This window comes from Shinella zoogloeoides (assembly GCF_033705735.1).
GTDB classification, from domain to species: Bacteria; Pseudomonadota; Alphaproteobacteria; order Rhizobiales; family Rhizobiaceae; genus Shinella; species Shinella zoogloeoides_A.
On record NZ_CP131130.1, the window covers coordinates 1,856,532 to 2,077,918 of the forward strand.

213 protein-coding genes, 1 tRNA gene, 1 other RNA gene, 3 pseudogenes and 1 riboswitch (1 of these 219 only partly in view) are annotated in these 221,387 nt (G+C 64.3%); of the genes and pseudogenes, 103 read left to right on the plus strand and 115 right to left on the minus strand.

Features of this window, described 5'->3' with window-relative positions; translation table 11 throughout:
* Positions 1–176: 176 nt before the first annotated feature.
* The 5 genes from rnpB to ShzoTeo12_RS09425 all read right to left on the minus strand — a co-directional run bounded on the left by rnpB (position 177) and on the right by ShzoTeo12_RS09425 (position 4,241).
* An RNA gene (gene rnpB / locus ShzoTeo12_RS09405) (RNase P RNA component class A) lies at positions 177–572 on the minus strand.
* A 41-nt stretch (positions 573–613) separates the two neighbouring features.
* Positions 614–1,795 carry an NAD(P)/FAD-dependent oxidoreductase gene (locus ShzoTeo12_RS09410; protein WP_318909379.1) on the minus strand — a complete coding sequence of 394 codons (1,182 nt, stop codon included), beginning with the start codon at positions 1,793–1,795 and terminating at the stop codon, positions 614–616.
* A gap of 68 nt (positions 1,796–1,863) precedes the next feature.
* Positions 1,864–2,514, minus strand: a complete 651-nt coding sequence (locus ShzoTeo12_RS09415) for a lytic transglycosylase domain-containing protein (RefSeq protein ID WP_318909380.1) — start codon at positions 2,512–2,514, stop codon at positions 1,864–1,866.
* Positions 2,515–2,739: 225 nt separating this feature from the next.
* Positions 2,740–3,504, minus strand: coding sequence for an N-acetylmuramoyl-L-alanine amidase (locus ShzoTeo12_RS09420; RefSeq protein ID WP_318909382.1), 765 nt, complete (start codon positions 3,502–3,504; stop codon positions 2,740–2,742).
* Positions 3,501–4,241, minus strand: coding sequence for a DnaJ family molecular chaperone (locus ShzoTeo12_RS09425; protein WP_318909384.1), 741 nt, complete (start codon positions 4,239–4,241; stop codon positions 3,501–3,503). The genes ShzoTeo12_RS09420 and ShzoTeo12_RS09425 overlap by 4 nt, the downstream gene beginning before the upstream one ends.
* A gap of 239 nt (positions 4,242–4,480) precedes the next feature.
* Between ShzoTeo12_RS09425 and ShzoTeo12_RS09430 the strand changes: the two genes are divergently transcribed.
* From ShzoTeo12_RS09430 to ShzoTeo12_RS09445, 4 genes are all read left to right on the plus strand, one after another.
* Positions 4,481–5,695 (plus strand): pyrophosphate--fructose-6-phosphate 1-phosphotransferase, encoded by a 1,215-nt coding sequence (locus ShzoTeo12_RS09430; RefSeq protein ID WP_318909386.1) that lies wholly within the window; start codon positions 4,481–4,483, stop codon positions 5,693–5,695.
* A gap of 72 nt (positions 5,696–5,767) precedes the next feature.
* Positions 5,768–6,397 carry a LysE family translocator gene (locus ShzoTeo12_RS09435; protein WP_318909387.1) on the plus strand — a complete coding sequence of 210 codons (630 nt, stop codon included), beginning with the start codon at positions 5,768–5,770 and terminating at the stop codon, positions 6,395–6,397.
* A 132-nt stretch (positions 6,398–6,529) separates the two neighbouring features.
* Complete coding sequence (locus tag ShzoTeo12_RS09440; RefSeq protein ID WP_318909388.1) at positions 6,530–7,480, plus strand: transglycosylase SLT domain-containing protein; 951 nt, start codon at positions 6,530–6,532, stop codon at positions 7,478–7,480.
* Positions 7,481–7,706: 226 nt separating this feature from the next.
* Positions 7,707–8,639, plus strand: a complete 933-nt coding sequence (locus tag ShzoTeo12_RS09445) for an IS110 family transposase (RefSeq protein ID WP_318909390.1) — start codon at positions 7,707–7,709, stop codon at positions 8,637–8,639.
* 153 nt (positions 8,640–8,792) lie between these two features.
* Here ShzoTeo12_RS09445 and ShzoTeo12_RS09450 read toward each other — a convergent pair whose 3' ends face one another.
* On the minus strand, positions 8,793–9,380 hold the full coding sequence (locus ShzoTeo12_RS09450) for a GNAT family N-acetyltransferase (RefSeq protein WP_318909391.1): 588 nt from the start codon (positions 9,378–9,380) through the stop codon (positions 8,793–8,795).
* A gap of 82 nt (positions 9,381–9,462) precedes the next feature.
* On the opposite strand from ShzoTeo12_RS09450, the gene ShzoTeo12_RS09455 reads away from it, so the two are divergent.
* Positions 9,463–9,864 carry a ketosteroid isomerase-related protein gene (locus ShzoTeo12_RS09455; protein WP_318909393.1) on the plus strand — a complete coding sequence of 134 codons (402 nt, stop codon included), beginning with the start codon at positions 9,463–9,465 and terminating at the stop codon, positions 9,862–9,864.
* On the opposite strand, the gene ShzoTeo12_RS09460 is transcribed toward ShzoTeo12_RS09455, so the two are convergent.
* Positions 9,849–11,255, minus strand: coding sequence for a serine hydrolase (locus tag ShzoTeo12_RS09460; RefSeq protein WP_318909395.1), 1,407 nt, complete (start codon positions 11,253–11,255; stop codon positions 9,849–9,851). The genes ShzoTeo12_RS09455 and ShzoTeo12_RS09460 overlap by 16 nt on opposite strands.
* A 232-nt stretch (positions 11,256–11,487) precedes the next feature.
* Between ShzoTeo12_RS09460 and ShzoTeo12_RS09465 the strand changes: the two genes are divergently transcribed.
* The 4 genes from ShzoTeo12_RS09465 to ShzoTeo12_RS09480 all read left to right on the plus strand — a co-directional run bounded on the left by ShzoTeo12_RS09465 (position 11,488) and on the right by ShzoTeo12_RS09480 (position 15,509).
* Positions 11,488–12,150: an outer membrane protein gene (locus ShzoTeo12_RS09465; RefSeq protein WP_318909397.1), complete on the plus strand. Its 663-nt coding sequence runs from the start codon at positions 11,488–11,490 to the stop codon at positions 12,148–12,150.
* Between the two features lie 156 nt (positions 12,151–12,306).
* Positions 12,307–13,086, plus strand: coding sequence for a GH25 family lysozyme (locus tag ShzoTeo12_RS09470; RefSeq protein ID WP_318909398.1), 780 nt, complete (start codon positions 12,307–12,309; stop codon positions 13,084–13,086).
* A 156-nt stretch (positions 13,087–13,242) separates the two neighbouring features.
* The gene (locus ShzoTeo12_RS09475) at positions 13,243–14,439 is read left to right on the plus strand and encodes a lytic murein transglycosylase (RefSeq protein ID WP_119255967.1); all 1,197 of its coding nucleotides are present in this window, start codon (positions 13,243–13,245) and stop codon (positions 14,437–14,439) included.
* 134 nt (positions 14,440–14,573) lie between these two features.
* Entirely contained in the window at positions 14,574–15,509 is a 936-nt protein-coding gene (locus tag ShzoTeo12_RS09480) for a DMT family transporter (protein ID WP_318912429.1), read from the plus strand.
* 498 nt (positions 15,510–16,007) lie between these two features.
* Here ShzoTeo12_RS09480 and metF read toward each other — a convergent pair whose 3' ends face one another.
* The 3 genes from metF to ettA form a co-directional block, all read right to left on the minus strand.
* Positions 16,008–16,910, minus strand: coding sequence for a methylenetetrahydrofolate reductase [NAD(P)H] (gene metF / locus ShzoTeo12_RS09485; protein WP_318909399.1), 903 nt, complete (start codon positions 16,908–16,910; stop codon positions 16,008–16,010).
* 1 nt (position 16,911) lies between these two features.
* Entirely contained in the window at positions 16,912–17,919 is a 1,008-nt protein-coding gene (locus tag ShzoTeo12_RS09490; protein WP_318909401.1) for a metalloregulator ArsR/SmtB family transcription factor, read from the minus strand.
* Between the two features lie 325 nt (positions 17,920–18,244).
* Positions 18,245–19,894 carry an energy-dependent translational throttle protein EttA gene (gene ettA, locus ShzoTeo12_RS09495; RefSeq protein ID WP_318909402.1) on the minus strand — a complete coding sequence of 550 codons (1,650 nt, stop codon included), beginning with the start codon at positions 19,892–19,894 and terminating at the stop codon, positions 18,245–18,247.
* Between the two features lie 223 nt (positions 19,895–20,117).
* Between ettA and ShzoTeo12_RS09500 the strand changes: the two genes are divergently transcribed.
* From ShzoTeo12_RS09500 to ShzoTeo12_RS09520, 5 genes are all read left to right on the plus strand, one after another.
* Positions 20,118–21,077, plus strand: coding sequence for an alpha/beta hydrolase (locus ShzoTeo12_RS09500; RefSeq protein ID WP_318909403.1), 960 nt, complete (start codon positions 20,118–20,120; stop codon positions 21,075–21,077).
* Entirely contained in the window at positions 21,074–22,018 is a 945-nt protein-coding gene (locus ShzoTeo12_RS09505; protein ID WP_318909405.1) for a DMT family transporter, read from the plus strand. Before ShzoTeo12_RS09500 ends, ShzoTeo12_RS09505 begins: the two co-directional genes overlap by 4 nt.
* A gap of 184 nt (positions 22,019–22,202) precedes the next feature.
* Complete coding sequence (locus tag ShzoTeo12_RS09510; RefSeq protein ID WP_318909407.1) at positions 22,203–23,399, plus strand: CaiB/BaiF CoA-transferase family protein; 1,197 nt, start codon at positions 22,203–22,205, stop codon at positions 23,397–23,399.
* Positions 23,396–25,045, plus strand: coding sequence for a thiamine pyrophosphate-binding protein (locus ShzoTeo12_RS09515; protein ID WP_318909408.1), 1,650 nt, complete (start codon positions 23,396–23,398; stop codon positions 25,043–25,045). The genes ShzoTeo12_RS09510 and ShzoTeo12_RS09515 overlap by 4 nt, the downstream gene beginning before the upstream one ends.
* 228 nt (positions 25,046–25,273) lie before the next feature.
* On the plus strand, positions 25,274–26,206 hold the full coding sequence (locus tag ShzoTeo12_RS09520; RefSeq protein WP_318909409.1) for an IS110 family transposase: 933 nt from the start codon (positions 25,274–25,276) through the stop codon (positions 26,204–26,206).
* 171 nt (positions 26,207–26,377) lie between these two features.
* Here ShzoTeo12_RS09520 and ShzoTeo12_RS09525 read toward each other — a convergent pair whose 3' ends face one another.
* Positions 26,378–26,716: a TIGR01244 family sulfur transferase gene (locus tag ShzoTeo12_RS09525; RefSeq protein ID WP_119255960.1), complete on the minus strand. Its 339-nt coding sequence runs from the start codon at positions 26,714–26,716 to the stop codon at positions 26,378–26,380.
* Positions 26,717–26,925: 209 nt separating this feature from the next.
* Positions 26,926–27,780, minus strand: coding sequence for a DUF4432 family protein (locus ShzoTeo12_RS09530; protein WP_318909412.1), 855 nt, complete (start codon positions 27,778–27,780; stop codon positions 26,926–26,928).
* A gap of 273 nt (positions 27,781–28,053) precedes the next feature.
* Between ShzoTeo12_RS09530 and ShzoTeo12_RS09535 the strand changes: the two genes are divergently transcribed.
* Positions 28,054–29,487 carry a L,D-transpeptidase gene (locus ShzoTeo12_RS09535; RefSeq protein WP_318909414.1) on the plus strand — a complete coding sequence of 478 codons (1,434 nt, stop codon included), beginning with the start codon at positions 28,054–28,056 and terminating at the stop codon, positions 29,485–29,487.
* Positions 29,488–29,601: 114 nt separating this feature from the next.
* Here ShzoTeo12_RS09535 and ShzoTeo12_RS09540 read toward each other — a convergent pair whose 3' ends face one another.
* From ShzoTeo12_RS09540 to ShzoTeo12_RS09580, 9 genes are all read right to left on the minus strand, one after another.
* Positions 29,602–31,122 (minus strand): methyl-accepting chemotaxis protein, encoded by a 1,521-nt coding sequence (locus ShzoTeo12_RS09540; protein ID WP_318909416.1) that lies wholly within the window; start codon positions 31,120–31,122, stop codon positions 29,602–29,604.
* A 263-nt stretch (positions 31,123–31,385) separates the two neighbouring features.
* On the minus strand, positions 31,386–32,102 hold the full coding sequence (locus ShzoTeo12_RS09545) for a ParA family protein (RefSeq protein ID WP_318909418.1): 717 nt from the start codon (positions 32,100–32,102) through the stop codon (positions 31,386–31,388).
* Positions 32,103–32,320: 218 nt separating this feature from the next.
* Positions 32,321–33,466: an iron-containing alcohol dehydrogenase gene (locus ShzoTeo12_RS09550; protein WP_318909420.1), complete on the minus strand. Its 1,146-nt coding sequence runs from the start codon at positions 33,464–33,466 to the stop codon at positions 32,321–32,323.
* A gap of 5 nt (positions 33,467–33,471) precedes the next feature.
* Positions 33,472–34,851, minus strand: coding sequence for an aldehyde dehydrogenase family protein (locus ShzoTeo12_RS09555; RefSeq protein WP_119257160.1), 1,380 nt, complete (start codon positions 34,849–34,851; stop codon positions 33,472–33,474).
* Between the two features lie 161 nt (positions 34,852–35,012).
* Positions 35,013–36,383, minus strand: coding sequence for a glutamine synthetase family protein (locus ShzoTeo12_RS09560; RefSeq protein ID WP_318909423.1), 1,371 nt, complete (start codon positions 36,381–36,383; stop codon positions 35,013–35,015).
* Positions 36,384–36,454: 71 nt separating this feature from the next.
* On the minus strand, positions 36,455–37,507 hold the full coding sequence (locus tag ShzoTeo12_RS09565; RefSeq protein WP_119257159.1) for a TRAP transporter substrate-binding protein: 1,053 nt from the start codon (positions 37,505–37,507) through the stop codon (positions 36,455–36,457).
* Between the two features lie 127 nt (positions 37,508–37,634).
* Positions 37,635–38,963, minus strand: a complete 1,329-nt coding sequence (locus ShzoTeo12_RS09570; RefSeq protein WP_119257158.1) for a TRAP transporter large permease — start codon at positions 38,961–38,963, stop codon at positions 37,635–37,637.
* Positions 38,960–39,469 carry a TRAP transporter small permease subunit gene (locus ShzoTeo12_RS09575; RefSeq protein ID WP_318909428.1) on the minus strand — a complete coding sequence of 170 codons (510 nt, stop codon included), beginning with the start codon at positions 39,467–39,469 and terminating at the stop codon, positions 38,960–38,962. Before ShzoTeo12_RS09575 ends, ShzoTeo12_RS09570 begins: the two co-directional genes overlap by 4 nt.
* 125 nt (positions 39,470–39,594) lie before the next feature.
* A complete protein-coding gene (locus tag ShzoTeo12_RS09580; protein WP_119257157.1) occupies positions 39,595–40,359 on the minus strand; it encodes an N-formylglutamate amidohydrolase in 765 nt (254 codons plus the stop codon).
* Between the two features lie 194 nt (positions 40,360–40,553).
* On the opposite strand from ShzoTeo12_RS09580, the gene ShzoTeo12_RS09585 reads away from it, so the two are divergent.
* The 6 genes from ShzoTeo12_RS09585 to ShzoTeo12_RS09610 all read left to right on the plus strand — a co-directional run bounded on the left by ShzoTeo12_RS09585 (position 40,554) and on the right by ShzoTeo12_RS09610 (position 46,273).
* The gene (locus tag ShzoTeo12_RS09585; RefSeq protein WP_205536209.1) at positions 40,554–41,432 is read left to right on the plus strand and encodes a MurR/RpiR family transcriptional regulator; all 879 of its coding nucleotides are present in this window, start codon (positions 40,554–40,556) and stop codon (positions 41,430–41,432) included.
* A 96-nt stretch (positions 41,433–41,528) separates the two neighbouring features.
* On the plus strand, positions 41,529–42,635 hold the full coding sequence (locus ShzoTeo12_RS09590; RefSeq protein WP_119257155.1) for an ABC transporter substrate-binding protein: 1,107 nt from the start codon (positions 41,529–41,531) through the stop codon (positions 42,633–42,635).
* Positions 42,636–42,716: 81 nt separating this feature from the next.
* On the plus strand, positions 42,717–43,607 hold the full coding sequence (locus tag ShzoTeo12_RS09595; protein WP_119257154.1) for an ABC transporter permease: 891 nt from the start codon (positions 42,717–42,719) through the stop codon (positions 43,605–43,607).
* Entirely contained in the window at positions 43,604–44,386 is a 783-nt protein-coding gene (locus tag ShzoTeo12_RS09600; protein ID WP_318909430.1) for an ABC transporter permease, read from the plus strand. Before ShzoTeo12_RS09595 ends, ShzoTeo12_RS09600 begins: the two co-directional genes overlap by 4 nt.
* 9 nt (positions 44,387–44,395) lie before the next feature.
* On the plus strand, positions 44,396–45,457 hold the full coding sequence (locus ShzoTeo12_RS09605; protein ID WP_119257152.1) for an ABC transporter ATP-binding protein: 1,062 nt from the start codon (positions 44,396–44,398) through the stop codon (positions 45,455–45,457).
* Positions 45,458–45,561: 104 nt separating this feature from the next.
* A riboswitch (FMN riboswitch) is annotated at positions 45,562–45,706 on the plus strand.
* Between the two features lie 90 nt (positions 45,707–45,796).
* Positions 45,797–46,273 (plus strand): 6,7-dimethyl-8-ribityllumazine synthase, encoded by a 477-nt coding sequence (locus ShzoTeo12_RS09610; protein WP_318909432.1) that lies wholly within the window; start codon positions 45,797–45,799, stop codon positions 46,271–46,273.
* A gap of 110 nt (positions 46,274–46,383) precedes the next feature.
* Here the strand turns inward: ShzoTeo12_RS09610 and ShzoTeo12_RS09615 are convergent, their stop codons facing one another.
* Complete coding sequence (locus ShzoTeo12_RS09615) at positions 46,384–47,085, minus strand: helix-turn-helix transcriptional regulator (protein ID WP_413251147.1); 702 nt, start codon at positions 47,083–47,085, stop codon at positions 46,384–46,386.
* Positions 47,086–47,376: 291 nt separating this feature from the next.
* Here ShzoTeo12_RS09615 and ShzoTeo12_RS09620 point away from each other — a divergent pair, with 291 nt between their 5' ends.
* The 5 genes from ShzoTeo12_RS09620 (at position 47,377) to ShzoTeo12_RS09640 (ending at position 52,395) form a co-directional block, all read left to right on the plus strand.
* Positions 47,377–48,456 carry an ABC transporter ATP-binding protein gene (locus tag ShzoTeo12_RS09620; protein ID WP_318909435.1) on the plus strand — a complete coding sequence of 360 codons (1,080 nt, stop codon included), beginning with the start codon at positions 47,377–47,379 and terminating at the stop codon, positions 48,454–48,456.
* Positions 48,457–48,491: 35 nt separating this feature from the next.
* Positions 48,492–49,658, plus strand: a complete 1,167-nt coding sequence (locus tag ShzoTeo12_RS09625) for a spermidine/putrescine ABC transporter substrate-binding protein (RefSeq protein ID WP_119257148.1) — start codon at positions 48,492–48,494, stop codon at positions 49,656–49,658.
* Positions 49,659–49,939: 281 nt separating this feature from the next.
* Positions 49,940–50,806, plus strand: coding sequence for an ABC transporter permease (locus tag ShzoTeo12_RS09630; RefSeq protein WP_313192710.1), 867 nt, complete (start codon positions 49,940–49,942; stop codon positions 50,804–50,806).
* Positions 50,806–51,630 carry an ABC transporter permease gene (locus ShzoTeo12_RS09635; protein WP_119257146.1) on the plus strand — a complete coding sequence of 275 codons (825 nt, stop codon included), beginning with the start codon at positions 50,806–50,808 and terminating at the stop codon, positions 51,628–51,630. The genes ShzoTeo12_RS09630 and ShzoTeo12_RS09635 overlap by 1 nt, the downstream gene beginning before the upstream one ends.
* Positions 51,631–51,633: 3 nt before the next feature.
* The gene (locus ShzoTeo12_RS09640) at positions 51,634–52,395 is read left to right on the plus strand and encodes an SDR family oxidoreductase (protein WP_318909437.1); all 762 of its coding nucleotides are present in this window, start codon (positions 51,634–51,636) and stop codon (positions 52,393–52,395) included.
* 55 nt (positions 52,396–52,450) lie between these two features.
* Here the strand turns inward: ShzoTeo12_RS09640 and ShzoTeo12_RS09645 are convergent, their stop codons facing one another.
* Positions 52,451–53,164 (minus strand): L,D-transpeptidase, encoded by a 714-nt coding sequence (locus ShzoTeo12_RS09645; RefSeq protein WP_318909439.1) that lies wholly within the window; start codon positions 53,162–53,164, stop codon positions 52,451–52,453.
* 162 nt (positions 53,165–53,326) lie between these two features.
* Here ShzoTeo12_RS09645 and ShzoTeo12_RS09650 point away from each other — a divergent pair, with 162 nt between their 5' ends.
* Positions 53,327–53,926 (plus strand): YdeI/OmpD-associated family protein, encoded by a 600-nt coding sequence (locus ShzoTeo12_RS09650; protein ID WP_318909440.1) that lies wholly within the window; start codon positions 53,327–53,329, stop codon positions 53,924–53,926.
* A 10-nt stretch (positions 53,927–53,936) separates the two neighbouring features.
* Here the strand turns inward: ShzoTeo12_RS09650 and ShzoTeo12_RS09655 are convergent, their stop codons facing one another.
* Positions 53,937–54,962 carry a GH25 family lysozyme gene (locus ShzoTeo12_RS09655; RefSeq protein WP_318909442.1) on the minus strand — a complete coding sequence of 342 codons (1,026 nt, stop codon included), beginning with the start codon at positions 54,960–54,962 and terminating at the stop codon, positions 53,937–53,939.
* 238 nt (positions 54,963–55,200) lie between these two features.
* Positions 55,201–56,175: a GlxA family transcriptional regulator gene (locus ShzoTeo12_RS09660; RefSeq protein ID WP_318912430.1), complete on the minus strand. Its 975-nt coding sequence runs from the start codon at positions 56,173–56,175 to the stop codon at positions 55,201–55,203.
* A gap of 114 nt (positions 56,176–56,289) precedes the next feature.
* Here ShzoTeo12_RS09660 and ShzoTeo12_RS09665 point away from each other — a divergent pair, with 114 nt between their 5' ends.
* The 9 genes from ShzoTeo12_RS09665 to ShzoTeo12_RS09705 all read left to right on the plus strand — a co-directional run bounded on the left by ShzoTeo12_RS09665 (position 56,290) and on the right by ShzoTeo12_RS09705 (position 68,564).
* Positions 56,290–57,204, plus strand: coding sequence for a 3-keto-5-aminohexanoate cleavage protein (locus ShzoTeo12_RS09665; RefSeq protein ID WP_119257140.1), 915 nt, complete (start codon positions 56,290–56,292; stop codon positions 57,202–57,204).
* A 188-nt stretch (positions 57,205–57,392) separates the two neighbouring features.
* A complete protein-coding gene (locus tag ShzoTeo12_RS09670) occupies positions 57,393–58,889 on the plus strand; it encodes a carnitine 3-dehydrogenase (protein WP_318909444.1) in 1,497 nt (498 codons plus the stop codon).
* A gap of 180 nt (positions 58,890–59,069) precedes the next feature.
* Positions 59,070–60,230 (plus strand): acyl-CoA dehydrogenase family protein, encoded by a 1,161-nt coding sequence (locus ShzoTeo12_RS09675; RefSeq protein ID WP_318909446.1) that lies wholly within the window; start codon positions 59,070–59,072, stop codon positions 60,228–60,230.
* Positions 60,231–60,387: 157 nt separating this feature from the next.
* Complete coding sequence (locus tag ShzoTeo12_RS09680; RefSeq protein ID WP_413251091.1) at positions 60,388–62,478, plus strand: acetate--CoA ligase family protein; 2,091 nt, start codon at positions 60,388–60,390, stop codon at positions 62,476–62,478.
* Entirely contained in the window at positions 62,475–63,257 is a 783-nt protein-coding gene (locus ShzoTeo12_RS09685) for a carnitinyl-CoA dehydratase (RefSeq protein ID WP_318909448.1), read from the plus strand. Before ShzoTeo12_RS09680 ends, ShzoTeo12_RS09685 begins: the two co-directional genes overlap by 4 nt.
* Before the next feature lie 160 nt (positions 63,258–63,417).
* Entirely contained in the window at positions 63,418–65,007 is a 1,590-nt protein-coding gene (locus tag ShzoTeo12_RS09690; RefSeq protein WP_318909449.1) for an ABC transporter substrate-binding protein, read from the plus strand.
* A complete protein-coding gene (locus ShzoTeo12_RS09695; RefSeq protein WP_119257134.1) occupies positions 65,007–66,116 on the plus strand; it encodes an ABC transporter permease in 1,110 nt (369 codons plus the stop codon). Before ShzoTeo12_RS09690 ends, ShzoTeo12_RS09695 begins: the two co-directional genes overlap by 1 nt.
* On the plus strand, positions 66,113–66,940 hold the full coding sequence (locus ShzoTeo12_RS09700; RefSeq protein ID WP_318909450.1) for an ABC transporter permease: 828 nt from the start codon (positions 66,113–66,115) through the stop codon (positions 66,938–66,940). Before ShzoTeo12_RS09695 ends, ShzoTeo12_RS09700 begins: the two co-directional genes overlap by 4 nt.
* Complete coding sequence (locus ShzoTeo12_RS09705; protein ID WP_318909451.1) at positions 66,933–68,564, plus strand: ABC transporter ATP-binding protein; 1,632 nt, start codon at positions 66,933–66,935, stop codon at positions 68,562–68,564. Before ShzoTeo12_RS09700 ends, ShzoTeo12_RS09705 begins: the two co-directional genes overlap by 8 nt.
* A 226-nt stretch (positions 68,565–68,790) precedes the next feature.
* Here the strand turns inward: ShzoTeo12_RS09705 and ShzoTeo12_RS09710 are convergent, their stop codons facing one another.
* From ShzoTeo12_RS09710 to ShzoTeo12_RS09725, 4 genes are read right to left on the minus strand one after another with little or no spacing between them, the layout of a single operon-like run.
* Complete coding sequence (locus tag ShzoTeo12_RS09710) at positions 68,791–69,132, minus strand: PAAR domain-containing protein (protein WP_318909453.1); 342 nt, start codon at positions 69,130–69,132, stop codon at positions 68,791–68,793.
* A complete protein-coding gene (locus tag ShzoTeo12_RS09715; protein ID WP_318909454.1) occupies positions 69,129–69,548 on the minus strand; it encodes an ACT domain-containing protein in 420 nt (139 codons plus the stop codon). Before ShzoTeo12_RS09715 ends, ShzoTeo12_RS09710 begins: the two co-directional genes overlap by 4 nt.
* Complete coding sequence (locus ShzoTeo12_RS09720) at positions 69,545–70,456, minus strand: alpha/beta hydrolase (protein WP_318909455.1); 912 nt, start codon at positions 70,454–70,456, stop codon at positions 69,545–69,547. The genes ShzoTeo12_RS09715 and ShzoTeo12_RS09720 overlap by 4 nt, the downstream gene beginning before the upstream one ends.
* A gap of 19 nt (positions 70,457–70,475) precedes the next feature.
* Positions 70,476–71,123: a LysE family translocator gene (locus tag ShzoTeo12_RS09725; protein WP_318909456.1), complete on the minus strand. Its 648-nt coding sequence runs from the start codon at positions 71,121–71,123 to the stop codon at positions 70,476–70,478.
* A gap of 130 nt (positions 71,124–71,253) precedes the next feature.
* Between ShzoTeo12_RS09725 and ShzoTeo12_RS09730 the strand changes: the two genes are divergently transcribed.
* The 9 genes from ShzoTeo12_RS09730 (at position 71,254) to ShzoTeo12_RS09770 (ending at position 79,210) form a co-directional block, all read left to right on the plus strand.
* Positions 71,254–72,162, plus strand: coding sequence for a LysR family transcriptional regulator (locus ShzoTeo12_RS09730; protein WP_318909458.1), 909 nt, complete (start codon positions 71,254–71,256; stop codon positions 72,160–72,162).
* A 75-nt stretch (positions 72,163–72,237) separates the two neighbouring features.
* Complete coding sequence (locus tag ShzoTeo12_RS09735) at positions 72,238–72,666, plus strand: hypothetical protein (RefSeq protein WP_318909460.1); 429 nt, start codon at positions 72,238–72,240, stop codon at positions 72,664–72,666.
* Between the two features lie 123 nt (positions 72,667–72,789).
* On the plus strand, positions 72,790–73,950 hold the full coding sequence (locus tag ShzoTeo12_RS09740) for an ABC transporter substrate-binding protein (protein ID WP_318909461.1): 1,161 nt from the start codon (positions 72,790–72,792) through the stop codon (positions 73,948–73,950).
* A 185-nt stretch (positions 73,951–74,135) separates the two neighbouring features.
* Complete coding sequence (locus ShzoTeo12_RS09745) at positions 74,136–75,131, plus strand: ABC transporter ATP-binding protein (protein WP_318909463.1); 996 nt, start codon at positions 74,136–74,138, stop codon at positions 75,129–75,131.
* A complete protein-coding gene (locus tag ShzoTeo12_RS09750) occupies positions 75,128–76,078 on the plus strand; it encodes an ABC transporter permease (protein ID WP_318909464.1) in 951 nt (316 codons plus the stop codon). The genes ShzoTeo12_RS09745 and ShzoTeo12_RS09750 overlap by 4 nt, the downstream gene beginning before the upstream one ends.
* On the plus strand, positions 76,068–76,883 hold the full coding sequence (locus ShzoTeo12_RS09755) for an ABC transporter permease (RefSeq protein WP_119257123.1): 816 nt from the start codon (positions 76,068–76,070) through the stop codon (positions 76,881–76,883). Before ShzoTeo12_RS09750 ends, ShzoTeo12_RS09755 begins: the two co-directional genes overlap by 11 nt.
* 23 nt (positions 76,884–76,906) lie before the next feature.
* Positions 76,907–78,334: a gamma-aminobutyraldehyde dehydrogenase gene (locus tag ShzoTeo12_RS09760; RefSeq protein WP_242217191.1), complete on the plus strand. Its 1,428-nt coding sequence runs from the start codon at positions 76,907–76,909 to the stop codon at positions 78,332–78,334.
* Between the two features lie 107 nt (positions 78,335–78,441).
* Entirely contained in the window at positions 78,442–78,615 is a 174-nt protein-coding gene (locus ShzoTeo12_RS09765; protein ID WP_119257121.1) for a DUF1328 domain-containing protein, read from the plus strand.
* 79 nt (positions 78,616–78,694) lie between these two features.
* Positions 78,695–79,210, plus strand: coding sequence for a hypothetical protein (locus ShzoTeo12_RS09770; RefSeq protein WP_318909469.1), 516 nt, complete (start codon positions 78,695–78,697; stop codon positions 79,208–79,210).
* Between the two features lie 18 nt (positions 79,211–79,228).
* On the opposite strand, the gene ShzoTeo12_RS09775 is transcribed toward ShzoTeo12_RS09770, so the two are convergent.
* From ShzoTeo12_RS09775 to ShzoTeo12_RS09785, 3 genes are read right to left on the minus strand one after another with little or no spacing between them, the layout of a single operon-like run.
* Positions 79,229–80,065 (minus strand): isocitrate lyase/phosphoenolpyruvate mutase family protein, encoded by an 837-nt coding sequence (locus ShzoTeo12_RS09775; protein ID WP_318909470.1) that lies wholly within the window; start codon positions 80,063–80,065, stop codon positions 79,229–79,231.
* Entirely contained in the window at positions 80,065–82,512 is a 2,448-nt protein-coding gene (locus ShzoTeo12_RS09780; protein WP_318909471.1) for an FAD-dependent oxidoreductase, read from the minus strand. Before ShzoTeo12_RS09780 ends, ShzoTeo12_RS09775 begins: the two co-directional genes overlap by 1 nt.
* Entirely contained in the window at positions 82,509–84,959 is a 2,451-nt protein-coding gene (locus ShzoTeo12_RS09785; RefSeq protein ID WP_318909472.1) for an FAD-dependent oxidoreductase, read from the minus strand. Before ShzoTeo12_RS09785 ends, ShzoTeo12_RS09780 begins: the two co-directional genes overlap by 4 nt.
* Before the next feature lie 128 nt (positions 84,960–85,087).
* Between ShzoTeo12_RS09785 and ShzoTeo12_RS09790 the strand changes: the two genes are divergently transcribed.
* From ShzoTeo12_RS09790 to ShzoTeo12_RS09800, 3 genes are read left to right on the plus strand one after another with little or no spacing between them, the layout of a single operon-like run.
* Positions 85,088–85,945, plus strand: coding sequence for a LysR family transcriptional regulator (locus tag ShzoTeo12_RS09790; RefSeq protein WP_318909473.1), 858 nt, complete (start codon positions 85,088–85,090; stop codon positions 85,943–85,945).
* A gap of 56 nt (positions 85,946–86,001) precedes the next feature.
* On the plus strand, positions 86,002–86,256 hold the full coding sequence (locus ShzoTeo12_RS09795; RefSeq protein ID WP_119257115.1) for a hypothetical protein: 255 nt from the start codon (positions 86,002–86,004) through the stop codon (positions 86,254–86,256).
* Between the two features lie 34 nt (positions 86,257–86,290).
* Complete coding sequence (locus tag ShzoTeo12_RS09800) at positions 86,291–86,911, plus strand: HAD-IA family hydrolase (protein ID WP_318912431.1); 621 nt, start codon at positions 86,291–86,293, stop codon at positions 86,909–86,911.
* A gap of 43 nt (positions 86,912–86,954) precedes the next feature.
* On the opposite strand, the gene ShzoTeo12_RS09805 is transcribed toward ShzoTeo12_RS09800, so the two are convergent.
* The 5 genes from ShzoTeo12_RS09805 to ShzoTeo12_RS09825 all read right to left on the minus strand — a co-directional run bounded on the left by ShzoTeo12_RS09805 (position 86,955) and on the right by ShzoTeo12_RS09825 (position 92,056).
* The gene (locus ShzoTeo12_RS09805; protein ID WP_318909474.1) at positions 86,955–87,731 is read right to left on the minus strand and encodes an SDR family oxidoreductase; all 777 of its coding nucleotides are present in this window, start codon (positions 87,729–87,731) and stop codon (positions 86,955–86,957) included.
* Between the two features lie 186 nt (positions 87,732–87,917).
* Positions 87,918–88,139 carry a hypothetical protein gene (locus ShzoTeo12_RS09810; RefSeq protein WP_119257112.1) on the minus strand — a complete coding sequence of 74 codons (222 nt, stop codon included), beginning with the start codon at positions 88,137–88,139 and terminating at the stop codon, positions 87,918–87,920.
* Positions 88,140–88,310: 171 nt separating this feature from the next.
* Entirely contained in the window at positions 88,311–89,654 is a 1,344-nt protein-coding gene (locus ShzoTeo12_RS09815; protein WP_318909475.1) for a HAMP domain-containing sensor histidine kinase, read from the minus strand.
* A gap of 11 nt (positions 89,655–89,665) precedes the next feature.
* Positions 89,666–90,322, minus strand: a complete 657-nt coding sequence (locus ShzoTeo12_RS09820; RefSeq protein WP_119257189.1) for a response regulator transcription factor — start codon at positions 90,320–90,322, stop codon at positions 89,666–89,668.
* A gap of 96 nt (positions 90,323–90,418) precedes the next feature.
* The gene (locus ShzoTeo12_RS09825; protein WP_119257110.1) at positions 90,419–92,056 is read right to left on the minus strand and encodes a phosphoethanolamine transferase; all 1,638 of its coding nucleotides are present in this window, start codon (positions 92,054–92,056) and stop codon (positions 90,419–90,421) included.
* Positions 92,057–92,472: 416 nt separating this feature from the next.
* Between ShzoTeo12_RS09825 and ShzoTeo12_RS09830 the strand changes: the two genes are divergently transcribed.
* Positions 92,473–93,132 (plus strand): glutathione S-transferase family protein, encoded by a 660-nt coding sequence (locus tag ShzoTeo12_RS09830; RefSeq protein WP_318909477.1) that lies wholly within the window; start codon positions 92,473–92,475, stop codon positions 93,130–93,132.
* Positions 93,133–93,177: 45 nt separating this feature from the next.
* Here the strand turns inward: ShzoTeo12_RS09830 and ShzoTeo12_RS09835 are convergent, their stop codons facing one another.
* The 8 genes from ShzoTeo12_RS09835 to ShzoTeo12_RS09870 form a co-directional block, all read right to left on the minus strand.
* On the minus strand, positions 93,178–93,540 hold the full coding sequence (locus ShzoTeo12_RS09835; protein ID WP_318909479.1) for a hypothetical protein: 363 nt from the start codon (positions 93,538–93,540) through the stop codon (positions 93,178–93,180).
* A 148-nt stretch (positions 93,541–93,688) separates the two neighbouring features.
* Entirely contained in the window at positions 93,689–94,174 is a 486-nt protein-coding gene (locus ShzoTeo12_RS09840) for a GlcG/HbpS family heme-binding protein (RefSeq protein ID WP_119257188.1), read from the minus strand.
* A gap of 108 nt (positions 94,175–94,282) precedes the next feature.
* Entirely contained in the window at positions 94,283–94,879 is a 597-nt protein-coding gene (locus ShzoTeo12_RS09845) for a response regulator transcription factor (RefSeq protein ID WP_119257107.1), read from the minus strand.
* On the minus strand, positions 94,876–96,504 hold the full coding sequence (locus tag ShzoTeo12_RS09850) for a sensor histidine kinase (RefSeq protein ID WP_318909483.1): 1,629 nt from the start codon (positions 96,502–96,504) through the stop codon (positions 94,876–94,878). Before ShzoTeo12_RS09850 ends, ShzoTeo12_RS09845 begins: the two co-directional genes overlap by 4 nt.
* 33 nt (positions 96,505–96,537) lie before the next feature.
* Positions 96,538–97,983 (minus strand): amidohydrolase family protein, encoded by a 1,446-nt coding sequence (locus ShzoTeo12_RS09855; RefSeq protein ID WP_318909485.1) that lies wholly within the window; start codon positions 97,981–97,983, stop codon positions 96,538–96,540.
* Positions 97,976–99,070, minus strand: coding sequence for an amino acid ABC transporter permease (locus ShzoTeo12_RS09860; RefSeq protein ID WP_318909486.1), 1,095 nt, complete (start codon positions 99,068–99,070; stop codon positions 97,976–97,978). Before ShzoTeo12_RS09860 ends, ShzoTeo12_RS09855 begins: the two co-directional genes overlap by 8 nt.
* 1 nt (position 99,071) lies before the next feature.
* Positions 99,072–100,220 (minus strand): ABC transporter permease subunit, encoded by a 1,149-nt coding sequence (locus ShzoTeo12_RS09865; protein WP_318909488.1) that lies wholly within the window; start codon positions 100,218–100,220, stop codon positions 99,072–99,074.
* Positions 100,221–100,299: 79 nt separating this feature from the next.
* Positions 100,300–101,319 carry an amino acid ABC transporter substrate-binding protein gene (locus tag ShzoTeo12_RS09870; RefSeq protein WP_318909489.1) on the minus strand — a complete coding sequence of 340 codons (1,020 nt, stop codon included), beginning with the start codon at positions 101,317–101,319 and terminating at the stop codon, positions 100,300–100,302.
* Between the two features lie 559 nt (positions 101,320–101,878).
* Between ShzoTeo12_RS09870 and ShzoTeo12_RS09875 the strand changes: the two genes are divergently transcribed.
* Positions 101,879–102,076 carry a hypothetical protein gene (locus tag ShzoTeo12_RS09875; protein ID WP_119257101.1) on the plus strand — a complete coding sequence of 66 codons (198 nt, stop codon included), beginning with the start codon at positions 101,879–101,881 and terminating at the stop codon, positions 102,074–102,076.
* An 11-nt stretch (positions 102,077–102,087) separates the two neighbouring features.
* Positions 102,088–102,285: pseudogene (locus ShzoTeo12_RS09880) on the plus strand (hypothetical protein); the annotation flags it as partial.
* A gap of 160 nt (positions 102,286–102,445) precedes the next feature.
* On the opposite strand, the gene ShzoTeo12_RS09885 reads toward ShzoTeo12_RS09880, so the two are convergent.
* Positions 102,446–103,657 carry an MFS transporter gene (locus ShzoTeo12_RS09885; protein WP_318909491.1) on the minus strand — a complete coding sequence of 404 codons (1,212 nt, stop codon included), beginning with the start codon at positions 103,655–103,657 and terminating at the stop codon, positions 102,446–102,448.
* Between ShzoTeo12_RS09885 and ShzoTeo12_RS09890 the strand changes: the two genes are divergently transcribed.
* Genes ShzoTeo12_RS09890 through ShzoTeo12_RS09900 form a run of 3 tightly spaced genes read left to right on the plus strand, consistent with a single transcriptional unit; the run spans position 103,656 to position 105,830 of the window.
* Positions 103,656–103,943, plus strand: coding sequence for a hypothetical protein (locus ShzoTeo12_RS09890; protein WP_318909493.1), 288 nt, complete (start codon positions 103,656–103,658; stop codon positions 103,941–103,943). The two genes, ShzoTeo12_RS09885 and ShzoTeo12_RS09890, sit on opposite strands and share 2 nt — an antisense overlap.
* A complete protein-coding gene (locus tag ShzoTeo12_RS09895) occupies positions 103,931–105,151 on the plus strand; it encodes a helix-turn-helix domain-containing protein (protein WP_318909494.1) in 1,221 nt (406 codons plus the stop codon). The genes ShzoTeo12_RS09890 and ShzoTeo12_RS09895 overlap by 13 nt, the downstream gene beginning before the upstream one ends.
* A 34-nt stretch (positions 105,152–105,185) precedes the next feature.
* Positions 105,186–105,830, plus strand: a complete 645-nt coding sequence (locus ShzoTeo12_RS09900; protein ID WP_318909496.1) for a PQQ-binding-like beta-propeller repeat protein — start codon at positions 105,186–105,188, stop codon at positions 105,828–105,830.
* Here the strand turns inward: ShzoTeo12_RS09900 and ShzoTeo12_RS09905 are convergent.
* Positions 105,827–106,687: an urea carboxylase-associated family protein gene (locus ShzoTeo12_RS09905; protein ID WP_318909497.1), complete on the minus strand. Its 861-nt coding sequence runs from the start codon at positions 106,685–106,687 to the stop codon at positions 105,827–105,829. The two genes, ShzoTeo12_RS09900 and ShzoTeo12_RS09905, sit on opposite strands and share 4 nt — an antisense overlap.
* Before the next feature lie 339 nt (positions 106,688–107,026).
* Here ShzoTeo12_RS09905 and ShzoTeo12_RS09910 point away from each other — a divergent pair, with 339 nt between their 5' ends.
* The 5 genes from ShzoTeo12_RS09910 (at position 107,027) to ShzoTeo12_RS09930 (ending at position 111,744) form a co-directional block, all read left to right on the plus strand.
* Positions 107,027–107,449: a helix-turn-helix domain-containing protein gene (locus ShzoTeo12_RS09910; RefSeq protein ID WP_318909498.1), complete on the plus strand. Its 423-nt coding sequence runs from the start codon at positions 107,027–107,029 to the stop codon at positions 107,447–107,449.
* Positions 107,450–107,517: 68 nt separating this feature from the next.
* Entirely contained in the window at positions 107,518–107,766 is a 249-nt protein-coding gene (locus ShzoTeo12_RS09915; RefSeq protein WP_318909499.1) for a hypothetical protein, read from the plus strand.
* Positions 107,763–108,245, plus strand: a complete 483-nt coding sequence (locus tag ShzoTeo12_RS09920) for a MobC family plasmid mobilization relaxosome protein (protein WP_318909500.1) — start codon at positions 107,763–107,765, stop codon at positions 108,243–108,245. Before ShzoTeo12_RS09915 ends, ShzoTeo12_RS09920 begins: the two co-directional genes overlap by 4 nt.
* On the plus strand, positions 108,239–109,864 hold the full coding sequence (locus tag ShzoTeo12_RS09925) for a relaxase/mobilization nuclease domain-containing protein (RefSeq protein ID WP_318909501.1): 1,626 nt from the start codon (positions 108,239–108,241) through the stop codon (positions 109,862–109,864). The genes ShzoTeo12_RS09920 and ShzoTeo12_RS09925 overlap by 7 nt, the downstream gene beginning before the upstream one ends.
* A gap of 29 nt (positions 109,865–109,893) precedes the next feature.
* On the plus strand, positions 109,894–111,744 hold the full coding sequence (locus tag ShzoTeo12_RS09930; protein ID WP_318909502.1) for a type IV secretory system conjugative DNA transfer family protein: 1,851 nt from the start codon (positions 109,894–109,896) through the stop codon (positions 111,742–111,744).
* 41 nt (positions 111,745–111,785) lie between these two features.
* Here the strand turns inward: ShzoTeo12_RS09930 and ShzoTeo12_RS09935 are convergent, their stop codons facing one another.
* The 12 genes from ShzoTeo12_RS09935 to ShzoTeo12_RS09990 all read right to left on the minus strand — a co-directional run bounded on the left by ShzoTeo12_RS09935 (position 111,786) and on the right by ShzoTeo12_RS09990 (position 124,569).
* Entirely contained in the window at positions 111,786–112,532 is a 747-nt protein-coding gene (locus ShzoTeo12_RS09935; protein ID WP_318909504.1) for a hypothetical protein, read from the minus strand.
* A 3-nt stretch (positions 112,533–112,535) separates the two neighbouring features.
* Positions 112,536–113,693: an AAA family ATPase gene (locus ShzoTeo12_RS09940; RefSeq protein ID WP_318909505.1), complete on the minus strand. Its 1,158-nt coding sequence runs from the start codon at positions 113,691–113,693 to the stop codon at positions 112,536–112,538.
* Positions 113,686–115,008 carry a DUF262 domain-containing protein gene (locus tag ShzoTeo12_RS09945; RefSeq protein WP_318909506.1) on the minus strand — a complete coding sequence of 441 codons (1,323 nt, stop codon included), beginning with the start codon at positions 115,006–115,008 and terminating at the stop codon, positions 113,686–113,688. Before ShzoTeo12_RS09945 ends, ShzoTeo12_RS09940 begins: the two co-directional genes overlap by 8 nt.
* Positions 115,009–115,074: 66 nt before the next feature.
* The gene (locus ShzoTeo12_RS09950) at positions 115,075–116,118 is read right to left on the minus strand and encodes a hypothetical protein (protein WP_318909507.1); all 1,044 of its coding nucleotides are present in this window, start codon (positions 116,116–116,118) and stop codon (positions 115,075–115,077) included.
* Entirely contained in the window at positions 116,115–116,861 is a 747-nt protein-coding gene (locus ShzoTeo12_RS09955; protein ID WP_318909509.1) for a hypothetical protein, read from the minus strand. Before ShzoTeo12_RS09955 ends, ShzoTeo12_RS09950 begins: the two co-directional genes overlap by 4 nt.
* Positions 116,861–119,470: an N-6 DNA methylase gene (locus ShzoTeo12_RS09960; protein WP_318909510.1), complete on the minus strand. Its 2,610-nt coding sequence runs from the start codon at positions 119,468–119,470 to the stop codon at positions 116,861–116,863. Before ShzoTeo12_RS09960 ends, ShzoTeo12_RS09955 begins: the two co-directional genes overlap by 1 nt.
* Positions 119,471–119,482: 12 nt before the next feature.
* Positions 119,483–120,004: a hypothetical protein gene (locus ShzoTeo12_RS09965; RefSeq protein WP_318909512.1), complete on the minus strand. Its 522-nt coding sequence runs from the start codon at positions 120,002–120,004 to the stop codon at positions 119,483–119,485.
* A gap of 88 nt (positions 120,005–120,092) precedes the next feature.
* On the minus strand, positions 120,093–122,021 hold the full coding sequence (locus tag ShzoTeo12_RS09970; protein ID WP_318909513.1) for a DEAD/DEAH box helicase family protein: 1,929 nt from the start codon (positions 122,019–122,021) through the stop codon (positions 120,093–120,095).
* A gap of 94 nt (positions 122,022–122,115) precedes the next feature.
* Positions 122,116–122,394 carry a helix-turn-helix transcriptional regulator gene (locus tag ShzoTeo12_RS09975; RefSeq protein ID WP_318909514.1) on the minus strand — a complete coding sequence of 93 codons (279 nt, stop codon included), beginning with the start codon at positions 122,392–122,394 and terminating at the stop codon, positions 122,116–122,118.
* A gap of 17 nt (positions 122,395–122,411) precedes the next feature.
* The gene (locus tag ShzoTeo12_RS09980) at positions 122,412–123,731 is read right to left on the minus strand and encodes a type II toxin-antitoxin system HipA family toxin (protein WP_318909516.1); all 1,320 of its coding nucleotides are present in this window, start codon (positions 123,729–123,731) and stop codon (positions 122,412–122,414) included.
* A 77-nt stretch (positions 123,732–123,808) separates the two neighbouring features.
* The gene (locus ShzoTeo12_RS09985; RefSeq protein ID WP_318909518.1) at positions 123,809–124,162 is read right to left on the minus strand and encodes a hypothetical protein; all 354 of its coding nucleotides are present in this window, start codon (positions 124,160–124,162) and stop codon (positions 123,809–123,811) included.
* Positions 124,159–124,569 carry a helix-turn-helix transcriptional regulator gene (locus ShzoTeo12_RS09990; protein ID WP_318909520.1) on the minus strand — a complete coding sequence of 137 codons (411 nt, stop codon included), beginning with the start codon at positions 124,567–124,569 and terminating at the stop codon, positions 124,159–124,161. Before ShzoTeo12_RS09990 ends, ShzoTeo12_RS09985 begins: the two co-directional genes overlap by 4 nt.
* Positions 124,570–124,664: 95 nt before the next feature.
* Between ShzoTeo12_RS09990 and ShzoTeo12_RS09995 the strand changes: the two genes are divergently transcribed.
* Both ShzoTeo12_RS09995 and ShzoTeo12_RS10000 read left to right on the plus strand, forming a co-directional pair.
* Positions 124,665–124,898 carry a helix-turn-helix domain-containing protein gene (locus ShzoTeo12_RS09995; RefSeq protein ID WP_318909522.1) on the plus strand — a complete coding sequence of 78 codons (234 nt, stop codon included), beginning with the start codon at positions 124,665–124,667 and terminating at the stop codon, positions 124,896–124,898.
* Positions 124,895–125,086, plus strand: a complete 192-nt coding sequence (locus tag ShzoTeo12_RS10000) for a DNA-binding protein (protein WP_318909524.1) — start codon at positions 124,895–124,897, stop codon at positions 125,084–125,086. Before ShzoTeo12_RS09995 ends, ShzoTeo12_RS10000 begins: the two co-directional genes overlap by 4 nt.
* Before the next feature lie 304 nt (positions 125,087–125,390).
* Here ShzoTeo12_RS10000 and ShzoTeo12_RS10005 read toward each other — a convergent pair whose 3' ends face one another.
* A complete protein-coding gene (locus ShzoTeo12_RS10005) occupies positions 125,391–125,717 on the minus strand; it encodes a hypothetical protein (protein ID WP_318909526.1) in 327 nt (108 codons plus the stop codon).
* Between the two features lie 45 nt (positions 125,718–125,762).
* On the opposite strand from ShzoTeo12_RS10005, the pseudogene ShzoTeo12_RS28240 reads away from it, so the two are divergent.
* Positions 125,763–126,104, plus strand: a pseudogene (locus ShzoTeo12_RS28240) (tyrosine-type recombinase/integrase); the annotation flags it as partial.
* 200 nt (positions 126,105–126,304) lie between these two features.
* Here the strand turns inward: ShzoTeo12_RS28240 and ShzoTeo12_RS10010 are convergent.
* Positions 126,305–126,380, minus strand: a tRNA-Ile gene (locus tag ShzoTeo12_RS10010).
* Between the two features lie 156 nt (positions 126,381–126,536).
* On the opposite strand from ShzoTeo12_RS10010, the gene ShzoTeo12_RS10015 reads away from it, so the two are divergent.
* Entirely contained in the window at positions 126,537–127,286 is a 750-nt protein-coding gene (locus ShzoTeo12_RS10015) for an SIMPL domain-containing protein (protein ID WP_119257081.1), read from the plus strand.
* A gap of 202 nt (positions 127,287–127,488) precedes the next feature.
* Here the strand turns inward: ShzoTeo12_RS10015 and ShzoTeo12_RS10020 are convergent, their stop codons facing one another.
* The 5 genes from ShzoTeo12_RS10020 to ShzoTeo12_RS10040 form a co-directional block, all read right to left on the minus strand.
* Positions 127,489–127,902 (minus strand): hypothetical protein, encoded by a 414-nt coding sequence (locus ShzoTeo12_RS10020; protein ID WP_119257080.1) that lies wholly within the window; start codon positions 127,900–127,902, stop codon positions 127,489–127,491.
* 105 nt (positions 127,903–128,007) lie between these two features.
* Positions 128,008–128,364 carry a nuclear transport factor 2 family protein gene (locus tag ShzoTeo12_RS10025; protein ID WP_318909529.1) on the minus strand — a complete coding sequence of 119 codons (357 nt, stop codon included), beginning with the start codon at positions 128,362–128,364 and terminating at the stop codon, positions 128,008–128,010.
* Between the two features lie 55 nt (positions 128,365–128,419).
* On the minus strand, positions 128,420–128,842 hold the full coding sequence (locus tag ShzoTeo12_RS10030; RefSeq protein ID WP_119257078.1) for a secondary thiamine-phosphate synthase enzyme YjbQ: 423 nt from the start codon (positions 128,840–128,842) through the stop codon (positions 128,420–128,422).
* A 13-nt stretch (positions 128,843–128,855) separates the two neighbouring features.
* Positions 128,856–128,981, minus strand: a complete 126-nt coding sequence (locus ShzoTeo12_RS10035; RefSeq protein WP_281048102.1) for a hypothetical protein — start codon at positions 128,979–128,981, stop codon at positions 128,856–128,858.
* A 50-nt stretch (positions 128,982–129,031) separates the two neighbouring features.
* The gene (locus ShzoTeo12_RS10040; protein ID WP_318909534.1) at positions 129,032–129,385 is read right to left on the minus strand and encodes a DUF1428 domain-containing protein; all 354 of its coding nucleotides are present in this window, start codon (positions 129,383–129,385) and stop codon (positions 129,032–129,034) included.
* 159 nt (positions 129,386–129,544) lie between these two features.
* Here ShzoTeo12_RS10040 and ShzoTeo12_RS10045 point away from each other — a divergent pair, with 159 nt between their 5' ends.
* On the plus strand, positions 129,545–131,191 hold the full coding sequence (locus tag ShzoTeo12_RS10045; RefSeq protein WP_318909535.1) for an alpha/beta hydrolase: 1,647 nt from the start codon (positions 129,545–129,547) through the stop codon (positions 131,189–131,191).
* Positions 131,192–131,423: 232 nt separating this feature from the next.
* Here the strand turns inward: ShzoTeo12_RS10045 and ShzoTeo12_RS10050 are convergent, their stop codons facing one another.
* Positions 131,424–132,530: an ABC transporter substrate-binding protein gene (locus ShzoTeo12_RS10050; RefSeq protein ID WP_119257075.1), complete on the minus strand. Its 1,107-nt coding sequence runs from the start codon at positions 132,528–132,530 to the stop codon at positions 131,424–131,426.
* Between the two features lie 300 nt (positions 132,531–132,830).
* Here ShzoTeo12_RS10050 and ShzoTeo12_RS10055 point away from each other — a divergent pair, with 300 nt between their 5' ends.
* Positions 132,831–133,403, plus strand: a complete 573-nt coding sequence (locus ShzoTeo12_RS10055; RefSeq protein WP_119257074.1) for a hypothetical protein — start codon at positions 132,831–132,833, stop codon at positions 133,401–133,403.
* Positions 133,404–133,647: 244 nt separating this feature from the next.
* Here ShzoTeo12_RS10055 and rpoD read toward each other — a convergent pair whose 3' ends face one another.
* From rpoD to ShzoTeo12_RS10085, 6 genes are all read right to left on the minus strand, one after another.
* On the minus strand, positions 133,648–135,699 hold the full coding sequence (gene rpoD, locus ShzoTeo12_RS10060; RefSeq protein ID WP_119257072.1) for an RNA polymerase sigma factor RpoD: 2,052 nt from the start codon (positions 135,697–135,699) through the stop codon (positions 133,648–133,650).
* Between the two features lie 401 nt (positions 135,700–136,100).
* Positions 136,101–136,448: a GFA family protein gene (locus ShzoTeo12_RS10065; RefSeq protein WP_318909539.1), complete on the minus strand. Its 348-nt coding sequence runs from the start codon at positions 136,446–136,448 to the stop codon at positions 136,101–136,103.
* A 70-nt stretch (positions 136,449–136,518) separates the two neighbouring features.
* Positions 136,519–137,556 (minus strand): L-threonine 3-dehydrogenase, encoded by a 1,038-nt coding sequence (tdh, locus tag ShzoTeo12_RS10070; RefSeq protein WP_318909540.1) that lies wholly within the window; start codon positions 137,554–137,556, stop codon positions 136,519–136,521.
* A gap of 33 nt (positions 137,557–137,589) precedes the next feature.
* Complete coding sequence (locus ShzoTeo12_RS10075) at positions 137,590–138,777, minus strand: glycine C-acetyltransferase (protein WP_318909542.1); 1,188 nt, start codon at positions 138,775–138,777, stop codon at positions 137,590–137,592.
* A 50-nt stretch (positions 138,778–138,827) separates the two neighbouring features.
* The gene (locus ShzoTeo12_RS10080; RefSeq protein ID WP_318909543.1) at positions 138,828–139,283 is read right to left on the minus strand and encodes a GFA family protein; all 456 of its coding nucleotides are present in this window, start codon (positions 139,281–139,283) and stop codon (positions 138,828–138,830) included.
* A gap of 118 nt (positions 139,284–139,401) precedes the next feature.
* Positions 139,402–140,130: a class I SAM-dependent methyltransferase gene (locus ShzoTeo12_RS10085; protein WP_318909544.1), complete on the minus strand. Its 729-nt coding sequence runs from the start codon at positions 140,128–140,130 to the stop codon at positions 139,402–139,404.
* A 124-nt stretch (positions 140,131–140,254) separates the two neighbouring features.
* Here ShzoTeo12_RS10085 and ShzoTeo12_RS10090 point away from each other — a divergent pair, with 124 nt between their 5' ends.
* Complete coding sequence (locus ShzoTeo12_RS10090; RefSeq protein WP_318909546.1) at positions 140,255–141,025, plus strand: SDR family oxidoreductase; 771 nt, start codon at positions 140,255–140,257, stop codon at positions 141,023–141,025.
* Between the two features lie 196 nt (positions 141,026–141,221).
* On the opposite strand, the gene ShzoTeo12_RS10095 is transcribed toward ShzoTeo12_RS10090, so the two are convergent.
* From ShzoTeo12_RS10095 to ShzoTeo12_RS10120, 6 genes are all read right to left on the minus strand, one after another.
* Positions 141,222–142,154, minus strand: a complete 933-nt coding sequence (locus ShzoTeo12_RS10095) for an IS110 family transposase (protein WP_318909409.1) — start codon at positions 142,152–142,154, stop codon at positions 141,222–141,224.
* 495 nt (positions 142,155–142,649) lie between these two features.
* Entirely contained in the window at positions 142,650–143,123 is a 474-nt protein-coding gene (locus tag ShzoTeo12_RS10100; protein WP_318909548.1) for a VOC family protein, read from the minus strand.
* A gap of 67 nt (positions 143,124–143,190) precedes the next feature.
* Positions 143,191–145,053: a DNA helicase RecQ gene (recQ, locus tag ShzoTeo12_RS10105; protein WP_318912432.1), complete on the minus strand. Its 1,863-nt coding sequence runs from the start codon at positions 145,051–145,053 to the stop codon at positions 143,191–143,193.
* Between the two features lie 442 nt (positions 145,054–145,495).
* Complete coding sequence (dnaG, locus tag ShzoTeo12_RS10110) at positions 145,496–147,463, minus strand: DNA primase (protein WP_318912433.1); 1,968 nt, start codon at positions 147,461–147,463, stop codon at positions 145,496–145,498.
* Between the two features lie 88 nt (positions 147,464–147,551).
* Positions 147,552–147,890, minus strand: a complete 339-nt coding sequence (locus ShzoTeo12_RS10115) for a hypothetical protein (protein ID WP_318909549.1) — start codon at positions 147,888–147,890, stop codon at positions 147,552–147,554.
* A 227-nt stretch (positions 147,891–148,117) separates the two neighbouring features.
* Positions 148,118–148,567 (minus strand): GatB/YqeY domain-containing protein, encoded by a 450-nt coding sequence (locus ShzoTeo12_RS10120; RefSeq protein ID WP_318912434.1) that lies wholly within the window; start codon positions 148,565–148,567, stop codon positions 148,118–148,120.
* A gap of 322 nt (positions 148,568–148,889) precedes the next feature.
* On the opposite strand from ShzoTeo12_RS10120, the gene carA reads away from it, so the two are divergent.
* Complete coding sequence (gene carA / locus ShzoTeo12_RS10125) at positions 148,890–150,098, plus strand: glutamine-hydrolyzing carbamoyl-phosphate synthase small subunit (protein ID WP_318912435.1); 1,209 nt, start codon at positions 148,890–148,892, stop codon at positions 150,096–150,098.
* Between the two features lie 79 nt (positions 150,099–150,177).
* Here carA and ShzoTeo12_RS10130 read toward each other — a convergent pair whose 3' ends face one another.
* From ShzoTeo12_RS10130 to ShzoTeo12_RS10145, 4 genes are all read right to left on the minus strand, one after another.
* The gene (locus ShzoTeo12_RS10130) at positions 150,178–151,551 is read right to left on the minus strand and encodes an MATE family efflux transporter (protein ID WP_318909550.1); all 1,374 of its coding nucleotides are present in this window, start codon (positions 151,549–151,551) and stop codon (positions 150,178–150,180) included.
* Positions 151,552–151,702: 151 nt separating this feature from the next.
* A complete protein-coding gene (locus tag ShzoTeo12_RS10135) occupies positions 151,703–152,956 on the minus strand; it encodes a TCR/Tet family MFS transporter (RefSeq protein ID WP_318909551.1) in 1,254 nt (417 codons plus the stop codon).
* 213 nt (positions 152,957–153,169) lie between these two features.
* Positions 153,170–154,102, minus strand: coding sequence for a neutral zinc metallopeptidase (locus ShzoTeo12_RS10140; RefSeq protein WP_318909553.1), 933 nt, complete (start codon positions 154,100–154,102; stop codon positions 153,170–153,172).
* Between the two features lie 110 nt (positions 154,103–154,212).
* On the minus strand, positions 154,213–154,722 hold the full coding sequence (locus ShzoTeo12_RS10145) for a DUF2306 domain-containing protein (RefSeq protein ID WP_318909555.1): 510 nt from the start codon (positions 154,720–154,722) through the stop codon (positions 154,213–154,215).
* A 43-nt stretch (positions 154,723–154,765) separates the two neighbouring features.
* Between ShzoTeo12_RS10145 and ShzoTeo12_RS10150 the strand changes: the two genes are divergently transcribed.
* Together ShzoTeo12_RS10150 and ShzoTeo12_RS10155 are read left to right on the plus strand one after the other, a co-directional pair.
* On the plus strand, positions 154,766–155,605 hold the full coding sequence (locus tag ShzoTeo12_RS10150) for a LytTR family DNA-binding domain-containing protein (RefSeq protein ID WP_413251092.1): 840 nt from the start codon (positions 154,766–154,768) through the stop codon (positions 155,603–155,605).
* Between the two features lie 82 nt (positions 155,606–155,687).
* Positions 155,688–156,347 carry a dihydrofolate reductase family protein gene (locus ShzoTeo12_RS10155; RefSeq protein WP_318909558.1) on the plus strand — a complete coding sequence of 220 codons (660 nt, stop codon included), beginning with the start codon at positions 155,688–155,690 and terminating at the stop codon, positions 156,345–156,347.
* 6 nt (positions 156,348–156,353) lie between these two features.
* Here the strand turns inward: ShzoTeo12_RS10155 and ShzoTeo12_RS10160 are convergent, their stop codons facing one another.
* Positions 156,354–157,241 (minus strand): LysR family transcriptional regulator, encoded by an 888-nt coding sequence (locus tag ShzoTeo12_RS10160; RefSeq protein WP_318909560.1) that lies wholly within the window; start codon positions 157,239–157,241, stop codon positions 156,354–156,356.
* A gap of 110 nt (positions 157,242–157,351) precedes the next feature.
* On the opposite strand from ShzoTeo12_RS10160, the gene blaOXA reads away from it, so the two are divergent.
* Positions 157,352–158,158, plus strand: coding sequence for a class D beta-lactamase (blaOXA, locus tag ShzoTeo12_RS10165; protein WP_318909561.1), 807 nt, complete (start codon positions 157,352–157,354; stop codon positions 158,156–158,158).
* Positions 158,159–158,357: 199 nt separating this feature from the next.
* Positions 158,358–161,840: a carbamoyl-phosphate synthase large subunit gene (gene carB, locus ShzoTeo12_RS10170; RefSeq protein WP_318909562.1), complete on the plus strand. Its 3,483-nt coding sequence runs from the start codon at positions 158,358–158,360 to the stop codon at positions 161,838–161,840.
* A gap of 54 nt (positions 161,841–161,894) precedes the next feature.
* Here carB and ShzoTeo12_RS10175 read toward each other — a convergent pair whose 3' ends face one another.
* From ShzoTeo12_RS10175 to ShzoTeo12_RS10190, 3 genes are all read right to left on the minus strand, one after another.
* The gene (locus ShzoTeo12_RS10175; RefSeq protein WP_318909564.1) at positions 161,895–162,860 is read right to left on the minus strand and encodes an SDR family oxidoreductase; all 966 of its coding nucleotides are present in this window, start codon (positions 162,858–162,860) and stop codon (positions 161,895–161,897) included.
* A gap of 10 nt (positions 162,861–162,870) precedes the next feature.
* Positions 162,871–163,197, minus strand: coding sequence for a hypothetical protein (locus tag ShzoTeo12_RS10180; RefSeq protein ID WP_318912437.1), 327 nt, complete (start codon positions 163,195–163,197; stop codon positions 162,871–162,873).
* Positions 163,198–163,624: 427 nt separating this feature from the next.
* Positions 163,625–163,888 (minus strand): hypothetical protein, encoded by a 264-nt coding sequence (locus ShzoTeo12_RS10190; protein ID WP_318909565.1) that lies wholly within the window; start codon positions 163,886–163,888, stop codon positions 163,625–163,627.
* A 227-nt stretch (positions 163,889–164,115) separates the two neighbouring features.
* On the opposite strand from ShzoTeo12_RS10190, the gene greA reads away from it, so the two are divergent.
* The 4 genes from greA to ShzoTeo12_RS10210 all read left to right on the plus strand — a co-directional run bounded on the left by greA (position 164,116) and on the right by ShzoTeo12_RS10210 (position 168,259).
* Entirely contained in the window at positions 164,116–164,592 is a 477-nt protein-coding gene (gene greA / locus ShzoTeo12_RS10195; protein WP_119257049.1) for a transcription elongation factor GreA, read from the plus strand.
* Between the two features lie 14 nt (positions 164,593–164,606).
* The gene (locus tag ShzoTeo12_RS10200; protein ID WP_318909567.1) at positions 164,607–165,668 is read left to right on the plus strand and encodes a glycosyltransferase family 10 domain-containing protein; all 1,062 of its coding nucleotides are present in this window, start codon (positions 164,607–164,609) and stop codon (positions 165,666–165,668) included.
* Positions 165,669–165,963: 295 nt separating this feature from the next.
* The gene (locus tag ShzoTeo12_RS10205; protein ID WP_318909568.1) at positions 165,964–167,268 is read left to right on the plus strand and encodes a glycosyltransferase family 4 protein; all 1,305 of its coding nucleotides are present in this window, start codon (positions 165,964–165,966) and stop codon (positions 167,266–167,268) included.
* 7 nt (positions 167,269–167,275) lie between these two features.
* Positions 167,276–168,259: a mitochondrial fission ELM1 family protein gene (locus ShzoTeo12_RS10210; protein ID WP_318909569.1), complete on the plus strand. Its 984-nt coding sequence runs from the start codon at positions 167,276–167,278 to the stop codon at positions 168,257–168,259.
* Here the strand turns inward: ShzoTeo12_RS10210 and ShzoTeo12_RS10215 are convergent.
* Positions 168,231–168,698, minus strand: a complete 468-nt coding sequence (locus tag ShzoTeo12_RS10215; protein WP_119257046.1) for an Lrp/AsnC family transcriptional regulator — start codon at positions 168,696–168,698, stop codon at positions 168,231–168,233. The genes ShzoTeo12_RS10210 and ShzoTeo12_RS10215 overlap by 29 nt on opposite strands.
* A gap of 248 nt (positions 168,699–168,946) precedes the next feature.
* On the opposite strand from ShzoTeo12_RS10215, the gene trxB reads away from it, so the two are divergent.
* From trxB to ShzoTeo12_RS10240, 5 genes are all read left to right on the plus strand, one after another.
* Positions 168,947–169,936, plus strand: coding sequence for a thioredoxin-disulfide reductase (trxB, locus tag ShzoTeo12_RS10220; RefSeq protein ID WP_318909572.1), 990 nt, complete (start codon positions 168,947–168,949; stop codon positions 169,934–169,936).
* A 114-nt stretch (positions 169,937–170,050) separates the two neighbouring features.
* Positions 170,051–170,947 carry a LysR family transcriptional regulator VtlR gene (locus tag ShzoTeo12_RS10225; protein ID WP_119257044.1) on the plus strand — a complete coding sequence of 299 codons (897 nt, stop codon included), beginning with the start codon at positions 170,051–170,053 and terminating at the stop codon, positions 170,945–170,947.
* 503 nt (positions 170,948–171,450) lie between these two features.
* The gene (locus tag ShzoTeo12_RS10230; protein ID WP_318909574.1) at positions 171,451–171,756 is read left to right on the plus strand and encodes a helix-turn-helix transcriptional regulator; all 306 of its coding nucleotides are present in this window, start codon (positions 171,451–171,453) and stop codon (positions 171,754–171,756) included.
* 68 nt (positions 171,757–171,824) lie between these two features.
* The gene (locus ShzoTeo12_RS10235; protein WP_318909575.1) at positions 171,825–172,946 is read left to right on the plus strand and encodes an alkene reductase; all 1,122 of its coding nucleotides are present in this window, start codon (positions 171,825–171,827) and stop codon (positions 172,944–172,946) included.
* Between the two features lie 119 nt (positions 172,947–173,065).
* The gene (locus ShzoTeo12_RS10240) at positions 173,066–174,160 is read left to right on the plus strand and encodes a calcium:proton antiporter (protein ID WP_119257041.1); all 1,095 of its coding nucleotides are present in this window, start codon (positions 173,066–173,068) and stop codon (positions 174,158–174,160) included.
* Between the two features lie 65 nt (positions 174,161–174,225).
* Here ShzoTeo12_RS10240 and ShzoTeo12_RS10245 read toward each other — a convergent pair whose 3' ends face one another.
* Positions 174,226–175,428 (minus strand): pyridoxal phosphate-dependent aminotransferase, encoded by a 1,203-nt coding sequence (locus ShzoTeo12_RS10245; protein WP_318909578.1) that lies wholly within the window; start codon positions 175,426–175,428, stop codon positions 174,226–174,228.
* Positions 175,429–175,751: 323 nt separating this feature from the next.
* Here ShzoTeo12_RS10245 and ShzoTeo12_RS10250 point away from each other — a divergent pair, with 323 nt between their 5' ends.
* The 4 genes from ShzoTeo12_RS10250 to ShzoTeo12_RS10265 all read left to right on the plus strand — a co-directional run bounded on the left by ShzoTeo12_RS10250 (position 175,752) and on the right by ShzoTeo12_RS10265 (position 179,313).
* Positions 175,752–176,651, plus strand: a complete 900-nt coding sequence (locus tag ShzoTeo12_RS10250) for an EAL domain-containing protein (RefSeq protein WP_318909579.1) — start codon at positions 175,752–175,754, stop codon at positions 176,649–176,651.
* A gap of 174 nt (positions 176,652–176,825) precedes the next feature.
* Positions 176,826–177,044: a hypothetical protein gene (locus tag ShzoTeo12_RS10255; protein WP_119257038.1), complete on the plus strand. Its 219-nt coding sequence runs from the start codon at positions 176,826–176,828 to the stop codon at positions 177,042–177,044.
* A 96-nt stretch (positions 177,045–177,140) separates the two neighbouring features.
* Positions 177,141–178,310, plus strand: a complete 1,170-nt coding sequence (locus ShzoTeo12_RS10260) for a PQQ-dependent sugar dehydrogenase (RefSeq protein ID WP_318909581.1) — start codon at positions 177,141–177,143, stop codon at positions 178,308–178,310.
* Positions 178,311–178,410: 100 nt separating this feature from the next.
* Positions 178,411–179,313, plus strand: coding sequence for a DMT family transporter (locus ShzoTeo12_RS10265; RefSeq protein WP_318909583.1), 903 nt, complete (start codon positions 178,411–178,413; stop codon positions 179,311–179,313).
* 9 nt (positions 179,314–179,322) lie between these two features.
* Here ShzoTeo12_RS10265 and ShzoTeo12_RS10270 read toward each other — a convergent pair whose 3' ends face one another.
* From ShzoTeo12_RS10270 to hppD, 5 genes are all read right to left on the minus strand, one after another.
* Positions 179,323–180,705, minus strand: coding sequence for an ATP-binding protein (locus ShzoTeo12_RS10270; protein ID WP_318909584.1), 1,383 nt, complete (start codon positions 180,703–180,705; stop codon positions 179,323–179,325).
* A 31-nt stretch (positions 180,706–180,736) separates the two neighbouring features.
* Positions 180,737–181,444 carry a response regulator gene (locus ShzoTeo12_RS10275; protein WP_119257180.1) on the minus strand — a complete coding sequence of 236 codons (708 nt, stop codon included), beginning with the start codon at positions 181,442–181,444 and terminating at the stop codon, positions 180,737–180,739.
* Positions 181,445–181,469: 25 nt separating this feature from the next.
* Complete coding sequence (locus ShzoTeo12_RS10280; RefSeq protein WP_318912438.1) at positions 181,470–181,904, minus strand: MarR family transcriptional regulator; 435 nt, start codon at positions 181,902–181,904, stop codon at positions 181,470–181,472.
* A 296-nt stretch (positions 181,905–182,200) separates the two neighbouring features.
* Complete coding sequence (locus tag ShzoTeo12_RS10285; protein ID WP_119257034.1) at positions 182,201–182,470, minus strand: hypothetical protein; 270 nt, start codon at positions 182,468–182,470, stop codon at positions 182,201–182,203.
* A 245-nt stretch (positions 182,471–182,715) separates the two neighbouring features.
* Entirely contained in the window at positions 182,716–183,819 is a 1,104-nt protein-coding gene (gene hppD, locus ShzoTeo12_RS10290) for a 4-hydroxyphenylpyruvate dioxygenase (protein ID WP_318909586.1), read from the minus strand.
* Between the two features lie 89 nt (positions 183,820–183,908).
* On the opposite strand from hppD, the gene ShzoTeo12_RS10295 reads away from it, so the two are divergent.
* The 3 genes from ShzoTeo12_RS10295 to ShzoTeo12_RS10305 all read left to right on the plus strand — a co-directional run bounded on the left by ShzoTeo12_RS10295 (position 183,909) and on the right by ShzoTeo12_RS10305 (position 185,430).
* Positions 183,909–184,409, plus strand: coding sequence for an Lrp/AsnC family transcriptional regulator (locus tag ShzoTeo12_RS10295; protein ID WP_318909587.1), 501 nt, complete (start codon positions 183,909–183,911; stop codon positions 184,407–184,409).
* A gap of 124 nt (positions 184,410–184,533) precedes the next feature.
* Positions 184,534–184,695: a hypothetical protein gene (locus ShzoTeo12_RS10300; RefSeq protein ID WP_313193463.1), complete on the plus strand. Its 162-nt coding sequence runs from the start codon at positions 184,534–184,536 to the stop codon at positions 184,693–184,695.
* Positions 184,696–184,788: 93 nt separating this feature from the next.
* Complete coding sequence (locus ShzoTeo12_RS10305; protein ID WP_318912439.1) at positions 184,789–185,430, plus strand: MBL fold metallo-hydrolase; 642 nt, start codon at positions 184,789–184,791, stop codon at positions 185,428–185,430.
* Between the two features lie 77 nt (positions 185,431–185,507).
* On the opposite strand, the gene ShzoTeo12_RS10310 is transcribed toward ShzoTeo12_RS10305, so the two are convergent.
* The 6 genes from ShzoTeo12_RS10310 to ShzoTeo12_RS10335 all read right to left on the minus strand — a co-directional run bounded on the left by ShzoTeo12_RS10310 (position 185,508) and on the right by ShzoTeo12_RS10335 (position 189,221).
* On the minus strand, positions 185,508–185,933 hold the full coding sequence (locus ShzoTeo12_RS10310; RefSeq protein WP_119257031.1) for a BA14K family protein: 426 nt from the start codon (positions 185,931–185,933) through the stop codon (positions 185,508–185,510).
* A gap of 139 nt (positions 185,934–186,072) precedes the next feature.
* Positions 186,073–186,288, minus strand: a complete 216-nt coding sequence (locus ShzoTeo12_RS10315) for a cold-shock protein (protein WP_023515606.1) — start codon at positions 186,286–186,288, stop codon at positions 186,073–186,075.
* Positions 186,289–186,828: 540 nt separating this feature from the next.
* Positions 186,829–187,170 (minus strand): tRNA-binding protein, encoded by a 342-nt coding sequence (locus ShzoTeo12_RS10320; protein ID WP_313193465.1) that lies wholly within the window; start codon positions 187,168–187,170, stop codon positions 186,829–186,831.
* 80 nt (positions 187,171–187,250) lie between these two features.
* A complete protein-coding gene (gene proC / locus ShzoTeo12_RS10325) occupies positions 187,251–188,069 on the minus strand; it encodes a pyrroline-5-carboxylate reductase (protein WP_318909597.1) in 819 nt (272 codons plus the stop codon).
* Positions 188,070–188,071: 2 nt separating this feature from the next.
* The gene (locus tag ShzoTeo12_RS10330; RefSeq protein ID WP_119257028.1) at positions 188,072–188,572 is read right to left on the minus strand and encodes a YbjN domain-containing protein; all 501 of its coding nucleotides are present in this window, start codon (positions 188,570–188,572) and stop codon (positions 188,072–188,074) included.
* A gap of 391 nt (positions 188,573–188,963) precedes the next feature.
* Positions 188,964–189,221, minus strand: a complete 258-nt coding sequence (locus ShzoTeo12_RS10335; RefSeq protein WP_318909599.1) for an accessory factor UbiK family protein — start codon at positions 189,219–189,221, stop codon at positions 188,964–188,966.
* A 259-nt stretch (positions 189,222–189,480) separates the two neighbouring features.
* Between ShzoTeo12_RS10335 and lgt the strand changes: the two genes are divergently transcribed.
* From lgt to ShzoTeo12_RS10370, 7 genes are all read left to right on the plus strand, one after another.
* Positions 189,481–190,293: a prolipoprotein diacylglyceryl transferase gene (gene lgt / locus ShzoTeo12_RS10340; RefSeq protein ID WP_413251148.1), complete on the plus strand. Its 813-nt coding sequence runs from the start codon at positions 189,481–189,483 to the stop codon at positions 190,291–190,293.
* Between the two features lie 14 nt (positions 190,294–190,307).
* On the plus strand, positions 190,308–191,408 hold the full coding sequence (locus ShzoTeo12_RS10345) for a class I SAM-dependent methyltransferase (RefSeq protein ID WP_318909603.1): 1,101 nt from the start codon (positions 190,308–190,310) through the stop codon (positions 191,406–191,408).
* A gap of 99 nt (positions 191,409–191,507) precedes the next feature.
* Entirely contained in the window at positions 191,508–192,299 is a 792-nt protein-coding gene (gene pgeF / locus ShzoTeo12_RS10350; protein ID WP_318909605.1) for a peptidoglycan editing factor PgeF, read from the plus strand.
* A 27-nt stretch (positions 192,300–192,326) separates the two neighbouring features.
* On the plus strand, positions 192,327–193,478 hold the full coding sequence (locus ShzoTeo12_RS10355; RefSeq protein ID WP_119257025.1) for a M24 family metallopeptidase: 1,152 nt from the start codon (positions 192,327–192,329) through the stop codon (positions 193,476–193,478).
* Positions 193,479–193,585: 107 nt separating this feature from the next.
* On the plus strand, positions 193,586–194,359 hold the full coding sequence (locus ShzoTeo12_RS10360) for a hypothetical protein (protein WP_318912440.1): 774 nt from the start codon (positions 193,586–193,588) through the stop codon (positions 194,357–194,359).
* Positions 194,360–194,484: 125 nt separating this feature from the next.
* The gene (locus tag ShzoTeo12_RS10365; RefSeq protein ID WP_119257023.1) at positions 194,485–195,417 is read left to right on the plus strand and encodes a ribose-phosphate pyrophosphokinase; all 933 of its coding nucleotides are present in this window, start codon (positions 194,485–194,487) and stop codon (positions 195,415–195,417) included.
* Between the two features lie 150 nt (positions 195,418–195,567).
* A complete protein-coding gene (locus tag ShzoTeo12_RS10370; protein WP_318912441.1) occupies positions 195,568–196,164 on the plus strand; it encodes a Kazal-type serine protease inhibitor in 597 nt (198 codons plus the stop codon).
* A 57-nt stretch (positions 196,165–196,221) separates the two neighbouring features.
* Here ShzoTeo12_RS10370 and ShzoTeo12_RS10375 read toward each other — a convergent pair whose 3' ends face one another.
* The 3 genes from ShzoTeo12_RS10375 to ShzoTeo12_RS10385 all read right to left on the minus strand — a co-directional run bounded on the left by ShzoTeo12_RS10375 (position 196,222) and on the right by ShzoTeo12_RS10385 (position 199,352).
* On the minus strand, positions 196,222–196,608 hold the full coding sequence (locus ShzoTeo12_RS10375; protein ID WP_318909608.1) for a DUF779 domain-containing protein: 387 nt from the start codon (positions 196,606–196,608) through the stop codon (positions 196,222–196,224).
* Between the two features lie 125 nt (positions 196,609–196,733).
* A complete protein-coding gene (adh, locus tag ShzoTeo12_RS10380) occupies positions 196,734–198,242 on the minus strand; it encodes an aldehyde dehydrogenase (protein ID WP_318909610.1) in 1,509 nt (502 codons plus the stop codon).
* A gap of 150 nt (positions 198,243–198,392) precedes the next feature.
* Positions 198,393–199,352: a helix-turn-helix domain-containing protein gene (locus ShzoTeo12_RS10385; protein ID WP_318909612.1), complete on the minus strand. Its 960-nt coding sequence runs from the start codon at positions 199,350–199,352 to the stop codon at positions 198,393–198,395.
* Between the two features lie 603 nt (positions 199,353–199,955).
* On the opposite strand from ShzoTeo12_RS10385, the gene ShzoTeo12_RS10390 reads away from it, so the two are divergent.
* Positions 199,956–201,140 (plus strand): benzoate/H(+) symporter BenE family transporter, encoded by a 1,185-nt coding sequence (locus ShzoTeo12_RS10390; RefSeq protein ID WP_318909613.1) that lies wholly within the window; start codon positions 199,956–199,958, stop codon positions 201,138–201,140.
* 2 nt (positions 201,141–201,142) lie between these two features.
* Here ShzoTeo12_RS10390 and ShzoTeo12_RS10395 read toward each other — a convergent pair whose 3' ends face one another.
* Complete coding sequence (locus ShzoTeo12_RS10395; RefSeq protein ID WP_318909615.1) at positions 201,143–202,600, minus strand: hypothetical protein; 1,458 nt, start codon at positions 202,598–202,600, stop codon at positions 201,143–201,145.
* Positions 202,601–202,838: 238 nt separating this feature from the next.
* Here ShzoTeo12_RS10395 and ShzoTeo12_RS10400 point away from each other — a divergent pair, with 238 nt between their 5' ends.
* From ShzoTeo12_RS10400 to pth, 4 genes are all read left to right on the plus strand, one after another.
* Positions 202,839–203,447, plus strand: coding sequence for a 50S ribosomal protein L25/general stress protein Ctc (locus tag ShzoTeo12_RS10400; RefSeq protein WP_119257016.1), 609 nt, complete (start codon positions 202,839–202,841; stop codon positions 203,445–203,447).
* A gap of 223 nt (positions 203,448–203,670) precedes the next feature.
* Positions 203,671–206,061 carry an EAL domain-containing protein gene (locus ShzoTeo12_RS10405; RefSeq protein WP_413251093.1) on the plus strand — a complete coding sequence of 797 codons (2,391 nt, stop codon included), beginning with the start codon at positions 203,671–203,673 and terminating at the stop codon, positions 206,059–206,061.
* A gap of 17 nt (positions 206,062–206,078) precedes the next feature.
* On the plus strand, positions 206,079–206,828 hold the full coding sequence (locus ShzoTeo12_RS10410; protein WP_162911395.1) for a substrate-binding periplasmic protein: 750 nt from the start codon (positions 206,079–206,081) through the stop codon (positions 206,826–206,828).
* Positions 206,829–206,899: 71 nt separating this feature from the next.
* Positions 206,900–207,616: an aminoacyl-tRNA hydrolase gene (gene pth, locus ShzoTeo12_RS10415; protein WP_318909619.1), complete on the plus strand. Its 717-nt coding sequence runs from the start codon at positions 206,900–206,902 to the stop codon at positions 207,614–207,616.
* Positions 207,617–207,643: 27 nt separating this feature from the next.
* On the opposite strand, the gene clpS is transcribed toward pth, so the two are convergent.
* Positions 207,644–207,955 carry an ATP-dependent Clp protease adapter ClpS gene (clpS, locus tag ShzoTeo12_RS10420; RefSeq protein ID WP_119257014.1) on the minus strand — a complete coding sequence of 104 codons (312 nt, stop codon included), beginning with the start codon at positions 207,953–207,955 and terminating at the stop codon, positions 207,644–207,646.
* Between the two features lie 158 nt (positions 207,956–208,113).
* On the opposite strand from clpS, the gene ychF reads away from it, so the two are divergent.
* Positions 208,114–209,217, plus strand: coding sequence for a redox-regulated ATPase YchF (ychF, locus tag ShzoTeo12_RS10425; RefSeq protein ID WP_119257013.1), 1,104 nt, complete (start codon positions 208,114–208,116; stop codon positions 209,215–209,217).
* Between the two features lie 37 nt (positions 209,218–209,254).
* Here the strand turns inward: ychF and ShzoTeo12_RS10430 are convergent, their stop codons facing one another.
* On the minus strand, positions 209,255–210,373 hold the full coding sequence (locus ShzoTeo12_RS10430) for a hypothetical protein (RefSeq protein WP_318909620.1): 1,119 nt from the start codon (positions 210,371–210,373) through the stop codon (positions 209,255–209,257).
* 153 nt (positions 210,374–210,526) lie between these two features.
* On the opposite strand from ShzoTeo12_RS10430, the gene ShzoTeo12_RS10435 reads away from it, so the two are divergent.
* Both ShzoTeo12_RS10435 and ShzoTeo12_RS10440 read left to right on the plus strand, forming a co-directional pair.
* Complete coding sequence (locus ShzoTeo12_RS10435; RefSeq protein WP_318909621.1) at positions 210,527–210,997, plus strand: MaoC family dehydratase; 471 nt, start codon at positions 210,527–210,529, stop codon at positions 210,995–210,997.
* On the plus strand, positions 210,984–211,451 hold the full coding sequence (locus ShzoTeo12_RS10440) for a MaoC family dehydratase (protein ID WP_318909622.1): 468 nt from the start codon (positions 210,984–210,986) through the stop codon (positions 211,449–211,451). The genes ShzoTeo12_RS10435 and ShzoTeo12_RS10440 overlap by 14 nt, the downstream gene beginning before the upstream one ends.
* Before the next feature lie 205 nt (positions 211,452–211,656).
* Here the strand turns inward: ShzoTeo12_RS10440 and ShzoTeo12_RS10445 are convergent, their stop codons facing one another.
* The 8 genes and pseudogenes from ShzoTeo12_RS10445 to ShzoTeo12_RS10480 form a co-directional block, all read right to left on the minus strand.
* Positions 211,657–212,199, minus strand: a complete 543-nt coding sequence (locus tag ShzoTeo12_RS10445; protein ID WP_318909624.1) for an adenine phosphoribosyltransferase — start codon at positions 212,197–212,199, stop codon at positions 211,657–211,659.
* 109 nt (positions 212,200–212,308) lie between these two features.
* Positions 212,309–213,190, minus strand: coding sequence for a cytochrome c1 (locus ShzoTeo12_RS10450; RefSeq protein ID WP_119257008.1), 882 nt, complete (start codon positions 213,188–213,190; stop codon positions 212,309–212,311).
* Positions 213,191–213,216: 26 nt separating this feature from the next.
* Positions 213,217–214,485, minus strand: a complete 1,269-nt coding sequence (locus ShzoTeo12_RS10455; protein WP_119257007.1) for a cytochrome b — start codon at positions 214,483–214,485, stop codon at positions 213,217–213,219.
* Positions 214,486–214,499: 14 nt separating this feature from the next.
* Positions 214,500–215,078, minus strand: coding sequence for a ubiquinol-cytochrome c reductase iron-sulfur subunit (gene petA / locus ShzoTeo12_RS10460; protein WP_119257006.1), 579 nt, complete (start codon positions 215,076–215,078; stop codon positions 214,500–214,502).
* Between the two features lie 263 nt (positions 215,079–215,341).
* Positions 215,342–217,210, minus strand: coding sequence for an ABC transporter ATP-binding protein (locus ShzoTeo12_RS10465; RefSeq protein ID WP_318909627.1), 1,869 nt, complete (start codon positions 217,208–217,210; stop codon positions 215,342–215,344).
* Positions 217,211–217,273: 63 nt separating this feature from the next.
* Positions 217,274–217,585, minus strand: coding sequence for a type II toxin-antitoxin system RelE/ParE family toxin (locus ShzoTeo12_RS10470; protein WP_318909629.1), 312 nt, complete (start codon positions 217,583–217,585; stop codon positions 217,274–217,276).
* Positions 217,582–217,854, minus strand: a complete 273-nt coding sequence (locus ShzoTeo12_RS10475; protein ID WP_318909630.1) for a type II toxin-antitoxin system ParD family antitoxin — start codon at positions 217,852–217,854, stop codon at positions 217,582–217,584. The genes ShzoTeo12_RS10470 and ShzoTeo12_RS10475 overlap by 4 nt, the downstream gene beginning before the upstream one ends.
* Before the next feature lie 103 nt (positions 217,855–217,957).
* A pseudogene (locus ShzoTeo12_RS10480) lies at positions 217,958–219,812 on the minus strand (ABC transporter ATP-binding protein).
* 349 nt (positions 219,813–220,161) lie between these two features.
* Here ShzoTeo12_RS10480 and ShzoTeo12_RS10485 point away from each other — a divergent pair.
* The gene (locus ShzoTeo12_RS10485; protein WP_119257001.1) at positions 220,162–220,623 is read left to right on the plus strand and encodes a tRNA (cytidine(34)-2'-O)-methyltransferase; all 462 of its coding nucleotides are present in this window, start codon (positions 220,162–220,164) and stop codon (positions 220,621–220,623) included.
* Position 220,624: 1 nt separating this feature from the next.
* Here ShzoTeo12_RS10485 and ShzoTeo12_RS10490 read toward each other — a convergent pair whose 3' ends face one another.
* Positions 220,625–221,387, minus strand: the 3' portion of a protein-coding gene (locus ShzoTeo12_RS10490) for an MFS transporter (protein ID WP_318909631.1). The gene runs 446 nt beyond the window's last position; only the last 763 of its 1,209 coding nucleotides appear in the window; its start codon lies beyond the right edge, outside the window — the gene reads right to left on this strand; its stop codon occupies positions 220,625–220,627.

A 221,387-nucleotide genomic window follows, 5' to 3' on the forward strand; every position in this document is an offset into this window, starting at 1 on the left:
CAAATGTTTATAAGGCGTTAAGTTTAACAAAAGGTTAGGAACGACCCGCCAACGCCTTGAATCTGCACGCGCAAAAACGCCGCGGGCGCGCATTCCGGCACGCCGCACGCATGGCGCGAACGCCCGTGATTCCAGCGCGTTGGCGGCATCGAAAAATTCATGCCTGAAAGGAAGATTTTGCCAGTTGGCCTGTAAGCCGGGTTCTGTATGGCTCCGGCTTTCGCCGGAACGTGGCAGCCATTCATCTGGGACCGGACTTGCGCCCGGCCTCTTGCAACCCACCCGGATGACCGGCCCGGAAACAGGCTGAACCGCTTGCGCGGTTCGCGTCATCCCTATTCGGTTTTGCTCCCGGTGGGGTTTACCTTGCCGTCCATGTCGCCATGGCCGCGGTGGGCTCTTACCCCACCCTTTCACCCTTACCTTCCGAGGAAGGCGGTTTGCTTTCTGTGGCACTTTCCCTGGGGTCGCCCCCGCCGGACGTTATCCGGCACCGTGTTTCCGTGGAGCCCGGACTTTCCTCACCCTGCGGCCTTTCGACCCTTGCAAGGCGCGGCTGCCCGGCCAACTGGCAGGGGCTGACTAGCCCATGACGGGCCGAAACACCATAGGCTCAGCGAAAATGAACCGCGAAATCGGTGGCATAGTCCGGCTCGTCGAGCCGGCCGCGAATCAGAAGGTCCGCGCCGATGCGGCCGATCTCGTCCGAACTCTTGGCCGCCGCCCCGTTGCCGCCGGTCAGAAGCGCGATCCGCTCGCCGCCGACGAAGCCGGCATAGGGATAGCCGTGCACGGTGAATGTCGTCACGCATGGCGCGGAGACGAGACGCACCGGATCGAGATCGGGAATGGAGCGGGCCAGCAGACGCTTGAGATGGGCGATGGCTGCCGGATTGCCCTCCCCGCGGAACCAGTCGGCGATCGCCGGCTCCTCGGCGATCTCGATATCCGTCGGGTCGCCGCCGATCTTGAGATAGGCGTGCCCGTCCGGATAGACGATGGGCGGCAGCAGGTAGAAATGCTCGGACGGATCGGCGCTTTCGTCGATCCATGACGGCATGGCCGCAAAGGCCTCCGCCTGCAGCAGTGAAAGCTGGGCCAGCACCACGGTCCGCGCCTTGACGGTAAGCTTCGGCACCCTGGGCAGCAGCCCCGGCGCCCGCGAAAAGCCGCCGGTCGCGACCAGCACGCGCCCGCCGGTGACGGCTTCGCCCGATCGCAGCGCCACCGATGCATGGCCGCCCGCGTCCTTCACGGAGACCACATCGTCAGAAATGGAGACGCCGCCCGCCTTTTCCATGCAGATGACCTGCGCGGTGACGAGCTTGCGCGGGTCGATATAGCCAGCGCCCTTCGCCTCGAAGACGCCCGCCGAACGTTCCGGCAGCGAGAACCATGGAAAATGCGCGCGCAGTCCCGCCCGGTCCAAGAGGGGCGCATCGAGGCCGTAGCGCGTAGCGACCGCCGCGACGGACGAGACGAAGTCCCCATCCGCATGGCCGCTGATCAGGCAGCCCGTCTCGCCGTAGAAGGCGATGCCGCTCTCTTCCTCGATTTCGCGGTAGCGGGCGATGGAGCGGTTGGCGAGCAGCGCCCAGTCGCGATCCTGGTCGATCGTGCGGGTGATGCGGCCGCTGTCATAATGGCTGGCGAAGACACCGTCATGCGCCTTCCAGTCCGCCGGTTCGCCCCGGCCGACGAGCGCCACCGAAGCGCCCGTTCGGGAAAGGTGCCGCGCCGCCGCCGCCCCCATCATGCCCCTGCCCACGACGACGAAATCGAAATGCCGAACCATGCTCACCCTCGTTCTTCAGCGATGGCATAGCATGGCGGCGCACCGAATCCAGCCCGGCGGGCCGGGCCTCAATCGATATAGCTCAGCACCTTGCCGCAATAGCGCTTGGAAACCGGGTTCATGCGCTTGGCACCATGGCCGGCATTGTATTTCAGGATGGTGCCGCAGGTCGTGCCGCCGCCGAGGTCATGCGCCATGGCGAGGTACTTCATGCCGAACTTGATGTTGGTCTCGGGATCGAACAGGCCCTTGGCGCTGCCGCGATAGCCCATCATGCGCGCCGTCGCCGGCTTGATCTGCATCAGGCCGATTTCGCCGGCGCTGCCGCGGGCCCGCGGATTGAAATTGCTCTCGACACGGACGACGGCATGGGCGAGATCGACCGGCACGCCATAGGTCTTCGCATAGGTCTGGATGAGGCTGGAATAGCTGGCCGCCTGGACGCCGGTCTTCAGCGGGTTCTCCGCCTTCGGATAGCCGGTGGTGCTCTTGAAGGTCTTCAACTGGCCGACGACGACGCCGTTCCTGTCGGCCGCCGCCTTGCGCTTGCTACGCTTGGCCGACACCTTCCGGGTCTTCTGATTGCTCCCGGCCTTTTCCGCCTTGGACGATTTCACCAGCGCTCCGCGATGATCGCCGGAAGCGGCATGCGCCATGCCGGCGGAAAAAACGGACACGCAAAGGCAGGCCGCGCTGATGGCAGCAAGTAGTCTTCTCATCTAGTTTCAGTCTCCAAAAGGCGCAAAGGCAGAGCCCTGGCCCGCGGCAATCCAAGCCGCGCACCCTGCGCAAACGTCTCGATCCTCATTGATCGCGGTCAGGCCCTGACCGCATGCTGCGCTGCAATGAACGCAGCCGGAAAGAACATGCCCAATCGGGTCAGGATGTGGCGAAGCGGTAAACTTCTGTTACAGACCGTAATATTCGAATATAAGAATGGGCTGTCAAACACCCAGCAGCGGCAGCGTTGAAAGCAGCCGATGCAGCGTATCGATGGTCGAGAAATCGGCGATGCCGTCGACCTGCGCGGGCCGGAAATGACGCTGGAAAGCGGCGACGGCACCCTCCGTCTTTTCCGAATAAATCCCATCGATTTCAATGCCGTAGCCGTAGAGCGACAGCATGGTCTGCAGCGCCTCGACGGGCTGGCCCGCATCCCCGCGCTGGAAGAAGCGACCGCCAGCGACCGGCGTGGGCTCGACCCAATGCCCGACTCCTCCGGCATGAAGGCGCCCCCAGGGGAATTTTTCACCCGGATCGACCTTGCGGACGGGGGCCACATCGCTGTGCGCCAGCACCCGTTCGGGGGCGATACCCCACCTTTCGCCACAATCGAGACAAAGTTCGACGACCGCCCGTATCTGCGCGTCCGGGAAATCCGGCAGCCCGCCGGGGTGCCCGGCATTGACGATCTCGATGCCGATGGAGGCCGAGTTGATGTCGGTCTCGCCCTTCCAGAAGCTCTTGCCCGCATGCCAGGCACGATCCGCCTCCCGGACGAGCTGCTCGACGCGGCCGTCCTCGTGAACGAGGTAATGACAGGAAACCTCGCTTTCCGGCGCGCGAAGCCATTTCAGCGCGCCTTCAGCCGTTTCCATGCCGGTATAATGCAGGAGGATGATGTCGGGGGAGCGCCCGCCCGCCCGTTCGCCGAAATTCGGCGACGGCGCGGCGGAGGCGCCGGAATAGTCACATGTGAATGCGCTCATGCAGCGCAGCGTTCCTTCTCGATCGCCTCATAGGCAGCGTTGAGCGCGGCCATGCGGTCGTTCGCGATCTGATGGAACTCGGCCGGCACGCCACGCGCCACCAGCCTATCAGGATGGTTCTCGGAGGCAAGCACCCGGTAACGCTTGCGGATCTCGGAAAAATCGTCGCTGGGCTTGACGCCGAGCACCTTGTAGGGATCGCGCCCGCTGATATGGACGTGGCGCGCCGTGATCTGCTCGAAGCGCTCCTCGGCCATGCCGAAGATTTCCGCCACGCGGACGAGGAAGGCCATCTCGTTCTCGTGGATCAGCCCGTCCGCCTTGGCGATATGGAACAGGCCGTCGACGATATCCTCCAGGATCGGGCAGTTCTTCTCGCAGGAGACGCACAGCGCCTTCATCTTCTCCGCATAGGCCTCGTAGCCGGAAACGTCCTGCCGCGCGAGGTTGTACAGCCGGGCGACATTGGCCGCCTGGTTGTCCGGATACTTGAAGATGTCCTTGAAGGCGTCCACCTCGGCGGTCGTGACGACGCCGTCGGCCTTCGCCATTTTGGCCGAAAGCGCGATCATCGCGACGGAAAAGGCGACCTGCCTGCGCGTCTCCGGATCGCCCTCGAAGAGCGTCCGCACGGCTTCCACCACGCCGGACAGAACATTGCTGGCGGCATCGGAGACGATGCCGACGAGACGGTCCCATACGGCACTGACGAAGCAACTGGGGGAGTTCTGGAACATAAGGTGATCTTGAGCAGACAATTGCAGGGAAAGCAAGGCAGGAAATACCCGGATGACAAAATTTTGATGCCCCTCAATAAGTGGATGCATCCGATTTTCCGGCACCGTGATTTTCGCCTGTGGAGCACAAAAGACAATCCGTCACAGAACGCGGATAAGTTCGCCGCGCCGTTTCCCTTCCGGGGATTCTGCGCTAGACAACCCGCACCATCGAGACGAGCTGAAGCCGAGGAGGAAACATGGCCAAGCAGAAAGTCGCAATGCTGACCGCAGGCGGACTGGCGCCCTGTCTGTCGTCCGCCGTCGGAGGCCTCATTGAGCGCTACAGCGACGTCGCACCGGAGATCGAGCTCGTCGCCTACCGCTCGGGCTACCAGGGCCTGCTGCTTGCCGACCGCATCGAGATCACCCGCGAGATGCGCGAGAAGGCGCCCCTCCTCCACCGCTATGGCGGCTCGCCCATCGGCAACAGCCGCGTGAAGCTGACGAATGCCGCCGACTGCGTAAAGCGCGGCCTCGTCAAGGAAGGCGAGAACCCGCTGCGCGTCGCCGCCGAGCGCCTCGCCAAGGACGGCATCACCATCCTCCACACCATCGGCGGCGACGACACCAACACGACGGCGGCCGACCTTGCCGCCTATCTCGGCGCCAACGGCTACAACCTCACCGTCGTCGGCCTGCCGAAGACGGTCGACAACGACGTCGTGCCGATCCGCCAGTCGCTCGGCGCCTGGACGGCCGCCGAAGTCGGCGCCGGCTTCTTCGACCATGTCAGCAACGAGCAGAGCGCCGCGCCCCGCACCCTCGTGGTGCACGAGGTGATGGGCCGCCATTGCGGCTGGCTCACCGCCGCCACCGCCCGCGCCTATATCCAGAAGACCAGCGGCAACGAATATGTCGAAGGCTTCATGATGAACACGCAGCTGAAGAACATCGACGGCCTCTACCTGCCGGAGATGGACTTCAACCTCCAGGCCGAAGCCGAGCGCCTCAGGGCCGTCATGGACCGCACCGGCTTCGTCACGCTCTTCGTCTCGGAAGGCGCCTGCCTCGACGCCATCGTCGCCGAGCGGGAAACGGCCGGCGAGACCGTCAAGCGCGACGCCTTCGGCCATGTGAAGATCGACACGATCAATGTCGGCAACTGGTTCTCCAAGCAGTTCGCCGCCCTGCTCGGCGCCGAGCGCTCCATGGTGCAGAAGTCGGGCTATTACGCCCGCTCCGCCCCCGCCAACCGCGACGACCTGCGCCTCATCCAGAGCATGACCGACCTTGCCGTCGAAAGCGCGCTCAACAAGGTCTCGGGCGTCACCGGCCACGACGAGGGCCAGGGCGGCAAGCTGCGCACCATCGAGTTCCCGCGCATCAAGGGCGGCAAGCACTTCGACACCTCGGCGAAATGGTTCGGCGAGGTGATGGCCGTCATCGGCCAGAAGTGGAAGCCGGCAGCCTGAGCGCAGCGGGCTTGACGCCAGAAATTTGCAATGGCTTGCTCCCCGGATCGACCATCGATCCGGGGAGTTTTCATGTCCTTCGACCATTGGCTTGCCTTCGCCGCCGCCTCCGCCGTCATGCTCGCCATTCCCGGGCCGACGATCCTCCTCGTGATCTCCTACGCACTCGGCCACGGAAGGCGGACGGCGGGCGCGACCGTCGCGGGCGTGGCGCTCGGCGATTTCACCGCCATGACCGCCTCCATGCTCGGCCTCGGCGCGCTGCTCGCAGCCTCCGCGGCCATCTTCACCGTTCTCAAATGGGTGGGTGCGGCCTATCTCGTCTGGCTCGGCATCAAGCTCTGGCGCGCGCCCGTGACGATCGGCGCGGAGGGCGAAGCCCCGGCGGAGGAAAAACCCTTCCGCATCTTCGCCCACGCCTATGTCGTCACGGCGCTGAACCCGAAGAGCATCGTCTTCTTCGTCGCCTTCCTGCCGCAGTTCCTCGACCTCTCGCGGCCCGTCCTGCCGCAGATGGCGATCTTCGAGGTAACCTTCCTGGTACTCGCGACGCTGAACGCTTTTTCCTATGCGCTGCTCGCCTCCGCGGCCCGCAAGACGATCCGCAAACCCTCGGTCCAGAAGATCGTCAACCGCACCGGCGGAACACTGCTGATAAGCGCCGGACTGCTGACGGCAAGCCTCAAGCGCGCGGCCGCCTGAGGCAAGGCGAGCGCTGCGGGTTGCCGCTTGGCGCCTGATCGGTTATGAGCGGGGCACGGCCACGGCCGGTTGATTTGCAAAAGCATGGGCGTTCCGGCGCCCGCGCACCCCGGCAAACCGAGAGCGACGACCATGGCTGATACCCCCGTTTCCCGTCCGGCACGCATTGCCGCGCTTGCCTGCGCAGGCCTTCTTGCAACGCTTGCCGGCTGCGCCAGTGTCGCCGAGGACGCAACGACCGCCAGGACCGTAACGCCGGCTTCGGCAACGCCCGCCACCACGGATATCGCCTCCGCCGACGGCGCGGCCACCGAAGTCGCCTATGCCGCCATGCCCGCGGCAAAGCCCGGCACCGAGAACACGCCGGAAGCCCTGCCGACCCCGGTCGCCGTCGCGGCCGTCGAGGATGCGGGCGGCGCGGCCATGCCCGTTTCCGCGCTCGCCGAGGCGAGGCCCGTGACGGGCGCTGCCGCGGCCACCGCTGCCCTTGCCGGCAACACCGCCGCTGCCGGCGTGGTCCCGGTCAGCGAAATGCCGCAGGCGACCGAAATGGCCATCGGCGTCTCCGTCATGGAACCGGGCTTCGACACGGGCGAGCCGGAAGGCCTCGAACAGCTCGTCGCCACCCACAAGATCGTCCCCATCGCCAAGCCCGCGCTGCTCAGCAACGCCGTGCTGACCACCGAGACCCGTCTCGTCATGCCGCGCGCCGAGCAGCCGATACAAAAATCCGGCACGCCGATCGACGGGCTGATCACAAAATATGCCAGCCTCTACGGCATCCCGGAATCGCTGCTCCACCGCGTCGTCAAGCGCGAGAGCCGCTATAATCCGAAGGCCTTCAACCGCGGCCATTACGGCCTGATGCAGATCAAGTATGCGACGGCCAAGAGCATGGGCTACGAAGGCCCGGCCGAAGGCCTGTTCGACGCCGAGACCAACATCAAATATGCCGGCAAGTACCTGCGCGGCGCCTGGCTCGTGGCCGACGACAAGAACGACGGCGCCGTGCGCCTCTATGCGGCCGGCTATTATTATCATGCCAAGCGTAAGGGCCTGCTCGACGAGACCGGGCTGAGATAAGGCGGCGTTAGCTGCCCCTCATCCGCCTGCCGGCCACCTTTGTAACTTCCCTTTATCCGCGAAAGCCGGTGTATTTGGCATTGCGGTGGCGGATGGCATCCCGCAGCACTTTTGGGACACCAAGCCCGCGGGAGAGCCCGGGTCTCCATCCGCCGTTCCATCGAACCCGAACAGTCGCCAGGGCCGCTCGACATTGCGAAGCCCGCTTAGGCAAGGATGGGATCGGATGGACAAGGTTGTCGTCGGTATCGACGTATCGAAGGACTGGCTCGACGTGCATGTCGCACCGTCGGGTGAACATTTCCGGGTCGGCAACGATCATGCCGGCGTGGAGGCGCTGATAGCCCGGCTGTCGTCGCACGGCCCCGCTCTGGTGGCGCTGGAGGCGACGGGCGGCTACGAGCATGTGGCGGTGGCGGCGCTTTCGGCGGCGGGGCTTGCCGTGGTGGTCGTCAATCCGGCACAGGTTCGCGCCTATGCGAATGCTCTGGGCAAACATGCCAAGACCGATCCGATCGACGCGGCAGTGATCGCGGCCTTCGTCGAAGCGGCCAAGCCCGACATACGTCCCTTGAAGGACGAGGCGGCGCGGGCCTTCGGCGAACTGGTGACACGGCGGCGCCAGATCGTGCAGATGATGGTGGCGGAAGAGAACCGCGAGCGGATGGCCGCATCCCCGCCCGCCCGCAAGAGCATCCGGCGCGTCCTGACGGCGCTGCGGCGCGAGCTGGAGAGCCTTGATGCCGATATGGACGACCGGATCCGCAAATCACCGTTGTGGCGGGTGCGCGAGAGGCTGTTGACCTCGGTGCCGGGCGTGGGACCGGCGGTGGCGCGCACGCTTTTGGCACATATGCCGGAACTGGGCAGCCTCGACCGGCGACAGATCGCGGCGCTGGCCGGGCTTGCACCGTGGACGCGGCAATCGGGCAAGTGGAAGGGCAGGAGCTTCATCGGCGGAGGCCGGAGCAACGTGCGGTCCGTGCTGTTCATGGCAGCCCTCGTGGCCAGTCGCCACAATGCGGTGCTCAAGGCCTTCCGCGATCATCTCGTGGCGGCCGGCAAGCCGAAGATCGTCGCCATCGTCGCAACCATGCGGAAGCTGCTGGCCATGCTCAACGCCATCATCAGGGACCAAAGGCCATGGCAAAACACTTGACAACAAAGACAGTCGCTCTCCCCGCAAGCGGGGAGAAGGGATATGCCGATCCGGTTTCCTGAAAATATCAACGTCTTAGGGATGCGGGGCATGGCCACATGTCCCTTCGCCCCGCTTGCGGAGAGAAGGTGCCGGCAGGCGGATGAGGGTCCCTTAACCCGCCGCCTTCAGCCAGAACGACATCGGCTTCCCGCTTTCCTCCGCCTCACCGATATCCTGCCACGCCAGCGTCGTCGCAAGATCGGCGCGGTGCACGTAACCCCGCCGCCCCCAGAACGCGTCGAGCGGCACGTAATCGGCCGGACGCAACGGATGGTCCTTCGGCCGCTCCACCGCGCAGAAGGCGCACCAGTCGAAACGGCCGAGGCGGCGCGCATAGGCTTCGCGCTCCTCGAAGAAACGAACGCCCAGCCCCCTGCCCCGATAGCTGGAGAGCAGGACAGATTCCCCGAAATAGAACACCCTCGCCGGATCGATCCCGGCCGCGACGAACGGCGCCCTGAATTCCTCCGCGGCATCCGTCATCGGAACGCCCGTCGAGGCGCCGACGATCCGCGCGCCGTCGAACGCCAGCACGAAGAGGCTTTCGGGCGAGCGCGCATAGGTCGCAAGATAGGAAGCCTCGTAATCCTCGCTCCCCTCGTAAAGATAGGGAAAGGCGCGGAAGACCTCGATGCGCAGGCGCGCGAGGTCTGCGATATGCGGCGTGACGGCCTCGCCGTGGACGATCTTGATCTGCATGATCCGTAAATGTTCCCAAGGGCTTGAACAATGCTATAAGGCGATCGGGTTTCGGCCTTGCGACAACGATATGAGGGATGACATGCCAGCAAAAGAGACGATCCGCGCCTATTACGACGCTTTCAACAGGCAGGACATGGAGGCCTTCCTCGATCTCTTGCATGACGACGTCGTCCACGACATCAACCAGGGCGGACGCCAGGTCGGCAAGGACGCCTTCCGCGACTTCATGGCGCATATGAACCGCTGCTACCGCGAGACGCTGACGGACATGGTCATCATGTCGAGCGACGACGGTGCGCGCGGGGCGGCCGAATTCGTCGTCAACGGCCAGTATCTCGTCACCGACGAGGGCCTGCCGGAAGCGAACGGCCAGACCTATGTCCTGCCCGCCGGCGCCTTCTTCGAGATCCGCGACGGCAAGGTCGCGCGCATCTCCAACACCTACAATCTCAACGACTGGATCGCTCAGGTCGGCGCCTGACCGGCCTGAAGCTTCGACGCATCCAGCGCGTCGAGGATGCTTTTGACCAGCGGCTGGGGCCGATAGCCGAGTTTCGACGGCGTCAGCCCCAGCCGGATCACCGCAAGCCCGCGCGAGGGGATGATCGCCGCCGACTGGCCGTCATGCCCGAGGATCCAGAAGGCGTCCTCCGGAAGACCGTAATCCGCGTCGCGCTTTTCGCCCGGCCCGTTCGTCCAGGTCTGCATATGGCTGTAGATGCCGCCCGATGCCTTGCTGGGCGCCGCCATCGCCGCGACGAAGCCCTGCGGCAGCAGCCGGCTTCCCTTCCAGACGCCGTCGTTCAGCAGCAGTAGCGAGAACCGCGCCCAGTCGCGCGCCGTCGCATACATGTAGGACGAGCCGACGAAGATGCCCGTCTCGTCGGGCTCCATGACGGCACTCGCCATGCCGAGCGGGCCGAACAGGGCCCGCGTGGGGAAGGAAAGCGCCTGCACGCGCCCGCCGAGCGCGCCCATCCAGAACCGTGAAAGCAGGACGGCCGTGCCGCTCGAATAGTTGAATGTCTCGCCCGGATTGGCCGCCAGCGGCTGGGAGATCGCAAAGCGCGACATGTCGGGCTCGAGGAACAGCATGCGCGTGACATCCGTGACGGAGCCGTAGTCCTCGTTGAAGGCAAGCCCGCTCTCCATGGCGAGGAGCTGGCCGAGCGTGATGGTCGAGCGCGCATCCCCGCGCCATTCCGTGAAGAGACCGGCCATGTCGGGCGACAGTGCGCCCGCCAGCATCAGCCGGCCGATCAGCGCGGCATTGACGGTCTTGGTCATCGACCAGCCGAGGAGCGGCGTCGCCGCGGAAAATCCGTCACCATAGGCCTCGGCGACGATGCGCCCGTCATGCACCACGACGATCGCCCGCACGCCGGGGCCGGCAAGCGCTGGATCGGCGAGGAGAGCGGCAAGACGCGCGTCCGGCGTCACCGCCTCGCCGTCCGGCCAGGGGGTGGCGGGATCGCCTGCCGCGATCCTCGGCAGGGGCACGTCGGAGACCGCCTGCTGCGCCGCGCGGAAATCGCCGTCCGGCACGCCGGAGCAGCCGAACCCCTCGTGCCAGACGGCATAGCCCGGCGCGAAGAGGCCGAGGAGATGCGTCGTCACCGTCTTTTCCTTGAAGTCGACGTCCTGCCGCATCAGCTTCAGCAGCGGATGGCCGGGCGCCTGGACGTCCTCGGCCAGCACCTTTGCCGGGTCGCGCCCGGCGACGAAGACATTGGAGCAGACGATCTTGGCCGCATAGCCCGAACCGACGCTGAGCAGCGAGGGCGGCGATACGATGAGCCAGCTCGCCCCCACCACAAGGACAAGGGCAAGGACGGTCAGCGTCCAAGCGGCCAGCCTTTGCAATCGTCTCATCGCGGCCTCTCCTTCGGCAGGAGACAAGCAGGATTCCCTTGTCATGAAAAGGCTTTTCGGGTCGCCGGTGGCAGGCCAGCTCTGCGGCCGGCCGACCTGTTGACCGAAATGCCACGCTATCGCCCCGAACGGCGCCTATTTTTGCGGAACCATCGCCGGATTGGTGCGTTCGGGCGGTGTTGTCATTCGTGCGTGGGGCTTCGCGCGTCAAACGAGTGGGAAGGACCATCTTATGAAATCCATCATCTTCGGTGCCGCCGGCATCCTGGTAACCGCGGGCGCGCTGCCGGCTTTCGCGGCCGATATGGCCGTGGCCGAGCCTCCTGTGGAGACCCCGATCGTCGAGACGGCGGGCGTCTACGACTGGGGCGGCTTCTATGTCGGCGTGAACACGGGCTATGCCTGGACGCAGGGCGACTATACCGGCGGCGGCCTGCCGGGTGACCACAGCATGGACGGCTGGGCCCTCGGCGCCTTCGCCGGCTACAACTTCTTCAACAACGGCTGGGTCTACGGTGTCGAAGCCGATGTGAAGCACGACTTCAACAACGAGCGCTTCACGAGCGGCGGCGGGCCCGTCGAATATGAAACGACCTGGGGCGGCTCGGTCCGCGCCCGTCTCGGCTACGCCATCGACCGCACCCTGATCTACGGCACGGGCGGCTATGCCTTCACCAATGCCAAGCTGACCGACCCGGGCGGCGCGACCGACAAGGAAACCTTCCACGGCTGGACCATCGGCGCCGGTGTCGAACATGCCTTCACCGACAATCTCGCCGGGCGCGTCGAATATCGCTACACGGACTACGGCAAGTCCGACGTCTTCGGCGTTGCCGGTTCGGATGGCGACATCGATTCGCATTCCATCATGCTCGGCGTGAGCATGAAGTTCTGACCGAGGGTCGGGGCGATCCGTCGCCCCGGCTTAACCTCCCGCTAACCGTAATTTTACGAAAATGCGCGATAGGTCATGGGACCCGTCTCGCGCGCTCCCCTTTACGGCCCGGTTCATTCGAGGCAGGATTGGTAAACGCGCAAAAACGGGACCTCCATGCGTCGGTTGATTCTGGCTCTCCTGCCCCTCGCCCTTCTGGCGACGTCCTGCTCCACCACGGATTACGACCTCGGCGTCACCGGCTCGCTTCCGCCGCGTTTCGCCGACAAGGACCCGCAGGATTTCGGCGCCCGCAGTCCGCACCGCCATCAGGTTCACGGCATCGACGTGTCCAAGTGGAACGGCGACATCGACTGGCAGGCGGCGAAAAAGGGCGGCGTCTCCTTCGCCTTCCTGAAGGCGACCGAGGGCACCGACCGCATCGACGGCCGCTTTGCCGAATATTGGCAGGGCGCGAAGACGGCCGGCGTCCTCCACGCCCCCTATCACTTCTATTACTTCTGCTCGACGGCGGATGCCCAGGCGGACTGGTTCATCGCCAATGTGCCGAAGGAAGCCGTGCAGCTTCCGCCGGTTCTGGATGCCGAATGGAACCCAGCCTCGCCCACCTGCAAGACCCGCCCGCCGGCCGATGAGGTGCGCACGGTCCTCAAACGCTTCATGGATCGCCTGGAGGCGCATTACGGCAAGCGGCCGATCATCTATACGACCGTCGACTTCCACCGCGACAACCTCGTCGGGTATTTCGACGGCTATCCCTTCTGGCTGCGCTCGGTGGCGAACCACCCGGAAAACATCTATCCGGCGCGCAAATGGGCTTTCTGGCAATATACCTCCACCGGTGTCGTTCCGGGCGTTCCGACCAATACGGACATCAACGTCTTCGCGGGCTCGGCCAAGAACTGGAACAAGTGGGTCGCCTCGGTTTCCCGCTGACGCCGCTGGCGAATGCAACACAGGCGCGAGAAAGAGCGGCGGCGTGAGGCGCCCGCCGTTTTCTTCTTGCTTCCGTCACATTCATCTGAGACAGCCGGGCAACCGAGACGCCGGGCGATCCCGGATGACAGGGCAACGGACCAAGGAGCACAACGGATGCGGCACCCCCTGAAGACGACACTTGCAGCAAGCCTTGCGGCCTTTCTTCTGGCCGGCGGCGCCCATGCCCAGACGGCGCCCGCCTGCGGCGGCGACCTTGCCGCCTTCCTCGAAGGCGTGAAGGCCGAGGCGCTGTCGCGCGGCGTTTCCGCCGAGGTCGCCGACCGGGCGCTGGCCGGCGCGGCGATCGACCAGAAGGTGCTGTCGCGCGACCGCGCGCAGGGCGTCTTCCGCCAGACCTTCCTCGAATTCTCCAAGCGCACGGTCAGCCAGGCCCGCCTCGACATCGGCCGCAAGAAGCTGAAGGACCTTTCCGACGTCTTCGCCCGCGCCGAGCAGGAATTCGGCGTGCCGGGCCCGATCATCGCCGCCTTCTGGGCGATGGAGACCGACTTCGGCGCCGTGCAGGGCGATTTCAACACCCGTAACGCCCTCGTCACGCTCTCGCATGACTGCCGCCGGCCGGAAATCTTCCGCAAGCAGCTCCTCGCGGCCATCGAGATGGTCGGCCATGGCGACCTCGACCCGAACGGCACGACGGGCGCCTGGGCCGGCGAGATCGGCCAGGTGCAGATGCTGCCGAAGGACATCATCGAATTCGGCGTGGACGGCGACGGCAATGGCCATATCGACGTCAAGAAGAGCGCGCCCGACGCCATCCTGACGGCGGCCAAGTTCATCCAGCATCTCGGCTTCACGAAGGGCCAGCCCTGGATCCAGGAAATCAGCGTGCCGGACAACCTGCCCTTCGAGAAGACCGGCCTGCAGCCGGGCATGAAGGCGAGCGACTGGTTCGCGCTCGGCGTCAAGCCGCGCGACGGCGACACCTCCTTCGGCAATCTGGAGGCCTCCGTCGTGCTGCCGCAGGGCCGCAAGGGGCCGGCCTTCATGACCTATCCGAACTTCAACATCTATCTCGAATGGAACCAGTCGTTCATCTACACGACCTCGGCCGCCTATTTCGCGACCCGCCTTGCCGGCGCCCCGCCCTATGAGCGCGGCACCCCGGAGGAAGGCCTTTCCGAGGACGGCATGAAGCAGCTCCAGACCAAGCTGCAGGCCCATGGCCACGATGTCGGCAAGATCGACGGCATTCTCGGCTCCGGCACGCGCACGGCGATCCAGAAGGAACAGCTCCGTCTCGGCCTGCCGGCCGACGGCTGGGCGACGCAGGCCCTGCTGTCCGCCCTCTGACGGAAATCGGGTGGCGAGCCGCCGCCCGGTGCGATAGGACTGTCACGACCTGAGCGGCGCTGCCCGACCGAAACCGGGCAGCGCCGCTTTTCTGTCGCACCGCATCCGTCCGCCGGATGCATTCGGGGGGAATGATGCAACAGTCGCTTGCGGCCGCGCCGACGCGCATGAATATCCAGACCTGGGGCCTGCTCGCCCTTCTCGGCATGATCTGGGGCGGCTCGTTCTTCTTCGCCCGCGTCGCCGTCGCCCATGTGCCGCCCGCAACGCTGGTGCTGCTGCGCGTCGGCATCGCGGCGCTTGCCCTGCATGTCTATATCGCCGGCCGCTTCGACATCTATCCGACGCTGCGCGCCCGCTGGCGCGAATTCCTGCTGCTCGGCCTCATCAACAACGCCGTGCCGCATCTCCTGATCTTCCTCGGCCAGACGCAGATCGGCGCGGGGCTCGCCTCCATCCTCAACGCGACGACACCGATCTTCACCGTGCTGATCGCCAACAGCATGACGGTGGACGAGAAGCTCTCCCCGCAGAAGGTCGCAGGCTGCCTCATCGGCCTTCTCGGCACGGCGGTGCTGATCGGCCCGCGGGCGCTGGCGCCTTTCACCGGCGACGGCGGCCCGCCGCTCTGGGCGGTCATCCTGCCGGTCTTCGCCGCCATCTCCTACGGCCTTGCCGCGACCTACGGCAAACGCTTCCGCGGCATCGCCCCGCCGGTCACGGCGGCCGGGCAGCTCACCGCCGCGACGCTGCTGGTGCTGCCGGTCTCGCTCGTCGCCGATTCGCCCTGGCAGCTTCCCCTGCCCCCGCTGCCCGCCATCCTCGCCGTGCTGGCGCTCGCGCTGCTGTCCACCGCCTACGGCTACATCCTCTTCTTCCGAATCATGGCCGCGGCGGGCGCCACGAACACCTCGCTCGTCACGCTGCTCGTGCCGCCCAGCGCCATTCTCGCCGGCATGCTCTTCCTCGGCGAGCGGCTGACGCCGCTCGGAATGCTGGGCATGGCGCTCGTCCTCATGGGCCTCGTGGTGCTGGATGGCCGCGTCTTCGCCCGTTTCAGGGCCGGCTGAGGCCGGTGCGGAGCATGGCGGAACAAAGCGCCTTTCCGGCCGTTTCATGGCAATCCGGCGGATTGCGGGTGCGGCTTGCGCCACAATGGTAAATGCACAATGTCGGCATTCGTCATCCGGTAGGGATTGTGATTTTTTTGTGGCGAGTACGAAAACGGAGGAAATTCAGCAGGTTAGCATTGTGAATAACGGTCCGGCGCGGGCCTGATGTTGCAACGCAGCAACAAAACACCTTTCCAACCCGCTTTTTTCGGTCGTAATATCGAACCGTAGACGCAAGGAGGTCAGCCATGGGACTCACACATTCCTTGAATGTTCTGATGATCGGTGCAGCGTTCCTCTTCGTCGCGACGATGATCTTCATCTGAGGCGGCACAAGCGAAGCAGAAAGGTCAGGGGCTAAATCGAGAAACCCTGCCGAAACCCATTCAAAGCAATGCATGGCCCCGGAGACGGCGCCATGCATTTTCATTTTCAGGAAGGGGTTTCAGGAAGGCGTCAGGCCGCCGCGCCCGCCGCACGGCTGCGTTCCGCCTTCGCGAAGCCGACGCCGTCGCAGACCGCCGAGACCAGCATCGACCGGTTCATCGTATAGAAGTGGAACTCGTCGATGCCGCGGGCGATGAGATCCTCCACCTGGCGGATCGCCAGCTCCACCGCGACGGCCGCGCGCTCCTGCGGCCGGTCATCGACCGGGCCGAGGCGGTCGGCCAGCCAGCCGGGCACGGTGGCGCCGCACATGCCGGCGAATTTCTGGACCTGCGAGAGATTGTGCACCGGCAGGATGCCCGGCACGATCGGGATGAAGATGCCGGCCTTGCGGACCCGCTCCAGGTAGCGTTCGAAATCGTCGTTCTCGAAGAAGAACTGCGTCAGCGCGCGCGTCGCGCCCGCATCCACCTTGCGCTTGAGCATGTCGACATCGGCGGCGACATCCGGGCTCTGCGGATGCTTTTCGGGATAGGCCGAGACGGAGATCTCGAAACCGAGGCCGCGCAGGCCCGCGACGAGCTCGGCCGCATTGGCATAGCCACCCGGATGCGGCTGGTACGGCGCGCCGACGCCGCCCGGCGGGTCGCCACGCAGCGCGACGAAATGCTTGACGCCGACGCCCTGGAAGTCGGCGACCACGGCATGGGTCTCCTCCTTCGTCGCGCCGACGCAGGTAAGGTGCGAGGCGGCCGGCAGGCCCATCTTCAGGAGATGGCCGACCGTCGCCAGCGTCGGCACCTTCGTGGTGCCGCCCGCGCCATAGGTGACCGACATGAAGCCCGGATCATAGGCGGAAAGCGCGCCGGCCGTTTCCCACAGCTGGCTTTCGCCTTCCGGCGTCTTGGGCGGGAAGAATTCGAAGGACAGGCGAAGGGCCTTTCCCCCTGGCGTGACGGTCGCCGGCTTCATGTCAACTCCTTCTGCGGATCGCAATGGGGTCGGCCGCCTCCGCGCGCTGGTCGCGGGCAAGCCAGATGGTCACGGTGAGCGCATCGGCATCCGGATGCGCGGCTTTGAGATCGACGACCTCCTCGACGGAGAGCCCTGCCCGCTCCAGCCATTCGGACATGGTCTGGTGGGAGAAGCCGAGGCGGATATGGGCATGCTCGTCGCGCAGGTGCTCCAGCGCGTGCGGAGCAAGGTCGATGATGGCGAGCCGGCCGCCTGGAGCCAGCATGCGCGCGGCCTCGGCGATCGCCGCCTCCGGCTCATCGAGGAAGTGCAGCACCTGATGGATCGTCACGACGTCGAACTCGTCGCGCTCCAGCGGCAGGTTGAAGATGTCGCCATGGCGGATAGACGCCTTGGTGATACCGGCGCGGTCGAGATTGGCGCGGGCGACCGCCAGCATGTCGCGGCTGGCATCGACGCCGACGCCGCGTCGGTAGAGACCTTCGAAGAGCTGGAGGATGCGCCCGGTGCCCGTGCCGAGATCGAGGAAGGCGTCGACCGGCTCGGTGCCGATCAGCGCCGCAAGTTTCGCCTCGACCTCCGCCTCGCTGACATGCAGGCGCCGCATCGCATCCCACTCCGCCGCGTTGCGGCTGAAATAGGCCTGCGCCTTGTCGGCGCGCACGCGCTTCAGCGCCCGCAGCCGCTCGTCGTCGCGGGCGAACACCGCATCCGCCGGATCGATGGCGTCGAGCAGCTGCCGGGCGAGCGAAACGGCGACGCCCCCCTGCCCGAGACGAAAGAAGGCCCAGGCGCCCTCCTGATAACGATCGACGAGCGCCGCTTCCGAAAGAAGCTTGAGATGGCGCGAGATGCGCGGCTGGGACTGGCCGAGAATGTCGGTGAGGTCCGTCACGGTGAGGTCGCCATGCGAAAGCAGCGCGAGAAGGCGAAGGCGCGTCGGCTCGCCCGCCGCCTTCAGGATCTCCACGATATCGTCCAGTCCGAGTTTCTGCATCTCGCCCATGATCTTTCCAATCAAGACATAAAGATATCTTTATGCGATTAATCGACGCCACACAAGAGCCATTCCATGCCGCCGATCTTCCCATCAACAGGGACAAAGAAAAACCCCGGCGAGCCGGGGTTTTCAAGTGAGCGACGATGGAAGGGAGCTGCCCCTCATCCGCCTGCCGGCACCTTCCCCGGAGGCGGGGAGAAGGGAGTTGTGGCAATGCTTTTCCAAAAGGAAGGAAAACAGGGCGGCAATGTACCTTTTCCCCGCCTCCGGAGAGAAGGTCGCGGCAGCGGGATGAGGGGCATTCGCCCGCCACCCTTTCGCCTACTCCCACTCAGCGCGTCAGGCGCTTGTAGGTCACCCGCTTCGGATTGACGGCATCCGCGCCGAGGCGGCGGATCTTGTCCTGCTCGTAGTCCTCGAAGTTACCCTCGAACCATTCCACGTGGCTGTCGCCCTCGAAGGCGAGGATGTGGGTGGCGAGGCGGTCGAGGAACATGCGGTCGTGCGAGATGATGACGGCGCAGCCGGCGAAGTTTTCCAGCGCGTCTTCCAGCGCCGCCAGCGTTTCCGTGTCGAGGTCGTTGGTCGGTTCGTCGAGCAGGATAACGTTGTAGCCGCCCTTCAGCATCTTGGCGAGGTGCACGCGGTTGCGCTGGCCGCCCGAGAGCGTGCCGACCTTCTGCTGCTGGTCGCCGCCCTTGAAGTTGAAGGCACCGCAATAGGCGCGGCTGTTCATCTCGTGCTTGCCGAGCTTGAGCACGTCGTTGCCGCCGGAGATTTCCTCCCAGACGGTCTTGTCGGCGCCGAGCGCGTCGCGACTCTGGTCGACATAGCCGAGATCGACCGTCTCGCCGACGGTGATCGTGCCGGAATCCGGTTGCTCCTGGCCGGTGATCATGCGGAACAGCGTCGTCTTGCCGGCGCCGTTGGGGCCGATGACGCCGACGATGCCGCCCGGGGGCAGCTTGAAGGTGAGGTTCTCGATGAGAACGCGGTCGCCATAGGCCTTGGTGAGGTTCTCCGCCTCGATGACCACGTTGCCGAGACGCTCGCCGACCGGGATGACGATCTGCGCGTCGCCGGGGCGGCGGTCGGACGCGGCCTTGACCAGTTCGTCATAGGCCTTGATGCGGGCCTTGGACTTTGCCTGGCGGGCCTTGGGCGAGGAGGCGATCCATTCCTGCTCGCGCGACAGCGCCTTCTGACGGGCGCCCTCCTCGCGTTCTTCCTGCGCCATGCGCTTGGCCTTGGCCTGCAGGTAGGCGGAGTAGTTGCCCTCGTAGGGGATGCCGCGGCCGCGGTCGAGCTCGAGGATCCAGCCTGTGACGTTGTCGAGGAAGTAGCGGTCGTGGGTGATCATCAGCACGGAGCCGGGATATTCGCGCAGGTGCTTTTCGAGCCAGGCGATCGTCTCGGCGTCGAGATGGTTGGTCGGTTCGTCGAGCAGCAACAGGTCCGGCTGGGCGAGTAGCAGCTTGCAGAGCGCCACGCGGCGCTTCTCACCGCCCGAGAGGCTTTCGACGCCCGCGTCGCCCGGCGGGCAGCGCAGCGCGTCCATGGCCATCTCGACCTGGCTTTCGAGGTCCCACAGGTTCTGGCTGTCGATGATGTCCTGGAGCTTGGCGCCCTCTTCCGCCGTCTCGTCGGAATAGTTCATCATCAGCTCGTTATAGCGGTCGAGGATCGCCTTCTTGGGGGCGACGCCTTCCATGACGTTCTCGAGCACGGTCTTGGACGCGTCGAGCTGCGGTTCCTGCGGCAGGTAGCCGAGGGTCGCGCCTTCGGCGAGCCACGCCTCGCCGGTGAATTCCTTGTCGAGGCCGGCCATGATGCGCAGCACCGTCGACTTACCGGCGCCGTTCGGGCCGAGGATACCGATCTTGGCATCGGGGTAGAACGAGAGGTGGATGTTCTCGAGGATCTTCTTGTTGCCATAGGCCTTGTTGAGCCCAGACATGTGGTAGATGAACTGACGTGCCATGAAAACGCGCTCCGGATCGGACAAATTTGCCCGCTATGTAGGCGAATTCTCCGCCCGCGGCAATCAGCGAAAGCCCCGTCCCCAGCCGCCGCGTCCCAAGCTCCGGCAGGCAGGTGATTTCGCACGAAGAATAGCGAAGCAGGCGGGAAATCGAAAAATAGATGCCACCTCCCATTGTCTTCCCCCCGCAAATCGCGTTGACCTTTCCGAGGGAGGACGTGCCGTGTTTTCAGAGGTCAGGACGCTGAAGAGCCCGAGCGGGGCGACGCTGGCGCTGCGGCATGAGCCGGCGCGGGGCGAGGCGCGGGGCATTCTTCTTCTCAGCCACGGCCTTGCCGAGCACAGCGCGCGCTATGCCCCCTTCGCCGCCCGCATGGCGGGGGAAGGCTTCCACGTCTACGGCCACGATCACCGGGGCCACGGCCACACCACCGCGCCGGATGCGCCGCGCGGCCAGTTCGCGCCGCGAAACGGCATCGGGCGTGTCGTCGAGGACATGCGCGCCGTGCGCGACCTGGCCGTCGGCGCGCATCCCGGCCTACCGGTCGTACTCTTCGGCCATTCGATGGGCGGCCTGCTGGCGCTCGCCTTCGCTGAGGCGCATCCAGCCGACATCGACGCGCTCGCCGTCTGGAATTCCAACCTCGAACCGGGTGCGGCAGGACGGCTGGCGCAGGCCATTCTGATGGCCGAGCGCATGCTGAAGGGCTCGGACGTGCCGAGCGGGCTCCTGCCGCGGCTCACCTTCGGCGCCTGGGGCAAGGCCATCGCCGGCCGGCGGACGGAATTCGACTGGCTGTCGCACGAGCCGGGCGAGGTCGACGCCTATATCGCCGATCCGCTCTGCGGCTTCGACGTCAATGTGTCGATGTGGCTCGACATCTTCACTGTCACCTATGCCGATGCCTCGGTGGAAGGCCTTGCGCGCCTGCCGAAGACGCTGCCCATCCACCTCGTCGGCGGCGAGGAGGACCCGGCGACCGACCATGGCCGCGCGACACACGCCTTTGCAAGGCGGTTGAAAAAATCACGACTTGAGGATGTCACCGCGATCGTCTATCGCGGCATGCGTCACGAAACGCTGAACGAAAGCCCGGCGCTGCGCGATCCCGCCATCGACGCCTTTGCCGGCTGGTGTCGTCGGGTTGTCGAGGAAAGACGCCGGCTACCGGAAAAAGCATGAGCACGACCGCCGCAACGCCGCTGCGCAACGAGGTGAGCCTTGGGCTCTTCCTCATGGTTCTTTCGGTGCTCATCTCGCCGATCATCGACATTTTCGCCAAGCTCGCCGTCACCGCCGTTCCGGCGACGGAAATCACCTTCGTGCGGCTTCTCTTCCAGATGACGGTTCTGGGGCCGATCTGCCTGATGCGCGGCTCGCTCACGGACGTGACATGGAGGAAGATGGGCCTGCACGCGGCCCGTGGCCTGCTGATGGCCATCACCATGATCAGCTTCGTCACGCCGCTCGCCGTCATGGAGGTGGCCGATGCCATCGCCATCTTCTTCGTCGAGCCGATCATCCTCACCATCCTCGGCTCCATCTTCCTGAAGGAGACCATCGGCTGGCGGCGCTACACGGCCTGCGGCGTCGGCTTCCTCGGCTCGCTGCTCGTCATCCAGCCGAGCCTGCAGGAAGTCGGCCTCATCGCCCTCCTGCCGGTGGTGGCCGCCGCCTCGCTCGCCCTCTTCTTCCTGCTCACCCGCATGGTGGCGCAGAAGGAGGACCCGTGGTCGATGCAGTTCTATGCGGGCCTGTGGGGCGCGCTCTTCGCCGGCCTGCTCCTCGTCGTCGGCGGCAAGGCCGGCATCACCATGCTCACCCCCGTCATGCCGGATGTGAAGCACACGCTCTTCATCGCGGGCGCGGCCGTCGCCGCCACCATCGCCGGCGTGCTCGGCGTCTATGCCTACCGCTCGGCGCCCGCCTCGACGCTCGCTCCGCTGCAATATCTGGAGATCGTCTCGGCAACGATCCTCGGCTGGTGGGTCTTCGGCCATCTGCCGGATGCGGTGAAATGGCTCGGCATCGCCATCATCATCGCCTCGGGCCTCTACGTCATCTGGCGCGAGCGGAAGATCAACAAGACGGCGACCATTCCCACGGTTTCGACGCCGATCTGACCCAAGGCGCGCAAGGCGCACGCGGCAGGCATCAAGTCAGTCGAACCCGTCATGATGTCCGCCATGCGCCCCGCTATCCTGCCCTCCGGCTTTTTGTTATCCAAGGGAAAACGGGCCGGGACGCCCGGCGGGCACCGTCGCGCGCCCGCCCTTGGCGCCGGAAATGCCCTGGAGGGAGCACGGGATGGACAAGTCGAACCTGCCGCTGGCCGGCATCCGCGTCATCGAGCTGGCGCGGGTTCTCGCAGGCCCCTGGGCCGGCCAGATGCTGGCGGACCTCGGTGCCGACGTCATCAAGATCGAGAACCCCGACGGCGGCGACGATACGCGCGCCTGGGGCCCGCCCTTCGTCACGGGCAGGGACGGCGAGAACCTTTCCGCCGCCTATTACCACTCCACCAACCGTGGCAAACGCTCCATCGCCCTCGATCTCAAGACCGAGGAAGGCCGTGAGACCGTCCACCGCCTCATTGCGACGGCCGACGTGGTGATCGAGAACTTCAAGGTCGGCGGCCTCACCAAATACGGCCTCGACTACCAGAGCCTCGCGAAGCAGCATCCGAAGCTCGTCTACTGCTCCATCACAGGCTTCGGCCAGGACGGCCCCTATGCCGCCCGCGCCGGCTACGACTATATCGTGCAGGGCATGTCAGGCTTCATGTCGGTGACCGGCGCGCCGGACGGCGAACCGATGAAGGCGGGCGTCGCCATCGCCGACATCTTCACCGGCATCTATGCCGTCAGCGCCATCCAGGCCGCACTCATCCATGTCATGAAGACCGGCACCGGCCAGCATGTCGACATGGCGCTGCTCGACGTGCAGTCCGCCGTCATGGCGAACCAGAACATGAACTTCCTCGCCTCCGGCAAGGCGCCGGGCCGGCTCGGCAACGCGCATCCGAACATCTCGCCCTACGAGGTCGTACCGGCCTCCGACGGCCATATCATCCTCGCCGTCGGCAATGACGGGCAGTTCCGCAAGCTCTGCGGCATCCTGAAGCTTGCCGGCGTTGCCGACGACGAGCGCTTCGCCACCAACCGCGCCCGCGTCGCCAATCGCGGCGAGGTGCGCCGCCTGGTGACCGGCGCGACGGCGGCGATCAGCAAGGCCGACCTCCTCGACGCCTGCGAGCGCGAGGGTGTCCCCGCCGGGCCGATCAACTCCATCGCCGAGACCTTCGACGATCCGCAGGTGAAGGCGCGGGGCCTGCGCGTCGACCTGCCGGATGCCGACGGAAACCTCATTCCCGGCGTGCGCACGCCCATCGTCTTCTCCGGCACGCCGCTCGTCTACGACCGCCCGAGCCCGCGGCTCGGCGAACATACCGATGCCGTCATGGCGGAACTCGAAACTCTCGAAGCAGGAAAGAAAAGCGCATGAAGACCGGTGGCCAGCTGATCGTCGATGCCCTCGCAGCCAATGGCGTCAAGCGCGTCGCCTGCGTGCCGGGCGAAAGCTATCTGGCGGTGCTCGACGCACTGCACGACACCAATATCGACGTCGTCGTCTGCCGCCAGGAAGGCGGCGCGGCGATGATGGCCGATTGCTGGGGTAGGCTCACCGGCGAGCCCGGCATCTGCATGGTCACGCGCGGTCCCGGCGCCACCAACGCCTCGGCCGGCCTGCACATCGCAAGGCAGGATTCGATCCCGATGATCCTCTTCATCGGCCAGGTGCAGCGCGACGCGCGCGAGCGCGAGGCCTTCCAGGAAGTGGAATACCGCCGCGCCTTCACAGAGGTCGCCAAATGGGTGGCCGAGATCGACGATGCCCGCCGCATCCCCGAATTCATCACCCGCGCCTTCGCCGTCGCCACTTCCGGCCGGCCCGGCCCCGTCGTGCTGGCGCTGCCCGAGGACATGCTGACGGACGAGGTCGAGACGGTCGAAGCGAAGCCCTACATGCCTGTCGAAGCCCATCCGGGCCGCAGGCAGGTCGAGGAACTGGCAGGCCTGCTCGAAAAGGCCGAGCGCCCCATCGTCATCCTCGGCGGCACGCGCTGGTCGCAGGAGAGCGTGAAGGGGATCACCGCCTTCGCCGAGCGCTGGTCGCTGCCGGTGTCCTGTTCCTTCCGCCGCCAGATGCTGTTCGATCACCAGCACCCCAACTATGCCGGCGATTCCGGCATCGGCATCAACCCGGCGCTCGGCAAGGAAATCCGCGAGGCCGACCTCGTCGTGCTGCTCGGCGGGCGCTATTCCGAAATGCCCTCCTCCACCTACAGCCTGATGCAGAGCCCCTACCCCGCGCAGAAGCTGGTGCACGTCTATCCCGACCCGTCCGAGCTCGGCCGCGTCTACCGCCCGGACCTTGCGATCTGCGCCGCGCCGGAGGACTTCGTCGCCGCGCTCGACGGTCTTGCGCCGAAGACCGCGCCGCGCTGGACCGCCCGCACCGCCGCCCTGCATGAAAGCTACCTGAAATGGTCGACGCCGCCGATGGAAGGCCCCGGCGCGGTCCAGATGGGACCGATCATGGCCTGGCTCGAGGAAAACACGCCCGACGACACGATCTTCACCAACGGCGCGGGCAACTACGCCACCTGGGTGCACCGCTTCCACCGCTTCCGCCGCTTCGGCACGCAGGCCGCCCCGACCTCCGGCTCCATGGGCTACGGCCTGCCGGCCGCCGTCGCGGCCAAGCAGCTCCAACCGGAGCGCGAGGTCATCTGCTTTGCCGGCGACGGCTGCTTCATGATGCATGGCCAGGAATTCGCGACCGCCGTGCGCTACAAGCTGCCGATCATCACCGTGGTCGTCAACAACGGCATCTACGGCACGATCCGCATGCACCAGGAGCGCGAATATCCCGGCCGCGTCAGCGCCACGGACCTCACCAACCCCGATTTCGCGGCGCTTGCCGTCGCCTATGGCGGCCATGGCGAGACGGTGGAGAAGACGGAAGACTTCGCCGCCGCCTTCCTGCGCGCCCGCGCCAGCGGCAAGCCGTCGATCATCGAGGTGAAGCTGGACCCGGAAGCAATCACGCCGACGCGCACCCTGTCGGATATCCGCGGCGGGAAATGAGGCTTGGGGCTGGAAAGCCCCTCATCCGCCTGCCGGCACCTTTGTAACTTCCCTTTATCCGCGAAAGCCGGTGTATTTGGCATTGCGGTGGCGGATGGCATCCCGCAGCACTTTTGGGACACCAAGCCCGCGGGAGAGCCCGGGTCTCCATCCGCCGTTCCATCGAACCCGAACAGTCGCCAGGGCCGCTCGACATTGCGAAGCCCGCTTAGGCAAGGATGGGATCGGATGGACAAGGTTGTCGTCGGTATCGACGTATCGAAGGACTGGCTCGACGTGCATGTCGCACCGTCGGGTGAACATTTCCGGGTCGGCAACGATCATGCCGGCGTGGAGGCGCTGATAGCCCGGCTGTCGTCGCACGGCCCCGCTCTGGTGGCGCTGGAGGCGACGGGCGGCTACGAGCATGTGGCGGTGGCGGCGCTTTCGGCGGCGGGGCTTGCCGTGGTGGTCGTCAATCCGGCACAGGTTCGCGCCTATGCGAATGCTCTGGGCAAACATGCCAAGACCGATCCGATCGACGCGGCAGTGATCGCGGCCTTCGTCGAAGCGGCCAAGCCCGACATACGTCCCTTGAAGGACGAGGCGGCGCGGGCCTTCGGCGAACTGGTGACACGGCGGCGCCAGATCGTGCAGATGATGGTGGCGGAAGAGAACCGCGAGCGGATGGCCGCATCCCCGCCCGCCCGCAAGAGCATCCGGCGCGTCCTGACGGCGCTGCGGCGCGAGCTGGAGAGCCTTGATGCCGATATGGACGACCGGATCCGCAAATCACCGTTGTGGCGGGTGCGCGAGAGGCTGTTGACCTCGGTGCCGGGCGTGGGACCGGCGGTGGCGCGCACGCTTTTGGCACATATGCCGGAACTGGGCAGCCTCGACCGGCGACAGATCGCGGCGCTGGCCGGGCTTGCACCGTGGACGCGGCAATCGGGCAAGTGGAAGGGCAGGAGCTTCATCGGCGGAGGCCGGAGCAACGTGCGGTCCGTGCTGTTCATGGCAGCCCTCGTGGCCAGTCGCCACAATGCGGTGCTCAAGGCCTTCCGCGATCATCTCGTGGCGGCCGGCAAGCCGAAGATCGTCGCCATCGTCGCAACCATGCGGAAGCTGCTGACCATGCTCAACGCCATCATCAGGGACCAAAGGCCATGGCAAAACACTTGACAACAAAGACAGTCGCTCTCCCCGCAGGCGGGGAGAAGGGATATGCGGGACCGGTTTCCCGAGATCATGAACATAGAAGAGGGAGCGAGGCATCGCCTCTTGCCCCTTCGCCCCGCTTGCGGGGAGAAGGTCGCGGCAGCGGGATGAGAGGCAGCGCCTCCCCGCCACTCCTTACCCGCGAATATGCCGCGTCTGCTCGTAGGTCTTGGTCGAGCGCATGCCGGAGCGGCAATAGCCGAGCATCGGGCGCGGCAACTCATCGAGCGCGTCGACCATGCCCTGCACCGCCTCCGCCGTCACGCCCATCGGGCCGACCGGCACATGGGCCGTCTCGATGCCGAGTTCCTGCGCGCGGGCGGCAATGGTGGAGAAGTCCGGCTGGCCGGCTTCCTCATGGTCCGGGCGATGGCAGACGATGGACTTGAAGCCCATGGCGGCGATCGCGTCGAGGTCCTCGACCGTGATCTGGCCGGAAACCGAATATTCGTCGTTGATCTCGCGGATATCCATGGACGTGTCCTTTCGAAAGAGATGCGCAAACCGTTTAAGCCCGCGCCGCGGGAGCGTCAATCGTGCGAGGGCCAATCGACATTCAGTTCAGGCTGAGCCGAAAATGGTGCTTTTCCGGGATCCGGAGCGCAGCGTACTTCGGTACGTGAGCACCGGAAGCCCGGAAAAGTGCCGTTTACAGGCCGGCATGGGCTGAATGTCGATCGGTTCTACCGAAGCTCGAAGGCAAGCCCGTAGCCGACGCTGTCGCCGGGGCCGAAATCGGGCGCCTCGCCGGAGACGATCAATTCCTCGCGCGAGGCGAGCCGGTGCGAGACCGGCTCGATGCCGAGCACCGCGCAGCCGGGCGACTGGTTCCGCCAGACCTGCAGATAGGGCAGCGTATCCGTGCGGAAGCGGATATGCATGCTGCGCCCGCCAAGGGCGGCTATCGGCCCGACGGCGATTTCCGCCCAGCCGTGCTCGGCCGTCTCCGCCGCGGGCACGCAGAAGATCGTCATGTCCCCCTCGTCGAAACGCCACGGCAGGCTGCCGCCGGGCAGCATGGCGCCGGTCAGCCGCGTGCTTTCGTCGAAGAGGCCCGTGCCGAAATTGATGTGATACATGGCGAAGGGCGGCCACGGCCCGTCGCCGGTATTGGTGACGACATCGTCGAGGGTTATGTGCCCGGTGCGCCGGTCCGCCCGCCAGCGGCGCGCAAGATCGGCCGACCCGCCATGGGCGAGCGACACGGCGACCCGCCCCTCGCAGACCACCTCCCCCTCATCCTCCTCGATGAGGATGTCCCGCGCCGGATGGGAAGAGAGCGAACCGTGCAGCGGGTAGCGCCGCCCGTCCGCCGCCCCCTCCACCGGCACCGGATGGCGGATGTGATCGGGCCCGCAGGTGAAGAGGAAACCCGGCAGCGCCCTATCGATGCGCGGGTCGCCGTCCGACGGAATGGCCGAGCCCGGCGCGATGTCGATGCCGCGAAAGACCGCGCTGCCGACATCCAGCGCCGATTGCGGCGTCAGGTCCAGGCGGAAGGAATGGTCGGGCGTGTCGGCGGCAAGGGCGAAGGTCATCGGGACTCCGGCGGGCAGGATGAAACCGCGGCATGCTAGAGCATTTCCGGCAAAAGTGCGAAGCGGTTTTGCGTTCGGAAATGCAGCGAAACAAGGAGTTAGAGCGTTTTCATGATTCGGGAAAAGCGGAAGTGCTCCTGCGCCGCGCCCCTGTTTTCACGGAACCCGGAGGCTGGGTCACAAGTTTTTGCCATACGCGTTGACCTTACGTTCACCATCGATTCAGTTTTTCCATATTAAGGTCTGAATTGAAGTGTTCCGTCCGCGCGATATATGCAATCTGGCAGGTCAAAAATCGTGAATTCGATATTCAAAACAAGCGTTTCGCTCCTTGCAGCGGTGTCCGCCCTCGGATTCGCCGTCCTGCCTGCAAAGGCCCAGCAGCCCCGCGACACCATCCTCGTCTCCCCCGACGGCGACATCCTGGACTATGTTCCCAACGACGGCAGCGTGCGCTGGGCGCGCGACAATCGCGGCCGCCGGGTCCTCGTCGATTCCTGGGGCGACATCGTCGCCACGGCCATGCCGGCCGCGCGCTACTACGGCGACGGCGACAATTACAATCCGCGGCGCGGCCGTTATCGCGAGGTCCGCGGCTATCCCGAGACCAGCCCGGACTACTTCCCGCCCGCACCGAGCGACGACAACGACCTGACGACCAGTTCCGTGCCGGAAATGCGTGACGGCCTCAACGGCAATGTCGAGCGCCAGCCCCTGCCGGGCAGCGATTTCGGCACCTCGCAGCCCCTGCCCGATTTCTCCGACAATCCGGGCGACACCGCCTCGCTGCCGGCCGATACCGATCCGAATGCCGAATTCGTGCCCGGCCCGAAATTCCAGCCGGCCAAGGCGCTCGGCAAGATGTCGTCCGCCGAAGTCACCGCGCTTCAGGTGTTTCTCGACCGCGAAGGCTTCTCGCCGGGCGTGATCGACGGCAGGAAGGGCTCCAACGTCACCAAGGCGATCGAGGCTTGGCAGAACGCGACGGGCGAAACGCTCGACCCGAACAATGCCGACGACATCCTGGAGCGCCTGCGCCTTTCCGGCGGCATGGCCTTCACCACCTACGAGATCAGCGCCGCCGACGCGGCTGGCCCCTATGTGGCGGCGATCCCGGACGACTATTCCCAGAAGGCGGCCCTGCCCCACATGTCCTTCACCTCGACCACCGAAATGCTGGCCGAAAAGTTCCACATGGACGAGGCCTACCTGAAGGAGATCAATCCGGGCGTCGACTTCACCATCCCCGGCACGATCGTCAAGGTCGTGGATACCGGCCGGGCGAAGACCGGCAAGGTGGCGAAGATCCTCGCCGACAAGGCGCGCAAGCAGGTTCTCGCCTATGATGCGGGGGGCACTCTGATCGCTGCCTATCCGGCAAGCATCGGCTCGGCCGACACGCCCTCGCCCTCCGGCACCGTCACGGTCCAGCGCGTCGCGCTCAATCCGGGCTATACCTACAATCCGAAGATCAACTTCAAGCAGGGCGGCAACGACAAGATCCTCACCCTCCAGCCCGGCCCGAACGGCCCGGTCGGCACTGTCTGGATCGCGCTCTCCAAGCCGACCTACGGCATCCACGGCACGCCGGAGCCCTCGAAGATCGGCAAGACGCAGAGCCACGGCTGCATCCGCCTCACCAACTGGGACGCCACCGAGCTCGCCAAGATGACGAGCGCCGGCGTGACGGTCGAATTCGTCGACTGAGGTCTCCCCGCGAGCAAGCATCAAAGCCGGCCCGCAAGGCCGGCTTTTCTTTTGGCGAACGAAAAGGCCGGGCGCGAAATCCGCTGCCCGGCCTTTTTTAAGTCTCATCCTCGCTCAGGCGGCGCGGGTGTAGCCGGAATTCTCCGCCGGCTGGGCGGTGCCGCCGGTGCGGAAGGCGCTGAGCTGGGCGGCGATGGAGGCCGCTTCGGCCGTCAGGGCCTGGCTTGCGGCATTGGCCTGTTCCACCATCGCGGCGTTCTGCTGGGTGATCTGGTCCATGGCGTTGACCGCCTGGTTGACCGCCTGGAGGCCGGTCGCCTGCTCGGCCGTGCTGGCGCGGATCGCGTTGAAGACCGAGCTGACCTCCACGACCTGCGAAACGATCTGGCGCAGCGACTGGGCGACCTCGCCCACCGAGCGCACGCCGTCCTCGACCTGGCCATGCGACTTGGCGATGAGGTTCTGGATGTCCTTGGCCGCGTCCGCGCAGCGCTGGGCGAGCGCCCGCACCTCCGAAGCGACGACGGCGAAGCCGCGCCCCGCCTCGCCGGCCCGCGCCGCCTCGATGCCGGCATTGAGGGCGAGAAGGTTGGTCTGGAAGGCGATCTCGTCGATCACCTCGATGATATTGGCGATGGCGGCGGAGGAGGCCTGGATCTCACCCATGGCGGTGATCGCCTCTTCCACCACTTCGCCGCTGCGCTGGGCATTGTCGCGCGCGGCCATGACGAGAGCGTTCGCCTCGTTGGCGCTCTGCGCCGTCTGGCGCACGGTCGTCGTCACCTGCTCGACGGCGGCCGCCGTTTCCTCGAGGTTCGCCGCCTGCCGCTCGGTGCGCTTGGCGAGATCGTCGGAGGCCGAGGCGATCTCACGGGCGCTGAGGTGGATCGAGCCGGCGCCGGTACCGATATTGCCGATGGCCTGTGCAAGCGTGGAAATGGCGTGGTTGAAGTCGTGGCGCAGCGTTTCGTAGGCTTCCGGCAGCGCGCCGGTGATGCGGGCCGTGAGGTCGCCGTCCGAAATGCGCTTCAGCGCGGCACCGAAACTGTCGCTGACGATCTTGCGCTCCTCGGCGACGACCTGCGCCTGCACCGCCTGCTGCTTGGCGACGTCCGACATGTCCTGATAGACCGAGATCGACAGGTCCATGTCGAGGAACATGGCCTTCAGCAGGCTGGAAAAGCGCGAGGCGAATTCTTCCGGCGTGATTTCCTGGCGGGAGAAGAGCCCACCCTTCGGCCAGAGCGACCTCACCGCTTCCGTCAGCAGGTGCTCGACGATGAGCGCATAGCCGCCGATATACCAGCGCGGCTCCAGGCCGATGCGCGCATGCACATGGCCGATCGTCTGCACCTTCGTCGCATAGTCGCCGGTGAAGTCGCCGGCGGCGATGTTCGCCCAATGGCCGAGCTGCGCAGTCTTGGCGCGGTTCATATGCGCGTCGTTGGAAAAGAGGTGGTTCACCTCCGGGCTCTTGCGCACGATGGCGTAGAACTTGTCGAGCGCCGGCCCCATCTCCTTCTCGATGAAGGGCTTGAGGGTGCGCAGCCGCTTCAGCGCGGCCTCGTCGAGGCCGAGATAGTCGAGACGGCGCGCGATGTCATGGTTCGGGCTGGCGGTCGAGGCAGTCTTCATTCTGGGCGGTATCCTGGCAACGCGAGAAACGGAGGAGAAAGCAACGAAACTCCAGCGGAAGGGCGGCGCCGCACGGCACGCCCATCCCCGCGACCCTTCATGGGTCCAGCCGAAGGCTCCTGGCCTTCATTGGATAGCTTTCTGACGGGATATCATTAGGTTAGGCGTGGTAAATTGTTCCTTACCCCACCGTCGCTTCCGGCATGAAAAACGGCCGCGCAATTGGTCGCAGCCGTTCTTGCCTTTTGTCAACTTCAAAGGGCTCAGGCCGCCCGCCGGATCGTACGGAAGAGCCCGCGCTCGCCCGCCGGCCGATGGCGCGCCGGCACGAGACGCAGCACCTCCCCGGCAAAGAGCCGCGCGTTTTCGCGCGCCTTGTCGAGATTGCTGACCTTCGCCGGGTCCATCGAATAGAGCGTGCCGCCGCAATCGAAGATATCGCGGAAGGCGGTGCGCTCGCCGATCGGCGTATCGAGCACCGTCACGCCGCGGGCGGCGAGCAGCGCCTTGATCGCCGCCATGGCGCGGGTGGTGACGAGCGAATTCATGCGCGTCAGCACGACCGAATGGTTGATGCGGATGCCCCCCTTCTCGTCGAGCTGCTTCAGGAGTTCGAGGATCTGCGCGGCGCCGCGCGCATCCATCGCACAGCCCTGCACCGGGATCATCACATGGTCGGAAAGGCCGATGGCCGTTGCCACGAGCGCATCACGCGCGCCGGCAAGGTCGATGATGAAATAGTCGGTCACCGCGCGGTTCTCGCGGATATGGCTCTGCAGGGAGCCCATGGAGACTTCCGAGATGACGGCGATGTTGCGCTGACGGCCGGAAATCTCGTGCCAGTGGCTGATCCAGCGCTGCGGGTCCGCATCGAGAATGGTGACGCGGTATCCCTGGCTCGCAAGCTCGGTGGCGAGAATGAGGGCTGCGGTGGTCTTGCCCGCGCCGCCCTTGGCATTGGCAAATGTGATAACTGGCATGACTTTCCTCTTGAAGGCTGCGAGCGTGCTCATCGCTCCGGTCGAACCGCCGAAGAATGGCGCCCGCTTAAGCGAACCTTTCAAAACATGGTTAACAAAGAGGAAATTTCCGGATCGCGAAGATTAACGATGCGGACGGACGGCATGCGGATTTTGCAAAGAAAAAGCCCGGAAAAACAACGTTTTCCGGGCCTCTGTAACTTGTTAACGGTAAGAAATCAGATGCACTCGATGAAGAGCTTCTTGGCCGCATCGAGCGTCAGCTCCACCGGATTGCCGCCGGCCGTGGGGTCGACGATGGCCATGGCGGCCATCTCGTCGATGCGGTCCGTGCCGACGCCGAGCGCGGAGAGCTTGTCCGGCACGCCGACTTCCTCGCGCAGGCGCAGCACATAGTCGAAGAAGCCGTCGAAGCCGCCCGCAATGCCGAGATAGGCGGCGGCGCTGGCGATCCTCGCCTCGATGGCCGGCCGGTTGAAGGCCAGCACCGGCGGCATCACGACGGCGTTCGTCATGCCGTGATGCGTGTTGTAGATCGCGCCGACCGGGTGGGACAGCGAATGGATCGCGCCGAGGCCCTTCTGGAAGGCGACGGCGCCCATGGCGGCCGCCGACATCATGTTGGCGCGGGCCTCGATATCCGTACCGTCCTTGTAGGCGCGCGGCAGGTATTCCTTGACGAGACGCATGCCTTCGAGCGCGATACCCTGGCTCATCGGGTGGTAGAACGGCGAGGAATAGGCTTCGAGGCAATGGGCGAAGGCGTCCATGCCGGTGCCGGCGGTGATGACCTTCGGCATGCCGACCGTCAGCTCCGGGTCGCAGATCGTCACCGAAGGCAGGAACTTCGGATGGAAGATCACCTTCTTGGTGTGCGTCTCGGAATTGGTGATGACCGAGGCGCGGCCGACTTCCGAGCCGGTGCCGGCCGTCGTCGGCACGGCGACGATGGGCGCGATGCCGTCGGAATTGGCGCGGGTCCACCAGTCGCCGACATCCTCGAAATCCCAGACCGGGCGCGTCTGGCCGGCCATGAAGGCGACGGCCTTGCCGAGGTCGAGGCCGGAGCCGCCGCCGAAGGCGACGACGCCGTCATGACCGCCGGCCTTGAAGGCCTTCACGCCGGCTTCGAGGTTCCTGTCGGTCGGGTTCGGGTCGACCTCGGCGAACATCGCCCGGCCGAGGCCTGCGGCCTCCAGGATGTCGAGCGCGTTCTGCGTGATCGCCATGGTCGAGAGGCCGCGGTCGGTGACGAGCAGCGGCTTCTTCATGCCGACCGCCTTGCAGTGGTCGGCCAGTTCCTTGATCCGGCCCGCGCCGAACTTGATCGCGGTCGGGTAGCTCCAGTTGGCGGTGATGGTCATTCTGTTCAAGCTTTCCTGAAGTGGTAGGATTTCGGACGGGTAAGGTTGTGGAAGCCGATGACGGAGAGCGAGCCGCCACGGCCCGTTTCCTTGACGCCCGTCCAGCACAGCGCCGGGTCGAGATAGTCGGCGCGATTCTGGAAGACGGTGCCGGTTTCGAGGTCGCGGGCGATGCGGGCAGCCCGTTCGCTGTCCTTCGTCCAGAGCGAGACGGTCAGGCCGTATTTGCAGTCGTTCATCAGGGCGAGCGCTTCCTCGTCGCTCTTCACCTTCATGATGCCGACGGCCGGGCCGAAGGTCTCTTCCTTCATGAATTCCATGGAGTGATCGACATCGACGAGGATCTGCGGCGCGACATAGGCGCCGCCGTCATCGGCCGGGAAGAGTTTCGGGTCGACCAGCGCCTTGGCGCCCCTGGAGACCGCATCGGCGATCTGCGAGCGCACGGTCGCGGCGAAGCGCTTGTGCGCCATCGGGCCGAGCGTCGTTTCCGGATCGAGCGGATTGCCGAGCTTGTAGTTGGAGACCCAGGCGACGGACTTCTCGACGAAGGCGTCGTAGAGCTTCTCGTTGACATAGATGCGCTCGATGCCGCAGCAGCACTGGCCCGAATTGTAGGTCGCGCCGTCCATCAGCGTATCGACGGCGGCGTCGAGATCAGCGTCCTCCATGACATAGCCCGGATCCTTGCCGCCGAGCTCGAGGCCAACCGGCGTGAAGGTGCCGGCGGCGGCGCGCTCGATGGACCGGCCGCCTTCGACGGAGCCCGTGAAGTTGATGAAGTCGAACGAATTGGCGGCGATCAGCGCCGAGGTCGTGTCATGGTCGAGGAAGACGTTCTGGAAGACGTCCTCCGGCACGCCCGCCTCGTTGAAGGCGCGCACCAGCCTTTCGCCGACCAGCAGCGTCTGCGCGGCATGCTTGATGATGACCGTATTGCCGGCCATCAGCGCCGGGGCGATCGTGTTGATCGCCGTCATGTAGGGGTAGTTCCACGGCGCGATGACGAAGACGACGCCGTGCGGCTCACGCTCGATGCGGCGCTCGAAACGGTCGCTCTCCTCGATGACGATCGGCGCAAGCGAGGAGCCCGCGATCTCGGCGACATAGTTGGAACGCTCGTTGAAGCCCTTGAACTCGCCGCCGTAGCGGACCGGACGACCCATCTGCCAGGCGATTTCCGGCACGATCTCGTCGGCCATCTCGTTGACGCGGGCGACGCCCTTGAGGACGAGCTGGATGCGCTCTTCCAGCGGGCGCTTCGCCCAGGCCTTCTGCGCTTTCTTCGCACGGGCGACGGCGGCCTGTGCGACGGCCAGCGGCATCGCCTCGCGCTCGGCATAGACCGAGCCGTCCACGGGGGATATGCATTTGATCACAGTCATGATCGACTTCCTGTTGGTTCTATCGGAATTTCAGTCTCTGGCGCTCGGCCGCCCCTCATCCGCCATGCGGCATATCCCTGACCGAACCCTTTCGCAGGCCAAGTCCCCTCTCCCCGCTTGCGGGGAGAAGGTCAGGGTGAGGGGCAGTTCCCGAAACGCTTCTACGCCCTCTCGAAGCCGCGCGCCACCTCCCAGTCGGTGATGCGGCGATCGTACTCTTCCTGCTCCCATTCGGCCGCGCGGACATAGTGATCGACCACGTCGTCGCCGAAGGCGTCGCGCAACATCTCCGACCCCTTCAGGGCCGCAGCCGCGTCGCGCAGCGTCTTGGGAATCTCGCGAATGTCCTTGCCGCCATAGGCGTCGCCCTCGAAGGGCGCTTCCAGCTCGAACTTCCCCTCGATGCCTGCGATGCCGGCGGCCAGCAGCGCCGCCATGGCGAGGTAGGGATTGAGGTCGGAGCCGCCGACGCGGCATTCGATGCGGATGCCCTTCGTGCCCTCGCCGCACAGGCGGTAGCCGGCCGTACGGTTGTCCTTGCTCCAGATCGCCTTGGTCGGTGCGAAGGTGCCCGCGACGAAGCGCTTGTAGGAGTTGATATAGGGCGCGAGGAAATAAGTGATCTCGCTGGCATGGGCGAGCAGGCCCGCCACATACATGCGCATCATCTCCGACATGCCGTATTTGGCCTCCCTGTCGAAGAACTTCGCTTGCCTGCCGTCGAGGCTCCAGAGCGACTGGTGGATATGCGAGGAGGAGCCGGCGGCGTTGTAGTTCCACTTGGCAAGGAACGTCACGGCCTTGCCGCGCTGCCAGGCGATCTCCTTGGTGGCGTTCTTGATGATCGAGTGCCGGTCCGCCATGGTCAGCGCCTCGGCATAGCGCACGTTGATCTCCTCCTGGCCGGGCGAGGCCTCGCCCTTGGAGTTCTCGACCGGAATGCCTGCGCCCTGCAGGCCGTTGCGCAGCGCGCGCATGACATCCTCTTCCTTGGTGGTCTGGAAGATGTGGTAGTCCTCGTTGTAGCCGCTGGCCGGCTGGAGGTCGCGATAGCCGCTCTCGCGGGCATGGTCGTAGGTCTGGTCGAAGAGGTAGAATTCCAGTTCGCTCGCCATGAAGGGCTTGAGACCCATCGCCTCGAGGCGCTTGACCTGCTTCTTCAGGACGGCGCGCGGCGAATGCGGCACCTCTTCATGCGTGTGATGGTCGAGCACGTCGCAGAGCACCAGCGCCGTGCCCTCCAGCCAGGGAAGCTTGCGCAGCGTCGAAAGGTCGGGCTTCATCGTGTAGTCGCCGTAGCCCGCGGACCAGCCCGTCGACTTGTAGCCCGGCACTGTTTCCATCTCGATATCGGTCGCCAGCAGGTAATTGCAGCTATGCGTTTCCTCGTAGGCGCCCTCGACGAAAAACTGCGCGTGGAAACGCTTGCCCATCAGGCGCCCCTGCATGTCCACGAGGCATGCCAGAACGGTGTCGATGCGGCCCTCGGCCACATCCTTCTTCAGGTCATCGAATGTATAGGTCACGGTCATCGGGGTGGTCCTGCGGGGTTATGGCGTCGTACCGGACCGGGCCGACAAGGGCCCGGTCCGAAGTCGTGGCGTCAGCCGTTGACGTAGGGCGGGCCGGCCTTGTTGATCACGCCGTTATAGTCCTCGAAGATCTTGACGACCTTGGCGGCCGTCTCGCTCTGTTCGGCGATCTCCTTCCAGAAGACCTTGGCGGCGTCCTCGACGACCTTCCATTCCTCGGTCGGAACGCTGGTGAGCTTCAGCTTCGTACCTTCGGCGCGCAGCTTCGCCTCGCCGCCCCAGTACCACTGGTCGCGGTAGTTGTTGCCGGCCTCGATGGCGGCCATGACCAGCTTCTTCAGGTGGTCCGGCAGCTCGGCCCACTTCTTCTCGTTGACGAAGAACGAGCCGATCCAGGCGCCCGAGATGTTGTTGGTCAGGAAGTGGTCCGTCACGTCGGCCCAGCCGACCGTGTAGTCCTCGGTGATGCCCGACCAGGCCATGCCGTCGAGCTCGCCGGTCTGCACGGCGACCTGCGCGTCCTCGTAGGGGATCGTGACGGGCACGACGCCGAACTGGCTGAGGAAGCGGCCGGCCGTCGGGAAGGTGTAGAGGCGAAGCCCCTCCAGATCCTTGACCGAGGTGATGGCCTTCTTGGTGTTGAAGTGGCACGGGTCCTGACCGGAAGACGACAGCCACACGACGCCGCCGACCTTCTCGTAGGACGAGCGCCAGATATCGGCGAGGCCGTACTGCTTGAACAGCACCGGCACGTCGAGGATCTGTTTGGTGGCGAGCGGGAAATAGCCGCCGAAGGTGGCGACATCCGCCGGCGAGGCCATGGAATCGTCGTCCGAATGCACGGCGTCGATGGTGCCGGCCTGGAGCGCGCGGAAGAGCTCGCCCGTCGGCACGATCTGGTCGGCGAAGTAGAGCTCGATCTCCAGCTCGCCCTTGGCGGAGGCGTTGATCGCATCGACGATGGGCTTGGTGACGTGCTCGCCGAGCGCGGCGCCCGCATAGGTCTGGAAGCGCCACTTGATGGCCTCCTGGGCCCTCACGATGGCGGGCGCGGAAAGCGTGGCGGCACCGGCTCCGATCGTAACCGCCCCGGCCCGCGTCAGAAATTGCCTTCTATTGGTCATATCTCTTTCCCTCTGGTTCGTTTTCGCATCTGCCCCGGAACGGCCGTTGCTTCCGGCGGCATGGTCTTCTTTTCTTCTGTGCGGCCTCATGTGGCTGCCCCGGCGTCTGCGGCCGGGGCGGTATTCGTCATTGCCCCTTGGCGTAGAAGTGCTCCGGCAGCCATGTCGCGATATCCGGGAACAGGCCGATGATGAGCAGGCTCACGATCATGATGCCGACGAACGGCCAGATCGACGCGTAGATATCCCGCATGGTGATGCCGGGCGGCGCCATGGCGCGCATCATGAACAGGTTGTAGCCGAAGGGCGGGGTGATGTAGGCGATCTGGCAGGTGATCGTGTAGAGCACGCCGTACCAGACAAGGTCGAAGCCCAGCTTCTGCACCAGCGGAATGTAGAGCGGCGCCACGATGACGAGCATCGCCGTGTCGTCGAGGAACATCCCCATGATGAGGAAGGAGAGCTGCATCAGCACCAGCACCTGCCAGGGCTCGAGGCCGAGGTCGCCGAGGAAGAAGCGCTCGATGGACTTGACCGCGCCGAGACCGTCGAAGACGGCGCCGAAGCAGAGCGAGGCGATCAGAATCCACATGAACATGCAGCTGATGCCGAGCGTCTTCTGCAGAACGTCGCTCCACAGCCGCCGCGTCAGGCGGCCGCGCTGCCAGGCGACCAGCGCCGAGGAGATCGCGCCGATCGCCGAAGCCTCCACGAGGCTGGCGATGCCGCTGAGGAACAGCCACATCATCAGCGTGAAGATACCGAGCGGAAGGATGCCGGCGGTCAGAAGCCTCAGCTTCTCGCCCATCGGCACCTTGCGGTCTTCCGCCGGCAAGGCCGGCCCGAGCGACGGATTGATCCGGCAGCGGACATAGACGTAGATCGCCATCAGCGCCGCCATCAGGAGGCCCGGGAAGACGCCGGCGAGCCAGAGCTGGCCGACCGGAACGCGGGCGATCATGCCGTAGAGCACGAGCACGATGCTCGGCGGGATGAGGATGCCGAGCGTCGAGCCGCCCTGCACCACGCCCGTCGTCATCACCTTGTCGTAGCCACGGCGCAGGAGCTCCGGCAGCGCGATGGTGGCGCCGATCGCCATGCCGGCGACGGAAAGGCCGTTCATCGCCGAGATGATGACCATGAGGCCGATCGTGCCGAGCGCGAGGCCACCGTTGATCGGCCCCATCCAGACGTGGAACGCCTTGTAGAGGTCTTCCGCGATGCCCGATTCCGAGAGCATGTAGCCCATGAAGACGAACATCGGCACCGTCAGCATCGGGTACCATTTGACGAGCTTCATGGCGGAGGCGAAGCCCATTTCCGAGCCGCCCGTACCCCATAGCAGGAAGGCCGCGACGACGCCGACGAAGCCGATGACGGCAAAGACGCGCTGCCCGGTGAGCAGCAGCACCATCATGCCGGCGAACATCGTGATTGCGATGAATTCATAGCTCATGCGATGGGCCTTCCCCGCAACTCGGCGATATCCTTGAAGAGCGAGGAGATGGCCTGCGCGAGCATCATCACGACGCCGAAGGTCATCACGATCTTGATCGGCGCCATATAGGGCGCCCAGGCGGAAAAGCTCTTTTCCTTGAACTGGATGGCATAGGTCGTGCTAGCGATGCCGCCGAACAGCATGAAGCCGAGGAAGACGATCAGCGCGATGGCCGTGACCGAATCGAAGGCCGCGCGCCGGCGCACCGACCACTGGCTGTAGAACAGGTCCATGCGGACATGGTCACCCGTCTGCATCGCGAAGGCGCCGCCCAGCATGTAGTAGGCAGCCATGGTGAACTGGGCGGATTCCAGCGTCCAGTTGGCCGGCAGATGGAAGGCCTTCGAGACGGATGAATAAAGCAGGATCGCGAACATCACGAAAATCAGATACATCGCAAAAATACCGACACGCCGGTTGAACGTGTCGACGAAACGTACATAGCTCTTGATGAAATCAGGCATGACCGTTGCCTCCCTTGGCAGCGGCGGCATCAGCCGGGCCGGACCTCCGATAAATCAACGCAAGCATCCGCTTGGCCTCTCCAGTTCGTGTTCATTTCCGTTTCCACGGCATTTCCCCGGGCCGGTTATTGATTGATTGCGGGAAGGCTCTTGGCGAGCAGCCCCGTCAGATAGCCGGCCACGACCCTCTGGCCGGCCTCGTCTCGGATGAGGTCGTTGCGGACCTCGATCATGACATTGGCAAGGCCGTTGGAAAGGCCGTGCTCCCTCAAGGTATGCGTCACGCCGTCATCCGGCCCGTAGGGCTCGTTGCGGCGGGCGTCATAGCGTCCGTCGGCCGCAGCAGCCTCCAGCATGGCGTCGGCGAGGCGCGCGTCGGTGTCGTGCAGGATGCCGATCTCGACGGCACGCGGCGCACCGAAATAGACGGGCGTGAAACTGTGCATGGTCACGATGACCGGCGGCCGGCCCTCGGCGATCCGCGCCTTCACGAGGCCGGAGAGCTTTTCGCGGAAAGGCAGATAAAGCGCCTCGGTGCGCGCATCGCGCGCCGCCCGGTCGAGCCCGGCATTGCCCGGCACGTCGAACACCTCGCTCTTTTCCGGCATGGCGGCAGGCGATTCCGGCGGACGGTTGCAATCGTAGACGAGACGGGAAAAGCGCTGGAAGAGCAGTGTCGCATCGAGGCTTTCGGCCATCAGGCGCGAGACGGCGAGCGCCCCCGGATCCCAGGCGATGTGACTGGCCAGCGCCTCTTCGGAAAGGCCCAGCGTACCGAGAGACTTCGGCAAGACGCGCGATGCGTGCTCACAGACCAGGATGACCGGACCGCGGGCAACGGCATTCTCCAGGGCGACAGGATCGCCCTCCTCCACACTCAGAATTCCCATGAGCCTGATCCCCTCGACCGGCCTTTATCGTTGATGAAGAGAATTCTTCACCATTTTGCCGCTGTCAACCGCACATTGAAAAAATCTCTTCAAAAAATCATTTGACTCCAATTGTGACAGCGATGTTTAATTTTCCAAACTCCGGCACCAGACCGGAGCGCAGGGGAATAAACTTGACGCCCAACACAGCATCCATGACGGTGTCGGATGTGATCCATGCTCATTTCGATACGCTGACGCGTGCCGAAAAGCAGCTTGCCGCATCACTGCTCGACAATTACCCCGTCTCCGGCCTCGGCAGCATCACGACGGTCGCGGAAAACGCCGGCGTGTCGACGCCGACGGTCGCGCGCATGGTGCAGAAGCTCGGCTTCCGCGGCTTTCCCGATTTCCAGGCGCGCCTGCACCACGAGCTGGAGACCACGCTCTCCAGCCCCATCACCAAGCACGACCGCTGGGCCGCGAACGCGCCGGGCACGCATATCCTCAACCGCTTCGCCGACGCGATCATGACCAACATGCGCCAGACGCTCGCGCATGTGGAGACCGCCGAATTCGACGGCGCGAGCGCCCTGCTCGCCGACCGCCAGCGCAGCATCTACATCATCGGCGGACGCATCACGAAGGCGCTCGCGGACTATCTCTTCACCCATCTTCAGGTCATCCGCCCGAACGTCACGCAGATCGCCTCCAATCCCGCCTCCTGGCCGCATTACGTGCTGAACATGAAGGCCGGCGACGTGCTGGTGATCTTCGACATCCGCCGCTACGAGCAGGAGATGGAGACGCTCGGACGCGTCGCCCGCGAGCGTGGCGTGGAGATCGTGCTCTTCACCGACCCCTGGGCCTCGCCCGTCGCCAAGGTCGCGGCGAAGGTCTTCCGCGTCCATATCGAGGCGCCGTCGGCCTGGGATTCGTCCGTCGTGACACTGTTCATCGTCGAGGCGCTGATCGAGGCCGTCCAGAGCTCGGGCTGGGAGGAGACCAGCGACCGCATGAAGACGCTGGAGGGCCTTTTCGAGGCCAGCCGGCTCTTTCGCAAGCCCCGGCCGGAGGTTACCGCCAAGCCTTGAATCCATATGGGAAAAAACGGGACTAAACTGTCACGTAAGCTTCATCTGCCGCAAGTAATCACCCTTCGCCGCCTGACACACAAAAGGAGAACACCCGTGATGTCACAGACGAGACGCCTGCTTTCGCTTTCCACCGCCCTGGTGGTCGCCTCCTCCACGCTCGCCTTCGCAGAGCCGAGCGCGGAACTCATCGAAGCTGCCAAGAAGGAAGGCATGCTGACCACCGTCGCCCTTCCGCACGACTGGTGCGGCTACGGCGACGTCATCGCTGCCTTCAAGGCCAAGTATCCGGAAATCCAGGTCAACGAACTGAACCCGGATGCCGGCTCGGCCGACGAGATCGAGGCCATCAAGGCCAACAAGGACAACAAGGGCCCGCAGTCGCCTGACGTGATCGACGTCGGCCTCGCCTTCGGCCCCTCCGCCAAGGCGGAAGGCCTGCTCCAGCCCTACAAGGTCTCCACCTGGGACGAGATCCCGGACAACGTCAAGGACGCCGAAGGCTACTGGTACGGCGACTATTACGGCGTGATGTCCTTCTTCGTGAATAAGGACATCGTCACCAATTCGCCGAAGGACTGGGCCGACCTCCTGAAGCCTGAATATTCCGGCCAGGTGGCGCTTGCCGGCGACCCGCGCGCTTCCAACCAGGCCATCCTCGGCGTTCTCGCCGCCGGCCTCGGCAAGGGCGCGAAGGCGGGCAAGGAAGCCGGCGAAGCAGGCCTTTCCTATTTCGCCGAGATGAACAAGGCCGGCAACTTCGTTCCGGTCATCGGCAAGTCCGGCACGCTCGCCCAGGGCTCGACCCCGATCGTCGTCGCCTGGGACTATAACGCGCTGAGCTGGGCCAAGACCCTCAACGGCAACCCGCCGACCGAGGTCGTCGTTCCGGAAACGGGCGTTCTCGCTGGCGTCTACGTCCAGGGCATCTCGGCCTACGCGCCGCATCCGAACGCCGCCAAGCTGTGGATGGAGCATCTCTATTCCGACGAAGGCCAGGTCGGCTGGCTGAAGGGCTATTGCCATCCGGTTCGCTTCAACGCCATGGTCAAGGCCGGCAAGGTTCCGCAGGACCTGATCGACGCGCTGCCGCCGGCCGCTGCCTACGAGAAGGCCTACTTCCCGACGCTCGAGGAAGTCGACGCCAACCAGGCCGCCGTGACCGGCGCCTGGGACAGCGTGGTCGGCGCGAACGTCCAGTAAACCACATCCCCGCCGCCCCGGCCTTCCGGCCGGGGCGGCGACCGCGGTATGCCAAGACGGCAACCCCACGAGGCTAACCCAATGTCTTCAGACAGCTCTGCCGCGAAACAGTCGACGAAAGCGCCGTTGCGCCTTCCGCTGCACTGGCTCGGCGCGGCGCCATTCGCGATCTTCGTCCTGCTGTTCCTGATCATGCCCACGATGCGCATCGTGATCGGCGCCTTCCAGACGCCGGACGGCGGCTTCACGCTGGACAATATCCGCGGGCTGTTCACGACGTCGATCATGTCGGCCTACTGGATCTCCATCAAGATCTCCATCGCTTCCGCCCTCCTCGGCTGCCTCATCGGCTTTTCGGTCGCCGCCGCCGTGGTGCTCGGCGGCCTGCCGAAATGGATCCGGGGCCCGCTGCTGACCTTCTCGGGCGTCGCCTCCAACTTCGCGGGCGTACCGCTCGCCTTCGCGTTCCTGGCGACCCTCGGCCCGGTCGGCCTCGTCACCGTGTTCCTGAAGACCCAGCTCGGCATCGACCTGCGCGCGCTCGGCTTCAACATCCTTTCCTTCTGGGGGCTGACGGTCACCTACCTGTTCTTCCAGATCCCGCTGATGATCCTCATCATCACGCCCGCGCTCGACGGCCTCAAGCGCGAATGGCGCGAGGCGGCGCAGATCCTCGGCGCGACCAACGCGCAATACTGGCGCATGGTGGCCTTCCCGATCCTGCTGCCCTCCTTCCTCGGCACGCTCGCGCTGCTCTTCGCCAATGCCTTCGGCGCCGTCGCGACCGCCATCGCGCTCACCGGCTCCTCGCTCTCCATCGTGCCGATCCTGCTCTTCGCGCAGATCCGCGGCGACGTGCTCGGCAATCCCCATCTCGGCTATGCGCTGGCCTTCGGCATGATCGTCGTCACCGGCATCGCCAACACGATCTACATCTGGCTGCGCGCGCGCAGCGAAAGGTGGCTGAAATGAAGAAGTTCTGGGCCTGGGGCGCCCTCATCATAGGGCTGCTCTATTTCATCCTGCCGCTCCTCGGCATGACGAACTTCTCGCTGAAGATGCGCCGCGGGGTCTATTCCTTCGATGCCTATGCGGTCGTGCTCGGCGATCCGCGCTTCCAGGAGACCTTCACCTATTCCGTCGTGATGGCGCTGTTCACCATCGCCTTCGGGGTGCTCCTCGTCGTGCCGACGGCCTACTGGGTGCGCCTCAAGCTGCCAGGCCTCCGGCCCTATGTCGAGTTCGTCACGCTGCTGCCGCTGGTCATCCCGGCCATCGTCATCGTCTTCGGCTACATCCGGCTCTACAATACGTCGAGCTGGCTGCCGCTGACGGGCTCGATCACCGGCACCAACATCCTCCTGATGTTCGGCTATGCCACGCTGTCGCTGCCCTACATGTACCGCGCGGTGGACACGGGCCTTCGCTCCATCGACATCACCACGCTGACGGAGGCCGCCCAGAGCCTCGGCGCCGGCTGGACGACGATCCTCACCCGCATCATCCTGCCGAACGTGCTCGTCGCGGTGCTGTCGGGCGCCTTCCTGACCTTCGCCATCGTCATCGGCGAGTTCACCATGGCCGCCCTCCTCAACCGCCCCGCCTTCGGCCCCTACATGCAGCTTCTCGGCGCCAACCGGGCCTATGAGCCGGCCGCGCTCGCCGTGATCGCCTTCGCCATCACCTGGGGCTGCCTCGGCCTGATCCAGCTCGTCTCGCGCTTCCAGAAGGGCGCGCAAAGCCCTGTCTAAGGATTTCCCATGAGTTTCCTCACACTCTCCAGCATCCAGAAGTCCTTCGGCCCGGTGCAGGTCGTCAAGGACTTCAACATGGCCATCGAGAAGGGCGAGTTCATCTCCTTCCTCGGCCCGTCCGGCTGCGGCAAGACCACCATCCTGCGCATGATCGCCGGCTTCGAGACGCCCTCGGGCGGCACGATAACGATCAACGGCAAGAGCCAGGCGAACCTTCGCCCGAACCAGCGCAACATCGGCATGGTCTTCCAGGCCTATGCGCTCTTCCCCAACATGAACGTCGCGGAAAACGTCGCCTTCGGCCTCAAGGTCGCCGGCCGGCCGAAGGCCGAGATCGACGCCCGCGTCAAGGAAATGCTCGGCCTCATCAAGCTCGACCATCTCGCCGACCGCTACCCCTACCAGATGTCCGGCGGCCAGCAGCAGCGCGTGGCGCTCGCCCGCGCGCTTGCCCCGAAGCCCCAGGTCCTCCTCCTCGACGAACCGCTCTCGGCCCTCGACGCCAAGATCCGTGTGTCGCTGCGCGAGGAAATCCGCATGATCCAGCAGCAGCTCGGCATCACCACGGTCTTCGTCACGCATGACCAGGAAGAGGCGCTGTCGATCTCCGACCGCATCGTCGTCATGAACGCCGGCAAGGCCGACCAGATCGGCACCCCGGCCGAAATCTACAACCACCCCTCCACCCGCTTCGTCGCCGGCTTCGTCGGCACGCTCAACCTCATCGAGGCGAAGGTGGTAGACGCGGCCGCGAACCGCGTCACCATCGGCGACCAGGGCGTGACGCTCCGCGAGCCCCTCGGCAACGCCAAGGCCGGCGATACCGTCTCGCTGGCGCTGCGCCCCGAGGCCGGCTCCATCGCCCCCGACGCCAAGGGCGATACCGCGCTTTCCGGCGAGGTCGTCTCGTCCAACTTCCTCGGCTCGGTCATCCGCACCCGCATGAAGGTCGGCGGCAGCGTCATCTCCTTCGACATGTTCAACAGCCCCGGCCTCGTGCCGCCGGCCGTCGGCGAAACGGTGACGCTGCGCTTCACCGCCGGAGACCTCCTGGTCATCCACGACTGAACGTCCATTCCACGCCTTACCGAAGGCGTGGAAAAATCTGTCGTGAATCGTGTTTTTTGCGTCGCCCGCGGATTTGATCTGCGAGCGATTGCCGTTTAGTCTCCCATCGTTCTCAGGGCGGGGCGAAATTCCCCACCGGCGGTATCCGGAGCGATCCGGGAGCCCGCGAGCGCCTTCCGCAAGGAAGGGTCAGCAGATCCGGTGCGATGCCGGAGCCGACGGTCACAGTCCGGATGGAAGAGAGCAAGCAGGAGGCCCGTTCCGCGATGGGCCGGCCTCGTGCGTGTTCGCCCAAGGGACCCGTTGAAAAATGGCTCAACCCTTGAAAGGCCAAGACATATGAATGCCAATGCCACCCCCTCCGCCCGCATCGCCGTCATCCGTGCCCGCTGGCACGCCGGCATCGTCGACCAGGCGGTCACATCCTTCATCGCCGAATGGCAGGCCCTCGGCGGCCGTGCCGAAGACGTCGACGTGATCGACGTGCCGGGCGCCCTCGAAATCCCGCTGCACGCCCAGCTCCTCGCGAAGACCGGCCGCTACTCGGCGATCCTCGGCGTCGCCCTCGTCGTCGACGGCGGCATCTACCGCCACGATTTCGTCGCCGGCACCGTGGTCGACGCCATCGTGCGCGTCGGCCTCGACACCGGCGTGCCGGTGCTCTCGGCCGTGCTGACGCCGCACAATTTCCAGGAATCGGAAGCCCACATCGCCTTCTTCCGCGACCACTTCGTTATCAAGGGCAAGGAAGCCGCCCACGCTGCCCGCCAGATTCTCGACGCGCGGGCGCAGGTGGCGCTGGCGGCGGTTTCCTGAATCGGTTTCTCAAGAACCGGAATCGGCTCGTGAAGGCGAATCGATAAACCGCTGAAAAGACTCTGGAAGCCCGGCAGCGATGCCGGGCTTTTCCGTCCTCTCTCCTGCGTCTAAGCCTGCAAGTTCTTCAGATAGATCGACAGCAACTGGATCTGCGACGAGATGCCCAGCTTGCGGTAGACGTTCCGCCGGTGGACCTTCACCGTCCCCGTCGAGATATCGAGCTTCAGCCCGATCGATTCCGACGAATGCCCCTGCAGCACCAGCTCGATGATCGAGGCCTCGCGGTCGGTGAGGTTGAGCTTGCGCCAGACCTTGTCCGCCGCGCTCACCGGCTCGCTGCGCCGCCCGCGCCCCTGCCCCGCAAGCGCGAAGCGTTCCGCAAGGCCGCTCCAGGCCTGGCGCACGAAAGCGGCGACGAAGGGTTCGGCATCCGCCAGCAGCGCGAATTCGGCGGCCGGGAAGACCCCCGTCTTCTCGCGCCGCATCAGCGAGACGACCACCGTCACGCCGTCGCCTACCGGCGCGAAGAAGCCCAGTTCCTCGGCAAGCCGTGTCTGCGAGTAGTAGGTGCGGTAGTATTCGCTGGAGAAGAAGCGGTCCGGCGCGAGCTCCCGCATGCGGAAGACGCCGGCCCGGCCCGCCCGCGCCGTGTGGTAGAACGGATCGAGCAGATACGGACCCACCTGATAAAGCGTCACGAAGACATGGTAATCGTCCGCATCGAAGGTGCTGAAGAGGTCGATCGGCCGGGCCTTGTCGCGATAGGCGAAGATGACCATGTCGTCGAAGCGCACGAGCGCCCGCGTCATCGCCAGCAGGGCTTCGCCCGCCTGCCCGTCGGAGCGTTCCGCCGCATCCGTCCAGTCGGCGAGCGTGCGGAAGAGTGCCGTGAAATCGACCCGCATGGCGCTGATGCTCCCCCGATCCCCTTGCGGCGCACGTTTTTCGCCGCGCCGGGATATACTCCTTCCATAGCCGGTTTACGGATAAAATACCTCTCTCGGGGTATATACCGCCCACCGGCGGCTGACTAGCATCCTCCCCGACGGTGGCTAAAGCGGCGCAAGATCGCTTCAACGCAACAACCGCAGGGAACAGACGTGACATCCGCCTCCACGAACGACATCGAGTTCCGGTCGGTGACCAAGCGCTATGGCGCGGTGACCGCGGTCTCCGACATAAACCTTTCCGTGCCGAAGGGTGCCTTCGTCGCGCTGCTCGGCCCGTCCGGCTGCGGCAAGACGACCTGCCTTCGCATGATCGGCGGCTTCGAGCAGCCGAGCGAGGGCGAGGTGCTGATCGCCGGCAATGTCGCCAACGGCGTGCCGGCCTATCGCCGCCCGGTCAACATGGTGTTCCAGCAATATGCGCTCTTCCCGCATTTCGACGTGGAGAAGAACGTCGCCTACGGCCTGAAGCAGCTCCGTCCGCGGCTGCCGGCCGAAGAAATCTCCCGCCGCGTCGGCGAGGCGCTGGAAATGGTACGGCTTTCCGGCTTCGCCAGGCGCCGCATTCATGAAATGTCCGGCGGCCAGCAGCAACGCGTGGCGCTCGCCCGCGCCCTCGTCAACAAGCCCTCCGTGCTCCTCCTCGACGAGCCGCTGGCGGCGCTCGACAAGAAGCTGCGCACCGCCATGCAGATCGAGCTGCAGACGCTCCAGCGCGACCTCGGCATTACCTTCGTTCTCGTCACCCATGACCAGGAGGAGGCGCTGTCGATGAGCGACCTCGTCTGCGTCATGAGCGCCGGCCGCATCCGCCAGCTCGCGACGCCCCAGGAGGTCTACGACCGCCCGGCCGATCTCTTCGTGGCCGATTTCGTCGGCAAGACCAACCGTTTCGACGGCACGCTGGAGGCCGGCGGCACCATCCGCCTCGGCAACGGCACGGCTCTGCCCGCCCCGCGCGGCGATCTTCAGCCGGGCGCCGTCACCGTGGCGCTCCGCCCCGAGGCGATCCGCCTTGCGCGCGGCGCGGAGGGCGCGACGACGCTGGAGGGCACCGTCACCCATCGCATCTTCCTCGGCTCGGCCGCCGAATACTCCATCGCCATCGACGGGCTGGGCGACCTCCTCGTCACCGCCGAACGCCATAACCAGTCGGAAAACGACCTCGTCGCGCCGGGCGAACGGGTCGCAATCAGCTTCGATCCCGGCACAGCGCATATCTTTCCGGCCTGAGGGGAAACAGGCCCCAAACACAAGGGAACAGTGTGATGTCGAAATGGTTCAGAGACAATGCCCCGATCAGCGCCCATGAGCTGACGGAAGAATTCATGCGCCTGAAGCGCGGCTCCGTCACGCGCCGCCACTTCCTCGGCGTCACCGGCCTCGGCCTTGCCGCCGCCGTGCTCGCCCGCCAGCCCGGCCTCTTCAATTCGGCCGCCTATGCGCAGCAGGAAGACCTCGGCTCGGCCATGTCCATCGCTACCTGGCCGAACTACCACGACCCCGCAACCTTCGAGGCCTTCACCGCCGAGACGGGCGTCGCCGTCGAGGTCAACGTCTTCGGCTCGAACGAGGAGATGCTGGCAAAGCTGCAGGCCGGCGGCACCGGCTGGGACCTGTTCGTGCCCACGAACTACACGATCTCCACCTATGCCGGCCTCGGCCTGATCGATCCGCTCGATCTTTCCAAGGTGCCGAACTTCGACCAGAAGACCCAGAATGTACGTTTCACCAATGAGGGCACGGTCGACGGCAAGGTCTATGCGCTGCCGAAGAACTGGGGCACGACCGGCATCGCCGTCAATTCCGACAAGGTGAAGTCCAAGGTCACGAGCTGGAAGGAATTCTTCGAGATCGCCATGACCGAGGCGGACGGCCGCGCCATGGTGCACGACTACCAGCTCACCACCATCGGCAACGCCCTCGTCTCGCTCGGCTTCTCCTTCAACTCGGTCAAGCCCGAGGAGCTTGCCAAGGCCGAGGAGCTGCTGATCAAGGTCAAGCCGCACCTCTATGCCATCAACAGCGACTACCAGCCCTCCATGCGCGCCACCGACGCCTGGATGACCATGTGCTGGACGAACGACGGCGCGCAGCTCAACCGCGACATCCCGGAAATCCACTTCACGCTCGGCTCCGACGGCGGCGAGATCTGGTCGGACTTCTACGCCGTCCCGAAGGCGGCCGCCAACAAGCCGGCCGGCTATGCGCTGCTCAACTACCTGATGGACCCGCAGCATGCGGTGAAGGAGCACATCGCCAACGGCGCGCCCACCACCGACAGCCGCGTCATCGCCCTGCTGCCGGCCGAGATCACCGGCAACAAGATCGTCTATCCCGACGAGGCAGCGCTGACCCCGCTGGAATTCGGCGCTGCCGTGACGCTCACCGACCCGGCGCGCGCAGAGCTGATGGCGCGGTTCAAGTCGGCGTAACAAAGCACGGGAAGCCGTTCCGACCTGCCGATCTCCCCCCCTTGTGGGGGAGATGCCCGGCAGGGCAGAGGGGGGTGTGGCACCCACCTGCCCCCGCCGGATCGTCGTCCTGGCTGCGCCGTTGCTACCCCCCTCTGTCGGCTTCGCCGACATCTCCCCCACAAGGGGGGAGATCAGAGGGAGTATGCCGCAATGTTTTTCCTTCTCCCCGCTTGCGGGGAGAAGGTGGCCGGCAGGCCGGATGAGGGGCGACCCTCGCAATTCGCAACAGGACCAATGCAATGCCCCTGACGACGACGGCGAAAAGACGGCTGGTGACGACGGCGCTGCTGGCGCCGGCCTCCCTCTGGCTGTTCGTCTTCCTGGTGCTGCCCTTCATCGCCATGGTGGTCTTCTCCGTTGGCGAGCGCGGACCGGCGGGCGGCTACCAGGCGGCCTTCACCCTTGCGCAATATGCCAACCTGCCGGCCCGTTCCGCCGCCTACTGGAACACGCTGATGCTGGCGCCGGTCGGCGCTTTCCTCTGCCTGCTGGTCGCCTATCCGACCGCCTATTACCTCGCCGTCAAGGCAAGCCCGCGCCACCGGCTGCTGCTGGTCTCGCTGGTCGTCGTTCCGTTCTGGACGAGCCTTCTGGTGCGCACCTATGCCTGGATGTATATCCTCGGCTCGCGCGGCATCCCGAACCTCCTCGACATGATCGGCATCGAGAACGTGCGCCTGCTCAACACGCCGGGCGCCGTGCTGCTCGGCATCGTCTACGGCTACCTGCCGCTGATGATCATGCCGATCTATGTCAGCCTCGAAAAGCTCGACCGCCGGCTGCTGGAGGCTTCGGCCGATCTCGGCGCGAAGCCCGTCTCGACCTTCTTCTCCGTCACCCTGCCGCTCTCGCTGCCGGGCGTCATGACGGGCGTCGCGCTCGTCACGATCCTGCTGCTCGGCGAATATCTCATTCCGCAGCTTCTCGGCGGCGGCAAGGTCTTCTTCATCGGCAATGCGCTGGTCGACCTCTTCCTGCAATCGCGCAACTGGCCCTTCGGCTCGGCCATCGCGGTCACGCTGGTCGCCATCGTGGTCGTGGTGCTGATGGTCGCCATGCGCATCGCCTGGAAAATCTCCGGCACGAGACAGGTGGATCTCGTCTGATGCGCGCGCTGATAACCTCCGTCTATCTGTTCCTCTACGCGCCGATCGCGCTGGTCGTACTGTTCTCCTTCAATGCGGGGCGCAATGCCAGCGAGTTCACCGGCTTCTCGACGCAATGGTACGGCAAGGCGCTCGCCAATCCGTTCCTCGTCGCCGCGTTGCAGAACAGCCTGATCATCGCCTTTACCAGCGCCACGCTCGCCGCCGTCTTCGGCACCATGGCCGCCCTTGGCCTGGAACGCCTCGGCGCGCGCACCCGCGCCCTCTTCGACGGCCTGCTCGCCGCCGCCATCGTCGTGCCGGGCGTCGTCATCGGCATCGCGACGCTGGTCGCGCTCGTCGCGGTCTTCGGCGTCGTCAATCCGGCCATCGCCTCGCTCTGGCCGGGTGAGAAACCGCCGCAACTCGGCCTCGGCTACGGCTCGATCATCGCCGCACACGGCCTCTTCACCATGGCGCTCGTGACGATGATCGTGAAGGCGCGCATCGCCACGCTCGGACGCGACATCGTCGAGGCCTCGGCCGATCTCTACGCCACGCCCTTCACCACTTTCCGCGATATCGTCCTGCCGCAGATCCTGCCCTCGGTGCTGGCCGGATTCCTGCTCGCCTTCACCTTCTCCTTCGACGATTTCATCGTGGCCTTCTTCGTCGCGGGCTCCAAGACGACGCTGCCGATCTACGTCTTCGCCTCGATCCGCCGCGGCGTGACGCCGGAGGTCAACGCCATCGCGACGATGGTGCTGGTCGCCTCGCTCTTCCTCATTCTCGTCGCCCGCCTCCTGATGCGGGAAAAGAAAACGAAATCGCCTGCCGGAGAATAACAGATGATCCTGAAGAACCGCGTCGCCATCGTCACCGGGGCCGGCTCCGGCATCGGCCGGGCCGGCGCGCGCATCATGGCGCGCGAGGGCGCGACCGTCTGCGTCGCCGACCGCGACGAGACGCGGGCCGGCGAGACGGTCGATCTCATCCGCAGCGAGGGCGGCACGGCCGAGGCCGTCATCCTCGACGTCACCGACGACGTGGAACTGAAGATGGCGATTGCCGGCGTGCTCTCGCGCCACGGCCGCATCGACATCCTGCACAACCATGCGGGCGCGCAGGTTGCCGGCGATCTCGAAAGCGTCGCGCTCGACGGGCTGGATCTTTCCTGGAACCTCAATGTGCGCGCCCATCTCATGGCCGCCCGCCTCGTCATGCCGGCCATGAGGGCGCAGGGAAAAGGCGTCATCCTCAACACCTCCTCCTCTTCAGGCGTGCTCTACGACCGCGAGATGATCGCCTATACGACGACCAAGCACGCCGTCATCGCCATGACGAAGCAGATGGCCGGCGACTATGCCCGCCACGGCATCCGCGTCAACGCGCTCTGCCCCGGCTGGGTCGACACGCCCTTCAACGCCCCCTTCATCGACCAGATGGGCGGGCGCAGGGCCATCGAGGACTATATCAGGGAAAAGGTGCCCATGGGCCGCTGGGCGAATGTCGAGGAGATCGCCGAACCGATCCTCTTCCTCGTCTCCGACCGGTCAAGCTACATGACCGGCCAGATCCTCGTGGTGGACGGCGGCGAGACCGTCGTCTAGCTCTGCTCAGCGCAGTTCCGGACGCAAAACCGCCTCACACTTTTGCTGGACTTGCTCAGACGGACCCCAGCCCGCCCTGATGCACGACGATGCGCGCGTGGTAGGGCACGCGCTTGTAGAGATCGAGCACATCCTGGTTGACCAGCCGCACGCAGCCCGAAGAGGTCGCCTTGCCGATCGACCTCCATTCCGGCGAGCCGTGCAGGCGGTAGAGCGTATCCTTGCCGTTCTGGAAAATGTAGAGCGCGCGGGCGCCGAGCGGGTTCTTGACGCCCGGGTCCATGCCGCCATTCTCGACGGAATAGCGGGCAAGGCTCGGCTGGCGCTTGATCATGTCGTCCGGCACCTTCCAGCGCGGCCAGGGCTGGCGCCACTGGATGACACCCTCGCCCTCCCAGGCAAAGCCGTCGCGGCCGATGCCGACGCCGTAGCGCATCGCCGTGCCGCCCGGTTCCACGACATAGAGGAAGCGCGTGGCCGTATCGACCACCACCGTGCCTGCCGGCTCGCCGGTCGGGTCCTTGACGCGCTGGCGGTAGTATCTCGGATCGATCTCCTTGTAAGGGATCGCCGGGATGAGATGGCCGCCATCCTCGACGACGGCATAGCGCGCCGCCAGCTCCTCGTCCGTTGCCGGCACGATCGGATAGCTGACCTTCTGGGGAAGCGGGACGGCCCTGGTCGAGGTTTCCGTGGTTGCGCATCCTGCGAGCGTCGCGGCGGCGCCCAGGAAGAAGGCTCTGCGCGACAAAGTGCACACCGTAGGCATTCTCTATATCGACTCCAATGAAAACGTGTTGGAGCCGATGGCTAGCCAAAGCAGGAAGGGGCTGGCAAGAAGCGGGAGCATCACATCTTCGGCATCCGCCCCGCATAGTCGCGGACAGATGCAAAGCGGCCACGCTGGACCATGCCGGGAGGGCAGAAAACGATGGCGCTTGTGGAAATCGACCCCGCCCATGTCCGCGAATTTCCCGACCCGGAAAGCTTCTGCCGCTGGCTCTCGGACAACCACGACAAGGCGCCGGAAGTCTGGATCCGGATTCACAAGCGCGCCTCGGGCCTTCAATCCATCAACCCGGAAGAGGCGATCGAGGTCGTGCTCTGCTGGGGCTGGATCGACGGCATCCGCAAGGGGCTGGACGACAAGAGCTTCCTGCAGCGCTACAGCCCGCGCGGCCGCAAGAGCGTCTGGAGCAAGAAGAACGTCGATACGGTCGGCCGGCTGATCGCGGATGGCCGCATGACGGAACATGGCCTGAAACATGTGGAGGCAGCAAAAGCCGATGGGCGCTGGGACAGGGCCTATGGCAGCGGCAAGAATCTGGAGATCCCGCCGGACCTGCAGGCCGCCATCGACGCGGAACCGGCCGCGGCCGAAATGCTCGGCAGGCTCACCGAGCAGAACCGCTTCGCCCTCGCCTTCCGCGTCCACAATCTGAAGACGGAAGCTGCGCGCAGACGCAAGATCGAGACATTCGTGGAGATGTTGAAGAACGGCGAGACGATCTATCCGCAGAAACGGAAATAGATCGTCCCGTTCAGGTGGACTGGCCCGCGAGCCAGTTGTGCCAGTCGTTCTCGCTGCCGGAGAAGACGTTGAGGTCGATCCTGCCCGTCACGCCATGCGACAGGCCCGAGCCGGAATATTGCCAGAACAGCCAGCGGCGGTTCGGATAACGCTGCGACGGATGCGCGGCGACCGAGCGCAGCCAGAAGTGATAGTCCTTCAATTCGCCAGACAGATTGTCCTCGTAGAAGTCCGGCGCGGTATAGATGATCGGCCGCTTGCCGTAGTGCCGTTCCAGCATTTCGGCGAAGACGCGGATTTTCTCGACATATTTCGCGCGCGACAGGCGCTTCTTGCAGGCGGAATCGCCGTTATATTCGGCATCGATCACCGGCGGCAGCGCATCCGGGTCCTTCGGCACGTTGCGGATGAACCACTCGGCCTGCGAGCTTGCGACCCGGCACCAGTAGAAGAAGTGATAGGCCCCGCGCCGGATGCCGGCTTCCTTGGCCTGGCGCCAGTTCTTCTGGAACATCGGATCGAGATGGTCGCCGCCGTCGGTCGCCTTGATGAAGGCGAAGTTGGCGCCCTGCGTGCGCAGCCGCATCCAGTCGATATCGCCCTGCCAGCGCGAGACGTCGACGCCGTGCACCTGATAGTGCCGCGGCGCGCGCTTGCCGAAATTGATCGGATGGGCATCGCGGAACTGCTGGCTGTAGACGCGCGAGCGCTTGCCGAGGCGCCGGGTCGGCATTTCGGTCATCGTCGCGGAATCGGCCGGACGCTCGGAGGGAACGGCGGACTGTTTCGTCACCGTCTCGAAGACATGGGTTTCCGGGATGGGCCCGGCCCAGGCGAGCATTTCCTCCGCGTCGTCGGCCTTCACCCTGCTCTGGCCGACGGCCACTTCCGGCACCGGCCCGCCGCCCTTGGTGACGGAGCTCGTGGTCTCGCGCGAAGGCTTGACCGCCAGCACCGTTTCCGGGGTCGCACTCGATGCACAGCCGGCCAGGGAGGCGCAGCCGAGGAGGATCGCTGTCAGGACCGAAAGACGCATTGGCACTCGCACGCAAAACAAACCGAAGCCCCGCCCTTTCGACACATGGACGGAATTACTAACGGAAGATTACCGCGAAATGTTAAATACAATCTTTACGGCCGACCGTGACATTTCAGGCACTTAGGGCATTTCCGCTTTTCCTCGAATCGCGAAAACGCTCCAACCCTTTATTTTGCGCAACCCCGGACGCAAAACCGCTTCGCACTTTTGCTGGAATTGCTCTGGGTCCGCGCCTTCATCCTTTCGCCCCCGCCCGCAGCCGCCGCCGTGTCTCCGTCGGGCTTTCATGGTAGTGCGCGCGATAGCTGCGGGAGAAGGCGGAGGAGGAGTTGAAGCCGGTGAGCGCGGCGATGTCGGCGAATTCCGTCTTGGTCTCGATGACCTTGCGCCGGGCGGCATTGAGGCGCAGCGCGAGATAGTGCTGGTGCGGCGCGACGCCCATCGATTCCTGGAACAGGTCCTGCAGGTGCCGCGCACTGATGCCGACGCGCCTGGCAAGCTTTGCCAGCGTCAATGGCGCATCCATCGTCTCCTCCATCAGCCGCACCGCCTGGCTGACGCGCTGGTCGGCGACACGCATGTTGCCGAGCGCCGGCACCTGCAACAGGCCGCCGGTGCGCTCGTGCTCGTAGATGAATTGCCGCGAGACCTCCAGCGCCAGCGAATAACCCTGCCGGCGGCGGATGATCTCCAGCATCAATTCGAGCGTCGGCAGCGAACCGCCGGTGGTGACGCGCTTGCCGTCGATGACATAGCGCTCGCGCATCACCGCGATCTGCGGATAGCGCGAGGCGAATTCCTCCATGTCCTCCCAGTGGATCGTCACCGAATGGCCGTCGAGCAGGCTCGCCTCGGCGAGCAGCCAGCTTCCCGATTCGATGCCGGCCATCGCCGTGCGGTGGCGCGCCGTCTGCGAAAGCTGGCGGCGCAACAGGGATGTCGCACTCATCTGCCATTGGTAGCTCGACAGCACGAAGAGCGGCGCCGTCTCCCGCTCCGGCCGGAAGGGGCCGTCGACGGGCACGGGAATGCGGCTGCGCGTCTCCACCGGCTCGCCGTCCGGCGAGAAGATGCGCCAGCGGTAAAGCGCCTGCCCCGAGATGCGGTTGGCGGCGCGCAGCGGTTCGATGACCGAGGCGACGAGGATGAGGTTCGTCTCGGGCAGCACCAGGATGTCGATGTCGAGCGTGTCGGATGAGGGATCGAGCATGGCGGAAGCTTGGCCGCCCATCTCTCGAATTGTCAAGGATGGATCCGAAAAGTGAAAGCATTGCGCCTTCTCTTGGCTCGTAATGTCCGCAACGAGAATACTGGGAGAACGACAATGCCTCTTGCCATGAACCGCGACGTCTTCATCACCTGCGCCGTCACCGGCTCCGGCGACACCGCCGGCAAATCCCCTCACGTTCCGCGCTCGCCCAAGCAGATCGCCGAATCGGCCATCGAGGCCGCCAGGGCCGGCGCCGCCGTCGTGCATTGCCACGTGCGCGATCCGGAAACCGGCGCGCCGAGCCGCCGCAACGATCTCTACCGCGAAGTGACCGAACGCATCCGCGACGCCGAGGTCGACGTCGTGCTCAACCTTACCGCCGGCATGGGCGGCGACATGATCTTCGGCAACACCGAGCAGCCCCTGCCGCTGAACCCCAACGGCACCGACATGGCCGGCGCCACCGAGCGCGTTTCCCACGTCGCCGAATGTCTGCCGGAAATCTGCACGCTCGATTGCGGCACGATGAACTTCTCGCTCGGCGACTACGTGATGACCAACACGCCGTCCATGCTGCGCGCCATGGGCAAGATGATGACCGATCTCGGCGTCCGCCCGGAGATCGAGGCCTTCGACACCGGCCATCTCTGGTTCGCCAAGCAGCTCGTCGAGGAAGGCATCATCGAGGACCCGGTGCTCATCCAGCTCTGCATGGGCATTCCGTGGGGCGCGCCCGACGACCTCAACACCTTTATGGCGATGGTCAACAACGTGCCGTCCAACTGGACCTTCTCGGCCTTCTCCATCGGCCGCAACGCCATGGCCTATCCGGCCGCTTCCGTGCTTGCCGGCGGCAATGTCCGCGTCGGTCTGGAAGACAACCTCTATGTCGCCAAGGGCCAGCTCGCCACCAATGCGCAGCTCGTCGACAAGGCCGTCAACATCATCGAAAGCATGGGCGCCCGCGTTATTGGCCCGGCCGAAGTGCGCGAGAAGCTGAAGCTGACGAAGCGCGCGCCGCGCGGCTGACGATTTGGGCTGCCCCTCATCGCCCTAACCCTCTCCCCGTGAACGAGGAGAGGGAACCTGCCAAACGCAGGGTTGGAAATGAAGGAAACCGGCGCGGCATATCCCTACTCCCCGCCTGCGGGGAGAAGGTGGTGGCAGCCGGATGAGGGGCAGCGACACCCGCACACAATAATGAATTGAGGGAACGCATGAGCACCACCATCAACAAGGCAGCCTGCGTCGGCGGCGGCGTCATCGGCGGCGCATGGGTCGCGCGCTTCGCGCTGGCCGGCATCGACGTCAAGGTCTTCGACCCGCATCCGGAAGCCGAGCGCATCATCGGCGAAGTCATGGCCAATGCCGAGCGCGCCTACGGCATGCTCACCATGGCCCCCCTGCCGCCGAAAGGGAAGGTCACCTTCTGCAAGAGCATTCAGGAAGCGGTCGAAGACGCTGACTGGATTCAGGAAAGCGTGCCCGAGCGCCTCGAGCTGAAGCGCGGCGTCCTCACCCAGATCGACGCGGCCGCAAAGCCCGACGCCCTGATCGGTTCCTCCACCTCCGGCCTCATGCCGACCGATCTGCAGCGGGACATGAAGCACCCCGAGCGCCTGTTCGTGGCGCACCCCTATAACCCCGTCTACCTGCTGCCGCTCGCCGAACTCGTCGGCGGCCAGAAGACGTCGCGCGCCGTGCTCGAAGACGCCAAGGCCAAGCTCGCCCCCATCGGCATGAAGGGCGTGATCATCAACAAGGAGATCGAGGCCTTCGTCGGCGACCGCCTGCTCGAAGCCGTCTGGCGCGAAGGCCTCTGGCTGATCAAGGACGACATCTGCGACACGGAAACGCTGGATGACGTGATCCGCTATTCCTTCGGCATGCGCTGGGCGCAGATGGGCATGTTCGAGACCTACCGCATCGCCGGCGGCGAAGCGGGCATGCGCCACTTCCTCGCCCAGTTCGGCCCCTGCCTCTCCTGGCCCTGGACGAAGCTCACCGATGTCGTCGATCTCAACGACGAACTGGTGGAAAAGATCGCCAACCAGTCCGACGCCCAGTCTGGCGCGCGCGGCATTCGCGAGCTAGAGCGCATCCGCGACCAGAACCTCGTCGGCATCATGCATGCGCTGAAGGCCGGCGACGAAGGCCGCGGCTGGGGTTCGGGCAAGCTGCTCGCCGACTTCGAGGCGCACCTGTGGGCCAAGGCCGGCAAGGCGAAGGTCGAGGTCTCCTCGAGCGAACCGCTCCGCCTCGTCGACACCAAGGTCAACGCCGCCTGGGTCGATTACAACGGCCACATGACGGAGCACCGCTATCTCCAGCTCTTCGGCGACACCTCCGATGCGCTGCTCCGCCTCATTGGCGTCGACTTCGCCTATGTCGAGGCCGGCCACAGCTACTACACGGTGGAAACCCACATCCGCCATCTCGGCGAAGGCAAGCTCGGCCAGGCGCTCTACACGACGCTCCAGCTCCTCTCCTCGGACAGGAAGCGGCTGCACTTCTTCACCCGCATCCACGACGCCGCCAGCGGCGACGTCATCGCGACCGCCGAGCAGATGATGGTCCATGTCGACTCGAAGGCCGGCAAGAGTGTCGATGCGCCCGCCGAGGTGCTGGCGAAGATCGCGCCGATTGCGGAGGCCCATGCGAAGCTGGCGGTGCCGGAGGGGGCGGGACGCAGCGTCGGGCAGAGGAACAAGTAGGGCGCAAGCCTCCACCCCCCTTTGCCCTGCCGGGCATCTCCCCCACAAGGGGGGAGATCGGCTGGGGGTAAGGCGGTGCCACGATCCAATCTCCCCCCTTGTGGGGGAGATGCCCGGCAGGGCAGAGGGGGGTAGCCAAAGATGGCGCCTCCCGCAAAAGAAATACCGGGAGGACTTTCAATGAATTTCGCACTCACCGACGAACAGCAGATGATCGTGGACACGGTCCGCGCCTTCGTCGAAACCGAAATCTATCCGCATGAAAACGAGGTCGAGCGCACCGGCCATGTGCCGCCGGAACTCGGCCAGGAAATCGCGCGCAAGTGCAAGGAGATCGGCTTCTTCGGCTGCAATATGCCGGAAGAAGTCGGCGGCGCGGGCCTCGACCACACGTCCTTCACGCTGGTCGAGCGCGAGCTTGGCCGCGGCTCGATGGCGCTGACGGTCTTCTTCGGCCGCCCCTCCGGCATCCTGATGGCCTGCAACGACGAGCAGCGCGAACGCTATCTGCTGCCCGCCGTCAGCGGCGAGAAGTTCGATGCCCTCGCCATGACCGAGCCGGACGCCGGCTCGGACGTGCGCGGCATGAAGTGCTTCGCCCGCAAGGACGGCGACGACTGGGTCGTCAACGGCACCAAGCACTTCATCAGCCACGCCAACATCGCCGATTTCGTCATCGTCTTCATCGCGACGGGCGAAGAGGACACGCCGCGCGGCAAGAAGAAGCTGATCACCTGCTTCCTCGTCGACCGCGGCACGCCCGGCTTCGAGATCCGCGAGGGTTACAATTCCGTCTCCCATCGCGGCTACAAGAACTGCATTCTCAATTTCGACGAATGCCGCCTGCCCTCCGCCCAGATCCTCGGCGAAGTCCACAAGGGCTTCGACATCGCCAACGACTGGCTCTACGCGACGCGCCTCACCGTCGCCGCAACCTCGGTCGGCCGCGCCCGCCGCGCCTTCGACTACGCCCTCAACTATGCCGCCGAGCGCAAGCAGTTCGGCAAGCCGATCGGCGCAAACCAGGGCGTTTCCTTCAAGCTCGCCGACATGATCACCGAGATCGACGCCGCCGACCTCCTGACGCTATCGGCCGCCTGGCGGCTCGATCAGGGCCTGCCGTCGAACCGCGAGATCGCTTCGGCCAAGGTCTACGCCACGGAAATGCTCGCCCGCGTCACCGACGAGGCGATCCAGATCTTCGGCGGCATGGGCCTGATGGACGACCTGCCGCTCGCCCGCTTCTGGCGCGACGCCCGCGTCGAGCGTATCTGGGACGGCACGTCGGAAATCCAGCGGCACATCATCAGCCGCGACCTGCTCCGACCGCTGGGGGCGTGATGAATATGGCAATCTTTGCCCGTAAGCCCCCCCTCTGGCCTGCCGGCCATCTCCCCCACAAGGGGGGAGATCAGCAGGGGGCTAGAACCTCGCTAAACCGGCAGCGTCGGAGATGGGCAACACATCGCCCCATCCAATCTCCCCCCTTGTGGGGGAGATGCCCGGCAGGGCAGAGGGGGGTGACACCGTGACCCGCTCCCTCGACCGCCTCATCCGCCCGAAATCCATCGCCGTTTTCGGCGGCAAGGAAGCCCGGCGGGTCATCTATCAGTGCGACAAGATGGGCTTTTCCGGCGATATCTGGCCGGTGCATCCGCGCGAGGACGAAATCCTCGGCCACAAATGCTACCGTTCGGTCGCCGACCTTCCCGGCGCGCCGGATGCTTCCTTCGTCGGCGTCAACCGCGAGCTCACCATTAGCATCATCCGTGACCTCGCCGCGCGCGGCGCGGGCGGCGCGGTCTGCTACGCCTCCGGCTTCCGCGAAGCCGTCAGCGAGCTTGCGGACGGCGATGACCTGCAGAGGGCGCTGGTGGAAGCCGCCGGCGACATGCCGATCCTCGGCCCCAACTGCTACGGCTTCATCAACATGCTGGATGGCGCCCTGCTCTGGCCCGACCAGCACGGCATGCTGCGCATCGAAAAGGGCGTCGCCGTCCTCACGCAGTCCTCCAACATCGCCTGCAACGTCTCGATGCAGCAGCGCGGCCTGCCGCTCGCCTATATCCTGACGGCCGGCAACCAGGCGCAGACCGGCCTTGCCGATCTCGCCTGCGCCGTGCTCGAAGACCCGCGCGTCACCGCCGTCGGCCTCCATATCGAGGGCTTCGACAGCCTCGCCTCGCTGGAGCGCCTGGGCCTGCGCGCCCGCGAACTGAAGAAGCCGGTCGTCACACTGAAGGTCGGCAAGTCGGAACAGGCCCAGCTTGCCACCGTCTCGCACACCGCCTCGCTCGCCGGCAACGACGCCGTCTCCTCGGCGCTGCTTGCCCGGCTCGGCATCGGCCGCGTCGAGACCCTGCCGGAACTGCTCGAAACCCTGAAGCTGTTGCATGTCGCCGGCCCCCTTTCGAGCCATGACATCTCCTCCATGTCCTGCTCGGGCGGCGAGGCCTCGCTGATGGCGGATGCCGGGGTGAAGCGGAAGGTCGTTTACCGCGACCTGAAGCCCGAACAGCGCCAGCCGCTGCGCGAAACGCTCGGCCAGATGGTGACGATCTCCAACCCGCTCGACTACCACACCTTCGTCTGGGGCAACCGCGAGAAGCAGACCGCCGCCTTCACCACCATGATGCAGGGCGGCTATGCGCTGAACCTCGTCGTGCTCGATTTCCCGCGCCTCGACCGTTGCGACGCCGCCGATTGGACCACCACCTGCGAGGCCCTGATCGACGCGGCTCGGGCGACGGGCGAAAATGCCGGCATCGTCGCCAGCATGGGCGAGAATCTGCCGGAAGCAACCGCCGAAATGCTGGTGCGAAACGGCGTCGTGCCCTTCTATGGCATCGAGGAGGCTCTTGCCGCCGCCGATGCCGCCGCCGGCATAGGAGAAGCCTGGTCGAAGCCGCTTGCCGCCCCGCTGCTCAAGGCCGCGACAAGCGAAGGCGAGGCGATCACGCTCACCGAGCACGAGGCCAAGCAGGCGCTCGCCGCCCATGGCCTTCCCGTCCCCAAGGGCCTCACCGCCGCAACGGCGGAAGGAGCCGCGCAGACAGCCGAAACACTCGGCTTCCCCGTCGTGCTCAAGGGTCTCGGTGTCGCGCACAAGACCGAAGCCGGGGCGGTCAAACTCAACCTCGCCGACCGCGAAGCCGTTCTCGATGCGGCAAAGGCCATGGCCGGCGTCGCCTCGGGCTTCCTCGTGGAAAAGATGGTGGGCAAACCGGTCGCCGAACTCATCGTCGGCGCGATGCGCGATCCCGTCGCCGGTCCGGTGCTGACCATCGGTGCCGGTGGCATCCTCGTCGAACTGCTTGAAGACTCGGCGATTTTGACCCTGCCGACCGACGAGAAGACGATCCGCGAGGCGATCTCCGGCCTCAAGATCGCCAAGCTGCTGAACGGCTATCGCGGCGCGCCGCAGGGCGATATCGACGCCCTTGTCGCCGCCGTCGCATCAGCGGCATCCTATGTCGTTTCAAACGCTTCAATAATCGAAGAACTGGACGTTAATCCCATAATGGTGCTCCCCGCCGGCGACGGTGTCGTGGCGGCCGATGCACTGATCCGTCTGAGGAAACAATCATGACCGGACCGATACGCCAGCGCCGCGAAGGCGGCATCCTCGAAGTCACGATCGATCGCCCCAAGGCGAACGCCATCGACCTTGCGACCAGCCGCATCATGGGCGAGGTCTTCCGGGAATTCCGCGACAACGACACGCTGCGCGTCGCCATCATCACCGGCGCGGGGGAGAAATTCTTCTGTCCGGGATGGGACCTGAAGGCCGCTGCGGCAGGCGATGCCGTCGACGGCGACTACGGCGTCGGCGGCTTCGGCGGCATGCAGGAGCTGCGCGACCTCAACAAGCCGATCATCGCTGCCATCAACGGCATCTGCTGCGGCGGCGGATTCGAGATCGCGCTGTCGACCGACCTCATCCTCGCCGCCGAGCACGCGACCTTCGCCCTGCCGGAAATCCGCTCCGGCACGGTGGCCGATGCCGCCTCGATCAAGCTGCCGAAGCGCATTCCCTATCACATCGCCATGGACATGCTGCTCACCGGCCGCTGGCTGGACGTTCAGGAAGCGCATCGCTGGGGCTTCGTCAACGAGATCCTGCCGGCCGACAAGCTCATGGACCGCGCCTGGGAGCTGGCGCGCCTGCTCGAAAGCGGCCCGCCGCTCGTCTACGCCGCCATCAAGGAAGTGGTGCGCGCGGCCGAGGGCGACACCTTCCAGGGAACCATGAACAAGATCACCAAGCGGCAGTTCCGCACGGTCGATATTCTCTATTCCAGCGAGGATCAGCTCGAGGGCGCGCGCGCCTTCGCGGAGAAGCGCGATCCCGTCTGGAAGGGGCGATAGGCGGCTTGGCCGGCTCGAAAAAGAAAGGAGATCAGGGAGAAGAATGATCCCGCGCCGGCATAAAAACCGGCCGCAAGGTTGCCTTACAGGCGAAAAACAGAAATTCTGCCAATCACAACGACAAATGCCCGCAAAAGGGCCAGCGAAAGGGAACAGGGGAATGACTGATTACACCAAATACCTCACCGGCCAGGTCACGCTCGGCAAGATGAACCGCCGCGAGTTCATGGGACGCGCCGCTGCCTTCGGTATCACGCTCGCCGCCGCCGGCACCCTATTCGACACCGCCGCAAAGGCCCAGGAGCCCAAGCGCGGCGGCAACCTCAAGCTCGGCCTCGAAGGCGCAGCCGCCACGGATTCCAAGGACCCGGCAAAGGCGCTCTCGCAGTTCATGTTCGTCGTCGGCCGCAACTGGGGCGACATGCTCGTCGAATCCGAGCCGCTGACCGGCAAGCCCGTCCCGGCGCTCGCCGAATCCTGGGAGCCCTCCGCCGACGCAGCGACCTGGACCTTCAACATTCGCAAGGGCGTGAAATTCCACGACGGCAAGGAACTGACCGTCGACGACGTCGTCAAGACCCTGCAGCGCCACACCGACGAGAAGTCGGAATCGGGCGCGCTCGGCGTCATGAAATCGATCAAGGAAATCAAGACCGACGGCGACAAGCTGGTGCTGGTGCTGACCGAAGGCAACGCCGACCTGCCGCTGCTGCTCACCGACTACCACCTCGTCATCCAGCCGAATGGCGGCCTCGACGACCCGAACGCCCAGATCGGCACCGGTCCCTACAAGGTGACGAGCTTCGAGGCCGGCGTTCGCGCCACCTTCGAGCGCAACAAGGACGACTGGCGCCAGGATCGCGGCTTCGTCGATACGATCGAGATGATCGCGATGAACGATGCGACCGCCCGCATCGCCGCGCTCTCCTCCGGCCAGGTGCACTATATCAACCGCGTCGACCCGAAGACCGTCGATCTCCTCAAGCGCGCGCCGACCGTGGAAATCCTCTCCACCTCCGGCCGCGGCCACTATGTCTTCATCATGCATTGCAACACGGCGCCGTTCGACAACAACGACCTGCGCATGGCGCTGAAATACGCCATGGACCGCGAGACGATGCTGGAGAAGGTGCTCGGCGGCTACGGCAAGATCGGAAACGACTTCCCGATCAACGAGACCTATGCCCTCTTCCCGGAAGGCATCGAGCAGCGCGCCTACGACCCGGACAAGGCCGCCTTCCACTACAAGAAGTCGGGCCACAGCGGCTCGGTGCTGCTGCGCACCTCCGACGTCGCCTTCCCGGGCGCGGTCGACGCTGCCGTCCTCTACCAGGAGAGCGCCAAGAAGGCCGGCATCGAGATCGAGGTCAAGCGCGAGCCGGGTGACGGCTACTGGTCGAACGTCTGGAACGTCCAGCCCTTCTCCACTTCCTACTGGGGCGGCCGCCCGACGCAGGACCAGATGTATTCCACCGCCTATCTCTCGACGGCGGACTGGAACGACACCCGCTTCCAGCGCCCGGACTTCGACAAGATGCTGCTGGAAGCCCGTTCGGAACTCGACGAGGCCAAGCGCAAGGACATGTACCGCACCATGGCCATGATGGTGCGTGACGAGGGCGGCCTGATCCTGCCGATGTTCAACGACTTCGTGAACGCCTGCGGCAAGAACGTGAAGGGCTATGTCCACGATATCGGCAACGACATGTCGAACGGCTATGTCGCAACCCGCGTCTGGCTCGACGCCTGATGACCGGCAACGGACCGGCGCACGGTCCGGAGCTGACAGCGACGGCGGCTGCGGGCGAAGCCCCGCAGTCGGCCGGCGTTGCCGGATCGGTTGCGTCCACCGGAACCCCAGCCATCGAAGCTACGCCTTCGACCTGGGCAAAACTCAGCAAACGCAGCCCGCTGGCTGCGCTCATCCTGCAACGCCTCGCGCTCAGCGTGGCCTTGCTCTTCGCCGTGTCGCTGATGATCTTCGGCGGCGTGGAAGCCCTGCCCGGCGACTTCGCGACGACCTATCTCGGCCAGTCGGCGACGCCCCAGGCGGTGGAGAACATCCGCAAGGACCTCGGCCTCGACCAGCCGGCGACCACCCGCTACTTCAAGTGGCTCGGCGGTGCCGTCCAGGGTGACTTCGGCAAGTCCTGGGCCTCGAAGCAATCGGTCAGCGAGCAGATCGGCAAGCGCCTCGGCAATTCGCTGTTCCTCGCCTTCTTCGCGGCGATCATATCGGTGCCTCTCGCCGTCGGCCTCGGCATGCTCGCGGTGCAGTACCGCAACCGCCTGCCGGACAAGATCATCAACGTCATCTCGCTTGCGGCGATCTCGCTTCCCGAGTTCTTCGTGGGCTACCTGCTGATCCTGTTCTTCGCCGTGCAGATGGGCGTCGCGACCTTCCCCGCGACGGTCTACGACACGATGACGCTCGGCCAGCGGCTGTCGGCCATCGCGCTGCCGACCGCCACCCTCGTCCTCGTCGTGCTCGCCCACATGATGCGCATGACGCGGGCTGCGATCCTCAACGTCATGTCGTCGGCCTATGTCGAGACGGCGGAACTCAAGGGCCTCAGCGGCATCCGGATCATCGCCAGGCATGCGGCGCCGAACGCCGTGGCCCCGGTCATCAACGTCATCGCGCTCAACCTCGCCTATCTCGTGGTCGGCGTCGTCGTCGTGGAGGTGGTCTTCGTCTATCCCGGCATGGGCCAGTACATGGTCGACGCCGTGACGGTGCGCGACATGCCCGTCGTGCAGGCCTGCGGCCTGATCTTCGCCGCCTTCTACATCTTCCTCAACATGTTCGCCGATATCCTAGCGATCGTCGCGAACCCCAGATTGAGGCATCCGCGATGAGACTTTCCACCATTCCCGTCAGCGCGTGGATCGGCATTCTGGGCATTGCCCTTGCCCTCTTCTGCGCCATCTTCGCCCCCTTCATCGCGCCGCATGGCGAAAGCGAGATCGTCGGCTCCGTCTGGCAGCCGATGGGCGGCGACTACCTGCTCGGCACGGACAATCTCGGCCGCGACCTCTTCTCGCGGCTGATCTTCGGCGCCCGCACCACGATCTTCGTGGCGCTGGCGGCAACCGTGCTCTCGTTCTCGCTCGGCATGCTGCTGTCCTTCACGGCCGCAGTGACGGGCGGGTTCATCGACCAGGTCTTCTCGCGCTTCAACGACCTGATGATGGCGATCCCGACGCTGATCTTCGCCCTCGTCGTGCTGGCCGTTCTGCCGCAGCAGCTCTGGATCCTCATCCTCGTCATGGCGATCCTCGACTCGACCCGCGTCTACCGCATCGGCCGCGCCGTCGCGCTCGACGTGGCAGTCATGGAATTCGTGGAGGCCGCAAGGCTGCGCGGTGAACGCACGGGCTGGATCATCTTCCGGGAAATCCTGCCCAACACGCTCTCGCCGCTGCTCGCCGAGTTCGGTCTGCGCCTCGCCTTCTCGATCCTGTTCCTTTCCACCCTCTCCTTCCTCGGCCTCGGCATCCAGCCGCCGGCCGCCGACTGGGGCGGCATGGTGAAGGACAACAAGGACGGCATCATCTTCGGCATTTCGGCCGCCCTCATTCCGGGCGGCGCGATCGCTGGGCTGGCCATCTGCGTCAACCTCGTCGTCGACTGGCTGATGAAACGCACCTCGAGCCTGAAGGGGGGACGCGGCGATGCCTGATCTTCTTTCCGTCCGCAATCTCAAGATCGAGGCGACGAGCTACCCGCCCGGCGAACCGCCGAAGACCGTGACGCTCGTCGAGGGCGTGAACTTCGACGTGCAGAAGGGCAAGGTGCTCGGCCTCATCGGCGAATCCGGCGCCGGCAAGTCCACCATCGGCCTCACCGCGCTCGCCTATGGGCGTGGCGGGGTGCGCATCACCGGCGGCGAAGTGAAGCTCAACGGCGAGGACCTCCTGAAGCTCTCGCCGTCGGGCATCCGCAAGGTGCGCGGCAGCAAGGTCTGCTACGTCGCGCAATCGGCGGCCGCGGCCTTCAACCCGGCCCACCGGCTCGGCGAGCAGGTGATCGAGGCCTCGCTGAAACACGGTATCATGAGCCGTACGGACGCGGAAAAACGCGCGCTCTACCTCTTCAAGGTGCTCGGCCTGCCGAACCCGGAGACCTTCGGCCAGCGTTATCCGCACCAGGTCTCCGGCGGCCAGCTGCAGCGCGCCATGACCGCCATGGCGCTCTGCCCCAACCCCGAGCTGATCATCTTCGACGAGCCGACCACCGCGCTCGACGTGACGACGCAGATCGACGTGCTCGCCGCCATTAAGCATGCCATCGAGGAGACGCATACGGCCGCGCTCTACATCACCCACGACCTTGCCGTCGTGGCGCAGATCACGGACGATATCCTCGTGCTCCGGCACGGCAAGATGGTGGAATACGGCTCGGTAAAACAGATCATCGAAGAACCGACGCAGGACTATACTCGCGCCCTCGTCAACGTGCGTGGCACCGGCCGGGACGAAGCGCCCGACCAGACGGACACGCTCCTGAAAGTGGAGAACGTCACCGCCGGCTACTCCAACGGCTTCAAGGTGCTGCAGGACGTTTCCCTGCACCTGCCGAAGGGCCAGACGCTGGCGGTGGTAGGCGAATCCGGTTCCGGCAAATCCACCCTCGCCCGCGTCATCACCGGTCTCCTTCCCCCGCAGGAGGGTACGATCAGCTTCGACGGCAAGCCCTTGCCGAAGGCGCTGAAGGGCCGGTCGAACGACGAGCTGCGCCGCATCCAGATGATCTACCAGATGGCCGACACCGCGATGAACCCGCGCCAGACGGTGCGCGACATCATCGGTCGCCCCCTCACCTTCTACTATGGCCTGCGCGGCCGGGAGAAGACCGAGCGGGTCAAGGAGCTGCTGGACCAGATCGAGATGGGCGGCCGCTTCGCCGACCGTTATCCGGCCGAGCTCTCCGGCGGCCAGAAGCAGCGTGTCGCCATCGCCCGCGCCTTGGCGGCCAAGCCCGAACTCATCCTCTGCGACGAGCCGACCTCCGCGCTCGACCCGCTGGTGGCCGAGGGCATCCTGAAGCTTCTCCTGAAGCTGCAGGAGGAAACGCATGTCTCCTACATGTTCATCACCCACGACATCGCCATCGTGCGCGCGATCGCCGACAGCGTGGCCGTGATGCACCGGGGACGCCTCGTGCGCTTCGGCCCGAAATCGAAGGTGCTTTCACCGCCCTTCGACGACTACACGGACCTGCTGCTGAAATCCGTTCCCGAAATGGAGATCGGCTGGCTGGAGCGGGTACTGACGACCCGGCGCATGGAGAGCGCCGGGAATTGACGCATGCGGGCGGCTTCGGCCGCCCGTTTTGCAGCAGCATAGCCCGTCATCCGGCCTGCCGGCCACCTTCTCCTTGGCTGCGGGGCGAAGGAGATATGCCGCGCCGGTTTCCCCAAATCTTCATCGTTGCGTGGGGCAAGTCCCCTCTCCCCGCTTGCGGGGAGAGGGTTAGGGTGAGGGGCAACGCCTCAAGCACGACGGCCAGCGCAGGGCACGTGGCCTTCGCTCAATTCTGCGTGCAGGTCACATCCCCGAGCCGGCTCGCCGATTCCCCCTCGACACTCACCGTCTCTTCGCCGCGCGCCGTGCAATTGCCTTTCTCGCCGACGCCGCTGCGGAACTTCACCATGGGCTGGCCTTCGATCATCACGCTCGGCACGATCTCGTAGAGTTCGGGCGGGCAGTTCACCACGTCGGAAAGGCGCAGCGCCGGGGCGCCGCCGATGAAGACGCTCTTGGAGCCGGACATGGCGCAGGCGGGAATGGGCGCCAGGGCATCGTCGGCAAGAGAGACGGACGGCGCGATGCCGAGGGCCAGGATTACGGCCGAAAAATGCTGGAATTTCATCTGGTTTTTCCCTTTTCACGCGCCGCGCGGGACAGCGCCCGCAGCGTTTCGAGCGCCCGTTCGGCGTCCCGCTCCGGCACGAATATATGGTCGTGATGGAAGGCGGCAACCACATTGGCGCTGATGCCCGCCCTGGTCAGCGCCGTGGCGAAGGCCGCCGTCAGCCCCACCGCTTCGAGTGAGGAATGTACCGTGAGCGTGATCATGCGCATCGGCCCGCTGGCGGAAAGCCCTTCGGCGGCGTCAGCCGGCAGGATCAGCGTGATGCCCTCCTCCTCCCGGAAAAGGCCGATCGGCCCACGCGCAAGATGGGCCGCGATATCGCTGGCCGGCACGCTCGCATAGACGAAGCTGCCCGTCACCAGCGCCGGCTCCATGGTCGCCAGCAGCACGTCGAGATCGGTAACGCCGCTCATGGATTGGCCATCCGGCGCACGGCATCGCAAAGCGCCGCAAAGCCGACCCTCGCGCCATCACTCATGAAACGGGCCCGCAGCCAGGCATGGATCATCTGCTTTTCCTCACGATATTCCACCGGCACGCCGGCAAGGACCAGCCGCGCCGCATAGGCCCGGGCATCGTCACGCAGCGGATCGAAAAAGGCCCCGCTGATGAAGGCCGGCGGCAGGCCGGCGAGACTTTCCGCCCGCAACGGGAAGGCATGTGTCGCGTCCCCCGGCGCCGCATAGACTTCGCGATAATAGGCGACGTCCGCGGTGGAGAGGCCCGGCGCCTTGGCCATTTCCACATAGGAACCGGACACGAGATCGCCGCCGAGGCCCGGATAGATCAATGCCTGCCCGGCTATGCCCTTCAGCCCCACATCACGCGCCTTCAGCACGAGACCGGCCGCGAGATTTCCGCCGGCGCTGTCGCCGATCACGACGACCGGATGGCTCTCCAGCAGAAGCTCGACGAGCACCGCCCAGCAATCATCGAAGGCGGCGGGCCAGACGTGTTCCGGCGAGAGGCGGTAGTCGACCGAGACGAGCTCCGCCCCGGCCGCCTCGGAAATCTCCGCACAAATGGCGTCATGGCTTTCGAGCGAACCGACAACGAAGCCGCCGCCGTGGATGTAGAGGAGCCGTGTTTCGCTCGCCACCTGCGCGGGGCGATAGCGGCGCACCGGAATGCGCTCCGCCACCAGCCCGTCCTGCTTGACCATGCCGGCCGGCGGCGGTGCGTCGAAGGCGGCGCAGAGCGCATCATACCAGGCGCGCTGCTGGATGATGTCGGCATCGACGGCATCGGCAGGATAAAAATCCTCGCAACGTTTGTGGAAGGCGAGAATGCCCGCCTCGGTCGGCACGGGACGATCGGTCATGGCTGGGTTCCGCTGGCGCTCAGGTCTTCTGGAAGGCGAGATTGAGGCCGAGCCCGACGAGGATCGTGCCGCCGACGCGTTGCATGGTCTTCTGCATCCGCGCCGAGCCCTTCACGCGGCTCGCGATGACGCCGGCCAGGAACACGCAGACGATATCGGCCGAGGTGAACATGAGGTTGACGATGGTGCCGAGAACAAGAAGCTGCGCCCAGACCGGCAGGGCCGCCGCGGGATCGACGAACTGCGGCAGGAAGGCGAGGAAGAAGATCGCCGTCTTGGGGTTCAGCACCTCCACGGAAATGCTTTCGACGAAGGCGCGCCAGCCGTTCTTGCGCGCCAGCTCCGCCGGAAGCGCGCCCGCGAGATCGGCCATCGGCTCGGCCTTGGCGCGGAACATGCGCACCCCGAGCCAGACGAGGTAGAGCGCACCGAGCAGCTTGACCGCCAGATAGAGCGCGGGCACGGCATGGAACAGCGCCGTGAGGCCTGCGGCGGCGGCGATCACATGTGCATAGCCGCCGAGGTGGATGCCGAGGCTTGCCATCAGGCCGGAGCGGCGGCCGCGCGCAATCGTCTGCGCCGCCGCGTAGAGCATCGCCGGGCCGGGCATATAGGCGAAGACCGCCGTCGTCACGAAAAAGGCAAGCATCATCTCGAACGGCGGCATATCCTCTCCTCCAGGCCTCGTCTCCTGCCCGCGAGCTTATCGCGGAAATGGCGGGCGGGGAACTCTCGGCGGCATTTCATCCGCAGCCATTCGCCTTGCCTCTCCGCCGCCCGTCCTATTAAGTGCCGCCATGGCTTTCACTTTCCGGCAATTGCAGTATTTCGTCGCCGTCGCGGAACAGGGATCCGTGACGCGGGCGGCGCAGAACCTGTCGATCTCGCAATCCTCGATCACCGAGGCGATCAAGGAACTCGAATCGGATCTCGGCGTCGAGCTTTTCGAGCGCCATCCGCGCGGGCTGACGACGACGCATAACGGCCACCAGTTCCTGCGACATGCGACGAAGATCCTCGCCAATGTCTCGGACGCCCGCCGTTCCTTCTCCGACAACCGGGCGCCGGAAAAGGGCCAGCTCAATCTCGGCGTCACCTCGCTTGTCGCCGGTTACGTGCTGTCGGACCTGCTCTCGCGCTATCGCCGCGCCTTCCCCGGCATCGATGTCAGCGCCATCGAGGACAACGGCTCCTATCTGGAGCACCTGCTGGTCGGCGGGGAACTGGACGTGGCGGTCATGGTCATCTCCAACCTGCGTGACCGCATGGCGCTGCAGGCCGAGATCATCGAGACCTCGCCCTATCGGCTGTGGCTGCCCATCGGGCATCCGCTCGTCTCTGCCGACATCATCTCCGTCAGCGACATCGCCAAGGAGCCGCTGATCATGCTGACGGTGGACGAAATCGAGGAAAATACCGGCAAGCTGCTGAGCGCCCTCGGCGCGAGACCACATGTCGCCTTCCGCACCCGCTCGGTGGAAGCGGTGCGCAGCCTCGTGGCGACGGGCGCGGGCATCGCGCTCCTGCCCGACCTCGTCTACCGCCCCTGGTCGCTGGAAGGCGACCGCATCGAAAGCCGCGACGTCTCCGGTGCGCTGCCGGTGGTGCAGATCGGCATGGTCTGGCGCAAGGGCTCCGGCCTGTCGCAGGCGGCGCGCGATTTCGTGGGACTGGCGGAAGCGCTGAGGAGCGGGCGCGGGCGCTAACGTAAAAGTATATCAAGGAATGCTGAGTAAGCCGGAGATTGAGTTTTTTACTGATCCGGCGCTACGAGACGACTGATGAGAATATTTGTTCGGTTGATAACCATCACGATGACAACGGTCCTTTGCATCGTTGTTTTCAGCGCCCTGTTCGAGTTCCTGAACGCACTGCCGAATCTCTCCTGGACGCTGCAGCCCCAACGTGGTGAGCTACCTTTTTACTCTGCCTTGCTCTGGGGGGCGGTGCTTCGCGCACCGGGTTATATCGTCACCGGCACGGTCCCGCTGCTGGCCATTCTTTCCGTCTTCGAATGGCGAGCGATAGGAAACCGATGGGCCTACCTTCTCCTCTGGTCGGTGGCCGGAATTTTCGTTACCTGCCTGCTGTTCCTGTGGCTTCAGCCGTCCCGCCTCCTCGCCGCGGCCATAGCCGGCTGCGCCGCGGGTTCCCTATACTGGCTCCTTGCCGGCCGTCGTGCGGGATTTGCGCCACGAAACGACAATTAACTTCACCATTCGGAATTTCCGATACCGGCATTCTGATTAATGAATTTGCGAAAGCGGCGAAATCGCGGCACCTTTCCTTTCGGGAACAATACCGCTCAAAGCGGATCAAACCGGGAGACTGTCATGAAGCGACTTCTGCATTCCTGCACCGCGCTTACCCTTTCGCTCGCCTTCACCACCGCCGCCATCGCCCAGGAGCCGCTGAAGGAACTTGGCCCCGGTGAGGGCGAGGTCTCCATCGTCGCCTGGGCCGGCTATATCGAGCGCGGCGAGACGGACAAGGCCTATGACTGGGTCACCGACTTCGAGAAGAAGACGAGCTGCAAGGTGACGGTGAAGACCGCCGCGACCTCGGACGAAATGGTCGCGCTGATGAACGAAGGCGGTTTCGACCTCGTCACCGCCTCGGGCGACGCCTCGCTCCGCCTCGTCGCGGGCAAGCGCGTCCAGCCGATCAACATCGACCTCATCCCCAGCTGGAAGACCCTCGACGAGCGCCTGCAGAACGCGCCCTGGTACACGGTGAACGGCGTCCACTACGGCACGCCCTATCTCTGGGGGCCGAACGTCCTGATGTACAACACCGAAGCCTTCAAGGGCGAGGCGCCGAAGAGCTGGAAAGTCGTCTTCGAGGAAATGACGCTGCCGGACGGCAAGTCCAACAAGGGCCGCGTGCAGGCCTATGACGGCCCGATCCACATCGCGGACGCCGCCCAGTACCTGATGGCGCACAAGCCGGAACTCGGTATCAAGAGCCCCTACGAGCTGAACGAAGACCAGTACAAGGCCGCGCTCGACCTCCTGCGCGTCCAGCGCACGCTCGTCGGCCGCTACTGGCACGACGCGATGATCCAGATCGACGATTTCAAGAACGAAGGCGTCGTCGCCTCGGGCTCTTGGCCGTTCCAGGTCAACCTGATGAAATCGGAAGGCCAGCCGATCGCCTCGACCTTCCCGGAAGAGGGCGTGACCGGCTGGGCCGACACCACCATGCTGCATGCCGAAAGCCAGCACCCCAACTGCGCCTATATGTGGATGGAGCATTCGCTTTCGGCCAAGGTGCAGGGTGACGCGGCCGCCTGGTTCGGCGCGGTTCCCTCCGTTCCGGCTGCCTGCAAGGGCAATGCGCTGCTGACCGACGAAGGCTGCTCGACCAACGGCTACGACAACTTCGACAAGATCGCCTTCTGGCGCACGCCGACGACCAAGTGCGAAAGCCAGAGCGAGTGCGTACCCTATCACCGCTGGGTCTCCGACTATATCGGCGTCATCGGCGGTCGCTGAGAACAGCCCCTCACCCTAACCCTCTCCCCGTAAACGGGGAGAGGGAACGTGCCCCACGACAGGTTTCGCTTCGACGGCAGAAGGCCGCAGCGGAAAACGCCTCTTCGTGCCTCCTTCTCCTCGCCTGCGGGGAGAAGGTGCCGGCAGGCGGATGAGGGGCGGAACACAAAACACCGGGAGCCCCCATGACCGCCGTCCTGTTCCAGCAAGTATCCCGCCACTTCGGCGCCGTGCGCGCCGTCGACAGCGTGGATCTCGCCATTGCCGAGGGCGAGTTCTTCGCCATGCTCGGCCCGTCCGGCTCCGGCAAGACGACCTGCCTGCGCCTGATGGCCGGCTTCGAGCAGCCGACCTCGGGCCATATCGAGATCTTCGGCGAGACGGCCGAGGGCGTGCCGCCCTACCGGCGCAACGTCAACACGGTGTTCCAGGACTACGCCCTCTTCCCGCATCTCTCGATCCTCGAGAACGTCGCCTATGGTCTGATGGTCAAGGGCGTCGGCAAGGCCGAGCGGCTGAAGGCGGCGGAAGAGGCGCTCGCCATGGTGAAGCTGCCCGGCTACGGCACGCGCCGCCCCGGCCAGCTCTCCGGCGGCCAGCGCCAGCGCGTGGCGCTCGCCCGCGCCCTCGTCAATCGCCCCCGCGTGCTCCTCCTCGATGAACCGCTCGGCGCGCTCGACCTCAAGCTGCGCGAGCAGATGCAGGAAGAGCTGAAATCGCTGCAGAAATCCCTCGGCATCACCTTCGTCTTCGTCACGCACGACCAGGGCGAGGCGCTGTCGATGGCCGACCGCATCGCCGTCTTCAGCGACGGCAGGATCCAGCAGCTCGGCACGCCGGAAGAGGTCTACAAGCGGCCGCAGACGCGCTTCGTCGCCGATTTCGTCGGCTCCTCCAACGTGCTGCCGCCGGACTTCGTGGACGGCCTCGGCTATGGCAGGCACTATGCCAGCCTGCGTCCCGAGGACATAGCGCTCGGCGAGGCGCCCGGCCGCAAGCAGTTCACCGGCCGCGTGACGGCCGCAAGCTTCCTCGGCGCGGCGAACCGCGTCACGGTGGAGGCGAACGGCGCGCGCGTCGCCGCCATGCTGCCGGCCTCCATCGCGGTACCCGCCGAGGGCGAGACCGTCACCCTCTCCTTCCTGCCGCAGGACCTGCACACCATGGACGGCGCCCAATGAGCACCGTCACCGACACCTCCATCCTCGCGCGCCGGCAGGGCGCCTTCGGGCGGCTCTCGGATTTCTTCTGGCGCAATCCGGGCATCCTGCTGCTCCTGATGCTGACGCCGCCGCTGCTCTGGCTCGGCGTCATCTATCTCGGCTCGCTCTTCGCGCTGCTCCTGCAGAGCTTCTTCTCGATCGACGACTTCTCCGGGCTGATCAATTACGAGTTCACGCTCGCCACCTACAAGCAGCTCCTCATACCCTCGAACTTCGACATCATCCTGCGCACCGTGCTGATGGCGGTGCTGGTGACGATAGCGTCAGCGATCATCGCCTTCCCCATTGCCTATTACGCGGCGCGCTATGCCAAGGGAAAATGGAAGGTCATCTTCTATCTCGGCGTCATGCTGCCGCTGTGGTCGAGCTATCTCGTGAAAATCTATGCCTGGAAGCTGATCCTTGCCAAGGAAGGCATCCTCACCTGGTTCTTCGCCAAGCTGCACCTGCTGTGGCTGCTCGATGCGTGGCTTGCCCTTCCGGTCGTCGGCGGTTCCTCGCTCTCGATCAGCTATACCGGCACCTTCATTGTCTTCATCTATGTCTGGATGCCCTTCATGATCCTGCCGATCCAGGCTTCGCTGGAGCGCGTGCCGGGCAACCTGATCGAGGCATCCGCCGATCTCGGCGGCAATCCCGGCCAGACTTTCCGCTACGTGCTCTTCCCGCTGGCGCTGCCCGGCATCATCGCCGGCTCCATCTTCACCTTCTCGCTGACGCTGGGCGACTACATCATTCCGCAGATCATCGGCTCGTCGCGACTGTTCATCGGCCAGGCGGTCTATGCCCAGCAGGGCACGGCCGGCAACATCCCGCTGGCCGCCGCCTTCTCCGTCGTGCCGATCGTCATCATGGGCCTCTATCTCTGGATGGCCAAGCGGCAGGGAGCCTTCGATGCGCTCTGACAAGAACACCTCCGCCCCGCTCGGCCTGAAGATTGCAGCCGGCGCCGGCCTTGCCTTCCTGCACCTGCCGATCCTGCTCATCTTCCTCTATGCGTTCACCACGGAGGAAAAGAGCTACCAGTTCCCGCCGCCCGGCTATACGCTGCAATGGTTCGCCGTCGCCTGGAACCGGCCGGATGTCTGGGAGGCGATGGGGCTTTCCGTCCGCGTCGCGTCGATCTCGACGGCCGTCGCCCTCGTGCTCGGCACGCTCTGCGCCGCCGCCGTTTCCCGCACGCGCTTCTTCGGCCGTGAGACTGTCTCGCTGCTGGTGATCCTGCCCATCGCGCTTCCCGGCATCATCACCGGCATCGCGCTGCGCTCGGCCTTCTCCTTCGCGGAGATCCCCTTCTCCTTCTGGACCATCGTGCTCGGCCACGCGACCTTCTGCGTCGTGGTCGTCTACAACAACGCCGTCGCCCGCTTCCGCCGCATCTCCGGCTCGCTGATCGAAGCCTCGATGGACCTCGGCGCCGACAGCTTCCAGACGTTCCGCTACGTCATCCTGCCGAATATTGGCACGGCGCTGCTCGCCGGCGGGATGCTCGCCTTCGCGCTGTCCTTCGACGAGGTGATCGTCACCACCTTCACCGCCGGCCAGCAATCCACCCTGCCGATCTGGATGCTGGAAGAACTCGTGCGCCCCCGCCAGCGGCCCGTGACGAACGTCGTCGCCATGGTGGTCGTGCTCGTCACCTTCCTGCCGATCCTCGGCGCCTACTACCTCACCCGCGACGGCGACCAGGTCGCCGGCGGCGGCAAATGAACCAAACGACAAGGGAGAACATCATGGACACCCAGATGCTGATCGGCTCGCGCTTCGAGGCCGGCACCGAGGCGGAAGAGCACATCCTGAACCCGAAGACCGGCGGCAAGATCGTCGACCTGCCCGAGGCGTCCCACGCGCAGATCGATGCCGCCGTCGATGCCGCCGAGAAGGCCTTCGTTTCCTGGGCGACCACGACGCCCGCCGAACGCTCCGGCTATCTCCTGCGCATCGCCGACGCCATCGAGAAGGACGCCGATGCCTTCGCCGCGCTCGAATCCCTCAACTGCGGCAAGCCGATCAACGCGGCCCGCAACGACGAGCTGCCCGCCATCGTCGACTGCTGGCGCTTCTTCGCCGGCGCGATCCGCTCGCTGCATGCGCCCGTCGCCGCCGAGTATCTGCCCGGCTTCACCTCCATGGTGCGCCGCGACCCGGTCGGCATCGTCGGCTCCATCGCGCCGTGGAACTATCCGCTGATGATGATGGCCTGGAAGCTCGCCCCCGCCATTGCCGGCGGCAACACCGTCGTCTTCAAGCCCTCCGAACAGACGCCGCTGACGGCGCTGAAGATGGCGAAGCTCTTGGCCGACATCCTGCCGGAAGGCGTGGTCAACATCGTGCTCGGTCGCGGCGAGACGGTCGGCAACGCGCTGATCAACCATCCGAAGATCAACATGGTCTCCATTACCGGCGACGTCGCCACCGGCAAGAAGGTGCTGGCTGCCGCCGCCAAGACCGTCAAGCGCACCCATCTGGAACTCGGCGGCAAGGCCCCGGTCGTCGTCTTCGACGATGCCGATCTCGAAGCCGTCGTCTCCGGCATCCGCGCCTTCGGCTACTACAATGCCGGGCAGGACTGCACCGCCGCCTGCCGTATCTATGCGCAGGACGGTATCTACGAGAAGCTGGTCGCCGACCTCTCCGCCGCCGTCTCGACCATCAAGTACAACGACCCCGACGATACGCAGAACGAGATCGGCCCGCTGATCTCCAAGCGCCAGCGCGACCGGGTGGCGAGCTTCGTCGAGCGCGCCGCCGAGGTGAAGCATATCGAGATCACCGCGGGCGGCCGCCCCGGCAGCGACGACGGCTACTTCTTCCAGCCGACGGTCGTGGCCGGCGCGACGCAGGACGACGAGATCGTGCGCCGCGAGGTCTTCGGCCCGGTCGTCTCCGTCACCCGCTTCTCCGATGCCGAGCAGGCCATCGGCTGGGCCAACGACAGCGACTACGGCCTCGCCTCTTCCGTCTGGACGAAGGATATCGGCAAGGCGATGAAGGCGGCCTCCCGCCTGCAATACGGCTGCACCTGGATCAACACCCACTTCATGCTGACGACCGAAATGCCCCATGGCGGCGTCAAGCAGTCGGGCTACGGCAAGGATATGTCGATCTACGCGCTGGAGGACTACACCGCTGTCCGCCACGTCATGATCAACCACGGCTGATCCTCCCCGCCGCCCTCGCGCGCGGCCACCCGCCGGGGCGTCTCCAGCGCCCCGGAACTTTCTTGCCCTTCACGCGTCTTGCCTTCCATCAAACAGGAGGCACCGCCATGCTGAAATGGGCCTTGATTTTCCTCGTCATCTCACTGATCGCCGGCTTCCTTGGTTTTTCCGGCGTATCGGCCGCGACGGCCACCATCGCGAAGGTCCTCTTCGTGATCGCGCTCGTCATCTTCCTGATTTTCCTGGTTCTTGCCCTGATGGCCGGCAGCGCCGTGGTCTGAGACCGTTCAAGGCGATTTGAAGCCGAATACCCTTCCGGCCGCCCGTCGCGCAGGCTATACCAGTCCCAGGAGGACGGGGATGATCTGGGCATTCGCGGTCGCGGCGGCGGCCATTCTGTATCTCGCATTGCGCTTCCGGCGCTTCCAAAGCTGGGTTGAACCCGTTCTGACCATCGTGGTCGCCATCGGCCTTGCCGGCGCGCTTCTCGTCTGGTTCGTCGACGAGCGGGCGCCGTCGAGCGATCCCGCGACACCCGGCAGCACGGCAGCGGCGCTTACCGCCGACGACGTTTCCCTCTCCGAAATGCAGGCGAGCGTCGGCCAGACCAAGACGAGCTACCGCGTCACCGGCCGCCTCACGAATAAAGGCGCGGTGCCGCTGCAATCCTTCCGGCTCGACGTGGTGCTCTCCGATTGCCCGAACGGCACCTGCCGGGAGGCCGGTCGCGACAGCGCGCTGGTCGTGCTGCGCGTGCTGCCGGGCGAAAGCCAGGCCTTCAGCACCTTCGCCGTCTTCCCCGGCCTCGACCTCACCCCCGTCACGACGCCCGAATTCGACTTCGGCGTCAGGGACGTGCGCGCCGCCACCCGCTAGGCATTACACGGAAAAAGATCAATCCGCCTCGCCGGCGCCGGCTGTCAGCATCCGGTTGATGGCATCGCCGGACGCCGCAGCTGAGAGTTTCGCGAAGCTGCCGTCCTTGAGGATGGCGTCCATCTGCTCGGCGATGGCGGCGTGGGTGACGCGGGCGATCGTCGAGCCGAGCGAGATGCGGCGCACGCCGATATCGGCGAATTGCGGCACCGTGAGCTGGCGCAGCGGCCCGGCGGCAAGCGCGTTGACGGGCTTCGAGACGGAGGCGAGCACGCGCTTCAACTCCTCGACGCCCGGCGGCACCGGGACATAGAGCAGATCCGCCCCGGCCTTTTCGAAGGCCTGAATGCGGCGAATGGCTTCATCCAGATCGTAGACGCCGTTCATCACGCCGTCGGCGCGGGCGCAGAGGATGAAGGGCCGGCCGAGCGAGCGGGCGGCGTCAGCGGCGGCGCGGATGCGCTCGACGGCGAGGTCGAAGGCATAGGCCGGGTTGCCGTCCACCATCTGCGTGTCTTCGATCGAGCAGCCGGAAAGGCCGACTTCGGCCGCAAGGCGGATCGTTTCGGCCACATCGTCGGGTGCATCGGCAAAGCCATTCTCGAAATCGCCCGAGACGGGAAGCGGCGTGGCGCGGACGATATCCTCAGCGTGTTTCAGCGATTCCTCGCGCGTCACCCGGCCCATGTCGGGCCGGCCGAGCGTGAAGGCGAAGCCGGCGGAAGTGGTGGCGAGCGCGACGGCCCCGGCCGCCGCCATCATGCGGGCCGAACCCATGTCCCACGGATTGGGGATGACGAAGCAGCCCGACTGGTGCAGGTCATGGAACCGTTGATGGCGTTCGGCAAGGTTCATCAGGCGCGCACCCTCTCGGCTTTCGGATCGTACATCGGCGCGAGCGAGGCTTCCGCCTTCACCCGCACGCCGGCGATCTCGATCTCGTATTGCGAGGCGAGGATATCCGTCTCGCTTTCGCCTTCCGAGGGAACGTAGCCCATGCCGATGGCCCCGCCAAGGGCATGGCCGTAATTGCCCGAGGTGACGGTGGAGACGATCTTCCCGTCACGCACCAGCGCCTCGTTGTGGAAGAGCAAAGGCTCGGGATCGGTGAGGCGGAACTGCACCATGCGGCGCTTCAGCCCCTCCTCCTGCTTGCGCAGAACCGCGTCGCGGCCGATGAAATCACCCTTCTTCGTGCGCACGGCAAAGCCGAGGCCGGCTTCCAGAACGTGATCCTCGTCGGTGATGTCGTGGCCGAAATGGCGGTAGGCCTTTTCGATGCGGCAGCTATCGAGCGTGTGCAGGCCGCAGAGCTTCAGGCCGACATCGGCCCCGGCCGCCTCCAGCGCCTCGAAGACATGGGCGGTCTGGTCGGTGGAGACGTAAAGCTCCCAGCCGAGTTCGCCGACATAGGTAACGCGGTGGGCGCGGGCGAGGCCCATGCCGATCTCGATCTCCCGGGCGGTCGCGAAGGGGTGATGGGCGTTGGAGAAGTCGTTGGGGCTGACCTTCTGCATGAGGTCGCGCGCCTTCGGTCCCATGACGCAGAGCACGCTTTCGGCCGCCGTGACATCGGTGATGACGACGAACTCGTCGGCAAGATGCTTGCGCAGCCAGGCGAGGTCGCGCTGGAGCGTCGCGCCGGGCACAACGAGGAAGAAGGCGGTTTCCGAAAGGCGCGTCACCGTCAGGTCGCTCTCGATGCCGCCGCGGGCATTGAGCATCTGGGTATAGACGATCTTGCCGGGGGCGACGTCCATCTGGTTGGCGCAGAGCCTTTGCAGGAAGGCGAGCGCATCGCGGCCTTCCACACGGATCTTGCCGAAGGAGGTCATGTCGAAGAGGCCGACGCCGTTGCGGACGGCAAGATGCTCTTCCTTCTGGTTCTCGAACCAGTTCTGCCGCTTCCAGGAATAGCGGTATTCCCGCTCCTGCCCTTCCTTCGCGAACCAGTTGGCGCGCTCCCAGCCGGCGACCTCGCCAAAGACCGCCCCGCGCGCCTTCAGGTGCTCGTGCAGCGGCGAGCGGCGTACGCCGCGCGCCGTCGCCATCTGGCGATAGGGGAAGTGATCGGCATAGAGCAGGCCGAGCGTCTCGGAGACGCGGTCCTTGAGATAGGTGCGGTTCTTCTGGAACGGCTGGGCGCGGCGGATGTCCACCTCCCAGAGGTCGAAGGGCGGCTCGCCGTCGTTCATCCACTGGGCGAGCGCCATGCCCGCGCCGCCGGAGGAGACGATGCCGATGGAATTGTAGCCGGCGGCGACCCAGTAGCCCTTCAGTTCCGGGGCTTCGCCGAGATAATAGCGGTCGTCGGGCGTAAAGCTCTCCGGGCCGTTGAAGAAGGTGTGGATGCCGGCGGTTTCCAGCATCGGCAGGCGGTTGATGGCATTTTCGAGGATCGGCTGGAAGTGGTCGAAATCCTCCGGCAACTGGTCGAAGCAGAAGTCCTCGCTGATGCCGTCCATGCCCCAGGGCTTGGCCTTCAGCTCGAAGGCGCCGATCAGCATCTTGCCGGCGTCCTCCTTGTAATAGGTGCACTCGTCCGGCACGCGCAGCACCGGCAGGCGCTGGAGGTTCGGGATCGGTTCCGTGACAATGTAGAAATGCTCGCAGGCATGCAGAGGCAGCGTGACGCCCGACATATCGGCGAGCGTGCGCCCCCACATGCCGGCGGCGTTGACGACATTATCGGTCTCGATGGTGAAGGTCTCACCGTTCTGCTCGCAGGTAACGCCCGTCACCCGGCCGTCCTTCGTCAGCACCGACGTCACCTTGACGTTCTCGATGACGGTCGCGCCGTTCTGCCGCGCGCCCTTGGCAAGCGCCATGGCAATATTGGCGGGGTCGCATTGGCCGTCGAGCGGTAGGTGCACGGCAGCCTTCACATCCGCCGTGTTGAGGTGCGGATAGAGCCCCTTCACTTCGTCCACGCTGATCTCGCGCACGTCGATATCGAAGGCGCGGGCGAGCGAGGCCTGGCGGTAGATTTCCTCCTTGCGCTCTTCGGTGAGCGCCACGGTCATCGAGCCGCACTGGCGCATGCCGGTGCCGATGCCGGTCTCGGCCTCGAGCTTGACGTAGAGGTCGGCGGAATATTTGGCGAGGCGCGTCATGTTCTGCGAGGCGCGGAGCTGGCCGATGAGGCCGGCGGCGTGCCATGTCGTGCCTGACGTGAGCTGCTTGCGCTCCAGCAGCACCACATCCGTCCAGCCGAGCTTGGCGAGGTGATAGGCGACCGAGCAGCCGGAGACGCCGCCGCCGATGATGACGGCTCTCGCCTTGGAGGGAATGGGCTTCGTCATGCGCGCAGTCTTTCATTGTTGGGATCGAAGAGCGGGCCGTCCGGCTGGACGGTCGCCTTGAAGCGGTCGCCGTAGATTTCCACCTCGATTTCCGTGCCGGGCACGGTAAGGTCGGCGCGCAGCATGCCGAGCGCGATGGATTTGCCGGTGCGGTAGCCCCAATTGCCCGAGGTCGTCTCGCCGACGACCTTGCCGCCGTGCCAGAGCGTCGACATGTAGGGCGCGTCGCACTCGCCGGCTTCCACCGTCAGCGTCACGAACCGCTTGGTGACGCCCTGCTGCTTCTCGCGCTCCAGCGCCGGCTTGCCCTTGAAGTCGGGCTTGGTCCAGTCGACGAAACGGTCGAGGCCGCCCTGCAGGATCGTGTAGTCGGTCGAAAGATCGCCCTTCCACGCGCGGTAGCCCTTCTCGATGCGCAGGCTGTCCAGCGCCTCCATGCCGAAAGGCTTCAGGCCATGCTTCTGCCCCGCCGCCCACACGGCATCGAAGATGGCGGCGGTGTCCTCGATCTTCGTGTGGATTTCCCAGCCGAGTTCGCCGGCGAAGGAGACGCGCACGAGCTGGCACCAGCGGCCGGCGATCTGGCAACTCTGGTGCGTCAGCCAGCCCTTGGAAAGGTCGGCATCGGACACGTCGGCGAGGATGGCGCGGGAATTCGGGCCGGAAAGAATCTGGCAGGAGAAGCTATCCGTCACGTCATCAATGGTGAAGGCGGCGTCCTTGGGAAGATGCTTCATCAGCCATTCGAAATCGTGCCACTGGGCGGTCGCGGCGGTGATGAGGAAGAAGAAGTCCTCGTCCAGCATCATGACGGACATTTCCGTGACGATGCGGCCCTTGTCGTCGGAGAAATAGGCAAGGCCTATGCGGCCGGGCTTCGGCACCTTGCCGGTGATGAGCGAAGAGAGCCACGCCGTCGCGCCTTCCCCCTTCACGCGGAAGCGTGAGAATCCGGGAAGGTCGAGAATGCCGGCGGCCTCGGTAACGGCGCGGCACTCCTCCTCGATGCGCGGACGCCACGGCCCCTCGCGGTTCCAGGTCTGGGTGGATTCTTCCGAAAGATCGTCGCCGGGCTTCGCATACCAGTTGGCGCGCTCCCAGCCGTTATAGGGCTTGAACTGGCCGCCGAGCGCCTTGATGCGGTCGTGGATCGGCGAGAGCTTCCTGTCCCGGCCCGCCGGCCATGCATGCTTGGGGAAGTGCATCGCATATTCGTGGCCGTAGATTTCCATGCCCTTGGCGATGCAATAGTCCTTGTCGGCGGCAAAGCTGGTGTAGCGGCGCGGATCGCAGGACCACATGTCCCATTCCGTCTCGCCTTCCGTGACCCATTCCGCCAGCACCTTGCCGGCCCCGCCCGCCTGACAGATGCCGAAGGTGAAGACGCAGGCCTCGAACGCGTTCGGCACGCCCGGCATCGGGCCGATCAGCGGATTGCCGTCGGGCGCATAGGGAATGGGGCCGTTGATCATGCGCGACAGGCCCGCCGTGCCGAGGATCGGCACGCGCTCCACGGCGTCGTTGAGATACCATTCGAGGCGGTCGAGATCATCGGGGAAGAGCTGGAAGGAGAAATCGTCCGGCATCGGATCGTCAGGCGTCACCCAATGCGCCTTGCAGTTCCGCTCGTAGGGGCCGAGATTCATGCCCGTCTTTTCCTGACGGAGATAATAGGACGAGTCCACGTCGCGCAGCAGCGGCAGCTTGTGCCCGGCCTCCCGCGACCATGCGGCAAGCTCGGGGATTTCCTCGAAGAGAATGTACTGGTGGCTCATCACCATCATCGGCACGTCGCGGCCGAACCACTTTCCCACCTCGCGGGCATAGTAGCCGGCGGCGTTGACCACCTTCTCGCAGCGGATTTCGCCCTGTGGCGTGGAGATCACCCACTCCTCCCCCTCGCGCCGGGCACCGGTGGCGGGACAGAAGCGGAAGATCTTCGCGCCCATGTCGCGCGCGCCTTTTGCCAAGGCTTGCGTGAGCTGTGCGGGATCGATGTCGCCATCATTGGGATCGTAAAGCGCACCGGTAAGGTCGTGCGTTTCGAGGAAGGGATACCTGCCCCGCATCTCGTCGGGCGTCAGGATGTCGAGGTCCATGCCCTGGTAGCGGCCCATGCCGACGACGCGCTTGAACTCCTGCAACCGCTCCTTCGAATGGCCGAGGCGGATCGAGCCGGTGACATGGTAGTTCATGGGGTAGTCGACCAGTTCGCCAAGCTCCCGGTAGAGCGAGGCGGAATAGCGCTGCATGTTCATGATCGACCAGGAGGAGGAGAAGGTCGGCACGTTGCCGGCGGCATGCCATGTCGAGCCGGCGGTCAGCTCGTTCTTCTCGAGCAGCACGCAATCGGTCCATCCGGCCTTGGCCAGATGATAGAGGGCGGATGCGCCGACAGCGCCTCCACCGATGATGACGACACGGGCATGGCTTGGCAGTGCGGACATTCTCGATCCCCTTATTCGACGGGAATTTGTGGCAACCAAAGCGCCGGGGGACAAGCGGAGGATTTCGCTTTATTAATCGAGGATGCCGATTAGACTATTGTCAAACATTGAGAAAATGCGGCGCGTTCATGCAGATTGCCCTGATTGAGACATTCCTCGACCTGATGGAAACGCGCAATTTCAACCGCACGGCGGAGCGGCTGAACATCACGCAATCGACAGTCACGCATCGCATCAACGCGCTGGAGGCGCTGTTTGCGCGAAAACTCTTTTCGCGCAACAAGGGCGGCACCCAGCCGACGGCCGCGGGCCTGCGCTTCCTCGACCACGCCAAGGCCCTGCAGCATCAATGGCACGAGGCGGCACGGGCGGTGGAAACGGCAGGCGCCTACGAGCGCTCCATGCGCCTCGGCCTGCAGCACGACCTTGCCGCCCACTATGCCGGCGACTGGCTGGCGGCGGTGCGCAAGGAACTGCCGGGCACCTCGATCTATCTGGAGGTGGACTATTCCAACCAGATGAACCGAGACCTCGGGGCCGGCGACCTCGACCTCGCCATCCTCTTCACGCCGCATTACCTGCCGGACCTCCATTACGAGCGCATCGGCGAAGTACGCTACGACATGGTGAGCAACCGGGTAAGCCGCATCGAGGACGTCAGGCCGGAGGATTATATCCAGGCCGTCTACTCCCCCGCCTTCGACCGGCTGCACCGGCAGGCCTATCCCGGCCTTTCCACCGCGCCCATCGCCAGCGGCGAGACGACCGCGATCCTCGCGCTGATGCAGAAGCTGGGCGGCTCGGCCTTCGTGACGGCGGCCGACGCCGCGCGGCTGGTGCAGGCCGGCGCGGCAAGCCGGGTGGAAGGCGCCGAGCCTATCGCCCAGCCGGTCTACGCCGCCGTCAACGTGCGCACGCGCCACGCCCACCAGCACCGCCGCATCATCACCGCCCTACAGGCTTTGCTGGCCGCATCGAATCCTTGAAACCGGCCGGGCCGATGCCTATTAACGGCGAACCCTAACCGACGAAGGAGTCCCTCATGGCCGCCCGCGACCGCTATTCGCGCAAACTGGAATGCGCCATGTGCGGCAATGCCGGCTATGCGGAAGTCTCCGAGGACGACATGCCGACCCGCGCTCACCCGGATTTCACCGTCGATTCCCTGCCGCGCGGCTTCCTCACCGAACGGCCCTCGAAATATCCCGACAAGCACATGATCCGCTGCCGCTGCGGCCATGTCTTCAAGTTCCAGCAGAAGACGGTCTACGCCGCGGGCGGCGAGCCGCGGCGTTAGTCCATCAAGCTGAAAGGGGATTGTCTTGAGATCGGTGCTCTTCGATGTGGATGGCGTCCTCGTCCATGGCTATACGGGGCAGACGGAACGCCGCCGCCGATGGGACGAGCACCTGCTTGCCGATCTCGGCATCGATCCGGCGGCATTCCGCGATCTCTTCATCAAGCAGGCCTTCGAGAAAGAGGTCCTGACGGGCCGCAAGGCGCTGCTTTCGGCCCTCGAAGAAGTCCTTCCGCAACTGGGTTTTCTTGGCTCACCCTTCGTCGTCGCCAGCTATTGGCTGGATCGCGACAGTCACCTGAACCGGCAATTGCTGGATGTCGTCCGCCGCCTCCGGCGGACGGGACGCGCCCGCCTCTATGTCGCGACCAACCAGGAACACCTGCGCGCGTTCCATCTCTGGAACAGGCACGGCTTCGAGAACCTGTTCGATGATATGTTTCACGCGGCCCGGTTCGGCGCGCTGAAGCCCATGCGCGCCTTCTTCGAGCGCGCCGCGGAAATCCTCGGGCCCCAGGACGAACCGCCCCTCTTCTTCGACGATTCGGAGGCGGTGGTGCAGGCCGCCAGCGCCTTCGGGTGGGAGGGCATCCTCTATCGCGGGCTCACGGACTGCACCGCTCACCCCTGGATTTCAACAATCCTGTCGCAGTAATCCTGAAAAACGCACCACCGCCGGGCCCGGACCGATACGCGCCCTACCCCCGCCCGACGAATGGCATGTTGGTCGCCATGACCGTCATGGTCAGCACGTTGGCGTCGAGCGGCAGGCTGGCCATGTAGACGACCGCGTCGGCGACGTGGCTGACCGACATGGTCGGCTCGGAGGCGATCTCGCCGTTGGCCTGCAGAACGCCGGCATTCATGCGGGAGGTCATGTCCGTTGCCGCATTGCCAATGTCGATCTGACCGCAGGCGATATCGTATTTGCGCCCGTCGAGCGCGGTCGACTTGGTGAGGCCGGTGATGGCGTGCTTCGTCGCGGTATAGGGCGCGGAATTGGGGCGCGGCGCGGTCGCGGAAATCGAGCCGTTGTTGATGATGCGCCCGCCGCGCGGGCTCTGGTCCTTCATGATGCGGAAGGCCTGCTGGGTGCAGAGAAACGCGCCGGTGAGGTTCGCGGCGAGGATGCTCGACCATTCCTCGAAGGGAATGTCCTCCAGCAATGCCGGCGAGACATTGGAGCCGGCATTGTTGACGAGAACGTCGAGCCGGCCGAATTCCTGCTTCACCTCGGCAAAGACGGCCGCCACCTGCAAGGGATCGCCGACGTCGCAGGCGATGCCCCGCACGGGATTGCCCGTCGCCGCAGCGATCTCCCCCGCCGCCGTCTCCAGCACGGCAAGCCGCCGCCCGGTAATGACGACGGCATAGCCTTCGGCGCTGAGGGCGCGCGCGATTGCAAGGCCGATGCCTGTTCCGCCGCCCGTCACGAGTGCTATCCTGCCCTTGCCGGTGCTGCCCCATTGCGTCATGTCGGGTTCCTCCTCAGAATCGATGCCACAGGCCTTATGAGGACCTATCGCCCCGCACCGGGAAAGTCACCTCAGGACATGAATAGACCGCCCGAAGCCAGAATACGCGGCTTCGGGCGGCAGCTCCGTGATCATGACATGTCATTGGCGCAATACGCAGTACAAACCCGCGCCATAAGCTTACGATCAGGAGTGAAGCAGGACACGCTCGCGGCGCTCGTTCATCGCCGTCAGCTCTTCATGGATGTGGATATTCCGTGCCTCGTCCATCGCCGCGGCAATGGTCTGGCTGATTACGCGAACGCTGTTTTCTGAAAGAAGCGGCGACCCGCCGCGAGATTCTGCTGCATGCAACTTGCAAAGTGCGCTGGCCAGAAGCCGCGCATATTCCTCCGGTTTGCGACCCATGTTCCCCACCAGTTTTTGATTATGGCCACATAAAACCACAATATTGGGCATAAAGCCACAACTTTCTCACATGCTAATACAAAAAAATAGCCGGAACCGCCCGACTGTTGCAAGCGGGAAACACCGGAAAACCGGGCTGTCCGGAAATGGGTCAGGCCTGCTGCCGCCCCCTCAGCTCCGTGTGGGAAACACGATCTCGGCCTGGAAGCCGTCGGGCATGCCGGGGATGGGCGAGGTCAGGACGAGGCTCGCCTGCATCTGCCCCAGGAGCCGCTCGGCGATGGACAGGCCGAGGCCGGAACCGGCCGCAAGGGTCCTGCCGCGGGCAAAGCGCTTGCGCACGGCGGCAAGCTCCTCGTCGCTCATGCGTGGGGCGCCGTTGCGGATGCGCACATCGCCCGCCCCGGTGAGGTGAATGTCGACCGGCGCATCGGCCCGCCCGTGCAGCAGCGCATTTTCGATGAGATTGCGCAGCACGATGGCGAAGGCGTCCGCCTCGCCCTCGTGCAGGACGGGCGCGGCAAGGTCGCTTGCGAGACGGATGCGTCCGGCATCGGCCGAGGCGCGCTGGAAATCGGTGACGACGACACGGGCGACATCGGCGACGTCGAAGGTGTTTTCCGTCATGCCGATGCCCGCCTCGGCGCGGGCGAGCTGCAGCAGCTTTTCCGTAAGCTTGGTCAGCTTCTGCAGCGAGGCTTCGATCTGCTGGGCGCGCGCGCGTTCCGGCACATCAGTCAGCTCGGAGAGGAGAAGTTGCGTCTGCGCCAGCGCGCCTGCGATCGGCGTGCGCAGCTCATGGGCGCTGTTGGAGGTGAATTCGCGCTCGGCCGCAAGGACCGCGCGCAGGCGGGCAAGCAGGAGATTGACCGAGCGGAGGATCGGCCGCAGCTCCTGCGGCAGACCCACCGCCTCGATGGCGGCGAGATTGCCGCCATCCTTCTCGCCGATCGCCGCGCGCAACGTTTCGACCGGCGCCAGAACACGGCGCACGATGAACCAGACGGCCGTGATGGTGAGGGGAACGATGAGCAGCACGGGCAGGAGCAGGGCGAGCGAACCCTCCCGCGTCGCCTCCCGCCGCTCCTTCGCCGAATCCTGCACCTGCACGAAGATCGTCTCGTCCAGCGTCGCAGCCGTGTAGATGCGGCCCTTGCGCCCTTCCCAGAATCCCACCTTGAGCGGCGCGCCGAAGGGATCGACGGGCGCGGTGTGCGAATGCAGCAGCACCCTGCCCGTCTCGTCGCGCACCTGATAGGTCAGGTATTCCTCCTCGGAGGGGCCGCGCGTCGCCTCGATGCGCAACGGGGCGTTCGGCTCGTCGCGATGCCTCAGGTCATCGACCACCAGCGGCACGAGGCGCTCGGCGGTCTCCTGCAGGGCGCTGTCGAAAATCTCGCCGAACTCGTCATGCATGACGAAGGCGCCGAAGCCGACGGCGACGAGCCAGAGCAGCGTGATCGTCGCCGTGATCCACAGCATGAGCTGGCCGGCAAGGCTCCTTCCCCCTCTCATCGGCCCGCCTCTCATCGGCCGAGCCTGTAGCCGATGCCGCGCAGGGTCTCCACGCAGCCCTTGCCGAGCTTCTTGCGCAGCCGGCTCACATAGACCTCCACCGTGTTGCTTTCGATTTCCGAGCCGAAGGCATAGAGCGCCTCCTCGATCTGCCCCTTGGAGACGATGGCATCGGGCCGGGCGGCAAGCCGCGCCAGCACCGCCCATTCCCGGCTGGAAAGATCGACCGGCTCGCCCTCGCGCAGCACCCGGCGATCGGCAAGCTGGATCGTCAGCGGCCCGGCCTCCACCAAGGGAAGGGCCGTGCCGGCATAACGCCGGGCGACGGCCAGCATGCGCGCATTGAGCTCGCCGAGGTTGAAGGGCTTGACGAGATAATCGTCCGCCCCGCTGTTCAGCCCCTCGATGCGGTCGGAGATCTGGTCGTGTGCGGTGAGGATGATGACGGGCGTGATGGCACCGGCCCGGCGCAGGTCCGTCAGCAGCGAAATCCCGCTGCCGTCCGGCAGGCGCAGGTCGAGCAGAATGAGGTCGTAGGCAACCGTGTCCGTCGCCGTGCGGCCGTCGTCCAGCGTCTGCATCCAGTCGACGGCATGACCGAGCCCGGCCACATAATCACGCACCGCCTCGCCCAGAACGGCGTCGTCCTCGATCAGCAGAACTCTCAATCGCCCGGCACTCCGCATCGCGGCGGCGCATTGACCGCCGCCGCCTTCCGAATCCGGACGATACATGGGCAGGAGCCGTCTTGCCATGCCCATCGTTCAGGACGTAGCACCCTCGCGGCAGCCGGAGACGATGTCGAGGGACGGATCGCGCACAGTGGTATCGACCCGCATCATGCCGAGCACGGTGTGGAAGAGGTTGTCGTGCGATTGCGGTTCCCTGGTCTTGCCTTCAAGGCAGGCAGCGGAATAGGCCGCCTTCTCGTCCTTGCCGAGCCAGAGCACGAAGGGCACATGGGTCTGATGGCTCGGCGCGATCATGTAGGGCGCGCCGTGCAGGTAGAGGCCCAGCTCTCCGAGCGATTCGCCATGGTCGGACATGTAGAGCATGGAGACGTCGAGGCGGTCCTCCTGCTTCTGCAGCCGGTCGATCACGCTTGCAAGGATGTGGTCGGTATAGGCGATCGTATTGTCATAGGCGTTGACGATCTCCTCCTTCGTGCAGTCGGAGAACTCGGCGCTGCGGCATTCCGGCTGGAAGTGGCGGAACGCCTCGGGATAGCGCTGGTAATAGGCCGGACCGTGGCTGCCGATCTGGTGCAGCACCAGCACCGTGTCCCGGTTCACCGAGCCGATCCAGCCGTCCAGCGCATCGATCAGCACCTGATCCTGGCACTCGCCGCCCGAGCAATAGGCCGGATTGCCGTTCTTGATCAGCGACTGCTCCTTCACGCGCTTGGCGATTTCCTTGTCGCCGGTATTGTTGTCCCACCATTCGACATCGACGCCGGCATGGGAGAGCACGTCGAGCAAGTTCTGCGTCGCGAGCCCCTTGCGGTGCGTATAGTCGGAGCGGGTATAGACGGAGAACATGCAGGGCAGCGAGACGGCGGTCGCCGTGCCGCAGCTCGTCGTGTCGGGGAAGTAGAGGATATCCTTCCTGGCCAGTTCGGGATTGGTATCGCGCTCATAGCCGCCGAGCGAGAAATTGTCGGCGCGCGCGGTCTCGCCGGCAACGACGATCATGAGGCGCGGCTTGCGCTGGCCAAGCGGCGCGTCGCTGACACGCGCATCCTCGCCGAGCGGTGCGGCCACCACATTCAGGTCGCCGGACTGGCCGGCCGCGAACTGGACGGCGGTGACGAGCGGCACGATGGGATTGAGCGTCTCGAACCAGTCGTGATGCGCCCTGACGGCGGCGGCATAGACGCGGGCGTGGGAGAGCCCCGCGACGAGCGCGACGACAAGCGCCGGCACGATGACGGCAAGGTTGCCGCGCACCTTGCCGAAGAAGGTGCGGTGGCGGACCTTCACCCAGATCAGAAGGAGCGAGGGCAACACGCCATAGGCCAGCATGTGGATGACGAAGCCCGGCGTGATGAGATGGCCGGCTTCCGCGCTGTTCGTCTCGGCGGCATTGCGGATCATCTCGATGTCGATGACGACGCCGAAGCGGTCCATGAACCAGGCGCCCGCGGCGCTTGCGAGGATGAGCGCGATGAAGAGCGGCTTCATCACATATTTCAGCGAAACGGCGACGCAGAGCGCGATGTAAAGGCAGGCGACCCCAAGGGCGATGGACGCGAAGGTGGTGGGACGGCCCTCAAGATAGGACCAGCCCTTCGACCAGAAGCTCCAGTTCGTGAGCGCCAGAAGATAAAGCGCCGTCAGGATGCTGACGGTAACGCTGCCAAGTTCAGGCCGCCAGAGGGAGAAGCGGCCGGTTCCTTCGCGCATGAATGGTCCTTTCACGTCAAATCGGGCAAGGCCGCGCACGGTCCGCCATTTTGTTTCCCCCTGCCCCGCCAAGCTGACAGCCGCCTGAACGATCCGGCCGCGTTCAGCCCGATGTCAGGTTTTCACCGGATAAACCGGTACTGGAATGCGAGGTGATACGTGAAACCCAGACTGCTTTATCCCGGCGCGTTGTTCGTCGGCGCCCTGGTCTTTTTGGTCCTGGCCATCCCGCTCGCCCAGACCCAGTTCGCAAGATCGCACAGCGAAGACCTGCAGAGGGCTTTCGCTTGGCGGAGCGACTGACGGTCCGGAACCATGCAGGTCCCGCCCGAGGTCGGGAAACTGCTGCGCCTTGAAAATCCGATTGCAAAGTGCAATCGGATTTGCGACAAAGGCATGGCAAACGGGAGGTTGCCATGAAGCCGGTTCTCTATGCCCATCCCTTTTCAAGCTACTGCCAGAAGGCGCTGACGGCGCTTTATGAAAACGGCACGGATTTCGAGTATCGCATGCTCGACCATGCCCAGCCGGAAACGCTTGCCGATTTCGAGGCGCGCTGGCCGATCAAGCGGTTCCCCATCCTCGTCGACGGCGACCGCACGATCGTCGAGGCGACCATCGTCATCGAATATCTGGGACTGCGCTATCCGGGGCCCGTGAAGCTCATCCCGGACGATCCTGACGCGGCGATCGAGGTGCGCATGCTCGACCGCTTCTTCGACAATTACATCTCGACGCCGCAGCAGAAGATCGTCTTCGACGCCATCCGCTCCGAGCCGGACCGCGACCCCTACGGCGTCGAGGAGGCGCGGCGGATGCTGGAGCGCGCCTATGCCTGGCTCGACCGGCACATGGAAGGCCGAGAATGGGCCGCGGGCGAGGTCTTCACGCTCGCTGATTGCGGCGCCGGCCCCTTCCTCTTCTACGCCGACTGGACCCATGCCATCGATCCGGGCTTTCGCAACGTACACGCCTATCGCCGGCGGCTGCTCGAACGCTCCGCCTTCGCCCGTGCGGTCGATGAAGGCAGGCCCTACCGGAAGTTCTTCCCGCTCGGCGCGCCGGACCGCGATTAGGTCTATCCACCGGAAGCGCGAAAAGGCGCCGTTTGCAGGTCGCCCCTATCCCTTCGGGCAGTGCCGGCGCTCCGCCGGCTTCGCCTTCCGCTCGATGCCGGTCACGACGAGCGCGGAAGGGCCCTTTGCCTGCCGCACGATATGGCCGCGCAGCACGAGGCGGCCATAATAGAGCGCATCCGTCTCGCGGATACGCTGCTGATCACTCGCCGAAAGCCTGCCGATATCCGGCGACGCCCCCTTCCACAGCTTGCCGGTCGCAAGATCGCGCACCGTCGTGGAAGGGCATGGCGCCTTGAAGCAGCGCAGGCCATTGTCGCAGGCGACATAGGCGCCGTCCCGCGCAGCGGACTGCGAGGCCGCGGCAAGAAGCAGGCAGGCGGCGAGTGCGGGAATCGTTGGGCGCATGCGGCATTCTCCCGGTGATTTCGGGCAGTCTATGCCTTTCCCGGCAAAGGACAAACCCCGGCGTCCCGCCCTCCTCCGTTGGAGGAGCTTCAAACAGAAAGACCCCGGCGCCTTCCGGCGCCGGGGTCGATCATGGAACGCGCAATCCTTACTTCAGCTTGGCGCTGACGGCCTCGATGCCGGCGCGGGCGCATTCGTCGTCGATATCGCCGCTCGGCGCGCCGCCGACGCCGATGGCGCCGATGGTTTCCTCACCCGCCTTCACCGGAACGCCGCCGGCGAGGACGAGGAAGCCCTCGATGGAAACGAGTTGCGCGGCAGCCGGGTTCTTGCCGACATTCTCGGCGATCTTCTGGGTCGGCGTGCGCATGGAAGCGGCGGTGAAAGCCTTGCGGATCGCGCTGTCGACGGTATGCGGGCCGGCGCGGTCTGCGCGCAGCACGGCGCGGGTGATGCCGGCGCGGTCGAGGACGGCGGCCGTCACGTTGAACTTCTTGGCGGCGCAGGCATTGACGGCGGCCTGGGCGGCTTCGACGGCGATGTCGAGCGGCATGTTGCGCTCGGTGAGCACGTCGGCATTGGCGGCGCCGGCGAAGGCGAGAGCGGCGAAGGCGGTAGCAACGAACTTCTTCATGTTGATCTCCATCTGGGGCCGCCCGGTCTCATCGGCGGCAACGACCCTCTTTTCGGAGATTTCCGCGTCCTAGGGTATCGGTGGACGGACGGAGCGGGGTCCGTAGGACTACGGAGCCTGCCCGATCAGGGCGAGACGCGCGAACTCGGCGACCGAGGTCGTGCCGAGCTTCTGGGCGATGTTGGCGCGATGCGTATCGACCGTGCGGGGTGACAGTTGCAGGCTGTCGGCGATCTCCTTCGTCGACCAGCCGCGCCCGACCATGTCCAACACCTCGCGCTCGCGATCGGTAAGCTGCGCCACCAGTTTCACCGCCTCGGCCTTCTCTGCATGCACGTCCAGAGCACCGGAAGCCTGCTGCAGGGCCTCGATCAGCACCTGCTCGTCGATGGGCTTGGTGAGGAAATCGACGACGCCCGCCTTGAAGGCGCGGCGGCAGGCATGCACGTCGCCATGGCCGGTGCAGATGATGGTGGGCCAGTCGCAGCCGATGGCGGCGAGCTTTTCGTGCAGTTGCAGGCCGGTGATGGCGGGCATGCGCAGGTCGAGCAGCAGCACGCCCGGCTTCAGTTTCGGCGCGCGGGCGAGGAAAGCGGTGGGATCGCCGAACGTCTCGATGCGGACGCCATAGGTGCCGAGCAGAAGCGACAGGGCACTGCGCACCCCCTCGTCGTCATCGACCAGATAGACCGGCGCCATCGTCATTCCGCTGCTTCCTCTCGTTTCTGCATATCCTGTGCCGCCGGCAGGCGCACGGTGAAGATCGCGCCGCCCGCCGCCCCGTTCCCGGCCGAAATGCTGCCGTCGAAGCGCTCGACGATGCTTTCGCAAAGGCTGAGCCCGAGGCCCATGCCATCGGGCTTGCTGGAGAAGAACGGTTCGAAGAGGCGCGGCAGGATATCCGGCGGGATGCCGGTGCCGTTATCCGAGACGGTAATCTCGTAACTTGTTCCCGCCGGCTTCAGCGCGACCAGCACCCGGCCATCCGCCCTCTCCGTCTGCTCGACGGCATCGGCGGCGTTGCGGATGAGGTTGTGGATGACCTGCTCGATCTCCACGGGGTCGATCCGCGCCAGTGCGGGCGCCTCCGGTATCTCGACATCGAGCGCGATGCCGCGCCGGTCGAGGTCGATGCGCGAGAGGGCGACGATATCGGCGACATGGCGGCCGAGATCGTGCACGCCGGCCTCCAGCGCGCTCTTGCCGACATAGGCGCGCAGGCGCACGAGGATATCGGCAGCGCGTTTGGCCTGCAGCACATTGGCGGCAAGCACGGTGTCGATGGGCGTATCCGTCAGGCCGTTCGCAGCGGCGATGCGCCTGCCCGCCTGGCTCTGGCTCAGCAGCGCCGTTAGCGGCTGGGTGAGTTCATGGGCGATGCCGGAGGCCATCTCGCCCATGCTGTTGATGCGCAGCGCATGGGCAAGCTTCGTCTCGTGCTGGCGCAGCGCCTCGCGCTGGGACGCGGCCTCCGCCGCCTCCCGCGCCAAAGCGGCATCCTGCCGGTGCTTCAGCAGCGAGCGCACGAGCACGAGACCCGCAAGCGAGAGGGCGGCGAAAAGCGCGAAGGGCAGCGGCGGCAGGAGCTGCGCCAGCGTGACATGGCGCTGCAGGGAAAGGCGCAGCGGTTGGGTGGCGCTGACGATCGACGCGTCGAAACGGACCGTGCGGACAAGAAAGCCTGCGGCGTCGGGCTGCCTTGCACCAGTTTCCAGCAACGGCCCCTCTGCCGTCGAGAGGCGCAGCGTCGCCCAGCGCGGCAGTTCCTCGCCCTCGACCAGCTTTGCGCCGTCGATATCGAGGCTGACGGCCATCGTCTCATTCATGCGCTTCATCACCCGGTAATGGCCGGGCTTGGCATCCGCGCCATAGGCCGCCTTGCCGGGGGTGAGCATTTCCACGGCCCGGGAGACCTGCGCGGGATCGACGGTCGAGCCATCGCCTGATGTCGCCGAACTGACGACATCAGGCGCCGTGTCTGACGGAAGACGCACGAGGTCGATGGCGACGATGCGGGGGTAGAAGCGCAGGATCGACTTGGCGACGAGGTCGAAATCCTCCGATGGCTGCGCCTGCGCGAGGCCGAGGGCGCTGAGACCGGTCAGGTGCGCATCGTGCTGGGCGACGCGCTGGGAAATCGCGCGCTGCAAGGCGCGGCCGCTTTCCGAAACCTCCTGCTCGAAGGCCTGCCAATGGCTCGTCGCGGAATAGACGCCGAAAGCCGCCAGCAACAACAGCCAGCCGCCAGCAAAAGCGGCGGAGGAGCGGAGAAAGGTCAGTCGTCGATGCATGCGCGGTGCGGCCAGGTCAGGGTTCGGGAGGATCATCATAGGACTTCCCTCCCCCCTTGGCGATCCGCAGCATCACGGATGCGGCAGCACCGGCAGCGAAAGCGGCGCGAGCGCGGCGGCGGATCGGCCGCGCGGGTCGTTCGCCTGGAAATGGCGCACCGCGAAATCCTGCACGGCCTGCAATTCCGCAAGGGCGCCGTCATAATCGACCCGCGTCGGCCGGTCGTTCTCCATGACGCAGGCGCCGTCGACATAGACGGCCGCGACCGCGCGCTCGGCCGCGCAATGCAGCAGGTTGCGCAGCGAGTCATAGACCGGCTGCATGCCGGGATGCTTGAGATCGACCAGCGAGAAATCCGCCTTCGCGCCCTTCGCGATGCGGCCGATATCGCTGCGGCCGAGGGCTTTCGCGCCCGCCAGCGTCGCGACGTCGAGAATATCGGCGGTCGAGACGTCGAAGACCGTGCCGGTGGCGATGCGGGCGTTGATCAGCGCCGTGCGCATCTCCTCCAGCATGTTGAAGGGATAGCTGTCCGTGCCGAGCGCCACGTTGACCCCACTGCGGCGATACCTGCCGACCGATTGCAGGATCATGCCGCTGCGCGCGAAGGTGACGGGGCAATGGGCGACGCTGGTGCCGCTTGCCGCAAGGCGGCCGAGATCGTCCGCCGTGCGCTGGCGCGTCCAGCCATGGCTGTCGATGAAGATGCAATGGCCGAGGATGAGATCCGGGCCGAGGACACCGAGCTTTTCGAGATAGTGCACGGCGGTGAGGCCATGGCGGCGCAGCAGTTCCTCGTGCTCGGCCATGGTCTGGGCGGCATGGATGGTAATCGGCACCTTGCGGCTGCGCGCGGCTTCCGCCGCTTCCTGCAGCAGTTCGGGCGAGCAGGTCTCGACCTGCGCCGGGGCGACGATGCCGCCGAGGCGGCCGGAGGGATGGGCCTGCGCCGCATCGACGGTTTCGAGCGCACGGGCGAAGGCCTCGCGGCCACGGACGGAATCCCAACGGAAATCGAGGCGGTGGCTGTCTTCCACATGCCACTGCGCTTCACGGAAGCCGGGGGCGACATAGGCGCGCGCACCGCTTTCAGCCAATGTCGGCAGCCAGCATTCATGCGGGCCGGCGATATCGACGAAGGTGGTGACGCCGCTACGCAGGAGATCGCCAAGCATGACGGTGAGCGCGGCCTTCACCGCGTCGTCGCCGATCTCGATGAGCGTCGAATATTCGTACATCGCCTGCCCCCAGAGGGCGGCGGTTCCCTGATCCTCGAAGAAGCTCTTGGAAATCGGCTCCTCGCCGGAATGGCAATGCACGTTGACGAAGCCCGGCAGGACCATGCGGTCGTGGCCGGAAATCTCCGTCGTGAAGGGCCCTTCATAGTGGCCGCCGACATGGACGAAGCCGGTCTCGTCGAAGGCGACGTCGGCGTCCTGCATATAGGCGTGGCCGCCGGTCCCCTCGTCATAGGCGACGACGGTGCGGGCATTGCGGATGACGGTGACGTTAGGCATGGGTCGTCCTGAAATGTACTTCGAGGAAGCGGCTGTAGGCGCCCATCAGGGCACTGAAGGTGAAATAGACGGCGGCGGCGACGAGATAGCCTTCCAACACCGCGATGCCCTGCCATTCCGGGTCGCGGATGGCGGAACGGACGGTATCGAGGAAATCGACGAGGCCGACGATAGTGACGAGCGTCGTATCCTGGAAGAAGCCGATGAAGAGGCCGACCATCGGCGGAATGACCTTCTTCAGCGCCTGCGGCAGCACGATCTTGCGCATGATCTGCCAGTAATGCAGGCCGAGCGACTTGCCCGCCTCATATTGCCCGGCCGGCACGTCCTGCAGGCCGCCGCGCACGATCTCAGCGATATAGGCCGAGGCGAAGAGGATGATCGCCACCTGCGCGCGCAGCAGTTTGTCGATGGTCGTGCCCTCGGGCATGAAGAGCGGCAGCATGACCGTCGCCATGAAGAGGATGCTGATCAGCGGCACGCCACGCACGATCTCGATGAAGCCGACCGCAAGCACCCGGATCGCCGGCAGGTTCGAGGCGCGGGCGAGCGCCAGCACGATGCCGAGCGGCAAGGCGAGCGTCAGCCCGACGAAGGAGAGCGTGAAGGACAGCGGCAGGCCGCCCCAGCTCGTCGTCGGCACCGGCGTCAGACCGAAGACGCCGCCGGCCATGAGGATGTAGAGCGCCGGCAGGATGACGATGATCCAGGCGATCAGCAGCTTGCGGCTCCAGAAGCGCGGCATCATGGAGAAGAGGCAGGCGCCGAAGAGCAGGAGCAGCGCCAGCATCGGCCGCCATTGCTCGTCATAGGGATAGAAGCCGAAGAGCATGTAGCGCAGCTTCTGCGCCACGAAGGGCCAGCAGGCCCCGCTCGCCGCCTTGCACACAGCGCCGTCGCCGGAGAACACGGCATCGACCACCAGCCAGCCGAAGGCGAGCTTGGCGATGAAGACGATGGCGGCGATGGAGGCGACGCTGATCAGCGTGTTGCCGGGCGTGCCGAAATAGGCGGAGAGCTTTCCGCCACGCGCGGCGGCGGGGGCTGGCTGCGGCGGGGCGAGAACGAGGGCCTGAACGTCGGTCATATCAACGCTCCTTCAGCGCGACATGCGCATTGTACCAGTTCATCAGAAGCGAGATGGCGATCGAAAGGGCGAGATAGACGCCCATGAAGATCGCGATCGTCTCCATGGCCTGCCCGGTCTGGTTCATCACGATGTTGGAGACGGTGACGAGGTCCGGATAGCCGATGGCGATGGCCAGCGAACTGTTCTTGAAGACGGTGAGATAGGTATTGGTGAGCGGCGGGATGATGATGCGCAGCGCCTGCGGCAGCACGACGAGCCGCATGGTCTTGCCGCGCGGCAACCCGAGCGCGGCCGAAGCCTCCCACTGCCCCTTGTTGACCGCCTGGATGCCGGCGCGCACGATTTCCGCGACGTTCGCCGAGACACTGAGCGCAAGGCCGAAGAGCAGCGCCACGAATTCCGGCCGCACATGCAGCCCGCCCGTCAGGCGGAATTTTCCAGCCGTCGGGAAATCCCAGTCGATAGCGACGCCGCCGGCAAGCCAGAGCAGCAGCGCGGGACCGACGAGCACGGCAAGCGCGATGAGGCCGCCGTGGTTCGACTGACCGGTCGCGACACGTCTCTTCGTCGCGGCATTGCGGATGACGAGGGCCGCGGCCGCGCCGCCGACGAGGCAGGCGAGAAGCGCAAGGCCCCCGCTTTCGACGAGCGCCGCCGGCACGACGAGGCCGCTGTTGGAGAGATAGACGCCCGGCAGGAGGTTCAGGGCCTGCTTTACCGGCGGCAGGATGAGGATGATCAGCGAATACCAGAGGAAGAGATAGAGCAGCAGCGGCACGTTGCGCAGAAGCTCGACATAGACGAGCGCGAGGCGTGCCAGCAGCGGGTTTCTCGACATGCGCGCGATGCCGACGGCAAGGCCGAGCATGGTGCCGAAGATGGCGGCGAGCAGCGAGACCTTCACCGTATTGGCGATGCCGACCAGGATGGCGCGGCCGACCGTGTCGGTAGGCTCGAAGGCGATGGCCGCCTCGGTGATGACGAAGCCGGCCGGCCGCGTCAGGAAGTCGAAGCCCGTCGCGATGTTCTGCTTGGCAAGGTTGGCGCTCGCCGTGGAAAACAGTGTCCAGCCGACGAGGGCCACGAAGCCGATCGCGACGACCTGGTAAAAATAGGCGCGAAAGCGCATGTCATGCAGGAAAGCCATGAAACCTCGCCGCCGATATCAGGAAAGAGGGGGCGCACGCGCCGCCATGCGCGCCCCGGAGGATCGCCCTAGGAAGCGATCAACGGATCGGCGGCGAGTAGATCAGGCCGCCGGCATTCCAGAGCGCGTTCGGGCCGCGCGTCAGGCCGAGCTTGGTGCCCTCGCCCACGTTGCGCTCGAAGATTTCGCCGTAATTGCCGACGCTCTTGATGATGTTGTAGCCCCACTTGTCGTCGAGGCCGAGCATCTTGCCGAGTTCCTCGGTGGCGCCCAGCATGCGCTGTACGTCCGGATCCTCGCTCTTCAGCTTCTCGTCGACATTCGCCTGGGTGATGCCCTTTTCCTCGGCGGCCATCAGCAGCCAGACGGACCAGGAAACGATATCGCCCCAGTTGGAGTCGTTCTGGCGGAAGGCCGGCGCGAGCGGCTCCTTGGAGATCGTTTCCGGCAAGACGATGTAGTCGTCCGGGTTGTTAGCGACGGCGCGAATCGAGGCAAGGTCCGAACGGTCGGACGTGATCGCCTCGCAGCGGCCGGAATAGAAGGCTGCACGGTTCTCGTCCGGGCTTTCGAAGACGACGAGCTCGAACTTGCCCTTGATGGCGGCGAAGAAGTCCGAGATGTTCTGCGCGGTCGTGGTGCCCGGCAGGGTGCAGATGGCGGCTTCCGTCAGTTCCTTGGCGCTGGTGACGCCGAGCGACTTCGGCACCATCAGGCCCTGGCCGTCATAGAAGACCGTCGGGCCGAAATCGAGGCCGAGCGAGGCGTCGCGGGAGAAGGTATGCGTCGTCTGGCGCGAGAGCACGTCGATCTCGCCGGATTGCAGCGCCTGGAAGCGCGTGTTGATGTTGGTCGGGACGAAATCGACCTTTTCGCCATCGCCGAAGACGGCCGCAGCGATCGAGCGGCAGATATCGACGTCAAAACCCTGCATGCGGCCCTTGTCGTCGGGCGCAGCAAAACCCGGCACCGTCAGCGAAACGCCGCAGATGAGCTTGCCGCGCGCCTTGACGGTTTCCAGCGTGCCTGCAGCCGAGGCCTGGCCGGCGATCGCGAGACCGAGCGCGGCGGCGCAAATCGAAAGAAGTGCCTGTTTCATGCTTCCCCCTCCCATGGGTGTTTGTTGGATGCAGAAGGCGTGCCGCCCTCCAGCAGCCGCCACCCCGTCGCGATCTTTCAGACCGCAATGATTGTGTACAATGCAAAAATAATATCATCAACACTTCGCGCTTCACCATGTCGACAATCCAAGCAAATTGCTCATGTACAATGGGCATGAAGCCATGTATGATCGACATCAATCACGTATCCGCGCCGTTTCCTTCAGGAATTTCGGTCGCAAGCCTCTTGCCGGCGGCCAGCGGGGCCGCTGAAAAATAGGATTAATCGGGCAGCGACGTATACAATCGGCGTCGGACATCTCTTGTGGCCGCTGGTCCACTGGATACGGTTGCGCGCGGCCTTGAGGCCTATCTCGGATTTCTCCCGGAAGCGGGGTCGGAAGCGCGAATGCTCCGGCCCCGTCTCTGTTCGCGCATCACCCGCAAGAGGCTTGGGCACCTGGAACCGATCCTCCCCAACCTTTCCATTTCCGCCACGGAACAATCGCCGCCCTTGCCGGTTCCCTCACCGTCAATGACGATTAGGCGTGATTGCAGATGCCCGACCAATCCAAGCTCTTTCCCGACCATCGAAGGCTGTCGGGAGAACGCTATACGGTGGAATCGTTCCGCGCGGCCTATGAGCTGACGCGGGAGGAGGCCCAGCGTCTCTTCGACAAGTTCGGCCCCTCCAAGAGGGAGCTCGACCTTCTCATGCGCGCCCGCCGGAACCCCGCGCAGTTCCTGAACTTCTGAAGGAGGCGATCATGACGATCGACAAACCACAACCCGGCCCGCCCGGCACCACGGATCAGTCGCCTCGCTGGGAAGGCCCGGATGCCACCCGCCCCCGCGGCTACATGCCGGCGAAGGACGACCCGGACCACGACCGCGACGCCGCCGGTGAGACGAATGCCGATCCCTCGCGCGAAAAGCTGCGCGATGCCGGCAAGACCGCGGACGACGAGCCGGAAGACGAGGAAAGCAGGATCCGGCGCGAGCAGGCGACCAACCCCGCCCTCATGCCGATCGGCGACCCCGCAGGCGCCGCCTAGGCGCGCAGTCTCGTGAACAACCTTTCGCCCGTCGAACCCGCCGCATCCGCGGCGGGTTTTTCATTCCGGCTCACGCCGCCGCCAGCGCCTCGCGCGTCTTCGCCGCCGGCCGGAACGTCATGGCGATCAGGAAAGCGCCGAGGCCGATGCCCCAGGAGCCGACATAGAGCCAGGTGTAGCTGGCGAAGGTATCGTAGATCATCCCGCCCGCGACCGGCCCCAGCGCCATGCCGAGGCTGCCGGCCATGGCCGTGCCGCCGATCACCGTTCCCATCAGGCGCAGCGGGAAGTTCTCGCGCGCGATCACCGCATAGAGCGGCATGACGCCCGCATAGATGAAGCCGAAGAGGCCGGCGACGAGGTAGAAGGAGAAAAGCCCGCCCGTGAAGACATAGCCGAGCGCCCCGAAGGCCTGCGCGAACAGCCCCGCGACGAGGACATGCTTGGCGCCGAACCGGTCGCCGAGAAGGCCGAAGACGACACGCCCCCCAAGACCGGCCAGCCCCTCGACGCTGTAGATCGTGACGGCGGCGATCATCGGAATGCCGCAGGTGATGGCATAGCTCACCGTATGGAAGATCGGCCCGGAATGGGTGGCGCAGCAGAAGAAGTTCGTCAGGCACAGGATGATGAATTGCGGCGAGCGCAGCACATCACCCGTCGTCATGCCCTCCTGCGGCGCGTCTGAGGCGGGTGCCCCGGCCTCCGCTTCCAGCGCCGGCGGTCGGCGGATCAGAAGCGAGACCGGGATCATCACCACGGCCACGACCAGAGCGATGATCTGCATGGAGGTGCGCCAGCTATGCATGGAAACGAGCCAGGCCGCGAAGGGCGACATGGTCATCGGCGCCATGCCCATGCCCGCCGAGACCAGCGAGACGGCAAGGCTGCGATGCGTATCGAACCAGCCGGTGACGCAGGCCATCATCGGCGCGAAGACGGCGGCCGCCGCCACCCCCACCACCAGCCCGAAGGTGAACTGGAAGGCGACGAGCGAGGTGGCGACGCTCGTCGCCGCAAGGCTGGCCGCCAGCAGCACAGAGCCCGTCAGCACCACGGGCCGCGGCCCCCAGCGATCGGAAAGCCCACCCCAGAACATGCTGGCGAAGGCCATGGCGAGGAAGCCGATGGTCATCGCGGTGGAAACACCCGTCACAGACCAGCCGGTATCCTTCGAGATCGGCAGCAGGAAGACGGGCAGCGAGAACATGGCGCCGATGGCGATGCAGCCGAGCAGGCCGCCCGCCGCGACGATCACCCAGCGATAATGCGTATGGATCATGGTCATCTCCTTCTGGACCGACCGGCGGGCATGGCCACGCCGCATCGTTTCGTCCACCCGGATGAAAGACGCCGGCCGGCGGGCTTTTCCGACATCGCGCGCGAAGAATTTCACGATGATGCCGAAGATGCCCGTCCGCAAGGTGCCTAGCGGCGGCATTTTCCGCCGGATGGGCTTGAACCCGGCCGGCAAAACGCCTTTCCTCCAGATCGACACGGCAAGACTAGGCGCCGGCAGCCCCGCAGCGGGAGTGACAAATGTGACGGGAATCGCATGGACTCGATGATCATTGCCGCCGCACGGGCGCTGGCCGGCGGCGATCCGCTCGCCGCGCTGAATCGCGTGGCGCTGCGCGACGACGCCCCGGCGCTGGCGCTCCGCGGCATCGCCATGGCCCAGCTCGGCGATCTCGACCGGGCGAAGGCCCTGTTGAAGAACGCCGCCCGCGCCTTCGGCCCGCGCGAGGCCGTGGCGCGGGCGCGCTGCATCGTCGCCGAGGCGGAAGTCGCCCTTGCCGCGCGCGACCTCGCCTGGCCGGTCAAGGCGCTTGCCACCGCCGGCGCGACGCTTCAGACCCATGGCGACCGCCTCAACGCCGCCCATGCCGAAACCCTCGCCATCCGCCGCCTGCTGCTGATCGGCCGGCTCGACGAAGCCGCCGCCCTGCTGGCGAAGCAAAACGCCGCCGCCCTGCCCCCGCCGCTGCGCGCCACGCACGAACTGGCCGCCGCCGGCATCGCGCTCCGGCGGCTGCGCGTCGGCATCGCCCGCGAGGCCTTCTCCCGCGCCATCGAGGCCGCCCGGCAGGCCGGCATCCCCGCGCTCATCCGCGAGGTCGAGGATGCCGCTGCGGTGCTTCGCCAGCCCGCGGCCCGCCTCATCGCCGGGGGCGAGGCGCGCCCGCTCCTGCCCGATGCCGTGGAAGCCCTGTTCGCGACGGAGGCGCTCGTCGTCGATGCCTGCCGCCATGTGGTCCGCTGCGGGGAGACGGCCATCCCGCTCGCCACACGCCCCATCCTCTTTTCCCTACTGCGCACGCTCGCCGAGGCCTTTCCCGACGATGCGAGCCGGGAGGCCCTGCTGCTACGCGCCTTCCGCGCTCGGCACGCCGATGAGTCGCATCGCGCCCGCTTGCGCGTGGAAATGGGCCGCCTGCGCGCCGAGATCGCCCCCTTCGCGGATATCGCCGCCACCCCGACCGGCTTCCTGCTGACCCCGCGCGAGAACCGGGACGTCGTCGTGCTCGCCCCGCCGCGGGACGAACCCCATGCGGACGTGCTGGCGCTCTTTGCCGATGGCGAGGCGTGGTCGAGCTCGGCGCTCGCCATCGCGCTCGGCACCAGCGCCCGCACCGTGCAGCGCGCGCTGGAGCAGCTGGCCGCCGCCGGCAAGGTGGAGCCCGTCGGCCGCGGGCGGGCCCAGCGCTGGCTGACGCCGACGCCGGGCGCTTTCTCGACACTCTTGTTACTCCCAGGTCCGCTGCCCGGCAGCTAGGATGGGATCATCGACAGACCCGAAGGAGATCACGATGAGTACGACCGAGGCAGAGATCATCCACGAATACGGCCCCTATTCCGGCGTGGAGCAGGTCGGCGGCGTCACGTTCGACGGCAAGGCCGTCTGGTTCGCCGCCGGCGACGCCATCAGGGCGATCGACCCCGAGGACGGCCGCATGCTGGGCGCCATCGAGATGGCCGCCCATGCCGGCACCGCCTATGACGGCCGCCACCTCTTCCAGATCTCCGAGGACAGGATTCACAAGATCGACCCGGCCTCCGGCGCGGTGCTGGCGACCATCCCCGCCCCCGGCAACGGCGGCGATTCCGGCCTTACCTGGGCGGAGGGCTCGCTGTGGGTCGGGGAATATCGCGGCAAGCAGATCCACCAGATCGATCCGGAAACCGGCGCGGTCATCCGCATCGTCCGGAGCAACCGCATGGTGACGGGCGTCACCTGGGTGGACGGCGAGCTCTGGCACGGCACCTGGGAGGGCGACGAAAGCGACCTGCGCCACATCGATCCCGCGACGGGCGCGGTACTCGACAGGATCGTCATGCCCAGGGGCATCGGCGTGTCGGGCCTGGAATCCGACGGCGCGGACCGCTTCTTCTGCGGCGACGGGCAAGGCGGCATGGTCCGCGCCGTCCGCCGCCCGCGCCGAGATCCGCGCTAGAGACCGTGGGTGCCGTCGTAGCCGTTGACCGGCGGCGCCGCCCAGCCCTTCGGCAGGCCCTTTGCCTTGTAGACCTCGACCACCATCGGATGGCAGGCCGCCGTGTCGGAGGAGTGCTCCGACGAGCAATCCCCGCCCGGGCAGGCCGACATGCAGCCGAGAAGATCGATCTCCGCGAAAAATTCCAGATAATCGCCCGGCCGCACCGGGCTCGCCTTCATGAAATACTGCCCGGTGTCGCGCGTAAAGCCGGTGCACATGAAGACGTTCAGCACGTCGTGCACGTAGCCTTCCGCCTCGCGCGGCGCCATGCCGGTCTTCTGCGCGAAGGCGCGTGTCAGGTTGGAATGGCAGCAATGGTGGTACTGGCCGCCATGGCTGAGCAGGTTGTGCGTATAGGGATCGCAACGCGTGCCGATCACGTCATGCACCGCGCCGCCGAATTCGTCGAAGCCGTACCAGTCCAGCGTGTCGTGGGTGATGGTAGCGATGGGGCGCAGATAGGGGAAATTGGAGAAGAGCTGGTCGCCGAGCCCGACATGGGTGCCGTTCAGCGCCCGCGTCTTGCCGGTATAGAGCCGTTCCTTCAGGTCATTGGCATTGAAGAGGTTGAGGTCGCCGACCTGCGGCCCCTCGCTGCAGACGATACGGCAGAAATGCCCCGCCGGCACCGACCACGTCGCCGCCTCGCGCGGCGGAACGACGATGGTCTCGACCAGCTCCAGGTCGTCGCGCAACGCACGATAGGCCGAAAGATCCGGCCGCGGCAGGCTCTCCACCGGATAACACACCACCGGCTTCACCGCCTTGCGCGCCGCCGCATCCGCGGGAGCCGCCGTAATCGGACTGGGCTTCATGACATCCTCCTCCACAGACGCCTTCCGGGCGCCTACTCCAACCTTGTTGAATAACATTATTATGATTGTTCAACAGAAAGCAATCGAAACAGCGACGCGGCATGTCGGATCGCGCAAGGAGACCACCTTGCGAGCAAACCCGCATTCAAACGGCTGATAATGAAGAAAAATGGTGGGCCCGGAGGGCCTGCCGAATTCGAGCAAAATCAGCTGCTTAACCCCGTGTGGGACGAAAACCCCGCTTCATAAAAATCAATGGCTTAACAAAGCGACCGTCCCACTTTTTCCGGCCGTTTTCGGCCCTTCTTTCCCACTCGCGTTGCGCCCAGAGAGGCGCGCATGAGCGGGGCCCGGCCGTTTCGGGATGTGAAGCTGCAGTGGCTTCAGCAATTGAGCTGCGACAAGGATTTGAGCGACAACGCGCGATCCGTGGCCCTCTATATCGTCACCACGCATTTGAACGGCCACACCGGAAAGGCGTGGCCGTCCTATCAAACGATTGCCGACGCGACCGGCAAGAGCGTCAAGACCATTCAGCGCGCCGTCCGTGAACTTGAGGTCAAAGGATGGTTCGAGGTCCAGCGCGGAAATGGCGTCGGGCACAACACAGAATATCGTCCCTCAGCGGCGTCGATTTTACGCGCATCGGACGCCCGCGAAAAGACGGACAAAGTTGTCACCCTTTACCCAGATAAAGGCGGTCAGATGTGCCCAGCGAAGGGGGACAAATATGTCCACCAAACCCAGAGAAAGAAAAAATAAAAAAACCTAACCCGCGCGAGGACGCCCCGCCGCGCGTCGAGACGCGGCGAGCCGTCCCGCTCGTTTTCGTGGCTGAAACCAAGTCGGATCAGGTCGAGCAATGGCGCGATTGGTTGCGGCGTCACGGCTTTCCTTCGATCGATGCCTTGGGCATGCGGACGGTGAAAACCGGGAAAGCAGGCTATGCCCTGCCCAGCTATTGGCCACCGGACGAAGCAAGCTCCAGCGCGCTCGATTGGATCGCTTTCTTCAGCCGCCGCCGTGACCACATCGCCGCCGAAACCGCCCGACAGACCGACCTTCGGAGGGCGTCATGACGGACGGCGATTTGAAGGGAGCAAGGCGACCCCTGTCATACGGCGAGCCGTCCGACAGGGAGCCTTGTGAGGGGAGGCAGGCCTCCCCTTCAAACCCCACCAAGAGCACGCGGGGATCGCGCAAAGGCGACCTCAATGCCCTCGTGGTTTTCCGCTGCACGGCATCGGAAAAGCAGGCGCTGACCGCACGTGCGGCGCGGGCCGGTGTGCCCTTCACCACGCTGATGCGGGAAGCGCTCGGCCTCACCGAGGCGCGCGGCCGCCGTCCGGTTCCCAAGGTGGACCCGGAGTTGGTGCGCGCCGTCGCGCGGATCGGCGGCAACCTCAACCAGATCGCGCGATGGCTGAATGCGGCCCAGGTTCAGGGCCAGGTGTCCGCTATCGACGCAATCACGGTTGCCGCGCGCCTGGTCACCATCGAGCGGGCGCTATCGGAAACCCTTGAGCAGTTCACGGCCAAGGATGGCGCGCCGTGCTGATCAAGTTTTTCCGAAACGGCCAGGGCGGCGGATCGGGACCGGTTGACTATCTGGTCGAGCGCGACGTTGTCGCTTACGACCAGAGCCGCAACGCGATCCGCGATGAGCGCGGCGAGGTCATGCTGTTTGCCCGCGAGCCCTTGCCTGAAGTGCTGCGCGGCGACACCGAGCGCATGCGCGCGCTGATCGACGCCTGCCCACACCAATGGACCTATCGCGCCGGCGTCATCGCCTTCACGGCGGAAGACGCGCCGAACCCTGCCCAGCAACGGCAGGTGATGGACGCCTTTGAGAGCCTTGCCTTTGCCGGCCTCGAATCCGACCAGCGCGATATGCTGTGGGTACGCCACACCCATGAGGGCCGCGTCGAGCTGCATTTCGTGACGCCGCGCATGGAGCTTGCGAGCGGGCGCAGCCTCAACATCACGCCGCCCGGCTACCAGAAGCACTACGACGCCTTGCGCGATGTTCTGAACAAGGAACACGGCTGGAACGATCCGGTGGCGCCGGAGCGCGCCCGCGAGACCGTCAGCCTAATCGAGAGCGTTAGGCGTGGCGATGCTCGTGAGTTGATCCATGACTGGATCGTCCAGCGCATCGAGACCGGCGAAATCAATGACCGCCCAAGCATGACCGAGGCCTTGACGGCGGCAGGTTTCGACCTGCCGCGCGCCGGCAAAAACTACATCACCGTGCGCGACCCCGAGGCGGACGAGCGCTGGCGTCTGAAAGGAGACCTGTTCCGTGAAGACTGGACCCGAGAGAATACCCTTGAGCGAGCGCTTGAAAGATCGGCTGGCGAGCCCAGCCGTTCCGGAAGCCGGCTCGACGCCATCGCCCTCGACGAGCTTCGAGACCGATTGGAGCGAAGCCTTGAAGCGCGCGCAAGCTACAATCAAGACCGATATCCGCAGCTTCACGGACGCGAACCGCCAGCACTTGAGCGCGGCACTGGCGACGACCGAGGCGGACGTGAACCGGCTTCGCTCGATGGTGCAGCCATTCTTCCTGACCATGGGCGCGGTGGCCTTACTGATCATCCTGTTGAGCTTCACCGCGAGCTGGTTTTGGGCGGGGCTGATGATCGACCGCGCCCAGAGCGCCAGCCTCTGGCAGATGGGCTTGCAAATCAACCAGACCAGCAACGGCAAGGTCCTGACCTGGAACGTCGACCGCCTTCAGCTGATCACCTGCCAGGCCGGCACAGCCAAAACCGCATGCCTGAAGATCGTCCAAGGAGATTGACCGATGACCAAAGCCACCAGGCCGCCGATGCCCGAGAACCTGTCGCCGCTGGAGCGCGAATTGTTGGGTTACGTCGAGACGTTGATGAACACCTTGCAGAGCGGAACCGCGCAGTTCGAGGCGCTGGAGAAACGCTCGACCGACATGATCGAAAATCGGCAAGCGGCTTTGGAAGGATCGCTGAAATCGCTCATCGCGTCACAGGCTACGTTCATGAACGCCTGGCTCGCCTCCGGCAATCCTTCCAGCGGCACGGTCTCGACCGAGCTGGTGGAAGCGTTCGCTCTGCTGGAGCAGGCCGAAGCGATGCTGGAGACGGTCGCGCCGCCGACGTGACAACTCGATCACCCGCGTCCGATCGCGGCCGCATCTGATTTTTCATTTCCGTCTGGAGTTTCGATCCATGAATTTGATTATTCAGCCCTATCGCTATGCCCTTTCCATTGCCGTCGTTGCGGCCGGTTTCCTGCTGATGGAGACCACGCCGTTGTTCTGGCCACCCATTTACCAGAACGCGCGCGCCGCAATCCTGGTTATGTTTTTCGGGTTTGCGCTGCTGGCATTGGCGGGAGACACCCAGGGCCGCATCCGCAGCGCGTCGGGCTTAGCTGTGGGGGCTGCCCTCCTTGCCGCGTCTGCTCTCGCCCTTACCGACCCGACCATTGCGGCAGGCGTCCTGCTCGACAGCTTCAAAGCTTGGCGAAATGCCGGCTATTCGGGAATCGAAAGCATCCGAGGCATGGCATCGACCTGGGATCGCTTCACAGAGGCGCAGAAGCTGGGTGTGCAAACCAGCCTCGCCATCGGCCTGCCTGTGCCCTTGTTCTTCATCTTGCGCGCGATCTCGATTGTCGCCCCAGTTTCGTCAAACCGCATTTCAAAACAAGGCCCATGGCGCACCCGATGGATGAACCGGAGTGAGCTGCGCCAACTCCAGCACAACGATACCGGCTTGCCGCTCGGTCTCTCCGGCGGCGCGATGCTGCGCTACCGCCGCAACCCGAAGACCGGATGGCGCGCCGGTCACCATGTCGCCATCGCCGGCACCCGCGCCGGGAAAGGGGTGTCCGTTGTCATTCCCGCCATAATCGACCATGACGGGCCGGTCGCGGCCCTGGACATCAAGGGCGAGAACTTCGCCGTGACGCGCCGCTATCGGCAGTCGCTCGGCCGTCAAGTCGTGGTTCTCAATCCCTTCGGTGTCATCGAGCCGTCGAAGGATCGTTTCAACCCGCTCGACTATATCAGGCAAGCACACCTTGTCCGTGATATCGAGGTCATTGCCGAGGGGCTTGTTCGACCGGAAGGCGGAAACGGTACACACTTCGCTGAAATGGCGAAATCCATGATTGCCGCCGTGATCGAGGTCGTCATGACCAGGCGCGCGGAAGCTGATCGCAATCTGATCACCATCATGGACCTGTTGTTTTCCGCCAACTTTGAAAAGACGCTGACGGAATGGGCTGGGGCGCCGGAGACATTCGGCACCCGCCCGGCCGCCGCAGCTGCCACCTTCCTTGCAGCCGGCGAGAACGAGCGCGGCGCAATCAAGACGACCATCAAGAAGGCATTCGATTGGGCTCGTTCGGATGAATTGCGCACCTTTCTCGGCACCTCCACATGCTCATTCGAAAACCTGTTCGAGGGCCGCGCCGACCTCTTCATGGTCGTGCCGCTCGACCAGGTTGACGCCCAGGCCGTCTTTCTCCGGTTGCTGACGAACATCATTCTCGGCATGGCTGTCCGCCTTGAAGGTGCTCGAAAGCCGAAAAAGAACGTGCTTCTTGTGCTGGACGAGTTTGTCCGTCTCGGCAGAATGGAAAAGCTGATCAACATCGCCAACGTCGCCGCCGGCTGCGGCATCGAGGCACTGTTCATCACCCAGGACAAGGGCCAGATCGAAAGCGTCTATGGCAAGGGCGACAGCGCCAGCATTCTCGGCTCTTGCGTCACGACTCGCATTTTCGGTCTCGGCCGCGCTGAGTTTGAAACCACTAATTGGGCCGCGAACGCGCTCGGCGACCAGACGGTGCTCACTCGCACGAAGCAATCGTCCGCCAAATTCGGCGAGAGCCATAAGACCTCAACCGCCGAACAGCGCCAGAAGCTCATGACCGCAGATCAGATCCTGGAAATGAAGACCGGCAAGATGCTGCTGCTGACGGGCTCGAAGCCGCCGGCGCTTGTTGACGCGATCGTGTCGCACCGGCATCCGGCATATCGGGGGAAGCTGGACCGGAACCCGATGGTGTGAACCGCCACCTAACCAGCTGCTCGCAAATGGAATGCCAGGCGCTATCGCTGAAGCAACTTCAGAGTTTTTCCAGGAACTTCAGCTTCTTTTATTTCAAATCCATGAAATATTTCACGGTCAAGATGTGTTCTTACAAACCTATAATACTTGTTTCTTTCAGAATGAAATGAGTATAAACCGCGACCTCCAACGAGTGCCTGCAGAAGAAGTCGCTGCGCTTCCTCATCTGAAAGCGTCATTGGCGAGACGGACTCTGCGCCTGTACGGGTATATTCTTGACGTTTGTGTTTCGGATTTGGCTCATAGCGGGGGAGAGCCCGCCTTATCGCCTCTAGCCCGCTCACGAATGAAACACTATACTCCGACTCAGAATCTGCAACCAATAAGTCATCACAAGCATCCGGCAGTTCTGGGTGACGTAAACCAAGCCATATCGCGTGGGGCTTGATGTCTTGGCCTGATATTGCGCCCTCGTTCGTAAAGTCTTCGCGCGACACCTTCGTCATTTGAGGGGGCGCATCACATTCCACAGCTCTGTTTCTCGTAAAAAGATACCAAAGACGGGCCATGTCGCGGTCATTTACCGCACTAATTGTCTGAATTAGCGATTCTGCGGGTCGAAGGGAAAGGTTCTCAATTGCTGGGTCAAAATAGAGTGTCACTGTTCGAGCTAGCGCGGGCTCCGCATACTGCAGCGCAACGACAAGTTCGCCGATACAGTGTTCGGCTTCCGAAAAAGCATAGCATTGTTCTTTCACTGTCAAAGGAACGAGATAAAAGCTTTTCATGTTTCAAAGCTTTGAGAGATCGGATTCGATTTGATCGAAGAAGCCTCTGGGCCACGAGGAGACCTTTCCCTTTTGGTCCATCCGAATTTGATGAGCCACCGTGCATTCTTCTCGAAAGTCATACGTAAAATGGTTTAGGAATATCTCATTTGCCTGAACTACGCCGAATTTCGTCGCCAAACGAATGCCGTTTACAACGTGATCGCTGTGCGTTTCGATAAAAATCTGGCGACCGGCAGCAGCAATCATTGCTAAGAACATCCCGAGCCGGGACTGGCTGAAAGGATGTAAATGGGCTTCCGGATTTTCAACGATCATCACGCCGTTTCTATTAAGCGACAGCGCTCCAGCAATGATAGGTAGCGTATAGCTGAGTCCGAAGCCGATATGTGTCGGACGAACCGAAGACCGGATGCTTGACCCGATTTGATAAGAAAGGGTTGCCAGATCCTGCAAAACCAACTCTTGGCACTCGAAGCGGCTGCCGGGTATAATCCACGACAATAAAGCGTTGGTGAGAAGATCAACCCGACCTTGGGTGTTCTTGAAGTCCTCACTCCGGTCAAAGTTGTCAGCCTGGAGGGCCGCGTTTACCCAACGGCCGGCTACATCGTCATCCCATCCATCGAATTTGATTTCCGTAGCCTGCGCCTTGGCCAACACGGATGGCGTGTACTCACCATGCTTACCGAATGCGCCGGCAGGATCTTTATCTTCCCCCGACAGGCTATAACTCGTTCTGGGGCCCAGCCGCTCGGCATTCAAATAGACAAACCCATGTCCGCGCCGCGTTAGTTCTGTAGGTGCCTTTCGTCGAGGTTCACAGCGTATCTCACGCTGTGACAATCCATCCGAGGCGTCTCGGTTCACAGTAAATGCATACCGATACGTACGACCGGATGCGTCTAAACGCATCTTTACTTGGTATCCGCTTTTGGGATGCAGAATATCTCGAGCCGTGCCAGCCTCGTAGAGAGGACCACCCAACGCGAGCCTCTCGATGTAGCCACCTGCTCCTTCCGATTGCCGCAGCAATAGAAGGCTCTGAAGGACGCTAGATTTGCCAGACGCATTCGCGCCCACAAGCACGTTGAGCGACGCAAGTTCAAGTGAAATATTCACAAGGCTCTTGTAACCATTTATATCGAGTCTTTTAAGCATTAAAAGCTTTCTCTAAAATACTAGTGGTGGCTTTAAAACGCTTTTCTACAGCCGAGTAAGTTCCAGTGCTGGCGCTAATTGATCGAACAAATCTGTCGTCCGTGTTCATAGCGGCGAGAAATTCTGTAACTATCGCATCCTTTTTTTGCTCTATTAGAGAAGAGCTAAAGCCCTTCACAGTTACAGTCCAAACTTCAAACAACGCCTTATTCAATGGAGATCGTCGTCCACCCTTCATGTAATATTTTCGGAAGGAGTATATACCAAATATTTTTTGGACTTTCCCGATATTTAAATAAAATTCTTGTTCCAGGTTCTTAATTTCGATTTCTGGCAAAGCATTAATCTGGTTCATCGCGTGAACTAGGAACGACTCCATATCACCGTGCTCACGGTATGAACTGTAGTCGTTGAGGCTGAAAGCCAGCGCTCTAAGTATCAATTCGCGATCACTCATGCGAAGGCTTTCAACTACACCTTGAGTGGCCGAAAGAAACTCAGGAGACTTCGCCATCCTCCGCAGGAGTTCTGTGCATGGCCCCTGGTTTAGCGCGTGTCGAATTTCCTGAGGTGTGAGCTGCATTCCTCCCGTATTTACACGAGAAAAGATCGTGTACTTCGCGAGCGGAGGGGTGCCGGGCATGAGGTTGTAAAACATGAGCTGCGTGTCGTCTTCGATGGCGACCTTATATTCGGGTGGCAGCTCGTCAAATTTCTTCCCGTTAAGCTCTGTCAAAAACTGCAGACCCGAGAGCGCAAAGTCTTGGAGTCTACAATAACGATAAAGCGTCGTCAGCCTTTGAAGACCGTCAACCACAATCCAGCGCACAGCTGTGGTCGCGTCGATGTAGAATGCAGGCAAAGGAATTTTGATAATCATAGATTCGATCAGCCGGCTTTGTTTGAGTTCGTCCCATACAAAGGCACGCTGGAACTCCGGACTTAGATCAATTTCCGCTCTCTCTATTTTCCGAAGCGCTTGAAACACGCTTAATGGCTTCGTCTCCATTTTCAGTTTGGCAACATCGTATGGCTTGGTCGGCTGGGCCGCACCATCACCCGAATGTTCCAAGTCTTTCTCAACACTGAATTCTGCGTTATTTTCCTGTATCCAGGAGATACCTTCATTTGATAGTTTAAGAAATGCACCAGATTTTTCAACGAGGCCTTTTTCAAAGCAAGCCGAGAGTGCATCTAAGTATCCGCTCTCTTCCTCCCATTGCTTTTCTACAATCTCTTTTAAATAATAATTTTCAAGGGCCGTGTGGTTTTGGAGCACCCTCAGAATAATGGCAATTTCACCAGATGTTATCATCGTTTTTCCTGAAAAAATCCACCGGATTGCTGACTCTGATCGATCGCCATTGCATTCTGCTTCACTTTAGCTGTCCACTTTAAATTCCGCGATAAGAAAATCCACAGTCGCCTGATCGCGCAGCTTGCAGACGATATTCTGGTTGGCAAAGGCGCCTTTAAACCATTTGGCTTGGGACGGCTCCACCGTTTTGCGCCATTCGACGCCAACGACATATTCCGCGCGGTCAGCGGGTTCGCCGATCCGCTTCATTCGGGGTTCGGCAAGGGGTTGCTCGAAGAGCGGGCCATCCGGTGTAATAAAGTCAGAGGCACGCTGTGCTTCGCTCGTCACCGTGCCGTAACCGATATAGCCCTTACCCTTGTCGAAAACGAATATCTCGTCGCCGATGGCAAGCTGCTCCAGGCGCTTGGTGTAGAATTCGCCGCCACCGGCACTCACGAAGCCGTATCGCTTCATGTCCGTCCAGGAGCGGTGCTCGCCCAGACCGGCATTGACGAAGTAATAACCGGACCACGGCGGGCGAACCTTGCGCTCGGAACGCTCTTCCACCTCTTCCTGATCGAGAAGGAAATCGGTTGTTAGCCATTCCTGGCCATTGGCTTCGAACACGTTGAAAAAGACAGTGTTAATGGCGACGCCATGCTCTTCCGACAGATATTCGACGATCCGCCGCGATGCCGGATCGAGTTCACTTGCCACGATCAGCATAGAGTGGCTGCCGTTAAGCTGCTCTGGAATTGCTTCGCCGAATTTTTCACGGAAGGCGGTCACCAGGCGTGTCTGGAGATATTTTTCCGCACGCTCATAAATCTGCGGTGTCGTCAGCGTGCGCACCCAGGAGGCGTAATCAAGCACCTGCGCCACGATCTCGCGCGGCGTGCGGTCTTTCTTCAACTCGATGATGATCAGCGCGGCTGAAGCATCTAGTGCCAGGAGGTCGATGAATTTGCCGTGGTCTGTCGGCACCTGTCGGCCGATGATCAGAGCGTCCAGCCCGAGCAACGATGGATCGGCCGCCACCCAGTCCTCGATAAGGCTTTCCTTCATCAAAGCGCGGCGCGTGGCTGCTTTGAGTTTGCCGTCAACGATCGAGTAAAGCGAGCTCATGCGGCTTCTTCCATCTCTTCCGGTGGATAGAGTTCAACCAGCTTGGCGTGCAAGGCCTGCATTTCGTCGTGGTGTGCCTCTGCAGCCAAAGCAGAAATGTCGAAGCCCGCACAGATGTCGAGGTCAGCGGCAGACATGTAATTCGCGTGAATTAGGTTGGCCGCGATCTCGTCCGCCGGGTCGGTGTACTGACGCTCTTCCATGTCCGCGCTCGCAATCAGAAACCGCCGATAGAGCTCGACGATAACCGGCTCCATATGCGTTTCAATATTGCGAACTTCCTTCATCATGTCAGCGATTTCCGCGTCAATCGCGGCGCGGTCATTGAAGAAGACCGTTCCAGTCGGATGGGCAATCTTATTGCGGCGTTTCACGAATTTCGCAAACTCTCCAACCTGATGATTTGTACAGCCGATGAGCTTTAGAAATCGGAAAATCTGGCTTTCCTTCAGGCGGTCGTAAAACTTGAACGGGCTTTCGCAATCCATCAGGCTGCCTTCCTCGTCCGAACGGAAACCAACCATCGCCATTCGAAACTGGTCAGGCATTGCCAGCCTGATCTGCCAAATCGAGAAGCTAACGAAGCTCATATAAAGAAGGTGGAAGGCGAGACTTGCAAACTCAAATCGGTCTGCCTCATAGTTTGTCTGGAATGCCGACCAAAGAAAATCGAGATAAGCCTGCTCGCGGTTATTGGCGAAGGATTGCGGGAGGTAGGTGCTCAGTTCTAGCGCTTCCTCCATCAGGCAGCCTCCCCGTCTTTCGCCTTACCCCAAACTCGGCCGATGGCGGCGTCGATCTTTCTCTCGAAGCGCGTGATCAGCTCACGGTTAGCTCTGACGATGGCTTGTTCTGCCTCGATGTCAGCAGCAATGGCTTGCTGAATATCGAAGGCAGGAAGTGGGATCTCGATCTTTAGAAGCTGCGACTTAGCTACATTCTTCATGCTTCCACTTGTGCCGCCACAGATTGCCGAAATCTTTGCACGATACTCTTCGGACGCGATGACGGTGTGAATGTATTTTGCGCTGGCATCCTGTCGAGAAATAACGGTTTGCCACAACCGATCAGGCAGAAACAGCTCGGGATAATCGTTATCAATGTACGCGCTTGCGCCGACAAGAGCCTCAGTGTTCATGCGGCTGATGATGATTGAACCTTTACGCGGGCTGCACCTCACCCGATCAACCTCCTCGAGCAGGACAGCTTTGTGCTCCTCGGGATCGAATGTGCCTGAGGTCACTGCGCTAGTTTTAAGAACGCCAAGCTCACCCGGCATTTTTGTGCGGTTTTCAGAGTTCACGCTCACACCGGCTTCGAGGGCGTCAAAGATTTCTGATAGTTCGACCATCGGCCAATCCGGATCCACAGGTATATGAGGGCGGTAATTGTCGATAACGGCGCGGGCACCTTCGATAACGCGTTGATAGCCCTCAATCTCGGCCACAATCTCGCGCTGAACCTCAAGCGATGGGAGCGGGATTTCAAAACCTTCGACAAACGCACGAGGCACGCGCTGCAACCCACCCGTCCCGGTCATTTGGGCAATAGCTTTGGAACGGAAATCTTCGTGCGTAATGCAGCGATAGACCCACTCTGCGAGTACGCTTTCGCCGGGGCGAAGCACGTAGAATTCACTGGAGCCGAATCCGATTCCATTGCGCAAATTACGAGCGATTCCTGCTTTTCCATTCTCAAAACAAGGTGTTACCTTTGCAAGCAGAACGTCGCCATCTGCAAAGTAGGTGTAGCTTGCTCCGACCTCACCGAACTGCTTAGTCTCTTTAGCTTCAAACCCGGTACGCCACTCGTTTAGGTCTGCCATAGGAACAAATGAAACTTCGGTTTCTGGCGGCAGTTCTTGAAGCAGACGTTTAGCAGGGTTGACGGTACAGATGTCGACAATCCGAGCACGCCGAACGTCGTGCTCCGCGGCAGCTTCCGACTTGTAACGCTCGCCGCTAAGAATGTAGTCGCCACCACTGGCAACTACCTCTCGTTCCACCCCAAAGCCGTGAATGCTCTCTAGCTCGCCACCTTTCCCACCTCGAGCCTCTTGCAACCATGCCGACAAGTCAGCCTTCACCTGGGGAAGTTGAGATCCCTTCTGCGCCTTGCGTTGGGCACCCAGTTGGAAGCCATCATTTTCAATCTTGAAGAACGCGATGTGTTTACTCGCCTTGGCCACTGCCCGGTCAAGGATTAGGATTGAAGTCTTGACACCCGAATAAGGGTTGAAGACGCCAGCAGGGAGCGAAATTACAGCCGCTAGATTGTTCTCCACCAGCATTTTCCGCAATGCTGCGTAGGCGCTTTGGCTCTGGAAGATAATCCCTTCCGGCACGACAATCGCCGCGCGCCCGTTTGGATTCAGGTGCTCGGCGATGTAGTCGACAAACAGCACCTCACTGCGTTTGGACTGCACCTGGAAGCGGGTGTGGGGCTTGATGCCGCCCTTTGGAGACATGAAAGGCGGGTTGGCCAGGATCACGTCCGCCGTTTGGGTCCATTTCTCCTCGCTGGTGAGCGTATCGTATTCCTCGACCTTCGGATCAGCGAAGCCATGGAGGTAGAGGTTCACGAGGCTTAGGCGTACCATGTCAGGCGATATGTCATAACCCTTGATGTTACCCGCCAGCCGCGTACGGTCTTCCGGTGAGAGGAGATCGCCAGGGAAACGCATTGGGCTTTCGAGTGCTTGTTCGGCGGCGTCAGCTTCCTCATGCTTGCCGTTGCCGTTTACAACATAGGACGAGTTGGCCTTGAGGATGTGCTTGTAGGCCGAGATCAGGAAGCCAGCAGTTCCGCAAGCAGGATCAAGGATCACCTCGTTCTTCTTGGGGTCGATGATCTCTACCATGAAATCAATGATGTGGCGCGGCGTGCGGAACTGCCCGGCGTCGCCCTGGCTGCCCAGAACGGAAAGGAGGTATTCGAAGGCATCGCCCAAGCGCTCGCTGTGATCATAGGTGAAGCTATCGATCTCGCGAAGGAAGGAGCGCAGCGTTTCGGGGTCACGATAAGGCAGATAGGCATTGCGGAAGATCGATCGGAAAAGCGCCGGCAGATGGTCGTTTTCCACCATCTTCGTCAGTGCCTCGGAATAGATATTCAGCATCTCCTGGCCGGAAACGCCCGGCGCCACCAGCTTGGCCCAGCGGTAACGCTCATAGTCCTGCGTAAAGAACTTGCGTTCGCCGCCCAACTCCTCGGCCTCAAGGTCCATGTCGTCCATGAATTTGTAGATGAGCGCGACCGTGATCTGTTCGACTTGGCTTTTGGGGTCCGGCACCTTACCCACGAGAATATCACGGCAAGTGTCGATGCGGCGTTTGGTATCTTTATCGAGCATTTCTGGCTTTCATCACAAAAAGGGGTTCAGGGACACATAGTCCTTGATGTATTCCGGGATGCGCTTGCGCCATGGGGCGGGCACTTCCTTCAGGTCGCGGGTCGAGAAGGACGGGTTTACGTATAGGTCAGTCAGATGGCCAGAGTCGATCGATGCACGCACCTTGGCGTCGCGAATATAGGCCTCGAAGAAGTAGCGCATTTCTCGGATGCGATCGGCTTCCTCAGGCTTCTGGTCGATCAGGAATTTCTGGAATTCGTCGTCGATCAATTCGCCCTTGCTCTTGAACTTCGGAATGAAACCGAAAGCCTTTTCCACCAGTTCCCGCACTGAGATGCGCCGATCGACACCCGCGGCGCGGCGCAGCTTCTCCAGATTGAAATATTCGCTCGGCTTGTCGAACAGCTCTTCGACCACGTGACGTGTCGCGGCGTCCCAGTCCTGCTGCTCCACCAGTTCGGCAAGCTTCGGATCGGAGCGCGCCGTTTCCTCGAATTTTTGGAAAAGCTCGCGGTCAATCCGCATGCCGTCCAAGCCAATTTGTTCCTCCACGTGATAAACTACCTGGTCGGGCTCCATAAACTCGTAGATGACAGGTTTAGAGGCAATCGTCGTACCATCATCACCACCATTGGATGGCGGCAGGTTTCGGCAGAGCCAGTTCCTGATCGTATTCGAATTTTTCTTCGAAAAACTCGCAGTTGGCAAAGAAGTCGAACAGGCGGAACGCTGTCTTCTGCACATCCCCACGCGCTGCCTTTTGCACGGGATCAAACAGCTCTTCTGTGAAGCTGTGCTTTCGCGTTCCGCGCCCCTTCATCTGGACGAAGTCCGACGGTGAAAATATGGGCCGCATCAACGCCAGGTTCAGAATGTCGGGGCAGTCATAGCCCGTCGTCATCATGCCGACGGTCACACAGACGCGGGCCTTACTGGTGCGGTAGTTTTCGATAAAGCCGCTGTGACTGCCCAGATTGTTGTTTGCGAAATTGATCGTCATTTGCTGCGAGGCGGGCACGTCGCTGGTCACCTGCATCGCGAAATCCGACTGATAGCGCCCAGGCCACATCTGATCGGCCAGCTCATTCAGGATTTGCGTGATCTTGGCGGCATGGTTCTGGCTGACGGCAAAAGCGATCGTCTTACCGAACTCACCTGAAATCGGGTCCCGCATCCCATGTTCCAAAAGCGTTCGACAGAAGGCCTGGTTGGTTGCCTCTGCGAAAAAGCGCTTCTCGAAATCCCTGCCGCCAAAGGCTTCCTTGATCTCGGTGCCATCGTCTGCCGTCGTTTCAATGGTAAAGCCTTCGTCCGACAAAAGCTGGGTGGTGACACCAGTTCGGGCGTCGATTACGTAAGGATTGATAAGAAAGCCCTCACGAACGCCGTCCAGCAACGAATAGCGGAAAGTGGGATCGCCCGATTCACAACCAAAGGTGCGGTAGGTATCGAGCATCATACGACGCTCGGCCTCCCGCGGGTCGCGTTCGGTGGATTTCGCCTTCTTGGACTGCTTCAGATAGTCCTTCGGCGTGGCTGTCAAACCGAGCTTGTATCCGATGAAGTATTCGAACACGGCGCGGGCGTTTCCGCCGATCGACCGGTGGGCTTCGTCCGAGATAACGAGATCGAAATCCGTCGGCGAAAACAGCCGGCGGTACTTATCGTTGAAAAGCAGGCTTTGCACCGTCGTCACAACGATATCGGCCTTGCGCCAGTCGTCGCGCTGCTCCTTGTAAATAATCGAGGTGAAGTCGTTCTTCAGGTAAGCCTTGAACGCCTTGTCGGCCTGCGTTTCCAACTCCAGCCTATCGACGAGAAAAAGAACGCGCTTTGCGTTTCGTGTTTTCAGGAACAGCTTGATGACAGCGGCGGACGTTAGAGTCTTGCCCGTTCCGGTGGCCATTTCGAAAAGAAACCGTGTCGCGCCCTTCTTGGCACTCTTCTGGATTTCCTGAATGGCACGTTCCTGATAGGGGCGAAGGAAGCGGAGTTTTTGCTTTTCGACGAAGGCAGCACGCTCCCCATCGTTCTTCCAAGCCGCCTCGCTTGCGTAGCCGGGCATTTGGGTCAGAACAATAAAGTCGCGTTCAACCTTTTCTGCAAAGAGACGCTCGGCATTCGGCTCGAATGCGTAGTGGTTCTTGATCTCGTCCGGCCCTGGGAAGGTAGTGATAACCGTCGGATTGCCCTGCTCAAGGTCCCACAGGTAATGGATGTTTCCGTTGCTCAAGATGACGAAGCGGGCATTTTGAGAGCGGGCATATTTGCGCGCCTGCTCCTTGCCGATACGGGGATCTTTATCTTCCGATTTCGCTTCGAGGACGATCAGCGGCTTGCCGTCCTTATTCAGCAACAGGAAATCGATGAATCCTTTCGCGCTTTTCTCAAAGTCCGCGCCGAGACTTTCGATGTGCTCAGGCTTCAGCTTGACGTTTGGCTCAAGAACGACGTTCGCGGGACCGTTTTTGTCATCGAAGAAGCGCCAGCCGGCGGCCTCCAGCAGCCGATTGATTTTGATCCTCGCCGTTGCTTCCTTGCGTAATGACAATGCCCATCCCCCGGCAAAATTCAGCAGTAAATCGATATTCCAAACTCGTTAAGGCACAACTTTTAATCAATGCGGCAAATTGAAAATTCTGTCTTCATTGGGCCTTTGGAACAAACCCGACAGAAAATCCGAACAATCGGCCAATTTTCATCAAAGTTTCGAGCGTTGGGTTCGCCGTCCCGGCTTCGATCTCAGCAACTTGGCGCCTGGTGAGCGATAGCGTCTTGGCGAATTCATCCTGCGTCAAACCAAGCCCCCTACGGATTTCAACAACCGCTTCAGGCAGCCTTAAGTCGCCGGTTCGAGCACGCTCCGCCAGCGTTCGCCGGTTTTCTAGAATCTCTTCTTTCGTGGGTTTCTTCCATCGAGCCATTTAGCTGTCCTTCGGCATCAGTGGCACGCCGCCAGAACGCTGTCTGCTATCGCGATGCAGCGTCCCATCGCACGGTCCAGAATGTCTGGAAACGCCCCCAAGTCTTTCGCCATGGCCGGCGTCCGGCGCAACTGTTCTGCAAAATCAGAAAGCACCGCTGCAAGCGCTTTCTGTTCTGGAAGATCAGCCATCAGCTCTGTGCAGATGTGCTTCCAATCGGGGAGATGGTCGCGGCCACCGTCACGCATCATCGCCCATCGCGTAGAGCGAACGATCCCCTCCTTGGCCAGCCGCATTGGTGCGAAATCAAAGAGCGGAGACAGGCGTATCGTGCCGTCCTGGTGCTTGCTGAGTGCGGAATTCCGGCCGTGATTGTCGGGATTGCCGAGCGCCAGGTTGGCGATGTCACGTTTCAGGTATTCGACGATGTCCGAGAAGGGATCTGCCGAATATTGGCGCAGAACGTCGATATAGGCCTCATGCGTGCCGACATGGCCGAAATCGGCAACGCCGATCGCGGATACGAGGCTTTCTTGGCCCAGCCGGACAGTTCCGCCTTCTTTCTTTTTCCGATCGAAACGGGGAATGATCAGGACGCCTTCGGCATAGGTCGATGGTTCGTTTACATTCAGACCGATCTCTTGAGCAATCCGCGAATAAAGGGCTTCGCCTTCGAGTATAAGGCGGTCCACAGGCTCGTTGCTGCGCACCAGCTTGACGATGACGTGGCGCACGGCTTCATCGTCGGTCACGAAGCTGTCGGGATAATAGAGCCCGTCATTCGCCTGCGTCATCGATACCTTCGGCCATTCGCCTTGTAGGCCACTGGAGCCGGAGGCCAGCATTCCAAAGCGGTCGGCGACCTCCATGAACCGATCCGAGCGCTCAAGGATTTCCGCTTCTGTAACCCCTTGACGCTCAACACCGCGCAGCCGTTCCGTTTCGGCCTCGGTCGCTTCTTTGATCCGGATATTGCCTATGCCCCCCGCCGCCGATCGCAGAAGCAGCGGGAGATCCGAAGTGCGCGAACCTTCAGCAAGGCCGAGGTGGTCGGCAAGCTTTCGCCTTGCATGACCCTGGGGCATGAGATCCAAGAGGAACGGCGGCCAGCTGCGGCTGTATCGATTTTCGAGATCGACGGGGTAACGGACCGACAAGGCGCGATGGTCACGAACCGCCTTTCCGGCCGCAAACTCCGCCGATGCGACAGTGACGAAATAGTCGAGATCGTAGTCGACAATGGACGCGCCCTGGAAGCCGGTCGCGCCGTCCTTGAGTTCTAGCGTCGCGGCGTGATGCCACTCGCCATTAAAATGGGTTTGGAGCGTTAGACGCATTAATTGACCCTTTCAATGGTCCAAATAATGCATCTTTTCAATTTATTCAACCCATCAAAGTGGGTTAATATTTGCCTTCAAAACTGCCAACTACCGAAACGGCTATGGAAGTATCTGATCCGGCTGACCATCTTTCGGCCTCTCAGCGCACTACCACACGCGAACAGCATCATTGAAAAGCCAAGCACGGGCGTCAACCAAGCATCGGAGCCGCTGTTTGCATCGAACAAGATTAGCGAAACGGCTCCCATTGCAGCGAAGAAGACCATCCCGAAATCGTATTGCTTTGAAAGGCTCGTGAGCCGGGCTGAATGTTGGGCATAGCGCAATTGCCTTGCTAACTTTCGCTTTTCGGATGCCAGTTGATCGCGCTGGCGCCCAAGCACGTATACGCCTTGCATTATCTGCTCTTCGAAGCTCGATTTACTCATATCGCTGACCTCAGATACTTTTCTGCAATTTCCTCAGTGAATTCGCCGTGTTGTTCGGCGTAGTCGATCAGGAACCGGACAAGCTTCAAGCGCTTGTCCGGTTCCACCTGACAGTTTTCCTTTGCAATGAATGCGTCAACCGCCCCGGTGACCTGGTGATACAAATCCACCGTGTCGCGATTGTATGGGCTTCCTTCCCCCGTGAGCATCCACACGGGATTCACATTGAATTTGACATGCAGAAGCCGGAGAATCTTTGCAGGGATCTCACGATTTCCGCGCTCGTAAGTGTTGTAAGCGCTTTGCGACACCTCAAGGGCTTCGGCAAAGGGCACTTGCTTGAGCCCGGAATCCTTCCGAATATTCCCGAGCCTTTGCCCCATCGCCTCCATAAATCCGTTTTGCATCAAAATATCTCGAATGCGATAAAACCGTTGCAGCTAGCGCGATTATATGATTCGTTCTGTTCTGTGTCGAATTATCTCTAAGGAGTTGAGCAGTTATGCAATCTCAGCTTTTATCGCCAAAGCAATTGGCAGATCGTTCCGGGTGGCCGGTCGCGCGCATTCGGAACCTGATTGCGAAGCAGGAAATCCGGCATGTCCGGATCGGCGGAAGCCTATTCCTGCTGGAAAATGCTGTCGATGAGTACCTTGCCGCGAATATGGTCGAGCCCAAGCAGAAAGCTTTGGTGGTTGCTAATACCGCTCTCAACAACGTGAGGAGCGGCACATGAAGCAGCAAGCCGAAACGCCGGCCCCGCGACCCATCTACAAGGTGGCAGTCAGCCGCGTCCGTGCTGCGGAACTTCTGGACGTCTCGCCGGGCACCTTTGACGATTGGGTACGCCGTGGCTTGATGCCCAGAGGCGTGAAGATCGGCGCGTTGCGCCGCTGGGATGCCGAGGAAATCCGGGCGTCCTGATACGACATCAAAGAATAGGGCTTGAGCGGAGACGACGAAGATGGCGAAAACCCGTTTGATTACGCGGTCGGGTAATCAGCACGTCCCCTTCAAACATTGCTCACGCGATGTCGATCGGCACGGCAACGAGCGGTTCTATCTCCGCCTGCCAGGCATGCCGAAATATCGTATGACGTCCTCCTATCTGGACGAGGCGGGCAGCGTCACCCAGGCGTTTACCGAGGAATATCACCGCGTGCTTGCTGGCGACCGTGGTGAAAAGACGGTCCCGATTTCAAGACTGGAGCCTGGCTCGGTTCGCTGGCTAGTCGAGACCTATTATCGTTCCAAGGCATTTCAAAGCCAGTCTCCGGCCACGCAGAAAGACAAGAAGAGCGTTCTCAATCGTTATTGCAGCAATGTGGGTGAGCTGCCCTTCAAAAAGATTCGCAAATCCGACATCGAAGCCAGTCAGATGAAGCGCAGCGGCACGCCGGGCGCGGCCGACAAGCTGGTGAAGTATCTGAAGGCACTCTTCAATTGGGCCATCAGCGCCGAGCTGGCGACCTTCAATCCCGCGAATGGCGTGACCAAAATTCACAAGTCTCCCGGTTTCCACACCTGGAGCGAAGCGGAGTTGGCGCGCTACCACGCCGCCTATCCGCTCGGCTCCATGGCCCGGCTTGCAATGGAACTGATGTTGAATTTGGGCGTCAGACGATCGGACCTGGTCAAGCTCGGCTGGCGGAACCTGGTCGCTGACCGCATCGAATTCATGCCGGAGAAGGGTTCCGGCAAATATGCACAGTCGCTCAGCCTGCCCGTCACAGACGAGCTACGCGAGGCACTGGACGCGATTGCGCATGATCAGCCGACCTTCCTTGTCACCGAATACGGCAAGGCGTTCAGCGGGAACGGCTTCGGCAACAAGATGCGCCAGTGGTGCAATGAGGCCGATTTGCCGGAATGCTCCTCACATGGCCTCAGAAAGGCGTCCGCGACCATCCTCGCCGAGGCTGGCGCAACCGAACATCAGTTGATGGCGATCTTCGGCTGGTCTGATTCCAAGATGGCGCAGCACTACACGAAAGCCGCCCAATCCAAGCGCATCATTGATGCCGGCTTCGAGCGCCGCAAAACCTATGTGGCCCGCAAAAATGTCCCACTTTCATCGAGCCGGAATTCCGGTGAGACAAATCGAGGAAAAAAAGATGGAAAAACAACGTCCGAAGACAGAAATGGTGGGCCCGGAGGGACTCGAACCCCCAACCAAGCGGTTATGAGCCGCCGGCTCTAACCATTGAGCTACAGGCCCGTTCCGGCCGGATGGCCGGGGCCGTCGGTCAATGGCAGCCGACGGTGGGAAAGCGTCTAGACGAAATCGGCCATTCTCACAAGCGCTGCCGTATTCTCTACACAATCACGGGCGAAGAACGCGGCAAGGGACACAACCATCAGGAGACATTCCAACATGTTCCACGGAAGCTTGGGCCGCCGCACCGGCGCCAGCCTCGTCGCCCTCTCACTCGCTCTGGCCGCTGCCGTTCCGGCCGCCGCACGGGCCGAGGAAGCCGCGAAACCGCGCGAATCGACCATCGTCGTCACCGGCGAGGGTTCGTCCGAAATGGCTCCCGACATGGCGCTGATCGATCTTGGCGTCGTCAAGGATGCCAAGACCGCCCGCGAGGCGCTCGACGCCAACAACAAGGCCATGGCCGAAATCCTCGCCGCGCTGAAGGAAGCCGGCATCGAGGAGCGCGACCTGCAGACCTCGGGCTTTGCGATCAACCCGCAATACCAGTACACGCAGAGCTCCACGGGCGAGAACCCGCCGCCGGTCCTGACCGGCTTCCAGGTCACCAACACGCTGACCCTGCGCGTGCGCGACCTCTCCAAGCTCGGCGAGATCCTCGACAAGGCGGTGACGCTCGGCGCCAACCAGGGCGGCGGCATCCGCTTCACCAACGACAAGCCCGACACCGCCGTCAGCGCCGCGCGCAAGAAGGCCGTCGAAAACGCCATCGCCAAGGCGAAGGAACTGACGGCCGCCGCCGGCGTCGACCTCGGCCGCGTACTGGAAATCTCGGAAACGAGCTACCGCGCCGAGCCCATGCCGATGATGCGCGCCGTCGCCAAGGACTATGCCGGCTCCGTGCCGATGGCGACCGGCGAGAACAGCTATTCCGTCGTGGTCAACGTGACCTTCGCGCTCGGCAAGTAAGCCGGGCGGGACGCAGACAAGCGAAAGGGCCGGGAAACCGGCCCTTTTTCATTTGCGGCGGCAAGCCTTGGCCCCGGCACGGCACGCCAACGCAAAAACCCTCCCGGCGGAACCGGGAGGGTAGCCGTCCATCGGCCGGGGGTGACGAGATGGACGGTTTCCGTCGCGAGCCTGCGAGCGGTCGCCCGCCTGCTCCTTGGCGTTACATGGCCGGGCAGCCACGCTCGTTCGCGAAGATGATGCGGCGATAGTCGCCGCGGCGGAAGCCTTCTACCACGACACGGCGCGGTGACATGTCGACGATGCGGGCACGGCGCAGGCCGAAATCACGCGCCTTGGCAATCGCCAGCTCCGGCGAGCAACGGCCGCGGCGACCCCAGTCGCCATGGCGGCGGTCAGGGCGGCGGTCGCGATCCCAGCGATCGCCGCGATCACGGCGATAGTCCTCGCGATCCCAGCCGCCGTCATAGTCCTGGACCTGCAGGAAGCCGTTGCGGTAGCCGGCCGGCTCGACCGTGACGCTCAGGCCCGCAGCGGAGGCGGCCGGAACGGAGGCGGTCAGCGCGCCGAGGCCAAGGACCGCGGCAAGAAGCGTCTTTTTGAGAATGGTCGTCATGGAAGGATCTCCTGTTCGTTCCGACCGGATTGTTCTGTCCGGCGATTGGGGAAACCATATGGCGGCTGATCTGAACGCAGACCGAATTCGTCGTTCAGCCTGCGTTCAACTTCCCGCGGGGGAAAAGAGCGCAAAGCGCGTGATGAGCCCCTCCTCCAGTTCCAGGAGCAGGATCTTTTCCTTCGAATAGGCAGCCCCGCCGGCGGCCTTGCCGCGGGCCGTCAGGCGGATGGCGATCGTGTTGCCGGAGGCGTCGCTCATCGCCAGCGCATCGCCATAACTCTCGTCGAAGGCTTCGAAATGCCGGGCAAGCCGCTCCCGCAACGCCTCGCGGCCATTGTCGCTGCCCTCGCCGATGCCGGAAATGGCGACGTCCTCGTCGACCTTGCCGGCCAGCGCGGCGAAGTCGCGGGCATTCAGCGCCTCGACGACCGTATCCCTGATGCTTTCCCTGTCAGCCATGGATGTCTCCTCTTTCCAGCGGCAGGGAAACGTTCCATCGCGCGAACGGGTTCCGTCAAGAGCCGAGATGCAGCACGATCTCCCGCCGGTGCGGCCGGTCGCGATGCTCGAAGAGATAGAGGCCCTGCCAGGTGCCGAGCGCCGGCCGGCCGGCCATGACCGGAATGCCGATCGAAACCTGCGTCAGCGCCGCCTTGATATGGGCCGGCATGTCGTCCGGCCCTTCCAGCGTATGCACGATCCAGCCCATGGCGGGATCGTCGGAAGGCGGCACGAGGCGGCGGAAGAATTGATCGAGGTCGCGCCGTACATCCGGGTCGGCATTTTCCTGGATGAGCAGCGAGCAGGACGTATGGCGGACGAAGACGGTCAGCAGGCCTGTTTCCACGCCTGCCTTGCGCACGAAGGCCTCGACCTCGCGGGTGAACTCGTAGAGCCCCTGCCCGCGGGTCGAAACCGAGATGACGGTCTGCGCCACGGCGCCGCCCGCCTCAACCGATCGCCCAGAACACCGTACCGGCGATCACGATGAAGGCGAGTATGACGCCCATGAAGCGCACGAGGCCGGCATTGGTGTCGGTCGTGGTGCCGACGATCGCGTAATAGAGGTCCTTCATGGCAAGTCCTTTCTTCCGGTAGCCCGCGTGATAGCGCAACCGCCCGCCGCTCACAACTCGACGAAGGCCTCGAAACCGCCATAGATCATCCGCTTGCCGTCGAAGACGTCCTTCCAGTCGTCGCCCTGCAGGCGGGCATCGGCCATGACCTTGGCGAGGACCTCGTCGCGGCGCGCGCGCGATTCATAGGTGATCCAGGAAAAGATCACGACCTCGTCGTCGCTCGCCAGCACGGCGCGAGGAAACGAGGTGAGCTCGCCATAGGGAACGTCGTCCCCGACGCATTCCACATAGTCTATCGCGCCGTATTCCTTCCACACCGCGCCCGCCGTGCGCGCCATCGCCTTGTAGGCCTCCAGATTGGCCTTCGGCACCGCCAGCAGAAACCCGTCAACATAGGCCATGTCCGCTTCCTCCTTGTTGGGACATGACAAGGACGTGTGTCAGTTCCGCGATCCGACAAGGGGGAGGTTATTTCACCGGCGGCCAGCGGCAGCTTGCGCCGCTTCGGCCGCCATGCGAGGTTTGCACCCCGAAGGCGTTGAAGCGGAAGGGAGATTGTCGTGCGGGATTGGTTCTGGCGGGTCGTCCTTTCCCTCTCCGCCACCGGCCTCGTGCTGGGCACGCTTTTCTTCGCCGCGTCGCTGACGCCGAGTCTCCTGCCGCGCACCTACCTCACCCAGGGCATGCTCTCGGGCATCGCCATGGCCTGCGGCTACGGCCTCGGCGCGCTCTTTTCCGCGCTGTGGTTCTGGCTGGAACTGCCGGAGCCGAAGGACCGCCTGCGGCGGTGGATCATGATTGTGGCGGGCGGTCTTTCCGGCATCGTCGTGCTCGTCTTCCTCTGGCGCACGGCGGAGTGGCAGAACTCCATCCGCACGCTGATGAACTTGCCGCCGATCGAGACCGCCCATCCCTTCTATGTCGGCCTCATCGCGCTCCTCGTCTTCCTCGTGGTGTTCGGCCTCGGGCGGCTCTTCGCGTTCCTGGTCCGGCTCTTTGCCAGGACCTCGCGCCGCGCGGCCCCGCGCCGCCTTTCCTATGTCATCGGCACGGCGCTCGCCGCGACGCTGTTCTGGACGCTGGCGGACGGGCTTCTCCTGCGCTTCGTGCTGCACACGGCCGATTCCTCCTTCCGGCATCTCGACCAGGTGATCGAGCCGGACACGGCTGAGCCGACCGATCCCATGAAGTCGGGCAGTGCCGCCTCGCTGGTGCGCTGGGACGAGCTCGGCCGCATGGGCCGCGCCTTCGTGGCGAGCGGGCCGTCATCCGCCGACATCGCCGCCTTTACCGGCAAGCCGGCCATGGAGCCGCTGCGGGTCTATGCCGGGCTGAACGCCGCCGAAACGGCGGAGGCGCGGGCGAAGATCGCGCTCGACGAGCTTATCCGCGTCGGCGGCTTCGAGCGTTCGACGCTCCTCATCGTCATGCCGACGGGCACCGGCTGGGTCGATCCCGAGGGCATCGACACGGTCGAATACCTGCACCACGGCGATATCGCGAGCGTCGCCATCCAGTATTCCTATCTCGCAAGCTGGCTCTCGCTGCTGGCAGAGCCCGATTACGGAGCGGAGGCGGCGCGCGCCCTCTTCCGCGCCGTCTACGAACACTGGACCGCCCTGCCGAAGGCGCATCGGCCGAAGCTCTACCTCTACGGCCTCAGCCTCGGCGCCCTCTCCTCCGAGCAGTCGGCGGAACTCTTCGAGGTGATCGGCGATCCCTACCAGGGCGCGCTCTGGGCCGGGCCGCCCTTCCCCAGCCGCATCTGGCGCAAGATGACGGCCGAGCGCAACCCCGGCACGCCCGCCTGGCTGCCGCGCTTCCGCGACGGCTCCTATGTGCGCTTCACCAGCCAGCGCAACGCCCTGCCCGAGGCGGGCGACCACTGGGGGCCGATGCGCATCGTCTATCTGCAATATGCCAGCGATCCGATCGTCTTCTACGACCCCTATTCCTTCTACCGCCAACCCGCCTGGATGGCCGTGCCGCGCGGACCGGACGTCTCGCCGGACTTCCAGTGGTACCCCGTCGTCACCTTCCTGCAACTGACGCTCGACATGGCGATGGCGACGACGACGCCCATGGGGCTCGGGCATGTCTATGCGGGCGAGCACTATATCGACCCGTGGATCGCGGTGACGGACGTGACGGACTGGAGCGCGGCGGACATCGCGCGGCTGAAGGAGAAGTTCCGGGCGGGGCGGTAAGGGACGGCCCCTCATCCGCCTTCCGGCACCTTCTTCCCGCAAGCGGGGAAAAGGAACATGCGGGACCGTTGCCTTCTTCCCCCATCGGTCCGATTTGCAGGAAAACGGCCCGGCATTCCCCTTCTCCCCGCTTGCGGGGAGAAGGGCGCGGCAGCGGGATGAGGGGCAGCCCTGCCCACAAACGAAAACGCCGGGGCAAAACCCCGGCGTCCGCATTCGAATGACGACAGCCTTATTCGGCGTCGACGATCTTGCCGTCTTCCCACTTGAAGAGCGAGAAGCTCTGCGAGGTGAGGTCGCCGGTCTCGCCGTAGGTCAGCTTGCCGATGGCGGTCGGGATGGCTTCGCCGGACTTCAGGGCGGTGGCGACGGCAACCGGGTCTTCCGCGCTGCCGGCCTTCTCGATGCCGGCCTTCAGAACCTCGACGGCGGCATAGGCATTGAGCGTGAAGGCTTCCGGCGGGACGCCCTTTTCCTTGAGAACGGCGACGGCCGCCTGCGAGTCGGGGCTCTTCAGCGCGTCGGACGCGTTGGTGAAGAGCGTGCCGGCGGAAGCGTCGTTGCCGATCGCCCAGTATTCGCTGTTGGAGAGGCCTTCGCCGCCGATGATCGTGGCGCTGACCGACATGTCCTTCAGCTGGCGGGCGAGCAGGCCGCCTTCCGGATGGTAGCCACCGAAGTAGATGACTTCGACGCCCTCGGACTTGAGGCGCGTGACCAGCGCGCTGAAGTCCTTGTCGCCGGGCGTGATGGAATCGTAGAGCACCTCGTTGACGCCGCCCTTGTTGAGCGCCGCCTTGAAGGCGTCTGCCAGGCCCTTGCCGTAGGCGCCCTTGTCATGGACGATGGCGACCTTCTTGTCCTTCATCTTGGCCAGCACATAGGCGGCGGCGACTTCGGCCTGCTGGTCGTCACGGCCGCAGGTGCGCAGCACGTTGGTAAGGCCACGCGCGGTAAGGTCCGGCGCGGTCGCGGTCGGGGTGACCATCAGGATGCCGTTCTCGGCCAGCACGTCGGAAGCCGGGATGGCAACGCCGGAGGTGACCGGGCCGACGACGAAATGAATGCCTTCGCCGACGATCTGGTTGGCGGCCGAAACGCCCTGCTTGGGCTCGCCAGCATCGTCCGTCAGCTTCAGCACGACCTTTTCGCCGAGGATGCCGCCGTTCTTGTTGATCTGGTCGACGGCCGCTTCCGCGCCGTTCTTCACCTGGTCGCCATAGGCGGCGACGGGGCCGGTGAGCGGGGCGATGAGGCCGATGACGATATCGGCATGGGCAAGCGGCGCAAAGGCGACGGAGGCCGCAAGGAAGGCTCCGGCGAAAATCTGCTTCTTCATGGTTCTCTCCTCAACTGGGGCCGCCAAGGGGCCCGGTCGCAAGCCATTCTGCGCCCGGACGGCGCAGGCCGTGTCCGATAGCAGGACGGGGTACTTTCACGCTCCGGAACAATCGTGCGCGAAGGCCCGGCGTGCTGTGGATTGATTAGGCCGGCAGGGCAAAAAGCGCAACAAAATAATGCAATTGCACCTTTGCCGGGCGGTTTGGGCGCACCCGGCATAAGGATGCACTGCAATTGAATCAAAACGGATTGTTAAGATTTACCATTTATAAACACCCGGAAATTTTGAGGATCCACGATGCGTTGCGTATTGATCGTCGTCCTCCTGCTGCTCGCCGGATGTGCGTCCGTCCCCAGACAGACGCAGAATGCCTGCGCCATCTTCGAGCAGCGCGACGGCTACTTCGATAACTGGCGGAAAGCCGCCTATAGTGTAGAGCGCGAATATGGCGTGCCCGTCCCCGTGCTGATGGCGACGGTCTATGCGGAGTCCGGTTTCCGGCACAACGCCCGCCCGCCGCGCACCAAGCTCTTCGGCTTCATTCCCTGGAAGCGCCAGTCGACGGCGCTCGGCTTCTCGCAGGCGCTCGACGGCACTTGGGCGCGCTACAAGCGCGAGACGGGCCGCTGGTCCGCGAGCCGCACCGATTTCCGCGACGCCATCCGCTTCATCGGCTGGTATCACACGGAGAGCAACCGCCGGAACGGCATCGCGCTCAACGACACCTACAGGCTCTACATCGCCTATTACCACGGCCATACCGGCTACCAGCGCGGCAACTGGAGCGCGACGGCGAAGGCCGGTGCCAAGCGGGCGTCGACCATGGCCGGCAACTATGCGCGGCAGTTGCAGAGCTGCGGTGGATGGTGAGTTTGGCGGGGGCGATTGCCCCTCACCCGGCTGCCGCCACCTTCTCCCCGCAAGCGGGGCGAAGGGATATGCGGCACCCTTTTCCAGTCACATGACCGTGTTTTTTTGAGGAAACCCAGGCATCCTCCCCTTCTTCCCGCCTGCGGGGAGAAGGTGGCGGCAACCGGATGAGGGACAGACACATCCCACAAACAAAAAGCCCCACGACCTCTCGGTCGCGGGGCTTTTCGGTTTCTTCGCCGCCTCAGCTGTCGAGGAACGAGCGCAGCTTGCGGCTGCGGCTCGGGTGCTTGAGCTTGCGCAGCGCCTTCGCCTCGATCTGGCGGATACGTTCGCGGGTGACCGAGAACTGCTGGCCGACTTCTTCCAGCGTGTGGTCCGTGTTCATGCCGATGCCGAAGCGCATGCGCAGGACGCGCTCTTCGCGCGGCGTCAGCGAGGCCAGCACGCGGGTCGTCGTCTCGCGCAGGTTCGCCTGGATGGCGGCGTCGATCGGCAGAAGCGCGTTCTTGTCCTCGATGAAATCGCCGAGGTGGCTGTCTTCTTCATCACCGACCGGCGTTTCCAGCGAGATCGGCTCCTTGGCGATCTTCAGGACCTTGCGGACCTTCTCGAGCGGCATGGCGAGCTTTTCGGCCAGTTCTTCCGGGGTCGGCTCGCGGCCGATCTCGTGCAGCATCTGGCGCGAGGTACGGACGATCTTGTTGATCGTCTCGATCATGTGCACCGGAATACGGATCGTGCGGGCCTGGTCGGCGATCGAGCGGGTGATCGCCTGCCGGATCCACCACGTCGCGTAGGTGGAGAACTTGTAGCCGCGGCGATACTCGAACTTGTCGACCGCCTTCATCAGGCCGATATTGCCTTCCTGGATGAGATCGAGGAACTGAAGACCGCGGTTCGTGTACTTCTTGGCGATCGAGATCACGAGACGGAGGTTGGCTTCCACCATCTCCTTCTTGGCGATGCGCGCCTCGCGCTCGCCCTTCTGCACCATCGAGACGATGCGGCGGAATTCGGCGATGGAAATGCCGGTTTCCGTGGCGAGGTTCTGGATCTCCTGACGGATGTCGCGGATCGTCGTGTTCTCGTTCTTGGCGAACTCCTTCCAGCCGCGGGCGGCCAGGTTGGCGATCGACTTCATCCAGTTCGGATCGAGTTCCGCGCCGGAATACTGCTCGAGGAACGAGTCACGCTTGACGCCGTAGCTTTCGGCGAGGCGCAGCAGGCGGCCCTCGTTCTGCATCAGGCGCTTGGAGATGTCGTAGAGCTGCTCGACAAGGCTGTCGACGCGGTTCTGGTTGAGCGACAGCGACTTGACGGCCGTGATCAGCTCGTCCTTGAGCTCCTTGTAGCGGCGCTCCTGGGCGGGCGAGAGCGTGCCGGTCGCCTGCAGGCGGGCTTCCACCTGCTGGTCCTGCAGCTTGCGCAGCTTCTTGTAGGTCTCGGCGATCGTGTCGAGCGTCTCCATGACCTGCGGACGCAGTTCCGCTTCCATGGCGGCGAGCGAGAGATTCGACTCGTCGTCGTCCTCTTCCTCTTCCTCCGGCGGCAGGCCTTCGCCGCCGACATTGGTGATGTCGTCGTCGTTGGCGGCCCGCGGCTTGCGGTTCTTTTCCTTCTCTTCGGCCGCCTTGCGGTCGGCCTCGATCTTTTCCGGGCTCTGGAACTGCGGGGCAGCCTTCGCCTCGGGACCGGAATAGGTCGTCTCGAGATCGATGATCTCGCGCAGCAGCGTCTGGCCTTCGTTGAGTTCATCCCGCCAGATGATGATGGCCTGGAACGTCAGCGGGCTCTCACAGAGGCCGGCGATCATCGTCTCGCGGCCGGCTTCGATGCGCTTCGCGATGGCGATTTCGCCTTCGCGCGACAGGAGTTCGACGGAGCCCATCTCGCGCAGATACATGCGCACCGGGTCGTCCGTACGGTCCGTCGGCTCCTTCTTCTTGGCGGTCGCAAGCGCGGTGCCGCCGGAAGCAGCAAGCTCTCCGCCTTCGCTCTCGTTGTCGTCGTCGCCGCCTTCGTCGTCGGTCTGGGCCGCCTCTTCGGCGTCCTCGTCCTCGATGACGTTGATGCCCATGTCCGAAAGCATGGCCATCGTGTCCTCGATCTGCTCCGAGGTGACTTCCTCGGACGGCAGGACGGAGTTCAGCTCATCCATCGTGACATAGCCGCGCTTCTTGGCGGCCTTGATCATCTTCTTGACGGCATCATCGGAAAGATCGAGAAGAGGGCCGTCGGATGCGCCTTCGCGTTCGTTTTCGACTTCCTCGTTCTCTTTGACCTTTGTCGCCATATTATTTCGTCGCTTTCCTGAGCATCAGTTTCCAAGCGGTCGGGGTTCCGCAGCCGATCGCCCTTCGGCATGCGCAAACGCGAATCAGCGTCCCTGACCTAACGGATTGACAATTAAATCCCGATTAACCACATCCCGGCCCGCGGGATCGTGGGAATGTTGCCTGAGCAACATAATTGACATGACTTCCCGATCCGCCGTACCCATTCCTTCTCAGCCAACCATGGTGATTCCCAGAATTTTCGGTTACGTCAAGCTTTTCCGGCAAAAAAGCCGGAAAAGGTTCCGATTCGGGTTCGCGGACAGGAAAGTCGGCGGATCCGGGCGATTGAGCCTCATGTAGGGGCAAATCCCGGAAAGACAAGGGCACGCGCCCGGCGCCCCCGACCGAATCACCTGCCTCAGAACGAGCGCCCGTCCACCTTGTCGATCCTCAATATTTCAAGATCGACCGCAGGGATGCAGCGCAGGTTCACCGCCGCCATCCTGTTACCCTTCGGATCGCTCCCCTCGCCATAGGGCGCGATGCCGCAACTGGCGCAGAAATGATGCTGGATGACATGGCGGTTGAACGTGTAGGTCGAGACGTTTTCCTCCGGCACCGTCAGCCGCAGGTTCTCGCGCGGCACGAAGGCCAGAAGCCCGCCGCGCCGCCGGCACATGGAACAGTTGCAGTCGAGCGCGGAGGTGAACTCGCCCTCCACCTCGAAGGCGACATTGCCGCAATGACAGCTTCCCTTGTACTTCATCCCGGTTCCTCCTTTTGTTCAGACGCATGCTGTTGCCGCAAAACCGCTGCACACTTTTGCGCGGCATGCATCAATACCAGTCCATGACGACCTTGCCGGAATTGCCCGAGCGCATCGCCTCGAAGCCCTCGCGGAAGTCGTCGATCTTGATGCGGTGGGTGATGATCGGCGAAAGGTCGAGCCCGCCCTGCACGAAGGCGATCATCTTGTACCAGGTCTCGAACATCTCGCGCCCGTAGATGCCCTTCAGCGTCAGCATCTTGAAGATCACCTTGTTCCAGTCGATGCCGAAGCCGTCGGGCGCGATGCCGAGAATGGCGATCTTGCCGCCATTGTTCATCGTGTCGATCATCGAGCGGAAGGCCGGCGGGGCGCCGGACATTTCGAGGCCGACGTCGAAGCCCTCCGTCATGCCGATCTCCGTCATGACAGTAGCGAGGTCCTCTTTCGAGGCGTCGACCACATGATCGATGCCGACCTTGCGGGCAAGGTCGAGGCGTACCGGATTGATATCCGTGATGACGACCTTGCGCGCGCCGGAGCGCTTGGCCACCATCGCCCCCATGATGCCGATGGGCCCTGCCCCGGTGACGAGAACGTCCTCGCCGACGAGATCGAAGGAAAGCGCCGTGTGCACGGCATTGCCGAACGGATCGAAGATCGCCGCCACCTCGTCCGGCACGTCGTCCGGGATCGGCACGACATTATGCTCGGGAATGCAGACGAACTCGCCGAACGAGCCCGGCCGGTTGACGCCGACGCCTTTGGTATAGTGGCAGAGATGCCCGCGCCCGGCGCGGCAGTTGCGGCACTTGCCGCAGACAATGTGCCCCTCGCCCGAGACCCTTTCCCCGACATGATACTTCGTGACCGCCGAGCCGACCTCGGCGATCTCGCCGACGAATTCATGGCCGACGACCATAGGCACCGGAATGGTCTTCTGCGCCCAGTGGTCCCAGTTCCAGATATGCACGTCCGTGCCGCAGATGGCGGACTTCTTCACCCGGATCAGCACGTCGTTAGGGCCGACCTCCGGCACCGGCACGGTCTCCATCCAGAGGCCGACTTCAGGCTTTGCTTTAACCAGCGCACGCATCATGTTCGACATGACGAAAACTCCGCAAGGGATTCAGAAGGCAGTTCAAATGACGCCCAGTTCGCGTCCGACCTCGGCGAAGACGTCAATCGCCTTGCGAACATCCGCCTCGCTGTGCGCGGCCGACATCTGGGTGCGGATGCGCGCCTGCCCGCGCGGCACGACGGGGAAGGAGAAGCCGATGACATAGACGCCCTTTTCCAGCATGCGGCTCGCCATCTCCTGCGCAAGGCTCGCATCGCCCAGCATGACGGGAATGATCGGATGCCCCTCGCCCGCAAGCGTAAAGCCGAGCTTCGTCATCTCCGCGCGGAAGAGATCGGCATTGGCATAGAGCCGTTTCCTGAGCGCATCGCCATTGTCGATGAGATCGAAGACCTTCAGCGAGGCGGCCGCGATGACCGGGGCGAGCGTGTTGGAGAAGAGATAGGGCCGCGAGCGCTGGCGCAGCCATTCGACCACTTCCCGCCTGCCCGACGTATAGCCGCCCGAAGCGCCACCGAGCGCCTTGCCGAGCGTGCCGGTGATGATATCGACCCGGCCTTCCACGCCACAATGCTCCGCCGAGCCCCGGCCGTGCCTGCCGACGAAGCCGACCGCATGGCTGTCGTCCACCATGACCATCGCACCGTACTTTTCCGCAAGGTCGCAGACCCCCTCGAGATTGGCGATGATGCCGTCCATCGAGAAGACGCCGTCCGTCGCGATCATCTTGAAGCGGCTGCCTTCCGCCTTCTTCAATTCCTCCTCCAGAGCCGCCATGTCGTTGTTGGCATAGCGGAAGCGCTTCGCCTTGGAGAGCCGCACGCCGTCGATGATCGAGGCATGGTTCAGCGCATCGGAGATGATGGCGTCCTCCTCGGAAAGCAGCGTCTCGAAGAGGCCGCCATTGGCGTCGAAGCAGGAGGAATAGAGGATCGTGTCCTCCAGCCCGAGGAAGGCGGAGATGCGCGCCTCCAGCTGCTTGTGCTCCTCCTGCGTGCCGCAGATGAAGCGCACGGAGGCCATGCCGTAGCCGTAGCGGTCGAGCGCCTTCTTGCCGGCCTCCGCCAGTTCCTCGTTGTCGGCGAGGCCGAGATAGTTGTTGGCGCAGAAGTTCAGCACGCGCTCGCCCGAGGTCGCAGTGATCTCGCCCGCCTGCTTGGAGGTGATGACGCGCTCGGACTTGTAGAGGCCGGCCGACTTGAGGCCGGCGATTTCGGATTGCAGATGGGTGATGAAGGCAGAGGTCATGGACGCGCACTCACGGCTGGAAGGAACATGTCGGATCGAAGAGCGGCAGCTCACGCCGCGCGCGCCGCATAGGCGGCGACGAGCGTCTCGTAATCCTCCATCGGCGGGAATTTCTCGTAGCTGTGCACGGCGCCGGTCGCGGCGAAGGTGAGCTTCTCGCTCGTATAGGTCTCGATGAAAGGCCGGAACCAGCCGGTGTCGTCGAGCATGGTCGGCCGGACATTGACGAAGAAATCCATGCCCGCCGGCCGCGTGAACATCCAGGTCATGCAATCGGGACAGAAGTGATGCCCCGCCTCGCGGCTGGCGCCGGCGACGACCGGCTCGCCCGCCGTGACGGCAAAGCCCTCCGAGGGGATCGCCGCGCTCAGCGAATAGGCGCTGGCCGACATGCGCTGGCAGCCGGTGCAATGGCAGGCCATGGTCAGGAGCGGCGGCGCGCTGATGCGGATTTTCACCCGCCCGCAACGGCAGGCTCCGTTAAGCGGCAAGGTCGGTTGCTTCATGGGCTCGGCTTCCCTTCCGATAAGCGCCGGCTTGTCTTGTTATCGTAGCGCCGGCGAATGGCTCCACGGCATAGTTCTAGCGCAGCCGCAGCCGGCGTAAAGGGCCGTCGTCCCGTTTTCAGGGCCGCTCGCAGGCAATCAGCAGGAACATCGGCCGGTTGAGTTCCACCTGCCATTCGGGATGCGCGGCAAGCTGCGCCTCGCTCGGCTTCCATTCCTCGACATGGCGGATGACGAACCCCGCGGCGATGAGTGCATTCAGCGTCGTGCCGAGGGTGCGGTGATGCTTGACGACGCCCTTGGCAAGCCATTCCGTCGTGCGCGGCCCCTCGACGAGATAGCCATCCACCGGCCAGACCGTGCGGCCATCGACCTCTGCCCAGTTCGGCGCCGAGGGTGCCATGTAGAGCGGGTGCTCGATGGTGAAGACGAAGGATGAACCCGGCACCAGCGCCGCATGGATCGTGCGCACCAGCCGGTCGAAATCCGCGATATAATGGAAGGCGAGCGAGGAATAGGCGAAGTCGAAGGTGTCCTTCGGCAATTCGAGCCGGTCGAGATCGGCGATCTCGTAGCGCACGGCCGGCGATTGCGTTTCCGCCTTCGCGCGCGCCAGCATGTTTTCCGAAAGATCGAGGGCGAGCACGCTTTTCGCCCCCTCCGCGGCGGCATGGCGCGCGAACCAGCCGAAGCCGCAGCCGAGATCGACGACGCGGCGGCCCGCAAGATCGGGCAGCAGCGCGCGCACCGATTCCCATTCCGCCGCGCCCGCAAGCCCGTGGACCGAGCGGGGAAGGCTGGAATAGCCCTCGAAGAAGGCGGGCTGGTCGTAGATGTTCTGGGCCATGGCGAAATCCTTTCCGCCGCGGACATAGCGCCTTTTCGGCAAAGGACAAAGCCCGCCATCGCGCCCGCCGGGGTTGACAGGAAGGCCCCGCCTCTGTCCGGTGGCGCCACGAAAGGAAGCGACGATGACGATATTGGACAGGTTTTCCCAGAAGGGCCGCGTGGCCCTCGTCACCGGCGCCGGCCGCGGCCTCGGCTTCGAAATCGCGAAGGGCTTGGCCGAGGCCGGCGCGCATGTCGTGCTGACGGGCCGGACGGCCGCAACGCTCGACGGGGCGGTGGAAGCAATCGTTGCCGCCGGCGGCAGCGCCTCCGCCGTCGCCTTCGACATCGCCGACCGCGACGCCCAGCGCGAAACGCTCGCCGAAATCGAGCGCCGGCACGGGCGGCTGGACGTGCTGGTCAACAATGTCGGCGCGCGCGACCGCCGGCCGCTCTCCGAAATGGAGGATGCCGCCATCGACGCGCTCCTCCTCACCGACCTTGCCGCCGCCGCCAGCCTTTCGCGCGACGCGGCGGCGATCATGAAGCGTCACGGCCATGGCCGCCTCATCTCGGTCACCTCGATCAACGGCCATGTCGCGCTGCCGAACGACGGCATCTATCCCGCTGCCAAGCACGGTCTCACCGGCCTGATGCGCGGCATGGCGGTGGAATACGGCCCCTTCGGCATCACCAGCAACGCCATCGCGCCCGGCTGGTTCGCGACGGAAACCAATGCCGCGATGGCCGCCAACGACGAGCTGACGCCCTTCGTGCGCCAGCGCATTCCCGTGCAGCGCTGGGCGCGCCCCGACGAGATCGCCGGCGCCGCCCTCTTCCTCGCCAGCGACGCCGCCTCCTTCGTCAACGGCCATGTGCTGGTGGTGGATGGCGGGATGACGGTGCGGATGTAGGCGAAAGCCCCTCATCCGGCCTGCCGGCCACCTTCTCCCCGTAAACGGGGCGAAGGAGATATGACGCGCCGGTTTCCTCAATCATTGCCGTCGGGGGCAAGTTCATTCCCCGCAAGCGGGAGGGCTGTCGATTTTTGAAGGGAAGCCGTTTCCCCATCTCCCTTCTCCCCAGCGGGGAGAGCGACTGTCTTTGTTGTCAAGTGTTTTGCCATGGCCTTTGGTCCCTGATGATGGCGTTGAGCATGGTCAGCAGCTTCCGCATGGTTGCGACGATGGCGACGATCTTCGGCTTGCCGGCCGCCACGAGATGATCGCGGAAGGCCTTGAGCACCGCATTGTGGCGACTGGCCACGAGGGCTGCCATGAACAGCACGGACCGCACGTTGCTCCGGCCTCCGCCGATGAAGCTCCTGCCCTTCCACTTGCCCGATTGCCGCGTCCACGGTGCAAGCCCGGCCAGCGCCGCGATCTGTCGCCGGTCGAGGCTGCCCAGTTCCGGCATATGTGCCAAAAGCGTGCGCGCCACCGCCGGTCCCACGCCCGGCACCGAGGTCAACAGCCTCTCGCGCACCCGCCACAACGGTGATTTGCGGATCCGGTCGTCCATATCGGCATCAAGGCTCTCCAGCTCGCGCCGCAGCGCCGTCAGGACGCGCCGGATGCTCTTGCGGGCGGGCGGGGATGCGGCCATCCGCTCGCGGTTCTCTTCCGCCACCATCATCTGCACGATCTGGCGCCGCCGTGTCACCAGTTCGCCGAAGGCCCGCGCCGCCTCGTCCTTCAAGGGACGTATGTCGGGCTTGGCCGCTTCGACGAAGGCCGCGATCACTGCCGCGTCGATCGGATCGGTCTTGGCATGTTTGCCCAGAGCATTCGCATAGGCGCGAACCTGTGCCGGATTGACGACCACCACGGCAAGCCCCGCCGCCGAAAGCGCCGCCACCGCCACATGCTCGTAGCCGCCCGTCGCCTCCAGCGCCACCAGAGCGGGGCCGTGCGACGACAGCCGGGCTATCAGCGCCTCCACGCCGGCATGATCGTTGCCGACCCGGAAATGTTCACCCGACGGTGCGACATGCACGTCGAGCCAGTCCTTCGATACGTCGATACCGACGACAACCTTGTCCATCCGATCCCATCCTTGCCTAAGCGGGCTTCGCAATGTCGAGCGGCCCTGGCGACTGTTCGGGTTCGATGGAACGGCGGATGGAGACCCGGGCTCTCCCGCGGGCTTGGTGTCCCAAAAGTGCTGCGGGATGCCATCCGCCACCGCAATGCCAAATACACCGGCTTTCGCGGATAAAGGGAAGTTACAAGGTGCCGGCAGGCGGATGAAGGGGATGCCAAAGGCAGGCAAAATCAACGGCTTTATTCCAGATACCCCTCATCCGACCCTTCGGGTCACCTTCTCCCCGAGGGGAGAAGGGAAGAGCGGCAATGCCGAATTCCATATGCGACAGCCCTGCCGCGGGCATGGATGTGCGCTGGTCGATGCCGAAAGGATCAGGCAGCCACGCCCTCCCGATCCTCTCACGCCGGCGAACCCGGGAAACCCCGGCATCCCTCCCTTCTCCCCGCCTGTGGGGAGAAGGTCGCGGCAGCGGGATGAGGGGCAAGCGCCCGCCTACCCCGCCGCAGCCGCCTCCAGCGGCGCGATGTCGAGCTTGACCATCTTCAGCATCGCCGCAGTGACGCGGCGCACCTTGTCCGGATCGGGATCGCTCATCAGTTCGCCGAGCCGCGTCGGCGCGATCTGCCAGGAAAGGCCCCAGCGATCCTTCAGCCAGCCACACTGCTCCACCGAGCCGCCCTCCCTCAGCGCGTCCCACAGCCGGTCGAGATCGCCCTGCGTTTCGCATTCCACCATGATGGAGAAGCTGTGATTGAAGGGATCGAGCGGCCCGGCCTCGATGGCCATGTAGCGCTGGTCGCCGAGCGTGAAGCTCGCAATCTTCACGCTGCCGGCCGGTCCGCTCGGCGTATCGGCCATGACGGGGGTAACCCAGTGGACGGAAGAGCCGGGAATGAGCGTAGCATAGAAGCCGATGGCGGCCTCCATGTCCTTCTCGAACCAGAGATGCTGCGTGACTTTCATCAAAACGTCCTCCTGCTGACCGTCAACAAGGACGATGGGGGATCGAACGTTCCGACAGGCCCCGAAAAAACTAGCCCGCAAAATCCTCGATGACGGCGAGGAAAGCCTCGCCGAAGCGGTCGCGCTTGGAAACGCCGATGCCGGGAATGTCGAGAAGCTCCTCTAGATCGGCCGGCCGTTCCCGCGCAAGCGCGATCAGCGTCGTATCCGGGAAGACGACATAGGGCGGCACGTCGAGATCCTTGGCGATGGCAAGGCGCTCGGCCCGCAACAGCTCGAAGAGCTCCCGGTCGGAACCCGAAAGGTTGTCGCGCTCGCGGGCGGCGGGCGAGCCGCCCGCCCTCGCCTTGCGCCCCGCCTGCGGCCGGTCCTTGCGGAACAGCACCTCCCGCTCGTGGCGGAAGACGGCGCGCGCCTCCGGCTCCAGCTTCAGCGCGCCATAGGCGGAATGGTCGACGCTGATGAGGCCCATGGCCAGCAATTGCCGGAAGATCGATTGCCAGATGCGCGGCGCGATATCCTTGCCCGCGCCGAAGACCGGCATTTCCGTATGGCCGAAGCGCTCCGTCTTCTCGTTGACCGTGCCCATCAGCACATCGATGACGTGCCCCGCGCCGAACCGCTCGCCCGTGCGATAGACCGCCGCGAGCGCCTTGATCGCGGCCTCCGTGCCGTCCCAGGTCTCGACCGGATTGCGGCAGGTGTCGCAATTGCCGCAATGGCCGGGATGGGCCTCGCCGAAATGCGCGAGGATGGCCTTGCGCCGGCAGCTTGCCGTCTCGCAGATGGCGAGCAGCGCCGTCAGCTTGGCGCGCTCGATGCGCTTCACCTCCTCGGCCGCCCCGCCCTCGTCGATCATCCTGCGCCGCTGCACGACGTCGGCCATGCCATAGGCCATCCAGACCTCGGAGGGCAGGCCGTCGCGCCCCGCGCGCCCGGTCTCCTGGTAATAGGCCTCCACAGAGCCCGGCAGGTCGAGATGGGCGACATAGCGCACATCCGGCTTGTCGATGCCCATGCCGAAGGCGACTGTGGCGACGAGGCAGAGGTTTTCCTCCTTCAGGAACGCATCCTGGTTGGCGTCGCGCACCGCTCGGTCGAACCCGGCATGGTAAGGCAGCGCGCGAATGCCCTGCGTGTTCAGCCACGCGGCCGTGTCCTCCACCTTGGCGCGCGACAGGCAATAGACGATGCCGCTCTCTCCCTCGTGGCGCGACAGGAAGCGCAGGAGCTGCTGGCGCGCCTGGTCGCGCTCGGCGATCTCGTAGGAAATGTTCGGCCGGTCGAAGCTGGTGGTGAAGACCTCGGCATCCTCGAGCCCGAGCCGCTCGATGATGTCCTCGCGCGTATGCGGATCGGCCGTCGCCGTCAGCGCAATGCGCGGCACGCCGGGATAGCGCTCGCCGAGCAGGCCGAGCGTGCGGTATTCCGGCCGGAAATCGTGCCCCCATTGCGAGACGCAATGCGCCTCGTCGATGGCGAAGAGCGCGATGCGGGCCTCCGCCACGAGATCGGCAAAGCCATCCGTGACGATGCGCTCGGGCGTGACATAGAGAAGATCGAGATCGCCGCTGCGCATGGCGTCGCGCACGGCGAAGAACTCGTCCCGCGTCAGCGAGGAATTCAGCGCCGCCGCCTTCACGCCGAGCTGCTTCAGCGCCTCCACCTGGTCGCGCATCAGCGCGATCAGCGGCGATATGACGATGCCGACGCCCTGGCGGCAGAGCGCGGGAATCTGGAAGCACAGCGACTTGCCCGCCCCGGTCGGAAACAGCACCACGGCATCGCCCCCCGCCGTCACATGCTCCACCACCGCCTGCTGCTTGCCGCGGAAGGCGTCGTAGCCATAGACGCGCTTGAGCACGTCGAGCGGATCGGCGACCTCAGCATCGAACAGGGCGGAGAGGGAACCGGAGGGATTTGCCTGAATCATGACCTGCACTTTCTCCCTCCATTCTGGCCAAGCACGGGACCCTCGGCAACCACCCGACCGCGGACTTTCGCCTTCACGCACAATGTTCTTGTTTTGTTCGAATTTCAAGAGTAAGTTGTGAAGAAAGTTCAGAACGGGAAAATTGGTAGTGCCGGTGCGGCAGCGGCGCTGGTCGGTGAGGCTTGGCGTCAGTCATGGCGAAAGCGCATGTCGAGCGGCAGGGGTCGCATGATGGCGCAAGCTGCTTTTGCTTGGGAGATGATCAGACGTCGTTCTCGGGGCGTGGGTCCTCGGGTCAAGCCCGAGGATGACGAAAGAAGAAGTGTATTCGAACCGATCAATCGGCACCGCATGCCGCACCGTTCGATGGGTCGGATGTCCACACCTCCCCACCGTCATCCTCGGGCTTGCCCCGAGGATCCAACGCCGCCAGTGCTGTCCTCTACTTCCCCGCCGGCCCCTTCACCCGGCCGGAGAGCACGCCGAAGCCTTCGATGATGGCTTCCTGGTTCTCCATCCGGACGGTCTCCATCTGCACTTCCTGAAGCGCGCGCAGGATCTGCGGCACGCGCTCGTCGTCGCCCTCATCCGTCGAGACGGCGAGTTCGCGTTCCAGCTCGCGGCGCTGCCAGAGGAGCGCGCGGGTGCGCTTGTGGAGCGCGAGCGCCTGGAGATAGCCTTCGCGGGCATCCTCGGGCGCGGCGTCTTCCGTCGCGGTCCACAGGCGCGAGTTGCGGATCTGCTGGTCGAGGCCCTTGAGCAGGGTGTCGAAGCCGGCGGCTTCCAGCTCCTCGACCAGCCGGGCGCGGTCGAGCCGCGCGCCGACGGAGCCGGCAATGCCGATGAGGGCCGACCAGAGGCGCTGGAGATCGCGGTTCTCGTATTCGATAATGGCGATCTCGTCATAATCGCTGAAGAGAAGGCCCGGATGGTTGACGACGGTGAGCGCCAGCACGCTTTCGCGCAGGGCCGGCAGCTCCTGCGCGCCGCGCACCAGCGCCGAGCGGGCGAGCCGGTCGGAAATGCCGGAGGGGACCATATTGCCTTGCGGCCCGCCGCGGCCGCCGCCCCTGCCCTGCCGGTTGCCGGAAAAGCTGCCGCCGCCCTGCCGCTGGGCGGGGCGGAAGAAGGCATTCAGCCGCTCGCGCATGTCCTGCTGGTAGTGGCGGCGCACGTCCTCGTCGGCGATGCCCGCTGTGATCTGGCGCAGGCGCGATTCGAGTTCGGCGCGGCTTTCCGGCGTGTCCAGCGTCGAGCCCTGGACCTCGCGGTTCCAGATCATGTCGGCGAGCGGACGGGCGTTCGCCAGCACCTTGTCGAAGGGCGCGCGGCCCTCGTGGCGCACGAGGTCGTCCGGGTCCTTGCCGTCGGGCAGCAGCGCGAAGCGCACCGTGCGGCCCGGCTTGATGAAGGGCAGCGCGAGGTCGGCCGCCCGGTTCGCCGCGCGGATGCCCGCCCCGTCGCCGTCGAAGCAGAGCACCGGCTGCGGCGTCATCTTCCAGAGCAGATCGAGCTGGTTCTCGGTGAGCGCCGTGCCGAGCGGGGCGACGGCATTCTCGATGCCCGCCTGGTAGAGCGCGATCACGTCCATGTAGCCTTCAACGGCGATGATCGTCCCCGTCCCGTCAGCCCCCTGCGCGCCTTTTCGGGCGCGGGCGTGGTTGTAGAGCACGCTCCCCTTGTGGAAGAGCTCGGTTTCGTTGGAATTGAGGTATTTCGCCGGCGCGTCCGGCGACATGGCGCGGCCGCCGAAGGCGATGACCTTTTCCCGCACCGAGAGGATGGGGAACATGATGCGGTCGCGGAACCGGTCGTAGGAGACGGGGATTTCCGGCCCGTGCACGACGAGGCCGCAGGCCTCGATCGCCTCCTTCGGCACGCCCTTGCCCGCCAGAAACTCCTTCAGCGCGTTGCGGCTCTCCGGCGCATAGCCGAGGCGGAAGGTCTCGATGGTGCGGCCGGTCAGCCCGCGGTCGCGCAGATAGGCGCGCGCCTTCGCCCCGGCCGGCGTCTGGAGCTGGTCTTCGAAGAAGCGGGTGGCCATCTCCATGACCTCGACGAGGCCCATGCGCTCCTTCTCGCGCTGCTCGGCCTGCGGGTCCGGCTGGGGCATGGCGACGCCCGCAAGATCGGCGATCTGCTGCACGGCCTCGGGGAAGGACAGGCCGTCGAGATCGGTGAGGAAGCGGAAGTGATCGCCCGAGACGCCGCAGCCGAAGCAATGGTAGCGGCCCTTGCGGTCCTCGCAGTGGAAGGACGGCGATTTCTCGCCATGGAACGGGCAGCAGGCCCAGTAGTCCCCGCGCGAGACGTTGGTCTTCCTGCGATCCCAGGTCACGCGTCGGCCGATCACGTCCGAAATGGGGACGCGGTCGCGGATCTCGTCTAGGAAGGCGTTGGAAAAGCGCATGGATACCTCGGTCGAGGTCCATATAACCATGCGCGGGGCTCGCCGCCAGCATTACCGCCCGGCCCCGCGGCAATTCACAGGCTCAGGCTCAAAATCCCATGTCGGGCGCGTAGAAGCAGCGGGGCGTATCCTCGGTCGGATAGAGGCAGAGATGGTATTCTCCGTCCTGCGAGCGGCGGGCGGTGCCCTGCGGCAGGAGAAAGATATGGCGGCGGGTGGCGAGGCGATGGTCGCCCGGCGCCAGCGTCACCTGATAGTCCCCGTGGACGATGCGCACGGCGGTCGCCGGGATCATCTGGCAGTCGCCGTTGTGGTTGCTGCCGTTGCAACAATATTGCTCGTACTGCCAGCCGCTCGGCGCATCGTGCGCGGGGACCGGCCCGGCAAGGGCGATGGCTGCGAGGGAAAGAAGAAACGTCGCACGCATGGGTTCGGCCTCCGTTTCGTGGAACGGCCACCGGGAACCTTGACGCTAGACAATCCGGCGGCACCACATGCACTTCGCCGGGGCGGGCGGTGACGTTCGACGACGCATCGTCACGCTCCTATTGCTGCGAGCTCAACTGTGCGCCTTCCTTTTGGTTCCCGCAAGCAGCAGGCCGGAAACGAAAAAGGCGGCCACCGGCCGCCTTCAGATACCGCAAGGACCGCAGTTTACTTCAGCAGGTCCTTCACCACGCCGGAGGCCTTGGCGAAATCCATCTGGCCGGGATGGCGCTCCTTGAGCACGGCCATGACCTTGCCCATGTCACGCAGGCCCTGCGCGCCGATCTCGGCGATCACGCCGGAAATCAGCTCCCTCACCTTCTCGTCGGAAAGCTGCTCGGGCATGAAGCCCTGGATCACGGTGATTTCCTCGCGCTCCTGGGCGGCAAGTTCCGGACGGCCGTTTTCGGCGAAGATCTTGGCGGATTCCTCGCGCTGCTTGATCATCTTGGCGAGAATCTGCAGCAGTTCGTCATTTTCCACCGGCCCCTTGCCGGCGCCGCGGTTGGCGATGTCGCGATCCTTCAGCGTGGCCTGGATCAGGCGCAGCGTGGAAACACGGCAGGCGTCTCTTGCCTTGAGTGCATCCTTCAAGGCGTTTGCGATGGTATCGCGCATCATTTTCTCCATGGGAGGCTGCCGGCGCGGGATGCGCGGCTCGGCCTCTATCGTCGTTCGATTGTGCATGCTCATAGACCGGCGGAGGGTCCGCCGGCAAACGGATTACGCAAGCGATTGATTTCAAACGCTTTATAATTCCGCGCAATCCACAGGCAACGGTTGACCCCGCCCCCTGCTTTGTCTATTTTCCGGCACCTGCACGAAAATCGGCAATCAGGGCGAACCAACGCGGGTTTCCGCGCGCCTTTGCCTGCGACCTTAAATGGTGTCCGTCCCCTCGGCTTTCAAGCCGGCGCCCGACACCGGAAACGGGATGACTATGACCTCGACCCCCGCATGGACCACTGAAAAGCCCACCGCCCTCATCGTCCTTGCCGACGGCACCGTGATCGAAGGCAAGGGCATCGGCGCCACCGGCAAGGTGACCGCGGAAGTCTGCTTCAACACGGCGCTGACGGGCTACCAGGAAATCCTGACCGACCCCTCCTATCTCGGCCAGATCGTCACCTTCACCTTCCCGCATATCGGCAATGTCGGCGCCAATGACGAGGACATCGAGGACCTGACGCCGGCCGCCCGCCACGGCGCGGTCGGCACGATCTTCAAAGCCGACATCACCGAGCCGTCGAACTACCGCGCCGCAAAGCACCTCGACGCCTGGCTGAAGGCCCGCGGCATCATCGGCCTCTCGGGCATCGACACCCGCGCGCTGACCGCCTGGATCCGCGAGAACGGCGCGCCGAACGCGGTGATCGCCCACGACCCGAACGGCGTCTTCGACATCGAGACGCTGAAGGCCGAAGCCAGGGCCTGGGGCGGCCTCGTCGGCCTCGACCTCGCCAAGCCCGCCTCCTCTGGCCAGTCCTCGCGCTGGAGCCAGAAGCCGTGGGTGTGGAACGAAGGCTACAAGGACCTTGCCGACGGCGACGTGAAATATCACATCGTCGCGCTCGACTACGGCGTGAAGCGCAACATCCTGCGCCTCTTCACGGGCCTCGGCTGCAAGGTCACGGTCATGCCGGCCACCTCCAGCGCCGAGGACGTTCTGGCGCTGAAGCCGGACGGCATCTTCCTTTCCAACGGCCCGGGCGACCCGGCGGCGACCGGCGAATATGCCGTGCCGGTGATCAAGACGCTGATCGAGACGGGCATTCCGGTCTTCGGCATCTGCCTCGGCCACCAGATGCTCGGCCTCGCCGTCGGCGCGACGACCGAGAAGATGCACCAGGGCCACCACGGCGCGAACCATCCGGTGAAGGACCACACGACCGGCAAGGTCGAGATCGTCTCGATGAACCACGGCTTCGCCGTCGCCTCCTCCACCCTGCCCGAAGGCGTCGAGGAGACCCACGTTTCCCTGTTCGACGGCACGAACTGCGGCCTGCGCCTGACTGGCAAGCCGGTCTTCTCCGTGCAGCACCACCCGGAAGCCTCCCCCGGCCCGCAGGACAGCCACTACCTCTTCCGCCGCTTCATCAACCTGGTGCGCGAGAGGAAGGGCGAGGAAGCCATCCCGGAACGCGCGTAAGCGGGCGATCCGCATACCATCGACGTGAAAAGCCCGCCGGAGCGATCCGGCGGGCTTTTCTTATCGCCACTCTCGGGCGTCAGGCGCCCCTCTGCCTCACCAGCCGGTAGAAGCGCAGGTTGAGCAGGATCGACGCAGTGGAAAGGCCGGCGAGGAAGCCGAACCAGATGCCGATGCCGCCCAAGCCCACCGGGAAGGCGAAGAGCCAGGCGGCGAAGAAGCCGACCGGCCAGTAGGAGATCAGCGCCAGCAGCATGGGGATGCGCGTGTCCTTCAGGCCACGCAGCAGGCCGGCGGCGATCGCCTGCAGGCCGTCGACGAGCTGGAAGAGGCCCGCGACCACCACGAAGGGGCCGGCGATGGCGAGAACCGCGGCCGAATCCGTACCCGCCTTGTCGAGGAAGATCGAGGCGAGCTTCGTCGGGATGAGCGCGAAGAGCAGGCCGCCACCAACGGCAATGGTCGCCGCGATGACGAGCACCGCCCAGGCCGCGCGCACGACGCCGAGATGATCGCCGCGCCCGTGCGCCACGCCGACGCGCACCGTGCCCGCCTGCGCAAGGCCGAGCGGAACCATGAAGGCGACGGAGGCGAGCTGGAGCGCGATGCCGTGCGCGGCAAGCTCCAGCGTGCCGATATTGCCCATCAGCAGCGAGGCGCCGGTGAAGAGGCTGACTTCCGCCAGCATGGTAAGGCCGATCGGCAGGCCCAGATAGACGACCTCGCGCAGAGCGCCCCAGTCCGGCCGCCAGAAGCGCACGAAAAGCTCGTAGCGGCGCATGTCCGGCTGGGCCTGGATATAGGCGGTGATGAGCACGAAGCTCAGCACGTTCACGCCGAAGGAAACGATGGCCGCCCCCTCCATGCCGAGGGCCGGAAAGCCGAAATGGCCGAGCACCAGCGCATAGGCGAAGAAGGCGTTGACGGAGAGGATGACGATCGTGACATAGAGCACGATACCCGCCCGCCCATGCGCGCTGACGAGGCCGCGCAGCGTCATGAAGAGCAGCGCCGGGCCGAGCCCCCATTGCGCGATCTTCAGATAGCTGCCGGCAAGCGCGGCGACCTCCGGCTTCTGGCCGGCAAAGAGCAGGATGTTTTCCGCATTGTAGAAGAGCGGGATCATCAGCGCCGCATAGAAGAGCGCCACCCACATGCCCATGCGCACCGAACGGCGCACGGAAACAGTGTCGCCCCGGCCATAGGCCTGCGCCACCATGGGCATGACGGCATTGGCGAAGCCCGAGCCGAGCATGAAGATCGTGAAGAAGAACTGGCTGGACAGCACGATGGCCGCGAGATGCGCCGCGCCGAGCCGGCCGAGGATCACCACGTCCGTCGTATGGATGCCGAGCTGGGCGAGCTGGGCGCCGATCAGCGGCACGCCGAGCGTCAGGGTCGCCCGGAAATGCCGCCCCCAGCCGTTGTCCTCGCGATGCGTTGCCATGTGCATGATAGTTCTCACTTTCGCCTCGCTTCCGATCACAAGTTCCGGTCGCGATCAATCGAATAGATTTGATGACGTCATCAAAAATGCGCGGAAACGGCGCTCCGGGGCCGTTTCCGGACGAAAATTTCGTCGAAATGTCACGTTTGAAAGCGCTTCAAGCACTTTCCGGGGCAAAATTCCCGCTCGGGCCGACACCGGCCCCTTTCAGCTTGACGAGGAAGATCGCCAGGCCGGCAAGGAGGATGAGCGCCGCCACCGCGAACGGCGCGCCGGCAAAGGCGACGGGCGCGGACGGGGCGGTAAAATGACTGAAGACCTGCGTGAAGATCAGCGGTCCGATGATCGTCGTGATCGAGGAAACGCTGGTCAGCGCCCCTTGCAGCTCGCCCTGCGCCGAGGCCGGCACGCGGGCGGACGCGATGGAGCGCAGCGGCGGATCGGCCAGCGCCTCCAGCGCCGTCAGGGCGATGACGACATAGACCATCCAGCCCTGCCACGCCGCGGCATAGCCGGAAAGCGCGACGACCGAGAAGACGAGGCCGAGGACGGCGGTGCGGTACTCACCGAGCTTCGGCACGATGCGCGGCAGGACGAAGCCCATGACGACCGCGCCGCCGATGCCGAAGATGCCGAGTGACAGGCCGATCTGCCCCTCGCTCCAGCCGTAGCGATAGGAGCCGACGAAGGACCAGACCGCCGGATAGACGGCATGCGCCAGCCCGTAACAGAGGAAGACGACGCCGACCCAGAGCACGCCGGGATAGTTGCGCATCTGCATGAGCGCGCCGAGCGGATTGGCGCGGGCAAGCTCGAAGGGACGGCGATTGTGCGCCGCAAGACTCTCCGGCAGCAGGATCCAGGCGCCGACGAAATTGTGGAAGGCGAGCACGGCCGCGCCATAGAAGGGAATGCGCGGCCCGAACTCGCCGAGAAGCCCACCGATCACCGGCCCGATGACGAAGCCGGTGCCGAAGGCGATGCCCATCAGCCCGAAATTCTTCGAGCGGGTCTCGTCGTTCGATACGTCCGCGATATAGGCGGCCGCCGTGCTGAAGCTCGCGCCGCTGATGCCCGCCAGCACCCGCCCGACGAAGAGCATCCAGTAGCTCGCCGCCAGCGCGCAGATGAGGTTGTCGATGGCGAAGGTCAGGATGCAGGCCAGCAGCACCGGCCGCCGGCCGAAACGGTCCGAGAGATTGCCGATGAGCGGCGCGAACAGGAACTGCATGCCGGCATAGACGAGCAGCAGCCAGCCGCCGTCGATGGCCGCCTGGCTGATGTCGTCGCCCGTCAGCTCACGCAGATAGGTCGGCAGCACCGGCATGATGATGGCGATGCCGATCACGTCGAGGAACATGATCATGAAGACGAGAAAGAGCCCGCGCCGGGTAGACCTGGCATCGATCATGGATGTGACCTCGAAAGAATGAACGGCGCCCCGGGGGCAAAAATGTCAGGCGGGGAGTTCTATTTCACTTCTTTCAGCGAAACAATCCATGAACATCTCAAAAGTTTTGATGCTTATGATCGGATTCGTCGATGATAACGGCCCGTTCGGTCCGAAAAGGCAAAGCCCCCCGGCAGGCAAGCCGGAGGGCTTTTCAGAGAAGTCCGTGTAATATCAGGGCTCACCCTGGAAGGTGTTGCAGGCATCCAGACGGCCGCTGTCGAAGCCGCGCTTGAACCAGCGGCGGCGCTGCTCGGAAGTGCCGTGGTTGAAGCTTTCCGGCACGACATAGCCCTGCATGCGCTTCTGCAGCGTGTCGTCGCCGATCTGGGTGGCGGCGTTCAGCGCCTCATCGAGGTCGCCGCTTTCCAGAAGGCCCTTCTGCTGCGTGTACTTGCCCCAGATGCCGGCATAGCAGTCGGCCTGCAGCTCGACGCGCACGGACATCTGGTTCGCCTCCGCCTCGCTCATGCGCTGGCGCTGCTGATTGAAGCGCGGCAGGATGCCGGTGAGGTTCTGGACGTGGTGGCCCACCTCATGCGCCACGACATAGGCCTGGGCGAAGTCGCCGGCCGCGTCGAACTTGTTGGCGAGCTCGTCGAAGAAGCTCATGTCGAGATAGACCTTGTGGTCGCCCGGGCAATAGAACGGCCCGGACGCCGCCGAGGCGAAGCCGCAGGCGGATTTGACGGAGCCGGAGAAGAGCACCATCTTGGGCTCCTCGTATGTCTCGCCGGCTGCCTTGAAGATGCCGTTCCAGGTGTCTTCGGTCTCGGCGAGCACCGTCGCCATGAATTCCTTGGTCTCTTCCTCCTGCGGCGAGGAACGGCTGCTGGCGCTCTCCGTCTGCTCGAAGCCCGGCATGCTGACCTGCCCGCCATTGCCCATGACCTGCAGGAGATCGATGCCCATCGCCTTGAAGACGAAATAGATGACGACGAGGAAGATGATGGTGCCGATGCTCATGCCGCCGCCGGACCGGCCGCCGCCGCCCATCGGAATGCGGAACCCGCCGCCCCGGCCGAAGGGATTGCTGCCTCCCATCGAGGGGCCGGCTCCGCGCTGGTCCTCGATATTGCCCGACTGGCGACGACCTTTCCATTCCATGGCGCATTTCCCCGCATTGAATTGCCGACGAACGTTCATCGCATGAATTCGTTCCTCAGCAACGACTTATAGGGCCTGCCGGGGCGCCTTGCAAAACGAAAAGCGGCCCCTCAGCGCCGCCGGAGAAGCCCGCCCCAGCCGGCTTCGCGCACCGCGAGCGCCCCCGCCGCGACGAGCAGGAAACTGACGGCGGCGGCGGCAAGCCCGCTTGCAAGGCCGGACGTCCCGTCGAAGATCATCGCGCCCATCACCCGGTGCGGAACGAGGGTGAAGAGACCCGCGACGACGATACCGCCGAAATACATGCCGGCGACCTGGGCGCGGTGCGCGCGGATATTGCCGCGCCGCGCCGCCATCACGGCCGGCACGCTCGCGAGGATGACATAGAGCGAAAGGAGATGGATCGGGCTGAAGCCGTGGAATGCGTTGATTCCATGGATGAAGAAGGTCGAGAAACTCGTCGCAACCATCAGGAAAAGCCAGATTTTTCCGAGCAGCCGGTGGGCCGGCGTGCCCTTCGGGCGGGCGAGGAGGACGGCGCCGAGCACGGCCGCCGGCAGCACGGTCGCGACGTGGAACTGGACGGCGAAGGGCGCGTTGGCAAGCGGCTCGAAGGTCATGGCGGGCTCCGGGGACGGTTGAATTCGGCCCTGTCTTCCGCCAATGATCGGGCCGCTTCAAACGCTTTGGCCCGAACGGACGGAAAACTTCGTGGAACGCCCCCTGCTGCAATCCGCGCTTCGTGAACTGCAGGTCTTCCTGCGCGCGCCGCGGTTCTGGGCGACCTTCGGCGCGGTGGTGCTGATCTTCTGGGTGACGGGTCCCTACGGCACCGCCGAGCGGCTGGCCGCCATCCCCCGCCTCGGCTTCTGGCTCGTGCTGCACGCCGTCGCCTGGGCCATCGCCGTCACCGCGATCGTTCTCGTCAACACGCTGTTGCGGGACCGCATCCCGAGCCTTGGCCGCCGCATGGCGCTCGGCACGCTGGTCGCCGGCGTGCCGGTCGGGCTTGCGACGAATGCGATCAGCCGCGCGACCTTCGGCGGCACGCCGACAATCTCCGACCTTGCCGCAAGCATCGCGACCGGCCTCCTCCTCTCCGCCCTCTTCTGCGCCCTCACCTACCTGACGATGAGCAGCCGGCAGGCCGAGGCGCTGTCCTCCGCCCCCGCGCCGAGCGAGGAGGAACGGATAGACGTGCCGCTGCTGCGCCGCCTCAGGCCGGAAAACCGCGGCCCGATCCTGCACATGACCGTCGCCGACCACTATACCGAGGTGACGACCAGCCGCGGGCGGGAACTGATCCTGCTGCGCTTTTCCGATGCCGTGGCGGAAGTCGGCGGCACGCCGGGCTTGCAGGTGCACCGCTCGCATTTCGTCGCCGATATGCATGTCGAAAGGCTGCTGCGCTCCGACGGCAAGCTGGCGATCCTCCTGAAGGACGGCAGCGAGATTCCGGTGAGCCGCAGCCGGACGGATGCGGTGCGCACCCGCTGGGGCTGATATTTTTCCCGGCGCCTGTCGGCTCGCCGTCGCGCCGTTCGTCCCTAGGTATCCGCCAATCAACCGTGCCAGGAGAAGTCTCATGCGAAAGATCATAGTCGGTGCATTCACCAGCCTCGACGGCGTCATGCAGGCGCCGGGCGGGCCGGACGAAGACCCCATCGGCGGCTTCAAATTCGGCGGCTGGGCCGCCCCGATGTTCGACGAGAAGATGGGCGCCTTCATCGGCGAGCTTTTTGCAAAACCTTTCGACCTGCTGCTCGGCCGCAAGACCTATGACATCTTCGCGGCCCACTGGCCCTATGTCGACAAGGACGATCCGATCGGCCCGCTCTTCGACCGCATCGATAAATATGTCGCGACCCGCAACCCGGATTTCAAACCCACATGGCAGAACAGCCATGTGCTCGGCCCGGACACCATCGCGGCCGTGCGCAAGCTGAAGGACGGCGACGGGCCGGACCTCCTGACGCAGGGCTCCACCGAATTCCTGAAAGCGCTGTTCGAGAACGACCTCGTCGACGAGATCCACGTCTCCGTCTTCCCGGTCATCCTCGGCAAGGGCAAGCGGCTCTTCGGCGACGCCTCCTTCCCGCGCGCCCTGACGCTGATCGATTCGTGCACCAGCGACACCGGCATCGTCATGAGCCGCTATGCCCGCGCCGGCGATGTCGCCAGCGGCTCCTTCGAATTCGAAACGCCGACCGACGCCGAGCTGGAGCGCCGCCGCAACCTCACCTGACCGGGCTCAGGCCAACCCCTCCTCCGCCACCGTTTCCGCCAGCCACGCGGCGAAGGCGGACATGGCGGGGGTGAGGCTGCGCGATTGCAGGCGGGTCAGCCAGTAGCTGCCGAGCGCGACGCTGGTACGGAAAGGCTGGACGACGGCCCCGGCGGACAGCAGCCGCGAGAACATCAGCGGCGGCGCGAGGCCGACGCCCGCGCCCTGCAAAACCGCCTCCATCATGGCGAGCGAGGTGTCGAAGACGATGGCGTTCTGCGGCGGCGGCGTGCGCGGCAGCCCGGCGGCCTCGAACCAGCACGTCCACTCGTCGCGCCGGTAGGAGCGCAGCAGCGTCAGCCCGAGCAGGTCGGCGGGCTCCTTGAGATCGCGCGCGACGGCGGGAATGGCGAGCACGGACAGCGGTGCATCGAAGAGGCGCACGGCATCCGTCCCGTGCCACGCGCCGGCCCCGAAGCGAATGGCGCAGTCGAGCCCTTCGGCGGCAAGGTCCACCCGGTTGTTGTTGGTCGAAAGCCGCACCTCGACGAAGGGATGGCGCTCGCGGAAACCGGCAAGGCGCGGCAGCAGCCATCCGACGGCGAAGGTGCCGACCGCGCCCACCGTCAATATCTCCCGCACATGCCCGCCGCGGAAGCGCTCCACCGCGTCCGCCATGCGGTCGAAGCTGTCGCGCAGCACTGGCAGGAGGCTTTCCCCCTCCGCCGTGATCATCAGCCCACGCGGCAGGCGCTTGAACAGCACAACGCCCATCTGCTCCTCGAGGCTCTTCACCTGATGGCTGACGGCCGCCTGCGTGACATTCAGCTCGATGGCGGCGCGCGTGAAGGAAAGATGGCGGGCGGAGGCCTCGAAGGCGCGGAAGGCGTTCAGCGGCAGATAAGGCCGAACCATGGCGATGCCCCAATTTTCCTAATGGCTGAGACCAGTATTCATCTTTTGTCAGGCCATGAAAGCATTGCTATCCATGATGCACAAGTCATTCGGAAATAGAGGAAAACGTGATGGACCTGCGTCCCTTCGCGGCCGGCATCCTGCTGGCCGCCGGCTTCGCCATGCCCGCCGAGGCCCGCATTATTTGTAGCATCGTCGCCGATGCGGAAAACGGCGAGATCATCCTGGAAAAGGGCGACTGCAAGACGCGCGTCACCCCCGCCTCCACCTTCAAGGTGCCGCTCGCGGTGATGGGCTATGATTCCGGCTTCCTCGAAAACGCCGAGGAGCCGGCGCTACCCTTCATCAAGGGCTATCCCGACTGGGGCGGCGACAACTGGCGCCAGCCGACGACGCCTAAGCGCTGGCTGGAATATTCCGTTGTCTGGTATTCCCAGCGCATCACCGAATTCCTCGGCTACGAGCGGCTGCGCGACTATGCCGAAGCCTTCGGCTACGGCAATGCCGACATGACCGGCGACCCCGGCAAGGACAACGGCCTCGAGCGCGCCTGGATCGCCTCCTCGCTGAAGATCTCGCCGCGCGAGCAGGTGGAATTCCTGCGCAAGCTGGTGAACCATGAGCTACCCGTCTCCGCCGAGGCGATGGATGCGGCGATGGAGATCGTCGAGGGACGCGACATCGCCGACGGCTGGCGGGCGCAGGGCAAGACCGGCATGGCCTATCCCCGAAAGACCGACGGCAATTTCGATTATGCCCGTCCATGGGGCTGGTATGTCGGCTGGGCGCGCCGTGAGGACCGCACCGTCGTCTTCGCCCGGCTGATGCAGGACGAGAAGAAGCAGGAGCCGCGTACCAGCCTGCGCGCGCGGGACGGCATCCTGAAGGAATTGCCCGGCATTCTGGCCGGCGAGTAAGCCCCGCCCGCGACACCCCAGATCGACAGCGCAAAGTCCCCGCACTTTTCCTGTCGATTCGGCGATTTTCGGGGTTCCGCTCGCCCCTTCCTTTGCCTATAAGCCGCTTCTAGCCTTTGAACGACCATAGATGCGCGCCCGGCCGGTGAACCCATCACCATGGCCGGTTTTTCGCGCACGCGGAAGAACGGATAGAGAGATGCCCAAGCGCCAAGATTTGAAATCGATCCTCATCATCGGCGCGGGGCCGATCGTCATCGGTCAGGCCTGCGAATTCGACTATTCCGGCACCCAGGCCTGCAAGGCGCTGAAGGAGGAAGGCTACCGCGTCATCCTCGTCAACTCCAACCCGGCGACGATCATGACCGATCCGGGCCTCGCCGACGCGACTTACGTAGAGCCGATCACCCCGGAAGTCGTGGCGAAAATCATCGCCAAGGAGCGCCCGGACGCGCTGCTGCCGACCATGGGCGGCCAGACCGCGCTCAACACCGCGCTCTCTCTCAAGCGCATGGGCGTTCTCGACCGCTACAATGTCGAGATGATCGGCGCCAAGCCGGAAGCCATCGACAAGGCCGAGGACCGCGCGCTCTTCCGCGAGGCCATGGCGAAGATCGGCCTCGAAACGCCGAAATCGATGCTGGCCAACGCCACCGAGATCAAGGACAAGGACCGCAAGCTCCACGAGGCCGAGCGCGCCAAGCTGAAGGCCGAGCTTTCGGGCGATGCGCTCGACAAGGCGCTAGACGAACTGGAGAACCAGTGGAACCTCGGCGAGACCGACCGCAAGCAGCGCTACATGAGCCACGCCATGGCGATCGGCGCGCAGGCGCTCGACGTCATCGGCCTGCCCGCCATCATCCGCCCGTCCTTCACCCTCGGCGGCACCGGCGGCGGCATCGCCTACAACCGCTCGGAATTCTTCGAGATCGTCAATTCCGGCCTCGACGCCTCCCCGACCACGGAAGTCCTCATTGAGGAATCCGTCCTCGGCTGGAAGGAGTATGAGATGGAAGTCGTCCGCGACAAGGCGGACAACTGCATCATCATCTGCTCCATCGAGAACATCGACCCGATGGGCGTGCATACGGGCGACTCGATCACCGTCGCCCCAGCCTTGACCCTGACGGACAAGGAATACCAGATCATGCGCAACGCCTCCATCGCGGTGCTGCGCGAGATCGGCGTCGAGACCGGCGGTTCCAACGTGCAGTTCGCCGTCAATCCGGAAAACGGCCGCCTCGTCGTCATCGAAATGAACCCGCGCGTCTCGCGCTCCTCCGCGCTCGCCTCCAAGGCCACCGGCTTCCCCATCGCCAAGATCGCGGCGAAGCTCGCCATCGGCTATACGCTCGACGAGCTGGAGAACGACATCACCGGCGGCGCGACCCCGGCCTCCTTCGAGCCGTCCATCGACTATGTCGTGACGAAGATCCCGCGCTTCGCCTTCGAGAAGTTCCCCGGCGCCGAGCCGACGCTGACGACGGCCATGAAGTCGGTGGGCGAGGTCATGGCCATCGGCCGCACCTTCGCCGAATCGCTGCAGAAGGCCCTGCGCGGCCTCGAAACGGGCCTGACCGGCCTCGACGAGATCGAGATCCCCGGCCTTGGCGACGGCAACGACAACAATGCCATCCGCGCCGCCATCTCCACCCCGACGCCGGACCGCCTGCGCATGGTCGCCCAGGCGCTGCGCATGGGCCTGACGCCGGAGGAAGTCCACGAAGGCTCGAAGATCGACCCGTGGTTCCTCGAGCAGTTCAAGGCCATCGTCGACATGGAGGCCCGCATCCGCGAACACGGCCTTCCGGCCGACGCCGAGAACCTGCGCATGCTGAAGGCCATGGGCTTCTCCGACGCGCGCCTCGCCACCCTCTCCGGCAAGCGCCCGAAGGAAGTGGCGGAACTGCGCAACGGCCTGAACGTCCGCCCGGTCTTCAAGCGCATCGACACCTGCGCCGCCGAATTCGCCTCGCCCACCGCCTACATGTACTCGACCTACGAGACGCCCTTTGCCGGCGCGACGCGCTCGGAAGCCGGCATTTCGGATCGCAAGAAGGTCGTCATCCTCGGCGGCGGCCCGAACCGCATCGGCCAGGGCATCGAGTTCGACTATTGCTGCTGCCATGCCGCCTTCGCCCTGAAGGACGCCGGCTATGAAGCCATCATGGTCAACTGCAACCCGGAAACCGTCTCAACCGACTACGACACGTCGGACCGCCTCTATTTCGAGCCGCTGACGGCAGAAGACGTCATCGAGATTCTGAAGGCCGAGCAGACCAACGGCGAAGTCGTCGGCGTCATCGTGCAGTTCGGCGGCCAGACCCCGTTGAAGCTCGCCGAAGCGCTGGAGAAGAACGGCATCCCGATCCTCGGCACCGCACCCGACATGATCGACCTTGCGGAAGACCGCGACCGCTTCCAGAAACTGCTGCAGAAGCTCGACCTCGCCCAGCCGAACAACGGCATCGCCTATTCGGTCGAGCAGGCCCGCCTCGTCGCCGGCGAGATCGGCTTCCCGCTGGTCGTGCGCCCGTCCTACGTACTCGGCGGCCGCGCCATGCAGATCATCCATTCGGAAGGCCAGCTCCAGACCTATCTGCTCGATACGGTTCCGGAACTCGTTCCCGAGGACATCAAGCAGCGCTACCCGAACGACAAGACCGGCCAGATCAACACCCTGCTCGGCAAGAACCCGCTGCTCTTCGACAGCTACCTGTCGAACGCGGTCGAGGTCGACGTGGACGCGCTCTGCGACGGCAAGGATGTCTTCGTCTCCGGCATCATGGAGCATATCGAGGAAGCCGGCATCCATTCGGGCGACTCGGCCTGCTCGCTGCCCGTTCACACGCTTTCCAGCGAGATCGTCGACGAGCTGGAACGCCAGACCAAGGCCCTCGCAAAGGCCCTGAACGTCGGCGGCCTGATGAACGTGCAATACGCCATCAAGGACGGCACGATCTACGTGCTGGAAGTCAATCCGCGCGCCTCGCGCACGGTACCCTTCGTCGCCAAGACCATCGGCGCGCCGATCGCCAAGATCGCCGCCCGCGTCATGGCCGGCGAAAGCCTCGATGCGGCGATTGCCGCCTATGGCAAGAAGCCGGACCCGCGCAACCTCAAGCACATCGCCGTCAAGGAAGCCGTATTCCCCTTCGCCCGCTTCCCGGGCGTCGATACGCTGCTCGGCCCGGAAATGCGCTCGACCGGCGAGGTCATCGGCCTCGACACCGACTTCGCGCTGGCCTTCGCCAAGTCGCAGCTCGGCGCCGGCGTCGACCTGCCGCGCGAAGGCACGGTCTTCGTCTCGGTGCGTGACGAGGACAAGGAGCGCGTGCTGACGGCCGTGCGCCTGCTGACGGATATCGGCTTCAAGGTCATGGCGACGTCGGGCACCGCCCGCTTCCTCGCCGAAAAGGGCATCGAAGCGATCAAGGTCAACAAGGTGCAGGAAGGCCGCCCGCATGTGGAGGACGCCATCCGCAACCGCCAGGTCAGCCTCGTCATCAACACGACGGACAGCAGCAAGGCGATCTCGGACTCGAAGTCGCTGCGCCGCGCCGCCCTGATGCAGAAGGTGCCCTACTACACGACCATGGCCGGCGCGGAAGCCGCCGCCCAGGCGATCAAGGCCCTCAAGCAGGGCCAGCTCGAGGTACGTCCGCTTCAGGCCTATTTCTGAGGCCGATCTCCTGAGGAACGGAAAGCCGGGCAATCTGCCCGGCTTTTTTCGTTTTCAATACCCGCCGATGATCGGGAGCACTTCTCCCGTGATGTAGCTGGAGCATTGCGGCGAGGCGAGGAAGACATAGGCGGGTGCCAGCTCCTCCGGCTGGGCGGGCCGTTTCATCGGCGTCTGTGCGCCGAATTTCGCCACGTCCTCGGCCGCCTTGTCGGAGGGATTCAGCGGCGTCCAGACCGGCCCCGGCGCCACGGCATTGACGCGGATGCCGCGCGGCACGAGCTGGCCGGCGAGCGAGCGCGTGAAGGCATGGATGCCGCCCTTGGTCATCGAATAGTCGAGGAGGTCCTTCGAACCCTCCAGCCCCGTGACCGAGCCGGTATTGACGATCGCCGACCCCGTCTTCATGTGCGGCACCGCGGCCTGCGCCATGAAGAAATAGCCGTAGAGATTGGTCTTCAGCGTCTCGTCGAAATGCTCTTCCGAAAGGTCGGCGATATCCTTCGTATGCACCTGGAAGGCGGCATTGTTCACGAGGATATCGAGCCGCCCGAGGTCCCGCACCACGCATTTCACCGTCTGCACGCAGAACGCCTTGTCCTTGACGTCGCCGGCAAAGGCGATGCAGCGCCGGCCTTCCGCCTCTACGGCCGCGATCGTCTCCCGCGCATCCTTTCCTTCCGCAAGATGCACGATGGCGACATCCGCGCCCTCGCGCGCAAAGAGCACGGCGACCGCCCGGCCGATGCCGGAATCCCCGCCGGTGATGAGCGCCACCTTGTCCTTCAGCTTTTCCGAACCCTTGTAGAAGGGAGCGTCGTACATCGGCGGCGGATCGAGCGTGGCCTCCCTGCCGGGCTTCGACTGGTGCTGCCCGGGAAAGGGCGGCGCGGGATAGGGCCGCGCACCGGCCTGCATGGCGCCCGGCTTTTCGCTCCTGCCCTTGCGGTCGGCCTTGGCCACCTCTTCCTGGATGTCGCGCTGCTTTTCTGCCGTGCGGGCGGACTGGCTCGGGCTCATCGCTCTCTCCTCAAAGTTCGCTGGGTCGGATATTGTCGACACGGACCTTCCCGGCCACGACCCCGCGGGGCCCTTCGACCGGATAGGCAGGGTCCGTCTCGTCGATGACCGTGTAGAGCTTCTCGCTGCGGAAGGCGCTGGACGAGGTCGTGGAATTGCCGTCGCCCGGCAACGCGTCGATCTCCAGATAATCGAGCTCCGCCTCCGCCGCGACGACCCGCGCATCGCCGCTGGAGCGGGCGCGCACCACCACCTCGCCCTGGTTCGGCGCAAGGTCCCAATTCTGGTCGCCTGCCACCGCGATGGGAACGAGGCGGAAGAGCTTCAATTGCTCCATATCGGAATAGTCGACGGCCGGCGCGCCGGTATCCCGCCGCGGCGCGGTCTCGTCGAAGCCCGCCGACCAGTCACGGGCCGGCTCCGTCATGCCGGGCGGCGTGCGATGCGCCGTGGCGTCGTCGCTCCCGGTGATGACCCGCGGCTTGGCGCTGGAAACGCCGTCATTGCTCGCGCCGGCCCGCGAGATCACGAACTGCGGCGCCGCATCCGCATGGACGGCCCTTTCCACCCCGTTCTCCGCCGGAGCGGCGCTTTCCGCACCGGGGGGCGTGCGTGGTTCGGCGTGCATTGCCTCGACATCCGGGTGATTTACGCCCGCCGCCTCCCGCCGTCCTTCGTCATGCATCGCCTGGTTGCCGGACACCTCACCGGCAAACTGCTTGAAATAGCCGGAAATCTTCTCGATCACACCCATCGTCCGTTCCTCATGATCTGGTTTCGAGGCGCGCCATCGCGGCCTTCAGGATCGCGCGGATTTCATCGTCGGCGATCTGCTGGGCGGCGAAGGCGGCATCCGGCTCGATGCCGGGATCCTCCTCGTGGTCGCGAACCGTTTCGCTGTCGCGGGCCATGGCGACGAGCGCGTCGCGCGCCTCGGGCATGGCGGCGATGACCGAGATGAGTTCGACCAACAGGCGCCGGTGCGCATTGATCCTGCCTTCCAGATGAACCGTCCCGTCGATTGCCATGCACGCCTCCCGCGATAGAGCGCTAACGGCAGCACCGGGCGATTGTTCCGGCCGCTGTGGGCAGCGCGGAAGCGGCGGCGAAAAAACTGGCTTTCGCGGGGCGCAATCTGCTATAAGGGCCGTTCAAACGCTTCCGACGGTTCCGGGGATTCTTCTCCGGAGACCGTTTTCTTTTGCGTCCGCATGGCTGGGAAGCCGGGCGGCGCGGTCTGAAGGACGGGAATAAAATGGTTGAAAAGGTACCGATGACTCAGGACGGTTTCGTCAAGCTGCAGGAAGAGCTGCGCTGGCGTCAGCAGGAAGAGCGTCCGCGAATCATCGAGGCGATCGCCGAGGCGCGCGCCCATGGCGACCTGTCGGAAAACGCCGAGTACCACGCCGCCAAGGAAGCCCAGAGCCACAACGAAGGCCGCATCACGGAGCTGGAAGACTTCGTCGCGCGCGCCGAGGTCATCGACCTTTCCAAGATGTCCGGCTCCAAGATCAAGTTCGGCGCTCGGGTGAAACTTGTCGACGAGGACACCGAAGAAGAGAAGGTCTACCAGATCGTCGGCGACCAGGAAGCCGACGTGAAGCAGGGCCGCATCTCGATCTCCTCCCCCATCGCCCGCGCCCTCATCGGCAAGGAAGTCGGCGACTCGATCGAAGTCAACGCCCCCGGCGGCTCCAAGGCCTACGAAATCCTGGCCGTCAGCTGGGGTTGATGGAGAGGCAGCCCATGTTTTCCGAAGAGGAAAATAATACCGGTAGCGGTAGAACCGCCACCGTGGTGAAGGTAATGGGCGGGCCACTTGCCCGCCAGCTACTTTCCGGTTTTTCCCAAAAGCACAACCTTTCCTTCACCTTCGATCCGGACGCGCGGGATTATGATTGGCTCGTTGTCTATGAGAACTTTCCGCCGGTCGGCACCGAGCGCCGTTCGATGCGGGTGGAAAATCTCGCCTGTGCGCCGGAAAACACCATTCTCTTCACAACAGAGCCATCGGGCATCAAGATTTACAGCCGCACTTATACGCGCCAATTTGGTCATGTGGTGACGAGTCAGGAGCCTTTCGCACTACGCCACCCGGGTCGCATTTATAACCAGGCCGGCCTGTGTTGGTTCTATGGCAATGGCAGCCGACAGAGAAGCGCCGACGAAATTGCCACTTATTTTCCGGAAAAAGTGAAAACCATTGGTACGGTCTGCTCTACCAAGCGGCAGGGCCATACGCTGCATCGCCTCCGTTACGATTTCACGCAAGCCATGGCGGCACGCATGTCGGATCTCGAGGTCTTTGGTCGCGGTCATCGCCCCATCGACGATAAAGCGGAAGCAATCGACCCCTACAAATACCACCTGGCGATCGAGAACCACCTCGCCCCGCATCATTTCACTGAGAAACTCGCCGACCCCTTTCTTGGTCTATCCTTGCCGTTCTATTTCGGCGCGCCGAACGCTGCAGACTATTTCCCGGCCGAAAGTTTTATAGCAATCGATATCCGCAAGCCGGATGAAGCCTATCGGATCATGCGTGAGGCGATCGATAACGGTGAATATGAAAAGCGCCTTCCCGCTATCCGCGAGGCGCGACGCCGTGTGCTCGAAGACCATAATCTTCTCACGCTCATCGCCAAGGTGGTGGAGAAGAATGGCACGAAACCTAAGGGCAATGGTGGTGCATTGCTAAAGAGCCAGCGTGCCGCCCGCAAGGGTCATCCGCTGCTTGCTGCTGGTACTTTCGCCTTTCGCGAGGCACTCCACCTGAAAAACCGTATCACCGGACTACTTTTGCGCTAGGAGGATCGATAGACCTAGCGAGCTGCCGTAAATATATATGAATTCTGACATGATCGGAACACGATGAATGCCGGAGGCGAACCTCACAATCGCCTTGTGATGAGGAAGAATTTCGATCAATCCTCCACCTTAACTCCAGCAAGATGGAATAAAATGCCGCAGAGGGAGACGATACTCAGGCTCGCAATATTCCGCAACGAAGCTTGACGACTAACGAATCTTGAGAGAATTACGGCGAGGCCGATGCCAACCAAAAGCGTATCCATCCTAGACGCTGTTTCGATATAAGCGCTTCGTGTGTCTCGATCACTTTCGCGTCGCTTGTAAAACGCATCATGACGACCACTATCATTCTGATGCCTTCTCGGGCAAAAGCTGTAGGTCAGAGGCTCCATTCATCTCCTCTGTGGATAACAATCCCAGCATTGGCAAGAGTATGCTCGCATCCACTTTCCCTTCGCAAGGGTCCGAAAATTTAAAAATCCTTCAGCTTCTCCCAGCTCTCGGGGATGGCGGCGTCGAGCGCAGCACGGTCGAGATGGCCCAGTATCTGAGTGCACGCGGGATTCCCAATCTCGTTGCCAGTCGCGGCGGGGCGCTGGTTTCCGCCGTTGAGGCGGTGGGAAGCCGGCATGTATCGATTCCCGTTGGCAGCAAGTCGCCATTCACGATAATTCGAGCCGCTCGGTCCGTCGCCCGCCTTATCGATGCCGAAGGGATCAGTGTCGTGCACGCTCGGAGCCGGGCGCCCGCATGGGTCGGTCTCCTCGCTTGCAAACTTGCGAAGCGACAGGCCCGCTTCATTACCACTTTCCACGGCGTATATAGCCACGGCAACGTACTGAAGCGCTTATACAATAGCGCCATGTTGCGTACGCCGGTCGTGATTGCCAACTCGCAGTTCATCCGTAGACATATCGTCGATGTTTATGGCTATCCAGAAGAGCGGATCGTCGTCGCGCCGCGCGGCATTGATCCCGCATTGTTCGAGCCTGCAACCATATCCGACGCTACCCGAAGCGCCGTTCGAGCCGAACTCGGTGTCATGAAAGGGGTACCGCTGGCCGTCATGGTAAGCCGTATTACCAACTGGAAGGGCCATTCCGTTTTCGTCGACGCCATGGCCCGCTGCAGCCGAAACGACCTGCATGCGGCCTTTGTCGGCGAAGGCAACCCGGACGAAATCGCCCGCGTAAAGCAACAGATCGAACGGCTTGGTCTCTCCGACAGGATTTTTTTCGCAGGCAGTCGCCGCGATGTTCCGGCCATTCTCGCCGCAGCCGACCTTGCCGTTTCCGCTTCCATCCGGCCGGAGGCTTTCGGCCGGGCAGCCATCGAGGCACAGGCAATGAAAACGCCGGTGATCGCAACCAACCATGGCGGCAGCAGAGAAACCGTTCTGCCGGGTGAAACGGGCTGGCTTGTACCTCCTGGTGATGTAGCGGCTCTCGCGGCCGCCCTTGAGGAAGCGTTTGCGGATCCGGGGCGCCTGGCTGTCATGGGAACGCACGGACGCGAACACGTACTGGCGACTTTCACCACGCAGCAAATGCTCGAAAGAGAGTTCTCCGCCTATGAAAAGCGCACGGCGGCGCCATGACGCCGAGATGACGAACGACACGTCTCCCATCGTCTGGGTGCTGACGGACGGCAAAGCCGGTGACGAACAGCCGATGATCGGCCTTGCCGAAGCGATGGAGGCGAAGACGATCCTGCGCCGCGTAGCGCCCCGCCGTGCTTTCACCTGGTTCATGCCGATAGGGCCGATTGACCCGAAGGATGCCCCGTCGAGACGGGGCTCCCCTCTCTCGCCTCCCTTCCCTGACATATGCCTCGCCACGGGGCGTCGCGCAGTTCCCTATCTCCGAAAGCTCAAGGCGGTTTCACCGGAAACCTTTTGCGTGCTTTTCAAAGATCCGCGCACGTCGCGCCACGGCGCCGATCTGCTCATCGTGCAAGAGCACGATACACCGAGAGGCGACAATGTCCTGGTCACGACGACCGCCCCCAATCGACTGTCTGCCGAACGCCTCATGGAGGCGCATGCTGCCTTTGCCGCAGCATTGGCGCCTTTGCCGAAGCCGAGGGTCGCAGTCCTGATCGGCGGAGATAGCCGGCATCACCGCTTTACCGGGAAGGATATTCAACGCCTGTTGCATGGCCTTCACGCAAAGCTTGACAGCGGATCGGCCTTGATGATCACGACATCGCGCCGGACACCGCCTTCGCTTGCCGAGGCGCTTGCCGACCTCGCCGAACGCCCGAATGTACATATGTGGGACGGCAAGACCGAGAATCCATTTCTTGCATACTTGTCCTGGGCCGACGAGATCATCGTCACCGCCGATTCAACGAATATGGTGGGAGAGGCCGTGGCAATCGGGGTGCCCGTGCAGATATTCTATCCTTCAGGTGGGCATCCCAAGATCGACCGTTTTATCGCCGCCCTTTCGCGAAAGCTTCCTGTCGGCCGTTTCCCGGATATGCCCGTTATAGGCAATCATCCGCCGCTCAATGCCACAAAAGAACTGGCGCGTCAGATCAAGACACGCTGGCAGGCGTTCAAAGCTCCACCAGCCCCACCTTCTTGACCTGCCGGATCGTCAGCATCGTCCGCACGGTGTCCACCTGCTGATTGGCGGTGAGCTCCTCGATGACGAAGTCCTGGAAGCGGGTGAGGTTTTCGGCGACGCAGTGGAGGAGGAAGTCGCTGTCGCCGGAGACCATCCAGGCCTGGCGGACCATCGGCCATTCGCCGGTCGCGGCGGCGAAGGCCTTGAGGTTGGCTTCCGACTGGTGCTTGAGGCCGACCATGCAGAAGGCGACAAGGTCGTAGCCGAGCGCGGGGGCGTTCAGCATCGCCGTGTAGCCCTCGATGATGCCGGCCTCCTCCAGCTTGCGCACGCGGCGAAGGCACGGCGGGGCGGAAATGCCGGCCCGGGCGGCCAGCTCCACATTGGTCATCCGGCCATCGGCCTGCAGTTCCTTCAGGATGCGGATGTCGATGGCGTCGAGTTCGGCACGAAACATGGGAGCTTTTGAAACCTTTCGGAATGGCGACCGGAAGTAACCCGAATCGTCGCATCGGCGCAACATTGTTACCCCAAGCGGCACAAATATGTCACGGGGCTTTGCTTGTCTGTTGGCAAACCGCCGCGCGCTCTTGAAACTCGGTCGACTCCCCTCATAAATGAGGATCGAACACAGACACGCTGGCTCTGCCATGCGCGAGACCGCGCGCAGGGCCGATTGGGGCGATGGCCCCGGAAGGAACGACCATGTCCGCCCGCCCTGCTTCCGCCCGTCACGTCAAGGTGCTGATCATCGGCTCCGGCCCCGCCGGCTACACCGCCGCCATCTACACCGCCCGCGCCATGCTGGAGCCGGTGCTGATCGCCGGCATGGAACAGGGCGGCCAGCTCATGATCACCACGGATGTGGAAAACTATCCGGGCTATGCCGATCCGGTACAGGGTCCCTGGATGATGGAGCAGATGCTCAAGCAGGCGGAGCATGTCGGCGCCGAGATCGTCAACGACCTCGTCACCAATGTCGACCTCGACGTGCGTCCCTTCCGCATCTCCACCGATAGCGGAACCGAATGGACCGCCGACGCGCTCATCATCGCCACCGGCGCCAAGGCCAAGTGGCTCGGCATCGACACCGAGCACAAGTTCATGGGCTTCGGCGTTTCGGCCTGCGCCACCTGCGACGGCTTCTTCTACCGCGGCAAGGACGTCATCGTGGTCGGCGGCGGCAATTCGGCCGTGGAGGAAGCGCTCTACCTCGCCAATCTCGCGAAAACCGTGACGGTCGTACACCGCCGCGATTCGTTCCGCTCGGAAAAGATCCTGCAGGAGCGCCTGTTCGCCAAGGAGAACGTCAAGGTCGTCTGGGACCACGAGATCGTCGAATATCTCGGCGCAGAGCCCAAGCCGCCGATGCCGGCCTCCGTCAACGGCGTGAAGCTGCGCAACGTGAAGACCGGCGAGACGCGCGACGTGGAAACGGACGGCGTCTTCGTCGCCATCGGCCATGCACCGGCAGTCGAGCTCTTCAAGGGCAAGCTGCGCCAGAAGCCGAACGGCTACCTCTGGACCGCGCCCGATTCCACCGCGACGGACGTGCCGGGCGTTTTTGCCGCAGGCGACGTCACGGACGACATCTATCGCCAGGCGGTCACGGCTGCCGGCATGGGCTGCATGGCGGCCCTCGAAACCGAAAAATACCTTGCAGGTCATATGCCTGTCGCAATTGCGGCCGAGTAGAAGCCGCCAACAAAGGGCGGCGGATTCGCATCCGACCGCCCGCGTGGGAACAGTAGTATCAGCGACCGGGCGGGAGGCATGCGCTCCCCGCCGCACAGACATATGGGGGATAGAATGCCGCTCGATTGGGACAAGCTGCGGATTTTTCACGCCGCGGCCGAGGCCGGCTCGTTCACGCACGCCGCAGACAAGCTGCACCTTTCTCAATCGGCCATCAGCCGCCAGGTGAGCGCGCTGGAGCAGGATGTCGGCATCAAGCTCTTCCACCGCCATGCCCGCGGCCTGATCCTCACCGAGCAGGGCGAGATCCTCTATCGCGCCGCCCACGACGTGCTGATGAAGCTCGAAAGCGTGCGCGTGCAACTGACGGAAAACACCGAGAAGCCGAGCGGCAAGCTGCGCATCACCACCACCGTCGGCCTCGGCCAGGGCTGGCTGACGGACAAGGTGCAGGAATTCCTCGCGCTTTACCCGGACATGCAGGTGCAACTCATCCTCGACAACGAGGAGCTGGACGTGAACATGCGCCATGCCGACTGCGCCATCCGCCTGCGCGAGCCGCAGCAGTCGGACCTCATCCAGCGCCGGCTGTTCACGGTGCACATGCACCTCTACGCCGCCCCCTCCTACATCAACCGCTACGGCGAGCCGCAGTCGATCGACGATCTCGACAACCACAAGATCATCACCTTCGGCGAACCGGCACCGAGCTACCTGCTCGACGTCAACTGGCTGGAGATCGCCGGGCGCGATTCCGACAATCCCCGCCCCTCCGTGCTGCAGATCAACAGCCAGACCTCGATCAAGCGCGCCTGCCTGCTCGGCATCGGCATCGCCATGCTGCCGGACTATATCGTCGGGCGCGATCCGGGGCTGATCCAGCTGCCGGTGAGCGCCGACATTCCCTCGTTTGACACCTATTTCTGCTATCCGAGCGAGATGAAGAACGCGGCGAAGCTCAAGGTTTTCCGCGACTTCATCGTCGCCAAGGCGCGCAACTGGAACTTCTGAGGACGGCTTTCGACAAGGCCTGCGCCCCGCGCATGGCTGGCATGCACATTAACGGATTGATGCATGCCCAAAAAACCAGCATATGGCGCGCGGCTGATGCATTTCGGTGGCTTTTTCCTCCCAGTGCCACCGCACCAGCTGTTCCCCTCTGGAGGTTTTATTACCTTCAAAACTATAAAGGGCCCAAGTTGATCTTGCGGCCCTCTTTTTTTGCCTTCCGTTCGCCGGAAAGGAATTTCCACCCTTCCCGGAAAACTTGGCACGCGCTTCTCTTGAAGAATGCCGGCCCCTCCCCCATATCTAGAACAGCCGGCGCATCCGCGGTCTTTCTCCTCCCAGTACCGCGCGCTGGCTGTTCCCCTCTGGAGGTTCTTTAACCTTCAAACTTGCAGGGCCCAAGCTTCGCTTGTGGCCCTCTTTTTTTGCCGATGCCTCTTGTATCGCCGAATGGCGAACCCGATATCGAGATCAGACGATATAACCATCGCCGGATCACGATAGAGATGACCACGCCCGACACCGACGAAATCCTCAAGGCCCTCGCCCATCCCAAGCGGATGGAGATTCTCAGCTGGCTGAAAGAGCCACAGCAGCATTTCGCCGGCCAGGAGCATCCGCTGGAGTTTGGCGTCTGCGCCGGCCAGATCGAAAAGCGCTGCGATCTTTCGCAGTCCACCGTTTCCGCCCATCTCGCCACCCTCCAGCGCGCCGGCCTCGTGACGACGCGCAAGGTTGGCCAGTGGGTGTTCTTCAAACGCGACGAAGAAAAGATCGCGGCCTTTCTCCACCACATCAACGGCGCCCTTTGAGCAGTCCGGCTTCCGCCGGCCCTTGCCGCAGACGACGTCACCTTTCCCAGCAGAAGAAGGATCCTTCCATGACCTCGCTCTTCGACCCCATCAAGATCGGCGATATCCAGCTCGCCAACCGCATCGTCATGGCGCCGCTGACGCGCAACCGTTCGCCGGGCGCCGTGCCGAACACGCTGAACGCGACCTATTACGAGCAGCGCGCCTCGGCCGGCCTCATCATCACCGAGGGCACGCCCATCACCCAGCAGGGCCAGGGCTATGCCGACGTGCCGGGCCTCTATACGCCGGAGGCGCTCGCCGGCTGGCGGCAGGTGACGGACGCCGTGCATAGGGCCGGTGGCAAGATCGTCGTGCAGATGTGGCATGTCGGCCGCGTCTCGCATGAGAGCCTCCAGCCGAACGGCGGCAAGCCGGTGGCCCCCTCCGCCGTCATCGCGAAGTCCAAGACCTATCTCATCAATGCCGACGGCAGCGGCGCCTTCGCCGAGACCTCCGAGCCCCGCGCCCTCGACCGCGCCGAGCTTGCCGGCATCGTGGAAGACTACCGCCGCGCGGCCCGCGCCGCGATCGACGCCGGCTTCGACGGCATCGAAATCCATGCCGCCAACGGCTATCTCATCGACCAGTTCCTGCGCTCCGGCAGCAACAAGCGCACGGACGACTACGGCGGCTCCATCGAGAACCGCGCCCGCTTCCTCTTCGCGGTCGTCGACGCCATCGTCGCCGAGATCGGCGCCGGCCGCACCGCCATCCGCATCTCGCCGGTGACACCAGCCAACGACGCCTTCGACCCGGAACCGCAGCCGCTCTTCACCCATGTCGTCGAGGGCCTTGCGAAGCACGACCTCGCCTATATCCACATTATCGAAGGCGCCACCGGCGGCCCGCGCGATCACCAGCAGGGCGACAAGCCCTTCGACTATGAGGCCCTGCGCGCGGCCTACAAGGCGGCCGGCGGCAAGGCCGCCTGGATGGTCAACAACGGCTACAACCGGGAACTGGCCATCGACGCCGTGGAGGAAGGCCGGGCCGACCTCGTCGCCTTCGGCAAGCTCTTCATCGCCAACCCGGACCTCGTGGATCGGCTGAAGAACGACACGGCGCTGAACCCGCCGGACAAGGACACGTTCTACGGCGGCGGCGCCAGGGGCTATACGGACTACCCGGCCCTCGAAAACGTCGCCTGATCAAGGCGTCGTCCAAAAGAACCATGCAGAAACGCCCGCGGTTTCTCCCCGCGGGCGTTTCCTTTTTGCGGGTCTCGGCTACATCTACGCAAGATGCAACCACAGGGAGCCGCCTGCCCATGCTGTCCAGCCTGCTGAAGGAACGCTTCCTGTTCGTCGGCCTTGCCGCCGCCATCCTCGCCTATGCGAGCGAACACAGCCTGCTGGAGATGGGCCGCCTGCCGGTGCTGGCGGCCGCCTTCGCCCTCGTCGTCGCGATCGTCCTCGTTTCCACCCGCATCGCCCACCACGCGGAAATCCTCGCCTCCAAGGTCGGCGATCCCTACGGCACGATGATCCTCACCCTGTCGGCGGTGCTGGTGGAAGTGGTGATCCTCGCCATCATGATGCAGGGTGAGACCTCGCCGACGCTGGTGCGCGACACGATCTATGCGGCGGTGATGCTGGACATCAACGGCATCCTCGGCCTTGCCGCCCTCCTCGGCGGCATCCGCCACGGCGAGCAGCCCTATAACGACGATTCGGGTAAGACCTACGGCGTGATGATCCTGACGGCCATGGGCATCTCCATGGTCGTGCCGGAATTCGTGCCGCGCGAAAGCTGGCACCTCTATTCCGCCTTCACCATCGGCGCGATGATCGCGCTCTATGCGCTCTTCCTGCGCATGCAGGTCGGCGCGCATTCCTATTTCTTCAGCTATGCCTATCCGCGCGCCGAGCGGAAGGAGGCCCACAAGAGCACGGAGCCGGAGGAAGACGAGCCGGCCGGTCTGTCCATCGCCGTCATCGTCATCGGCGTGGTGCTGATCGGCGCGCTCGCGGAAGTGATGTCGGTGCTGCTCGGCGCCGGGCTCAAGGGCTCCGGCGCGCCGCCGGCGCTGATGGCCGTGGTGGTCGCCGCGATCTCCGCCGCGCCGGAAATCCTGACGGCGCTGCGCGCCGCGCTCGCCAACCGCATGCAATCGGTCGTCAACATCGCCATGGGCGCCTCGCTCTCGACGGTCATCCTCACGGTGCCCGTCATGGAGGCCATCGCCCTCTATACCGGCCAGCCCTTCATCATGGCCATGTCGCCGACGCAGACCGTCATGGCGACGATCACGCTGATCGCCGCCGCCATCAACCTCAACGACGGCGAGACGAACGCCATCGAGGGGATGACGCATTTCATCCTCTTCGCCACCTTCGTCATGCTGACCTTGATCGGTCTTTGAGCGGCGCATCGCGCAACAAAAAACCCGCCGTCTCCGGCGGGTTCTCGTTCACGAAGCGAAATGGCTTACTTGCAGGCCGCGCAGAAGCGCTGGATGCGCTTGCAGGCTTCTTCCAGCTGGGCTTCCGAGGTCGCATAGGAGATGCGGAAGTTCGGGCCGAGGCCGAAGGCCGAGCCGTGCACGACGGCGACGCCTTCTGATTCCAGCAGTTCCGAGACGAAGTCCTCGTCCGTCTCGATGACCTTGCCCGACGGCGCGGTCTTGCCGATCAGGCCCTTGCAGGACGGATAGACGTAGAACGCGCCCTCCGGCGACGGGCACTCGATGCCCTTGGCCTGGTTGAGCATGGAGACCACGAGATCGCGGCGACCTTCGAAGATCTTCTTGTTTTCCGGAATGAAGTCCTGCGTGCCGTTCAGCGCCTCGACGGCCGCCCACTGGGCGATCGAGCAGGCGCCGGACGTCTGCTGGCCCTGGATCATGTCCATGGCCTTGATGAGGGCGAGCGGGCCGGCCGCATAGCCGATACGCCAGCCGGTCATCGCATAGGCCTTGGAAACGCCGTTCATGGTCAGCGTGCGGTCGTAGAGGCCGGGCTCGACCTCGACCGGGGTGGCGAACTTGAAGTCGCCATAGGTCAGGTGCTCGTACATGTCGTCGGTCAGCACCCAGACATGCGGATGGCGCATCAGAACGTCCGTCAGCGCCTTCAGCTCGTCATGGCTGTAGGCCGCGCCCGAGGGGTTGGACGGCGAGTTGAAGATGAACCACTTGGTCTTCGGCGTGATAGCCTTTTCAAGGTCTTCCGCCTTCAGCTTGAACTTGTTTTCCTGCGTCGTGGCGACGAAGACCGGCGTGCCGCCGCACAGCGAGACCATTTCCGGGTAGGAGACCCAGTAAGGTGTTGGGATAACGACTTCATCGCCCGGATTCATCGTCGCCATGAAGGCGTTGAAAAGAATCTGCTTTCCGCCCGTGCCGACGATGGTCTGCGCGGCGGTGTAGTCGAGGTTGTTCTCGCGCTTGAACTTCTTGACGATGGCTTCGCGCAGTTCCGGAATGCCGGCAACCGGCGTGTACTTCGTCTCGCCGCGGTTGATCGCCTCGATGGCGGCCTGCTTGATGTTGTCCGGCGTGTCGAAGTCCGGCTCGCCCGCGCCGAGCCCGATGACATCGCGGCCCTTCGCTTTCAGCTCGCGCGCTTTCTGGGAAACGGCGATGGTGGCGGAAGGCTTCACACGGGAAAGAGCGTCGGCAAGAAAGGCCATGATGGAGATGTCCTCATCGGGTTCAAAGACGGCTTGAGGCCATGGACCCGGAGCGCGGGCTCCATAGCGGTTAGGTCTATGTCGAATGTGGGCCGGTCTTGCAAGCGCGAAGGGCGAAAAAAGCGGGAAATGCGGGCGACACCGCAAAATTTCATGGGCGCCATCAGCGATGCGAATGGATCGCCGCGCCGTCATGCAATCGTCACACCAGAAAGTTGAGGCTTCGGGAAACACCGGAAATTTTTACGCGAAAGATTAATCCGGCATTAACGGCTCGGCCCTATTATTTCATCATCACATCGTTCCAGCGGATGGTGCGCTGCATGAGCGAAAGAAGCATCTTCTCCAATCTCGTCCGCCAGCCGGACGGCGCCTTCAGTGCGATCTATGGTCCCTACCTGCTGCAGTCCGCCCTCCAGCCGATCTTCTGCGAGCATCAGGACGGGCACCTGCAGATCGCCGCCTTCAAGGGCCTGATCCGCGCCAGCATCAAGGGCGAGCCCATCGCCCCGACGGATTTCTTCCGAACGGTGCCGGAAGAGGAGTGCGCGGCGGTGGATGGCCTCTGCCGCAGCCTGCACATCCTCAATACGGGCGCGCTCGGCCGGCAGGGTGTCGCGCTCCTGGTCAATTTCCAGACCGGATTCTACGGCACGTCCCAGGCGATGCGCCAGGAGGTCGAGCGGCTGCGGCTTTCGGCCCATCAGGCCGGCATGGCGCCGGATGCCATCGCCTGCGAAATCCACGAGAACCCGCTGGACGATCCCGACGAGTTGGCGGAATTCGCCGCACGCCTGCATGAAAGCGGCTTTTCCATCGCCATCGACGATTATGCCGGCGAGGATCGCGACCTGGAGCGCCTGCGCCCGCAATTCGTGACCTTCGACACGGCATGGCTGCACGGCTTTGCGGAAAACTCCGCGGGCCTCGCACTGCTGCGCATCGTCGTCGGCCAGCTCGCCCAGAAGGGCATCCGCGCCATCGTCGCCGGCATAGAGGAGCCGGACATGATCGCGCTCTGCCGCGAGATGGGCGGGCCGCTGATGCAGGGCTATCTGCTGGCCCGGCCGGAGATCGCCCCGACGAGCTTCAACGCGACCTTTCCCGAGACGGGGGAAGCGCCTTCGCGGATGCCTGCGCAAGCCCCTTCGGCAGGCACCCACGTCCCGGCGGAAACCCGCCTTCAACGCTCCCAGCGCCAGTTCGGCAGGAGGCGTATCTAGAACGGTGCGAAGCGGCCGTCTATTCGGCGGAACATGCTGAAAATCCGCCTTTTTTACCATGCCATCTTTTCGCCACAATAAATGCCGTGCCTTGCCGCAATTCGGTCCTTGTCGCGCCGATTTCCGCAGGCTTTTTCGTACTGCAACGGGAAAAAACCGAGACAGGGGAAAACGATGTTTCTCGACGAAGACAAGATCGGCAGGTCGCCAAAGGTGCGGGAATCGCGCGCCATGTTCCTCATCGCCATGACGGCGCTGGCCGCCTGCGTGGTCATGGTCGTCGGCCTCATGTCTCCCCCGGCCGTCGCCGTCGATACGATCAAGACTTCCAGCATCGAAAAGACCGCGCCCGACGCTGTTTCCCCGCAAAAGGTCGACCCCACGCAAAAGTGAGGCGCGCTTTCGCGTCTTCCTGCCGCGTCCGGCCCGAACGCTCTTGAAAGCCGCCCGCGTCTGGGCCAGTTATCGGCGCAAGGATGGGAGACGGGCATGCGACAGGAAAAGACCTACCGGAAAAGCGCTTTGGCGGTCGCCGCCGCGGCATTCCTCCTCGCCCTTGCATTCTCCCCTGCCCCTTCCGCCGCAGAAACCCGTAATTTCCCCAGCAAAAAGGCCGAGCTTGCCGTCGAGACCGTGGCGACGGGCCTCAAGCATCCCTGGTCCGTCGAAGTGCTGCCTGATGGCGCCTATATCGTCTCCGAAAAGGGCGGCACGCTCCGCCTGATCCGCAAGGGCCATATTTCCGCGCCGATCAGCGGCGTGCCGGAAGTGGCGACCAACGGCCAGGGCGGCCTGCTCGACATCGCGCTCGCGCCCGATTTCGCGACGAGCCGAACCCTCTTCCTCACCTACAGCGCCCGCGGCAACGGCGGCATCGGCACCGCCGTCGCGAGGGCCCGACTTTCGGACGACGGCACGAAGCTCGAAGGCACGACCCGCATCTTCCTGATGAACCGCCTCACCGGGCGCGGCGAGCATTTCGGCTCGCGCATCGCCATCGCCAGGGACGGCAGCCTGTTCTTCGGCATCGGCGACAGGGGCGACGGCGCCCGCGCGCAGGATCCGCGCGACCATGCCGGCTCCATCCTGCACATCAATCCCGACGGCAGTCCCTTTGCCGGCAATCCCTTCCGCGGCAGCTCCGATGGCCTTGCGGAAATCTGGTCCAAGGGCCACCGCAACCCGCAGGGGCTGACCATCGACCCGAAGGACGGCACGCTGCTCACCGCCGAGCACGGCGCGCGCGGCGGGGACGAGATCAACAACCCGCAGCCCGGCCGCAACTACGGCTGGCCGCTCGTCTCCTACGGACGACACTATTCGGGCGCGGAATTCGACCTCGGCTCGTCCGCCGCGGGCTACGAACAGCCGCTCTACTACTGGGACCCGTCCATCGCGCCGGGCGCCATCGCCGTCTATCGCGGCGCGATGTTCCCGGAATGGGATGGCAACCTCATCGTCGCCGCGCTGAAATACCAGCTCGTCGCCCGCCTCGAGCGGGACGACAGCGGCGCCATCGTCGCCGAGGAGCGCATGCTCGCCGGCGAATATGGCCGCATCCGCGACGTCGTCGTCGACCCGGACGGCGCACTCCTGCTGCTGACGGACGATGCCGACGGCGCGCTCCTGCGCGTTTCCCGCGTCACCACCACGGACTGACCCCACGCCCTCGACCGCCCTTGCCTGAACGGCGAGCACCTGCTAGCAGGGCCGCGGGCGCGTTGACGCCCGCCTATCTCCCATCACAGGGTCAAGAGACATGACGCGCGTTCAGGCGAACCTTCTCCTGTTGCTGGCCGGTGCCATCTGGGGCGCGGGCTTCATCGCCCAGTCGACGGCGATGGAGACGCTGGGACCGATCTGGTTCATCGGTCTGCGCTTCGTCCTTGCGACCGTCGTCGCCGCGCCCTTCGCGCTGTGGGAAAAGGCGCGCGCGGCAAGCCCGCTTCGCCGGCGCGACCTTGCCGGCTTCGTGCTGACCGGCATCGCACTCTTTGCCGCTGCCGCCGCGCAGCAGATCGGCCTCCTCACCACCACCGTCACCAATTCCGGCTTCCTCACCGGCCTCTATGTCGTCTTCACGCCCATCCTCACCGTGCTGGCGCTGCGCCGCCGGCCGCACTGGGTCGTCTGGCCCGCCGCGCTCATGGCTTCCTTTGGCATCTTCCTCCTGTCAGGCGGTGCGCTCGCGGCGCTGACGGCCGGCGACATGCTGACGATCCTGTGCGCCGTGCTCTGGTCGGTGCAGATGATCTGCGTCGGCGTTCATGCGGGCCGCTCCGGCCGGCCGCTCGCGCTCTCGCTCGTGCAGTTCGCCGTCTGCGCGGTGCTCGGCTGCGCGGCGGGCTTCCTGTTCGAGCCCGTGAGCCTTTCCGCCATCAAGGGCGCTCTGCCGGAAATCCTCTATGCCGGCCTGTTCTCCAGCGGCATGGCCTTCATCCTCCAGAACATTGCGCAGCGCTACACGAGCGCCCCGCAGGCCGCCATCTTCCTTTCCAGCGAGGCCCTGTTCGCCGCCGCCTTCGGCGTGATGCTGCTCGGCGAGACGATCACGCCCGCCGGCTATGCCGGCTGCGCCATCATCTTCGCCGCCATGCTCGCGGTGGAGCTCGTGCCGGAACTGCTGCGCCCCCGCCGCGCCAATATCGCCGTGGAAGCCTGACGCCTTCCGTCAGGCCGGAACGCGGACCGTCGCACGCAGGCCGCCGAGCGGACTGTCGGAAAGCGTGACGTCGCCGCCGTGGCTGCGCGCGATGTCGCGGGCGATGGCAAGGCCGAGGCCCGTGCCGGACGCGTCGAGATTGCGCGCCTCGTCGAGACGGAAGAACGGCTTGAAGACATCCTCGCGCGACCGTTCGGGAATGCCCGGGCCGTCGTCGTCCACGGTGATCGTCAGCCATTTGGCGTTCCGCCGTGCCTCCACGCGCACCGTTTTGGCATAGCGGAAGGCGTTCGACACCAGGTTGCCGACAAGACGGCTGAAGGCGTTCGGGCGGGCCAGCACCTCATCGTCGCCGTCGATTTCGCTGCTGAAGGTGCGGTCGTGCAGTTCGGCCTCCATGGCGAGCCGCTCGAAGAGGTCGGAGAGCCGCAATTCGCCGACATCCTCCTCCGCGTCGCCCCGGGCGAAGGAGAGATAGCCCTCCAGCATGCTCTGCATGTCCTCGACATCCTTGTGGAGGCCCTGCAGGTCCGGATTGTCGCCGGCAAGCGCGAGCTGCAGCTTGAAGCGGGTGAGGATGGTGCGCAGGTCATGGCTGACGCCGGTCAGCATGGCGGTGCGCTGCTCCATCTGGCGCTCGATGCGCTCGCGCATGAGGATGAAGGCAAGGCCGGCGCGGCGCACCTCGTTGGCCCCGCGCGGTGCAAAACCCTCCGGCATCTTCTGCCCCTTGCCGAAGCTCTCGGCCGCCTGCGTCAACGTCAGGATCGGCCGGATCTGGCCGCGCAGGAAGAGGATGGAGATACCGATCAGCACCAGCGCCGAGCCGACCATCCAGAGCAGGAAGATATGCGTGTTCGACGCATAGGCCTGGTTGCGCCGCGCATAGACGCGCAGCACCTTCTTGTCGAGCAGGATGCGGACCTCGACGACGCCGCTGTCGCCGACCGTGTCGATCCAGAACGGCCGGCGGATCTGGCGGACGATCTCGTCGCTGAGGATCTCATCGAGAATGTTGAAGAAGGGCTTGCGGCGCGGCGGCGGCAGCTCGGTGCCCGGCTCGATCGACACGATCAGGTCCAGCCGCTCGCGCGCGATGCGGATGATCTGGGCATAGGCCGGGTCTTCCGGATAGGTGTCGATGAGATCGATGATCGCCGCGATGTCGCGCGTGACCGCCTGCGAAAGGCGCTGGGTGACGAGCTGCCAGTGGCGCTCCATGAAGACGAAGGCGACCACCGCCTGCAAGAGCACCATCGGCAGGATGATGATGAGGAGGGAGCGGGCATAGAGGCCCGTCGGCATGCGCCGGCGCAGCCAGCGGGCGAGGCGCCGCCAGCCGGCGAGCGGCGCGCGTTCGAGGTCCCGCCGCAATGTCTCGAAAGTGGTCATCGGACCGCGCTTTCCGCCGGGCGTTCCACGCTCAGCCCTGTTCCACGCTCAGCCGGTAGCCGATGCCGCGCACCGTCTGCAGCCAGACCGGGTTGGAGGGGTCCTCCTCGATCTTGCGGCGCAGCCGGTTGATCTGCACGTCGATGGTGCGCTCGCCGACCTCGGTCTCCTCGCCGATCAGCTCGTGCCGCGGGATCGTCTCGCCGGCGCGCAGCGAGAAGAGCAGCATGATCTCCTGCTCGCGATCGGTGAGGCGGATCGGATCGCTGCCGCGCTTCAATTCCTTGCGCACGATGGAGAAGGTGTAGGGACCGAACATGACTTGCTCGATCTTCGGCGTTGCCGGCGCGGCGTTGCGCTTCAGGATGTTGTTGATGCGCAGCACCAGTTCGCGCGGCTCGAAGGGTTTCGACAGGTAGTCGTCCGCCCCCGCCTCCAGTCCCTCGATGCGCGCCCGCGATTCGGCGAGGGCCGTCAGCATCAGGATCGGCACGGGGCGGATCTCGCGCAGGCTCTTCGTCAGCGAAAGCCCGCTCTCGCCGGGCATCATCACGTCCATGATGATGAGGTCGAAATCGAGGCCGCGCAGCTTGCGGCGGGCCTCGTCGGCATCGCCCGCCACCGTCACGCGAAAGCCCTCGGCCACCAGGTAGCGGTTCAAAAGCTCGCGGATGCGGGTGTCGTCGTCGACGACGAGAAGATGGGATGCATCGTCGGAGGGCGTACCGGCCGCGGTCATCGTCTTCACCTCCAGGGTCAAATTCTCAATCGTTCCGGACGTTCTGCATGCCGGTGAGGAACCGGATCACCACCCGGCGGTCGCCTGCATTCATATCCTCGAATGCATGGGCGATGCGGCGGGATTGCGGCTCGGCGAGCGCGAGCGCGAGTTCCCTTCCGGCCCTTGTCGGGTAGAGCTTGCGCTGGCGGCGATCCTCGGGGCCGGCCACCTGCTGGATATAGCCGGAATCGATGAGCTGCTTCAAGACGCGCGCAAGGCTCTGCTTGGTGATCTTCAGCGTGTCGAGCAGGTCGGCGACCGTCATGCCCGGCTCGCGGTTGACGAAGTGAACGACGCGGTGATGGGCGCGGCCGAAGCCGCTTTTCTCCAGGATGGCATCCGGATCGGAGATGAAGTCGCGATAAGCGAAGAACAGGCCCTCGATGATCTCGAAGTCGATACGGCCGTCGCCGGTCATGGCGTCCTCGTGCAGCGCGCCCAAGCCGTTCTTCTCCGGCGCCTGTCGAGCCACGTTGTCGTTTCCTTTCATGCCTGCCGTCCCCATTTCGCTCCGGTGCCGAAGAATATCCGGATTTCTCCCCGCCGGGCGCAAATTACGCTTCTGCCGTCTCTGGTTAGACCGTAACCGGCAAAACAATCAACTTGAAAGAAGAAAGGGAAAAAGCAAGGGGCGCGGCAGGCCGGGATGGCGCGCGCGGGCGGAAAAGGGTCCGCCCAAGGAAAACGGCGGCCCTTGCGGGCCGCCTTTCTCGTTCAGGCCGGCTTCTTGCCGAGCACGGCGCCGACGATCGCGGTGAGTACACCGCCGCCGACCAGACCACCAATGCCGTTGGCAACGAGGCCGGAAAGACCGGCTTCACCGCCAACCATCTGCAGGAGAAGGCCGCCGCCGACACCCCCGATGGCCCCGACGATGGTTCGCACGATCACGCTCACGGCCACCTGTTTCAGGGCGGCGCCCGCGGCGTTGCCCCCGACGGCGCCGGCGATGAGCTGCGTGATGATGGGCATCAATGCTTCCATGACTTCCCCTCCGAAAGGTGCGCCCGGAATGAAGAGTGCTCCGGGACCGGACACCTGCCTCGTTGCCGGCCGCGATCTGGAGCCCGCGCCGGTGCCGAAAGATTCGGCTTCCCTAACGTGCGGAGAGTCTTGGCCGCTGTCAATTTATCCGTGCGCCTCCTGCACCGGAGTTTTATCCAACGAAAAGAGGCGGCCGCAATGCGGCCGCCCCTTCCTTCCCCGCGTTGGCTTGGGTGCCGCGGTTGTTATTCTGCTGCGATGACGCCCCGGCGGATCTGGTCTTCCTCGATGCTCTCGAAGAGCGCGCGGAAATTGCCCTCCCCAAAGCCTTCGTCGCCTTTTCTCTGGATGAACTCGAAGAAGATCGGACCGATCACGGTCTTCGAGAAGATCTGGAGCAGGATCTTCGTCATGCCGCCGTCGACGACGCCTTCGCCGTCGATGAGGATGCCGTGCTTCTTCATGCGCTCGACCGGCTCCTCATGGCCGACGACACGCACATAGGAGCGGTCGTAGTAATTGTCCGGCGGGCCGGGCATGAATTTCAGGCCGTTCCCGGCGAGCCTGTCGGTCGCGTCATAGATCGCATCCGTGCCGACGGCGATGTGCTGGATGCCTTCGCCCTTGTACTTCTTCAGGTACTCGACGATCTGGCTTGTCTCGTCCTTCGATTCGTTCAGCGGAATGCGGATCTTGCGGCAGGGCGAGGTGATGGCGCGCGACACGAGGCCGGTGATGCGGCCGTCGATGTCGAAGAAATGGATCTGCTTGAAGCCGAAGAGCTCGCGGTAGAAATCCCACCACTTGTCCATGTTGCCGCGATAGACGTTGTGGGTCAGGTGGTCGAGATAATAGAAGCCGACGCCCTCGGGCTTCGGATCGCGCGCGCCGGTCCATTCGAATTCCGCGTCATAGGCCGAGCCCTTGGCGCCATATGTCTCGATGAAATAGAGCAGCGAACCGCCGATGCCGACGATGGCCGGCACGTCGAACGCCTTGTCGTCCCCCTCATAGGGCGTGGCGCCCTTGGAGACCGCATGTTCGAAGGCATGCCGCGCATCGACCACGCGCCAGGCCATGGAGGCCGCGCAGGGACCGTGCACATCCGCGAATTTCATGGCATGCGAGCCGGGCTCGGCATTGACGAGATAGTTGATGTCGCCCTGCCGCCAGACGGAAATCGCCTTGCTGCGATGCGTGGCGACCTTGCTGTAGCCCATGCGGGCGAAAAGCTCTTCCAGCTTTTCCGGTTCCGGATGGGCGAACTCTACGAATTCGAAGCCGTCCGTACCCGCCGGATTTTCCGCCGTGATCTCGGCCGGCGGTGCGTCATGCGGGAAAGGGCCCATCGTTCATCCTCCTCGAAAATGATGTGAGGAACAGTATGGCGCGATTTCCGCGCAATGTGCGTGCATAGTGCTTGCGCTTTGGCAAATCCATGCAATGTTCGTGCAAAAATACTCATTCAGGAGGGCAATCCGTGCAACTGGACGATTTCGACCGCAAGCTGCTGGCGCATCTGCAGGAGGATGCGCGCCTGACGAACAACGAATTGTCGGAGCGCATCAACCTCTCCCCCTCGCAATGCTCGCGCCGGCGCATCCGCCTGGAAGAGGAAGGCATCATCCGCGCCTATCGGGCCGAGCTCGACCGGGAAAAGCTCGACCTCGGCATCGTCATCATCGTCACCGTGACGCTTTCCACGCACAACCGCGACAATGCGGTGCGCTTCGCGCGGCTGATCTCCAATCTGCCGGAAGTGCTGGAAGCCTATTCGCTGACCGGTGAGATGGACTACATCATCAAGGTCGTCGTGCCGAACCTCAAGGCGCTCTCCGCCTTCGTCAACGACGTGCTGCTGCCGCACGAATCCGTCTCGCACGTCAAGACCGCCATCGTGCTCGACACGCTGAAGGAAACCACCGCCCTGCCGCTCTGAGCGCTGTTGCGCGAAGGCAACAGCCGCCCGCCTCGCTTGTTCCCGTGGGAACAGGCCGGATTCCTGCGTCGTTGTAGAAGAAATCGCATGGGGCCCGGAGCGGCCGGAAACAGCAGGAAGAACGATGCAAACGAACCCGAAGCCGCAGAACCCGGTCGCCAAGCGCCTCCGTCCCGTCGTCTATCTCTACGCCGCCTTCAACATCGCCGTGGCGATGCTACTCTTCTCCACCGTCTCGCCGACGCTGGCGACCGGCCCGGCGCAGGAGATGGCGAGCGCCCGCTAGAACGGTTCCCTGCTCCAGTTCAGGCTTGGTCTTCGCCCGCGCTTGCGGCTATAGGGAAGCGACAAGCGGCAATCGAGCGAGGACCCCATGGGCATGCTTCAGGCGGGCATCATTCCCGTCACCCCCTTCCAGCAGAACTGCACCATCCTCTTCGACACCGAAACGAAGGAAGGCGTGGTCGTCGATCCCGGCGGCGACGTCGAGGTGATCCTGAAGACCGTCGAGGAAAACGGCATCGCTCTCAAGGCGATCTGGCTGACGCACGGCCATATCGACCATGCCGGCGGCGCCAAGGAACTGAAGGAGGCGCTCGGCCTCGACATCATCGGCCCGCACAAGGACGACCTGCAACTGCTGCAGCGGCTGGAGGCGCAGGCCTCGATGTTCGGCGTGCCGATGAAAGTCAGCAATGTCGTGCCGGACCGCTGGTTGGAGGACGGCGACAGGGTTTCCTTCGGCGATCACGAATTCGAGGTCTACCACACGCCCGGCCACGCGCCGGGACATGTGATCTATTTCAACCGCAACCAGGGCTTCGCCCATCTCGGCGACGTGCTGTTCCACGGCTCGATCGGGCGCACGGACCTTCCCGGCGGCGACCACCAGCAGCTTCTGGAATCGATCCGCGACAAGGTATTTCCACTGGGAGACGAGGTCGGCTTCCTGTGCGGCCACGGGCCGGGCGGCAAGATCGGCGACGAGCGCCGCACCAACCCCTTCCTGCGCGGACTTTAGGGGCGCAAACCTCCCTGTAGATACGAAAAAGGCGGGTGCCACGCGGCACCCGCCTTTCGATTCAAGCCCGCGGCCGATCAGCCGGCAGTGCAGAAATGCTCGCGGCCGTCGTAGCCGACATAGGTGCCGGTGTTCGCGTCGAACGAACGGTAACGCTGCGAGCAGAAGCGGTACCAGGACTGCGTCCAGGGCTCGTAGCTCGGGGCCTCGCGATAGATCACGCGGCGCTCGGGCTCGGGATAGTAATCCGGCTCGACATAGACGCGGCGCTCTTCGTAGCGCGGCTGCGAAGCGATCGCGCCGCCGATGATCATGCCGGTGGCAAGGCCGAGCGCACCGCCCACGAGGGCGTCGTTATTGTGGTGATGGCGGCGATAGTAGGGGCGATGGCCGTTGCCCCAGTAGCCGTCACGGTCACGCGCTTCGGCAATGCCGGCGGTTGCGGTGATCAACGTGGCGGCGGCCGCTGCAGAAAGCACGATGGCTTTGATGACTTTGTTCATGACCTTACTTCCTTTGGACGCCGGCTTGGCCGGTCGAATGATGCTACCAAACTAGAGAAACGAGGCTGAACGGAGGCTGAATGAAAAAACCCGGCATCTCTGCCGGGCTCCAACTTGAAAATCCTGAGAAAGTTCCGGCTCAGCCGGCGATCTGCAGGTTGACCGCCTTCGGGCCTTTGCCGCGGCGATCGGGTTCCGTGTCGAAGCTTACCTTCTGGTTTTCGGAAAGGCCGTTCAGGCCCGAAGCCTGCACGGCGGAGATGTGTACGAAGATATCCGCACCACCGTTGTCGGGCTTGATGAAGCCGAAGCCCTTCTCGGTGTTGAAGAATTTTACGATGCCAGTTTCGGCCATGCGTCAGGTCCTTTTCTCTCTGCCCGTATATTTGGCGGCGGGCAGCACATCAGTTTTGCCCCGTGGGGCGTTAGGCAGGCAGTTCTCGAGGTTGAGGAAAGGGTCCTGTTTTCACCGCAGCCAGCCAATCATATAGTCCAAGGACCGTCCAGATGTTGGCTGCCCGGAATTGTTTCGCGTCTCCGGCGCGCTTTTATTCAAGGTCTTCCCGTGTTCGCAAATTGCCCGAACGGCGCAAGATTGATGTGTTTGCGACAAATTGGCAAGCAAAAGTTTTGATGCGCTCTTGTGACGCCTAACTTTGGTCAAATTCCGGGCGATTGCCGAAAAATCCCTCAGCTTTTACGGGGTTTCCGGTGCTATCGTATGATTTATATTGCACCGCGGAAGAAGACGCGTGGCCCCTCCAGTATCGCCCGGAGACCGCGAAGGAACGGCGGGCGGGTTGCCTTGCCCGCCCCTGTAACGCGCCCGCGGCTGCGCGGACCGTACTTCATCGCCGCACAGCCATGTCGACCGGCGCCGCGGATACTCGCCCGCTCAGCACATCTTCTTGCCGTTCGGCACGGCCTGGCCGACGCCGGCAAGAACGATCGCGCCCGTCTCGTCCTCGAAGCCGAGGGTCAGCACTTCCGAGCGCACCGGGCCGATCTGGCGCGGCGGGAAATTGACGACGGCGAGCACCTGGCGGCCGACGAGCTCTTCCAATGTATAATGCACGGTGATCTGCGCCGAGGACTTCTTGATGCCGATCTCGGGGCCGAAATCGATCTGCAGCTTGTAGGCCGGCTTGCGCGCCTCGGGAAACGGCAGCGCCTCGACGATGGTGCCGACACGGATGTCCACGCGTTCGAAATCGGCGTAGGTGATGGTTTCGGTCATGAAAAAATTCCTGTCTGCAAACCCCTCACCCTAACCTCTCCCCGCAAACAGGGAGAAGGGCAAACCGGTCATATGAGAGTTCAGCCCGCCAGTTCCTCGGCACGCTTGCGGGCGCTCGCGATGGCCCTGTCGAAGAGCGGCTGCATGCCGTCCTCGGCCATCAGTACGGCGAGCGCGGCGGCGGTGGTGCCGCCCGGCGAGGTCACGTTCTGGCGCAGGCGGCTGGCGTCGTCGGGGGACTGGTGAAGCAGTTCACCAGCCCCCGCGACGGTTTCCCGTGCGAGCCGCATGGCGAGGTCCGCCGGCAGGCCGGCTTTGCGGCCCGCCTCTGCCATGCACTCGACGAGATAGAAGACATAGGCCGGCCCGCTGCCCGAGACGGCGGTGACGGCATCGATATCGGCCTCGCTCGCGACCCATTCGACCGGGCCGCTGACCTTGAGGAGGGAATGCACGAAATCGCGCTGCGCCATTGTGACGCGCGCATTGGCGAAGGCCCCGGTGACGCCGCGGCCGATCATCGCCGGCGTGTTCGGCATGGCGCGAACGGTGGCGGCCGCGCCGAGATGGCTTTCCAGATTGGCGATCGTCTTGCCGGCGGCGACCGACACCACAACGGTCTCGGGCCCGACGAGCCCCTTCAGCGGCGGCAGGACCTGGTCCATCACCTGCGGCTTGACGGCGACGAAGAGGACGCCCGCCTTCACGCCCGCGGGCGCGGAGGTTTCATGGCGCGCGCCGTTATCGGCGATCAGCTTGGCCATGGCCGGCTGCGGGCCGGGATCGATGACGATGACGGACGAACCGGAAATGCCGCTCTTCAGCCAGCCCGAAAGCATGGCGCCGCCCATATTGCCGGCGCCGATGAGAACGATGGGACCTGTCGCAGCCGCTGCCATCCTCAGGCCTCCCCGACCGTTTCGAACAGCACGGCGTCGACGGCGGACTGGGCGTCCATGCCGGACCAGACGACGAACTGGAAGGCCTGGAAATAGGCCTCGCAGGATTCGAGCGCGCTGGAAAGCAGCACCTCGACCTGCCGGTTGGTCGGCTCCGCGCCGCCGGCCAGCAGCAGCGACTGGCGGAAGATCACCACGTCCTCGCGGCGCCACAGGTCGAAATGCCCCATGAGCACCTGGCCGTTCACATGCGAGAGCAGGCAGTGCACCTCGTTGACGCGGCTTTCGGGAACCTTGATGTCGAAGGCGCAGGCCAGATGCAGCGCCTCGAATTCCTCCATCCAGGAGAAGGAGACGTGGTAGTCCGTCCACTTGCCCTCGACCGTCATCGCGATCTCGTCTTCGCCGGATCGCTCGAACGTCCAGTCATTGTTGGCTGCGACGAACTCGATCATGTCGACCGGGTTGGACTGGCGCCCGATATCCAATTCCATAAAGCTCATGCATCACCTTCAAGACCGGAAGGCATGCGCCGTCGCGCTCACACACACGACGCGGCAAACCGTACTCCGGATACAACACTGAATGATTGCTCGGCACTTTACGCAATCTGGACGACTTACCCTGCCCGAAGCTTGCGTTGCCCGTTTCGAATCATCATTTAAAATCAGTGTATAACGGCGGAGTCACGACGCCAGCCCCCGCCTTCCCGTTTTCCCCGGCCGGTTGTGGACAGAGGTTGTGAAAAAGATTCAGGTCGGTCGCTTAAGAGACTCTGCGAAAAGAGCTTTTCGGAAGTGTCCACAGGGGTAAAAAATTTATTAAAAAAAACGGTTGGCGCGATGTGAATCACGCCAACCGAGTCCTGCCTCTGAAATGCTGCCCCGAAACGGGTCAGCTGCCTGTATTGAGACGCGCTTCGAGAGCCTCGATGCGCTTCAGAAGCGCGTCGTTTTCGTCCCGCGCCTTGATGGCCATTTCCCGCACCGCCTCGAATTCCTCGCGCTTGACGAGGTCCATGCCGTTGATGAAGCGCTCGGCCTGGGCGCGGAACACCGTCTCGGCTTCCTTGCGCACGCCCTGCGCGGCGCCGGCGGCATCGGTCATCAGCTTGGCGAAGTCGTCGAGAATGCGGTTGGCACCGGTGGTCATGGTCTGCCCTCCTGGGGGATCGCTGGTCCTGGCGGGCCTGCCGCCCGCGTCTTGGAACTGAGGTAGGGTCTCGCGCCGCCGCTTGCAAGCGATTTCGGGGGGATTTCCGGGGCGGATTTCGGTGGATCGCTGCGCATCCGGACGCCGCGCGGCCACCGCGCGCCATTTCTCGCCTTGACCCTGCCGCAAGCCCTCGCCATCTTCCGCGCAAATCAGGAATATCCGAGCCTTGACGAATATAGCGCAACTCTTCGCCATCATGCCCTTTCCCGAGATCGATCCGATCGCCTTCTCGATCGGCCCGGTCGCCGTCCACTGGTACGGCATCGCCTATGTCGTCGGCATCATGCTCGGCTGGCTCTATGCCCGCCGGCTGATCGAGACGCCGCGGCTGTGGGCGGGCGAAGCGCCGATGACGCGCGCCATGCTCGACGACTTCCTCGTCTGGGCCGCCGTCGGCATCATCCTCGGCGGCCGCGTCGGCTATATCCTCTTCTATGATTTCCCGAATGTCGCCGCCGATCCGCTGCGCGCCATAAAGGTCTGGAACGGCGGCATGTCGTTCCACGGCGGCTTTGCCGGCACGACGCTCGCCATGATCCTCTTCGCCCGGCGCAACCGCATCCCGATCTGGAGCCTCTTCGACATCGTGGCCGCCGTGGTGCCGATCGGCCTGTTCTTCGGCCGCATCGCCAATTTCGTCAACGGCGAGCTGTGGGGCCGCCTGTCCGATGCGCCCTGGGCCGTCGTCTTCCCGGAGGCCGGCCCCTTCGCGCGCCATCCGAGCCAGCTTTACGAAGCCGGCCTCGAAGGCATCGTCCTGCTCGCCGTGCTGGCGCTCGCCATCTACCGCTTCGGCGCGCTGAAGCGGCCCGGCATCGTCACCGGCCTCTTCGTCTGCGGCTATGCGCTGTCACGCATCACCGTGGAATTCTTCCGCGAGCCCGACCCGCAGCTCGGCTATCTCTACGGCGGCTGGCTCACCATGGGCATGCTGCTGTCGCTGCCGATGCTCGTCGTCGGCCTGTGGGCGATCGTCCGCGCCCGCCGGGCCGAGCCCGCCAGGGCCTGAGCGGACCAACGCCCATGACGACGCCCCTCGCCCGCAAGATCAAGGCGCTGATCCGCACCAACGGCCCCATCAGCGTGACCGACTATTTCGCCCTGTGCCTCGCGGACCCCGCTTATGGCTACTACCGCACGCGCGACCCCTTCGGCGAGGCCGGCGATTTCATCACCGCGCCGGAGGTCAGCCAGCTCTTCGGCGAGATGCTCGGCGTCTTCCTCGTCCATGCCTGGCAAAGGCACGGCGCGCCCGAGACGGTGCGCATCGCCGAGATCGGCCCCGGCCGCGGCACGATGATGGCCGACATGCTGCGCGTCGTCTCCCGCATCGCCCCCGAGCTCTACGAGAGCGCGACGATCCACCTGGTCGAGACGAGCCCGAAACTGCGCACCGTCCAGTGCGAAACGCTGGGCACCCATGCCGCGCGCGTCGCCTGGCACGACAGCTTCGAGGAACTGCCGGAAGGCTTCGTGCTGCTCGCCGCCAACGAGCTCTTCGACGCCATCCCGATCCGCCAGTTCATCAAGACCGCTTCCGGCTTCCGCGAGCGCATGGTCGGCCTCGACGCCGAGGACGAGCTCACCTTCGCCGCGGGCGTTGCCGGCATCGACCCGGCGCTGCTGCCGGAGCATCACAGGACGGCAGAAAACGGCACGATCTTCGAGATCGCCCCGGCCCGCGAAGCCGTCATGGCGACGATCGGCGAGCGCATCGCCCGCTGCGGCGGCACGGCGCTCGTCATCGACTACGGCCATTTCGTCACCGGCTTCGGCGATACGCTGCAGGCCGTGCTGAAGCACGATTTCGACCCGCCGCTCGCCCATCCCGGCGAGGCGGACCTGACGAGCCATGTGGACTTCGAACGGCTGGCGGGCGCCGCCGTCGGCGCGGGCCTTCATGTGCACGGCATGCTGCACCAGGGCGATTTCCTCGTCGGCCTCGGCATCGGCGAGCGCGCCTCCGCGCTCGGCCGCAACCGCGACGAGGCGACGCAGCAATCGATCCTCGCCGATGTCGACCGCCTCGCAGGCTCGGGCGCGGGGAAAATGGGCGATCTTTTCAAGGTCCTGGCCGTCGGCAGCGCACCGCTCGCCCTCTTTCCGTTCCGTCAGCCCGATTGACACATCCCCCAAGGCCGGACAACATTCGGCCCGATTTGACCCCGCATGCCCCGGCGACATCCTTGCCTGGCGGCCCAGCCCGAAGCCAGCCGAGAGACCATGAAGGACCAAGCGCCCCCAACGCCCATCGAAAGCCCGCTGCTTGCGGAACGCGCCGGAAAAGCGGCCCTGCACGGGTTCTTCACCCGCGCCGGCGGCGTGTCCGAAGGCATCTATCGCGGCCTCAATGTCGGCCTCGGCTCGAAGGACGAGCGCGGCAGGGTCGAGGAGAATCGCGCCCGCGTCGCGCGCTGGTTCTCGGCAGAGCCCGGCCGGCTCGCCACCGTGCACCAGGTCCATTCGCCCGATGTCGTCACCGTCGACGAGACCTATGACGGATCGCGCCCGGAGGCGGACGCGCTGGTCAGCGCCACCCCCGGCGTCGTCCTCGGCGTCCTCGCGGCCGATTGCGGCCCGATCCTCTTCTGCGATCCCGAGGCCCGCGTCGTCGGCGCCGCCCATGCGGGCTGGAAGGGCGCGCTCTACGGCGTGCTCGAAAACACCATAGCGGCCATGGAAAGGCTCGGCGCGAGGCGCGGCAGCATCCTTGCCAGCCTCGGCCCCTCGATCAGCCGCCGCAACTACGAGGTCGGCCCGGAATTCGTCGAGCGCTTCCTCGGCGTGGACCAGGCTTACGAACGCTACTTCACCGCGTCCGGAAAGCCCGGCCACGCCATGTTCGACCTGCCGGGGCTGACGACGCAGCGCCTCGCCGATGCCGGCGTGACGGCCGAGAACCTCGACCTCTGCACCTATCCCGACGAAGAGCGGTTCTTCTCCTACCGGCGCACGACCCACCGGCAGGAACCCGATTACGGCCGCCAGATTTCAGCGATCATGCTAAGGGGCTGAAACCCCGCAAGCGAAGGAGACACCGCCATGGCACTTCACTTCGATAGCGAGGAATACGCCAACCGGCTCCAGCGCCTGACCTCCCGCATGCGGGAGGAAAAGCTCGATGCCATGCTGCTCTTCGCGCAGGAGAGCATGTACTGGCTGACGGGCTACGATACGTTCGGCTACTTCTTCTTCCAGACGCTGGTCGTCAAGGCCGATGGCAGCATGGTGCTGCTCACCCGCTCAGCGGACCTGCGCCAGGCGCGCCACACCTCCAATATCGAGAAGATCGAGGTCTGGATCGACCGCGTGAACGCGGACCCGACCATGGACCTGAAGAACCTCCTGTCCGATCTCGACCTGCTCGGCTGCCGCATCGGCGTGGAATACGACACACACGGCCTGACGGGCCGCAATGCACGCCTCCTCGACAACCAGCTCCAGAGCTTCGGCGAGATCGTCGACGCCTCCACGCTCGTCAGCCGCCTGCGCCTCATCAAGAGCCCGGCGGAAATCGCCTATGTCGAGCGCGCGGCCGCCCTTTCCGACGATGCGCTGGACGCCGCCCTGCCGCTGATCGCCGCCGGCGCCGACGAGGCAGCGATCCTGGCGGCGCTGCAGAACGCCGTGCTCGCCGGCGGCGGCGATTACGCCGCGAACGAATTCGTCATCGGCTCGGGCGCCGACGCCCTGCTCTGCCGCTCCAAGTCCGGCCGCCGCCGGCTCGATGCGACCGACCAGCTCACCATCGAATGGTCGGGCGTCAGCGCGCGCTACCACGCGCCGATGATGCGCACGGCGCTGATCGGCGAGCCGAGCAGCCGCCACCGCGAACTCTACAGCGCCTGCCGCGAGGCCATGCAGGCGATGGAGATGGTGCTGCGTCCCGGCCATACCTTCGGCACCGTCTTCGAGACCTTCGCCCGCATCGTCGACGAGCGCGGGCTTGCCCGCCACCGGCTGAACACCTGCGGCTATTCCGTCGGCGCGCGCTTTGCGCCCTCCTGGATGGATCCGCAGATGTTCCTGATGGGCAACCCGCAGGAAATCGAGCCGAACATGTCGCTCTTCCTGCACACGATCGTGCTCGATTCGGAGAGCGCGACAGCCATGACGCTCGGCCAGACGTATCTTACAACCACCGACACGCCGAAGGCGCTGTCCCGCTACGGCCTCGATTTCATCGCGGTCTGACAGGAGACAACCCGCAAGATCCTGCGATTGACAGGCCCTGGGGCGAAACCCATAAATCGTTGCGGGACAGAGGAGGCCAAAGCCTCCTGAGGACACGAACGATGACAATGCACGAGCTGACGAAGCGGCTGGCACTGATCGGTCTCATTGCCACCCTTGCCGGCTGCAACAGCACCGATGCGCTCATTCCGCGCGTCGATGTCGGCAGCAACTTCAATTCACCGCCGGTGACGCAGAACGATCTCGACCAGATGAGCGCCGAGTCGAGGCCCGTCACCACCATACCGGTCGCGACCGCCACGCAGCAGACCGCCTTCACCTCGCCCTCCGGCATCGGCGGCTCGACCGGCGAGGACACCGCCGGCACCCTGCAGGGCCAGGCCGATGCGCTCGCCCGCAACCAGGGCGGCCGCCGCGGGCCGGCGGACGAGGATTTCGCCCGCAACTCGCTCGCCGCCGAAACGTCGGGCGGCACGGAAGAGGTCGCGGCCCTGCCCCCCGCCGCGTCCGCGGCCGGCGCGACGATCCGCTTCCTGCCGATCATCGGCGCGCCTGTCGAGGCCGTCACGCCGCTCTCCAAGCGCCTCGGCGCCGAAGCGCGCTCGAGCGGCCTGACGATCCGCAGCGCTTCGGACAACTCCACCGAATATATCCTCAAGGGCTATTTCTCGGCGATGAACGACAGCGGCAAGACCACGGTCGTCTATGTCTGGGACGTGCTCGACGGCGGCGGCTCGCGGCTGCACCGCATCCAAGGCCAGGAGAGCGTGCCGGGCACCGCCGCCGATCCCTGGACCGTCGTGCCTGCGCGCACGATGGAGGACATTGCCCGCAAGACGATCCGGGACTATCTCGAATGGCGTGGTTCGCTGCGGGGTTAAGCCGTCCGAAAGGGTAAATCACAGCCAAATGCGAAGAATCGCTTTCCTGAGGGGGCAAGGCCCTTGCATTCACGGATTTTGCCGCTTAAACGCCCCCCATCAGCATAATAACAGGCGGACCATAGATGAAGGTTTTCGCGGGCAATTCGAACCGGCTTCTGGCCGAAGCGATCTGCAATTATCTGAATGTTCCGCTCGGCCGTGCCACGGTTCGGCGCTTCGCAGACCAGGAAATCTTCGTTGAAATCCAGGAGAATGTGCGCGGCGAGGACGTTTTCGTCGTGCAGTCGACGTCGTTCCCGACGAACGACCATCTGATGGAAATGCTCATCATGATCGATGCGATGCGCCGCTCCTCGGCGCGCCGCATCACGGCCGTGATCCCCTATTTCGGCTATGCCCGCCAGGACCGCAAGCCCGGCCCGCGCACGCCGATCTCCGCCAAGCTGGTCGCCAACCTCATCACCGAGGCCGGCGCCGACCGCGTGCTGACGCTCGACCTGCATGCCGGCCAGATCCAGGGCTTCTTCGACATTCCGACCGACAACCTCTACGCCGTGCCGATCCTGGCGCGCGACGTGAAGCAGAACTATGACCTGAAGAACGTCATGGTCGTCTCGCCGGACGTCGGCGGCGTGGTGCGCGCCCGCGCGCTCGCCAAGCGCCTCGACTGTCTGCTGGCCATCGTCGACAAGCGCCGCGACCGTCCGGGCGAATCCGAGGTCATGAACGTCATCGGCGACGTCGCGGGCAAGGATTGCCTGCTGATCGACGACATCGTCGATTCGGGCGGCACGCTCTGCAACGCGGCCGAGGCGCTCTTGAAGAACGGCGCCACCAGCGTCACCGCCTATATCACCCATGGCGTGCTTTCGGGCGGCGCCGTGGCGCGCGTCACCTCTTCCAAGCTCAAGGAACTGGTGATCACCGACACGATCCAGCCGACCACGGCCGTCCAGTCCGCGCACAATATCCGCGTGATCTCGACCGCCAACCTGCTCGGCGAGGCGATCAACCGCACCAGCGCCGAAGAGTCCGTTTCCAGCCTCTTCGACTAACCCGCCACGACCCTTTCGAAAGGCCCGCGCACCTCTGGTTGCGCGGGCCTTTTCTTTTGGCAACCATCCCCTGTTTTTTACGTTCGCCCCGATACCGGATGCTTCACTTTTGCGTTACGGTTCGGCGAGATTCACCTGGAGGACTCCATGATGACGCCTTTCCTGTCCCGGCTGGCCGGACGCATTGCCATCCTTCTTGCCGCCGGCACGCTTGTCGCCTGCTCTGTCGACGTCGATGAAGGCGGCGGTCGTCCCCGTCCTCGCCCGCAGGCCTGCACCATGGAATACATGCCGGTGTGCGGCGCGCGCGGCGGCGACCTCCAGACCTTCGCCAATACCTGCGAGGCACGATCGAGCGGCTACCGCGTCGTCAGCCGTGGCGAGTGCCGCCGTGGCGGTCGTCCCGAGCCGCGCCCTGACGAAGGTCGCGCCTGCACGCGCGAATATGCGCCGGTCTGCGGCGCGAACGGCCGCGACCGCCAGACCTTCGCCAATGCCTGCGAAGCGCGCCGCAGCGGCTATGACGTGATCGGCCGCGGCGAATGCCAGGGCCGCAATCCGGGCGGCAACGGCAGCGACTGGGGCAACGGCCGCGATCGCGACCGTGACAACCAGCGCGTCTGCACCATGGAATACCGGCCGGTCTGCGCGCAGCGCGGCCGCGACCGCAAGACGTTCGGCAATTCATGCTCGGCCGATGCCGCCGGCTACCGCGTCGTCAGCCCGGGCGAATGCTCGGCCTACTGATCGCGCCATTGCTTAGGAATAAGGCCCCGCTGTTCCGGCAGCGGGGTTTTTCTTTGCTCAGCGTTCCGGCAACGGACAGGCTTCCCCGCCACCGAAGAGGCGCGAGCGGGTGAGGAAGCGCTTCTCCCGCCCGTTGTCGAGCGAGAACATGCCGCCCCGCCCCGGCACCACGTCGATGATAAGCTGCGTGTGCTTCCACACGTCGAACTGGCTTTCGCTGATATAGACCGGCACGCCGCCGATCTCGCCGAGCTTCACGTCCCGGTCGCCGACAATGTAGTCGTCCGCCGGATAGCACATGGGCGAGGAGCCGTCGCAGCAGCCGCCCGACTGGTGGAACAGGATGTCCGGATAGTCCTCCCGGATCTCGCGGATGAGCGCGAGCGCGGCATCGGTCGCCACCACGCGCGGTTCGTTCAGGGCTTCGGGCAGGGCTTCGGGCATCGCGGCCTCCTCCTGTGCTTTTCCCTCCCCCCGCGAGCGGGGAGAGGGACAGGGCTGGACATGGCGGACAGGTCCCGCCCTTCGGGTGGCCTTCTCCGGTAGGGGCGGAGAAGGATAGCGGCCGCTCAGAAGAAGCCGAGCGCCTTGGGAGAGTAGCTGACCAGCATGTTCTTGGTCTGCTGGTAGTGGTCGAGCATCATCTTGTGGTTCTCGCGCCCGACGCCGGACTGCTTGTAGCCGCCGAAGGCCGCGTGGGCCGGATAGGCGTGGTAGCAATTGGTCCAGACGCGGCCGGCCTGGATGTCGCGGCCGAAATGGTAGCAGCGGTTCGCATCGCGGCTCCACACGCCCGCGCCGAGGCCGTAGAGCGTGTCGTTGGCGATGGCGAGCGCCTCGGCATCGTCCTTGAAGGTCGTGACCGAGACGACCGGCCCGAAGATCTCCTCCTGGAAAATGCGCATCTTGTTATGGCCGCGGAAGACGGTCGGCTTGACGTAGTAGCCGCTGGAGAGTTCGCCGCCGAGATCGTTGCGCCCGCCGCCGGTCAGCACTTCCGCGCCTTCCTGCCGGCCGATGTCGATATAGGAGAGGATCTTCTCGAGCTGCTCGGAGGAGGCCTGCGCGCCGATCATCGTCGCCGTGTCGAGCGGGTTGCCCTGCACGATCTTCTCGACGCGCTTGATCGCTTTTTCCATGAAGCGGTCGTAGATCTTCTCGTGCACCAGCGCGCGGCTCGGGCATGTGCAGACCTCGCCCTGGTTCAGCGCGAACATGGCGAAACCTTCCAGCGCCTTGTCGAGATAGTCGTCGTCTTCGCGCATGACGTCTTCGAAGAAGATGTTCGGCGACTTGCCGCCGAGCTCCAGCGTCACCGGAATGAGGTTCTGGCTGGCATATTGCATGATGAGGCGGCCGGTCGTCGTCTCGCCAGTGAAGGCGATCTTGGCGATGCGCGGATTGGAGGCGAGCGGCTTGCCGGCTTCCAGGCCGAAACCGTTGACGATGTTGAGCACGCCCGGCGGCAGCAGGTCGCCGATAAGCTCGGCCCAGATGAGGATCGAGGACGGCGTCTGCTCGGCGGGCTTCAGCACCACGCAATTGCCGGCGGCAAGCGCGGGCGCCAGCTTCCAGGTGGCCATCAGGATCGGGAAGTTCCACGGGATGATCTGGCCGACGACGCCGAGCGGCTCGTGGAAGTGATAGGCGACGGTCTCATGGTCGATCTCGCTGATGCCGCCTTCCTGCGCGCGCACGCAGGCCGCGAAATAGCGGAAATGGTCGATGGCGAGCGGAATGTCGGCGGCCAGCGTCTCGCGCAGCGGCTTGCCGTTGTCCCAGGTCTCGGCGCGGGCGAGGAGTTCGAGATTGTCCTCCATGCGCTGGGCGATCTTCATCAGGATGTTGGAGCGCTCGGTGGTCGAGGTGCGGCCCCACTTGTCCTTGGCGGCATGGGCGGCGTCGAGGGCGAGCTCGATATCGGCGGCGTCCGAGCGCGCGATCTCGCAGAGCTTGCCGCCGGTGATGGGCGTGGTGTTGTCGAAGTAGCGGCCCGCGACCGGCTCCCGCCACTCGCCGCCGATGAAGTTGCCGTATTTCGCCTTGTACGGGTTTTCGACGATCTTCTGGTGCAGCATGTCAATTCCTCCCTTGAAAGGCCCGGATGGGCCGTCGGAAGAATGGTGCTGCGCTTCGGCCCGGCGCGGTAGGGGCCGGCCGGTGATGGCGGGCGCGACTGTTTCAGATTTGAGACAGGCCCGGCGGGCCTACTGTGCTGCGCCGCAGCATCAGTTGATCGAGAGCTTCTTCATCTTGCGGTACAGCGTTGCGCGGCTGATGCCGAGCAGGTCCGCCGCCTGGCTGACATTGCCGCCAGCGCGCGTCAGCACGCGCCGGAGCGCGGCGCGTTCGGCATCGTCGAGGTCCCGCCCCTCCTCCGCCCGGTCCTCGTGCAGGAGATCGGAGGCGGCGATGCCGGTCGCGATGCGCCGGTCGTCGAGGCCGAGCACCTGCCGGGCGGCGCGGGTGGCGCCGAGCACGAGGTCGTCGCGGTCGACGGCCAGCAACGCCGGCGCCATGCGCCCTTCGACGGGCACGAGCAGGATGCGCGCGGCGGAGAAGGCGCGGCGGAAGAGGCCCGCCTCGATGCGCGCCGCGGCATCCCGCACGGCCTGCGAGAGGATCGACATGGTCATCTCGTTGGCATCGTCGCGGCAGGTGGAGATGTCGATGGCGGCGGCGATGCGGCCGTTATGGTCGCGAATCGGCGCGGTCGTGCAGGAAAGGCCGGTGTTCTGCGACAGGAAATGCTGGTCGCGCAGGATCAGCACCGCCCGCTCGTCGGCAAGCGCCGTGCCGATGCCGTTGGTGCCGACGCTCGCCTCGCTCCAGACCGTGCCGGACCAGAGGCCGACGCCTCGGAAATCGCGGTCGTCGCCCGCCGCCCCGCGCCGTTCGAGCGCAATGCCGTTCTCATCGGTGAGCAAGAGGCAGCAGCCGGCCTTGCCGACCGTCGCGAAGAGCCGGTCGATCTCGCCCCGCGCCTCCTCGATCAGCGCGCTGGAACGGATGCGCGCCTGCCGGAACTCGGCCTCGGTCAGCCGCCAGGGCGTGCGCGCCTCCTCCGGGGCGAGGCCGTGCAGCATCAGGCACCGCCGCCACGAGGCCGCCACCGGCGAACTCGCCGCGGCCGAGGCATGGGCCGCAACGGTGTGCACATGATCTGCGTGATCGAAACGCACAGACATCCGCTCTCCTCCCGAAAGCATCCGACCGATCATCGCGCCAGAATATAACGCCCGACGACTATAGCCCCGCTTTGCACAGATGGTCCAGTCGGACGAAGGTTCAAGGGCGGAGCACCGGAGGGAGGCCGCACGGCCCCTCATCCGGCCGCGCCGGCCACCTTCTCCTCGTCTGCGGGGTGAAGGGATATGCCGCGATGGTTTCCTCAAACAAGGATCGTGCGTGGGGGCACTCCCATCTCTACAAACGGGGGGCTAGCGCATATGGGATTCGACGTTGCCGCCCTTCCCTTCTCCCCTCGGGGAGAAGGTGGCCCGAAGGGTTGGATGAGGGGGCGCGGCACCGGAAAACTTTTCGTTTTGCCTGCGGCATGCCCCTCATCCGCCTGCCGGCACCTTCTCCCCGCAAGCGGGGCGAAGGGAATATGCCGTGCCGGTTTCCCCAACCAATGACCATACGTGGGGCACGTCCCCTCTCCCCGCTTGCGGGGAGAGGGTTAGGGTGAGGGGCAACCCACCCGCGCGACGGTCCCCACGAACAACCCTGTTCCCAAGCCCCGCCTCGCCTGTTACCAGTGCATTTCCCTTTCCGGTATCGATCCTGCCATGCTTCGTGATTTTTCCGCCCAAGCCCTGTTCATGGGTCTGCTCACCGCCTTCGTCGGTTTCGCCAGTTCCTTCGCCGTCGTGCTGCACGGCCTCACCGGCGTCGGCGCCACGGAGGCGCAGGCCGCCTCGGGGCTGATGGCGCTGTCCGTGTCGATGGGCATCTGCGCCATCGTGCTCAGCGTCGCAACGCGCCTGCCCGTCTCGATCGCCTGGTCGACGCCGGGCGCGGCGCTGCTGGCCAGTTCCGGCGCGGTCGAGGGCGGCTTCTCGACGGCGGTCGGCGGGTTCCTCGTCTGCGCGGCACTGATCGTCGTCGCGGGCCTGTGGAAGCCGCTCGGCCGCATGGTCGCCGCCATTCCCGCGACGCTCGCCAACGCCATGCTGGCCGGCGTGCTGATCGGCCTCTGCTTCGCGCCGGTCAAGGCTATCGCCTTCAACCCGCTGCTCGGCCTGCCGATCGCGCTCGCCTGGATCGTCGTCGGCAGCGTCAACCGCCTCTATGCGGTGCCCGCCGCGCTCGCCGCCTTCGTCGCGGTCCTCGCCTTCGGCATCGACATCCCCGACGGCGCCTTCGCCGGCCTCGCCGATGCGCTGCTGCCGAAACCCGAATTCGTGACGCCGGCCTTCACGGTCGCCGGGCTCGTCGGCATCGCCCTGCCGCTCTTCATCGTCACCATGGCCTCGCAGAACATTCCCGGCATCGCCGTGCTGAAGGTCAACGACTACGAGCCCAATCCCGGCCCGCTCTTCGCCGTCACCGGCTTCTTCTCGCTGCTTTCGGCCCCCTTCGGCGGCCATGCGGTCAACCTCGCCGCCATAACCGCCGCCATGTGCGCCGGCTCGGACGCCCATCCCGACCCGGCGAAACGTTACTGGGCGGCCATCAATGCCGGTGTCTTCTACGTGATCTTCGGCCTTGCCGCGGGCGCGGTCACCGCCTTCGTCAGCCTCGCCCCGCCGATCCTCATCCAGGCCGTCGCCGGCCTTGCGCTGATCAGCGCCTTCGCCGGCTCCGCGCTCAACGCCTTCCGCGAGACGGAGGGGCGGGAAGCGGCGGCGGTGACCTTCCTCGTCACCGCCTCGGGCGTTTCCTTCGCCGGCGTTTCCGGCGCCTTCTGGGGCCTGATCGCGGGTGGCCTGATGCTGGCGCTCTCCCGCTTCGTGGCGAGCCTTCGGAAATAATCCTACTGCTGGAACGGCAGCGGACGGCCGTTGATCAGCACCTTGCCGTCCTCCCCGACCGTGAGGTCCCAGGCCTGCGCGCCGTTGCCGGCATCGCGGGCAAGGCCCTTCATCATCAGGAGCCCGAAGGACGCCTGGGCGAATTCCGGCACGGCGCCGGCGTTCTTTTGGAGATAGGTGACGGTCTTGTCGAAGTCGCGCATGGTGATCGTCACGTCGGCGCTGTGGCGCTCCTTGTCGTCGGGATAGACCGTCATCTTGCCGGTGAGGTGCACGTCATAGATTGGCGAGGCGGCCGAGACGTCCTCGAATTCGAGGGTCATGGCCCCGCCGGGAAGCACGATGCGGCCGATCTCCTTTTCCTCCTCGTCGGTCAGCAGCTTCGGCTTGGTGAAATCCGCATGGTCGGCGAGATATTTGACGGCGCCGGCAAGGTCGAGATCCGCGACCGCCATCCTGAAGGTCGCCCGCTCCGGCAGGAGGCCCTCATAGGCGGCCGGCAGCAGGCCAGCCGGCGGCTTCGGCTTCTCGACGCCGAAACCGAAGCCGAAGCGGGTCGAATGGGCGATGCCGTTCATCGCGACATTGTAGTCGACCGCCTCCGCGCCGAAGGTGCCCTTGTCCGTACCCACCGTGACATTGGAGGCCCTGATCGTCTCCGTGAGATTGTCGAAGACCGGCAGCGCCGCGCGCAGCAACTCCTTGAGACGCGCCGCCTCCGACGCCTCCAGCCGCTGCTTGTGCAAGTTGTCGAGCACGAGGAAGACGAGGTCCTGCATCACCTTGTAGCGCGCGCCGTCCATGCTGACATCGATGTCGAGCTTGTCCGCGCCGATCTCCACCCGGCCCGACTGGTCGCTGGTGATCGTCTCGGCGAAGGCCTTCATCACGCCGGTCGAGGAAATGTCGAGCGTGCTCGCGTCCTTCTTCTCGGCGGAAACGTGCATCGCCGTCTCGCCGAAGCTCGCCGTCACGCTGTCCTTGGGCGAGGTACTGGAGAAAGCGATCTTCCGGGTGACCCAGTCGGCGGAGGTGAAATAGAGGATCTCCGGGTCGTAGACGCCGTCGAGCTTCATCGAATCGATGACATAGGAGAACGAGTTGCGGCCCTCGGGAAGGTCGACGTCGCCCTTGATGTCGAAGCTGTCATTCGCCTCGATGCGATAGGTGCCGTCCGCCGAAGGCCGCAGATAGGCCGTCATCGGCTTCAGGCCCTCGAGCTTGACCATGCCGCTTTTGGTCTTGTCGAGCAGGACCTTCGGGTCGAAGCGCAGCTCGTAGAAGGAGGTCGCCGCCTTGACGGTGATCAGACCCGCGTCGATCATGTCCTGCGGCAGGTAGCGCGTGAGGCGCTGCTGGATGCTTTCGGCCTCGGAAGGCGAAATCTCCTGGGCAAGAGCGGGACTTGCAGATACGAGTGCAAGTGCGGCCGAAGCCATCAGGATCTGTTTTCTCATCATGGCCTCCTGCGCCGAACCGATTTGGCCGAACATCCAATCGCTGCGCCGCGATGTCAACCGCGGCAAGGATCGGGGGCGGGCCTTGCATTTCCGGGCATTCTCGGCTATCGAGCCCGCGTCCGCGTAGACACCCTTGGAGGCAACGCGGATGAGGCTTTCACGAAATCCTCAAGTTTTGCGCGGCCGGAGACGCTTCCGGCCGGGGAAAACTCTCCAGTAACATACGAAAGGTAAAGCCATGAGCCACGACACTTACGAGCTCAAGGCCGAAACGCGCGAACGGGTTGGTAAGGGGTCCTCCCGTGAACTTCGCCGCAACGGCCTTATTCCTGCAGTTATCTACGGCGACAAGCAGGCCCCCCTCGCTATCGCCATCTCGACCAAGGAAGTGACCCAGCGCATCCACGCCGGCGGCTTCAAGACGACGGTCGCCACGATCGACGTCAACGGCGAGAAGATCAAGGTTCTGCCGAAGGACTTCCAGCTGGATCCGGTCCGCGACTTCACGATGCATGTCGACTTCCTGCGCGTTTCGGGCGACACCCACGTTGTCGTCGAAGTGCCGGTTCACTTCGTCAACGAAGAGAAGTCCCCGGGCATCAAGGCCGGCGGCGTCCTGAACGTCGTTCGCCACGCTGTCGAGCTGCACGCCCTTGCCGGCAACATCCCGGACTCCATCACGGCCGACCTGACCGGCCTGAAGGTCGGCGACGGCATCCACATCTCCCACGTCAAGCTGCCGAAGGGCACCAGCCCGGTCATCACCGACCGCGACTTCACGATCGCCACGATCGCTGTCCCGGCTGCCGGCGTGAAGGAAGAAGAAGCCGCAGCTTCGGAAGAATAATCCCCCTTCAAAGGGATTTTCTCGAAACCCCGTGCCCCCGGCACGGGGTTTTTCTTTGCCCGCAGGACGTGTGCAGTCGCCGGAAAGGTTCAATTTTCAGCACTTTTCCGGATCGATATTTCAGCAACATTTAAGACTTTGATGAAAGTCTGTTCCGCGAAAAAACGAAGACCAAGAGGGGCATCATGGGTTGGCTTCGGACAGGCGCGGGGAGACGACCGGCATGAAAATGCATTCGGTCGAAAGCCGCTTCATTGCCATCGTCATCGGTGCCCTGCTCGTCTTCGTCGCACCGCTCTTCGTCCTGTTCCTCGTCCTCTCCTCCGACCGCGTCGCGCGCGAGCGCCTGCAGAACACCGACGTCCTCCTCAAGAGCAGCGTCCAGGCGCTCGGCAAGCCGCTCTGGGACCTCGACCGGGAAAGCATCGACCAGATCGTCGGCGACCTCGAGGCCGAGGCCGATATCGGCTATGTGCGCGTGCGCGACACGTCCGGCACGATCGACGTCAGCGTGCCCGCCGTCGCGCCCGATGCGGATGAGACACGCGCCGTGGTCGTGACGGATATCACGCACAAGGCCATGGACGGTCCCAAGAAGGTCGGCACCGCGGAGATCTGGCTTCGCAAGGAAGGCCCCTTCTCGCGCTTCTCGACGGACGAGATGACGATCTTCGCCATCTTCTTCTTCGCCGTGGCGACGCTCTTCACGGCGGCCATCATCGGCAACCGCATCACGATCATCCGGCCGCTGATGCGCCTGACCGCCGCGATCGAGGCGACGCGCCGCCTCGGCTCCCGCCACCATGTCGACTGGACCTCGAACGACGAGATGGGTGCCCTCGCCCATAACTTCAACGAGATGCAGAGCAGGCTGGAGCGCGAGGAGACGGAGCTGAAGCACGCCCATGCCCGCGCCACCGACATCTACAACCTCACCCCCGCCATGCTCTTCTCCATCGACGGGCAGAACCGCATCACCGCCGTCAGCGATTACTGGCTGACGGCGACCGGCTATCGCCGCGAGCAGGTGATCGGCCAGGAATTCACCGCCTTCGTCGATGCCGACTGGCGCGATGTCTACCGCGCCCGCCGCGAACAGGGATCGGAGGACGGCATCTGCGAGGTCACGGTGCGCTTCCGCCGCGCCGACGACAGCGTGATGGACGTGCTGATCCTGGAGACGGGCGTGACGGCGGAGAGCGGCCGCCAGCCTTTGTCGCTGTCGGTCATGACGGATGTCACCGATCTCAAGGAAGCGGAGAACCGCAACCACCGCCAGGCGATCACCGACCACCTGACCGGCCTTCTCAACCGGCAGGGCTTCGAATCCGTGCTGGACGACATGATCGAGGAGGCCGACACGCGCGGCCAGCCGCTCGCCTGCCTCTTCGTCGACCTCGACCGCTTCAAGTGGATCAACGACAATCTCGGCCATGCCGCCGGCGACGACGTGCTCTGCCAGGTCGCCATGCTGCTGCGCCGCCAGTTGCGCGCCGGCGATGTGATCGCCCGCCTCGGCGGCGACGAGTTCGCGATCCTGCTCTCGGCCCGCAACGGCCACCAGTTCGCCCTCGACGTCAGCGAGCGGCTGGTCGCAAGCCTTCGCGCGCCGCTCATTGTCAACGGCGCGGAACTGACGGTCAGCGCCAGCATCGGCGTCGCCGTCTATCCCGACCAGGCATCCACCGCCGCCTGCCTGCTGCAGAAGTCGGACATGGCCATGTATGCCCGCAAGCGCAGCGGCAAGAACGGCGTGCAGCTCTTCGACAACAACATGGTCGACATTGCCCGCAAGCGGCTGGAAATCGAGAAGTTCATCGAGCAAGGTCTGCGGGACGACTGGTTCACCGCCCATCTCCAGCCGATCGTTTGCCTCTCCGACGGACGCGTCGCCGGCTTCGAGGCGCTGATGCGCCTCCAGCATCCCGAGCGCGGCCTGCTGCCGCCGGCCGAGATCATCGGCATCGCCGAGGAGAACGGCTCGATCGGCCAGATCGGCGACTGCATCCTGGCGAAGTCCATCCGCAGCCTCTCGATCATCTCGAAGCTGGAGGGCCTTGCCGACAGCTATCTCGCGGTGAATTTCTCGCCGCTGCAGTTCGAGCCCGACCTGCCCGCCCGCCTCGCCCATCTCCTCCTGGAAAACGGCATCACGCCGTCGCGCATCGTGGTGGAAATCACCGAAGCGGTGCTGATGCTCGACAATCCGATCGTGCGAGAAGTGCTCGACGCCCTTTCCCAACTCGGCTGCCGCATCGCGCTCGACGATTTCGGCACGGGCTATTCCTCGCTGAGCTACCTCAACCGCTTTCCGGTCGATATCGTCAAGATCGACCAGTCCTTCACCCGTTCGCTCTCTTCCGATCAGCCGGACGTGCGCCGCAAGAGCCGCATGCTGGTCGAGGGCATCCGCACGATCTCGCACCAGATGGGCTGCGCCGTCGTGGCGGAAGGCATCGAGACGGCGGAGCAATGGGACATTCTCCAGGCCATGGATGTCGAGTTCGGCCAGGGCTACCTGATGAGCCGCCCCCTGCCGCTGGACGTCCTCCTGGAGAAGCTGGACGAAATCAGGGCAGCCGGCGCGGTCGAGCGCCGGGCCATGGCCTCCTGACGAACGGGGATGGGACGATGAAGACGCTGCTCCTGACGCTTTGCCTTTCGCTCACCCCGCTCTCGACCGCGCTTGCCGAAACGCTCCATTTCGTCACCGAGGAATATCCGCCCTTCAACTATTCGCAAGACGGCAGGATCACCGGCATCGGCGTCGAGCAGGTCGACGCGATCACGAAGGCGGCGGGGATCGACTATACGCTCGAGATCATGCCCTGGGCCCGCGCCTTCGCCATGGCGAAGAGCCAGCCGATGCATTGCGTCTTCACGACGGGCTACACCCGCGAGCGCTCCGGCCAGTTCGTCTGGGTCAATCCGCTCCTGAAGGACCAGATGGTGCTGCTGAAGCGCAAGGACGGCAGCAAGGGGCCGGCCACCATGCAGGAAGCGCTCGGCATGAAGATCGGCTCGCAGCGTGGCGACTTCGCCGTGGAGGTGATGGAGGATCTCGGCGTCAAGGACATCGACCTCGCCGCCGATATCGACCTTTCCGTCCGCAAGCTCCTGTCGGGCCGCATCGACCTCCTGCCTACCTCCATCAAGACCTACGAGAACCTCGTGAACCAGGGCCAGCCCGTCGAGAAAGCCATGCTTCTCGCAGGCAAGACCTATGGCATCGCCTGCCAGAAGGATACGCCGCCCGCGCTGATCGCCCGCCTGCAGGCGGAGCTGGACAAGCTGATCCTCAGCGGCGGGCAGGACCGCATCTTCACCGCCTACGGCCTGCCGCCGAACGCCCGCACCGCCGACAACGGCGACAAGAAATGACCGCGGGCGGTTGACTTCCAGCCGCTTTCGCGGTGGTGAAGACCGATCACGTTCTTTTGGCGGACCATTCCATGCAGATCATCGCCGGGCTCGGCAATCCGGGCGCAAAATATGCGGGCAACCGCCACAATATCGGTTTCATGGCGCTCGACGCCATCCACCGCAAGAACCCGTTCTCGCCCTGGTCGAAGAAGTTCAAGGCGGAGATTTCCGAGGGCGAGCTTGCCGGCGAGAAAGTGCTGCTCGTCAAGCCGCAGACCTTCATGAACCTTTCCGGCGAATCCGTCGGTGAGGCCATGCGCTTCTACAAGCTGGCGCCGAAGGACATCGTGGCGATCTACGACGAGCTGGACCTTGCCCCCGGCAAGGCGCGCATCAAGGTCGGCGGCGGCCATGGCGGGCACAACGGCATCAAGTCGCTCGACGCCCATTGCGGCAAGGACTATCGGCGCCTGCGCCTCGGCATCGGCCATCCCGGCACCAAGGAACTCGTCACCAACCACGTTCTCGGCGATTTCGCCAAGGCTGACCATGCCTGGCTCGATCCGCTGCTCGATGAACTGGGCATCAATGCCGCCATGCTGGTGCGCGGCGAGGATTCGCAGCTGATGAACAAGCTGGCGCTCGCCACCGGCAGCAAGCCGGAGGAGAAGGAGGCGCCGGCAAAGAAATCCGGCGGCCAGTCCCATATCCGCCAGGCCCGCAACCACGCCCAGCCGAAAATCCTGCCCACCAGCGGCCCGATGGCCGACATGCTGAAGAAGCTCTTCGGCAACAAGGGCGACTAGGGACGGGATAGGAGGGGTCCTGGAGACCTATTCCTCCGGCTCCGTCTGGAAGAGCAGCGGAAAGCCGGCATCCTTGGCAAGCTCCGTCGCTTCCTTCGCCTTCGTCTCGGCGATGTCGCGCGCGCAGACGACCACGACGGACGTGCCCATCTTGTGCGCCGTCATCATGACGCGGTAGCTCGTCGTCTCGGGCATGCGGAAGATGGCCTTCAGCACGAGCACGACGAAGTCGCGCGGCGTATAGTCGTCGTTGACCAGGATGACCTTGTAGAGCCTCGGCCGTTCCAGCTTTGGCTTCGTGACGGTTTTCGGCTTGAGGACGGTGTCACCATTGCTCATCGGAAGCTCCTCGTAACATTGGCTTCGAGCGGTGTGCGACCATTGTGCACCGCAGGGCCGGCGACTTCAAGGGCCCGCGGGCGCGAGGCCCTTGACCCTGCCCCGTCCTTCCCCCATAGCGGTGGCAACGAATTACTTGAGACGAACGGACCATCTCCATGGGCTTCAAATGCGGTATCGTCGGCCTGCCGAATGTCGGCAAGTCGACCCTCTTCAACGCGCTGACCAAGACGGCGGCCGCCCAGGCGGCGAACTATCCCTTCTGCACCATCGAGCCGAACACCGGCGAAGTGGCGGTCCCCGATCCGCGCATGAAGGCGCTCGCCACCGTCGCGGGTTCCAAGGAGATCATCCCGACGCGCATCTCCTTCGTCGACATCGCCGGCCTCGTGCGTGGCGCCTCGAAGGGCGAAGGCCTCGGCAACAAGTTCCTCGCCAATATCCGTGAAGTCGACGCTGTCGTGCATGTGCTGCGCTGCTTCGAGGACACCGACATCACCCATGTCGAAGGCCGCATCAACCCCGTCGCCGATGCCGAGACCATCGAGACCGAGCTGATGCTCGCCGACCTCGAAAGCCTGGAGCGCCGCGTCGAGCAGACCCGCAAGCGCGCCACCGGCAAGGACAAGGAATCCATCGCGCAGCTTCCGGTCATGGAAGCCGTGATCAAGCTGCTCAACGAGGGCAAGCCGGCCCGCCTTCTCCTGAAGACGCTGGCGCCGGAAGAGATCGAGGTCCTGAAGAGCCTTAACCTCCTGACGTCGCACCCGGTCCTCTATGTCTGCAACGTCGCCGAGGCGGACGCCGCGACCGGCAACGCCCATACCGAGGCCGTCGCCGCGATGGCGAAGGAACAGGGTGCCGAATGCGTCATCATCTCGGCCGCCATCGAATCCGAGGTCGCCCAGCTTCCGGAAGAGGAAGCCAGCGAGTTCCTCTCCGCCCTCGGCCTCGAGGAAGCCGGCCTCGACCGCCTCATCCGCGCCGGCTATCACCTGCTCGACCTCATCACCTATTTCACGGTCGGCCCCAAGGAAACCCGCGCCTGGACCATCGTGCGCGGCACCAAGGCCCCGCAGGCGGCCGGCGTCATCCACACCGATTTCGAACGCGGCTTCATCCGCGCCTTCACCATCGCCTATGACGACTACATCGCCTTCAAGGGCGAAGTGGGCGCCAAGGAAGCCGGCAAGGGCCGCGACGAAGGCAAGGAATACGTGGTGCAGGACGGCGACGTCATCCACTTCCGCTTCAACACGTAAGGCGCTTCGGCTCCTTTGAGACCACAGCTGCCGTCCCTCACCGCAGGGGCGGCAGCCTTTCCCTGAGCGGGATCGGCAGCGGCGCCATCGCCCAGCGCCGGAAATGCGGCCAGCCGATGCCGATGGTCAGCACGACGAGGCCGACGATCAGCAGCGTCAGGAAGACATAGCTCTGCGGCGGCGCCTCCATATGCTTGAAAAGGCTCGCCGTCGCGAGCCCCAGCGACAGGAGGCCCGAGGTGACGAAGGCCCGCCGGTCGATGACGAGCCCGATCCCCATCAGCACCACGACGACGGCGACGACGGCCAGCGCTTCCGGCAGTCCCTTGCTGCCGCTGAACAGCGTATTGTTGGCAAGATCGCCGAGGAACACGAAGGCGAGCGTCGAATAGAGCAGCGCGGGCGCCGTGACGAGATGCAGCCAGAAGGCGATGTCGGATCGGCGCGAAACGCGGAAGCGGTCCGACAGGTCATAGGACATCGCCACCGCATAGAGCGAGAGCGCGGCGGCAAGGAAGATGGCCGCGGAGATCATGGGACGGTCCGCGATGAAGTCGGCGCTGCCGGCAAGGCGCGTCAGCGCGAGGAAGACGGCCCCGAGCGCGACGGCCGCGAGCGACAGGAACCAGAGGCTCAGCGACAGCGGAATGCGGTAACGCCAGTAGAATGGCGGCAGCAGGACGGCAAGGGGCAGCACGACAAGCAGGAAGCGCAGATACGGATCCGCCTGCCCGTCGAGATACGCGTCATAGGCCAGCATCACCGCCACGAAGATGCAATAGACATAAAGGACGGTGAGCAGAACCGCCGGCAGGGCAAGCCGCTGCCGCTTCACCAGGATTTCCGCCAGGATGACGATGACCGGCAGCGCGGCAAGGACGGAGCCGATGCCCAGCACGCCCGCCATGACGATGGCGACGCCGATGGTAATCAGCACGTCATGGAAGCCGCGGACGAAGCGCGGCGCCTCCGTGTCCTCGACCGGCGCGATGGCGCGCGCCTCGGCCCGGCCGGCGATATCGACCGCGTCCGCCTCCGGTGGCTCGCGCAGGAAAACGCCGCGTGCCTCCATATAGGGCAGCAGCGCGCCGGCCTGCCCGGCGCTGATGATGCCCTCTCCCGCCGCGCCGTCGAGCACGGATTTCAAGCTCTGCATGTGTCGTCGTCTCCTCGTGCCGCCTGCGCGCGCATTAGAGTTTGTCAGTTTCATTCTGAACCTGGCAAACTCTAGCGACGCCCCGCCGGCTGGCAAGCCCTTGCAAAACAACGCCGCGCTCGCCATTGTTCGCCCGCAACAGGACGACCGGACGTGGCCAATTATACATTCGAAGACTTTCCCCCGGGCCGCCGCTTCGATTTTACGAAGCGGACGCTGACGTCGGACGAGATCATCGCCTTCGCATGCGAGTTCGATCCGCAGCCGATGCACATGGACGAGGAAGCCGGCCGCGCCAGCATCCTCGGCGGGCTCGCCGCCTCGGGCTGGCACACCAGCGCGATCATGATGCGCATGCTCTTCGACGCCTATCTCGACGGCTCCACCTCGGAAGGCTCGCCCGGCGTCGACAGCATGGAATGGAAACGCCCGGTGCTTGCCGGCGACACGCTCGACGGCCATTGCGAGGTGCTGGAGGCCCGCGTCTCGCGCTCGCGCCCGGAGCTCGGCATCGTGCGCATGCGCGCCGAGGTGACGAATCAGCGCGGCGAGATCGTCGCGGTCTGCGACTATATCAACATGCTGCGTCTTGCCGGAAAGGATGCCGACCATGCGCATGGCTGAGCTCTATCCGACGGGCGAGGCCGTCGAGGTCGGAAGCCTCGCCTTCACCGCCGAGGACATCGTGCGCTTCGCGCGGGATTTCGATCCGCAGCCCTTCCACCTCGATCCGGAACTGGCGAGGAATGCCCTCTTCGGCGGGCTCTGTGCCTCCGGCTGGCACACCAGCGCCGGCTGGATGAAATGCTTCGTGTCGTTCTGGGCGGACGAATGCAGGCGCCTTGCCGCCGAAGGCATCGCGCCGCCGAAACTCGGCCCCTCCCCGGGCTTCACCGGGCTCGCCTGGCTGAAGCCGGTCTTCGCCGGCGACACGATCACCTATTCGGTGACGCTCCTCGGCTCCCGCGCGGTCACCTCGCGGACAGACCGGCTCTTGAACACGATCCTTTGCGCCGGCCGGAACCAGAACGGCGAGCCGGTCATCCGCTTCGAGAGCACGGTACTGGAATTCGTCTGACGGCGGGGCCGGTCTTTTCCGGCGTGCCGCCCGGGTTGCCCCTCACCCTTTCCCCGCAGGCGTGGGACGCGCCCCACGCGACGTAAGAGTTCAGGGAAAACGGCACGGCATATCAACTTCTCCCCGCTTGCGGGGAGAAGGTGGCCGGCAGGCCGGATGAGGGGCCGAACACCCCAAACCAATCGAGAAATTCAGACCAACACGCTCAATGCCCGTCGAACGCCACCAGCGTGCGCACCTCGACGCCGAGCGCCTCCAGCTTCCTGCGGCCGCCGATGTCCGGCAGGTCGATGACGAAACAGGCGGCGACGATATCGGCCCCCATCTGGCGCAGAAGCTTGACGGCGGCCTCCGCCGTGCCGCCGGTGGCGATCAGGTCGTCGACGAGGATCACCTTCTCGCCGGGGGTGATGGCGTCCTTGTGCATCTCCATCTCGTCCACACCGTATTCCAGGCTGTAGGCCACGCGCACGGTCTCGTGCGGCAGCTTGCCCTTCTTGCGGATCGGCACGAAGCCGGTCGACAGCTGGTGCGCCATGGCGCCGCCGAGGATGAAGCCGCGCGCCTCGATGCCCGCGACCTTGGCGATGCCGATGCCGGCATAGGGATGCACCAGTTCGTCCACCGCGCGGCGGAAGGCGCGCGGATTGCCGAGCAGCGTGGTGATGTCGCGGAACATGACGCCCGGCTTCGGATAATCCGGGATGTTGCGGATCGCTGCGACGAGTTCTTGCTCAAGACTGGACATGGGATTTCCCGACTGCGGAGGGCTTCGCCCGGTTATTGCAGGTGCATGCGCACCCCACAACAAAAAAGGCGGCCCGAAGGCCGCCTTTTCGACAGAGCGGAAAGACCGCTCAGTGTTCCTTGTTCGCGTAGACCGACTTCTTCGTCAGGTAGATCAGGCCGGTGAAGATCACCAGGAAGACCATGACCATGAAGCCGGTGCGCTTGCGCTCTTCCAGGTGCGGCTCGGCGGCCCACATCAGGAAGGAAGCGACGTCGCGGGCATACTGGTCGACCGTCTGCGGCGAGCCGTCGTCATAGGTGACCTGGTCGTCGGAGATCGGCTTTGCCATCGCAAGCGCGGCGGCCCCGGCGAAATACGGGTTGTAGTGCGTGCCTTCCGCGAGTTCGATATTCGCCGGCTTCTCTTCGTCGTAACCGGTCAGCAGCGAGTAGATATAGTCCGGCCCGCCTTCCTGATACTGGGTGAAGATGTCGAAGACGAACTGCGGGAAGCCGCGGGTGATGCCGCGTGCCTTGGCGAGCAGCGACATGTCCGGCGGAGCCGCGCCATTGTTCGAGGCGGCAGCCGCCTCGTGGTTGGCGTAGGGCGACGGGAAGTGGTCGGACGGGATGGCCTTGCGGGTGAACATCTCACCGTCCGCGTTCGGGCCGTCCTGCACTTCGTAGTTCGCCGCGAAGGCCTTCACCTGCGCCTCGGAGTAGCCAAGGCCTTCCAGCGTGCGGAAGGACACCAGGCTCATCGAGTGACAGGCCGAGCAGACTTCGGTGTAGACCTTCAGGCCGCGCTGCAGCTGGCCCTTGTCATACTTGCCGAAGGGACCGGCGAAGGTCCAGCTCTGCTGCTTCGGGTGGTGGATCGGGTAATGCGGCGTGGCGTGTTCCGCTTCCGCACCGCCGGCAGCCGCGTGGTCTTCCTGCGCCGTGGCGAGGGAGACGCCGAGGCCGGCGACGAGGGCGAGCGACAGAATGCCTGCAACAAGCTTTTTCATTGTCATGGTTCCTTTCGTCGCTCGTCTCAGGCCTTGGCCAGCTTTGCGTTCTTCTTTTCCAGAACCGCTTCCGTGATCGAATTCGGAATGCGCTTCGGGGTTTCGATCAGGCCGAGGAGCGGCATGAGGACGATGAAGAAGCCGAAGTAGTAGAGCGTGCCGAGCTGGGAAAGGACGACGTAGATGCCTTCAGCGGGCTGTGCGCCGAGCCAGCCGAGCATGATGGCGTTCGCCACGAAGATCCAGAAGAACAGCTTGTACCACGGGCGGTAGACGGCGGAGCGAACCTTGGAGGTGTCGAGCCACGGCAGGAAGAACAGCACGATGATCGCGCCGAACATCACGAGGACGCCGCCGAGCTTGGAGTCGATCGGGCCGACATTGAAGGTGATGGCACGCAGCATCGCGTAGAACGGCAGGTAGTACCATTCCGGAACGATGTGGGCCGGGGTCTTCAGCGGATCCGCCGGAATGTAGTTGTCCGGGTGGCCGAGATAGTTCGGCATGTAGAAGATGAACCAGGCGAAGACGATCAGGAAGACCGAGACGCCGAGGGCGTCCTTCAGCGTCGCGTAGGGCGTGAAGGCGACCGTGTCGGTCTTGGACTTCACCTCGACGCCGGTCGGGTTCGTCTGGCCGGTGACGTGCAGCGCCCAGACGTGCAGGACGACGACGCCGGCGATCATGAACGGCAGCAGGTAGTGCAGCGAGAAGAAGCGGTTCAGCGTCGGGTTGTCGACCGCGAAGCCGCCGAGCAGGAACTGCTGGATCCACTCGCCGACCCACGGGAAGGCCGAGAAGAAGCCGGTGATGACCGTGGCGCCCCAGAAGGACATCTGGCCCCAGGGCAGAACGTAGCCCATGAAGCCGGTGGCCATCATGAGCAGGTAGATCACCACGCCGAGGATCCAGAGGATTTCGCGCGGCGCCTTGTAGGAGCCGTAGTAGAGGCCGCGGGCGATATGCAGATAGACCGCGATGAAGAAGAAGGATGCGCCGTTGGCGTGCATGTAGCGCAGCAGCCAGCCGTGGTTCACGTCGCGCATGATCTTCTCGACCGAGTTGAACGCGACGGTCGTTTCGGCGGCATAGTGCATGGCCAGAACGATGCCGGTCAGGATCTGCACGATCAGCATCACCGACAGCATGGCGCCGAAGGTGTAGGCATAGTTCAGGTTGCGCGGAACCGGATAGGAAACGAAGCTGTCATGGATCATGCGCGGCAGAGGCAGGCGCGAATCGACCCATTTTTCGATGCCAGTCGTCGGCTGGTAGGTTGAATGTTCAGCACTCATTATCAGTAGTCCCCTCAACCGATCTTGATGACTGTGTCGGAAATGAACGAGAAGGTCGGCACGGCGAGGTTCTGCGGCGCCGGACCCTTACGGATACGACCGGCAGTGTCATAGTGCGAACCGTGGCAGGGACAGAACCATCCGCCGAAGTCGCCGGCCTGGCCAAGCGGAATACAGCCGAGGTGCGTGCACACGCCGACCATGATGATCCAGTTTTCCCGGCTTTCCCCGGCCGAGCGGTCGAGGTCGGTCGCCTGCGCGTCGGCCGCGATGTTGGCATTGCGGGCAACCGGGTCCTTGAGGTCGGCAAGCGCGACGGCCTTGGCTTCCTCGACTTCCTTGTCCGTGCGGTTGCGGATGAAGACGGGCTTGCCGCGCCACTTGACGGTCAGCGACATGCCGGGCGTCAGGCTGGAGACGTCGACTTCGATGGCGCCGAGCGCCAGCGTCGATGCATCCGGGCGCATCTGGTCGATGAACGGCCAGGCAACCGCCACGCCGCCCACGACGCCCGCCATGCCGGTGGCCAGGTAAAGGAAGTCGCGGCGAGTGGGCTCGCCCAGGGATTCGCTTGTTGTCTCGTGTTCGCTCACGGCTAAACCATCCTCTCACGCAATGTCTGCGGAAACCGCAACGCCCCTTTGGAAACCGGCAAGATCCGGACACAATACGGCCATAGATTCCCCGTCAATCCGGCGCGTTCTATGCTTGATCGCAAATTATGTCCAGCCTTGGCAAGAGGAGGTGGGCACATTGTCGCGGGAAAAACGGGGCATCTTGACAAGCCGCAGGCATCGCCTTGAACCTCCAGCGCTTCCGGCTTGAAAAAGCGAGGGAAAAACGACGCTTGGCGTCGCTATTGCGCCGCCGCCTCGTGGCCGAGGAAACCGCCCGACTGGCGCGACCAGAGATCCGCATAGAGCCCGCCCCGCGCCACCAGCTCGCCATGCGCGCCCTCCTCCACGATGCGGCCGTGGTCGAGCACGATCAGCCGGTCGAGCGCGGCGATGGTGGAGAGGCGATGGGCGATGGCGAGCACCGTCTTGCCGCGCATCAGCCGCTCCAGGTTCGACTGGATGGCTGCCTCCACCTCCGAATCGAGCGCCGACGTCGCCTCGTCGAGCACGAGGATCGGCGCGTCCTTCAGCATGACGCGGGCGATGGCGATGCGCTGGCGCTGGCCGCCGGAGAGCTTGACGCCGCGCTCGCCGACATGGGCGTCGTAGCCCCTGCGGCCGCGCTGGTCCTCGAGCGCGAGGATGAAATCATGCGCCTCGGCCTTGCGCGCCGCCTCGATCATCTCCGCCTCGCTGGCATCCGGGTTGCCGAAGAGGATGTTGTCGCGGATCGAGCGGTGAAGCAGCGCCGTGTCCTGGCTGACCATGCCGATATTGGCGCGCAGGCTCTCCTGCGTGACGGCGGCGATGTCCTCGCCCCCGACGAGGATGCGCCCACCTTCAAGGTCGTAGAAGCGTAGCAGCAGATTGACGAGGGTCGACTTGCCCGCCCCCGACCGCCCGACGATGCCGACCTTCTCGCCCGGCCGGATCGACAGCGAGAGATCGTCGATGACGCCCGAGGGGCGGCCGTAGTGGAAACGGACGTTCTCGAAGCGGATCTCCGGCCGCGCGACCGTCAGCGTGGCCGCGTCCGGCCGGTCGACCAGGCCGATCGGCTGGGAGATGAGGTCGGCCGAATTCTGGATCGTGCCGATATTGCGCATGATGCTGTTGAGCTGCGTCATCAGGCGGTTGAGCAGGAAATTGAGCCGCAGCACCAGCGCCATGGTGAAGGCGACGGCGCCCGAGCTGATGATGCCGCCGAGCCAGAGATGGATGCACAGCACCGCCATGCCGGCGATCATCAGCCCGGAAAGGAAGGCGAGCGAGGCGCGCAGCGACGTCAGGAGCCGCGTGAAGGCGAGGATCGTTCCCTGGAACGTATCGAAGCCGCTGCGCATGTAGCGGTCGTTCGCCTCGTCGCGGCCGAAGAGCTTCAGGGTCTGGATATTGGAATAGGCATCGACCATGCGCCCGCTGATCATCGAGGCGGCCTCGGCCGAAAGGCGTGAATGCTCGCGGATGCGCGGCACGAAATAGCGCGCCAGAACCGCGAAGACCGCCAGCCAGACGAAGAGGACCGCTGCCAGCCTGAGGTCGAGCTGGCCGAGCAGCACGAGCGTCGAGGCCGTGTAGATCGTCACGAACCAGATGCTCTCCATGAAGGAGGTGATGACATCGCCCGTCGCCTGCCCCGCCGACCAGACCTTGGTGACGATACGCCCGGAAAAATCGTTCTGGAAGAAGGAGAGCGACTGGCGCGCGACATGCACATAGGACTGCCAGCGCACCAGATTGTAGAAGCCGGGGGTAATGACCTGCTGGTCGACGAGCGCCGTCAGGAAGGCGACGACGAAGCGCACGACGCCGATAAGCCCGAGCATCAGCAACAGCTCCGTCCCATGCGCGGCAAGAAGCCCGTCCCACCCCTCGCCCGGCTTCACCGTCGCCAGCATGTCGACGAGCCGCCCGACGAACCAGAACGTCGCCGCCTCGATCCCCGCCGTGATGCCGCCCAGCACCAGAAGCGCCGCGAACGGCGCCTTGGCCTGGCGCACATAGAACCAGACGAAGGCAAAGAGCCCCTGCGGCGGCCGCAGGTCATCCCGCCGCGCGAAGGGCTGTATCCAGTTCTCGAAGAAGGAGAAAAGCGGCCGGAAGATCATGCCCCCGATATAGGCCGTTTTGCACGGCGGGCAAATTAAAGATCGGCAAGGTGGGCGAAGGGACTATACCTCCAGAATACCCTTGATGTCCCGACACCCGTGAAGGACGCGCACGATGACAAGTTCGTCGTCCGTTACAAGATAATAGAGCTTTATCTCATCGAATCCGCCGATGGACCATGTCCTCAAGCCAAGCAGCCGGCGGTTCTTCATTGGCCGCGGCGACCCCGCATGCGGCGTGTTTGAGACATGATCGATCGCCATGCGCACGGCCGCGAGGAAGCGGTCGGCCACCGGATCCAGTCCAAGATCGATGAAATACCCGATCTGCTTGAGGATATCGGCACGGGCGGACGGGAGGACGGTCGTTTTCAACGTACACCGCTTTTACGGGGGCGTGCTGCAAGAAGCTGAGCCGCCTCGGACTTCAGGTCCGACCAGAAGGCAGCATCGGGCACGTTTCCCTTGCCGGAAGCCAGCCCTTCCAGCAAGAGGACCTCGAGCCGCGCTTCGTTCTCTTTTTCCTGGGCATCGCGCAAGAGACTGCGGAAATATTCGCTGACATTGCCGTATCCCTTCGCTTCAATCTGGCTTTCGACGAAGGATTTCAAGGTGTCAGGCAGGGAAATGGTGATCGTCGCCATTGGAATGCTCCTTTGCCGGCAAGATAGCATTCCTAAGCGCACATACCAATAGATAAGAACAGTTATGAAAACGCCCCGCCATGGGCGGGGCGCCGTCATTTCCTTATTCCGCCGCCGCGTCCGCCTCGGCCGTGTCGTCGGCGATGAAGCCGCCGGACTGGCGGGTCCACAGGTCGGCATAGATGCCGCCGTTGGCGACCAGCTCGGCATGGGTACCCATCTCGCGGATGCGGCCCTTGTCGAGCACGACGAGGCGATCCATCTCGGTCAGCGTCGAGAGGCGGTGGGCGATGGCGATCACCGTCTTGCCTTCCATGAGGGCGAAGAGGTTTTCCTGGATCGCCGCCTCGACCTCGGAATCGAGCGCCGAGGTCGCTTCGTCCAGCACCAGGATCGGCGCGTCCTTCAGGAAGACGCGAGCGATCGCGATGCGCTGGCGCTGGCCGCCGGAGAGCTTCACGCCGCGCTCGCCGACCTGCGCGTCGAGGCCGGAACGGCCCTGCTGGTCGCTGAGGCTCTCGATGAAGTCCCAGGCATTGGCCCGCCTTGCCGCCTCGATGATCTCCGCGTCGCTCGCATCCGGCTTGCCGTAGGCGATGTTGTCGCGGATCGAGCGGTGGAGCAGCGAGGTATCCTGCGTCACCACGCCGATCTGCGAGCGCAGGCTGTCCTGCGTCACCGTCGCGATATCCCTGCCGTCGATGGTGATCCTGCCGGATTCGAGATCGTAGAACCGCAGCAGCACGTTCATCAGCGTCGTCTTGCCGGCGCCGGAACGGCCGACGAGGCCGACCTTCTCGCCCGCCCCGATATTGAGCGACAGGTCCTCGATCACGCCCTTGTTCTTGCCGTTGGAAGCGGATGCGGTCGAAGCCGATGGCGCCCCTGGCGGCCGGCAGTGCCGGAGCCTGCGGCTCGTCCTCGATGTCGTGCGGCTTGGTCATCATGCCCATGCCGTCATAGACCGTGCCGATATTCTCGAAGAGCGCGGTCACTTCCCACATCACCCACTGCGACATGCCGTTGATGCGCATGGAAAGGCCGACGGCAACGGCGACGGCACCCACCGTCACGTCGCCCGCCATCCAGAAATGGATGCCGACGGCGGCGGTCAGGAACATCGCGACGACATTGTTGAGGTCGATCAGGATGTTGAACCGCGTGATGAGGCGCATCTGCCTGTGCACGGTCTGCAGGAAGCCGTCCATGCCCTCGCGGGCATAGGTCTCCTCCCGGCCGGCATGCGAGAACAGCTTGACGGTCGCGATGTTGGTGTAGCTGTCGACGATGCGGCCCGTCATCATCGAGCGCGCATCCGCCTGCTCGCGCGAAACCACCATCAGCTTCGGCACGAAGTAGCGCAGGATGCTCACATAGAAGACGAACCACACGACCAGCGGCACGACGAGCCGCAGGTCCGCCGAGGCGATGATCGCGATCATCGAGATGAAATAGCTCACCACATAGATGAAGACGTCGATGATCTTCATCACCGTCTCGCGCACGGCGAGCGCCGTCTGCATCACCTTCGTCGAGACGCGGCCGGCGAACTCGTTGGAGAAGAAGGTCATGCTCTGGCGGATCAGGTAGCGGTGCATCTGCCAGCGGGCGATCATCGGGAAATTGCCCGCGAGCGCCTGGTGCATTGTCATGGTGTGCAGCGCGCCGAAGCCCGGGATGAGGACGAGCAGCAGCACGGCCATCCAGACCAGCGTGCCGCTCTCGCGGGCAAGGAACGTGCCCGGATCGCCCGCGGACAGCCAGTCGATGATATTGCCGAGGAACTGGAAGAGCAGGACTTCGGCAATGCCGAGCACCATCGAGCAGAAGCCGAGCACGAAAAGCCACGGCGCCGCGGGGCGCGTATAGTGCCAAAGGAAGGCGAAAAGCCCCTTGGGCGGAAGCGAGGGCGCCTCCGCGGGATAGGGATTCAAACGTCTTTCGAACCAGCCGAACATGGCTTTCTCCGTAATAGAAAGGCGGAACCGGCACGGACGGCGCAAAACGGGCGCTGTCGGGAACGAGGTTCCGGTAAATTTGCCGCGGTGACGAAAAGCGTCACATGGCGATTTGAACTGAAGGCAATCTGGGAATCCGGGCGGCGAAATGCCTAAGCGAGAAGAGGCGTGATTCCAGCCGGGAGGCGTAGCCGATGCGTGTTATTCATCATGGTCCTCCTTCTTTCTCGCGTTGCAGATGGCTTCTGGTTAACCCGGAATGACGCAATTTTCCAGACACTTTGTCGCAAATTCGCATCTGCGGCCAATTCTGTTGCCTTGCCGCCACATCTCCATTAGGCGACAGGCCATGTCCGACCTGCGCATCGCCCTCTACCAGCCCGACATCGCCGGCAATACCGGCACGATCCTGCGTTTCGCCGCCTGCCTCGGCCTCGCCGTCGACATCATCGAGCCGGCCGGCTTCGACATTTCCGACCGCAGCCTGAAGCGGGCGGGCATGGATTATCTCGCCGCCGTGACGCTGACGCGGCATGTCAGCTGGGATCGTTTCGAGGAATGGCGGGCGGCGAGCGGCCGCCGGCTCGTGCTCGCCTCGACGAGGGCGGCGGGCCTCTATACGGATTTCGCCTACCGGCCGGACGATATCCTGCTCTTCGGCCGCGAAAGCGCCGGCGTGCCGGACCGCGTGCACGAGACGGCGGACGGCCGGGTGCTCATTCCCATGGTCGAGGGCCAGCGCTCGATCAACGTCGCGCTCTCCGCCGCCATGATCTGCGGCGAGGCGCTGCGCCAGACGGGCTTTGCCTGACCTAGCCATCGCCCGACCGCGCCGGCCGCGCGGCGAAGGCGACGAGGCCGATGGCCAGCACCACTGCTCCGACAAGCCCATAGGCGCCTCCGTATCCGAAGCGGCCGATCAGCGGCTGCGAGACGATGGGCGAGAGGAACTGGCCGGCGAAGATGCTGGAGACGAGCAGCCCCGACACGCGCCCGCGCAGGGCGGGCGGCGCCAACAGCATCGCGGCCGCGGCGAAATTCGGCATGATCGTGCCCATGCAGATACCCGAAACCGCCATGGCCAGAAGCACGCCGGCATAGCTCTCCACCATCGACAACAGGAGGAAGGAAAGCCCGGCGGACGCAAAGCCGAGGCCGAAGACGCCCATGATCCCCAGCCGGCGGCGGAAGGGCGCGAAGGCGAGCGCGCTCGCCACGCCGACGAGCTGCCCCGCGCCGATGGCCGCGCCCGCAAGGCTCGGTGCGGTAAAGCCGAGGCGTTCCAGAAAGAAGGGAAGCTGCGTGGGGATCATGTAGAAGGCGATCATGTTGACCGCCGCCGCGAGGAACAGGAGGCCGAGCAGCGCCATCTTTCGACCGCCGAGCCTCTCCTCCCCCGCCACCACCCCAGCCCGGCGCACGCGCTGCGGCTCCGGCAGGAAGGCCAGCGCCGCGGGCAGCAGCAGGATCGCCGCCGTATAGATGAGGAACGGCCCGCGCCAGTGGATTTCCGCAAGGAAGCCGCCGCCCGTCAGGAAGATCGTCCCGCCGATGCCGACGAAGGCCTGCTGCAGG

Excerpts from the sequence above, each read along its gene's own strand:
- ShzoTeo12_RS10440 (WP_318909622.1), top strand. The coding sequence starts at position 210,984 with ATGCGCATGGCTGAGCTCTATCCGACGGGCGAGGCCGTCGAGGTCGGA.
- ShzoTeo12_RS09625 (WP_119257148.1), top strand. The coding sequence starts at position 48,492 with ATGTCGAAATGGTTCAGAGACAATGCCCCGATCAGCGCCCATGAGCTG.
- blaOXA (WP_318909561.1), top strand. The coding sequence starts at position 157,352 with ATGGACCTGCGTCCCTTCGCGGCCGGCATCCTGCTGGCCGCCGGCTTC.
- ShzoTeo12_RS09855 (WP_318909485.1), bottom strand. The coding sequence starts at position 97,983 with ATGCCTAACGTCACCGTCATCCGCAATGCCCGCACCGTCGTCGCCTAT.
- ShzoTeo12_RS09890 (WP_318909493.1), top strand. The coding sequence starts at position 103,656 with ATGGTCATCTCCTTCTGGACCGACCGGCGGGCATGGCCACGCCGCATC.
- ShzoTeo12_RS09515 (WP_318909408.1), top strand. The coding sequence starts at position 23,396 with ATGAAGACCGGTGGCCAGCTGATCGTCGATGCCCTCGCAGCCAATGGC.
- ShzoTeo12_RS10050 (WP_119257075.1), bottom strand. The coding sequence starts at position 132,530 with ATGAAGAAGCAGATTTTCGCCGGAGCCTTCCTTGCGGCCTCCGTCGCC.
- ShzoTeo12_RS09445 (WP_318909390.1), top strand. The coding sequence starts at position 7,707 with ATGGACAAGGTTGTCGTCGGTATCGACGTATCGAAGGACTGGCTCGAC.
- ShzoTeo12_RS10300 (WP_313193463.1), top strand. The coding sequence starts at position 184,534 with ATGCAAACGAACCCGAAGCCGCAGAACCCGGTCGCCAAGCGCCTCCGT.
- ShzoTeo12_RS10155 (WP_318909558.1), top strand. The coding sequence starts at position 155,688 with ATGCGAAAGATCATAGTCGGTGCATTCACCAGCCTCGACGGCGTCATG.
- ShzoTeo12_RS10065 (WP_318909539.1), bottom strand. The coding sequence starts at position 136,448 with ATGAAGTACAAGGGAAGCTGTCATTGCGGCAATGTCGCCTTCGAGGTG.
- ShzoTeo12_RS09690 (WP_318909449.1), top strand. The coding sequence starts at position 63,418 with ATGACTGATTACACCAAATACCTCACCGGCCAGGTCACGCTCGGCAAG.
- rpoD (WP_119257072.1), bottom strand. The coding sequence starts at position 135,699 with ATGGCGACAAAGGTCAAAGAGAACGAGGAAGTCGAAAACGAACGCGAA.
- ShzoTeo12_RS10190 (WP_318909565.1), bottom strand. The coding sequence starts at position 163,888 with ATGGCAATCGACGGGACGGTTCATCTGGAAGGCAGGATCAATGCGCAC.
- metF (WP_318909399.1), bottom strand. The coding sequence starts at position 16,910 with ATGAAGCCGGCGACCGTCACGCCAGGGGGAAAGGCCCTTCGCCTGTCC.
- ShzoTeo12_RS09435 (WP_318909387.1), top strand. The coding sequence starts at position 5,768 with ATGTCCTTCGACCATTGGCTTGCCTTCGCCGCCGCCTCCGCCGTCATG.
- ShzoTeo12_RS10145 (WP_318909555.1), bottom strand. The coding sequence starts at position 154,722 with ATGACCTTCGAGCCGCTTGCCAACGCGCCCTTCGCCGTCCAGTTCCAC.
- ShzoTeo12_RS10315 (WP_023515606.1), bottom strand. The coding sequence starts at position 186,288 with ATGGCCGAAACTGGCATCGTAAAATTCTTCAACACCGAGAAGGGCTTC.
- ShzoTeo12_RS09990 (WP_318909520.1), bottom strand. The coding sequence starts at position 124,569 with ATGCAAAACGGATTTATGGAGGCGATGGGGCAAAGGCTCGGGAATATT.
- ShzoTeo12_RS10465 (WP_318909627.1), bottom strand. The coding sequence starts at position 217,210 with ATGATCTTCCGGCCGCTTTTCTCCTTCTTCGAGAACTGGATACAGCCC.
- ShzoTeo12_RS10240 (WP_119257041.1), top strand. The coding sequence starts at position 173,066 with ATGCTGTCCAGCCTGCTGAAGGAACGCTTCCTGTTCGTCGGCCTTGCC.
- ShzoTeo12_RS10115 (WP_318909549.1), bottom strand. The coding sequence starts at position 147,890 with ATGCGTGCGACGTTTCTTCTTTCCCTCGCAGCCATCGCCCTTGCCGGG.
- ShzoTeo12_RS09795 (WP_119257115.1), top strand. The coding sequence starts at position 86,002 with ATGGCCGCCCGCGACCGCTATTCGCGCAAACTGGAATGCGCCATGTGC.
- tdh (WP_318909540.1), bottom strand. The coding sequence starts at position 137,556 with ATGTCGAACATGATGCGTGCGCTGGTTAAAGCAAAGCCTGAAGTCGGC.
- ShzoTeo12_RS09910 (WP_318909498.1), top strand. The coding sequence starts at position 107,027 with ATGAGCGGGGCCCGGCCGTTTCGGGATGTGAAGCTGCAGTGGCTTCAG.
- ShzoTeo12_RS10230 (WP_318909574.1), top strand. The coding sequence starts at position 171,451 with ATGACCACGCCCGACACCGACGAAATCCTCAAGGCCCTCGCCCATCCC.
- ShzoTeo12_RS09930 (WP_318909502.1), top strand. The coding sequence starts at position 109,894 with ATGAATTTGATTATTCAGCCCTATCGCTATGCCCTTTCCATTGCCGTC.
- ShzoTeo12_RS10135 (WP_318909551.1), bottom strand. The coding sequence starts at position 152,956 with ATGATCGATGCCAGGTCTACCCGGCGCGGGCTCTTTCTCGTCTTCATG.
- ShzoTeo12_RS09730 (WP_318909458.1), top strand. The coding sequence starts at position 71,254 with ATGGCTTTCACTTTCCGGCAATTGCAGTATTTCGTCGCCGTCGCGGAA.
- ShzoTeo12_RS09850 (WP_318909483.1), bottom strand. The coding sequence starts at position 96,504 with ATGATGATCCTCCCGAACCCTGACCTGGCCGCACCGCGCATGCATCGA.
- ShzoTeo12_RS09805 (WP_318909474.1), bottom strand. The coding sequence starts at position 87,731 with ATGACGCAATGGGGCAGCACCGGCAAGGGCAGGATAGCACTCGTGACG.
- ShzoTeo12_RS10370 (WP_318912441.1), top strand. The coding sequence starts at position 195,568 with ATGACGCCTTTCCTGTCCCGGCTGGCCGGACGCATTGCCATCCTTCTT.
- ShzoTeo12_RS09640 (WP_318909437.1), top strand. The coding sequence starts at position 51,634 with ATGATCCTGAAGAACCGCGTCGCCATCGTCACCGGGGCCGGCTCCGGC.
- ShzoTeo12_RS09585 (WP_205536209.1), top strand. The coding sequence starts at position 40,554 with ATGACGGTGTCGGATGTGATCCATGCTCATTTCGATACGCTGACGCGT.
- ShzoTeo12_RS10305 (WP_318912439.1), top strand. The coding sequence starts at position 184,789 with ATGCTTCAGGCGGGCATCATTCCCGTCACCCCCTTCCAGCAGAACTGC.
- ShzoTeo12_RS09975 (WP_318909514.1), bottom strand. The coding sequence starts at position 122,394 with ATGGCTCGATGGAAGAAACCCACGAAAGAAGAGATTCTAGAAAACCGG.
- ShzoTeo12_RS09425 (WP_318909384.1), bottom strand. The coding sequence starts at position 4,241 with ATGTTCCAGAACTCCCCCAGTTGCTTCGTCAGTGCCGTATGGGACCGT.
- ShzoTeo12_RS10405 (WP_413251093.1), top strand. The coding sequence starts at position 203,671 with ATGAAAATGCATTCGGTCGAAAGCCGCTTCATTGCCATCGTCATCGGT.
- ShzoTeo12_RS09780 (WP_318909471.1), bottom strand. The coding sequence starts at position 82,512 with ATGACGAAGCCCATTCCCTCCAAGGCGAGAGCCGTCATCATCGGCGGC.
- ShzoTeo12_RS10310 (WP_119257031.1), bottom strand. The coding sequence starts at position 185,933 with ATGAACAAAGTCATCAAAGCCATCGTGCTTTCTGCAGCGGCCGCCGCC.
- ShzoTeo12_RS10025 (WP_318909529.1), bottom strand. The coding sequence starts at position 128,364 with ATGGCTGACAGGGAAAGCATCAGGGATACGGTCGTCGAGGCGCTGAAT.
- ShzoTeo12_RS09545 (WP_318909418.1), bottom strand. The coding sequence starts at position 32,102 with ATGCCAGTTATCACATTTGCCAATGCCAAGGGCGGCGCGGGCAAGACC.
- ShzoTeo12_RS09680 (WP_413251091.1), top strand. The coding sequence starts at position 60,388 with ATGCCCGGCAGGGCAGAGGGGGGTGACACCGTGACCCGCTCCCTCGAC.
- ShzoTeo12_RS09835 (WP_318909479.1), bottom strand. The coding sequence starts at position 93,540 with ATGCGCCCAACGATTCCCGCACTCGCCGCCTGCCTGCTTCTTGCCGCG.
- ShzoTeo12_RS09575 (WP_318909428.1), bottom strand. The coding sequence starts at position 39,469 with ATGCCTGATTTCATCAAGAGCTATGTACGTTTCGTCGACACGTTCAAC.
- ShzoTeo12_RS09600 (WP_318909430.1), top strand. The coding sequence starts at position 43,604 with ATGAAGAAGTTCTGGGCCTGGGGCGCCCTCATCATAGGGCTGCTCTAT.
- ShzoTeo12_RS09755 (WP_119257123.1), top strand. The coding sequence starts at position 76,068 with ATGCGCTCTGACAAGAACACCTCCGCCCCGCTCGGCCTGAAGATTGCA.
- ychF (WP_119257013.1), top strand. The coding sequence starts at position 208,114 with ATGGGCTTCAAATGCGGTATCGTCGGCCTGCCGAATGTCGGCAAGTCG.
- ShzoTeo12_RS10345 (WP_318909603.1), top strand. The coding sequence starts at position 190,308 with ATGACGACGCCCCTCGCCCGCAAGATCAAGGCGCTGATCCGCACCAAC.
- ShzoTeo12_RS10450 (WP_119257008.1), bottom strand. The coding sequence starts at position 213,190 with ATGAAAAAGCTTGTTGCAGGCATTCTGTCGCTCGCCCTCGTCGCCGGC.
- ShzoTeo12_RS09870 (WP_318909489.1), bottom strand. The coding sequence starts at position 101,319 with ATGAAACAGGCACTTCTTTCGATTTGCGCCGCCGCGCTCGGTCTCGCG.
- ShzoTeo12_RS09710 (WP_318909453.1), bottom strand. The coding sequence starts at position 69,132 with ATGAAATTCCAGCATTTTTCGGCCGTAATCCTGGCCCTCGGCATCGCG.
- ShzoTeo12_RS10250 (WP_318909579.1), top strand. The coding sequence starts at position 175,752 with ATGAGCGAAAGAAGCATCTTCTCCAATCTCGTCCGCCAGCCGGACGGC.
- ShzoTeo12_RS09510 (WP_318909407.1), top strand. The coding sequence starts at position 22,203 with ATGGACAAGTCGAACCTGCCGCTGGCCGGCATCCGCGTCATCGAGCTG.
- ShzoTeo12_RS09905 (WP_318909497.1), bottom strand. The coding sequence starts at position 106,687 with ATGAAGCCCAGTCCGATTACGGCGGCTCCCGCGGATGCGGCGGCGCGC.
- ShzoTeo12_RS10410 (WP_162911395.1), top strand. The coding sequence starts at position 206,079 with ATGAAGACGCTGCTCCTGACGCTTTGCCTTTCGCTCACCCCGCTCTCG.
- ShzoTeo12_RS09885 (WP_318909491.1), bottom strand. The coding sequence starts at position 103,657 with ATGATCCATACGCATTATCGCTGGGTGATCGTCGCGGCGGGCGGCCTG.
- ShzoTeo12_RS10295 (WP_318909587.1), top strand. The coding sequence starts at position 183,909 with ATGCAATGTTCGTGCAAAAATACTCATTCAGGAGGGCAATCCGTGCAA.
- ShzoTeo12_RS09675 (WP_318909446.1), top strand. The coding sequence starts at position 59,070 with ATGAATTTCGCACTCACCGACGAACAGCAGATGATCGTGGACACGGTC.
- ShzoTeo12_RS10330 (WP_119257028.1), bottom strand. The coding sequence starts at position 188,572 with ATGAGCTTTATGGAATTGGATATCGGGCGCCAGTCCAACCCGGTCGAC.
- ShzoTeo12_RS09860 (WP_318909486.1), bottom strand. The coding sequence starts at position 99,070 with ATGACCGACGTTCAGGCCCTCGTTCTCGCCCCGCCGCAGCCAGCCCCC.
- ShzoTeo12_RS09535 (WP_318909414.1), top strand. The coding sequence starts at position 28,054 with ATGCAATCTGGCAGGTCAAAAATCGTGAATTCGATATTCAAAACAAGC.
- ShzoTeo12_RS09525 (WP_119255960.1), bottom strand. The coding sequence starts at position 26,716 with ATGGATATCCGCGAGATCAACGACGAATATTCGGTTTCCGGCCAGATC.
- ShzoTeo12_RS10225 (WP_119257044.1), top strand. The coding sequence starts at position 170,051 with ATGCCGCTCGATTGGGACAAGCTGCGGATTTTTCACGCCGCGGCCGAG.
- ShzoTeo12_RS10055 (WP_119257074.1), top strand. The coding sequence starts at position 132,831 with ATGCGTTGCGTATTGATCGTCGTCCTCCTGCTGCTCGCCGGATGTGCG.
- ShzoTeo12_RS10040 (WP_318909534.1), bottom strand. The coding sequence starts at position 129,385 with ATGGCCTATGTTGACGGGTTTCTGCTGGCGGTGCCGAAGGCCAATCTG.
- ShzoTeo12_RS09745 (WP_318909463.1), top strand. The coding sequence starts at position 74,136 with ATGACCGCCGTCCTGTTCCAGCAAGTATCCCGCCACTTCGGCGCCGTG.
- ShzoTeo12_RS09695 (WP_119257134.1), top strand. The coding sequence starts at position 65,007 with ATGACCGGCAACGGACCGGCGCACGGTCCGGAGCTGACAGCGACGGCG.
- ShzoTeo12_RS09940 (WP_318909505.1), bottom strand. The coding sequence starts at position 113,693 with ATGCTTAAAAGACTCGATATAAATGGTTACAAGAGCCTTGTGAATATT.
- ShzoTeo12_RS10080 (WP_318909543.1), bottom strand. The coding sequence starts at position 139,283 with ATGAAGCAACCGACCTTGCCGCTTAACGGAGCCTGCCGTTGCGGGCGG.
- ShzoTeo12_RS10360 (WP_318912440.1), top strand. The coding sequence starts at position 193,586 with ATGCACGAGCTGACGAAGCGGCTGGCACTGATCGGTCTCATTGCCACC.
- ShzoTeo12_RS09475 (WP_119255967.1), top strand. The coding sequence starts at position 13,243 with ATGCGGCACCCCCTGAAGACGACACTTGCAGCAAGCCTTGCGGCCTTT.
- ShzoTeo12_RS09450 (WP_318909391.1), bottom strand. The coding sequence starts at position 9,380 with ATGCAGATCAAGATCGTCCACGGCGAGGCCGTCACGCCGCATATCGCA.
- ShzoTeo12_RS09415 (WP_318909380.1), bottom strand. The coding sequence starts at position 2,514 with ATGAGAAGACTACTTGCTGCCATCAGCGCGGCCTGCCTTTGCGTGTCC.
- ShzoTeo12_RS09810 (WP_119257112.1), bottom strand. The coding sequence starts at position 88,139 with ATGGGTCGCAAACCGGAGGAATATGCGCGGCTTCTGGCCAGCGCACTT.
- ShzoTeo12_RS10265 (WP_318909583.1), top strand. The coding sequence starts at position 178,411 with ATGACGCGCGTTCAGGCGAACCTTCTCCTGTTGCTGGCCGGTGCCATC.
- ShzoTeo12_RS09750 (WP_318909464.1), top strand. The coding sequence starts at position 75,128 with ATGAGCACCGTCACCGACACCTCCATCCTCGCGCGCCGGCAGGGCGCC.
- ShzoTeo12_RS09605 (WP_119257152.1), top strand. The coding sequence starts at position 44,396 with ATGAGTTTCCTCACACTCTCCAGCATCCAGAAGTCCTTCGGCCCGGTG.
- ShzoTeo12_RS10430 (WP_318909620.1), bottom strand. The coding sequence starts at position 210,373 with ATGCAGAGCTTGAAATCCGTGCTCGACGGCGCGGCGGGAGAGGGCATC.
- ShzoTeo12_RS09775 (WP_318909470.1), bottom strand. The coding sequence starts at position 80,065 with ATGAACCTTGCCGAACGCCATCAACGGTTCCATGACCTGCACCAGTCG.
- ShzoTeo12_RS10020 (WP_119257080.1), bottom strand. The coding sequence starts at position 127,902 with ATGACGACCATTCTCAAAAAGACGCTTCTTGCCGCGGTCCTTGGCCTC.
- ShzoTeo12_RS09655 (WP_318909442.1), bottom strand. The coding sequence starts at position 54,962 with ATGCGTCTTTCGGTCCTGACAGCGATCCTCCTCGGCTGCGCCTCCCTG.
- ShzoTeo12_RS09955 (WP_318909509.1), bottom strand. The coding sequence starts at position 116,861 with ATGGAGGAAGCGCTAGAACTGAGCACCTACCTCCCGCAATCCTTCGCC.
- ShzoTeo12_RS10120 (WP_318912434.1), bottom strand. The coding sequence starts at position 148,567 with ATGCGCGATACCATCGCAAACGCCTTGAAGGATGCACTCAAGGCAAGA.
- ShzoTeo12_RS09635 (WP_119257146.1), top strand. The coding sequence starts at position 50,806 with ATGCGCGCGCTGATAACCTCCGTCTATCTGTTCCTCTACGCGCCGATC.
- ShzoTeo12_RS09825 (WP_119257110.1), bottom strand. The coding sequence starts at position 92,056 with ATGCGCGAAGGAACCGGCCGCTTCTCCCTCTGGCGGCCTGAACTTGGC.
- ShzoTeo12_RS09630 (WP_313192710.1), top strand. The coding sequence starts at position 49,940 with ATGCCCCTGACGACGACGGCGAAAAGACGGCTGGTGACGACGGCGCTG.
- carB (WP_318909562.1), top strand. The coding sequence starts at position 158,358 with ATGCCCAAGCGCCAAGATTTGAAATCGATCCTCATCATCGGCGCGGGG.
- ShzoTeo12_RS09530 (WP_318909412.1), bottom strand. The coding sequence starts at position 27,780 with ATGACCTTCGCCCTTGCCGCCGACACGCCCGACCATTCCTTCCGCCTG.
- ShzoTeo12_RS09480 (WP_318912429.1), top strand. The coding sequence starts at position 14,574 with ATGCAACAGTCGCTTGCGGCCGCGCCGACGCGCATGAATATCCAGACC.
- ShzoTeo12_RS09565 (WP_119257159.1), bottom strand. The coding sequence starts at position 37,507 with ATGACCAATAGAAGGCAATTTCTGACGCGGGCCGGGGCGGTTACGATC.
- ShzoTeo12_RS09700 (WP_318909450.1), top strand. The coding sequence starts at position 66,113 with ATGAGACTTTCCACCATTCCCGTCAGCGCGTGGATCGGCATTCTGGGC.
- ShzoTeo12_RS10215 (WP_119257046.1), bottom strand. The coding sequence starts at position 168,698 with ATGTTTCGTGCCGAACTCGACGCCATCGACATCCGCATCCTGAAGGAA.
- ShzoTeo12_RS09875 (WP_119257101.1), top strand. The coding sequence starts at position 101,879 with ATGCCCGACCAATCCAAGCTCTTTCCCGACCATCGAAGGCTGTCGGGA.
- ShzoTeo12_RS10375 (WP_318909608.1), bottom strand. The coding sequence starts at position 196,608 with ATGCCCGAAGCCCTGCCCGAAGCCCTGAACGAACCGCGCGTGGTGGCG.
- ShzoTeo12_RS09540 (WP_318909416.1), bottom strand. The coding sequence starts at position 31,122 with ATGAAGACTGCCTCGACCGCCAGCCCGAACCATGACATCGCGCGCCGT.
- ShzoTeo12_RS09520 (WP_318909409.1), top strand. The coding sequence starts at position 25,274 with ATGGACAAGGTTGTCGTCGGTATCGACGTATCGAAGGACTGGCTCGAC.
- ShzoTeo12_RS09505 (WP_318909405.1), top strand. The coding sequence starts at position 21,074 with ATGAGCACGACCGCCGCAACGCCGCTGCGCAACGAGGTGAGCCTTGGG.
- ShzoTeo12_RS09440 (WP_318909388.1), top strand. The coding sequence starts at position 6,530 with ATGGCTGATACCCCCGTTTCCCGTCCGGCACGCATTGCCGCGCTTGCC.
- ShzoTeo12_RS10445 (WP_318909624.1), bottom strand. The coding sequence starts at position 212,199 with ATGTCCAGTCTTGAGCAAGAACTCGTCGCAGCGATCCGCAACATCCCG.
- ShzoTeo12_RS10395 (WP_318909615.1), bottom strand. The coding sequence starts at position 202,600 with ATGATGAGAAAACAGATCCTGATGGCTTCGGCCGCACTTGCACTCGTA.
- ShzoTeo12_RS09725 (WP_318909456.1), bottom strand. The coding sequence starts at position 71,123 with ATGCCGCCGTTCGAGATGATGCTTGCCTTTTTCGTGACGACGGCGGTC.
- ShzoTeo12_RS09950 (WP_318909507.1), bottom strand. The coding sequence starts at position 116,118 with ATGAGCTCGCTTTACTCGATCGTTGACGGCAAACTCAAAGCAGCCACG.
- ShzoTeo12_RS10130 (WP_318909550.1), bottom strand. The coding sequence starts at position 151,551 with ATGCACATGGCAACGCATCGCGAGGACAACGGCTGGGGGCGGCATTTC.
- ShzoTeo12_RS09935 (WP_318909504.1), bottom strand. The coding sequence starts at position 112,532 with ATGAAAAGCTTTTATCTCGTTCCTTTGACAGTGAAAGAACAATGCTAT.
- ShzoTeo12_RS10245 (WP_318909578.1), bottom strand. The coding sequence starts at position 175,428 with ATGGCCTTTCTTGCCGACGCTCTTTCCCGTGTGAAGCCTTCCGCCACC.
- ShzoTeo12_RS10255 (WP_119257038.1), top strand. The coding sequence starts at position 176,826 with ATGTTTCTCGACGAAGACAAGATCGGCAGGTCGCCAAAGGTGCGGGAA.
- ShzoTeo12_RS10400 (WP_119257016.1), top strand. The coding sequence starts at position 202,839 with ATGAGCCACGACACTTACGAGCTCAAGGCCGAAACGCGCGAACGGGTT.
- ShzoTeo12_RS09550 (WP_318909420.1), bottom strand. The coding sequence starts at position 33,466 with ATGACCATCACCGCCAACTGGAGCTACCCGACCGCGATCAAGTTCGGC.
- ShzoTeo12_RS10015 (WP_119257081.1), top strand. The coding sequence starts at position 126,537 with ATGTTCCACGGAAGCTTGGGCCGCCGCACCGGCGCCAGCCTCGTCGCC.
- ShzoTeo12_RS10035 (WP_281048102.1), bottom strand. The coding sequence starts at position 128,981 with ATGAAGGACCTCTATTACGCGATCGTCGGCACCACGACCGACACCAAT.
- ShzoTeo12_RS09685 (WP_318909448.1), top strand. The coding sequence starts at position 62,475 with ATGACCGGACCGATACGCCAGCGCCGCGAAGGCGGCATCCTCGAAGTC.
- ShzoTeo12_RS09985 (WP_318909518.1), bottom strand. The coding sequence starts at position 124,162 with ATGAGTAAATCGAGCTTCGAAGAGCAGATAATGCAAGGCGTATACGTG.
- ShzoTeo12_RS09660 (WP_318912430.1), bottom strand. The coding sequence starts at position 56,175 with ATGCTCGATCCCTCATCCGACACGCTCGACATCGACATCCTGGTGCTG.
- ShzoTeo12_RS10475 (WP_318909630.1), bottom strand. The coding sequence starts at position 217,854 with ATGGCGACGATCACCATTTCCCTGCCTGACACCTTGAAATCCTTCGTC.
- ShzoTeo12_RS10280 (WP_318912438.1), bottom strand. The coding sequence starts at position 181,904 with ATGACCGGCGACGGCCGTATCGACTTCGAGATCATCGAGGGCCTGTTC.
- ShzoTeo12_RS10140 (WP_318909553.1), bottom strand. The coding sequence starts at position 154,102 with ATGGAATGGAAAGGTCGTCGCCAGTCGGGCAATATCGAGGACCAGCGC.
- ShzoTeo12_RS09490 (WP_318909401.1), bottom strand. The coding sequence starts at position 17,919 with ATGGGCGAGATGCAGAAACTCGGACTGGACGATATCGTGGAGATCCTG.
- ShzoTeo12_RS10000 (WP_318909524.1), top strand. The coding sequence starts at position 124,895 with ATGAAGCAGCAAGCCGAAACGCCGGCCCCGCGACCCATCTACAAGGTG.
- ShzoTeo12_RS10485 (WP_119257001.1), top strand. The coding sequence starts at position 220,162 with ATGTCCGACCTGCGCATCGCCCTCTACCAGCCCGACATCGCCGGCAAT.
- proC (WP_318909597.1), bottom strand. The coding sequence starts at position 188,069 with ATGGCAGCGGCTGCGACAGGTCCCATCGTTCTCATCGGCGCCGGCAAT.
- ShzoTeo12_RS09995 (WP_318909522.1), top strand. The coding sequence starts at position 124,665 with ATGCAATCTCAGCTTTTATCGCCAAAGCAATTGGCAGATCGTTCCGGG.
- clpS (WP_119257014.1), bottom strand. The coding sequence starts at position 207,955 with ATGAGCAATGGTGACACCGTCCTCAAGCCGAAAACCGTCACGAAGCCA.
- ShzoTeo12_RS10390 (WP_318909613.1), top strand. The coding sequence starts at position 199,956 with ATGCTTCGTGATTTTTCCGCCCAAGCCCTGTTCATGGGTCTGCTCACC.
- ShzoTeo12_RS09615 (WP_413251147.1), bottom strand. The coding sequence starts at position 47,085 with ATGACGCGGGCGCTCGTGCGCTTCGACGACATGGTCATCTTCGCCTAT.
- ShzoTeo12_RS10175 (WP_318909564.1), bottom strand. The coding sequence starts at position 162,860 with ATGAGCCCGAGCCAGTCCGCCCGCACGGCAGAAAAGCAGCGCGACATC.
- ShzoTeo12_RS10320 (WP_313193465.1), bottom strand. The coding sequence starts at position 187,170 with ATGACCGAAACCATCACCTACGCCGATTTCGAACGCGTGGACATCCGT.
- greA (WP_119257049.1), top strand. The coding sequence starts at position 164,116 with ATGGTTGAAAAGGTACCGATGACTCAGGACGGTTTCGTCAAGCTGCAG.
- ShzoTeo12_RS10150 (WP_413251092.1), top strand. The coding sequence starts at position 154,766 with ATGATCGGGCCGCTTCAAACGCTTTGGCCCGAACGGACGGAAAACTTC.
- ShzoTeo12_RS09460 (WP_318909395.1), bottom strand. The coding sequence starts at position 11,255 with ATGAGACGATTGCAAAGGCTGGCCGCTTGGACGCTGACCGTCCTTGCC.
- ShzoTeo12_RS09555 (WP_119257160.1), bottom strand. The coding sequence starts at position 34,851 with ATGACTGTGATCAAATGCATATCCCCCGTGGACGGCTCGGTCTATGCC.
- pth (WP_318909619.1), top strand. The coding sequence starts at position 206,900 with ATGCAGATCATCGCCGGGCTCGGCAATCCGGGCGCAAAATATGCGGGC.
- ShzoTeo12_RS09610 (WP_318909432.1), top strand. The coding sequence starts at position 45,797 with ATGAATGCCAATGCCACCCCCTCCGCCCGCATCGCCGTCATCCGTGCC.
- ShzoTeo12_RS09980 (WP_318909516.1), bottom strand. The coding sequence starts at position 123,731 with ATGCGTCTAACGCTCCAAACCCATTTTAATGGCGAGTGGCATCACGCC.
- ShzoTeo12_RS10285 (WP_119257034.1), bottom strand. The coding sequence starts at position 182,470 with ATGGAAGCATTGATGCCCATCATCACGCAGCTCATCGCCGGCGCCGTC.
- ShzoTeo12_RS10180 (WP_318912437.1), bottom strand. The coding sequence starts at position 163,197 with ATGGAGCAATTGAAGCTCTTCCGCCTCGTTCCCATCGCGGTGGCAGGC.
- ShzoTeo12_RS10365 (WP_119257023.1), top strand. The coding sequence starts at position 194,485 with ATGAAGGTTTTCGCGGGCAATTCGAACCGGCTTCTGGCCGAAGCGATC.
- lgt (WP_413251148.1), top strand. The coding sequence starts at position 189,481 with ATGCCCTTTCCCGAGATCGATCCGATCGCCTTCTCGATCGGCCCGGTC.
- dnaG (WP_318912433.1), bottom strand. The coding sequence starts at position 147,463 with ATGCGCTTTTCCAACGCCTTCCTAGACGAGATCCGCGACCGCGTCCCC.
- ShzoTeo12_RS09665 (WP_119257140.1), top strand. The coding sequence starts at position 56,290 with ATGCCTCTTGCCATGAACCGCGACGTCTTCATCACCTGCGCCGTCACC.
- pgeF (WP_318909605.1), top strand. The coding sequence starts at position 191,508 with ATGAAGGACCAAGCGCCCCCAACGCCCATCGAAAGCCCGCTGCTTGCG.
- recQ (WP_318912432.1), bottom strand. The coding sequence starts at position 145,053 with ATGATTCAGGCAAATCCCTCCGGTTCCCTCTCCGCCCTGTTCGATGCT.
- ShzoTeo12_RS09830 (WP_318909477.1), top strand. The coding sequence starts at position 92,473 with ATGAAGCCGGTTCTCTATGCCCATCCCTTTTCAAGCTACTGCCAGAAG.
- ShzoTeo12_RS09470 (WP_318909398.1), top strand. The coding sequence starts at position 12,307 with ATGCGTCGGTTGATTCTGGCTCTCCTGCCCCTCGCCCTTCTGGCGACG.
- ettA (WP_318909402.1), bottom strand. The coding sequence starts at position 19,894 with ATGGCACGTCAGTTCATCTACCACATGTCTGGGCTCAACAAGGCCTAT.
- ShzoTeo12_RS10235 (WP_318909575.1), top strand. The coding sequence starts at position 171,825 with ATGACCTCGCTCTTCGACCCCATCAAGATCGGCGATATCCAGCTCGCC.
- ShzoTeo12_RS09670 (WP_318909444.1), top strand. The coding sequence starts at position 57,393 with ATGAGCACCACCATCAACAAGGCAGCCTGCGTCGGCGGCGGCGTCATC.
- adh (WP_318909610.1), bottom strand. The coding sequence starts at position 198,242 with ATGCTGCACCAGAAGATCGTCGAAAACCCGTACAAGGCGAAATACGGC.
- ShzoTeo12_RS09740 (WP_318909461.1), top strand. The coding sequence starts at position 72,790 with ATGAAGCGACTTCTGCATTCCTGCACCGCGCTTACCCTTTCGCTCGCC.
- ShzoTeo12_RS10355 (WP_119257025.1), top strand. The coding sequence starts at position 192,327 with ATGGCACTTCACTTCGATAGCGAGGAATACGCCAACCGGCTCCAGCGC.
- ShzoTeo12_RS09845 (WP_119257107.1), bottom strand. The coding sequence starts at position 94,879 with ATGACGATGGCGCCGGTCTATCTGGTCGATGACGACGAGGGGGTGCGC.
- ShzoTeo12_RS09840 (WP_119257188.1), bottom strand. The coding sequence starts at position 94,174 with ATGAAGAAGTTCGTTGCTACCGCCTTCGCCGCTCTCGCCTTCGCCGGC.
- ShzoTeo12_RS09465 (WP_318909397.1), top strand. The coding sequence starts at position 11,488 with ATGAAATCCATCATCTTCGGTGCCGCCGGCATCCTGGTAACCGCGGGC.
- ShzoTeo12_RS09960 (WP_318909510.1), bottom strand. The coding sequence starts at position 119,470 with ATGCTCGATAAAGATACCAAACGCCGCATCGACACTTGCCGTGATATT.
- ShzoTeo12_RS10335 (WP_318909599.1), bottom strand. The coding sequence starts at position 189,221 with ATGACCACCGGTGCCAACCGCATTCTCGACGACTTCGCCAAGCTGATG.
- trxB (WP_318909572.1), top strand. The coding sequence starts at position 168,947 with ATGTCCGCCCGCCCTGCTTCCGCCCGTCACGTCAAGGTGCTGATCATC.
- ShzoTeo12_RS09560 (WP_318909423.1), bottom strand. The coding sequence starts at position 36,383 with ATGACCGTGACCTATACATTCGATGACCTGAAGAAGGATGTGGCCGAG.
- ShzoTeo12_RS09420 (WP_318909382.1), bottom strand. The coding sequence starts at position 3,504 with ATGAGCGCATTCACATGTGACTATTCCGGCGCCTCCGCCGCGCCGTCG.
- ShzoTeo12_RS09580 (WP_119257157.1), bottom strand. The coding sequence starts at position 40,359 with ATGGGAATTCTGAGTGTGGAGGAGGGCGATCCTGTCGCCCTGGAGAAT.
- ShzoTeo12_RS10260 (WP_318909581.1), top strand. The coding sequence starts at position 177,141 with ATGCGACAGGAAAAGACCTACCGGAAAAGCGCTTTGGCGGTCGCCGCC.
- ShzoTeo12_RS09570 (WP_119257158.1), bottom strand. The coding sequence starts at position 38,963 with ATGAGCTATGAATTCATCGCAATCACGATGTTCGCCGGCATGATGGTG.
- ShzoTeo12_RS09765 (WP_119257121.1), top strand. The coding sequence starts at position 78,442 with ATGCTGAAATGGGCCTTGATTTTCCTCGTCATCTCACTGATCGCCGGC.
- ShzoTeo12_RS09760 (WP_242217191.1), top strand. The coding sequence starts at position 76,907 with ATGGACACCCAGATGCTGATCGGCTCGCGCTTCGAGGCCGGCACCGAG.
- ShzoTeo12_RS09790 (WP_318909473.1), top strand. The coding sequence starts at position 85,088 with ATGCAGATTGCCCTGATTGAGACATTCCTCGACCTGATGGAAACGCGC.
- carA (WP_318912435.1), top strand. The coding sequence starts at position 148,890 with ATGACCTCGACCCCCGCATGGACCACTGAAAAGCCCACCGCCCTCATC.
- ShzoTeo12_RS10200 (WP_318909567.1), top strand. The coding sequence starts at position 164,607 with ATGTTTTCCGAAGAGGAAAATAATACCGGTAGCGGTAGAACCGCCACC.
- ShzoTeo12_RS10275 (WP_119257180.1), bottom strand. The coding sequence starts at position 181,444 with ATGACCGCGGCCGGTACGCCCTCCGACGATGCATCCCATCTTCTCGTC.
- ShzoTeo12_RS09455 (WP_318909393.1), top strand. The coding sequence starts at position 9,463 with ATGCCAGCAAAAGAGACGATCCGCGCCTATTACGACGCTTTCAACAGG.
- hppD (WP_318909586.1), bottom strand. The coding sequence starts at position 183,819 with ATGGGCCCTTTCCCGCATGACGCACCGCCGGCCGAGATCACGGCGGAA.
- ShzoTeo12_RS09920 (WP_318909500.1), top strand. The coding sequence starts at position 107,763 with ATGACGGACGGCGATTTGAAGGGAGCAAGGCGACCCCTGTCATACGGC.
- ShzoTeo12_RS10210 (WP_318909569.1), top strand. The coding sequence starts at position 167,276 with ATGACGAACGACACGTCTCCCATCGTCTGGGTGCTGACGGACGGCAAA.
- ShzoTeo12_RS09865 (WP_318909488.1), bottom strand. The coding sequence starts at position 100,220 with ATGGCTTTCCTGCATGACATGCGCTTTCGCGCCTATTTTTACCAGGTC.
- ShzoTeo12_RS09430 (WP_318909386.1), top strand. The coding sequence starts at position 4,481 with ATGGCCAAGCAGAAAGTCGCAATGCTGACCGCAGGCGGACTGGCGCCC.
- ShzoTeo12_RS09815 (WP_318909475.1), bottom strand. The coding sequence starts at position 89,654 with ATGAGAGGGGGAAGGAGCCTTGCCGGCCAGCTCATGCTGTGGATCACG.
- ShzoTeo12_RS09645 (WP_318909439.1), bottom strand. The coding sequence starts at position 53,164 with ATGCCTACGGTGTGCACTTTGTCGCGCAGAGCCTTCTTCCTGGGCGCC.
- ShzoTeo12_RS09895 (WP_318909494.1), top strand. The coding sequence starts at position 103,931 with ATGGACTCGATGATCATTGCCGCCGCACGGGCGCTGGCCGGCGGCGAT.
- ShzoTeo12_RS10090 (WP_318909546.1), top strand. The coding sequence starts at position 140,255 with ATGACGATATTGGACAGGTTTTCCCAGAAGGGCCGCGTGGCCCTCGTC.
- ShzoTeo12_RS09900 (WP_318909496.1), top strand. The coding sequence starts at position 105,186 with ATGAGTACGACCGAGGCAGAGATCATCCACGAATACGGCCCCTATTCC.
- ShzoTeo12_RS09735 (WP_318909460.1), top strand. The coding sequence starts at position 72,238 with ATGAGAATATTTGTTCGGTTGATAACCATCACGATGACAACGGTCCTT.
- ShzoTeo12_RS09720 (WP_318909455.1), bottom strand. The coding sequence starts at position 70,456 with ATGACCGATCGTCCCGTGCCGACCGAGGCGGGCATTCTCGCCTTCCAC.
- ShzoTeo12_RS09785 (WP_318909472.1), bottom strand. The coding sequence starts at position 84,959 with ATGTCCGCACTGCCAAGCCATGCCCGTGTCGTCATCATCGGTGGAGGC.
- ShzoTeo12_RS10270 (WP_318909584.1), bottom strand. The coding sequence starts at position 180,705 with ATGACCACTTTCGAGACATTGCGGCGGGACCTCGAACGCGCGCCGCTC.
- ShzoTeo12_RS10095 (WP_318909409.1), bottom strand. The coding sequence starts at position 142,154 with ATGGACAAGGTTGTCGTCGGTATCGACGTATCGAAGGACTGGCTCGAC.
- ShzoTeo12_RS10385 (WP_318909612.1), bottom strand. The coding sequence starts at position 199,352 with ATGTCTGTGCGTTTCGATCACGCAGATCATGTGCACACCGTTGCGGCC.
- ShzoTeo12_RS10085 (WP_318909544.1), bottom strand. The coding sequence starts at position 140,130 with ATGGCCCAGAACATCTACGACCAGCCCGCCTTCTTCGAGGGCTATTCC.
- ShzoTeo12_RS10455 (WP_119257007.1), bottom strand. The coding sequence starts at position 214,485 with ATGAGTGCTGAACATTCAACCTACCAGCCGACGACTGGCATCGAAAAA.
- ShzoTeo12_RS09410 (WP_318909379.1), bottom strand. The coding sequence starts at position 1,795 with ATGGTTCGGCATTTCGATTTCGTCGTCGTGGGCAGGGGCATGATGGGG.
- ShzoTeo12_RS10075 (WP_318909542.1), bottom strand. The coding sequence starts at position 138,777 with ATGACCTCTGCCTTCATCACCCATCTGCAATCCGAAATCGCCGGCCTC.
- ShzoTeo12_RS10160 (WP_318909560.1), bottom strand. The coding sequence starts at position 157,241 with ATGGTTCGGCCTTATCTGCCGCTGAACGCCTTCCGCGCCTTCGAGGCC.
- ShzoTeo12_RS09595 (WP_119257154.1), top strand. The coding sequence starts at position 42,717 with ATGTCTTCAGACAGCTCTGCCGCGAAACAGTCGACGAAAGCGCCGTTG.
- ShzoTeo12_RS09715 (WP_318909454.1), bottom strand. The coding sequence starts at position 69,548 with ATGAGCGGCGTTACCGATCTCGACGTGCTGCTGGCGACCATGGAGCCG.
- ShzoTeo12_RS09770 (WP_318909469.1), top strand. The coding sequence starts at position 78,695 with ATGATCTGGGCATTCGCGGTCGCGGCGGCGGCCATTCTGTATCTCGCA.
- ShzoTeo12_RS09945 (WP_318909506.1), bottom strand. The coding sequence starts at position 115,008 with ATGATAACATCTGGTGAAATTGCCATTATTCTGAGGGTGCTCCAAAAC.
- ShzoTeo12_RS09705 (WP_318909451.1), top strand. The coding sequence starts at position 66,933 with ATGCCTGATCTTCTTTCCGTCCGCAATCTCAAGATCGAGGCGACGAGC.
- ShzoTeo12_RS09650 (WP_318909440.1), top strand. The coding sequence starts at position 53,327 with ATGGCGCTTGTGGAAATCGACCCCGCCCATGTCCGCGAATTTCCCGAC.